The organism is Bosea sp. NBC_00550 (genome assembly GCF_026020075.1).
Lineage (GTDB): Bacteria > Pseudomonadota > Alphaproteobacteria > Rhizobiales > Beijerinckiaceae > Allobosea.
Window position 1 is genome coordinate 5,159,785 of the sequence record NZ_CP102772.1, and the last position, 223,688, is coordinate 5,383,472.

219 protein-coding genes, 3 tRNA genes and 2 pseudogenes (2 of these 224 only partly in view) are annotated in these 223,688 nt (G+C 66.5%); 126 read left to right on the plus strand and 98 right to left on the minus strand.

Translation table 11 applies throughout. From position 1 onward, the window contains the following. From NWE53_RS24475 to NWE53_RS24495, 5 genes are all read right to left on the minus strand, one after another. Window positions 1-52, minus strand: the 5' end (the start) of a protein-coding gene (locus NWE53_RS24475) for a DUF3987 domain-containing protein (protein ID WP_265051907.1). The gene continues 2,372 nt to the left of window position 1, outside the view; only the first 52 of its 2,424 coding nucleotides appear in the window; the start codon lies at window positions 50-52; its stop codon lies off the left edge, out of view. A gap of 189 nt (window positions 53-241) precedes the next feature. After that, window positions 242-466 carry a helix-turn-helix domain-containing protein gene (locus NWE53_RS24480; RefSeq protein ID WP_265051908.1) on the minus strand — a complete coding sequence of 75 codons (225 nt, stop codon included), beginning with the start codon at window positions 464-466 and terminating at the stop codon, window positions 242-244. 142 nt (window positions 467-608) lie between these two features. Continuing rightward, window positions 609-1,388, minus strand: a complete 780-nt coding sequence (locus NWE53_RS24485) for a hypothetical protein (protein ID WP_265051909.1) — start codon at window positions 1,386-1,388, stop codon at window positions 609-611. Window positions 1,389-1,409: 21 nt separating this feature from the next. Next, a complete protein-coding gene (locus NWE53_RS24490) occupies window positions 1,410-2,702 on the minus strand; it encodes a tyrosine-type recombinase/integrase (RefSeq protein WP_320109534.1) in 1,293 nt (430 codons plus the stop codon). Window positions 2,703-2,797: 95 nt separating this feature from the next. Further along, window positions 2,798-2,884, minus strand: a tRNA-Leu gene (locus NWE53_RS24495). A gap of 274 nt (window positions 2,885-3,158) precedes the next feature. Between NWE53_RS24495 and NWE53_RS24500 the strand changes: the two genes are divergently transcribed. Continuing rightward, the gene (locus NWE53_RS24500; protein WP_265051910.1) at window positions 3,159-4,163 is read left to right on the plus strand and encodes a complex I NDUFA9 subunit family protein; all 1,005 of its coding nucleotides are present in this window, start codon (window positions 3,159-3,161) and stop codon (window positions 4,161-4,163) included. 29 nt (window positions 4,164-4,192) lie between these two features. Next, the gene (locus NWE53_RS24505) at window positions 4,193-4,873 is read left to right on the plus strand and encodes an HAD family hydrolase (RefSeq protein WP_265051911.1); all 681 of its coding nucleotides are present in this window, start codon (window positions 4,193-4,195) and stop codon (window positions 4,871-4,873) included. Window positions 4,874-4,885: 12 nt separating this feature from the next. Here the strand turns inward: NWE53_RS24505 and NWE53_RS24510 are convergent, their stop codons facing one another. After that, window positions 4,886-5,881, minus strand: coding sequence for a 2-hydroxyacid dehydrogenase (locus NWE53_RS24510; protein ID WP_265051912.1), 996 nt, complete (start codon window positions 5,879-5,881; stop codon window positions 4,886-4,888). Between the two features lie 179 nt (window positions 5,882-6,060). On the opposite strand from NWE53_RS24510, the gene NWE53_RS24515 reads away from it, so the two are divergent. Beyond that, complete coding sequence (locus NWE53_RS24515; RefSeq protein ID WP_265051913.1) at window positions 6,061-6,591, plus strand: SH3 domain-containing protein; 531 nt, start codon at window positions 6,061-6,063, stop codon at window positions 6,589-6,591. 207 nt (window positions 6,592-6,798) lie between these two features. Here the strand turns inward: NWE53_RS24515 and irr are convergent, their stop codons facing one another. Further along, on the minus strand, window positions 6,799-7,263 hold the full coding sequence (irr, locus tag NWE53_RS24520) for a Fur family transcriptional regulator Irr (RefSeq protein WP_265051914.1): 465 nt from the start codon (window positions 7,261-7,263) through the stop codon (window positions 6,799-6,801). Between the two features lie 300 nt (window positions 7,264-7,563). Between irr and fabA the strand changes: the two genes are divergently transcribed. From fabA to NWE53_RS24545, 5 genes are all read left to right on the plus strand, one after another. Continuing rightward, window positions 7,564-8,076 (plus strand): 3-hydroxyacyl-[acyl-carrier-protein] dehydratase FabA, encoded by a 513-nt coding sequence (gene fabA / locus NWE53_RS24525; RefSeq protein ID WP_089176843.1) that lies wholly within the window; start codon window positions 7,564-7,566, stop codon window positions 8,074-8,076. Between the two features lie 112 nt (window positions 8,077-8,188). Further along, window positions 8,189-9,415, plus strand: coding sequence for a beta-ketoacyl-ACP synthase I (gene fabB / locus NWE53_RS24530; RefSeq protein WP_265051915.1), 1,227 nt, complete (start codon window positions 8,189-8,191; stop codon window positions 9,413-9,415). A 7-nt stretch (window positions 9,416-9,422) separates the two neighbouring features. Then, entirely contained in the window at window positions 9,423-9,695 is a 273-nt protein-coding gene (locus NWE53_RS24535; protein WP_265051916.1) for a DUF3303 domain-containing protein, read from the plus strand. A gap of 138 nt (window positions 9,696-9,833) precedes the next feature. Continuing rightward, window positions 9,834-10,667, plus strand: coding sequence for an enoyl-ACP reductase FabI (gene fabI, locus NWE53_RS24540; protein ID WP_265051917.1), 834 nt, complete (start codon window positions 9,834-9,836; stop codon window positions 10,665-10,667). Window positions 10,668-10,733: 66 nt separating this feature from the next. Further along, window positions 10,734-10,979, plus strand: a complete 246-nt coding sequence (locus NWE53_RS24545; protein ID WP_265051918.1) for a DUF2188 domain-containing protein — start codon at window positions 10,734-10,736, stop codon at window positions 10,977-10,979. 24 nt (window positions 10,980-11,003) lie between these two features. On the opposite strand, the gene NWE53_RS24550 is transcribed toward NWE53_RS24545, so the two are convergent. Beyond that, window positions 11,004-11,357 (minus strand): hypothetical protein, encoded by a 354-nt coding sequence (locus NWE53_RS24550; protein ID WP_265051919.1) that lies wholly within the window; start codon window positions 11,355-11,357, stop codon window positions 11,004-11,006. Between the two features lie 446 nt (window positions 11,358-11,803). Beyond that, window positions 11,804-13,036 (minus strand): argininosuccinate synthase, encoded by a 1,233-nt coding sequence (locus NWE53_RS24560; RefSeq protein ID WP_265051920.1) that lies wholly within the window; start codon window positions 13,034-13,036, stop codon window positions 11,804-11,806. Window positions 13,037-13,280: 244 nt separating this feature from the next. Between NWE53_RS24560 and NWE53_RS24565 the strand changes: the two genes are divergently transcribed. After that, entirely contained in the window at window positions 13,281-13,889 is a 609-nt protein-coding gene (locus NWE53_RS24565) for a 2-hydroxychromene-2-carboxylate isomerase (protein WP_265051921.1), read from the plus strand. After that, a complete protein-coding gene (locus tag NWE53_RS24570) occupies window positions 13,864-14,799 on the plus strand; it encodes an NHL repeat-containing protein (RefSeq protein WP_265051922.1) in 936 nt (311 codons plus the stop codon). The genes NWE53_RS24565 and NWE53_RS24570 overlap by 26 nt, the downstream gene beginning before the upstream one ends. Here NWE53_RS24570 and NWE53_RS24575 read toward each other — a convergent pair whose 3' ends face one another. Both NWE53_RS24575 and NWE53_RS24580 read right to left on the minus strand, forming a co-directional pair. Further along, entirely contained in the window at window positions 14,800-15,873 is a 1,074-nt protein-coding gene (locus tag NWE53_RS24575) for a M48 family metallopeptidase (RefSeq protein WP_265051923.1), read from the minus strand. Window positions 15,874-15,902: 29 nt separating this feature from the next. Next, complete coding sequence (locus tag NWE53_RS24580) at window positions 15,903-16,460, minus strand: LemA family protein (protein WP_265051924.1); 558 nt, start codon at window positions 16,458-16,460, stop codon at window positions 15,903-15,905. A 355-nt stretch (window positions 16,461-16,815) separates the two neighbouring features. Here NWE53_RS24580 and rpsA point away from each other — a divergent pair, with 355 nt between their 5' ends. The 6 genes from rpsA (at window position 16,816) to lhpI (ending at window position 22,770) form a co-directional block, all read left to right on the plus strand. Continuing rightward, window positions 16,816-18,522, plus strand: coding sequence for a 30S ribosomal protein S1 (gene rpsA, locus NWE53_RS24585; RefSeq protein WP_265051925.1), 1,707 nt, complete (start codon window positions 16,816-16,818; stop codon window positions 18,520-18,522). A gap of 258 nt (window positions 18,523-18,780) precedes the next feature. After that, complete coding sequence (locus NWE53_RS24590) at window positions 18,781-20,070, plus strand: Hsp70 family protein (RefSeq protein ID WP_265051926.1); 1,290 nt, start codon at window positions 18,781-18,783, stop codon at window positions 20,068-20,070. Window positions 20,071-20,143: 73 nt separating this feature from the next. Next, window positions 20,144-21,115 (plus strand): signal peptide peptidase SppA, encoded by a 972-nt coding sequence (gene sppA / locus NWE53_RS24595; protein ID WP_265051927.1) that lies wholly within the window; start codon window positions 20,144-20,146, stop codon window positions 21,113-21,115. A gap of 28 nt (window positions 21,116-21,143) precedes the next feature. Then, entirely contained in the window at window positions 21,144-21,428 is a 285-nt protein-coding gene (ihfB, locus tag NWE53_RS24600; RefSeq protein ID WP_265051928.1) for an integration host factor subunit beta, read from the plus strand. A gap of 56 nt (window positions 21,429-21,484) precedes the next feature. Further along, window positions 21,485-21,823: a LapA family protein gene (locus NWE53_RS24605; protein WP_265051929.1), complete on the plus strand. Its 339-nt coding sequence runs from the start codon at window positions 21,485-21,487 to the stop codon at window positions 21,821-21,823. Beyond that, window positions 21,823-22,770, plus strand: coding sequence for a bifunctional Delta(1)-pyrroline-2-carboxylate/Delta(1)-piperideine-2-carboxylate reductase (lhpI, locus tag NWE53_RS24610; protein WP_265051930.1), 948 nt, complete (start codon window positions 21,823-21,825; stop codon window positions 22,768-22,770). Before NWE53_RS24605 ends, lhpI begins: the two co-directional genes overlap by 1 nt. 102 nt (window positions 22,771-22,872) lie before the next feature. Here the strand turns inward: lhpI and NWE53_RS24615 are convergent, their stop codons facing one another. Both NWE53_RS24615 and NWE53_RS24620 read right to left on the minus strand, forming a co-directional pair. Beyond that, window positions 22,873-23,043, minus strand: a complete 171-nt coding sequence (locus NWE53_RS24615) for a DUF3309 family protein (protein ID WP_442864899.1) — start codon at window positions 23,041-23,043, stop codon at window positions 22,873-22,875. 90 nt (window positions 23,044-23,133) lie between these two features. Continuing rightward, a complete protein-coding gene (locus NWE53_RS24620; protein WP_265051931.1) occupies window positions 23,134-24,114 on the minus strand; it encodes a Bug family tripartite tricarboxylate transporter substrate binding protein in 981 nt (326 codons plus the stop codon). 115 nt (window positions 24,115-24,229) lie between these two features. Here NWE53_RS24620 and mepA point away from each other — a divergent pair, with 115 nt between their 5' ends. After that, on the plus strand, window positions 24,230-25,168 hold the full coding sequence (mepA, locus tag NWE53_RS24625; RefSeq protein ID WP_265051932.1) for a penicillin-insensitive murein endopeptidase: 939 nt from the start codon (window positions 24,230-24,232) through the stop codon (window positions 25,166-25,168). A gap of 110 nt (window positions 25,169-25,278) precedes the next feature. On the opposite strand, the gene NWE53_RS24630 is transcribed toward mepA, so the two are convergent. Both NWE53_RS24630 and NWE53_RS24635 read right to left on the minus strand, forming a co-directional pair. Beyond that, window positions 25,279-26,427 carry an extensin-like domain-containing protein gene (locus tag NWE53_RS24630; RefSeq protein WP_265051933.1) on the minus strand — a complete coding sequence of 383 codons (1,149 nt, stop codon included), beginning with the start codon at window positions 26,425-26,427 and terminating at the stop codon, window positions 25,279-25,281. A gap of 600 nt (window positions 26,428-27,027) precedes the next feature. Further along, a complete protein-coding gene (locus tag NWE53_RS24635; protein WP_265051934.1) occupies window positions 27,028-27,327 on the minus strand; it encodes a hypothetical protein in 300 nt (99 codons plus the stop codon). A gap of 194 nt (window positions 27,328-27,521) precedes the next feature. Between NWE53_RS24635 and NWE53_RS24640 the strand changes: the two genes are divergently transcribed. The 3 genes from NWE53_RS24640 (at window position 27,522) to NWE53_RS24650 (ending at window position 30,112) form a co-directional block, all read left to right on the plus strand. Then, window positions 27,522-28,520 (plus strand): Tim44 domain-containing protein, encoded by a 999-nt coding sequence (locus NWE53_RS24640; RefSeq protein ID WP_265051935.1) that lies wholly within the window; start codon window positions 27,522-27,524, stop codon window positions 28,518-28,520. 165 nt (window positions 28,521-28,685) lie between these two features. Next, window positions 28,686-29,492 carry a 4-hydroxy-tetrahydrodipicolinate reductase gene (dapB, locus tag NWE53_RS24645; protein WP_265055013.1) on the plus strand — a complete coding sequence of 269 codons (807 nt, stop codon included), beginning with the start codon at window positions 28,686-28,688 and terminating at the stop codon, window positions 29,490-29,492. 2 nt (window positions 29,493-29,494) lie between these two features. Then, a complete protein-coding gene (locus NWE53_RS24650; protein ID WP_265051936.1) occupies window positions 29,495-30,112 on the plus strand; it encodes an alpha-ketoglutarate-dependent dioxygenase AlkB family protein in 618 nt (205 codons plus the stop codon). 2 nt (window positions 30,113-30,114) lie between these two features. On the opposite strand, the gene NWE53_RS24655 is transcribed toward NWE53_RS24650, so the two are convergent. From NWE53_RS24655 to NWE53_RS24665, 3 genes are all read right to left on the minus strand, one after another. Beyond that, entirely contained in the window at window positions 30,115-30,729 is a 615-nt protein-coding gene (locus NWE53_RS24655) for a trimeric intracellular cation channel family protein (RefSeq protein ID WP_265051937.1), read from the minus strand. 4 nt (window positions 30,730-30,733) lie between these two features. Then, window positions 30,734-31,345: a nucleotide exchange factor GrpE gene (gene grpE, locus NWE53_RS24660; protein WP_265055014.1), complete on the minus strand. Its 612-nt coding sequence runs from the start codon at window positions 31,343-31,345 to the stop codon at window positions 30,734-30,736. 108 nt (window positions 31,346-31,453) lie between these two features. Further along, window positions 31,454-34,222: a [protein-PII] uridylyltransferase gene (locus NWE53_RS24665; RefSeq protein ID WP_265055015.1), complete on the minus strand. Its 2,769-nt coding sequence runs from the start codon at window positions 34,220-34,222 to the stop codon at window positions 31,454-31,456. A 306-nt stretch (window positions 34,223-34,528) separates the two neighbouring features. Here NWE53_RS24665 and NWE53_RS24670 point away from each other — a divergent pair, with 306 nt between their 5' ends. The 4 genes from NWE53_RS24670 (at window position 34,529) to NWE53_RS24685 (ending at window position 37,742) form a co-directional block, all read left to right on the plus strand. Then, window positions 34,529-35,494: an aliphatic sulfonate ABC transporter substrate-binding protein gene (locus tag NWE53_RS24670; RefSeq protein ID WP_265051938.1), complete on the plus strand. Its 966-nt coding sequence runs from the start codon at window positions 34,529-34,531 to the stop codon at window positions 35,492-35,494. A gap of 16 nt (window positions 35,495-35,510) precedes the next feature. Continuing rightward, window positions 35,511-36,341 carry an ABC transporter permease gene (locus tag NWE53_RS24675; protein WP_265051939.1) on the plus strand — a complete coding sequence of 277 codons (831 nt, stop codon included), beginning with the start codon at window positions 35,511-35,513 and terminating at the stop codon, window positions 36,339-36,341. A gap of 12 nt (window positions 36,342-36,353) precedes the next feature. Next, window positions 36,354-37,136: an ABC transporter ATP-binding protein gene (locus NWE53_RS24680; RefSeq protein WP_265051940.1), complete on the plus strand. Its 783-nt coding sequence runs from the start codon at window positions 36,354-36,356 to the stop codon at window positions 37,134-37,136. A 96-nt stretch (window positions 37,137-37,232) separates the two neighbouring features. After that, window positions 37,233-37,742 carry an OsmC family protein gene (locus NWE53_RS24685; protein ID WP_265051941.1) on the plus strand — a complete coding sequence of 170 codons (510 nt, stop codon included), beginning with the start codon at window positions 37,233-37,235 and terminating at the stop codon, window positions 37,740-37,742. Here the strand turns inward: NWE53_RS24685 and NWE53_RS24690 are convergent, their stop codons facing one another. After that, window positions 37,743-38,927 carry a DNA recombination protein RmuC gene (locus NWE53_RS24690; RefSeq protein WP_265051942.1) on the minus strand — a complete coding sequence of 395 codons (1,185 nt, stop codon included), beginning with the start codon at window positions 38,925-38,927 and terminating at the stop codon, window positions 37,743-37,745. It lies immediately after the preceding gene. Window positions 38,928-39,040: 113 nt separating this feature from the next. Here NWE53_RS24690 and def point away from each other — a divergent pair, with 113 nt between their 5' ends. The 3 genes from def (at window position 39,041) to truA (ending at window position 41,476) form a co-directional block, all read left to right on the plus strand. Beyond that, window positions 39,041-39,580 carry a peptide deformylase gene (gene def / locus NWE53_RS24695; RefSeq protein ID WP_265051943.1) on the plus strand — a complete coding sequence of 180 codons (540 nt, stop codon included), beginning with the start codon at window positions 39,041-39,043 and terminating at the stop codon, window positions 39,578-39,580. A gap of 172 nt (window positions 39,581-39,752) precedes the next feature. Then, window positions 39,753-40,682: a methionyl-tRNA formyltransferase gene (gene fmt, locus NWE53_RS24700; RefSeq protein ID WP_265051944.1), complete on the plus strand. Its 930-nt coding sequence runs from the start codon at window positions 39,753-39,755 to the stop codon at window positions 40,680-40,682. A gap of 53 nt (window positions 40,683-40,735) precedes the next feature. Continuing rightward, complete coding sequence (truA, locus tag NWE53_RS24705) at window positions 40,736-41,476, plus strand: tRNA pseudouridine(38-40) synthase TruA (RefSeq protein WP_265051945.1); 741 nt, start codon at window positions 40,736-40,738, stop codon at window positions 41,474-41,476. 7 nt (window positions 41,477-41,483) lie between these two features. Here the strand turns inward: truA and NWE53_RS24710 are convergent, their stop codons facing one another. The 3 genes from NWE53_RS24710 to NWE53_RS24720 all read right to left on the minus strand — a co-directional run bounded on the left by NWE53_RS24710 (window position 41,484) and on the right by NWE53_RS24720 (window position 43,805). Then, the gene (locus NWE53_RS24710) at window positions 41,484-42,068 is read right to left on the minus strand and encodes a hypothetical protein (RefSeq protein WP_265051946.1); all 585 of its coding nucleotides are present in this window, start codon (window positions 42,066-42,068) and stop codon (window positions 41,484-41,486) included. A gap of 65 nt (window positions 42,069-42,133) precedes the next feature. Beyond that, a complete protein-coding gene (dapE, locus tag NWE53_RS24715; RefSeq protein ID WP_265051947.1) occupies window positions 42,134-43,345 on the minus strand; it encodes a succinyl-diaminopimelate desuccinylase in 1,212 nt (403 codons plus the stop codon). Window positions 43,346-43,364: 19 nt separating this feature from the next. Then, window positions 43,365-43,805, minus strand: a complete 441-nt coding sequence (locus tag NWE53_RS24720) for a DUF805 domain-containing protein (RefSeq protein WP_265051948.1) — start codon at window positions 43,803-43,805, stop codon at window positions 43,365-43,367. A 232-nt stretch (window positions 43,806-44,037) separates the two neighbouring features. Between NWE53_RS24720 and NWE53_RS24725 the strand changes: the two genes are divergently transcribed. From NWE53_RS24725 to NWE53_RS24770, 10 genes are all read left to right on the plus strand, one after another. Beyond that, a complete protein-coding gene (locus tag NWE53_RS24725) occupies window positions 44,038-44,652 on the plus strand; it encodes a ribonuclease D (RefSeq protein ID WP_265051949.1) in 615 nt (204 codons plus the stop codon). A 144-nt stretch (window positions 44,653-44,796) separates the two neighbouring features. Next, entirely contained in the window at window positions 44,797-45,585 is a 789-nt protein-coding gene (gene lptC / locus NWE53_RS24730; RefSeq protein WP_265051950.1) for an LPS export ABC transporter periplasmic protein LptC, read from the plus strand. 1 nt (window position 45,586) lies between these two features. Further along, a complete protein-coding gene (locus NWE53_RS24735; protein WP_265051951.1) occupies window positions 45,587-46,309 on the plus strand; it encodes an LptA/OstA family protein in 723 nt (240 codons plus the stop codon). A gap of 60 nt (window positions 46,310-46,369) precedes the next feature. Continuing rightward, window positions 46,370-47,218 carry an LPS export ABC transporter ATP-binding protein gene (gene lptB, locus NWE53_RS24740; RefSeq protein ID WP_442865058.1) on the plus strand — a complete coding sequence of 283 codons (849 nt, stop codon included), beginning with the start codon at window positions 46,370-46,372 and terminating at the stop codon, window positions 47,216-47,218. 163 nt (window positions 47,219-47,381) lie between these two features. Continuing rightward, window positions 47,382-48,905 (plus strand): RNA polymerase factor sigma-54, encoded by a 1,524-nt coding sequence (gene rpoN, locus NWE53_RS24745; RefSeq protein ID WP_265051953.1) that lies wholly within the window; start codon window positions 47,382-47,384, stop codon window positions 48,903-48,905. Between the two features lie 135 nt (window positions 48,906-49,040). After that, a complete protein-coding gene (gene hpf, locus NWE53_RS24750; protein ID WP_265051954.1) occupies window positions 49,041-49,625 on the plus strand; it encodes a ribosome hibernation-promoting factor, HPF/YfiA family in 585 nt (194 codons plus the stop codon). An 85-nt stretch (window positions 49,626-49,710) separates the two neighbouring features. Further along, window positions 49,711-50,172, plus strand: coding sequence for a PTS IIA-like nitrogen regulatory protein PtsN (gene ptsN / locus NWE53_RS24755; protein WP_265051955.1), 462 nt, complete (start codon window positions 49,711-49,713; stop codon window positions 50,170-50,172). A gap of 119 nt (window positions 50,173-50,291) precedes the next feature. After that, a complete protein-coding gene (locus NWE53_RS24760) occupies window positions 50,292-51,908 on the plus strand; it encodes a fumarate hydratase (RefSeq protein WP_265051956.1) in 1,617 nt (538 codons plus the stop codon). Beyond that, entirely contained in the window at window positions 51,905-52,231 is a 327-nt protein-coding gene (locus tag NWE53_RS24765) for a hypothetical protein (protein WP_265051957.1), read from the plus strand. Before NWE53_RS24760 ends, NWE53_RS24765 begins: the two co-directional genes overlap by 4 nt. A gap of 34 nt (window positions 52,232-52,265) precedes the next feature. Next, window positions 52,266-52,922 carry an MBL fold metallo-hydrolase gene (locus tag NWE53_RS24770; protein WP_265051958.1) on the plus strand — a complete coding sequence of 219 codons (657 nt, stop codon included), beginning with the start codon at window positions 52,266-52,268 and terminating at the stop codon, window positions 52,920-52,922. A gap of 308 nt (window positions 52,923-53,230) precedes the next feature. On the opposite strand, the gene NWE53_RS24775 is transcribed toward NWE53_RS24770, so the two are convergent. The 3 genes from NWE53_RS24775 to efp form a co-directional block, all read right to left on the minus strand. After that, entirely contained in the window at window positions 53,231-53,695 is a 465-nt protein-coding gene (locus NWE53_RS24775; RefSeq protein WP_265051959.1) for a GNAT family N-acetyltransferase, read from the minus strand. Between the two features lie 23 nt (window positions 53,696-53,718). Continuing rightward, window positions 53,719-54,237, minus strand: coding sequence for a DUF1993 domain-containing protein (locus tag NWE53_RS24780; RefSeq protein ID WP_265051960.1), 519 nt, complete (start codon window positions 54,235-54,237; stop codon window positions 53,719-53,721). 90 nt (window positions 54,238-54,327) lie between these two features. Then, the gene (efp, locus tag NWE53_RS24785) at window positions 54,328-54,897 is read right to left on the minus strand and encodes an elongation factor P (protein ID WP_265051961.1); all 570 of its coding nucleotides are present in this window, start codon (window positions 54,895-54,897) and stop codon (window positions 54,328-54,330) included. Between the two features lie 116 nt (window positions 54,898-55,013). Between efp and epmA the strand changes: the two genes are divergently transcribed. From epmA to NWE53_RS24800, 3 genes are read left to right on the plus strand one after another with little or no spacing between them, the layout of a single operon-like run. Then, the gene (epmA, locus tag NWE53_RS24790) at window positions 55,014-56,078 is read left to right on the plus strand and encodes an EF-P lysine aminoacylase EpmA (protein WP_265051962.1); all 1,065 of its coding nucleotides are present in this window, start codon (window positions 55,014-55,016) and stop codon (window positions 56,076-56,078) included. Next, complete coding sequence (locus NWE53_RS24795) at window positions 56,075-57,142, plus strand: lysine-2,3-aminomutase-like protein (RefSeq protein WP_265051963.1); 1,068 nt, start codon at window positions 56,075-56,077, stop codon at window positions 57,140-57,142. The genes epmA and NWE53_RS24795 overlap by 4 nt, the downstream gene beginning before the upstream one ends. After that, window positions 57,111-57,824 (plus strand): DsbA family oxidoreductase, encoded by a 714-nt coding sequence (locus tag NWE53_RS24800; protein WP_265051964.1) that lies wholly within the window; start codon window positions 57,111-57,113, stop codon window positions 57,822-57,824. The genes NWE53_RS24795 and NWE53_RS24800 overlap by 32 nt, the downstream gene beginning before the upstream one ends. A gap of 15 nt (window positions 57,825-57,839) precedes the next feature. On the opposite strand, the gene NWE53_RS24805 is transcribed toward NWE53_RS24800, so the two are convergent. Beyond that, window positions 57,840-58,604 (minus strand): sulfite exporter TauE/SafE family protein, encoded by a 765-nt coding sequence (locus NWE53_RS24805; protein WP_265051965.1) that lies wholly within the window; start codon window positions 58,602-58,604, stop codon window positions 57,840-57,842. Between the two features lie 252 nt (window positions 58,605-58,856). Between NWE53_RS24805 and NWE53_RS24810 the strand changes: the two genes are divergently transcribed. Further along, window positions 58,857-59,333, plus strand: coding sequence for a hypothetical protein (locus NWE53_RS24810; protein WP_265051966.1), 477 nt, complete (start codon window positions 58,857-58,859; stop codon window positions 59,331-59,333). Window positions 59,334-59,968: 635 nt separating this feature from the next. Here the strand turns inward: NWE53_RS24810 and NWE53_RS24815 are convergent. Further along, entirely contained in the window at window positions 59,969-61,756 is a 1,788-nt protein-coding gene (locus NWE53_RS24815) for a peptide ABC transporter substrate-binding protein (protein WP_265051967.1), read from the minus strand. Window positions 61,757-62,099: 343 nt separating this feature from the next. Further along, window positions 62,100-62,225, minus strand: coding sequence for a hypothetical protein (locus NWE53_RS24820; RefSeq protein WP_265051968.1), 126 nt, complete (start codon window positions 62,223-62,225; stop codon window positions 62,100-62,102). A 178-nt stretch (window positions 62,226-62,403) separates the two neighbouring features. Between NWE53_RS24820 and NWE53_RS24825 the strand changes: the two genes are divergently transcribed. The 6 genes from NWE53_RS24825 to NWE53_RS24850 all read left to right on the plus strand — a co-directional run bounded on the left by NWE53_RS24825 (window position 62,404) and on the right by NWE53_RS24850 (window position 66,008). Continuing rightward, a complete protein-coding gene (locus NWE53_RS24825) occupies window positions 62,404-62,733 on the plus strand; it encodes a hypothetical protein (protein WP_265051969.1) in 330 nt (109 codons plus the stop codon). 60 nt (window positions 62,734-62,793) lie between these two features. Next, complete coding sequence (locus tag NWE53_RS24830; RefSeq protein WP_265051970.1) at window positions 62,794-63,192, plus strand: VOC family protein; 399 nt, start codon at window positions 62,794-62,796, stop codon at window positions 63,190-63,192. Window positions 63,193-63,393: 201 nt separating this feature from the next. Beyond that, entirely contained in the window at window positions 63,394-64,101 is a 708-nt protein-coding gene (gene pyrF / locus NWE53_RS24835) for an orotidine-5'-phosphate decarboxylase (protein ID WP_265051971.1), read from the plus strand. A gap of 38 nt (window positions 64,102-64,139) precedes the next feature. Next, window positions 64,140-64,427, plus strand: coding sequence for a DUF1330 domain-containing protein (locus NWE53_RS24840; protein ID WP_038360503.1), 288 nt, complete (start codon window positions 64,140-64,142; stop codon window positions 64,425-64,427). A 3-nt stretch (window positions 64,428-64,430) separates the two neighbouring features. Continuing rightward, window positions 64,431-64,739 (plus strand): DUF1330 domain-containing protein, encoded by a 309-nt coding sequence (locus tag NWE53_RS24845; protein ID WP_265051972.1) that lies wholly within the window; start codon window positions 64,431-64,433, stop codon window positions 64,737-64,739. A 147-nt stretch (window positions 64,740-64,886) separates the two neighbouring features. After that, a complete protein-coding gene (locus NWE53_RS24850; RefSeq protein WP_265051973.1) occupies window positions 64,887-66,008 on the plus strand; it encodes an anhydro-N-acetylmuramic acid kinase in 1,122 nt (373 codons plus the stop codon). 149 nt (window positions 66,009-66,157) lie between these two features. Here the strand turns inward: NWE53_RS24850 and NWE53_RS24855 are convergent, their stop codons facing one another. Further along, window positions 66,158-67,297 carry a helix-turn-helix transcriptional regulator gene (locus tag NWE53_RS24855; RefSeq protein WP_265051974.1) on the minus strand — a complete coding sequence of 380 codons (1,140 nt, stop codon included), beginning with the start codon at window positions 67,295-67,297 and terminating at the stop codon, window positions 66,158-66,160. A 95-nt stretch (window positions 67,298-67,392) separates the two neighbouring features. Beyond that, complete coding sequence (locus NWE53_RS24860; protein WP_265051975.1) at window positions 67,393-68,361, minus strand: PfkB family carbohydrate kinase; 969 nt, start codon at window positions 68,359-68,361, stop codon at window positions 67,393-67,395. A 59-nt stretch (window positions 68,362-68,420) separates the two neighbouring features. On the opposite strand from NWE53_RS24860, the gene NWE53_RS24865 reads away from it, so the two are divergent. The 10 genes from NWE53_RS24865 (at window position 68,421) to NWE53_RS24910 (ending at window position 79,355) form a co-directional block, all read left to right on the plus strand. Beyond that, the gene (locus NWE53_RS24865) at window positions 68,421-69,194 is read left to right on the plus strand and encodes a GntR family transcriptional regulator (RefSeq protein ID WP_265051976.1); all 774 of its coding nucleotides are present in this window, start codon (window positions 68,421-68,423) and stop codon (window positions 69,192-69,194) included. 169 nt (window positions 69,195-69,363) lie between these two features. After that, a complete protein-coding gene (locus NWE53_RS24870; RefSeq protein WP_265051977.1) occupies window positions 69,364-69,969 on the plus strand; it encodes a helix-turn-helix transcriptional regulator in 606 nt (201 codons plus the stop codon). A gap of 115 nt (window positions 69,970-70,084) precedes the next feature. Further along, window positions 70,085-70,879: a bestrophin-like domain gene (locus tag NWE53_RS24875; protein WP_265051978.1), complete on the plus strand. Its 795-nt coding sequence runs from the start codon at window positions 70,085-70,087 to the stop codon at window positions 70,877-70,879. A gap of 116 nt (window positions 70,880-70,995) precedes the next feature. After that, the gene (locus tag NWE53_RS24880; protein ID WP_265051979.1) at window positions 70,996-72,567 is read left to right on the plus strand and encodes an ABC transporter substrate-binding protein; all 1,572 of its coding nucleotides are present in this window, start codon (window positions 70,996-70,998) and stop codon (window positions 72,565-72,567) included. A gap of 158 nt (window positions 72,568-72,725) precedes the next feature. Continuing rightward, on the plus strand, window positions 72,726-73,703 hold the full coding sequence (locus NWE53_RS24885; protein ID WP_265051980.1) for an ABC transporter permease: 978 nt from the start codon (window positions 72,726-72,728) through the stop codon (window positions 73,701-73,703). Between the two features lie 154 nt (window positions 73,704-73,857). Next, window positions 73,858-74,694, plus strand: coding sequence for an ABC transporter permease (locus NWE53_RS24890; RefSeq protein WP_331489860.1), 837 nt, complete (start codon window positions 73,858-73,860; stop codon window positions 74,692-74,694). Further along, entirely contained in the window at window positions 74,691-76,298 is a 1,608-nt protein-coding gene (locus NWE53_RS24895) for an ABC transporter ATP-binding protein (RefSeq protein ID WP_265051981.1), read from the plus strand. The genes NWE53_RS24890 and NWE53_RS24895 overlap by 4 nt, the downstream gene beginning before the upstream one ends. A 60-nt stretch (window positions 76,299-76,358) precedes the next feature. Beyond that, a complete protein-coding gene (locus tag NWE53_RS24900) occupies window positions 76,359-77,648 on the plus strand; it encodes an ArgE/DapE family deacylase (RefSeq protein ID WP_265051982.1) in 1,290 nt (429 codons plus the stop codon). After that, window positions 77,645-78,535, plus strand: a complete 891-nt coding sequence (locus tag NWE53_RS24905) for a DMT family transporter (protein ID WP_265051983.1) — start codon at window positions 77,645-77,647, stop codon at window positions 78,533-78,535. The genes NWE53_RS24900 and NWE53_RS24905 overlap by 4 nt, the downstream gene beginning before the upstream one ends. A 208-nt stretch (window positions 78,536-78,743) precedes the next feature. Next, complete coding sequence (locus NWE53_RS24910) at window positions 78,744-79,355, plus strand: ankyrin repeat domain-containing protein (protein ID WP_442865059.1); 612 nt, start codon at window positions 78,744-78,746, stop codon at window positions 79,353-79,355. 57 nt (window positions 79,356-79,412) lie between these two features. On the opposite strand, the gene NWE53_RS24915 is transcribed toward NWE53_RS24910, so the two are convergent. From NWE53_RS24915 to NWE53_RS24935, 5 genes are all read right to left on the minus strand, one after another. After that, window positions 79,413-79,802: a RidA family protein gene (locus NWE53_RS24915; RefSeq protein WP_265051984.1), complete on the minus strand. Its 390-nt coding sequence runs from the start codon at window positions 79,800-79,802 to the stop codon at window positions 79,413-79,415. Between the two features lie 148 nt (window positions 79,803-79,950). Continuing rightward, a tRNA-Thr gene (locus tag NWE53_RS24920) sits at window positions 79,951-80,025 on the minus strand. Window positions 80,026-80,137: 112 nt separating this feature from the next. Then, window positions 80,138-80,842: a ligase-associated DNA damage response endonuclease PdeM gene (pdeM, locus tag NWE53_RS24925; protein WP_442864900.1), complete on the minus strand. Its 705-nt coding sequence runs from the start codon at window positions 80,840-80,842 to the stop codon at window positions 80,138-80,140. After that, complete coding sequence (locus NWE53_RS24930) at window positions 80,839-83,325, minus strand: ligase-associated DNA damage response DEXH box helicase (RefSeq protein WP_265051985.1); 2,487 nt, start codon at window positions 83,323-83,325, stop codon at window positions 80,839-80,841. Before NWE53_RS24930 ends, pdeM begins: the two co-directional genes overlap by 4 nt. A gap of 230 nt (window positions 83,326-83,555) precedes the next feature. Continuing rightward, on the minus strand, window positions 83,556-84,515 hold the full coding sequence (locus NWE53_RS24935) for a methyltransferase domain-containing protein (RefSeq protein ID WP_265051986.1): 960 nt from the start codon (window positions 84,513-84,515) through the stop codon (window positions 83,556-83,558). A gap of 29 nt (window positions 84,516-84,544) precedes the next feature. Here NWE53_RS24935 and NWE53_RS24940 point away from each other — a divergent pair, with 29 nt between their 5' ends. Then, entirely contained in the window at window positions 84,545-85,609 is a 1,065-nt protein-coding gene (locus NWE53_RS24940) for a ligase-associated DNA damage response exonuclease (protein ID WP_442865060.1), read from the plus strand. A 7-nt stretch (window positions 85,610-85,616) separates the two neighbouring features. Here NWE53_RS24940 and NWE53_RS24945 read toward each other — a convergent pair whose 3' ends face one another. Then, window positions 85,617-86,393 (minus strand): SGNH/GDSL hydrolase family protein, encoded by a 777-nt coding sequence (locus NWE53_RS24945; RefSeq protein WP_265051988.1) that lies wholly within the window; start codon window positions 86,391-86,393, stop codon window positions 85,617-85,619. Window positions 86,394-86,500: 107 nt separating this feature from the next. On the opposite strand from NWE53_RS24945, the gene NWE53_RS24950 reads away from it, so the two are divergent. From NWE53_RS24950 to NWE53_RS24960, 3 genes are all read left to right on the plus strand, one after another. Beyond that, window positions 86,501-88,138, plus strand: a complete 1,638-nt coding sequence (locus tag NWE53_RS24950) for a cisplatin damage response ATP-dependent DNA ligase (RefSeq protein ID WP_265051989.1) — start codon at window positions 86,501-86,503, stop codon at window positions 88,136-88,138. Window positions 88,139-88,285: 147 nt separating this feature from the next. Next, entirely contained in the window at window positions 88,286-88,966 is a 681-nt protein-coding gene (locus NWE53_RS24955) for a response regulator transcription factor (protein WP_265051990.1), read from the plus strand. Between the two features lie 286 nt (window positions 88,967-89,252). Next, window positions 89,253-89,507: a DUF6460 domain-containing protein gene (locus tag NWE53_RS24960; RefSeq protein WP_265051991.1), complete on the plus strand. Its 255-nt coding sequence runs from the start codon at window positions 89,253-89,255 to the stop codon at window positions 89,505-89,507. A gap of 190 nt (window positions 89,508-89,697) precedes the next feature. Here the strand turns inward: NWE53_RS24960 and NWE53_RS24965 are convergent, their stop codons facing one another. Both NWE53_RS24965 and NWE53_RS24970 read right to left on the minus strand, forming a co-directional pair. Continuing rightward, entirely contained in the window at window positions 89,698-90,786 is a 1,089-nt protein-coding gene (locus NWE53_RS24965; RefSeq protein ID WP_265051992.1) for a quinone-dependent dihydroorotate dehydrogenase, read from the minus strand. After that, a complete protein-coding gene (locus NWE53_RS24970) occupies window positions 90,783-91,127 on the minus strand; it encodes a DUF952 domain-containing protein (protein ID WP_265051993.1) in 345 nt (114 codons plus the stop codon). The genes NWE53_RS24965 and NWE53_RS24970 overlap by 4 nt, the downstream gene beginning before the upstream one ends. A gap of 165 nt (window positions 91,128-91,292) precedes the next feature. Between NWE53_RS24970 and NWE53_RS24975 the strand changes: the two genes are divergently transcribed. Continuing rightward, the gene (locus NWE53_RS24975; protein WP_265051994.1) at window positions 91,293-91,922 is read left to right on the plus strand and encodes a S24 family peptidase; all 630 of its coding nucleotides are present in this window, start codon (window positions 91,293-91,295) and stop codon (window positions 91,920-91,922) included. 9 nt (window positions 91,923-91,931) lie between these two features. Here the strand turns inward: NWE53_RS24975 and NWE53_RS24980 are convergent, their stop codons facing one another. From NWE53_RS24980 to NWE53_RS24995, 4 genes are all read right to left on the minus strand, one after another. Further along, on the minus strand, window positions 91,932-93,389 hold the full coding sequence (locus tag NWE53_RS24980) for a sensor histidine kinase (protein WP_265051995.1): 1,458 nt from the start codon (window positions 93,387-93,389) through the stop codon (window positions 91,932-91,934). A 10-nt stretch (window positions 93,390-93,399) separates the two neighbouring features. Further along, window positions 93,400-94,830: a dihydrolipoyl dehydrogenase family protein gene (locus NWE53_RS24985; RefSeq protein ID WP_265051996.1), complete on the minus strand. Its 1,431-nt coding sequence runs from the start codon at window positions 94,828-94,830 to the stop codon at window positions 93,400-93,402. Window positions 94,831-94,956: 126 nt separating this feature from the next. Beyond that, the gene (locus NWE53_RS24990; RefSeq protein WP_265051997.1) at window positions 94,957-97,287 is read right to left on the minus strand and encodes a putative bifunctional diguanylate cyclase/phosphodiesterase; all 2,331 of its coding nucleotides are present in this window, start codon (window positions 97,285-97,287) and stop codon (window positions 94,957-94,959) included. A 132-nt stretch (window positions 97,288-97,419) separates the two neighbouring features. Then, window positions 97,420-98,361, minus strand: coding sequence for an enoyl-CoA hydratase-related protein (locus NWE53_RS24995; RefSeq protein ID WP_265051998.1), 942 nt, complete (start codon window positions 98,359-98,361; stop codon window positions 97,420-97,422). 450 nt (window positions 98,362-98,811) lie between these two features. Between NWE53_RS24995 and NWE53_RS25000 the strand changes: the two genes are divergently transcribed. The 8 genes from NWE53_RS25000 (at window position 98,812) to NWE53_RS25035 (ending at window position 105,468) form a co-directional block, all read left to right on the plus strand. Beyond that, window positions 98,812-98,973, plus strand: coding sequence for a hypothetical protein (locus tag NWE53_RS25000; RefSeq protein ID WP_265051999.1), 162 nt, complete (start codon window positions 98,812-98,814; stop codon window positions 98,971-98,973). A 59-nt stretch (window positions 98,974-99,032) separates the two neighbouring features. Further along, window positions 99,033-100,322 carry a UDP-N-acetylglucosamine 1-carboxyvinyltransferase gene (gene murA / locus NWE53_RS25005; protein WP_265055018.1) on the plus strand — a complete coding sequence of 430 codons (1,290 nt, stop codon included), beginning with the start codon at window positions 99,033-99,035 and terminating at the stop codon, window positions 100,320-100,322. A gap of 45 nt (window positions 100,323-100,367) precedes the next feature. After that, window positions 100,368-100,814: a DUF2948 family protein gene (locus NWE53_RS25010; RefSeq protein ID WP_265052000.1), complete on the plus strand. Its 447-nt coding sequence runs from the start codon at window positions 100,368-100,370 to the stop codon at window positions 100,812-100,814. Window positions 100,815-101,020: 206 nt separating this feature from the next. Continuing rightward, a complete protein-coding gene (hisD, locus tag NWE53_RS25015; protein ID WP_265052001.1) occupies window positions 101,021-102,313 on the plus strand; it encodes a histidinol dehydrogenase in 1,293 nt (430 codons plus the stop codon). 36 nt (window positions 102,314-102,349) lie between these two features. Next, window positions 102,350-102,838, plus strand: coding sequence for a UPF0262 family protein (locus NWE53_RS25020; RefSeq protein ID WP_265052002.1), 489 nt, complete (start codon window positions 102,350-102,352; stop codon window positions 102,836-102,838). A 106-nt stretch (window positions 102,839-102,944) separates the two neighbouring features. Then, window positions 102,945-103,349 (plus strand): arsenate-mycothiol transferase ArsC, encoded by a 405-nt coding sequence (locus NWE53_RS25025; RefSeq protein ID WP_265052003.1) that lies wholly within the window; start codon window positions 102,945-102,947, stop codon window positions 103,347-103,349. 320 nt (window positions 103,350-103,669) lie between these two features. Further along, window positions 103,670-104,014, plus strand: coding sequence for a hypothetical protein (locus tag NWE53_RS25030; RefSeq protein WP_265052004.1), 345 nt, complete (start codon window positions 103,670-103,672; stop codon window positions 104,012-104,014). Then, on the plus strand, window positions 104,011-105,468 hold the full coding sequence (locus NWE53_RS25035) for a methyl-accepting chemotaxis protein (protein ID WP_265052005.1): 1,458 nt from the start codon (window positions 104,011-104,013) through the stop codon (window positions 105,466-105,468). Before NWE53_RS25030 ends, NWE53_RS25035 begins: the two co-directional genes overlap by 4 nt. Window position 105,469: 1 nt before the next feature. On the opposite strand, the gene NWE53_RS25040 is transcribed toward NWE53_RS25035, so the two are convergent. The 6 genes from NWE53_RS25040 to NWE53_RS25065 all read right to left on the minus strand — a co-directional run bounded on the left by NWE53_RS25040 (window position 105,470) and on the right by NWE53_RS25065 (window position 113,358). Continuing rightward, a complete protein-coding gene (locus NWE53_RS25040; protein WP_265052006.1) occupies window positions 105,470-106,687 on the minus strand; it encodes a phosphopentomutase in 1,218 nt (405 codons plus the stop codon). 2 nt (window positions 106,688-106,689) lie between these two features. Then, on the minus strand, window positions 106,690-108,324 hold the full coding sequence (locus tag NWE53_RS25045) for an ABC transporter ATP-binding protein (RefSeq protein ID WP_265052007.1): 1,635 nt from the start codon (window positions 108,322-108,324) through the stop codon (window positions 106,690-106,692). Then, window positions 108,321-109,496: an ABC transporter permease gene (locus NWE53_RS25050; RefSeq protein WP_265052008.1), complete on the minus strand. Its 1,176-nt coding sequence runs from the start codon at window positions 109,494-109,496 to the stop codon at window positions 108,321-108,323. The genes NWE53_RS25045 and NWE53_RS25050 overlap by 4 nt, the downstream gene beginning before the upstream one ends. A gap of 2 nt (window positions 109,497-109,498) precedes the next feature. Further along, on the minus strand, window positions 109,499-110,584 hold the full coding sequence (locus NWE53_RS25055; RefSeq protein WP_265052009.1) for a microcin C ABC transporter permease YejB: 1,086 nt from the start codon (window positions 110,582-110,584) through the stop codon (window positions 109,499-109,501). A 172-nt stretch (window positions 110,585-110,756) separates the two neighbouring features. Beyond that, entirely contained in the window at window positions 110,757-112,625 is a 1,869-nt protein-coding gene (locus tag NWE53_RS25060) for an extracellular solute-binding protein (protein ID WP_265052010.1), read from the minus strand. 190 nt (window positions 112,626-112,815) lie between these two features. Continuing rightward, complete coding sequence (locus NWE53_RS25065; protein WP_265052011.1) at window positions 112,816-113,358, minus strand: c-type cytochrome; 543 nt, start codon at window positions 113,356-113,358, stop codon at window positions 112,816-112,818. Between the two features lie 203 nt (window positions 113,359-113,561). Between NWE53_RS25065 and NWE53_RS25070 the strand changes: the two genes are divergently transcribed. After that, on the plus strand, window positions 113,562-114,296 hold the full coding sequence (locus NWE53_RS25070; RefSeq protein ID WP_265052012.1) for a 3-deoxy-manno-octulosonate cytidylyltransferase: 735 nt from the start codon (window positions 113,562-113,564) through the stop codon (window positions 114,294-114,296). 16 nt (window positions 114,297-114,312) lie between these two features. Further along, a complete protein-coding gene (locus NWE53_RS25075) occupies window positions 114,313-115,167 on the plus strand; it encodes a prephenate dehydratase (protein WP_265052013.1) in 855 nt (284 codons plus the stop codon). 42 nt (window positions 115,168-115,209) lie between these two features. Here NWE53_RS25075 and NWE53_RS25080 read toward each other — a convergent pair whose 3' ends face one another. The 9 genes from NWE53_RS25080 to NWE53_RS25120 all read right to left on the minus strand — a co-directional run bounded on the left by NWE53_RS25080 (window position 115,210) and on the right by NWE53_RS25120 (window position 122,697). Then, complete coding sequence (locus NWE53_RS25080; protein ID WP_265052014.1) at window positions 115,210-115,440, minus strand: hypothetical protein; 231 nt, start codon at window positions 115,438-115,440, stop codon at window positions 115,210-115,212. A 5-nt stretch (window positions 115,441-115,445) separates the two neighbouring features. After that, a complete protein-coding gene (locus NWE53_RS25085) occupies window positions 115,446-115,673 on the minus strand; it encodes a helix-turn-helix domain-containing protein (RefSeq protein WP_442864902.1) in 228 nt (75 codons plus the stop codon). A 163-nt stretch (window positions 115,674-115,836) separates the two neighbouring features. Continuing rightward, window positions 115,837-116,241, minus strand: coding sequence for an oxalurate catabolism protein HpxZ (hpxZ, locus tag NWE53_RS25090; RefSeq protein WP_320109535.1), 405 nt, complete (start codon window positions 116,239-116,241; stop codon window positions 115,837-115,839). Continuing rightward, a complete protein-coding gene (locus NWE53_RS25095; protein ID WP_265052015.1) occupies window positions 116,238-117,410 on the minus strand; it encodes an amidase in 1,173 nt (390 codons plus the stop codon). Before NWE53_RS25095 ends, hpxZ begins: the two co-directional genes overlap by 4 nt. A 54-nt stretch (window positions 117,411-117,464) precedes the next feature. Further along, entirely contained in the window at window positions 117,465-118,421 is a 957-nt protein-coding gene (gene nudC, locus NWE53_RS25100; RefSeq protein WP_265052016.1) for an NAD(+) diphosphatase, read from the minus strand. A 43-nt stretch (window positions 118,422-118,464) separates the two neighbouring features. After that, complete coding sequence (gene mmsB, locus NWE53_RS25105) at window positions 118,465-119,352, minus strand: 3-hydroxyisobutyrate dehydrogenase (protein ID WP_265052017.1); 888 nt, start codon at window positions 119,350-119,352, stop codon at window positions 118,465-118,467. 116 nt (window positions 119,353-119,468) lie between these two features. Continuing rightward, window positions 119,469-120,623, minus strand: coding sequence for an isobutyryl-CoA dehydrogenase (locus tag NWE53_RS25110; RefSeq protein ID WP_265052018.1), 1,155 nt, complete (start codon window positions 120,621-120,623; stop codon window positions 119,469-119,471). Beyond that, window positions 120,620-121,177 carry a hypothetical protein gene (locus NWE53_RS25115; protein WP_265052019.1) on the minus strand — a complete coding sequence of 186 codons (558 nt, stop codon included), beginning with the start codon at window positions 121,175-121,177 and terminating at the stop codon, window positions 120,620-120,622. The genes NWE53_RS25110 and NWE53_RS25115 overlap by 4 nt, the downstream gene beginning before the upstream one ends. Before the next feature lie 23 nt (window positions 121,178-121,200). Beyond that, the gene (locus tag NWE53_RS25120; RefSeq protein WP_265052020.1) at window positions 121,201-122,697 is read right to left on the minus strand and encodes a CoA-acylating methylmalonate-semialdehyde dehydrogenase; all 1,497 of its coding nucleotides are present in this window, start codon (window positions 122,695-122,697) and stop codon (window positions 121,201-121,203) included. Window positions 122,698-122,817: 120 nt separating this feature from the next. Here NWE53_RS25120 and NWE53_RS25125 point away from each other — a divergent pair, with 120 nt between their 5' ends. Further along, a complete protein-coding gene (locus tag NWE53_RS25125; RefSeq protein WP_265052021.1) occupies window positions 122,818-123,747 on the plus strand; it encodes a LysR family transcriptional regulator in 930 nt (309 codons plus the stop codon). Between the two features lie 19 nt (window positions 123,748-123,766). On the opposite strand, the gene NWE53_RS25130 is transcribed toward NWE53_RS25125, so the two are convergent. Then, window positions 123,767-124,216: a MarR family winged helix-turn-helix transcriptional regulator gene (locus NWE53_RS25130; protein WP_265052022.1), complete on the minus strand. Its 450-nt coding sequence runs from the start codon at window positions 124,214-124,216 to the stop codon at window positions 123,767-123,769. Between the two features lie 193 nt (window positions 124,217-124,409). On the opposite strand from NWE53_RS25130, the gene NWE53_RS25135 reads away from it, so the two are divergent. After that, entirely contained in the window at window positions 124,410-125,210 is an 801-nt protein-coding gene (locus NWE53_RS25135) for an SDR family NAD(P)-dependent oxidoreductase (RefSeq protein WP_265052023.1), read from the plus strand. Between the two features lie 52 nt (window positions 125,211-125,262). On the opposite strand, the gene NWE53_RS25140 is transcribed toward NWE53_RS25135, so the two are convergent. The 3 genes from NWE53_RS25140 to NWE53_RS25150 form a co-directional block, all read right to left on the minus strand. After that, window positions 125,263-126,549, minus strand: a complete 1,287-nt coding sequence (locus NWE53_RS25140; RefSeq protein WP_265052024.1) for a GGDEF domain-containing response regulator — start codon at window positions 126,547-126,549, stop codon at window positions 125,263-125,265. A 91-nt stretch (window positions 126,550-126,640) separates the two neighbouring features. Beyond that, window positions 126,641-128,392, minus strand: a complete 1,752-nt coding sequence (locus NWE53_RS25145; protein WP_265052025.1) for an ABC transporter permease — start codon at window positions 128,390-128,392, stop codon at window positions 126,641-126,643. Between the two features lie 31 nt (window positions 128,393-128,423). Next, window positions 128,424-129,416 carry an ABC transporter substrate-binding protein gene (locus NWE53_RS25150; RefSeq protein WP_265052026.1) on the minus strand — a complete coding sequence of 331 codons (993 nt, stop codon included), beginning with the start codon at window positions 129,414-129,416 and terminating at the stop codon, window positions 128,424-128,426. Window positions 129,417-129,656: 240 nt separating this feature from the next. Between NWE53_RS25150 and NWE53_RS25155 the strand changes: the two genes are divergently transcribed. From NWE53_RS25155 to NWE53_RS25175, 5 genes are all read left to right on the plus strand, one after another. After that, entirely contained in the window at window positions 129,657-131,039 is a 1,383-nt protein-coding gene (locus NWE53_RS25155) for an ABC transporter substrate-binding protein (RefSeq protein ID WP_265052027.1), read from the plus strand. Window positions 131,040-131,248: 209 nt separating this feature from the next. Beyond that, window positions 131,249-132,124, plus strand: coding sequence for a carbohydrate ABC transporter permease (locus NWE53_RS25160; protein ID WP_442865061.1), 876 nt, complete (start codon window positions 131,249-131,251; stop codon window positions 132,122-132,124). Further along, window positions 132,121-132,957, plus strand: coding sequence for a carbohydrate ABC transporter permease (locus NWE53_RS25165; RefSeq protein ID WP_265052029.1), 837 nt, complete (start codon window positions 132,121-132,123; stop codon window positions 132,955-132,957). Before NWE53_RS25160 ends, NWE53_RS25165 begins: the two co-directional genes overlap by 4 nt. Window positions 132,958-133,179: 222 nt before the next feature. Further along, window positions 133,180-134,145: a transaldolase gene (gene tal / locus NWE53_RS25170; protein WP_265052030.1), complete on the plus strand. Its 966-nt coding sequence runs from the start codon at window positions 133,180-133,182 to the stop codon at window positions 134,143-134,145. Between the two features lie 159 nt (window positions 134,146-134,304). Beyond that, window positions 134,305-134,904 carry an HdeD family acid-resistance protein gene (locus tag NWE53_RS25175; protein ID WP_265052031.1) on the plus strand — a complete coding sequence of 200 codons (600 nt, stop codon included), beginning with the start codon at window positions 134,305-134,307 and terminating at the stop codon, window positions 134,902-134,904. Here the strand turns inward: NWE53_RS25175 and NWE53_RS25180 are convergent. Beyond that, the gene (locus NWE53_RS25180) at window positions 134,885-135,403 is read right to left on the minus strand and encodes a hypothetical protein (protein WP_265052032.1); all 519 of its coding nucleotides are present in this window, start codon (window positions 135,401-135,403) and stop codon (window positions 134,885-134,887) included. The two genes, NWE53_RS25175 and NWE53_RS25180, sit on opposite strands and share 20 nt — an antisense overlap. Before the next feature lie 189 nt (window positions 135,404-135,592). On the opposite strand from NWE53_RS25180, the gene NWE53_RS25185 reads away from it, so the two are divergent. Continuing rightward, entirely contained in the window at window positions 135,593-136,159 is a 567-nt protein-coding gene (locus tag NWE53_RS25185) for a YceI family protein (RefSeq protein WP_265052033.1), read from the plus strand. Window positions 136,160-136,170: 11 nt separating this feature from the next. Beyond that, window positions 136,171-136,725 carry a cytochrome b gene (locus NWE53_RS25190; RefSeq protein ID WP_265052034.1) on the plus strand — a complete coding sequence of 185 codons (555 nt, stop codon included), beginning with the start codon at window positions 136,171-136,173 and terminating at the stop codon, window positions 136,723-136,725. Here NWE53_RS25190 and NWE53_RS25195 read toward each other — a convergent pair. The 4 genes from NWE53_RS25195 to amaB all read right to left on the minus strand — a co-directional run bounded on the left by NWE53_RS25195 (window position 136,710) and on the right by amaB (window position 142,753). Next, window positions 136,710-138,386, minus strand: a complete 1,677-nt coding sequence (locus NWE53_RS25195; RefSeq protein WP_265052035.1) for a thiamine pyrophosphate-binding protein — start codon at window positions 138,384-138,386, stop codon at window positions 136,710-136,712. The two genes, NWE53_RS25190 and NWE53_RS25195, sit on opposite strands and share 16 nt — an antisense overlap. Window positions 138,387-138,518: 132 nt before the next feature. After that, window positions 138,519-139,724 (minus strand): CaiB/BaiF CoA transferase family protein, encoded by a 1,206-nt coding sequence (locus NWE53_RS25200; RefSeq protein WP_265052036.1) that lies wholly within the window; start codon window positions 139,722-139,724, stop codon window positions 138,519-138,521. Window positions 139,725-139,839: 115 nt separating this feature from the next. Continuing rightward, window positions 139,840-141,036 carry an acyl-CoA dehydrogenase gene (locus tag NWE53_RS25205; protein ID WP_265052037.1) on the minus strand — a complete coding sequence of 399 codons (1,197 nt, stop codon included), beginning with the start codon at window positions 141,034-141,036 and terminating at the stop codon, window positions 139,840-139,842. A 196-nt stretch (window positions 141,037-141,232) separates the two neighbouring features. Further along, window positions 141,233-142,753: an L-piperidine-6-carboxylate dehydrogenase gene (gene amaB / locus NWE53_RS25210; protein WP_265052038.1), complete on the minus strand. Its 1,521-nt coding sequence runs from the start codon at window positions 142,751-142,753 to the stop codon at window positions 141,233-141,235. 150 nt (window positions 142,754-142,903) lie between these two features. On the opposite strand from amaB, the gene NWE53_RS25215 reads away from it, so the two are divergent. From NWE53_RS25215 to NWE53_RS25225, 3 genes are all read left to right on the plus strand, one after another. Continuing rightward, the gene (locus tag NWE53_RS25215; RefSeq protein ID WP_265052039.1) at window positions 142,904-143,818 is read left to right on the plus strand and encodes a LysR family transcriptional regulator; all 915 of its coding nucleotides are present in this window, start codon (window positions 142,904-142,906) and stop codon (window positions 143,816-143,818) included. Between the two features lie 95 nt (window positions 143,819-143,913). Continuing rightward, on the plus strand, window positions 143,914-145,137 hold the full coding sequence (locus NWE53_RS25220; protein WP_265052040.1) for an NAD(P)/FAD-dependent oxidoreductase: 1,224 nt from the start codon (window positions 143,914-143,916) through the stop codon (window positions 145,135-145,137). Window positions 145,138-145,150: 13 nt separating this feature from the next. Continuing rightward, entirely contained in the window at window positions 145,151-145,657 is a 507-nt protein-coding gene (locus tag NWE53_RS25225; protein ID WP_265052041.1) for a DinB family protein, read from the plus strand. A gap of 72 nt (window positions 145,658-145,729) precedes the next feature. Here the strand turns inward: NWE53_RS25225 and NWE53_RS25230 are convergent, their stop codons facing one another. Next, complete coding sequence (locus tag NWE53_RS25230) at window positions 145,730-146,305, minus strand: GNAT family acetyltransferase (protein ID WP_265052042.1); 576 nt, start codon at window positions 146,303-146,305, stop codon at window positions 145,730-145,732. A 178-nt stretch (window positions 146,306-146,483) separates the two neighbouring features. On the opposite strand from NWE53_RS25230, the pseudogene NWE53_RS25235 reads away from it, so the two are divergent. From NWE53_RS25235 to NWE53_RS25245, 3 genes and pseudogenes are all read left to right on the plus strand, one after another. Further along, a pseudogene (locus NWE53_RS25235) lies at window positions 146,484-147,114 on the plus strand (LysE family translocator). Window positions 147,115-147,123: 9 nt separating this feature from the next. Further along, window positions 147,124-147,690: a chromate transporter gene (locus NWE53_RS25240; RefSeq protein ID WP_265052043.1), complete on the plus strand. Its 567-nt coding sequence runs from the start codon at window positions 147,124-147,126 to the stop codon at window positions 147,688-147,690. After that, window positions 147,690-148,229 (plus strand): chromate transporter, encoded by a 540-nt coding sequence (locus NWE53_RS25245; RefSeq protein ID WP_265052044.1) that lies wholly within the window; start codon window positions 147,690-147,692, stop codon window positions 148,227-148,229. Before NWE53_RS25240 ends, NWE53_RS25245 begins: the two co-directional genes overlap by 1 nt. A 9-nt stretch (window positions 148,230-148,238) precedes the next feature. Here the strand turns inward: NWE53_RS25245 and NWE53_RS25250 are convergent, their stop codons facing one another. Then, window positions 148,239-149,189: a hydrogen peroxide-inducible genes activator gene (locus tag NWE53_RS25250; RefSeq protein WP_265052045.1), complete on the minus strand. Its 951-nt coding sequence runs from the start codon at window positions 149,187-149,189 to the stop codon at window positions 148,239-148,241. Window positions 149,190-149,327: 138 nt separating this feature from the next. On the opposite strand from NWE53_RS25250, the gene katA reads away from it, so the two are divergent. Further along, on the plus strand, window positions 149,328-150,857 hold the full coding sequence (gene katA, locus NWE53_RS25255) for a catalase KatA (protein WP_320109536.1): 1,530 nt from the start codon (window positions 149,328-149,330) through the stop codon (window positions 150,855-150,857). A 186-nt stretch (window positions 150,858-151,043) separates the two neighbouring features. Beyond that, window positions 151,044-152,252: a M20 family metallopeptidase gene (locus NWE53_RS25260; RefSeq protein WP_265052046.1), complete on the plus strand. Its 1,209-nt coding sequence runs from the start codon at window positions 151,044-151,046 to the stop codon at window positions 152,250-152,252. A 7-nt stretch (window positions 152,253-152,259) separates the two neighbouring features. Here the strand turns inward: NWE53_RS25260 and NWE53_RS25265 are convergent, their stop codons facing one another. Further along, a complete protein-coding gene (locus NWE53_RS25265; protein WP_265052047.1) occupies window positions 152,260-152,844 on the minus strand; it encodes a TetR/AcrR family transcriptional regulator in 585 nt (194 codons plus the stop codon). 111 nt (window positions 152,845-152,955) lie between these two features. On the opposite strand from NWE53_RS25265, the gene NWE53_RS25270 reads away from it, so the two are divergent. Further along, on the plus strand, window positions 152,956-153,180 hold the full coding sequence (locus NWE53_RS25270) for a putative antibiotic biosynthesis monooxygenase (RefSeq protein ID WP_265052048.1): 225 nt from the start codon (window positions 152,956-152,958) through the stop codon (window positions 153,178-153,180). Window positions 153,181-153,199: 19 nt separating this feature from the next. On the opposite strand, the gene NWE53_RS25275 is transcribed toward NWE53_RS25270, so the two are convergent. Together NWE53_RS25275 and otsB are read right to left on the minus strand one after the other, a co-directional pair. After that, a complete protein-coding gene (locus NWE53_RS25275; protein WP_265052049.1) occupies window positions 153,200-155,041 on the minus strand; it encodes a glycoside hydrolase family 15 protein in 1,842 nt (613 codons plus the stop codon). A gap of 2 nt (window positions 155,042-155,043) precedes the next feature. Beyond that, on the minus strand, window positions 155,044-155,844 hold the full coding sequence (gene otsB / locus NWE53_RS25280; protein WP_265052050.1) for a trehalose-phosphatase: 801 nt from the start codon (window positions 155,842-155,844) through the stop codon (window positions 155,044-155,046). A gap of 279 nt (window positions 155,845-156,123) precedes the next feature. Here otsB and otsA point away from each other — a divergent pair, with 279 nt between their 5' ends. The 6 genes from otsA to NWE53_RS25310 all read left to right on the plus strand — a co-directional run bounded on the left by otsA (window position 156,124) and on the right by NWE53_RS25310 (window position 163,925). Then, entirely contained in the window at window positions 156,124-157,680 is a 1,557-nt protein-coding gene (otsA, locus tag NWE53_RS25285; protein WP_265052051.1) for an alpha,alpha-trehalose-phosphate synthase (UDP-forming), read from the plus strand. Window positions 157,681-157,863: 183 nt separating this feature from the next. After that, window positions 157,864-160,131 (plus strand): phosphoenolpyruvate--protein phosphotransferase, encoded by a 2,268-nt coding sequence (gene ptsP / locus NWE53_RS25290; RefSeq protein ID WP_265052052.1) that lies wholly within the window; start codon window positions 157,864-157,866, stop codon window positions 160,129-160,131. A gap of 52 nt (window positions 160,132-160,183) precedes the next feature. Beyond that, on the plus strand, window positions 160,184-161,269 hold the full coding sequence (prfA, locus tag NWE53_RS25295) for a peptide chain release factor 1 (RefSeq protein WP_265052053.1): 1,086 nt from the start codon (window positions 160,184-160,186) through the stop codon (window positions 161,267-161,269). A gap of 74 nt (window positions 161,270-161,343) precedes the next feature. Further along, window positions 161,344-161,595 (plus strand): hypothetical protein, encoded by a 252-nt coding sequence (locus NWE53_RS25300; protein ID WP_265052054.1) that lies wholly within the window; start codon window positions 161,344-161,346, stop codon window positions 161,593-161,595. A 62-nt stretch (window positions 161,596-161,657) separates the two neighbouring features. Next, window positions 161,658-162,497, plus strand: a complete 840-nt coding sequence (gene prmC, locus NWE53_RS25305) for a peptide chain release factor N(5)-glutamine methyltransferase (RefSeq protein WP_265052055.1) — start codon at window positions 161,658-161,660, stop codon at window positions 162,495-162,497. Between the two features lie 405 nt (window positions 162,498-162,902). After that, window positions 162,903-163,925 carry a DUF4167 domain-containing protein gene (locus tag NWE53_RS25310; protein WP_265052056.1) on the plus strand — a complete coding sequence of 341 codons (1,023 nt, stop codon included), beginning with the start codon at window positions 162,903-162,905 and terminating at the stop codon, window positions 163,923-163,925. Window positions 163,926-163,991: 66 nt separating this feature from the next. Here NWE53_RS25310 and NWE53_RS25315 read toward each other — a convergent pair whose 3' ends face one another. Together NWE53_RS25315 and NWE53_RS25320 are read right to left on the minus strand one after the other, a co-directional pair. Beyond that, complete coding sequence (locus tag NWE53_RS25315; RefSeq protein WP_265052057.1) at window positions 163,992-164,777, minus strand: MOSC domain-containing protein; 786 nt, start codon at window positions 164,775-164,777, stop codon at window positions 163,992-163,994. An 80-nt stretch (window positions 164,778-164,857) separates the two neighbouring features. Then, window positions 164,858-165,172 (minus strand): DUF2293 domain-containing protein, encoded by a 315-nt coding sequence (locus tag NWE53_RS25320; RefSeq protein WP_265052058.1) that lies wholly within the window; start codon window positions 165,170-165,172, stop codon window positions 164,858-164,860. A gap of 174 nt (window positions 165,173-165,346) precedes the next feature. Between NWE53_RS25320 and clpB the strand changes: the two genes are divergently transcribed. Together clpB and NWE53_RS25330 are read left to right on the plus strand one after the other, a co-directional pair. Continuing rightward, window positions 165,347-167,965 carry an ATP-dependent chaperone ClpB gene (gene clpB, locus NWE53_RS25325; protein WP_265052059.1) on the plus strand — a complete coding sequence of 873 codons (2,619 nt, stop codon included), beginning with the start codon at window positions 165,347-165,349 and terminating at the stop codon, window positions 167,963-167,965. A gap of 184 nt (window positions 167,966-168,149) precedes the next feature. Then, entirely contained in the window at window positions 168,150-168,755 is a 606-nt protein-coding gene (locus tag NWE53_RS25330) for a class I SAM-dependent methyltransferase (RefSeq protein ID WP_265052060.1), read from the plus strand. On the opposite strand, the gene metW is transcribed toward NWE53_RS25330, so the two are convergent. Further along, window positions 168,746-169,378 carry a methionine biosynthesis protein MetW gene (metW, locus tag NWE53_RS25335; RefSeq protein ID WP_265052061.1) on the minus strand — a complete coding sequence of 211 codons (633 nt, stop codon included), beginning with the start codon at window positions 169,376-169,378 and terminating at the stop codon, window positions 168,746-168,748. The two genes, NWE53_RS25330 and metW, sit on opposite strands and share 10 nt — an antisense overlap. Before the next feature lie 196 nt (window positions 169,379-169,574). After that, window positions 169,575-170,744 (minus strand): homoserine O-acetyltransferase MetX, encoded by a 1,170-nt coding sequence (gene metX, locus NWE53_RS25340; protein WP_265052062.1) that lies wholly within the window; start codon window positions 170,742-170,744, stop codon window positions 169,575-169,577. A 173-nt stretch (window positions 170,745-170,917) separates the two neighbouring features. Here metX and NWE53_RS25345 point away from each other — a divergent pair, with 173 nt between their 5' ends. The 13 genes and pseudogenes from NWE53_RS25345 to NWE53_RS25405 all read left to right on the plus strand — a co-directional run bounded on the left by NWE53_RS25345 (window position 170,918) and on the right by NWE53_RS25405 (window position 180,677). Then, window positions 170,918-171,751 (plus strand): chorismate mutase, encoded by an 834-nt coding sequence (locus NWE53_RS25345; RefSeq protein ID WP_265052063.1) that lies wholly within the window; start codon window positions 170,918-170,920, stop codon window positions 171,749-171,751. 39 nt (window positions 171,752-171,790) lie between these two features. Next, window positions 171,791-172,891, plus strand: a complete 1,101-nt coding sequence (gene hisC / locus NWE53_RS25350) for a histidinol-phosphate transaminase (protein WP_265052064.1) — start codon at window positions 171,791-171,793, stop codon at window positions 172,889-172,891. Between the two features lie 5 nt (window positions 172,892-172,896). Continuing rightward, a complete protein-coding gene (locus tag NWE53_RS25355; protein WP_265052065.1) occupies window positions 172,897-173,835 on the plus strand; it encodes a prephenate/arogenate dehydrogenase family protein in 939 nt (312 codons plus the stop codon). A 79-nt stretch (window positions 173,836-173,914) separates the two neighbouring features. Continuing rightward, window positions 173,915-173,990: transfer RNA gene (locus tag NWE53_RS25360), tRNA-Thr, on the plus strand. Window positions 173,991-174,671: 681 nt separating this feature from the next. After that, window positions 174,672-174,935, plus strand: coding sequence for a hypothetical protein (locus NWE53_RS25365; RefSeq protein WP_265052066.1), 264 nt, complete (start codon window positions 174,672-174,674; stop codon window positions 174,933-174,935). Window positions 174,936-174,964: 29 nt separating this feature from the next. Further along, window positions 174,965-175,135 carry an aspartate-alanine antiporter-like transporter gene (locus NWE53_RS25370; RefSeq protein WP_265055021.1) on the plus strand — a complete coding sequence of 57 codons (171 nt, stop codon included), beginning with the start codon at window positions 174,965-174,967 and terminating at the stop codon, window positions 175,133-175,135. A gap of 6 nt (window positions 175,136-175,141) precedes the next feature. Beyond that, window positions 175,142-175,570, plus strand: a complete 429-nt coding sequence (locus tag NWE53_RS25375; protein ID WP_265052067.1) for an STAS/SEC14 domain-containing protein — start codon at window positions 175,142-175,144, stop codon at window positions 175,568-175,570. 194 nt (window positions 175,571-175,764) lie between these two features. Next, window positions 175,765-176,355: a hypothetical protein gene (locus tag NWE53_RS25380; protein WP_265052068.1), complete on the plus strand. Its 591-nt coding sequence runs from the start codon at window positions 175,765-175,767 to the stop codon at window positions 176,353-176,355. Window positions 176,356-176,918: 563 nt separating this feature from the next. After that, window positions 176,919-177,275 (plus strand): ArsR/SmtB family transcription factor, encoded by a 357-nt coding sequence (locus tag NWE53_RS25385; protein WP_265055022.1) that lies wholly within the window; start codon window positions 176,919-176,921, stop codon window positions 177,273-177,275. Next, a pseudogene (locus tag NWE53_RS25390) lies at window positions 177,268-177,791 on the plus strand (arsenate reductase ArsC). Before NWE53_RS25385 ends, NWE53_RS25390 begins: the two are co-directional and overlap by 8 nt. Window positions 177,792-177,797: 6 nt before the next feature. Beyond that, complete coding sequence (arsB, locus tag NWE53_RS25395; RefSeq protein WP_265052069.1) at window positions 177,798-178,850, plus strand: ACR3 family arsenite efflux transporter; 1,053 nt, start codon at window positions 177,798-177,800, stop codon at window positions 178,848-178,850. A 58-nt stretch (window positions 178,851-178,908) separates the two neighbouring features. After that, window positions 178,909-179,223 carry an ArsR/SmtB family transcription factor gene (locus NWE53_RS25400; RefSeq protein WP_265052070.1) on the plus strand — a complete coding sequence of 105 codons (315 nt, stop codon included), beginning with the start codon at window positions 178,909-178,911 and terminating at the stop codon, window positions 179,221-179,223. 56 nt (window positions 179,224-179,279) lie between these two features. Continuing rightward, on the plus strand, window positions 179,280-180,677 hold the full coding sequence (locus NWE53_RS25405) for an FAD-dependent oxidoreductase (protein ID WP_265052071.1): 1,398 nt from the start codon (window positions 179,280-179,282) through the stop codon (window positions 180,675-180,677). Between the two features lie 118 nt (window positions 180,678-180,795). Here the strand turns inward: NWE53_RS25405 and NWE53_RS25410 are convergent, their stop codons facing one another. From NWE53_RS25410 to NWE53_RS25480, 15 genes are all read right to left on the minus strand, one after another. After that, window positions 180,796-181,095, minus strand: a complete 300-nt coding sequence (locus NWE53_RS25410; RefSeq protein ID WP_265052072.1) for a hypothetical protein — start codon at window positions 181,093-181,095, stop codon at window positions 180,796-180,798. Further along, window positions 181,092-182,027 carry a DMT family transporter gene (locus tag NWE53_RS25415; RefSeq protein ID WP_265052073.1) on the minus strand — a complete coding sequence of 312 codons (936 nt, stop codon included), beginning with the start codon at window positions 182,025-182,027 and terminating at the stop codon, window positions 181,092-181,094. Before NWE53_RS25415 ends, NWE53_RS25410 begins: the two co-directional genes overlap by 4 nt. Before the next feature lie 8 nt (window positions 182,028-182,035). Further along, window positions 182,036-182,761 carry an alanyl-tRNA editing protein gene (locus NWE53_RS25420; protein ID WP_265052074.1) on the minus strand — a complete coding sequence of 242 codons (726 nt, stop codon included), beginning with the start codon at window positions 182,759-182,761 and terminating at the stop codon, window positions 182,036-182,038. A gap of 97 nt (window positions 182,762-182,858) precedes the next feature. Continuing rightward, window positions 182,859-183,689: an AraC family transcriptional regulator gene (locus NWE53_RS25425; protein ID WP_265052075.1), complete on the minus strand. Its 831-nt coding sequence runs from the start codon at window positions 183,687-183,689 to the stop codon at window positions 182,859-182,861. A gap of 308 nt (window positions 183,690-183,997) precedes the next feature. Further along, a complete protein-coding gene (locus tag NWE53_RS25430) occupies window positions 183,998-185,581 on the minus strand; it encodes a sulfite reductase subunit alpha (RefSeq protein WP_265052076.1) in 1,584 nt (527 codons plus the stop codon). Next, window positions 185,578-187,377, minus strand: coding sequence for a NirA family protein (locus NWE53_RS25435; RefSeq protein WP_265052077.1), 1,800 nt, complete (start codon window positions 187,375-187,377; stop codon window positions 185,578-185,580). Before NWE53_RS25435 ends, NWE53_RS25430 begins: the two co-directional genes overlap by 4 nt. Window positions 187,378-187,398: 21 nt before the next feature. Beyond that, a complete protein-coding gene (locus NWE53_RS25440; protein WP_265052078.1) occupies window positions 187,399-187,821 on the minus strand; it encodes a globin family protein in 423 nt (140 codons plus the stop codon). 11 nt (window positions 187,822-187,832) lie between these two features. Continuing rightward, window positions 187,833-188,624 carry an ABC transporter ATP-binding protein gene (locus NWE53_RS25445; RefSeq protein ID WP_265052079.1) on the minus strand — a complete coding sequence of 264 codons (792 nt, stop codon included), beginning with the start codon at window positions 188,622-188,624 and terminating at the stop codon, window positions 187,833-187,835. Window positions 188,625-188,634: 10 nt separating this feature from the next. After that, window positions 188,635-189,543 carry a nitrate ABC transporter permease gene (gene ntrB / locus NWE53_RS25450; RefSeq protein WP_265052080.1) on the minus strand — a complete coding sequence of 303 codons (909 nt, stop codon included), beginning with the start codon at window positions 189,541-189,543 and terminating at the stop codon, window positions 188,635-188,637. Window positions 189,544-189,584: 41 nt separating this feature from the next. Then, window positions 189,585-192,272, minus strand: coding sequence for a nitrate reductase (locus NWE53_RS25455; protein ID WP_265052081.1), 2,688 nt, complete (start codon window positions 192,270-192,272; stop codon window positions 189,585-189,587). Further along, window positions 192,272-193,486 (minus strand): NAD(P)/FAD-dependent oxidoreductase, encoded by a 1,215-nt coding sequence (locus NWE53_RS25460; protein WP_265052082.1) that lies wholly within the window; start codon window positions 193,484-193,486, stop codon window positions 192,272-192,274. Before NWE53_RS25460 ends, NWE53_RS25455 begins: the two co-directional genes overlap by 1 nt. A 4-nt stretch (window positions 193,487-193,490) precedes the next feature. Then, on the minus strand, window positions 193,491-194,819 hold the full coding sequence (locus tag NWE53_RS25465) for a CmpA/NrtA family ABC transporter substrate-binding protein (RefSeq protein ID WP_265052083.1): 1,329 nt from the start codon (window positions 194,817-194,819) through the stop codon (window positions 193,491-193,493). A gap of 287 nt (window positions 194,820-195,106) precedes the next feature. Continuing rightward, window positions 195,107-196,180, minus strand: coding sequence for a CmpA/NrtA family ABC transporter substrate-binding protein (locus NWE53_RS25470; protein WP_265052084.1), 1,074 nt, complete (start codon window positions 196,178-196,180; stop codon window positions 195,107-195,109). After that, window positions 196,177-196,761, minus strand: a complete 585-nt coding sequence (locus tag NWE53_RS25475) for an ANTAR domain-containing response regulator (protein ID WP_265052085.1) — start codon at window positions 196,759-196,761, stop codon at window positions 196,177-196,179. The genes NWE53_RS25470 and NWE53_RS25475 overlap by 4 nt, the downstream gene beginning before the upstream one ends. Window positions 196,762-196,877: 116 nt before the next feature. Further along, entirely contained in the window at window positions 196,878-197,753 is an 876-nt protein-coding gene (locus tag NWE53_RS25480) for a DMT family transporter (protein ID WP_442864905.1), read from the minus strand. 151 nt (window positions 197,754-197,904) lie between these two features. Here NWE53_RS25480 and NWE53_RS25485 point away from each other — a divergent pair, with 151 nt between their 5' ends. Both NWE53_RS25485 and hemC read left to right on the plus strand, forming a co-directional pair. Beyond that, complete coding sequence (locus NWE53_RS25485) at window positions 197,905-199,287, plus strand: aminotransferase-like domain-containing protein (RefSeq protein WP_265052086.1); 1,383 nt, start codon at window positions 197,905-197,907, stop codon at window positions 199,285-199,287. Window positions 199,288-199,391: 104 nt separating this feature from the next. Further along, a complete protein-coding gene (gene hemC, locus NWE53_RS25490) occupies window positions 199,392-200,330 on the plus strand; it encodes a hydroxymethylbilane synthase (protein WP_265052087.1) in 939 nt (312 codons plus the stop codon). Between the two features lie 270 nt (window positions 200,331-200,600). On the opposite strand, the gene NWE53_RS25495 is transcribed toward hemC, so the two are convergent. The 3 genes from NWE53_RS25495 to NWE53_RS25505 all read right to left on the minus strand — a co-directional run bounded on the left by NWE53_RS25495 (window position 200,601) and on the right by NWE53_RS25505 (window position 202,508). Continuing rightward, window positions 200,601-200,807, minus strand: coding sequence for a hypothetical protein (locus NWE53_RS25495; protein WP_265052088.1), 207 nt, complete (start codon window positions 200,805-200,807; stop codon window positions 200,601-200,603). A gap of 332 nt (window positions 200,808-201,139) precedes the next feature. Further along, window positions 201,140-201,421 (minus strand): hypothetical protein, encoded by a 282-nt coding sequence (locus tag NWE53_RS25500; RefSeq protein ID WP_265052089.1) that lies wholly within the window; start codon window positions 201,419-201,421, stop codon window positions 201,140-201,142. Window positions 201,422-201,485: 64 nt separating this feature from the next. Next, window positions 201,486-202,508 carry a DNA topoisomerase IB gene (locus NWE53_RS25505; protein WP_265052090.1) on the minus strand — a complete coding sequence of 341 codons (1,023 nt, stop codon included), beginning with the start codon at window positions 202,506-202,508 and terminating at the stop codon, window positions 201,486-201,488. Window positions 202,509-202,695: 187 nt separating this feature from the next. Here NWE53_RS25505 and NWE53_RS25510 point away from each other — a divergent pair, with 187 nt between their 5' ends. The 6 genes from NWE53_RS25510 (at window position 202,696) to NWE53_RS25535 (ending at window position 210,438) form a co-directional block, all read left to right on the plus strand. Beyond that, window positions 202,696-204,180, plus strand: coding sequence for a M81 family metallopeptidase (locus NWE53_RS25510; RefSeq protein ID WP_265052091.1), 1,485 nt, complete (start codon window positions 202,696-202,698; stop codon window positions 204,178-204,180). A 51-nt stretch (window positions 204,181-204,231) separates the two neighbouring features. After that, on the plus strand, window positions 204,232-205,848 hold the full coding sequence (locus NWE53_RS25515; protein ID WP_265052092.1) for an amidohydrolase: 1,617 nt from the start codon (window positions 204,232-204,234) through the stop codon (window positions 205,846-205,848). 126 nt (window positions 205,849-205,974) lie between these two features. Then, on the plus strand, window positions 205,975-207,561 hold the full coding sequence (locus NWE53_RS25520) for an ABC transporter substrate-binding protein (RefSeq protein WP_265055024.1): 1,587 nt from the start codon (window positions 205,975-205,977) through the stop codon (window positions 207,559-207,561). A gap of 137 nt (window positions 207,562-207,698) precedes the next feature. Beyond that, a complete protein-coding gene (locus NWE53_RS25525; protein WP_265052093.1) occupies window positions 207,699-208,634 on the plus strand; it encodes an ABC transporter permease in 936 nt (311 codons plus the stop codon). Window positions 208,635-208,648: 14 nt separating this feature from the next. Then, window positions 208,649-209,470, plus strand: coding sequence for an ABC transporter permease (locus NWE53_RS25530; RefSeq protein WP_265052094.1), 822 nt, complete (start codon window positions 208,649-208,651; stop codon window positions 209,468-209,470). A gap of 11 nt (window positions 209,471-209,481) precedes the next feature. Further along, window positions 209,482-210,438, plus strand: coding sequence for a succinylglutamate desuccinylase/aspartoacylase family protein (locus NWE53_RS25535; protein WP_265052095.1), 957 nt, complete (start codon window positions 209,482-209,484; stop codon window positions 210,436-210,438). Window positions 210,439-210,454: 16 nt separating this feature from the next. Here the strand turns inward: NWE53_RS25535 and NWE53_RS25540 are convergent, their stop codons facing one another. Then, entirely contained in the window at window positions 210,455-210,775 is a 321-nt protein-coding gene (locus NWE53_RS25540; RefSeq protein WP_265052096.1) for a hypothetical protein, read from the minus strand. A 206-nt stretch (window positions 210,776-210,981) separates the two neighbouring features. On the opposite strand from NWE53_RS25540, the gene NWE53_RS25545 reads away from it, so the two are divergent. Beyond that, window positions 210,982-212,061, plus strand: coding sequence for a GGDEF domain-containing protein (locus NWE53_RS25545; protein WP_265052097.1), 1,080 nt, complete (start codon window positions 210,982-210,984; stop codon window positions 212,059-212,061). A gap of 36 nt (window positions 212,062-212,097) precedes the next feature. Here NWE53_RS25545 and NWE53_RS25550 read toward each other — a convergent pair whose 3' ends face one another. Both NWE53_RS25550 and NWE53_RS25555 read right to left on the minus strand, forming a co-directional pair. Beyond that, a complete protein-coding gene (locus tag NWE53_RS25550) occupies window positions 212,098-214,089 on the minus strand; it encodes an acetyl/propionyl/methylcrotonyl-CoA carboxylase subunit alpha (protein ID WP_265052098.1) in 1,992 nt (663 codons plus the stop codon). 205 nt (window positions 214,090-214,294) lie between these two features. Beyond that, the gene (locus NWE53_RS25555; RefSeq protein WP_265052099.1) at window positions 214,295-215,872 is read right to left on the minus strand and encodes an acyl-CoA carboxylase subunit beta; all 1,578 of its coding nucleotides are present in this window, start codon (window positions 215,870-215,872) and stop codon (window positions 214,295-214,297) included. A gap of 237 nt (window positions 215,873-216,109) precedes the next feature. Between NWE53_RS25555 and NWE53_RS25560 the strand changes: the two genes are divergently transcribed. From NWE53_RS25560 to NWE53_RS25570, 3 genes are all read left to right on the plus strand, one after another. Beyond that, window positions 216,110-217,288 (plus strand): acyl-CoA dehydrogenase family protein, encoded by a 1,179-nt coding sequence (locus NWE53_RS25560; RefSeq protein WP_265052100.1) that lies wholly within the window; start codon window positions 216,110-216,112, stop codon window positions 217,286-217,288. Continuing rightward, entirely contained in the window at window positions 217,285-217,884 is a 600-nt protein-coding gene (locus NWE53_RS25565; protein ID WP_265052101.1) for a TetR/AcrR family transcriptional regulator, read from the plus strand. Before NWE53_RS25560 ends, NWE53_RS25565 begins: the two co-directional genes overlap by 4 nt. A gap of 126 nt (window positions 217,885-218,010) precedes the next feature. After that, window positions 218,011-219,054, plus strand: a complete 1,044-nt coding sequence (locus tag NWE53_RS25570; RefSeq protein WP_265052102.1) for a histone deacetylase family protein — start codon at window positions 218,011-218,013, stop codon at window positions 219,052-219,054. Here the strand turns inward: NWE53_RS25570 and NWE53_RS25575 are convergent. Together NWE53_RS25575 and NWE53_RS25580 are read right to left on the minus strand one after the other, a co-directional pair. Further along, entirely contained in the window at window positions 219,044-219,811 is a 768-nt protein-coding gene (locus tag NWE53_RS25575; RefSeq protein ID WP_265052103.1) for an acetoacetate decarboxylase, read from the minus strand. The genes NWE53_RS25570 and NWE53_RS25575 overlap by 11 nt on opposite strands. A 160-nt stretch (window positions 219,812-219,971) precedes the next feature. Next, window positions 219,972-221,528 (minus strand): acetolactate synthase large subunit, encoded by a 1,557-nt coding sequence (locus NWE53_RS25580; RefSeq protein WP_265052104.1) that lies wholly within the window; start codon window positions 221,526-221,528, stop codon window positions 219,972-219,974. 239 nt (window positions 221,529-221,767) lie between these two features. Here NWE53_RS25580 and NWE53_RS25585 point away from each other — a divergent pair, with 239 nt between their 5' ends. The 3 genes in view from NWE53_RS25585 to NWE53_RS25595 are tightly spaced (at most 10 nt apart) and all read left to right on the plus strand, a layout consistent with a single transcriptional unit that may run on beyond the window. Next, window positions 221,768-222,727, plus strand: coding sequence for an ABC transporter substrate-binding protein (locus tag NWE53_RS25585; RefSeq protein ID WP_265052105.1), 960 nt, complete (start codon window positions 221,768-221,770; stop codon window positions 222,725-222,727). Between the two features lie 10 nt (window positions 222,728-222,737). After that, on the plus strand, window positions 222,738-223,253 hold the full coding sequence (locus tag NWE53_RS25590; RefSeq protein ID WP_265052106.1) for a mismatch-specific DNA-glycosylase: 516 nt from the start codon (window positions 222,738-222,740) through the stop codon (window positions 223,251-223,253). Beyond that, window positions 223,250-223,688, plus strand: the 5' portion of a protein-coding gene (locus NWE53_RS25595; protein ID WP_265052107.1) for an ABC transporter permease. Its footprint extends 335 nt past the window's final position; the window shows 439 of its 774 coding nt (coding positions 1-439); it begins with the start codon at window positions 223,250-223,252; the stop codon falls past the right edge of the window. The genes NWE53_RS25590 and NWE53_RS25595 overlap by 4 nt, the downstream gene beginning before the upstream one ends.

Consider the following 223,688-nt stretch of genomic DNA (forward strand, 5'->3'; position numbering starts at 1 on the left):
GGTGGGGGAGTGTCAGCATGACACCTCCGACGAATAGGCCGGGCGTGACCATCAGCGGCTCTCCCGAATGAGGCCGGCATGGGCGCCGATTGCGAGCGCAAGAGGCTCGGAGACAGCGACGCGACGCAGAATGGCGTTGAGAGCAAGTCGCTGTGCGTTAAGGTCCGAATTGCTAGCTCCCCAGCCAAGCACTACTTCGGATCCCGTGAGCGCCCCGCCAGGCGCTCCGGGGTTTCTGATTTCAGCCTGCATCGTTGACGGCCTCCTTCTCGGAGACGCCTTCGAGCGAGCGGATATAGCGCTCGATCTCAGATGCCCGGATGAAGGTCCGGCGGCCGTTGCGAACCGCCTTGAGACGGCCGGCGGCGAGTTCGGCGTAGCCTTTGGTAGGTTTTAGCCCCGCCAGCGCGATGCCCTTGAGAAAGGGGATCAGCGGATCGACGGGTGGGATGAATGCAGTGTCCATCGTTCGTCCTCAATCGCCCGCATTCTGGGGAACACAAACGGGCAAGGGCGATTGAAAGCCGAGTTCTTCGGCCATAAAAACTGGGGCTTAAAAGATATTTTTCACCTTTAATTGGGCCATTAAAGGTGAAAGGGCTACGCGCTTACCGGTCTCCGGATTCTTCATAGCCCGTTGGATAAGCGGACCCCCCCGCAAGATCAGATGCCAACTTCAAAATCCGATCTGCAACCTCTATCTCATTCGAGTCTGGTCTTTCGGATCTGAAACGGGCAATGAGATTTTGACCGGTTTGGAAACAAACTTGAGCCGGCTCGTTCGGGCATCGACCCTCCGCAAAGACAGCCACCCAACGTTCGATAACGCGCGGAATATTGGTTCCGTCTGTGAGGTGATGAGCAACGCTTGAGATTTGTTTGGCGATCCGTTTGTAAGTGGTTCCTTTGCCGAACCCCGCCGCAATCAAGGCACCCGCTGCGACGGCGATATATGCCCGCGCTCGCCAGATTTCACCAACGTCCGTCTTATTCCCCCCGGTCTCGCGCACTGTTGCTTCCTTCAGAAGCGGGGGCGTGAGGCCGTTGTCGAGGTCATCAAGAGCATAGGCCAATTCTGCTATTTCGCGGCAGAGCCGCGCCGGGAGATTTTCACCCTGTAGATAATTCGCGATTGCCATTTGAGCTATGATGAAGCGGCTCCGATCACGCGGAGCTATTTCTCCAACCTGCGCGTCAAATGCAGCCTGTAACTCACCTTGGAGCTTACCGAGGTTCGCGAGCATGCGGTTGGCGCGCGCCTTCCCTGCCACGGCCGTGACGCCAGGCTGTTCGATCCTTTCCGGCGGATTAGCAATCTGCTGCCATGCCACAGCGGTACCTTCGCTTGGGAGGCTCTTGAATGTCGCTCTGAGGTTAGGAATCTTCACGTCGGCCCTCTACTCGGTCGATTAGCCGGCGCTCGCTGGCTTCATCGGAATGACCTTGGCGCCGGAGCGCAGGCGATCGAGATAGTTCGCCCACCACGCCGCCATCTCCACGCGCTCTTTCCAATGAGCGCCGCGGGCATAGGCGCGACGGACGGCATCGACCTCCTGATGGGCCAGCGCCCGCTCGATAGCATCGGGCGACCACTTGCCGGATTCGTTCAGGAGCGTTGAGGCACTAGCGCGAAAGCCGTGCGAGGTTGCGTCAGAGCTGGTGTAGCCGAGACGGCGTAGTGCCGCGTTCAACGTGTTCTCGGACATTGCCCGCTTGACCGATCGAACGGAGGGGAAAACCAACTCTCCGTCGCCGGATATCAATCGCAGCTCCTCCAAGATGGACAGGGCTTGCTTGGGCAGGGGCACAGCATGCGGCTTGCGCATCTTCATCCGTCCGGCCGGGATGGTCCAAACGGCTTCCTCGGTATCGAACTCTCGCCATTCTGCTAGGCGCAGTTCGCCGGGCCTCGGGAAGAGGAGGGCCATCAGGCAGAGCGCGTGCCGAGTGAGCGGTGTACCATCGTATTCGTCGATTGCCCGAAGCAAGGCGCCGAAAGCCTTCGCCTCAGTGACGGCCGCATGGCTTTTCACAACAGGCGCCATCAGGGCGCCGCGGAGCGCCAAGGTCGGATCATCCTTCGCGCGCTGGGTAGCAATCGCGAAGCGGAACACCTGCCCAATGATAGATCGCATGCGCCGCGCAGTCTCGAGATGCCCGCGTGCTTCGATCTTGCGGAGCACCACGAGGATTTCGGCGGCGCTGATTTCGGTTATCGGCCGCCTGCCCAGGACGGGCTTTGCCAAGTCGAGGAACCAGTGGAATTTATCGAGCGTGGCCTGGGCCTTGCCGGCCAGCTTCTTCCTGGCGGCCACTTCGGCGGCGATGGCCTCAAAAGTGTTGTCCCTATTGGCCTTGCCGGTCAGCTTCTCCAGCCTCTTCTCTGCGCCGGGGTCTTTGCCATCGCGGAGCAGCTTCTTAGCCTCTTCGCGTCTGGCGCGGGCTGCACGAAGATCGATCGCAGGGTAGGGGCCGATGGAAAGTTTCTTCTGCTTGCCGCCGAATCGGTACGCTAGCCGCCAGAGCTTCCCGCCTTTTGGCTCAATCCAGAGCTGAAGGCCGCCTCCATCGGAGAGCTTTACGGTGCGATCGCCGGGCTTGGCATTCCTTATCGTAATGTCGGTCAGGGGCATGGTGTTGGCCTGAATTTGGGCCTGTTGGCCTATGCGGGCGAACAGGCCAACAAATTCGGCGGCTGTCAACGAAGGCAGGCGATGGCAGGCAACGAGAAAGGCCCCCGAAACGCTAGGTCTCGGAGGCCTTTTCTGTCATCGGCGAATGCCGACGAAGGTAAATGTGGTGCCCAGGAGAGGACTCGAACCTCCACGCCCTTGCGAGCGCCAGCACCTGAAGCTGGTGCGTCTACCAATTCCGCCACCTGGGCAACGGCGGTTCGTTTACGGGGGGCGAGTCGTCCTGTCAACGGGCTTGCGGAAATGAATTGCATTCGCCTGCCGGTGGGCTGTGGAAACCGCTTCGGCGCGGCGCGCGAAGGCGGGAAAAAGCAGCGATGGCGCGGCTTCGTGCGGGGTGGGAGCTGCCGGCCTAGGGCGAAACGCCGCAAGCCGCCGGCAGGGGTGCGTTCGCCGCAAAAGGCATTTCCACTTTGGCGAGACATGATCTAGGAGGGCAGAAGCATTCTAAACGGAGCTTTCGCGATGGCCTCTCAAGCCCCGGCCCAGCAACTCGTGACGGTCTTCGGCGGCTCCGGCTTCGTCGGCCGCCATGTAGTGCGGGCGCTCGTCAAGCGCGGCTACCGCGTGCGCGTCGCGGTGCGCCGGCCGGACCTCGCGGGCTTCCTGCAGCCGCTGGGCACCGTCGGCCAGATCCATGCCGTACAGGCCAATCTGCGCTATCCGGCTTCGGTGGCGGCCGCGGTCCAGGGCGCCGACGCCGTCGTCAATCTCGTCGGCATCATGCAGGAGCAGGGCCGCCAGAGCTTCTCGGCCGTGCAGGCCAACGGCGCCCGCGCCGTGGCCCAGGCCTGTGCCGCTGCGGGGATCACCCGGCTCGTCCATGTCTCGGCGCTGGGCACCGATGCCGAATCGCGCTCTTCCTATGCCCGCAGCAAGGCTGAGGGCGAAGCTGCGGCGTTCGCTTCCGTGCCGGATGCGATCGTGCTGCGCCCCTCGGTGATGTTCGGGCCCGAGGATACTTTCTTCAACCGCTTCGCCTCGATGGCTCGCATGCTCCCGGTCCTGCCGCTGGTCGGCGGCGGGGCGACCAAGTTCCAGCCGGCCTTCGTCGGTGATGTCGCCGAGGTGGCGGCGCGCGCGGTCGACGGCACGATGGCGGGCGGGCGCGTCTACGAACTTGGCGGTCCGGAGGTTCTGAGCCTGCGCCAGATCATGGAGGAGGTCTGCCGCGTGACCGGGCGCAAGCGCCTGCTGGCGCCGCTGCCGTTCCCGCTGGCGCGGATCGTGGGAAGCGTGCTGCAGGTCGCCGACACGTTGACGCTCGGCCTGATCCCGGACGAGCTGGTGATGACCCGCGACCAGGTCACGCTGCTCGAGAGCGACAATATCATCTCGCCGGCTGCGGCCGCTGAGGGGCGGGACTTCGCCGGGCTCGGGCTCGCCCCGACCACGGTCGAGGCCATCGTCTCGTCCTATCTCTGGCGTTTCCGCAAGACCGGTCAGTTCGACGCCGCCCGGGCGAGCTGAGCCACCCCGCTTCGGCTCGGGAGGCGCGCGTGCCGTTCGATCTCGTCATCTATGATTGCGACGGCACGCTGATCGATAGCGAAACGCTCTATAGCGAGGTCAGCCTCGTTCTCTGTCACGAGATCGGGCTGACGCAGTGGACGCTCGACGACTACAATACGAACCTGATCGGCATCCCGCTCGTCGACGGCTTCAAGGTGATCGAGGCCGCGCTCGGTCGACCGCTGCCTTCCGATTTCGAAAGCCGGATCGAGGACGGCGTCGCAGCCCGGCTGGAGCGCGAGTTGCGGGCTCTGCCAGGGGTGCATGAGGCGCTGCGCGAACTGGCCGGGCGCCGTTGCGTCGCGTCCTCGACGAGCCTCGAGCCGCTGCGGCGCAATCTGGGCCTGGCCGGACTGATCGACCTGTTCGATCCGCATGTCTTCTCGGCTTCGCAGGTTGCCCGCGGCAAGCCGGCGCCGGATGTCTTCCTCTTCGCCGCCGCGCAGATGGGTGCCGAGCCGGAGAACTGCCTGGTGCTGGAGGATTCCGTGCCCGGCGTGCAGGCCGCGAAGGCTGCCGGCATGCAGGTGGCCGGCTTCACCGGCACCGCCCATGACAAGCCCCGTACGCGCGAGCGCCTGCTGGCGGCCGGCGCTGCGGCCGTGATCGACGACTATCGGGAATGGCCTGGCGAGGCGGCGCGGCTTGCGGAGCTGCGCGCCGCCTGAGCGGTTGGCCCGTCAGAGCATGCTGGGCAGCACGCGATCCGGCGGCTTGTGTCCGTCCATGAAGGTCTTGATGTTGACGATGACCTTCTCGCCCATGTCGGCGCGGCCCTCATGCGTGGCCGAACCCATATGCGGGAGGACCACCACCTTGTGCTGGCGCGCGAGCTTGAGCAGGCGCGGATTGACCGCCGGCTCGCTCTCGAACACGTCGAGGCCGGCGCCGGCGAGTTCCCCGGCTTCCAGCATGCGGGCGAGCGCGGTCTCGTCGACGACCTCGCCCCGCGCCGTGTTCACCAGGATGGCGTCGGGCTTCATCAGCTTGAGGCGGCGCGCCGAGAGCAGGTGGTAGGTCGCCGGCGTATGCGGGCAGTTGACCGAGACGATGTCCATCCGGGCCAGCATCTGGTCGAGCGAATCCCAATAGGTCGCGTCGAGCTTCTCCTCGGTGCGAGCGTCGACCCGGCGGCGATTATGGTAGTGGATCGACAGCCCGAAGGCAGCGGCGCGCCGCGCCACGGCCTGGCCGATCCGCCCCATGCCGACGATGCCGAGGCGCTTGCCGGTAATGCGCCGGCCGAGCATCCAGGTCGGCGACCAGCCGGCCCAGTCGTCGTCGGGGATGACGCGCGCGCCTTCCGCGATCCGGCGCGCTACCGCGAGGATCAGAGCGATCGTCATGTCGGCGGTGTCGTCGGTCAGCACGCCCGGCGTGTTGGTGACGGTGATGCCGCGCTGCACGGCGCTGGCGACGTCGATATTGTCGACGCCGTTGCCGAAATTCGCGATAAGGCGCAGCTGGTCGCCGGCCTGCGCGATGATGGCCGCGTCGATCTTGTCGGTGACAGTCGGGACCAGCACGTCGGCGGTCTTCACCGCTTCGACCAGCGCGGCCTGCGACATCGGCTTGTCGTCGATGTTGAGCCGGGCGTCGAACAATTCGCGCATCCGGGTTTCCACCACGGCGGGCAGCTTGCGCGTCACCACGACCAGGGGCTTCTTCTTCGACATGGCGGTCACCCTTCCGTCATTCGCCGCATCCGTCGCATGCCCTCAACCAGCCATTAACCCTGATGGCCCAGGAATGACGACGGCTGCGCGGCCGGCATGAGCGTTCTCTAGGCGGCGCCGCAGCGGAAGACAACTTGACCCTTCGCCGGGGGACAGGGCGCTTAGCAGGAGAGCGGTGGATGAAGGCCTCGTCGATGCGCCGTCTGGCCATGATCGGCATTGTATTCACGGGCTCGTCCTTCGCTGCTTTCGCGCAGGACATGCAGGCCGGGTCGGTCACCGGCCTGCCGGTGCCGCGCTATGTCAGCCTCAAGACGGACCGGGTCAATCTGCGCGAAGGGCCGTCCAAGGAGCATCGCACCCGCTGGGTCTATCAGCGCGCCGGCTTGCCGGTCGAGGTCACGGCGGAGTTCGAGACCTGGCGCCGGGTGCGCGATGCCGACGGAACCGAGGGCTGGGTGCTGCACAGCCTGCTCTCCGGGCGCCGCACGGCGCTCGTGGCGCCCTGGTCCCGGAACAAGGACGAGGTCTTCCCGATGCGCAGCGCGGCCGCAGAGGACGCAAACGTCGTCGCGAGGCTGCAGTCCGGCGTCGTCACCAGCGTGGCTGCCTGCGTCAATGCCTGGTGCCGCGTCAGCGTCGGCAACATCACCGGCTTCATCCGCCAGGAGCGGCTCTGGGGCGTCTACCCGAACGAGAAGGTCGACTGAAACGCGGCCTGCCGGCGGCTACTGCGCCGTCAGCGGTCGCCCGCCGCGATCGAGCAGGGCCAACCGGCCCGTGTCGCGCAATAAGCCGCCGAGGCAGGTGAGGCCGGGAACGCGTCAGCGACAAAAATGCAGGCGAAGGCTCGTCGCGCGATTGGGAAAACGCATCGTACCTCGCTCGTCCCTGGCCTTTCGAGCGGGGAGGGCCGTTCAGCTCTCGATCTTGCGCAGCCGCACCACCACATCGACGCGGGCGATCTCATAGCCCTCGGGCGGCGTCGGCAGGCTCGCGACATCGATCTCCTGAGCGGGGATATCGATCACCCGGTTCTCGCCATCCACGACGAAATGATGATGGTCGTGATCGGCGGTGTCGAAATAGGCCTTGGCGCCGTCGAGCGTCAGCTCGCGCAGCAGGCCGGCTTCGGTGAACTGGCGCAGCGTGTTGTAGATCGTCGCGAGCGAGACCGGGATGCGCTCCTTCATCGCCTCCTCATAGAGCATCTCGGCGCTGATATGGCGCTGGCCCTTGGCGAAGAGCACCCAGCCGAGCGAGACGCGCTGGCGTGTCGGCCGCAGGCCGACGCGGCGGAGCTTCTCGCGGATGTCGTGGAACGGGCATCCCTGCCGCACCGCCGAAACCTGGGCCTGATCCTGGGAGGTCAGATCGCTCATGCCGTTTTGCGTGCCCTCATCCGAAACGGACGCTCGATGCTCCGCCTGCTGATTGAAATCATCCTAAGAAATGTAGGGCCTCGGCTTCCTCGTCGCAAGCATGACGCCGTTATTGGGAACCCGGTCTCGCCTTTCCTTGATCTGGCGCAGTGTCGTTGCGTTTTTTTGATGCTGCCATGGTTTTTGATGCTGCAATGTGGGTCGGCGCGCCTGTGCCCTTTCGTTTCCGGTTCCCGCTGTGTTAGGCACGGCTGAGAATACGCCGGCCGAATCCAGCTGGCGCAAGGGAGCGGAACGGGAATGCAGCGTCAGTCGTCTTTCAGCTACGAGGAGATCCTCGCTTGTGGTCGCGGGGAACTGTTCGGGCCGGGCAATGCGCAGCTGCCGCTGCCGCCGATGCTGATGTTCGACCGTATCACCGAGATCGCGGAAGAGGGTGGCGAGCACGGCAAGGGGCTCGTTCGCGCCGAATTCGACATCAAGCCCGACCTCTGGTTCTTCGACTGCCATTTCAAGGGCGATCCGGTGATGCCGGGCTGCCTGGGTCTCGATGCGCTCTGGCAGCTCACCGGCTTCTTCCTCGGCTGGCTCGGCCTGCCCGGCCGCGGCCGGGCGCTCGGCGTCGGCGAGGTCAAGTTCGCCGACCAGGTTCTGCCTTCCGTCAAGCGGGTCGTCTACGGCGTCGACTTCAAGCGCGTCTTCAAGTCGAAGCTTGTGCTCGGCATCGCCGATGGCTGGCTCGAGGCCGACGGCAAGCGTATCTATACGGTCAGCGATATGCGGGTCGGCCTGTTCAAGCCGGAAGCGGCCTGAGGAAAAACAGCCGCATGACCTTGCGCCTTGTGAGCGCGCGGTCCATTTGCGCGGTATGATCCGGAGCAGCGGGTGTGCCCCGCTGCGGGCGGGTAGCTGGAGATAAGCGAGCATGAGACGCGTCGTCGTCACCGGGATGGGCATCGTCTCGTCCATCGGCAACAACACGCAGGAGGTGCTGGCCTCGCTGCATTCGGCGAAATCGGGCATTTCCCACGTCGCCGAATTCGCCGAGCACGGCTTCCGCAGCCAGGTTGCCGGCGTGCCCACGCTCGATCCCGCCACGGTGCTTGACCGGCGCGCCATGCGCTTCCACGGCGGTGGTTCGGCCTGGAACCAGGTGGCCATGGAGCAGGCGATCGTCGATGCCGGGCTTGAGACCGCCGAGATCAGCAACGAGCGCACCGGCATCATCATGGGCTCGGGCGGCCCTTCGACCCGCGCGCTGATCGACGCCTACGACAAGGCCCGCGAGAGCGGCTCCTCGAAGAAGGTCGGCCCCTTTGCCGTGCCTAAGGGTATGTCCTCGACCGCCTCGGCCACGCTCGCGACCTGGTTCAAGATCAAAGGCGTCAACTATTCGATCTCCTCGGCCTGCGCGACGTCGAACCACTGCATCGGCAACGCCTACGAGCTGATCCAGTGGGGCAAGCAGGACATGATCTTCGCCGGTGGCTGCGAGGAACTGGACTGGACGCTCTCCGTCCTGTTCGACGCCATGGGCGCGATGTCCTCCGACTTCAATGCGACCCCGGCTCGCGCCTCGCGTGCTTATGACGTGGCGCGCGACGGCTTCGTCATCGCCGGCGGCGCCGGCGTCGTCGTGCTGGAGGAACTGGAGCACGCCAAGGCGCGCGGCGCCAAGATCTATGGCGAGATCGTCGGCTATGGCGCGACCTCGGACGGCTACGACATGGTCGCTCCCTCCGGCGAGGGCGCGGTACGCTGCATGCGCATGGCGCTGGAAGGCGTGAAGGCCAAGGTCGATTACATCAATCCGCACGGTACCTCGACCCCGGTCGGCGACGCCAAGGAGATCGAGGCGATCCGCGAGGTCTTCGGCGCCGGCGACAAGTCGCCGCCGATTTCGGCGACCAAGTCGCTGACCGGCCACTCGCTGGGCGCGACCGGCGTGCAGGAAGCGATCTATTCGCTGCTGATGCTCAACAACGACTTCATTTGCGAGAGCGCCCATATCGAGGAGCTCGACCCGGCCTTCGCCGACATGCCGATCGTGCGCAAGCGCATCGACAATGCAGGCTTGGGCTGTGTCCTCTCCAACTCCTTCGGCTTCGGCGGCACCAACGCCACCATCGTGATGAAGCGCCTGGAGGCCTGAGGCCGCCATGCTCTTCATGGTGATCGAGCATTTCGATCAGGCCCGCGTGAAGGACGTCTACGCCCGCTTCCAGGAACGGGGGCGGATGGCGCCGGAAGGCTTGCGCTATGTCGAAAGCTGGGTCGCCGCCGATCTCGGCCGCTGTTTCCAGATCATGGAATGCGACGATGTCGCCCTGCTGCAGGAATGGGTCCTGCAGTGGAGCGATCTAGCCCGTTTCGAGATCGTGCCGGTCGCGACATCGAAGGCCGCCGCCGCGGCGATCCTGAAATCCGGTTAGCCATCGAGCCCTGGAGCAGAGCCTGCAATGGGCCTGCAATCATAAAGCGCCGTTCAAGGCTTGACGTACCGAGTTGCAGAGCGTTCTTCCCGTTTCCCGCCTTCGGGTCCGATCCTGAAGCCCCTTTCCGAGTTTGCCATGCTCCCGCTGATGCATAAAAAGCGCGGCCTCATCATGGGTGTCGCCAACCAGAATTCGATCGCCTGGGGCATCGCCCGCACCCTGAATGCCCACGGGGCCGAGGTCGCCTTCACCTATCAGGGTGACGCGCTCGGCAAGCGTGTCCGGCCGCTGGCCGAAAGCATCGGATCGAATCTGGTGATCCCCTGCGATGTCGAGGATCTCGCCTCGGTCGACGCGACCTTCGCGGCGCTCGACGAAGCCTGGGGCGGCGATCCCGAGCGGAACACGCTGGATTTCATCGTCCACGCCATCGGATTCTCCGACAAGAACGAGCTCAAGGGTCTTTACGCCGACACCAGCCGCGAGAATTTCTCGCGCACCATGGTGATCTCCTGCTTCTCCTTCACGGAGATCGCCAGGCGTGCCGCCGACCGCATGCCCAAGGGCGGCAGCATGATCACGCTGACCTATGGCGGCTCGACCCGGATCATGCCGAACTACAACGTCATGGGCGTCGCGAAAGCGGCGCTTGAGGCGAGCGTGCGTTATCTCGCCGGCGATTACGGCCCGCGCGGCATCCGCGTGAACGCCCTGTCGCCCGGCCCGGTGCGGACGCTGGCCGGCGCCGGCATCTCCGACGCACGCGCCATGCTCTCCTGGCAGCGGGCCAATTCGCCGCTGCGCAAATCGGTCTCGCTGGAGGAGATCGGCGGCTCGGCGCTGTATTACCTTTCGGATCTGTCCGGCGGCGTCACCGGCGACATCCATCACGTCGATGCCGGCTATCACATCACCTCGATGCCTGCGCTCGAAGGCCTGCGCGCTGCCGATAGCGGCAACGGCGAATAGACGGAACCTGAGGCCCCGGCTCATTGTTCTCCTTCGATCGAAAGAACGGTCGAAGGAGGGTGTGCAATGGTCATGGTCAGATATGAGGTCGTCGAGCACGATGGCGGCTGGGCCTACAAGGTCGGCGAGGTGCTGTCGGAAACCTTTTCGTCGCACGAGGCGGCGCTGAAGGCCGCCACCAAGGCCGCGGCGCGCCAGACGATCGCCGGCAATACCGACGGCATCGTCTATCAGGACAAGGATGGTCGCTGGCATCAGGAGCTGGCTGACGGCCATGACCGCCCTGCCACCGAGGTCGTCGACGAACCCTAGGGCCGTGGCCGGTGTGTCTCGCGTTCAGCGCGCCGTGAAGAAGGTCAGCAGCACCTTGTTCTTCTCGCCGAGCAGGCAGAGAAAGCGGCGCGGCTTGTCCGAGCGGTCGGTCCGCAGATAAGCCTCGCCCATGACGATGCGCGTGACCGAAATATCCTCGATCCTTGATTCCGAAACGGCGACGGTGGTGCCGTCCTCGTCGATATAGATGTCCTTGATCTCCGGGTCCCTGGCGTGGAGCGTCTGGAGCGCCGCCGCTTTGCAGGTCGCGATTTCCGGCGTCGCCGGCTTCTCGCTCTTCGGTGGAACCTCCTGCGCGAAGGTCGAACCACACAGCAGGGCGGTGGAGATCAGGGCAGGGGCCAGGAGCCGGAACATGACGAGCACTCGGATTGATCGGTGAGTGCTGAACGCTTCAGAGCCCCACTGGTTCAAAGGGCGATGTCATCCCGTGCGCGCTGCGGCGCGAAGTGCCGCTGCGCAGACACGGGACCGCCAACCGGATTAAGCTCAATCTTTCCGCGCCGGAGCCGCGATGACCGCCCGCTCTATGTCGGCGTCATGCGATCAAGGCGCATGCGGCCCGGTACGACATCGACCAGCTCGTTCATGGCGAGACCTTCGACGACCCCTACCAGGCGATCGAGCGCGAGAAGGTCATCAAGAAATGGCGCCGCGCCTGGAAAATCGCATTGATCGAAAAGGAAAACCCGGCGTGGTCTGACCGGGTGATTGGAGCCTTTATCGGCTTGCGATCCCGCATCTGCGCAGCAGCACTTCGTGCTGCGGGGCGTGCGGGATGACGGGCTTCAATAGCCGCGCGTTTACAGGCCCAGCTTCTTCTTGCGCTGGCCGAGCGTGCGCAGGCGCAGTGCGTTGAGCTTTATGAAGCCCGCGGCGTCGCGATGGTCGTAGGCGACCGCGCCTTCCTCGAAGGTGACGAGGTCCTGGTCGTAGAGCGAGTAGTCGCTCGAGCGGCCGATGACGTGGACGCCGCCCTTGTAGAGCTTGAGGCGCACGTCGCCCGTGACGAACTCCTGGCTCTTGTCGATCAGGGCCTGCAGCATCTCGCGCTCCGGCGAGAACCAGAAGCCGTTATAGATCAGCTCGGCGTATTTCGGCATGATCTCGTCCTTGAGATGCGCTGCGCCGCGGTCGAGCGTGATCGACTCGATCGCGCGATGGGCCGCATGCAGGATCGTGCCGCCGGGCGTCTCGTACATGCCGCGGCTCTTCATGCCGACGAAGCGGTTCTCGACGAGGTCGAGCCGGCCGATGCCGTTGTCGCGGCCGAGATCGTTGAGCTTGGCGAGCAGCGTCGCCGGCGAGAGCTTAACGCCATCGATCGCGACCGCGTCACCCTTCTCGAAGGAGACCGTGACGACCGTCGGGGTGTCCGGCGCTTCTTCCGGCGAGATCGTGCGCGAATAGACGTAATCGGGCACCTCGACCGCCGGGTCCTCCAGCACGCGGCCTTCGGAGGAGGCGTGCAGCAGGTTGGCGTCGACGGAGAAGGGCGCCTCGCCGCGCTTGTTCTTGGCGATCGGGATCTGGTGCTGCTCGGCGAAGGCGATGAGCTGCTCGCGCGAGCGCAGATCCCATTCGCGCCAGGGCGCGATCACCACGACGTCGGGCTTCAGCGCATAGGCGGTGAGCTCGAAGCGGACCTGGTCGTTGCCCTTGCCGGTCGCGCCATGGGAGACGGCGTCGGCGCCGGTCTTCTCGGCGATCTCGATAAGCTTCTTGGCGATCAGCGGCCGTGCGATCGAGGTTCCCAGCAGGTAGACGCCCTCATAGGCGGCGTTGGCGCGGAACATCGGGAAGACGTAGTCGCGCACGAATTCCTCGCGCAGGTCCTCGATATAGATGTTCTCGGGCTTGATGCCGAGCAGCAGCGCCTTGTCGCGGGCAGGGCCGAGTTCCTCGCCCTGGCCGAGATCGGCGGTGAAGGTCACGACCTCGCATCGATAGGTGGTCTGCAGCCATTTGAGGATGATCGAGGTGTCGAGTCCGCCGGAATAGGCGAGAACGACCTTCTTCACGCTGCTGTCAGCCATCTCTGTCAATTTCCTGCTGGCGGCCCCCGGGCCGCGTTTCGGACGCAATGGCGCACTATCGCAGGGTTCGGGGCGAAGCAATCGGAACCTTCTGATCGATCCCGCGTCGTCCTGTGATGGGTCGGCGCTGGCGACGGCGTCGCCCCACCTTCTCATGCGCCCATTCGGGGCGCTTGCGGTCGGGCTCCGGAGGGCGCAGGCTCGACGGTGCGCGACACGAAATGACGACCTGTTCGGAGGCTGAATGCCGAATCGTCCCGTTTTGGACTTCTGGTATGAGTTCGCGTCGCCCTATTCCTGCCTGAGCGCCCTCAGAATCGAGAAACTGGCCGAGGAGGCCGGCGTCGAGCTGCGCTGGCGGCCCTTTCTGCTGGGGCCCGTCTTCGCTGCCCAAGGGTGGAACACCTCGCCCTTTGCGATCTATCCAAGCAAGGGACGTTATATGTGGCGCGATACGGCGCGCCGGGCCCGGCGTCAGGGCTTGAGTTTCGTCAAGCCGGAGAATTTTCCCCAGAATTCGCTGACGGCGACACGTTTGGCATTGGCAGGCCGCGACAGCGGCTGGACGCCGGCCTTTTCGCAGTCGCTGTTCCGGGCCCAGTTCTGTGATGGCCGCAACATCGCCGAGGAGGCGGTGCTGGCGGCGGCCCTGAAGGAGGCCGGAAGCGAGCCCAATGCCACGATGCCGCTTGCGCGCAGCGAGGAGGTCAAGGGTCGCCTGCGAGCCGAGATCGAATATGCCAAGTCGATCGGTATCTTCGGCGCGCCCTTCTTCGTTGCCGGCGATGGCGAGCTGTTCTGGGGCGATGACCGCCTGGAGGAAGCGCTTGAATGGGCGCAGGACGGGCGTTGAAGCCGTGACATGGAACCGCCGGCAGCTGTTGGTGGCGGGCGCGGGTTTGTGCCTGGCGCCCCCCGCGCTGGCGCGCCCGACCTTGCCTGGCGATGCGCCGGGCTATGACGCGCGCGAACTCAGCGCCGTTCCCAATGAGGCCGCCATCGGCCGGCGCTACTGGTCGCCCGGCCTGAACGACGGCTATGTGCCGCAGGGATTGACCGTTTACCGCGACGAAATCCTGATCGCCGCCTATCGCAGCACCGAGCGCGATCAGGACAATGGCCCGGCCCGGCTGTTCCGGCTGTCGCGAGCCGACGGTAGCCTGCTCGGCAGCTTCTCCCTTCCGGCGACCTATGGCCACCCCGGCGGCCTCGCCATGGTGCGGGAGACGTTGTTCGTCGCCAATTCGGGGCGCCTGCTCGCACTGGATTTCAGGGAGTCCTGCCGCAACGGCGAATGCGTGCCCTTGAAGGAGGCGCGTGTCGACAAGGCGATGGGGCCGTCCTTCCTCGCCGCGTCGGGCGACGTCCTGTGGTTCGGCCCCTATCGCCGCGAGGGCGAGCCGAGTCTTCACGCCGTACCGGCCGCCCGTGTTCTGGCCGCGGGCGATGCTCCGATAGGCCTCTCCGATGCGCAGGCGAGCCTGCCATTGCCGTTGCTGACGCAGGGCGCGACCTTCGATGGCGAAGGGAGGATCTGGCTCTCGCAAAGCTCCGGCAATCGGCCGGCCTTTCTCTCCCGCCTCGATTCCGGTTCAGGCGCGGTCCTTGCGCGCTATCCTGCGCCGGGCGGGATCGAGGATCTCGGCCATGCGCCGGATGGCAAGCTCTGGGCGGTCGGCGAAGCGGGAACGCGGCGCTGGAACCGCTGGAACACCTTCTATCCGCTGGTGTTCGAGATCGATCCGGGCAAGCTCGCGGCCTGATCAGCCGGGCCCGGGCGCCTGCGGCGGACGCGCCCATGGTCCACGCGCGGCCGTCTCCTCCACCATCGTCGGCAGGTCCTGCTGCTCGGCCAGCTTCGGCGGATGCGGCGGCATCGCCGGCATGCGCCCGCCGGCCGTCTCGACCAGCGCCTGCACGCGCTTGGTCACGGAAGGATGCGTCGAGAACAGATCGGCGAAATCGTCCGGATCGTTTTCGAAGCACATATCCATCACGCCGGAGGGAATGCCCTCGATATCGGCCCGGCCGGAGATCTTGAGCAGGGCCGAGATCATCGCATCCGGGTTCTTCGTCAGCTCGACGGCCCCGGCATCGGCCAGGTACTCGCGCGAGCGCGACAGCGACAGCCGGATCACCACGGCAAGGAACCAGGAGATCGCGATCACGGCGACGCCGACGACGATGGCGAGCCCGTTGCCCTTCTTGGAATCGTCGGAGGAGATGCGGATGCTGCGGCGGCCGAAGCCGCGGAACACCATCTCGCCGACGAAGGAGACGACGCCGGCGATGACGATCGCGATCACCATGAGGCGCACATCGCCATTGCGTATATGCGTCAGCTCATGGGCGAGCACCGCCTCGACCTCGGCATCGTTGAGCTGCGCGAGCAGGCCGCTCGTCACGCTGACGGTGAACTGCTTGTCGTTGACGCCGCTGGCGAAGGCGTTGAGCGCATCGCTCTCGACGATGGCGAGCTTCGGAACAGTGAGCCCGCGCGAGATGCAGAGGTTCTCCAGCATCCGGTAGAGCTTGGGGTTGTCCTCGCGTGCCACGCCCTTGGCACCGGTCACCGCGCCGATCATCGCGACATTCATGCGGAAGCCGATGAAGACCCACAGCATCGTCGCCAGGGTGATGAGGGGAAACCACGAGCGAAAGATGCGGTTCGCCTCGCCGAAGGCGCTGCGGCCATAGGGCACGCCGCCATAGCCGTAGCCGACCAGCAGCAGGCCCCAGACGGTGAGGTAGACGAGCAGGAAGAGCCCGGCGATCAGGAGATTGGACCTGATCCGGTTATTGCGCTGATGGGTATAGAGCCCGAAGGCCTGAGCCATCGCAGCCGCTCCCTGCCGTGGTCCCTGCCTCAGAACTTCACGCTGGGCGCGACCTCGATCTGGGCGCGCGTCTGTTCGCCGACATCGAAGAACTCGCGCTGGGTGAAGCCCATCTGCGGCGCGAAGAGCACGGCCGGGAAGGCCTGGATCGCCGCGTTGAACTCGCTGACCGCATTGTTGAAGAAGCGCCGGGCGGCCGCGAGCTTGTCCTCGACATTGCCGAGATCGACCTGGAGCTGCTGGAAATTGGCGCTCGCCTTGAGATCGGGATAGGCCTCGCCCAGCGCCAGCAGCCGGCCGACCGCGCCCGAGAGCTGCTGCTCGGCGGCAGCCTTGTCGTGGACGCCGCTCGCGCCCTGCGCGGCGTTGCGGGCGGCGATCACCGCGTCGAGCGTCGATTTCTCGTGCGTCGCATAGCCCTTCACCGTCTCGACGAGGTTCGGGATCAGGTCGTGCCGCTGCTTCAGCTGGACGTCGATGTCGGCAAAGGCCTGGTTGACGCGCTGCCGCATGGCCACGAGCCCGTTATAGGTCATGATCAGATAGATCACGACGGCCACGATCAGCCCGAGAATGACCCAGCCCATGCGACGCTCCCCTTGTGCCAGCCCTTGAGCAGGGCAGACTGGCATGACGGGCGACCTTGGGGAAGCCGCGCAGAAAACTTGCCCTCGCAACGGCCATGTATTACATCGCCCCTGTCCGAAGGGCCGTGATCGATCATGCGCCGGGGGCGGTCTTCGAGACCTGCTCCCGTTTCGTGTTGGAAGCGCGCTCCTGGGATGCGGATCGAACCGGCGGCCATGGCGCCCCCGTTCCCGATGTTTCGGGGCGGGATACCTCCGAGAGGAGGAGCCGACGGCAGCGATCCGGATCGCAACACCAACCACGGCGCCCATGCCGGACATCCGCGGGATACGCGGCCGGCTTCCAGGAGATTACATGTCAGCTGTTGAAAGCTTCACTTCGGGTCGCGAGGATTTCGCCGCCCTGCTCGAAGAGTCCTTCGCCCGCAACGAGGCGATGGAAGGTACCGTCATCAAGGGCAAAGTCGTCGCCATCGAGAAAGATATGGCGATCATCGACGTCGGCCTGAAGACGGAAGGGCGCGTCGCCCTCAAGGAATTCACCGGCCCCGGCCGCGAGCAGGACATCGTCGTCGGCGATGAGGTCGAGGTCTATCTCGACCGGATCGAGAACGCGCTCGGCGAAGCCGTCATCTCGCGCGACAAGGCTCGCCGCGAAGAGAGCTGGGTCAAGCTCGAGAAGGCCTTCGAGGCCCGCGAGAAGGTCACCGGCATGATCTTCAACACCGTCAAGGGCGGCTACACGGTCGATCTCGACGGCGCCGTGGCCTTCCTGCCGCGCTCGCAGGTCGACATCCGTCCGATCCGCGACGTCGGCCCGCTGATGGGCCAGCCGCAGCCCTTCGAGATCCTCAAGATGGATCGCCGCCGCGGCAACATCGTCGTGTCGCGCCGCACCGTCCTCGAGGAGACCCGCGCAGAGGCTCGTTCCGAGCTCGTCGCCTCGCTCGAAGAAGGTCAGGTCATCGACGGCGTCGTCAAGAACATCACCGAATACGGTGCGTTCGTTGACCTCGGCGGCATCGACGGCCTGCTGCATGTCACCGACATGGCCTGGCGTCGCGTCAACCATCCGTCCGAGGTCGTCACCATCGGTCAGACGGTCAAGGTCAAGATCATCAAGATCAACCAGGACACGCACCGCATCTCGCTCGGCATCAAGCAGCTGCTGGCCGATCCGTGGGATGGCATCGCCGAGCGTTACCCGGTCGGCACCCGCCTCAAGGGTCGCGTGACCAACATCACGGACTACGGCGCGTTCGTCGAAGTGGAGCCGGGCATCGAAGGCCTGATCCACGTCTCCGAGATGTCCTGGACCAAGAAGAACGTCCACCCCGGCAAGATCGTCTCGACCTCTCAGGAAGTCGACGTCGCGATCCTCGAGGTCGATCCGGTCAAGCGCCGTATCTCGCTCGGCCTCAAGCAGACCCTGCGCAATCCGTGGGAGCTCTTCGCGGAGCAGCACCCGGCGGGTTCGACGGTCGAGGGCGAGGTCAAGAACAAGACCGAGTTCGGCCTGTTCCTGGGTCTCGAAGGCGATATCGACGGCATGATCCACCTTTCCGATCTCGACTGGAACCGTCCGGGCGAGCAGGTCATCGAGGAATACAAGAAGGGCGACGTCCTGCAGGCCGTCGTTCTCGATGTGGACGTCGAGAAGGAGCGTATCTCGCTCGGCCTGAAGCAGCTCGGCGGCGATCCCTTCGTGGATGCCGGCGAGTTCAAGAAGGGTCAGATCGTCACCTGCGAGATCGTCGAGGTGAAGGAATCGGGTCTCGACGTGAAGATCGCCGACACCGACATGATGACCTTCATCAAGCGCGCCGAGCTGGCCCGTGACCGTGCCGAGCAGCGCCCCGAGCGCTTCGCGGCCGGCGAGCGCATCGATGCCCGCGTCGTGCTCTTCGACAAGAAGGCCCGCAAGATCCAGGTCTCGATCAAGGCCCTGGAAATGGCTGAGGAGAAGGAGGCGATGGCCCAGTACGGCTCCGCCGACTCCGGTGCCTCGCTCGGCGACATCCTGGGCGCTGCGCTCAAGAAGGCGACGACCGACAAGAAGTGAGGCTTCGGCCGCTTCGGCGGCCGGCCTTCGAATTCAGCCCGCGCGGAGAAATCCGCGCGGGCTTTTGTTTCGATAGACGGATTCGGTGCCGGAACCTCTTTCGTCATCCCGGACGCAGCGAAGCGGAGCTCCGGGATCCATCGTAGAGCGCTTTTGCCCTTCGATGGATCCCGGATCGGCGCGGCTTCTCCGCTTGTCCGGGATGACGGCGTGACGGGTCGAACCTGCGTTGCATCCCTGGCCACCAAGGAGCCTGCCATGACACCCGCCGCCATCGGCATCGACTTCGGCACCACCAACAGCGTCGTCGCGCTGGCGGATGCGGATGGCTCCGTCATGACGCGCTCCTTCGCGACGCGGCAGGGCGCGGTCGATGCCTATCGCTCGGCGTTGATGTTCTGGCGCGAGGGGCGCCCGCCCGAGACACGCGTCACCCATGTCAGCGGCCCCGACGCGCTCGACATGGCCCTTGGCATGACGACCGAGCACCGCTTCCTGCAGTCGCTCAAGACCCATCTCTCCAGCCGTGCCTTCCAGGAGACGCGCCTGTTCGGCAAGCTCTTCCGGCTGGAGGATTTGATCGGCGTCTTCCTGAATGATCTCGTGGCGGGTCTCGATGGCCATGACGCGCTGCCGCTCGTCTCCGGGCGTCCCGTCGTCTTCGCCGGCGAGCGGCCGGACGAGGAGCTGGCGCTCGGACGCCTCAAGGCGTCCTACGCCGAAGCAGGGATGAAGCAGGTCGACTTCGCCTATGAGCCGCTCGGCGCCGCCTACTGGTATGCCCGCGATCTCGGCCGGCCGCAGACCATGCTGGTCGCCGACTTCGGAGGCGGCACCAGCGACTTCTCGGTGATGCGCTTCGAGCCGGGCGAGCGTGGGCGGCTGGAAGCGATCCCGCTCTCCCATGCCGGCGTCGGCGTCGCGGGCGACACCTTCGACTATCGGATCATCGAGCACGCGGTCTCGCCCGCGCTCGGCAAGGGCGGCGAATACCGCTCCTTCGGCAAGCTCCTGCCGGTGCCCGCGCATTACCACGCCGCCTTCGCGCAATGGCACAAGCTCTCGCTGATGAAGAGCCGCGAGACCATGGCCGAGCTCAACGCCCTGATCCGCGAGGCCGTCGAGCCGGCCAAGCTCGAGGACCTGCTGACGGTCATCGAATACGATCTCGGCTATGAGCTCTATCGTGCCGTCTCCGCCGCCAAGGTGGCGCTTTCGGAGAACGAGACCACGACGCTGAGCTTCAGCCAGATGGGCGTCGTCATCGAGAAGCCGATCCGCCGCGCCGATTTCGAGCGCTGGATCGCCGGGGATGTCGGTGCGATCGAGGCCGCGCTCGACCGTGCGCTGGCCGAGGCCGGGCTGGCGGGGGACCGGATCGAGGCGGTGTTCATGACGGGCGGCACCTCCTATGTCCCTGCGGTGCGCAAGCTGTTCGATCGCCGCTTCGGTGCCGACAAGGTGCATATCGGCGACGCCTTCCGCTCGGTCGCCAGCGGGCTCGCCTTGCTCGCGCTCGATCGGGCGCGCGCCTCGGTCGCGGCCTGAAGGCCGCGCTCTCGCCTTGCCCGTCCGGCGTGGTGGGTCTACATCACGGACCCGCAGCCGCCAGGAGTGCCCGATGTCATCCGACGCAGATCTGCTCGCAGATCGCCGCAGCCTGCGGCGCAAGCTGACGCTCTGGCGTGTGCTCGCCGTCCTCGGCGTCATCGTTGCCGCGGTGATCGGCGGCCTTGCCTGGAAGGGCGACAGCCCGGCGAGCCTGTCGAGCGCCCATATCGCGCGCATCACCATCGCCGGCTTCATCTCGGGTGACCGCCGCACGCTGGACCTGATCAAGTCGGTCGAGGACAGCAGCTCCGTCTCCGCCGTCGTGCTCAGGGTCGACAGCCCTGGCGGCACCACCTCCGGCTCCGAGGCGCTTCACACGGCGCTGCGCCAGCTCGCCGCGAAGAAGCCGATGGTCGCCGTGGTCGATGGTCTGGCGGCCTCGGGCGGCTACATTGCCGCCATGGGCGCGGATCGCATCGTCGCCCGCCAGACCTCGCTCGTCGGTTCGATCGGCGTGCTGTTCCAGTTCCCCAACGTCTCGCACTTGCTCGATACGGTCGGCGTCAAGGTCGAGTCGATCAAGTCGAGCCCGCTCAAGGCTGCGCCCAGCGGCTTCGAGCCGACTTCGCCGGAGGCGCGCGAGGCGCTTCAGCGCGTCGTCGACGACAATTACGCCTGGTTCAAGCAGATGGTGCGTGACCGCCGCCATCTTGCCGATGGCGAGGTGACGACCGTCTCGGACGGGCGCGTTCATTCCGGCCGTCAGGCGCTTGCGTTGAAGCTCGTCGACCAGATCGGCGGCGAGCCGGATGCGATCGGTTGGCTCGAGCGCGAGAAGGGCATCGCCAAGGATCTCAAGGTGCGCGACTGGCGCCGCCGCAGCGAATCCTCCTCTTTCGGCCTCTGGAGTTTCGCCGAGGCGATGGCGCGTGGCGCGGGGCTGGAAGCCCTCGCCGCGACAATCGCGCGGGCGGCGGATCAGCCGGTCGGCTTGCGGCTTGACGCGCCCTTGGCGCTCTGGCAGCCTGCGGCTGAAAAGTGATGTTGATACAAATGGTTATACTCCGGCGATGATTAAATCCGAACTCGTTCAGCGGATCGCTGATCAGAACACCCACCTTTACCAGCGCGACATCGAGAACATCGTCTCGGCCATCCTGGACGAAGTCGTGAAGGCGCTTGCGCGAGGTGACAGGGTGGAACTGCGCGGTTTCGGCGCTTTCTCGCGCAAGGCGCGCTCCGCCCGGATCGGCCGCAATCCCCGTACGGGCGACGCGGTCGAGGTCGAGGAGAAATTCGTTCCCGTCTTCAAGACGGGCAAGGAACTGCGGCTTCGCCTCAACGGCAAGTCCTGAAACGGCAAGTCCTGAGCCGAAAGCCCGCCGTTCCTCCTGCCGCCACGGAGATTGCGATGAAAGCCTTTCTCAAGGCGTTGGTGCTCGTTCCGGTCGCGCTGCTGATCGTGCTGTTCTCGGTCGCCAACCGGGCTCCGGTGCGGGTCTCGCTCGATCCTTTCAGCCGTGACCTGCCGAGTTTGTCCTACGAGCTGCCGCTCTTCCTCGTGGTCCTGGCGGCGATCTTCATCGGCGTTCTCGTCGGCGGCTTCGCCTCCTGGCTGGCACAGGGCAAGTATCGCAAGGCTGCGCGTCGTGGCCGCCGCGAGGTCGAGGCACTGCGCTCCGAGACACAGGCCCTGCGTTCCGCAGTTCCCGATTCTGCCCTGCCGGCCCTGACCAGCGGACGTCAATGATGCGCCTGTTCGACGTGGCCGAGATCGATGCGGCTCTGAGCTACCCCGGCCTGATCGACATTCTCGACGACGCCTTTCGCAGCGAGGTCATTGCGCCAAAGCGCGGCCAGTACGAGATCGAGCGCCCGGACGAGGCGGCGGCGATCCTGCTGACCATGCCGGCCTGGAGCGGCCCGAACGTCGCCAATCCCTATATCGGCACGAAGATCGTCTCGGTCTTCTTCGGCAATGGCCGGCGTAACCTGCCGGGCGTGATGGGCGCCTATCTGCTGATGGATGGCGAAACCGGCAGGCCACTCGCGGTCATGGACGGCAATCGCCTGACGACCTGGCGTACGGCGGCCGCCTCGGCGCTCGCCTCACGCTACATGTCCAATCCTGAAGCGAGCCGGATGCTGATGGTCGGGGCCGGCGCGCTCGCGCCCTTCATCATCAAGGCGCATCGCTCGGTCCGGCCGCTGACCGAGATCGCGATCTGGGCTCGTCGCCCCGAAGCGGCCGAGGCCGTCGTCGCGGACCTGGCGGCGGATGGTATCGAGGCGCGGGTGACGACCGATCTCGAGGGCGAGGCCCGCACGGCGGATATCATCTCCTGCGCCACCAACGCGACCGAGCCGCTGATCCACGGCCACTGGCTGAAGCGCGAGGCGCATCTCGACCTGATCGGCGGCTTCACCATGCAGATGCGCGAAGCTGACGCCGAGGCGTTGCACCGTGCCCGCGTCATCGTCGATTCAAGCAAGGCGATCGACGAGGGCGGGGATGTCGCCGTCGCGATCGCGGAAGGCAGCTATAGCGCCGACAAGGTGGCTGGAACGCTCGCCGATCTCTGCCATGGCCGAATCGCCGGACCCGTCGAGGGCGGCGGCATCACCCTGTTCAAGTCGGTGGGCGTCGCGCTCGAGGATCTGGCTTCAGCCGTTGCGGTTTGGGAAAACCGCTCCTGACCGGAAAGGCTATCGGGCCGGATCGCGGAAGCCGCTTTTCGGCCCGATACTGAGGTAAAGCCTGGCTGGTGCCGCCAGCGTGTCGGCAATGTCCGGAACGCTTTACGCGACGCGCGCGCCGCCGATGGCGCCGAGCAGCCACAGGATCAGAACGACGACGAGCACGAGGCCCAGCACGCCGCCCAAACCGGCGGTTCCATAGCTGCGGTGGCCGTAATATCCGCCGCCACCAAGAAGCAGGATGAGCAGCACGACAATCAGAACGGTGGACATGGCGATCTCCCCAAAGTCAGCGCCCATGCCGGGCGAGGTCTAGCGGGAAACGCCGTCTGGGAACCGCGGGTTCCCTCGCCGCCGGTTTGATCAATCGGCCTTGATGCCGGCTTCCTTGATGAGATCGCCCCATTTCTTCAGCTCGGAGCGCAGGAAGGTGCCGAGCTCGTCCGAGGACCAGCCGCCGGGCTCGGCCGCCAGCGCATCCATCTTCGCCCTGAGCGCGGGATCTGCGACGCCCGCCCGGGTATCGGCCTGGATCTTCGCGACGATCTCGGGCGGCGTCTTGGCCGGCGCAAACAGTGCGAACCACGAGGACACGTCGAAGCCCGGCACCGTATCGGCGATCGGCGGGAATTCCGGCGCGGTCGGCGCACGCTTCGCCGTCGTCACGCCGAGGCCTCGGATCATGCCCGCCTTCGCCTGCGGCAGGGCCGAGGTGATGTTGTCGAAGATCAGGTCGACACGGCCGCCGATCAGGTCCTGGATCGCCTGCGCCGAGCCGCGATAGGGCACATGGACCATCTTGGTGCCGGTGAGCTTCTGGAAGAGTTCGCCTGAGAGATGCAGCGAGGTGCCGACGCCTGACGAGGCGTAGGTCAGCTTGCCGGGATTGGCCTTGGCATAGGCGACGAGCTCGGCGACATCCTTCACCGGCAGCTGGTTGTTCACGACGAGCAGGTTGGGCACGAGCGCGACCATGGTGATCGGCGCGAAATCCTTGATCGGGTCGTAATTGACCTTGGCGTAGAGATACTGGTTCGTCGCCAGGCCAACCGAGACGATCAGCAGCGTCTCGCCATTGGGCTCGGCCTTGGCCACTGCCTCCGTCCCGATATTGCTGCCGGCGCCCGGCCGGTTCTCGACGACGATGCTGGTTCCCCAGGTCTGCCCCAGCTTGTCGGCGATGAGCCGCCCCAGCACGTCGGTGGCGCCGCCCGGCGTGAACGGCACGACTAGCTTGATCAGCCGCCCCTGCGGCCAGGGCTGCTGGCCGAAGCCAGGCGTCGGAGCTGCGAGAAGCGCGCTGGTGCCCGCGAGAAGCGCGCGGCGGTCGATCATGGTGGTCATCGATATCCTCCCTGAGGGGCGCTCTGCGTCGCCTTTGCCAAGGCTGCAATTCGCCGCGGCGCTTGTCCAGTCATCGCGCTTGACCGCCATGAGGCACCGCAGCGATTCTGCTGCGATGCGCAGCATCTCGCGAATCGCCACCTTCCTCCTGCCGCTGGCCCTGCTCCCCACGGCCGGCCACGCCCAATCGACGGCGGATCAGGAGGCGAAGACGCGGGCCGCCAACATCGCCGCCTGGCCCGACGCCGCCCGCTCGCTCTTCGGCCAGAAGGCGGCGCCTGCCAGCATGCAGGCACGCGCCATCGGCTCCTATGCCCGCGGTTGCCTCGCCGGGGCCGAGGCGCTGCCGGTCGACGGGCCGAGCTGGCAGGTGATGCGGCTCAACCGCAACCGCAACTGGGGCCATCCGGCGCTGATCGATTATCTCGAGAAGCTCGCCCGCGACGTCCCGCGCATCAACGGCTGGCCGGGGCTGCTCGTCGGCGACATGTCGCAGCCGCGTGGCGGGCCGATGCTGACCGGCCATGCGTCCCACCAGATCGGGCTCGACGCCGACGTCTGGCTGACGCCGATGCCGAAGGGCCGGCTCGACCACGAGCAGCGCGAGAACATGTCGGCGGTCAACATGGCCCGCGCCGACTGGCGCGATGTCGATCCGCGCAACTGGACGCCGGCCCATACCCGCCTGATCAGGGCGGTCGCGGCCGAACCGCGCGTCGAGCGCATCTTCGTCAACCCTGCGCTGAAGGTGGCGCTCTGCCGCGAGGCGGGGGCCGACAAGAGCTGGCTCGACAAGGTCAGGCCGATCTGGGGCCACAACTATCACTTCCACATCCGTTTGGCCTGCCCGGCCGGCATGGCGAGCTGCCAGGGCCAGGAGCCGCCGAATTTCGGCGATGGCTGCGGGACGGAGCTGAGCGGCTGGGTCGAGCGCCAGCATCAGGCGATCTTCAACCCACCCAAGCCGAAGCCGGGTCCGAAGCCGAAGCCCAAGCCGCCCATGTCAGTCGATGCCCTGCCGCCGGAATGCCGGCAGGTGCTCGTCTCCCCCTGACGATGCGCCCTGCCGTCATGCTCGGGCTTGACCCGAGCATCTCCTGAGGAAGAAGGCTCTGAAGCTCTTCCGGCCTGAGATTCCCGGGTCAAGCCCGAGAATGACGCCCTTTACCGCCGCGGCGGGACCCGTGCCGAGCTGTAGGCGAAGGGGTCGCGCTGCGGGCTGATCGGCAGCGCCTCCTCGGAGCCCTGCTGATCGACGACGCCCGATCCGCCGCCGTCGCCGAACACGGTCTCCTCCTCCGAGGGCTCGACCGCCCCGGGCAGGGCGAGAGGCCCGCGCGTCTCGCTCGGCAGAGGCTGCGGCTGGAATCCGGGGCGCCCTTGCCGCTGGCGCGCGTCATATTGCTCCAGGAAGCGCTGTTGCGCATCGAGGCTGTTGTCCTGGCCCCGCCCGTTGCTCGCGACCGGATAGCCTCCCTGCACGGCACCGGGCGGACGCAGTCCGTCGCTCGGCTGGCGCAGCAGCGGCCCGCCGGCATAGGCGTTGGCGGCCGGCTCGCCGCGGCGTGGAGACATGGGCCCTGGTGCGTTCTGCGCCGAGGAGTAGGGCCGGGCCGGGTCCGGCGGCGGCAGGTTGTAGTTCGGCGTGTATTTGATGATCGGCTTGCAGATATGCCGCCCCTTCGAATGGCGGGCGAGGTCGATATGGAGGTGGTCGTAATGCATCGGATCGGCGCCGGGGCCGAGCACCGTGCCGAAATAGGTGCAGGCGCCGACGAAGATCTCGCGCAGGAAGTTCTGCTCTTCGGGCGAGCCGCGCCAGCCGTCCTTGACCGTGACGACGCGGTTGTCGTTCAGCCGGAAGGAGAACACGTCGACGGCGTTGCCATAGGCATGCTCCGAGGTGCGCGTCGTATAGGTGCCGTTGTTCATGGCGCGGCAGGAATAGGATCCGGACCGGATCTCGATCACCTGTGCGCCGAGGATGTTCATCGCTGCAGGCTGTACGACCTCGGCGAACCACTGGTCCGTCGTCGCGACGACCGGGCAGGCGAGCAGGGCCGGGCTCGTCAGGCTGACGCTGCCGTTCTGCAGGGCCGTGACCTTCAGCGGCTGCTGCATGCCGCAGATTCCGGGGCCGTCGATCGGCTTGCCGCGCAGGCTGACATAGCTCGAGAGCTGCACCTGGCCGGAGGCGAGGCAGGTCGCTTCCGCCTGGTCGCGCCACGGGGCACGCTGGGCTTTCTGGAATTTGCCGCAGCCGGCCAGCCCGGCGGCGCCGGCGAGGCCAAGTGCGATGAGGGCGAGTTTCACGCGTCGCATGACCATTCAAATGCGAAGCGTTTGGTGAACGGTTTCTCAACCGACTGCGCCCCGGCCGCCACAGCCGCATTAACTTTGCCGAGGTGGTGAACCGGGTCTTAATCCCGCCCGGATCGGCGTTAACCAGCTGCTGAAGCCGGGACGGTGAAGAGGTTGGAAGTCACTGTGAAGATCACGCGGCGAAGGCCCGCGGGAAAGATGGCGCTGCCATGGCGAAGGCAGGTGGAGGCGGGGTCAGCGACCATTCGGCCGCAGAATTATCCCCAAGTCTAATCAATGCTTTAAGTAAGTTTTAACGATGATGTAGCCTTCGCCGTGGCGCTGCCATGGTGCCGCCCCCTTGCGGCCTCCGTCAGTTCTGGTAGCTTCCGCGACAGGTCAATGACAGGAGGAGGGTGTGATGAGTGTCACGCTACGTCTCGACCGATGGATCATGGGTGCGGCCTTCGTGTTCATGATGGCGATCGTTCTGGGAGCGTTCTGACGAGGTCAGTCTCGAAGTCGCTAGGACCACAAGAGCCATGAGAAGCAACGCCGCCGGGAAATCCCGGCGGCGTTTTTGTTTGATTGCCAGTAGACGCCCGCCGCGTTTCAGCTTTCGGGGCAGGGAGTTTCGGTGATCTGCCAGGACATCATGTTCACCACCCGTCCGCAGGTCGCCAGCCGGCGGCCCTGGTTCGTCCGGATGCAGGAATTCGATCCCTCTGCGATCTTGCGCCCGTCGTTCCAGCAGAAGCAGAGCGGCTCCGGTGCCTGGGCGAGGCGCGGCGGATCCAGCGCGACGGCAGGCTCCCCGGCTGCGGCCGCCTCCGTGACGAGCAGCAGGACGGCGAGGGCGAGCAGCCATCTCAATACCCTGTGACGGTGAGGCCTCGGTCCGGATCCGATCATGGCTCTCTCCTGCCCCTGCGCATGGCGAGACGGCCTCGGGAGTTTACCACGCGGTCCCGATCACGACGAATAATTATGCACTGATTTGAAATAGTAAGAGATTTCAGAATGTTAGCCGGGGAGAGGCTTGCGTGCGCGGCGATCGCTCTCCATATTGGCCGGAAGAGAGCCCGTGGGGGGCTCCGGGAGGAACAATGTCACTGATTTCGCTTGCCCGTCGTGGACGTGCCGTCGCCCTGGTCACCGGGGCCCTGTTGCTCGTGCCGCTCGTTGCCGAGGCCCGTCCGGGCGGCGGCCGCAGCTCGGGCAGCCGCGGCAGTTTCACCAATAGCGCGCCGCCCTCGACCAGCACGACGCCGGGTGGCGCCCAGACTTTCCAGCGCTCCGCGCCGTCCTCGCCGGCTTCGCCGTCTATGGCTGGCCCCTCGGCCGCCGGCGCGGCAGCCGCGCAGGCGGCTCGCCCGTCCTTCGCCCGCAACATGATGATGGGCATCGGCGCCGGCCTGCTCGGCGCCGGCCTGTTCGGTATGCTGTCCGGCTCGGGCTTCTTCGGTGGCCTGGCTTCGCTCGCCGGCATGTTCGGCTTCCTGCTGCAGCTCGCGCTGATCGCCGGCATCGTGATGCTCGCCATCCGCTTCTTCCGCCGCCGCTCCGAGCCGCAACTCGCCGGCGCCGGTGCGCCTTATGCCCGCCAGGGCTATGACGCGCCGCAGCCCCAGCCGGCCGCAGCCCGTATGGGTGGCTTCGGTGGTGGCGGTGCCGCCGCTGCGGCAACGCAGCCCCAGCCGATCGAGCTCGCCGGCGAGGACTTCAACAGCTTCGAGCGCCTGCTCGGCGAGATCAATACCGCCTACTCGAACGAGGACGAGGCCGGCCTGCGCCAGCGCACGACGACCGAGATGTTCGGCTATTTCGACGAGGACCTGACGGAGAACGTCCGCCGCGGCGTCGTCGACCGGGTCACCGACGTCAAGCTGCTTCAGGGCGACCTGTCGCAGGCCTGGCGGGAGGGCGACAGCGACTACGCGACCGTTGCGATGCGCTTCAGCCTGATCAACGCGCTCTACGATCGCAAGAGCGGCAAGATCGTCGAGGGCAACGCGACGCAGACCCAGGAGGTCACGGAATACTGGACCTTCCTGCGCGAGCGTGGCGCGGCTTGGAAGCTCTCGGGCATCCAGCAGGCGGCCTGAGCGGCATCAGAATAATACGATCCAGAACGGCCGGGGCAACCCGGCCGTTTTGCTTTGTCCGGGTTTCGGGTGTTGCGCTGGCGGAAGCCGGCCTATTGCGATACTGGCCAAGTAATAGCTGCTGTGGTCGCAGAACGGTTTCGGAGCCCGCCTTCCATGAGTGATATGCGTCTCGTCGTCGTCGGTGCCGCCGGGCGGATGGGCCGGATGCTGATCCGTGCGATCGACCAGGCCGAGGGCTGCCGGCTTGCGGCTGCCGTCGAGCGGCCGGGTTCGGCCGTCATCGGCGAGGATGCCGGTGTGCTCGCCGGCCTGCCATCGCGCGGCTTGAAGGTGACGGGGGATGCTGCAGCCGCCTTCGCCAACGCCGATGGCGTTCTCGACTTCACCGCCCCGGCGGCGACGGTCGCCTTCGCCGATCTCGCGGCGGAAGCCGGCATCCTCCATGTCGTCGGCACGACCGGGCTGGAGCCGTCCCATCTGGCGAGGCTGGCCGAGGCCGCTCAACGCACGCCGATCGTCCGTTCCGGCAATATGAGCCTCGGCGTCAATCTGCTGGCGGCACTGGTGCGCAAGGTCGCCGCGACGCTGGGCACCGATTGGGACATCGAGATCGTCGAGATGCACCATCGCATGAAGGTCGATGCTCCCTCCGGCACGGCGGTCCTGCTCGGCGAGGCGGCGGCCGAAGGCCGCGCGGTCGATCTGGCGCAGCAGCGCGTCGCCGGCCGCGACGGCATCACCGGCGCGCGCGAATCCGGCACGATCGGTTTTGCCGCTCTGCGCGGCGGCACCGTGGTCGGAGACCACAAGGTGATCTTCGCCGGCGCCGGCGAGCGGCTGGAATTGGCCCATGTCGCCGAGGATCGCAGCCTCTTCGCGCAGGGCGCGGTCAAGGCCGCGCTCTGGGGCAAAGGGCGGGCGCCCGGCCTCTATTCCATGGCCGATGTGCTCGGCCTCGACACGCTCTGACGATGACCCGTGTCGCCGTCGCTCCGGGCGTGTTTCACTGGCCCGGCCGGCTCGCGCCGGTGGAGCAGGCTGCGTTGCTAGCGGAGCTGCGTGCGGTCGCGCGCAAGGCGCCATTCTTCCAGCCGCGCATGCCGAAGACGGGCAAGCCCTTCTCCGTCCGCATGACCAATTGCGGCACGCTCGGCTGGGTCTCCGACGAGCGAGGCTATCGCTACCAGCCGCTGCATCCCGAAACCGGCGAGCCCTGGCCGCTGATGCCCGCGCCGCTGCTCGATCTTTGGAACGAGCTCTCCGGCTATCCGCATCCGCCCGAGGCCTGCCTCGTCAATTTCTATGCGGGCGGCGCGAAGATGGGGCTGCATCAGGACCGTGACGAGCAGGAGTTCGATGCGCCCGTGTTGTCGGTCTCGCTCGGCGACGCCGCGATCTTCCGCATCGGCGGCACCGCGCGGGGCGGCAAGACGGCCTCGCTCAAGCTCGCTTCCGGCGATGTGCTGCTCTTCGGCGGCGAGGCGCGCCTGGCTTATCACGGCATCGACCGCATCCTCGCCGGCTCCTCGACGCTGTTGCCTGAGGGCGGGCGGATCAATCTGACGCTCAGGCGCGTGACGAAGCCGTAGGGCTATAGTTTTCCGGGCAGGCTCGGGAACGACCATCCCCAGAGCAGGGAGCCGGCTCGTAGCCCGAAAGTCGTTGCCACGCCGCCGAGCATGATGATGGCCGTCGGAAGGCCAAGCCCGACCAGCACAGCGGTCACTGCCGCCCCCGCCGTCGCCGCGGTGACGTAGAAGTCGCCGCCCCACAGCACCATCGGCCGGTCGCCGGCCAGGATATCGCGCAGGATGCCGCCGAAACTTGCGGTCATGGCTCCGAGTGCCACGGCGGAAAGGACGGGTGCGCCGGCTGAAAGGCCCTTGAACGTGCCGATGACCGCGAAGAGCGAGAGCCCGGCCGCGTCCGCCCAGATCAAGACCTTGCGGCCGCCCCAGCCTTCCAGCAGGCCTGGCCGGAAGTAAGCCGTGGTCCAGGCGCAAAGCGCGACCACGACGCAAACCGCGACATCGATGGGGTCGCTCACCCAGAACGCGCTGTTTCCGAGCAGGACATCCCGCAAGGTGCCGCCGCCGACCCCGGTGACCGTCGCAAGCAGGATGAAGCCGAACGGATCCATCCCTTTGCGGCCAGCGACGATCGCACCGGTCAGAGCGAAGATTGCGACGCCGGCGGCCTCGAACACGGCGTTAGTGTTTGGTGTCGTCGGCAGGCGGCTCCGCTGCCTTCGGCGCACCGGCCGAGACGCCGACCAGCGCCGGGCGCAGGACGCGCTCGCCGATCTTGTAGCCGACCTGCACGACCTTGGAGACCAGCCCCTTGGCGATCTCGGCGTCGGGCGCCTCGAACATCGCCTGATGCAGGTTCGGATCGAACTTCTCGCCCTGCGGGTCGATCCGGCGCACGCCGTGGCGCTCCAGCGTCTTCAGGAGCTCGCGCTCCGTCAGTTCGACGCCTTCGTAGAGGGTCTTCACTGCGCCCTCGGCGCTGCTGCGGGCCGCCTCGGGCAGGCTTTCCAGCGCCCGGCGCAGATTGTCGGAGGAGCCGAGCATATCGCGCGCGAAGCTCGTCACCGCATAGGCCTTGGCATCGGCGATCTCACGCTCGGTACGCCGGCGCAGATTCTCCATCTCGGCGAGCGTGCGCAGGACCTTGTCCTTGAACTCGTCGCGCTCGGCCTGGAGCTTGGCGATCAGGGCCTCGGGGCCTGCCTCGGTGGCCGCTGCCTGCTCGGGCGCATCGGCCGCCGCATCGAGATTGGGGTCTTCCGTCGCAGGTTTCTGCGTCATCGTCTCTTCCAGTTCCTCATCGTCTGGCTGGCTGAGGCTGCCCTTTGGCCGGGCCTAAAGGCCGATCATGTCGGGGCACAGCCGCGTTCGTGCCGGATATCGGGCTTATGGCGTCTTAAATCAAGCGCGGGCTGGCACCTTGGGCTTTGCCGGGGCGGCCTTTTCGGCCTCCAGCTTGAACACTTCGAGCAGCGCCTTGCGGATCGTGAGCTGCCGCCCGGTCGAGACGATCTTCGCATGGGTCAGGTCGGTGACATAGAACACGTCGACGGCCTTTTCGCCGAAGGTCGCGATATGCGCCGAGGCGATGTTGAGGTTGAGCTTTCCGATCGCGGTGGTGAGGTCGTAGAGCAGGCCCGGCCGGTCGAGGCCCGAAACCTCCAGCACCGTGTGGCGCGCCGAGAGCACGTTGTCGATGATGACCTCGGGCTCGACCTGGAAGGTCTGGCCGCGCGGCGGCGGGGCGCGCCGCTGCGCCACAAGGTCGGCGATCTTGATCTCACCCTTCAGCGCCCGCTCGATCGCGGCCGCGATCCGCTCGGCCCGGCGCAACTCGTCGTCGTCGCGGTCGAAGGCGCGCGAGACCGAGATCGTGTCGAGCACGAGCCCGTCGCTCGTCGTGAAGATCTGGGCATCGACGATGTTGCCGCCGGCCGCCGCGCAGGCGCCGGTGACGATGGCGAGCAGGCGTGGATGGTCGGGCGCCAGCACGGTGAGTTCGGTCACGCCGCGGAACTGGTCGGTCTCGACGATGGTCGCGGGGGTGCGCCCGGCGAGCTCGGCCTTGCGCAGGAAGCGGGCATGCTTCTCCTGCTGCTCGGGATCGACCTTGATCCAGTAGGCCGGGTAGTGGCGTGCCAGATAGGCCTCGCGCTCCTCCGCGCTCCAGTCGGCGAGGCGCTGGCGCAGCCCGTCCTGTTTCATGCTGACGCGCGCCTTGCGCTCGACGACGGAGTGGCCGCCGGCAAGCACGAGTTCGGTCTCGTAGTAGAGCGTGCGCAGCAGCTGGCCCTTCCAGCCGTTCCAGACGCCGGGCCCGACCGCCTTGATGTCGGCCACGGTCAGGATCAGCAGCAGCTTCAGCCGCTCCAGGGTCTGCACGGTCGCGGCGAAGCTCTCGATCGTCTTGGGGTCGCCGAGGTCGCGGCTCTGCGCCACCGTCGACATGTCGAGATGGTGCTCGACCAGCCAGGCCACGGTCTCGGTCTGCGCACTGGTCAGGCCGAAGCGCGGGCCGAGCTTGCGCGCGATGCGCGCGCCCGCCATGGAGTGGTCGTCCGGCCGCCCCTTGGCGATGTCGTGCAGGAACAGGGCGACATAAAGCGCGCGCCGGTTAGCGATGCTGGGCATGATCTCGTTGGCGAGGGGATGTTCCGCCTCGAGCACGCCGGCATCGATCTCGGCCAAAACGCCGATCGCCCGGATCAGATGCTCGTCCACCGTATAGTGGTGGTACATGTTGAACTGCATCATCGCCACGACCCGGCCGAAATCCGGGATGAAGCGGCCGAGCAGTCCCGACTCGTTCATGCGCCGGAGCACGACTTCCGGCGAGCGCCGGGCGGTGAGGATCTCGATGAAGATCCGGTTGGCCTCCGGCTCGTTGCGCAGGCCCGGCGTCACCAGCCTGAGCGACTGCGTCACGAGGCGGCTCGCATCCGGGTGGATGGCGAGATCCTCGCGGCTGGCGATCTCGTAGAGGCGCAGCAGGTTGACCGGATCGCGCTCGAAGGCGCTGTCGTCCACGACATTGAGGCGCTGGCTCGTCAGCTTGAAATCGCGATGGCCGAGCGAGCGCTCGCGCTTGCGCTTGGTGAAGCTGCCCAGCAGGCGCGAAAGCGTCGCGCGCGGCTTCTGCTGGCGGGCCTCCAGCGCGGCACAGACGATGGCGGTGAGGTCGCCGACATCCTTGGCAATGAGGAAGTAGGATTTCATGAAGCGCTCGACCGGCGCTTGCCCGCTGCGGCCCGCATAGCCGATCGCGGCGGCGACCTGCCTCTGCAGGTCGAAGGACAGCCGCTCCTCGGCCCGCCCGGTGATGAAATGCATCCAGCAGCGCACGCGCCAGAGGAACTCCTCCGAGCGCTGGAACATCTGCAGCTCTTCCTTGTCGAAGAGCCCGGCGGCGACCAGCTCGCGCACGTCATGGACGCGATAGGCATACTTTGCGATCCAGAACAGTGTGTTGAGGTCGCGCAGGCCGCCCTTGCCGTCCTTGACGTTGGGCTCGACCAGATAGCGCGAGGTGCCGGCCCGCTGCACCCGCGTCTCGCGCTCGGCCAGCTTCGCCTCGGTGAAGGCCGCGGCGGTGCCTTCCACAACCTCGGCATCGAAGCGGCGTGTCATCTCGTCGAACAGCGCCCGGTCGCCGACGAGGAAGCGCGCTTCCAGCAGGGCGGTTCGGATCGTCATGTCGGCGCGGGCCTCGCGCACGCAATCGTCGATCGAGCGCACGGAATGGCCGGTCTTCAACTTCAGGTCCCAGAGCGGGTAGAGCATGGACTCGACCACGCTCTCGCCCCAGGCCGTCTGCTTGTGCGGGAACAGGAAGAGCAGGTCGACGTCGGAGCCCGGCGCCAGCGTGCCGCGGCCATAGCCGCCGACTGCGACGACCGCGATCCGCTCCGATTGCGAGGGATTGTCGGCAGGGTAGAAATAGGAGGTCGCGGCCTTGTGCAGCCCGATGACGACGGCATCCATCACCGCCGACAGCCGGTGCGCGCAGGCAAGCCCGCTGCGCGGACCAGCAAGGATCGCCTTCGCCGAAGCGGAGCCCTCGTCGAGCAACTGTCGCAGAGCGCTGACCAGCATCAGGCGCTTCTCCGCCTTGTCCAGTCGTCGTGCGGCCTCGAACAGTCCCGCGACACCCGCCTCCGGATTATGCAGCATGTCGGCGAGGGGAAGCGCAGGGGAGATGGTGGAGGCTGTCACTTGGGCATTGTTCCGTCGGCTGCCGCCATTCTTAACATGCTGCGGGTGAAGGCCAGAGAGAGAAATTACACATAAAAATAATGGGAATTAATGGATCAACGGCGCGTAATGTGTTGTTTGACAAACAGAACAATCGGACCTAAAAGGCGGATACGCGCCGATTTGAGCCACCAGCTTGCGGGCGCGAAACAAGTGCAGCTAAAGCGTGGGGCGAAGGGTGCTTAGCGCCCCGATCCCTCGCATCATCGCCAGAGGGACCGCCCGATGACCCATATCACCCGCCGTCTTGCTATTGCCGCCTTCGCCGCCGCCGCAGCATTCGCCGCGCCGGCCTTCGCGCAGGCGCCGAAGGAAATCCGCATCGACTACGCCACCTACAATCCCGTCAGCCTCGTGCTGAAGGAGCGGGGCATCCTCGAGAAGGCGCTCGAGGCCGAAGGCATCAAGGTCCGCTGGGTTCTCTCCGCCGGCTCGAACAAGGCGCTCGAATTCCTCAACGCCGGCTCGATCGATTTCGGCTCGACCGCCGGCGCCGCCGCGCTGATCGGCAAGATCAACGGCAATCCGATCAAGTCGATCTATGTCTATTCTCGGCCGGAGTGGACGGCGCTCGTCACCGGCGCCAAGAGCGAGATCACCAAGGTCTCGGATCTCAAGGGCAAGCGAGTCGCCGTGACGCGCGGCACCGATCCGCACATCTTCCTCGTCCGCGCGCTGGCCGACGCCAAGCTGACCGAGAAGGACGTCAAGCTCGTCCTGCTCCAGCATGCCGATGGCCGGCTCGCCCTGGAGCGCGGCGACGTCGACGCCTGGGCCGGGCTCGACCCGCTGATGGCGGCCGCCGAGGTCGAGAGCGGCGCGAAGCTGTTCTACCGCAAGGCGGAGGACAACACCTGGGGCATCCTCAATGTCCGCGAGGCCTTCGCCAAGGAGAACCCGGCGCTGGTGCGCAAGGTGATCGCAGCCTACGAGGAAGCGCGCGCCTATGCCCGCGCCAACCCGGCCGAGCTGAAGAAGGTCCTGGTTGAGTACACCAAGCTCTCCGAGCCGGTGATCGAGCGCCAGCTGACCCGTACCGAGCTCACCCATTCCGCCATCGGCAAGGCGCAGATCGACAGCATTACCGCTGCCGGCATCGCGCTCACCGAGGCGGGCGTGCTGCCGGCCTCGACCGATGTGAAGGCGGCCGTGGATTCGCTGATTGACCGCAGCTTCGTCGCGACCAACTGAGGGTTGTTGCGCGGCGATGAGCGTTCTGGAGGTCGAAGCCGCGACGGATGAGGCGGAACGGCGGTCTGCCGCGCCCCGCCGCGCCTACGGCCTCGCCATCGCAGGCTTCGGGCTGCCGGTCGTGCTCGCCATCCTGTGGGAATGGCTGGTTGCGGCGGGCATCGCGAACGGCCGGCTGATGCCGCCTCCCAGCGTCGTCGGCCGCACGCTCTGGAACCTCGCTGCATCGGGCGAGCTCCTGACCCATGCCGGCGCGACGCTCTGGCGGGTCGGGGCCGGCTTCGGCCTGGGGGCTCTCGCCGGGACGGTTCTCGGCGCGGTCACCGGCGCCCTGCCTGTCGCCCGCAGCCTGCTCGATCCGACCTTGCAGGCGCTGCGGGCGATCCCCTCGATCGCCTGGGTGCCGCTCTTCATCCTCTGGCTCGGCATCTTCGAGGCCTCCAAGGTCGCGCTGATCGCAGTCGGCGTCTTCTTCCCGGTCTATCTCGGCGTCGCCGCCGCGATCCAGGGCATCGATCGCAAGATCGTCGAGGTCGGCCGGGTCTTCCGGCTCTCGCGCCTTGCCATGGTCAGGCGCGTGCTGCTGCCGGCGATCCTTCCGAGCTGGATCACGGCGCTGCGCTCCGGGCTCGGCCTCGGCTTCATGTTCGTCGTCGCGGCCGAGATCATGGGGGCGAGCGAGGGGCTGGGATATCTGCTCGTGGACGGCCAGCAGCTCGGCCGCCCCGACACCATCATCGCAGCCATCATCAGTTTCGCCGTGCTCGGCAAGCTGGCGGACGGGCTGCTCGTCGCCATCACGCGGCCCTTCCTCGTTTGGCAGGATACGGCGCGCGACAAGCTCTGAAGGCTTTCACCCGTGCTGAGCTTCGACCAGCTTTCAAAAACCTATGCCGACGGCACCCGCGCCTTGTCGGCGATCACGCTCGATGTCGGGCGCGGCGAGATTCTCGCTTTGCTCGGCGGCTCCGGCTGCGGCAAGACGACCCTGCTCCGGCTCGTCGCCGGGCTCGACCGCCCCAGCGCCGGCGAAATCCGGCTCGACGGCGAGGTCATCGCCGAGCCGCGCGCCGATGTCGGCGTCATCTTCCAGGAGCCGCGGCTCTTCCCCTGGCTCAGCGTCTCCGAGAATGTCGGCTTCGGCCTGTCGCATCTTTCCGCCTTCGAGCGGGAGGGGCTGGTGACCAATGCGCTGGTCCGCGTCGGCCTCGCCGGCTACGAGAAGCGCTGGCCGCGCGAACTCTCCGGCGGCCAGCAGCAGCGCGTCGCCATCGCGCGCGCCCTCGTCACCCGGCCGAAGCTCCTGCTGATGGACGAGCCCTTCTCGGCGCTCGACGCCACGACGCGGGCGAGCCTGCACGGCCATCTGCTGGCGCTCTGGCAGGAAAGCCGGCCGACCGTCGTCATGGTCACCCATGATGTCGAGGAAGCTGTGACGCTCGCCGACCGCATCGTGGTCATGCAGCCCAAGCCCGGCCGCATCTTCGACGAACTCGACAACCCGCTCGCCCGCCCGCGCGACCGGCTCTCGCCAGCGTTCGAGGCGGCTAAGCGCGAGGCGCTGCGCACGCTCGACCGCTCGCTGCGTAACGAGGTCCCGCATCAGGAAAGGACGGCGGAGACGGCCGGCATGTGGTGGTAGCCTGTCCGGATCGCATCAGCCGGACTGGCACCCAGGTCGTCTTGAGCCTATCAGCGCCTTAACGCGATCTTCCGCTCGAACAAGAGGTTCAGCCCCATGGACGTCACCGCACTGCGTGCCCTGCAGGCTCCGCTCAAGGACGAGTACCGGACCAATCCCGAGGCCGCCATCATCACGCTGAAGGCGCATGGCGAGCTCGACGACCAGCACATCGCCTGCAAGGTCGAAACCGGCCGTGCCATCGCGCTCGCCGGCCTTCATCCTGCGACGGGCGGCTCGGGCGCCGAGCTCTGCTCCGGCGACATGCTGCTGGAGGCGCTGGTCGCCTGCGCCGGCGTGACGCTGAAGGCGGTCGCGACCGCCCTCGAGATCGAGCTGAAGAAGGGCGTCGTCCACGCCGAGGGCGATCTCGACTTCCGCGGCACGCTCGGCGTCGCCAAGGATGCGGCTGTCGGCTTCAAGGCGATCCGGCTCTCCTTCGATGTCGAGACCGATGCGCCGCAGGAGAAGCTCGACACGCTGCTGAAGCTCACCGAGCGCTATTGCGTCGTCTTCCAGACCCTGAACGTGAAGCCGGAGCTTTCCGCAGTGCTCAGCCGCGGGTGATCACTCCGCCGCGGCCTTCAGCTCCAGCCCCTTGGCGAAGGGCAGCTTCGGTTCGCTCTTCTCGTCGTCGAAGTCGAGCGCGCCGATCCTCTCGGCGCGGGTCGTGACCTTGCCGGCCGAGGTCTTGATCTGGCCGACATCCTCCTGCGCCTGGCGGAAATGCGTGTCGAGCTTGTCGACGCGCTCGCCCAGCCGTCGCACATCGTCGAGCAGCTTGCCGACCTCGGTCTGGATGACCTGCGCCTCCTCGCGCATGCGCGCATCGCGCACCAGCGACTGCATGAGCTGGATCGCCAGCGCCAGCAGCGAGGGCGAGACGATCATGATCCGCGCCCGGTGCGCCCGCTGCACGACATCGTCGAAATACTCGTGCAGATCGGCATAGATCGACTCGGACGGCACGAAGAGCAGCGCGACATCCTGCGTCTCGCCGGGCAGGAAATAGCGTTCGGCGATGTCCTTCACATGCACGCCGACATCGCTTCGCACGCGCTGGCCGGCGGCCTTCTTCGCATCCTCGCCGCGCGCCTCGCGCAATTGCGTGAAGCTCTCCAGCGGGAATTTCGCGTCAATGACCAGCCCACGCCCGTCTCCGGGCAACGTCACCAAGCAGTCCGGCCGCTTGCCGTTCGAGAGCTGCGGCTGGAAGGCGAAGAAGGCGGCGGGCAGTCCGTCGCGGATGATCGCCTCCATCCGCCCCTGGCCATAAGCGCCGCGCGCCTGCTTGTTGGAGAGTACGTCCTTCAGCGTCACGACCTCGGAGGTGAGGTCGGTCAGGTTCTTCTGGGCGCTGTCGATCACCGCCAGCCGTTCCTGCAGCTTGCCGAGGCTCTCGGTGGTCTGTCGGACATTCTGCTCGAGGCCCTGGCCGACCTTGTGGCTCAGCCCGTCCATACGATCGGCGACGAGCCGCGCGAGATCGCCCTGCCGGGTCGAGAGGATCTCGGCCATGGACTGCATGCGGCCGGCGAGCTCGGCCTGCTGGCGGTTCATCTCGGCGACCTTGTCGTCCATCTCGCGGGCCCGTTCCGCCGCCATGGCGGCTTCGATCGCGCGGCTTTGGCCGCCACGCCAGGCGGACAGCACCACCATCAGCAGAAGCATGAGGCTCAGGCCGGCGAAGCCGAGCGCCGCTTCGGCCCAGGTCACCGGGCGTTCGAGCAGGGTGAAGGCGATCTCATTCATGACGCGAGCCTAGCCGATTCGAGGCGGTATTGCGAACGAAAGCGGAACAGTTTGACCGCTTGCCCACAAATGCTTATGTCCCGCCTTGTTCAGCCTTTTTCCTGCGGAATCCCATGGCCATTCGCCCGCTCGTCATCCTGCCCGACGCCCAGCTCCGTCTCGTCTCGAAGCCGGTCGCAGCCGTCACGCCCGATATCCGGGCGCTGGTCGAGGATATGTTCGAGACCATGTACGACGCGCCTGGCATCGGGCTTGCGGCGATCCAGATCGGCGAGCCGCTGCGCATCGTGACGATCGACCTGGCGAAGCGCGAGCCGAAGGAAGGCGAGGAGCCGGAGCCGAAGAAGCCGCAGGTCTTCATCAATCCGGAGGTCACCTGGTCCTCGGACGAGTTCAATGCCTATGAGGAAGGGTGCCTCTCGATCCCCGAATATTACGAGGAGGTCGAGCGCCCGGCGCAGGTGAAGGTCCGCTTCATGGATCTCGACGGCAAGGTGCAGGAGATCAAGGCCGACGGGCTGCTCGCCACCTGCCTGCAGCACGAGATCGACCATCTCAACGGCGTGCTGTTCATCGACCATCTCTCGCGGCTGAAGCGCGAGCGCGTGACCAAGAAATTCGCCAAGGCCGCCAAGCGCGAGCGGGCGGCGTAACGAGCAGTCGTCACCCGAGCCCTCATCCTAAGGAGCCGCGGCACGCGGCGTCTCAAAGGATGCTTCGGGAGGCGGCTGGATCATCCTTCGAGACGCGCCTCGCGGCGCTCCTCAGGATGAGGGCTGTTCTATTCTTTCCGGCGCTGCGCCGGGGCTGAGGTAAATCGAGCGTATGAGTTTGCGCGTCATTTTCATGGGCACGCCGGATTTCGCCGTGCCGGTCCTGACCGAGATCGTCGGCCAGGGGCACGATGTCGTCTCCTGCTACACCCGCGCTCCGGCGCAGGCGGGCAGGGGCCTCGAACTCAAGCCTTCCCCGGTCCATAGGGCGGCCGAACGCTTCGGCATCCCGGTCTTCACGCCTGCGACGCTGAAGACGCCGGAACAGGCCGAGATCATCGCCTCGCATCAGGCCGATGTCGCCGTCGTCGTCGCCTACGGCATGATCCTGCCCCAGGCGATCCTGAACCTGCCCGAGCTCGGCTGCCTCAACCTGCATGCATCGCTGCTGCCGCGCTGGCGCGGCGCGGCGCCGCTGCAGCGCGCGATCATGGCCGGCGATGCCGAAACCGGCGTCTGCGTGATGAAGATGGAGGCGGGGCTTGATACCGGCCCGGTCGGCATGGTCGAGACGCTGACGATCGGGCCGGATCTCACCGCCGGTGAACTGCACGACCAGCTCAGCATTCTCGGTGCCGACCTGATGGTGCGGGCGCTCGCCGCGCTCGGGCGCGGCGGCCTGCAGTTCACGCCCCAGCCGGAGGAGGGCGTCACCTACGCCGCCAAGATCACCAATGCAGAGGCCAAGCTGAGCTGGGCGCAGCCGGCGCAGCAGGTGCACGACCGCGTTCGCGGGCTCTCGCCGTTCCCTGGCGCCTTCGCCGAGATCGATCTCGGCAAGGGGCCGGAGCGGCTGAGGATCCTGCGGACGGCGCGCGCCGGCGGAGCGGCCCAGCCCGGCACGCTGCTCGACGACGAGGGCACGGTCGCCTGCGCCGTCGGCGCGGTGAAGCTGCTGCAGGTCCAGCGCGCGGGCAAGGCGCCGATGAGCGGGGCCGAGTTCCTGCGCGGCGCCCGGCTCGGAGCCGGCGACAAGCTTTAGCGGAGCAGGCCATTGTCCGAAAACCGCTTCGCATTGTTCGGTGGCCGGCTCTGATGCCGCGCTACAAGCTCGTCATCGAATATGACGGCACGCCGTTCTCGGGCTGGCAGCGCCAGGTGAACGGCCCCTCCGTGCAACAGAGCGTCGAGGAGGCGGTCGAGGCCTTCTGCGGCCACCCCGTGCGCCTGCATTGCGCCGGCCGCACCGATGCCGGCGTGCACGCCACGCATCAGGTCGCCCATGTCGATCTCGACAGGGAATGGCGCACCGATGTGGTGCGCGACGCCACCAATGCCCGGCTGAAATCCCGCGTCCCGGTCGGCGTGCTCAGCGCCGAGGCGGTGTCCGACGATTTCAACGCCCGGATATCGGCCAGGCGCCGCTATTACATATACCGCATCCTCGACCGGCGCGCCCCGCCGGCGCTCGACCGCGACCGCGTCTGGCATGTGCCGGTCAGGCTGGATCACGAGGCGATGGACCGGGCCGCCAAGGCGCTGCTCGGCCATCACGACTTCACGACCTTCCGCGCCGCCGAATGCCAGGCCAACAGCCCGATGCGCACGCTCGACCGGCTCGATGTCCGGCGCGAGGGCTCCGAGATCGTGGTCTACACCGATGCCCGCTCCTACCTGCATCATCAGGTCCGCTCGATCGTCGGCAGCCTGAAGATGGTCGGAGCTGGCCGCTGGCCCGAGGCGAAGATGGGTCAGATCCTCGCTGCGCGCGAGCGTGCGCAATGCGCGGCCCTGGCGCCGTCCTGCGGACTTTATCTGGCGGGCGTCGACTACTGAGACGGCCTCAGAACAGGCCGAAAAGCCGGATTACGCCGTAATCCAGGACGACGCTGGCGGCGACCAGCGGCAGCGCGATGGCGCGGCCTTCCGGCGCGAAGGCGGCCCGCGCCACGCAGTAGCGCAGCCTCAGCACGATCGCGGCGAAGAAGCCGGACTGCACCAATGCGAGCTGGGGCGTCGACCAGCCGAGCGCGAGCACGGCGGCCGGTACCGCCATCAGGCTGGCCGAAACGATGCCGGCCCAGTTCCAGGCGATGACGAAGCTGGTGAAGCGCGGAGCCTGCGCGAGTTCCGGGCGCAGCGCGATCAGGAGTGCCGGCACGGCAAGGATGGCAAGGCACAGAGCGGCGATCACCGACAGCACGAGAATGGGGGCGGTGAAAAGCCCGGCGCTGTTAGGCAGCCCGGCCATCAGGCGCGCGGCGGCGAGGATCGCGATCGTCGCGGGCAGCATCAGCGCGAAGGCGAGGAAGGAGCGCCAGAATCCATCCCGGCTGAGATCGAGCTCCGAGAGTGCCTCAGCGCCCCGGGTCATCAGATGCCAGGAACCGCGCAGCGAACGCGCGATGTCGTCGGCGGCCAGCCTCATCACGGCCTCCATCATCTCTCTTAGACTTTCGTCTAACGGAGATAATGGACCTCGGTTCCGAGGCGTCAAGCGTTATGTTGCGCTGCAAAATAGCTGGCGAGTAAACGATGCGTGATCCGCTCGAGCGCGAGGACGTCCGCGACGGCGACGGATTCATCGATCTGGTGCATGGTCTTGCCGACGACACCGTATTCGACCACGGGGCAATAGCTCTTGATGAAGCGGGCATCCGAGGTGCCGCCTGTGGTGGACAGGGCCGGGCGCTTGCCGGTCTCGGCTGCGACCGCATCCGCGACCATCGCGACGAACGGGCCGGGCTCAGTCAGGAAGGCGACGGCATTGGTCGGCTGGAAGCCGATCTCGTAGCGCACCGTGTTGCCGGCGGCCTCGCGCAGCCGCCGCTCGATCTCGGCGGCAAGCGTCTCCGGCGTCCAGACATCGTTGAAGCGGATGTTGAAGACCGCCTTGGCCTGCGCCGGGATGACGTTCGTCGCGGGGTTGCCGACATCGAGCGTCGTTACTTCGAGATTACTCGGGTCGAAATGCGCGGTGCCGGTATCGAGCGGTGTGGCATCGAGCGCCGCCAGCAGGCGCACCATCCCGCGGATCGGATTGTCGGCGAGATGCGGATAGCCGACATGGCCCTGAGTGCCCTGGACGGTGAGCCTGCCGGTCAGCGAGCCGCGACGGCCGATCTTGATCATGTCGCTCATCGTCGCCGGATTCGTGGGTTCGCCGAGAATGCAATGGTCGAAGCGCTCGCCGCGCCGATGCGCCCATTCGAGCAGCTTCACGGTTCCATTGACGGCCGGCCCCTCCTCGTCCCCGGTGACGAGGAAGGCGATGGAGCCCGGCGCATCCGGGTTCGCGCGGCGGTAGCGGATCGCTGCCGCAGCCATGGCCGCGAGCCCGCCCTTCATGTCGCAGGCGCCGCGGCCGTAGAGGATGCCGTTTTCGATCGTTCCAGCGAAAGGCTCGCGCGTCCATGCCGCTGCGTCGCCGACAGGCACGACATCGGTATGGCCGGCGATGATCAGGACGGGGCCCTCGCTGCCGATCCGGGCGTAGAGATTCTCCACGTTGGGCGTATCGGGCTCGCTGAAGACGGGGCGATGGACCTCGTAGCCCTCTGCCGCCAGCGCGGTGGCGAGCAGGGCGAGCGCTCCGCCTTCCTCGGGCGTCACCGACGGGCAGCGCACCAGCGCCTGCGTCAGTGCGACCGGATCGGCGGGGTCGAAGGAAAGGGCGGAGGTCGAAGCGGCGGGTGCGATCGTCATGCCGCCGCTTTAGCGCGCTTCAGGCTCCGCTGGAACCGGCCTGTGCCGCCGCGGGTGAGCCCGTCGCGATCTCCGGCCCGTCTTTCGCGGACGGCATCAGGCCGAGATCGATGAAGGCGGCGATCCAGGCGATGGTCGAGATCGCTTCCAGAGACGGCCGCCAGCCGAACGGTAAGTAGAGGCGTAACTGCTCCGGCAGCACGATCGCGCAGATCAGCAGAATGCCGAAAAGCGGCGTGCTGCCGCGATCGCTGGCGCGCTTGGCCGCCAACGCCGCCCAGGGGAACAGCGCGAAGGCGTTGAGGAAAACAAGGATCGTATGGGCGGCCTGACGATCCGCAAGCTGCGGCACGATCTTCTGCAGGGCGAAGAGCGTGAGCGCGACGCCCGCGCTGCCGAGCCAGAAGGCGCGCAGGCCGATGCGTCCATCGAGATCGCTGAACAGACGGATCAGGGACATGCGTCGGGCTCCATAGGATCCTTGTCGCATGTCTTAACGCAACGTTGAAGCTTATGGTGAATAAACGGTTAACGGGGCGGCCAACCGGTTGTGCCAGCTCAGAAAAGGCTTGAACGGCTCTTGCCGGGCCGCTAGCTGCGGAAGGTGCGCCGTTCCGGCGCGGCCTGCCGCCATCAGATTTCCGTGAGTATCGGTGAAGGGCGCCCAGCGCGGCCCGAATGAGGTTTCGAGAATGACCATTCGTTTTCATCGCGGCGATCTGCCGGACGGCTACGAGGCCGGATCGAGCGTCGCGATCGACACCGAGACGCTCGGCCTCAATCCGCATCGCGACCGGCTCTGCGTGGTCCAGCTCTCGCGCGGTGACGGCACCGCCGATGTGGTCCAGATCCCGAAGGGCGGCGAGCGGCCGAAGAACCTGATCCGCCTGCTCGAAGATCAGGCCGTGCTGAAGCTCTTCCATTTCGCACGCTTCGACGTCGCGGTTCTCAGGCAGGCCTTCGGCATCGTGACGACGCCGGTCTACTGCACGAAGATCGCCTCGAAGCTGACCCGCACCTATACGGATCGCCACGGGCTCAAGGATCTGGTGCGCGAGCTGCTCGGCGTCGACCTCTCGAAGCAGCAGCAATCCTCGGATTGGGGCGCCGATACGCTGAGCGAGGCCCAGCTCGCCTATGCGGCGTCCGACGTGCTGCATCTCCACGCCCTGCACGAGAAGCTCGAGGCCATGCTGGCGCGCGAGGGCCGCAGCCATCTCGCGCAGGCCTGTTTCCAGTTCCTGCCCTATCGCGCCGAGCTCGATCTCGCCGGCTGGGGCGAGACCGACATCTTCGCCCACACTTGACAATTTCTAAGGCTTCTTGCGTCAGTCTGCCTTGACGACGCGGCGCGGGGGCGGCCCGTCCGATCTGGAGCGAGCGGCGCGTGGGCGCGTTGCGGTTCGCCCGGCGACACGAAAAAGCCGTGAGCGGCTGCCATTGCGCGGGGCATGACTGTGGCAATGACCTTCAACGACCCGGCGGGTCGGGTTTCAGGGCAAGCCTTGCGTCGCCGCGAGGCCTTCAGTGCTGCGCGCCGCCATACCCGGTTCGTCCATGTCCTGCGCCGCGCGATCCCGCTTCTGGTCGTGGGATTGGTCGTTGTGCTGATCGTGATCCCGTTTCTGAGCCCGCTCAGTGGCAAGCTCGCCCATGTCTCGGTCAGCTCGGTCGGCATCACCAACGGCAAGGTCAGGATGGAGACGCCGAAGCTCTCCGGCTACCGCAAGGACAACCGGCCTTATCAGGTCACCGCCGAGAATGCCTTCCAGGAGATCCGGAACCCGACCCAGGTCGAGCTGGAGATCCTGACCGCCCGCATCCAGATGGAGCGCGAGGGTTGGGTGACGGTCAACTCGAAGACCGGCCTGTTCGACACCCAGAAGGAAAAGCTCAGGCTCGTCGACGACGTGAAGATCCGCACCGAGAGCGGCCACGACATGCAGATGAAGACGGCCGATGTCGACTTCAAATCCGGCACCGTGACGTCGAGGGATCCCGTCAGCGTTCATATGGATCAGACCACCGTGGACGCCGATACGCTTGACGTGAAGAACAATGGCGAGTTGATCGCCTTCGAGGGGCGGGTTCGGGTCTTCATCAAGAACGCGCCAGCAGGTACGATCGCCGGACCCGAACGCGAGGGCAGCACGCCGATGCTGGAACTGCTGAACGCGAATCGGGTTGCCCCGGCGGGGGATGCGCCCGCCAACGACGCTGGCAACGGGAAGAGACAGTGACATGAGCACGGCAAGCCAGACGTTCCGCTTCGCCAGGGGTTTCTGCGGCGCAGGCCTGCTGCTGGCAGCGGGCCTCGTTCTGCTGACTTTGCCGCAGGAGGCTTTCGCGCAGGCTGCGCAGGGCAAGCCACGCGGCGGCAGCGCCTCCTCTCCGCTGGGCGGCCTCGGCGGCGACAGCAAGGAGCCGATCAAGATCGACGCCGACAAGCTCGACGTGCTCGACAAGGAGAACAAGGCCGTCTTCACCGGCAATGTCGTCGCGGTCCAGGGCGAGACCACGGTGCGCTGCACTGTGATGACCGTGCTCTACGAAGGGCGTGCCGGCGGACAGGGCGGTGCCGCCTCAGGCCGGGCGGCGACGCCTGCGCCTGCTGCGCCCGCCGCCAATGGGGGCAACGGCCAGAGCAATGACAGCTCGATCAAGCGCATCCTCTGCAAGGGTCCGGTGACGGTGGTCTCGAAGACCCAGGCCGCAACCTCCGATAATGCCGAGTTCGACCGCGCCAACAACGTCGTGATCATGACCGGCAATGTGGCGCTGAACGATGGCCCTAACATCACCCGCGGCGAGAAGCTGACTTACAACACGGTCACCGGCGTCGCCAATGTCGAGACCAACAAGGGCGGTCGCGTCCAAGGCTTCTTCGTGCCGAACTCCGGCGATGCGAACAAGGCCGACGCGAACAAGCCCGGCGCCAAGCCGGCGCCCAAGCCGACCAACTGATGAAGCTCACCAACTGATCGTGCCGCAGTGACCGTCTCCGAAGCGCCCAGCCCCGCCGCCATGCCCGCCCGCACCGAGACTCCCACATCGAACGGCGCGTTCGGGCGCCTGCGCGGGCTCTTCGGCGGGCGAAAGCGCTCGGCGAGCGGAGCCGGATTCGGGGCTTCGGCTGCTGCGATCGGCGGCCCCGGCATCCTCGCCGTCAGCAATCTGCGCAAGAGCTATGGCGGACGAACCGTCGTGTCCGACGCCAGCCTCTACCTGCGCCAGGGCGAGGCTGTCGGCCTGCTCGGCCCCAACGGTGCCGGCAAGACGACGATCTTCTACATGATCACCGGGCTGGTCGCGGCCGATTTCGGGGTGATCTCGCTCGAGGGTGACGACATCACCGCGCTGCCGATGTACCAGCGCGCGCGGCTCGGCATCGGCTACCTGCCGCAGGAGGCCTCGATCTTCCGCGGCCTTTCGGTCGAGGACAACATCCGCTCCGTGCTGGAGGTGGTGGAGCCCGACCGCAAGGCGCGCGAGCGCCAGCTCGATCAGCTGCTCGAGGAATTCACCATCGCCCGCCTGCGCAAGGCGCCCTCGATCGCGCTCTCGGGCGGCGAGCGCCGCCGCTGCGAGATCGCCCGTGCGCTTGCGGGCAAGCCCTCCTTCATCCTGCTCGACGAGCCCTTCGCCGGCATCGACCCGATCGCGGTCGGCGACATCCAGGCGCTAGTGCGCCAGCTCACCGACCGCGGCATCGGCGTGCTCATCACCGACCACAATGTCCGCGAGACGCTCGGTCTCGTCGATCGCGCCTACATCATCCATACGGGCCGGGTGCTCACCGAAGGCTCGCCGGCCGAGATCATCGCCAATCCCGATGTCCGCCGCGTCTATCTAGGCGAGGATTTCCGTCTCTGAGGTCGAGGGCGTCTGCCGGGCTTTGCGCCGTTATGTTGCGGCGCATCAAATTTTCTGCGCACAAACGAGGCAGGGCTTTGACGTGGCGCTAAGCTGGCGCTAGGGTCTTTTCACAAGCAAGAATCGTGCCGGATGGCGCGCGGCGGGGAAAGGCCTTTGGCGCATGGCGATGATGCCGCGCATGGAGCTACGTCAGGGCCAGTCCCTGGTGATGACGCCGCAGCTGCTGCAGGCGATCAAGCTCCTGCAGCTGTCGCATCTCGAACTCCAGAACTTCGTCGACGGCGAACTCGAGCGGAACCCGCTGCTGGAACGGGACGACGGGGCGGAGCCGCCGTCGCGGGCCGATGGTCCCGACAACCCGCATGCCGCCGACCCTGAGAGCTTCGCTCGTGCCGAGAGCCTGCATACGCAGGAGGGCATGGAAGGCCGGCTCGGCACCGGCCTCGACAATGTTTTCCAGAGTGAGCAGCCGAGCGTTGCCCGCAGCGATTCCGCCGGCGCCGACAGCCTGCCGGTCATCGGCGGCGCCTATGGTTCGCGCAGCGGCTCCTTCGAGGATGGGCCTGAGGGCTTCGAGAGCGGGCTCACGGCGGAAATCTCGCTGCACAACCATCTCAGCGCGCAGCTCGACCTCGCGGTCATCGACCCGGCGCAGCGGATCATCGGCAGCCACCTGATCGACGCGGTCGACGACAGCGGGTATCTCGGCGAGCCCATCGCCGATATCGCAGAGCGCCTCGGTGTCGGGGTCGAGCGGGTGGAAGCCGTGCTGCGCGTGGTCCAGAGCTTCGATCCCTCGGGTATCGCCGCGCGTGACGTCGCCGAATGCCTCACCATCCAGCTACGGGATCGCAATCGCTTCGATCCGGCGATGCAGGCCCTGATCGCGAATCTTCACCTCGTCGCCAAGCGCGATTTCGCCGCCTTGAAGCGCGTCTGCGGCGTCGATGACGAGGATATCGCCGATATGGTCGGCGAGATCCGCAGGCTCGATCCCAAGCCCGGTCGCGGCTTCGGCGGCTCGGCGGCGGAGACCGTGGTGCCGGATGTCTTCATCCGCTCCGCGCCCGACGGCTCCTGGCTGATCGATCTCAACCCCGACACGCTGCCGCGCCTGCTGGTCAACCAGACCTATCACGCCCGTGTCTCGAAGGCGGTCCGCAACGACGAGGAGAAGGCCTTCATCGCCGAGTGCCTGCAGACGGCGAACTGGCTGACCCGCTCGCTGGAGCAACGCGCCCGCACCATCCTGAAGGTCGCGAGCGAGATCGTGCGCCAGCAGGACGGCTTCTTCGCCCATGGCATCGAGCATCTGCGCCCGCTCAACCTCAAGACCGTCGCCGATGCCATCGGCATGCATGAATCGACGGTCTCGCGCGTCACCTCGAACAAGTACCTGACCTGCTCGCGCGGAGTCTTCGAGATGAAATATTTCTTCTCGGCGGCGATCGCGGCGACAGGCTATGGCGAGGCGCATTCCGCGGAGGCCGTGCGTTTCCGTATCAAGCAGATGATCGACGAGGAGAGCCCGTCCGACGTGCTTTCGGACGACGCCATCGTCACCCGGTTGAAGGCCGGCGGAATCGACATCGCCCGGCGCACTGTGGCGAAATACCGCGAATCCCTGCGCATCCCCTCTTCGATGGAGCGGCGGCGGGAGAAGGTCGCGATGGCGCTCGGTTAGCGTCGAGCGGTTTTGTTCCAAAGCTTTCCCGCATGAGGGCTATGACGGCCCTCTCTCATTGACATCCCCGACTCCCGGTTCTTAGCTCCTAGAGATGGCCGACCACTGGCCATGGCGAACAAGGGGAAGCACTCCATGAGCTTGCGAATCTCCGGCAAGAATCTCGATGTCGGCGAGGCCCTGCGCGGCCAGGCCGAGGAGCGGGTCGCTGCAGCCGTCAGCAAATATTACGAGGGCGGCTATCAGGGCCACGTCACGGTCGACAAGGATGGCTCGGCCTTCCGCACCGACACCGTGATCCATCTCTCCTCCGGGATCACGCTGGAAGCCTCCGCCACCGCGCATGATGCCTATGCCAGCCTCGACAAGATGGCTGAGCGCATCGAGAAGCGGCTGCGACGGTACAAGCGCCGGCTGAAGGACCGCTCGGGTACCAATGGCCGCGATGGCGGGATCGAAATCCCCAGCTATGTGATCGCGGCGCCAGATGACGAAATCGAGGAATTCGATGGGATTTCCGACGGTGACAACCCGGTGATCGTGGCTGAAAGCACCAAATCGCTGCATGTTTTGACGGTCAGCGATGCTGTTGCCGAGCTCGATCTGACCGGTGCGCCCGTCATCATCTTCCGCCACGCTGGCAATGGCCGGATGAACATCGTATACCGCCGCGGCGACGGCAATATCGGTTGGATCGACCCACCGGCATCGTTGTCCTGAGGCCGGCGGGCGACCCGCTCCGGCCGTCGAACCTGACCCGCGCCGACGGCTTTTCGGCCGGCACGGGACATGCATGGACGGGCGAATGACGCTGACCGATCTCCTGAGCCCTGCCGCGGTGATTTCGCCGCTGCGGGCGAACGGCAAGAAGCAGGCTCTTCAGGAGCTTGCCCAGCATGCCGCCACCCTGACGGGCCTTCCCGATCGCGAGATCTTCGAGGCGTTGCTTCAGCGCGAACGCCTCGGCTCGACCGGTATCGGGGAGGGCATCGCCATCCCGCACGGCCGCATGCCCGGCATCGAGCGTCTGGTCGGGCTGTTCGCCCGTACCGAGCGGCCGATCGATTTCGATGCGCTGGACGGCCAGCCCGTCGATATCATCTTCGTGCTGATCGCGCCGGAAGGGGCGGGCGCCGACCATCTCAAGGCGCTGGCCCGCGTCGCCCGGGTGCTGCGCAATCAGGCGGTGCTGGAGCAGGTCCGCAAGATCCGCGATCCCGCCATGATCTATGCGGTTCTGGCGGAATCGGCCGCGCAGGCCGCTTAGGCTTAAACGCATTAAAGACTGCTTGGAGGCGACAGACTGAGCGGCTATGACGCCGGCTGGATCGGCGTCGCGTCTTCCATGTCTGGAACGCGGTGCGCCCTGTTTCGGAGCCGCCAGCCATGGCTTATACGCATGTCGACCTTTTCCCCCTCGGCGATGACACGACGCCCTATCGCAAACTCGGCAGCGAGGGCGTCAGCGTCGAAAGAATTGGCGACCGTGAGGTGTTGAGCGTCTCGCGCGAGGCGATCCGCCAGCTCTCCGAGCAGGCCTTCATCGACATCAACCATCTGCTGCGCCCGGGCCATCTCGCCCAGCTCCAGAAGATCCTCGACGACCCCGAGGCGACCTCGAACGACAAGTTCGTCGCCTACGATCTCCTCAAGAATGCGAATATCGCCGCCGGCGGCGTCCTCCCGATGTGCCAGGACACCGGCACGGCGATCATCATGGGCAAGAAGGGCCGCAAGGTCTGGACCGAGGGCGACGACGAGGAGGCGCTGGGGGAAGGTGTTTACGACGCCTATTTCAAGCGCAACCTGCGCTATTCCCAGGTCGCTCCGCTTTCGATGTTCGAGGAGAAGAACACGGCGACCAATCTGCCGGCGCAGATCGATATCTATGCCGAGGGTGAGGACGCCTATAAATTCCTCTTCGTCGCCAAGGGCGGCGGCTCGGCCAACAAGACCTTCCTCTTTCAGGCGACGCCCTCGCTCCTGACGAAGGAGCGGATGATCGCCTTCCTGAAGGAGAAAATCCTGACGCTCGGCACGGCGGCCTGCCCGCCCTACCACTTGGCCATCGTCATCGGCGGCACCTCGGCCGAGCAGAACCTCAAGACCGTCAAGCTCGCCTCGACCAAATATCTCGACGCGTTGCCGACTCAAGGGTCGCCCTCAGGCCATGCCTTCCGCGACCTCGAGATGGAGGAGGAGGTCCATAAGCTGACGCAGGCGCTCGGTGTCGGCGCACAGTTCGGCGGCAAGTATTTCTGCCACGATGTCCGCGTCATCCGCCTGCCGCGCCACGGCGCCTCGCTGCCGATCGGATTGGGCGTTTCATGCTCGGCCGACCGCCAGGCCAAGGGCAAGATCACGAAGGACGGCATCTTCCTCGAGGCCTTGGAAACCGACCCGTCGAAGTACCTGCCGGAAGTCGACGAGGCCGGGCTCGGCGGCGATGTCGTCAAGGTCGATCTCAACCGGCCGATGAGCGAGATTCTCGCCACGCTCACGCAGTATCCCGTCAAGACGCGTCTCTCGCTGACGGGCACTATCATCGTCGCGCGCGACTCGGCGCATGCCAAGATTCGCGAACGGCTGGAGACCGGGCAGGGCATGCCGGACTATCTGAAGAACCATCCGGTCTATTACGCCGGTCCGGCCAAGACGCCCGAGGGCTTCGCCTCCGGCTCCTTCGGCCCGACCACAGCCGGCCGCATGGATTCCTTCGTCGACCAGTTCCAGTCCTTCGGCGGCTCGATGGTGATGCTCGCAAAGGGCAACCGGTCAGCAGCGGTGCGGGAAGCCTGCAAGAAGCATGGCGGCTTCTATCTCGGCTCGATCGGCGGCCCCGCCGCGCGCCTCGCGCAGGACTGCATCCGCAAGGTCGAGGTCCTCGAATACCCCGAACTCGGCATGGAGGCGGTCTGGCGCATCGAGGTCGAGGACTTCCCGGCCTTCATCGTCATCGACGACAAGGGCAACGACTTCTTCAAGGAGCTGAACCTCGGATGAGGCTGTCGGTCATCCTCGCTTTTTTGGCCTTGTCGGCCAGCTCCGCGCTGGCGCAACAGCCGCGCCCGGCCACTTGCTCGCGCGACATCTTCCAGAACGAGGCCGGCTTCCGCCAGCAGCAGGCTCGGCTTGCGGCCGTGGCCAGCGCCGACCAGGCAACGCAGTGCCGGGCTTATCGCGAGCATGTCGCCTATCTCCAGAAGTCCCGCTCGGTCTTCGCCGCCTGCCAGGCCGGGGCCGAACGGGAGCGCAATGTCTCCGAGATGGACGGCGATCTGGTGAATTACCGCGCACTCATCGCCAATCGCTGCGGCGGGCGCTAAGCACTTTCGTCCTGCCCGAACCGAAAGCGACCGCATGACCGACAAGCCGGAAGTACCGCTCCAGATCGCCGTCGTGCCGGTGACGCCGTTCCAGCAGAACTGCTCCATCGTCTGGGACACCCGGACGAAGCAGGCGGCGATCGTCGATCCCGGCGGCGACGTGCCGCGCCTGCGGGAAGCCCTGAAGGAACTGGGCGTCACCCCGGTCGCGATCTGGCTGACGCACGGCCATCTCGACCATGCGGGCGGCGCCACGGAATTGGCCGAGGCGCTTTCGCTGCCGATCATCGGTCCGCATGAGGGGGACAAGTTCCTGCTCGACGGCCTGCCGGAGCAGGGCCTGCGCTTCGACATACTGGACATGAAGGCGGTGAAGCCGACGCGCTGGCTGAAGGAGGGAGACGAAGTCTCGCTCGGCGATCAGACCTTCTCGGTCCAGCATGTTCCCGGTCATACGCCGGGCCATGTCACGTTCTTCCAGAACGATCTGCGCTTCCTGCTGGCGGGCGATACGGTCTTCGCCGGCTCCGTCGGCCGTACCGATTTTCCCTATGGCAGCCACGAGACGCTGATTTCGGGGATCAGGACGAAGCTCCTGCCGCTCGGCGACGACGTCCAGTTCCTGCCCGGCCATGGCCCGGCGAGCACGCTGGGCGAGGAGCGGCAGAACAATCCGTTCCTGCAGGGGTGAAAGACCGCGACGTCTAGCGCGCCCTTGTGGCGAACATGACGTCTTGTACACCTCTATCGACGAAGGAAGAGGTGGATAGTCGGGACCGGCTTGGCCGAGGCGCAAGGCGGAAACGAAAAGACCCGCAGCGGATGTCCGCTACGGGCCTCGGAATGAACCAACGGCCATGTCCTGAACGGGTGCGCGTACATCCGGCGTCAAACGTTCGGCTCATGGCCGTCTTCAACGATAATGGAGAGCGGTGGAACGCTCTCAACATTGCCGTGAGCCTGAGATGGGGGCGGGCATCGCCGATTACAAGCCCCGGCTCAAACGAATGGCCGCCACTCGTAGAGAATGTCCGGTTCGCCCTCTTCGTTGCGCGCTCCGTCGTTGAGGTCGACGATGCGGAAGCCGTGGCGCTCGTAGAAGGCGCGGGCCGCCTGGTTTCGCTGGAAGGTGAACAGGCAGAGCCGCGCCGGGCTGCGCTCCCTGGCTTTGTCGAGCAGGAGCGAACCGAGACCGCGGCGGAAATGCCCCGGCAGCAGGTAGAGCTGATCGAGTTCCTCGCCGTTCACGGTCATGAAGCCGAGGATGCGACCGGCTTCGCGCGCGACCCAGGTCTCGCCGGTGGCGAGCATCACGGTCCCGATCCAGTCGCGCACCTCGGCGTCGCTATGGCAGCGGCGCAGATAGGGCAGGGCCTCGGCCCGTGAGGCGAGATAGAGCGCGGCGATCTCCCCGGCATCCCGGGGAGTCGCGCGTTCGATCGCGATGGAGGTTGTCTCGCTCATCCGGGCTGATCGGGCCAAGCGGCTCACGCGTCGAAAACGCCCTTCAGGAAATCCTGTTTGCCGATCTGGAAGCCGTTCTGGCGCAGGATGTCGTAGGCCGTGGTTGCGTGGAAATAGAAGTTCGGGATGGCGAAGCGGGTCAGGTAGGCCTCGCCGGTCATCGTCACGGTCGCAGAAGGGCCACGCGGGAAGGTGACCTCGCGGGCAAGCCCGGCATCGAGCGTGGCGCCATCGGCCGCCGCGACGAAGGCGAGCGTCTTGGCGATGCGCTCCTTCAGCTCCGGGAAGCTCTTCTCCTCGTCGGGGAAGCGCGGATTCTCGCCGCCGGAGAGCCGCGCCACGGCATTCTTGGCGAAGTCGCAGCAAAGCTGGATCTGGCGGGTGAAGGCCAGCATGTCCGGCGCTAGCCGGGCGCTCAACAGCACCTCCGGCTGGATCTTGCGGGTATCGGCCTGCTCGACGGCCTTGTCGAGAATGGCGTCGAGCGCGTGAAGCGTCTGCACGAAGCCGGAAAGGGCGGCGGCCTGGACTGTGAGCGGCATGGATATCCCCGGAAACGACAACGGGCCCGGAAAGGGCCCGCTGCGTGAATCTATAAAGGAGATTTTTCCGCGGCGCTCTGCGCTGACAGGTCAGTCCTTCGCGCGCTCGACATAGGAGCCGTCGGTCGTCATCACGACGATGCGGGTGCCGACGCCGACATGCGGGGGCACGGCGCTGCGCACGCCGTTCGACAGGATCGCCGGCTTGTAGGAGGAGGAGGCCGTCTGGCCCTTGGTCACCGGCTCGGTCTCGACGACTTCGAGGGTCACGCGCTGCGGCAGCTCGATCGCGACGGCCTTGTCCTCGAATACCGAGAGCGAGACCTTCATGTTCTCCTGGAGATACGGAGCCATGTCGCCGACGACGTCCTTGTCGACATGGATCTGGTCGAAGGTCTCGGGGTTCATGAAGACGTATTGTTCGCCATCCTGGTAGAGATAGGTGAAGTCGCGATCCTCGACATAGGCGCGCTCGACCTGCTCGGTCGTCTTGTAGCGCTGCGTCATCTTCACGCCGTCGGCGATGCGGCGCATGTCGATCTGCGTCGTCGGGGTGCCCTTGCCTGGGAAGAAGCTCTCGGCCGAAATGACGGTGCAGAGATGCCCGTCGAGTTCGAGGACGTTGCCCTTGCGGACGGAAGAGGCGATGACCTTGACCACGTGAATGTCCTTCTGGTGCGCGGCGCGCCCGCGCGCTATGCGAAATCTCGTCGCCGCGCACCTACCGCATTCGCGTGCGAAACGAAAGCTTTCCGACGCAATCCACGCGAGATTCGATGAGTTCCTCCCCCTCGCCATTCTGGCGGCCCGACATTCACGCTGACCGCCGCCCGGCGCTTCTGGCGCGCGGGCGGATCAAGGCGGCGCTCAGGCGCTGGTTCGAAGCTGATGACTTCACCGAAGTGGAGGCGGCGATCCTGCAGCTCTCGCCCGGCAACGAGACGCATCTGCACGGTTTCGCCACGACGCTGATCGACAACGCCGCCGAGGCGCATCCCTACTACCTGCACACCTCGCCGGAATTCGCCGCCAAGAAGCTGCTCGCGGCCGGCGAGACGCGCATCTTCGATTTCGCCCGCGTCTTCCGCAACCGCGAGCGTACGGCGCTGCATCATCCCGAATTCACCATGCTGGAGTGGTATCGCGCCGGCGAAGATTACGAGGTGCTGATGCGGGACTGCGCAGCGCTCATGGCCGAAGCAGCGCGCGCTGCGGGTGCTACCACGCTGCGCTGGCGCGGCGTCGAGGCCGATCCCTTCGCCGAGCCTGAACGCCTCACCCTGCAGGAGGCCTTCATCCGCCATGCCGGTATCGACCTGCTGCGCACGGTCACGGCCGATCACGACGTTGACCGCGGCGGGCTCGCCGCCGATGCGATCGAGGCCGGCATCCGGGTCGCTCCGGACGACAGCTGGTCGGACATCTTCAGCCGCATCCTCTCAGAGCGCGTCGAGCCGCATCTCGGCCGCGGCCGTGCCACGATCCTCTGCGAATACCCGATCAGCGAGGCCGCGCTGGCTCGCCCGAAGCCCGGCGATCCGCGCGTGGCCGAGCGTTTCGAGCTCTATGCCTGCGGCGTCGAGCTCGCCAATGCCTTCGGAGAATTGACCGATCCGGCCGAGCAGCACCACCGGTTCGAGGCCGATATGGACGAGAAGGAGCGCATCTATGGCGAGCGCTATCCGATCGATGCCGATTTCCTCGCGGCACTCGCGCAGATGCCGGCAGCATCGGGCATCGCGCTCGGCTTCGACCGGCTCGTGATGCTTTGCGTTGACGCTCGCCGGATCGAGGACGTGCTCTGGACGCCGGTCGCGGAACCGGGCAGGGGAGGGGCATGACCGTTCACCAGCCTCCCGGCGGGCAGCCGCTGCGCAGCATCGACGCGCTCGTCGAAGCCGGGCTCGCCGCGCCCGAGCGGCGCGAGGCCCTGCAGGCGGTGGCGGAGCGCTATGCCGTCTCGGTGACGCCCGCCATCGCCGCGCTGATCGATCCGGCCGACGCTGCCGATCCGATCGCGCGCCAGTTCATTCCGAGCGCGGCCGAGCTCCTCACCTTGCCGCAGGAACTGGCCGATCCAATCGGCGACGACGCTCATTCCCCGGTCGAAGGGGTGGTCCACCGCTATCCGGACCGGGCGCTGCTCAAGCTCGTTCATGCCTGCCCGGTCTATTGCCGCTTCTGCTTCCGGCGCGAGATGGTCGGCCCCGGCGGCGATGCGCTGACCGGTGCCAAACTCGACGCAGCGCTCGCCTATCTCGCCTCCCGGCCCGAGATCTGGGAGGTGATCATGACCGGCGGCGATCCCTTCATCCTCTCCGCCCGCCGTATCCGCGAGGTGGCGAAACGCCTCGCAGCCATTCCGCATATCAAGGTCGCGCGCTGGCACACTCGCGTGCCCGTGGTCGATCCCGGCCGGATCACGCCGGACTACGCCAAGGCGCTGCGCATCCCCGGCAAAGCCAGCTACATCGCCATCCACGCCAACCACCCGCGCGAATTCACGGATGACGCGCGCGCCGCCATAGCGACGCTCGCCGACGCCGGCCACGTGCTGCTGAGCCAGTCCGTGCTGCTCAAGGGCGTCAATGCCGATGTCGAGACGCTCTCGGCCCTGATGCGCGCCTTCGTCGAGAACCGTATCAAGCCCTACTACCTGCATCACCCCGATCTGGCGCCGGGCACCTCGCATTTCCGGCTCACGCTGGAGGAGGGGCAGGCCCTCGTCAAAAGCTTGCGCGGGCATCTTTCCGGGCTGTGCCAGCCGACCTATATCCTCGACATTCCCGGCGGCGCCGGCAAGATTCCGGTCGGCCCATCCTTCCTCTCCGGCTGCGAGACACCGGGCGCGGAGGCGGTCGCAGAAGACCGGCATGGCGGGCAGCATCGCTATCCGCCGGCCTGATACGAAGGATATCGATATGCAGGACAAGCTGCCGCTCGCGATCGTCTCGGACATCGCCTGCCCCTGGTGCTTCATCGGCAAGGCTCGACTGGAGACGGCGCTCGACCGCCAAGGCCTGACAGAGCGCTTCGCCATCACCTGGCTGCCCTATGAGCTCAACCCGGAGATGCCCGAAGAGGGCATGGACCGCACGCAATATCTCGAAGGCAAGTTCGGCCCCGGCAAGCGTAGGGAGATCGAGGTCCGTCTGTCGGAGGCGGCGCTGGAGAGCGGCGTCACCTTCAACTGGGCGAAGGTGACGAAGAGCGTCAACACCCGCATGGCCCATATGCTGGTCGCGGCCGCCTCGACCGTGCAGCGCGGCGGCGAGATGACCGCGGCGCTGTTCAAGGCCTATTGGCAGGACGGGCGCGATATCGGGGACGTCGAGACGCTGGTTCAGATCGCGGTCGAGCAGGGTTTCGATGAGCAGGCCGCCCGCGACGAACTCGCCAATGGCGAGCTGCGCGAGACGGTGATCGGGCTGGAGGATCACGCCCGCAAGGTCGGCGTCACCGGCGTGCCCTTCTTCATCGTCGACGGCAAGCTCGCCGTTTCCGGTGCGCAGCCGCCCGAGGTCTGGGCGCAGGTCTTCCAGCAGGTTCTGGCTGCGCAGCAGCCTGAGCAGGTGCCGCAGTTCTGAACCCGCCCGGGCTTGTCAGGCGCCGATCAGCCTGATGAAGGCGGGCGCTCCGAGCGCGACGCCGGACAGGAACAGCAGCGCGAAGACCACGCGCTTGAGCGCAAGCTGCGAGATCGCCGGCGGATAGCGGCGCGCCAGATGGGTCGCGCCCATCACGACGGGCACGGCCAGCAGGCCTGACAGCGTAGAGGCCGACGGAACCTGGCCGGAGATCGCGACCAGCCCGGTGCGGACCAGGGCGTTGAGCGCGAATACCGTCACCAGCGTTTCCCGCACCACGACGAGCGGCATCGGCTGGCGGTAGAAGTGGTAGACCAGCGGCGGACCGGCGGTCGAGAACAGCCCGCCCATCAGCCCGGCGACGCCGCCGAAGAACAGGAAGCTCGGCGGGGCCGACTGCTGGCGCAGCGGCTCCGGTCTGCGCGCCAGCTGCATGCTCGACACGATGATGACCAGGCCCAGCACCAGCCGCAGCAGATCGGCCCGGCTGTCTGCAAGCCAGCCCAGCAGCTCGTAGCCGATGAATAGGCCCGGCAGGCTCGTGACCATCACCAGCCCGAATTCCCGCCAGGCGACATCGCGCCAGCCCTTGAGCAGCATCTGCGTCGCATTGACCAGGGTCAGCAGGCTGACGAGCATCGCGGCATCGGGCAGGGAGAGGAGGCCGGACAGCCCGACGCCGCCCATGGTGATCAGGCCGAAGGCGAAGCCTGTCAGCGTCTGGGCATAGGCAGCGATACCGGTCAGCAGCAGAAAGCCGATCAGCGCGGTCCAGGACATCGTCGGCTGTCTCCAGGAACGGAGTGCGAGGCCTAGAGCATTGGCGCGCCGGCCGTAATTCGCTTTCCGGCAGGGCCGATGTGCGTTGCGCGGATCTCTGTTGCCTTGTCATCGGGCATCGCCGTGCCGTTGCGCCCGGGCAACGCCCGTCGCCATTCGACCCGTCGCGAATGCGGCTAAAGGTTGACTTGCACGAGGAGGGGCAGGCAACATCGGCCTGCTCGCGATCAATCTACAGCAGGAGCGGCGAAGATGCTGTCGATCCCGAACCGCGCAGCCGTGTGCTTTTTCGGCGTTGCGCTTTCCGGTTGCATGCAGTCGATGCCGACTGCTGAGACGATCACCCGGCCGACCATGGAAGCCTTTACGCGGCTGAGTTCATGGACGCCCTGGCGCTCGTCCCCCGAACAACCTCCGCCGGTGGTCATCACCGCGCAGAACCCGCTTCCGGCGGTCGAGCCCGTGGAGCAGCAGGCGGCAGCCCCGGAGCTGCGGAAGCCGCCAAAGCCGAAACCTGCCGTCCCTGTGCCGCAATTGGCGTCATCGCGCGCTCGTCCGGTGACGCCCGCGCCCGCAATCGTCCCTGCTGCCGTGGTGATCCCGGCTGCGGCGGCCGCTCCGGTGGTGTCGCCGCCGACGGCGTCGCCGCTTCTGCCGGCTAGGGTCAACTGCCAGACCGCGAGCCAGCCGGGCGAACGCGTTCGGATGGAGTGCACGCCGGTCGAATGACGAACCGGCCGGCGACCGGCAGGCGCCGCAGAGATGCGGCGCGCATCCGTGCGTCTTCGCCTCGGCGTGCTGGCCGAGCGTCAGTCTTCGCGGTCGGCGATATAAAAGCCGATCGCCGAAGCGCACGCCAACATCATGCTGATTTCCAGAATGCCCATCGCCGCCTCCTCTGCCTCTGAGCGATAACGGCAAAAACCTGCCCAGGTTCCGCCACGCCATCGCCAAAGTTCGAGCCCTGCCCGAAGGGGCGTTCTTCCGCGCTGGGAATTCATTTTGTGGGGAACAACCCGCTGCGGTCCGGGCTTCCTAGGACATGCCCATTCGCAAGAAACCACCGCTGGATTTTTGGCTTTGGCTCGCGGTTATCGGCCTCGTCGTGATCGTCGGAGCGGTCTCGGTGCAGTTTCCGGCACATATCGCGCAGCCGGTCCCGTCTGCCGCGGGCCAGGGAAAAGGGCGATAGGCCGGGAAGCTCGTCGGGAGCAGCGCTTTTCGCATCGCCAGGTGGTTTGGCGGCGCTGTTCGAGTGCGTACCGTCTCCACGCATGAAAATGCCCCGCCGGCATGCGCTGGCGGGGCAATGTCTTATCGGCGAGCCCTCATGGAGATTTCTCTCCGCGAGGGCTGTCCGAGAGTTAGCTGCGATACCAGGCAGCAAGATTCCAGGTATCGACGTCCCAGCCGCTGTGGTCATGCGAGAGGGTGTTCGCCGCAGCGACGACCTTCTTCCGCGACAGCACCGGTAGGATGACGTTGGCTTCGCAGAAGATCTCGTTGACCTTGATCAGCAGCTCAGCGCGCTTGGCCGGGTCGAGCTCCTTCTGCGCGGCCTTGTAGGCCTCGTCGGCAGCCGGATCGGTGTAGCGCGAGACGTTGCGGCCCAGCCACTTGTTCTCCTTGTTGGCGACTTCCCAGGAAACGAACTGGTTGAGGAAGCGCTCCGGATCGGGCTGGGGCTGGGTCGTCGTGTACATCTCCATGTCGACATAGAGCTTGGTGTAGGTGTCGGGGTTGGCGACATCCGACGAGAAGAACACCGAAGCGGTGACCGACTTGAGCTCGATATCGATGCCGGCGCGCTGGCAGGCCTGCTTGATGATGGCCTGGACCTTCTGGCGCGGGGCGTTGATCGAGGTCTGGTAGACGTATTTGAGCTTCTTGCCGTCCTTTTCGCGGATGCCGTCGGCGCCCTTCTTCCAGCCGGCGTCGTCGAGGATCTTGTTGGCCTTGTCGATGCTGAACTCGTATTTCAGCTTCTGCGACTTGAACTGCTTGGGCTCGTTGACGAAGCTCGCCGTCGCGGTGCCGGCCCGGCCATAGATGAACTTCTGGATCGAGTCGCGGTCGATCAGCAGGTTGATCGCCTGGCGAACGGCCGGATCGGACAGCGTCGGGTGCTTGGTCTTGATGCTCGAGCGCTCGCCGTCGACTTCCGTCCACGGATCGGTCGTGTTCAGGGTGATGAATTCGATGTCGCCGGCAGGGGCTGCGCTGATCTTGCCGCGGCCGCCGGTCTCCATGCGCTTGAGGACCTCGTCTTCGACCAGCGTATCCCAGGCATAGTCGTATTCGCCGGTCTGCAGCACGGCGCGCGCCGCCGAGACCGCGTCACCACCGCCCTTGATCTCGAACGTGTCGAAATGCGGCTGGTTCTTGACGTGGTAGTCTTCGTTGCGCGTACCCGTGAGGATGTCGCCCGGCTTGAAGTCGGCGAACTTGTAGGGGCCGGTGCCGACGGGCTTCAGGTTGGCCGGAGCCTCGCGCGACTTTGCGCCCTTGTACTCGCCGAAATGATGCTTCGGGATGATCATGCCGGCGACGCCGACGAAGGGATCGGCCCAGAAGGGCGTCGGCTTGGCGAAGATCACCTTGACGGTGAGATCATCGACCTTCTCGACCTTGATGTCCTTGTAGGCACCGGAGGTGTAGGCGGCGGTCGCCGGATCGGCGGCGTATTCCCAGGTGAAGACCACGTCGTCGGCGGTGAAGGGCTTGCCGTCATGCCACTTCACGCCCGGCTTCAGCTTCCAGATGACGGTGGTGCCGTCGTCCGAGAGACCGCCATTGGCCTTGCTGGGAACCTCTGCGGCGAGCTGCGGCACGAGGTTGCCTTCCTTGTCCCAGCCGGCCAGCGGCTCGAAGAAGACGCGCGAGGCGATCTGGTCCTTGGTGCCCGAGGCGAAATGCGGGTTGAGCAGCGTCGGCGCCTGCCAGAGCAGCATCTTCAGCGGCCCGCCGCCGCCGGCCTTGGTCGGCTTGTATTCGAGCGTGGCGTTCGCCATCGCGACATCGTTCCAGGCCAGGATCTGGCTCGCGATCGGGGCCGTGATGCCCAATGCCGCCATCTTCTGGATGAAAGAGCGTCGCGACAGGCGCCCGCCCTTCAGATTATCGACCATTCCCTGAATATACTGACTGCTCATAACAGACCTTCGCATTGCGTCGGCTAAATATCGATCAAGAAATAGATCAGTATCAGCCTTGTTTTTACTCGGCCCAAGGCAAGTTAACGCCTTGGTGGCGACTCACCTCGTACGAGCCGCGACCTTAAGCCCATCTTAAGGCGGTTGAGGAGAATGGTAGGGTTGCTCGCTGCGCATGGCGGACACCCACTTTCCATAGATGTCATTGCTCACAAGTCGCGAGACTTTAGCTTCTGCCTGCAGGCCAGCAGGTGGACGAGGGCCATGCCTGGGATAGCGCGGGCTCCTCTTGCCCGGCACGTTGGCGGAGGGCCGGTCAGCCCTCCGCTCTTGTCATCTGAGCCTAGCTCCAGAAGCCTTGTTGATAGGCGCGAGGCGAGAACTCCTTGTCGTCCGCCTGTTCCTCGCGATCGTCCCGATGCTCGCTCTTCTTCTCGCCAGCGCAGTCGGAATCGTGCCGTTCCAGCATCAGATCTCTCCTTTCAAGTTGTGAGGGAGGGTGCCTTGGGCGGGGGGAATATGGAGATTTATGCTGCAGTGCACAAGGTGCGGGCGGCATGGACGGGTTGCCAGTAACGTTGGAACAATCCAGCTATGGCTAAGTTGGTGCGGTTCGCCGCAACGCGGCCTTGAAGATTGGATGTGAGATGAATCGTAAGACGTTTTTCGCGAGCTTGGTCGGTGCGTTGGCGATCGCCGGTGCTGCAATTGCCTCGCCCACGACCGCCGATGCCCAAGCCTTGCCCGCGAACATGGCCGCCGGTCTCGATCAGCAGCCTGTCGAGTACAGCATGACCGCCGCCAAGGAGCGCCGGCTGATGATGATGCAGGAAACCGCGCGCCAGCAGCGGTACGGTCGGGGTGGATACGGGCATGGGCGTGGCTATGGTCCGCGGCCCGGCTATGGTTATGGTCCGCGTCCGGGTTATGGGCCGCGCCCTGGCTATGGCTATCGTCGTAGCTACGAGCGCTGGTGATCTCGTAGAGACACTGCCGCCGTCGGGATACGCTTGATCCCCTCCAGCTCTTAGCGCGCCATGCTGCATCATCTGTCTCTCGGAGTTTCCGACATCGAGCGTGCGGCGGCGTTCTATGACGCGGCCCTGGCGCCGCTGGGGTTTGTCAGGGTCTGGTCCGACCTTCGCCCTGGCGAGGCCGGGCAGGCTGTGGGCTACGGCTCGCATGGCGGCGGCGACAAGCTCGCTTTGAAGCACCGCCCCGGCGATCAGAAGCCGCCGGGTCCGGGTTTCCATCTGGCCTTCGCGGCACCCGATGAGGAAAGCGTCGCTGCGTTTCACGCTGCGGCGCTCGGGCAAGGGGGCACGGATAACGGTGCGCCCGGCCTGAGACCGCATTACGGGCCGCATTATTACGCGGCTTTCGTCGTCGACCTGGACGGCCATCATCTCGAGGCTGTTTTCAACGCGCCCGCGTGACGCGGCGTGGTCGGTCGCCTGGCCGCCACTGCCCGCGCAGTTCCGATTGATCTCCACCCTTCCGTGCCGCTGTCCCTTCGGGCCGCCTCCTACCCGAGGAGCGGCATGCCGCGTGGCGCGCGAGGCTCGGCGCCTGCCGCGGGACGCCTTGCATCCCGCTTCGAATCATGCGCCTTCCCTCGAAACTCAGGGAGCCGGTTGATGATGCAGAAGATCAACGATGTCCGCGACCGCCTGATCGTCGCTCTCGACGTGCCGACCGTGTGGGACGCCTACCGCCTCGTCTCGACGCTTGGCGACGGCGTCACCTTCTACAAGATCGGCTATCGCCTCGCCTTCGCCGGCGGGCTTGATCTCGCGCGCCAGCTCGTCGCCGAGGGCAAGAACGTCTTCCTCGACCTCAAGCTGCACGACATCGGCAATACGGTGACCGAAGGCGTCGATTCGCTGACCAAGCTCGGCGTCACCTTCCTGACCGTCCATGCCTATCCGCAGACCATGCGCGGCGCCGTCGAAGGCCGTGGCGATGCCGAATTGAAGCTGCTCGCGGTCACCGCGCTGACCTCATATGACGATAGCGACCTGCGGGATGCCGGCTACGGGCTCGCGGTGCGCGATCTCGTGCGCCTGCGGGCCGAGCAGGCGCGCACGGCAGGGATCGACGGCATCGTCTGCTCGGCCGCCGAGACTGCGATCGTGCGCGAGGTCATCGGGCCCGACATGGTCATCGTCACGCCCGGCATCCGCCCCTCCGGCAGCGCCGCCGGCGACCAGAAGCGCACCCTGACCCCGGCCGAGGCGATCCGCGTCGGCGCCGATCATCTCGTCGTCGGGCGTCCCATCATCCGCGCGGCAGACCCGCGTGCGGCGGCGGGCGCGGTCATGGACGAGATCGTCGCGGCTTCGTAAGCTCCGCCCCGACCCCGATTCAGCCAACGGACTGCACCATGCCCAAGGGATATGTCATCGGCCGCGCCAAGGTCACGGACGCGACCAAATGGGCGGCCTACGCCGCCAAATCTTCCGAGGTGATGAAGATCTATGGCGGCACGCCGATCGTGCGCGGCGGCCAGATGACCGTCGGCGAAGGCGAAGGGCGCGCCCGCAACGTCGTCATCGAGTTCAACGATTTCGCTTCGGCGCGGGCCTATTTGTTCTCACCGGAATATGCCGAGGCCCGCAAGCTGCGCGAGGGCGCCGGTGAGATTGATCTCGTCGCGGTCGAGGGAGCCTGACCGATGGCGAAAGGCTACTGGATCGCGCGCGTCGATGTCGAGAACGAGGAGGCCTATGGTCGCTATCGTTCCCTGAACGCCTTCGCCTTCGCCAAATACGGTGCGAAGTTCATCGTTCGTGGCGGCGAATACAAGCTCGCCCGCGGCGAAGGTCGCAAGCACAACGTCGTCATCGAATTCAAGGACGAGGCGACGGCACGTGCCTGCTATGCCTCGCCCGAATATCAGGAGGCGATCAAGCATCTGAGCGCCGCCGGCAAATCCGACCTCATCATCATCGGCGGCTATGAAGGCCCCCAGCCGGGCGAATGAGCTGAATCCGCTTCCAGGTCATCCCGGACGAAGCGAAGCGCAGATCCGGGATCCATGCCTGGGCGCGTCCGATAGAGGTTCAGGCATGGATCCCGGGTCTTCCTTCGGTCGCCCGGGATGACGCATCCGTTCTGCATGGAGCCGCGCTTGGCGGATCGTCTCTTTGAATCGGCCACATCTCTGACCGCCATCGGCGTGATCAGCGGCACCTCGATGGACGCCATCGATGTCTCGCTGGTGACGAGCGACGGGCGCGACGCCGTCTCCTTCGGCGCTGGGGCTTCCTATCCCTATCGCGATGAGACGCGCCGGGCGCTACAGGCCGTCATCGCCGATGCCGAGCGCGCCTCGGCCGAGCCGCTGGCCGAACTCGAAGCTGCCGTCACGACAGATCATCTCGCCGCGATCCGCAGCTATGTCGCCGATCATCGCCTCGATTGGGCGGGGATCGATCTCATCGGCCTGCATGGCCAGACGATCTACCATCGCCCGGAACGGCGCTTCACCCGCCAGCTCATCGATGGGCAGGCGGTGGCCGATGCGCTCGGAATTCCCGCCGTCGACCGCTTCCGCCACGCCGATGTCGCGGCTGGCGGCGAGGGCGCGCCCTTCGCGCCGCTTTACCACCGTGCGCTGGCGCAGAGGCTGGAGCAGCCGGTGATGGTGCTGAATCTCGGCGGCGTCGGCAACGTCACCTATATCGATGGCGACACCGTCATCGCCTTCGACACCGGCCCGGCGAGCGCGATCCTCGACGATTTCGTGCTGCGCCGGCTCGGACGGCCCTATGATGCGGACGGTGCGCTGGCGAGGAGCGGGCGCGTCCATGACGATCTTGTCGCCGGCTTCATGGCCAATCCCTTCTTCGACCGGCCCGCGCCGAAATCGCTTGATCGCAACGATTTCCATCGTCGTGCCCAGGTCGTCGAGGGGCTCTCCAATGCCGACGGTGCGGCCACGCTTTCCGCCTTCACCATCGAGAGCCTCATTGTGGCTTTGCGCCACGTACCTCGCCCTCCGAAGCGTTGGCTGGTCGGCGGGGGCGGGCGGCTCAACCGGCATTTCATGACACGGCTAGGCGAGCGTCTCGGTGTCCCGGTCGAGCCGGTCGAGACTGTGGGCTGGAATGGCGATGCGCTGGAGGCGCAGATCTTCGCCTATTTCGCGATCCGCTCGGTCAAAGGATTGCCGCTCAGCCTGCCTTCCACCACAGGGGTGCCGCAGCCGATGGCGGGAGGCGAGCTCCACCAGCCGGCGGCTCGCGCCTGATCTCAGTTGTCACATCTCCGTCATTTGGAGGATGAGGAGGCCGGCCAGCTCGGCCTAAGCTCATTGTCGGGTGGAGGGCGAAGCGGAGAAACTTCGCCGTCCTGTGGGGGGACATCGTTCCGCCGGGCCTTGTCCGGCTGGAACGGAACTCAGCGCGGCTGAAGAGGCAGGACCGCGCTACGCAGCAGCGAGACGAGCTGGCTTTGTTGGCGGGTGTTGGTCTTCTGGAAGATCCGCGCCAGATGCGTGCGTGCGGTCGAGATTCGCACGCCCTGGATATCGGCTGCTTCCGTCAGGGATGACCCGCTTGCGAGGGCGGATGCAAATTTTGCTTCGGTATCGGTCAGATCGAAGAGCTGGCGGGTGCAGGCGACGATGTCGGTCGCCGTCTCCAAGCGCCTGAGCGCGATCATGATCTGGCCATGCGATCGGGGGAGCGCAGGTGATGGAGCCGCAGGCATGACGCAGGCCGAAAGCGAATGACCGCCGTCGCTGCCATGCAGGATCATGCTCGCGTGGTGGTTGGCGAGCGGATCGTGGGCGCTTCGCAGCGCGCCGTCGATCAACTGCCGCAGGCGGCGTTGATCGCCCGGCTGCCGGGCGAAGAGGCGGCCCTGACGCAGGCCGATCGCCCCGTCGGGCTCGGCCAGGATCTCGTCGGCACCTTCATTGGCATAGGATATCCGCAGTTCCGCATCGAGGACCGCGATGCCCAGCGCGAGCCGGTCGAGCGCACCGCGCGCCTCGTCGCGCTGGACCTTGACGCGGCCGATATGGCGACGCAGCTCGGCGACACGCCGCAGCACCGGATAGAGCTTGCGCAGCAGTGCGGCGTCCTCGTTGTCGAAGCCGTCCTGGTTGCGGCCGCGCTGCACGTCGAAGAACCAGAAGGCCTGCCCTTTCTCGGCCAGGCGGCAGGCCATGCCGCCATACATGTCCTGCGGGCGCATCCACTCCTGCCAGACGCGCGAGCATCGCAGGGGCTCGATGCCGTAGACCTGATGATCCCGGTAGACCTCCCCGAGCGGGATGCCGCGCAGCGCCATGCCCATCTCGACAAATTCCGACGCCAGCTCGCCGAAGCAATGTTCCTGCAAGGCTGCGTCGTGATGGGTGGCATAGGCGGCCCAGTCTTCCGGATCGGGGCCTATGCTGGCGAAGCAGGCTTTCGAGCCATTGAAAAGCCGTCGCATCGTCTCGGCGGCGACCGGCATCTGCTCCTCGTCCATGGCGCCGGCCAGCAACTGGTCGATCGCGGTCATGACGGTGTCGACATCCGGATGCGCCATGAATGCCCCCAGCTCTCGTATATCCGGCACGATCGTGCGGCGCGCAGGTTAGCAGTATGGGCGGGTGACGAAAAGTCCAAAAACAATCCAAACTTTTACGCGCTTTTCTGCGCGATCGAGCTGGTCTGGAAATCGGTGACGGCGGCGATCTCGTCGGACGAAGGCAGGGCATCGAAGACGCCGTGCCGTGTTGTCGTCAGCGCGCCGGCGGCGGCGGCATCGCGTAGCGCCTTGGCCAGCGGCAGGCCCTCGGCCAGGCGGACACCGAGCGTCGCGGCAAACGCGTCGCCGGCGCCGAGCGTGTCGATCGCATCGACGGGAAAGCTGGGCTGCAGAACAGGCTCGGCATCCGCCATGACCGCAATGGCGCCTGCCGCGCCGCGGGTCAGCACAACGAGCCCCGGGCCGCGTTCCAGGATCGCCGGGCCCAGTTCAGCGATGAAGCGCGGGGGTGTTGCAATATCCTCATCCCAGCCGAACATCGCCGCGAGGCCGCGGGCTTCGGTCTCGTTGACGATGAGAATCGAGGTCGAGCCCAGGATATCGTCGTGGACCGTCCGGAAGGGGGAGGGGTTCAGCAGGGTCGGCACGCCCGCGCGCTGCGCCAGGGCGAAGGCCTCGCGGATCGGCGCGTCCGCGATCTCGAACTGGGCTGCGACCAGAGCCGCGCCCTCGATTGCCCGCGCCTTCTCCCGGACATGGGCGGCCGAAAGGGCCAGATTGACGCCGGAGGCGATGGCGAGGCTGGTCTCGCCGGCTGCATCGATGAAGGCGACGCCGCTCCCGGTCTGGCCCGCGATGCGCACGAGCATGGTCTCCGGCAGGTCGGCGTGCTCCAGCGCCGGGACGGCGAAGCTGGCCGCAAGATCGTCGCCTACCGCCATCAGCCCATCGACGGCGACACCGAGACGGCGCGCCATGATGGCCTGGTTCATACCCTTGCCGCCGGGCTCGATGGTCACCCGCTCGGCGGTGATGGATTCGCCCGGGCGAGGAAAACGCCCGACCTTCGCCGAGCAGGCGAGGACGAAGCTTCCGAGAACGAAGATCGACTTATCGAGCATAGGGTTTGATTTTCCTAGCCACGAACTGCTACGCGGGTTGTGTCACGATCATGCAACCGATGACAGCGCCTAAGCCTCCAATTCCCAAGCCGCCGTTCCAGGAGCTTCTGGAACTGCGCAGCGATACCGCCAAGCCGCTTTATCAGCAGCTTGAGGATCAGTTGGCGCGACTGATCGGCGATGGAGTCCTGCCGCCCGGCATGACCCTTCCGGCCGAACGCGAACTCGCCGAGCGGCTCAGCATCAGCCGCACCACCGTACAACGATCCTATAATACGCTGCGACAGCGTAAATTGTTGAGTGCGCAGGGACGCCTGGGCTCGATCGTGCAGGGGCCGGGGCCTCGGCTGCATTCCGGCATGGACCGGCTGAAGGGCTTCACCGAGGAAATGCGCGAGCTCGGCCGGGTGCCGTCCTCACTGATTCTGGAGCGTGCGGTGGTCAACGACCGTTCCATCGCCTCGATCTTCGGGGAGACGTCTCACGCGAGCTTCCTGAAGCTCGTCCGCGTGCGCTCCGGCGACGGCATCCCGATGTCGCGCGAGGTCGCCTGGTACAATCTCGAGCGCGCGCCGGAATTGGCCAAGGCCGACCTGACGGGCTCGGTCTATGCCACGCTCGCCGGTTTCGGCCATCCGCTGATGCGCTGCGACCAGACCATCGAGGCCGCCGCGCCAACCGAAGAAGAATGCACGATCTTCGGTTTCCGGCAGCCGGTGCCCTGCCTGCTGATCAAGCGGCGCAGCTACGGCGCCGAGAGCGAGATGCTCGAATATGTCGAGGGGTTGTTCCGGGGCGATACCTACACTTACCGGCTCGCGCTGAAGGTCTGAACCGGCCGGCGTGGTTACCCCAGCGTGAAGTCCAATCCCATTCCAAAATCTGCAAGGGCTTTGAACCGATCCCCATCTCCGCGCGACGAATGGAAATCGAGGCGCATCTCCGGGGCTTTCCCCGCATCGGATACGCGGCGATCCAAGGACTGCAGGGATGGATATTGCGATGTCATTCCATGTTTCGATCATCGGCAGGGCTCCCTACACGCCGCCGCCACCGCGCCGGGAAATGCCGGAAGACGCGGATACGGCTTCGAAACCCGTCTTTGTCATCGATGCCGGCTTGAACATGCGCTTCGGCAATCGCGGCGCTGCGGCGCTCGCCTGCGACGGCCTTGGCGATACGGATCGCTTCACGGCCTGCGACAAGGATTTCATGGCGCGTCTCCAGGTCTGGATGAAGCGTTGCCGGGCGGGTGCCGTGGCCGGCGAGACGCGCCTGCCGCTCGCCCTGCGCTGCGGGCGCCAGGTCGCGATCGATGCCGTGCATCTGGCCAGCATCGAGCTGTTCGTCCTGACCGTGGACGATCCGGAAAGCGCGATGGAGCGCAAGGTGGCGGAGGTCAGCGAGGCCTGCGGGCTGACGCCGACGGAGGAGCGCATGCTGGCGCTCATGGTCGAAGGGCTCGACACCATCATCGCCGCCAAGCGGCTCGGCATCGCCCCGACAACCGCACGCACCCACCTTCAGCGCCTCTTCGCCAAGACGGGAACGGCCCGCCAGAGCGAGCTCGTCCGCTTCGTCGCGACCTATGTCGAGGAGGCCCGCTGAGCGGATTCGCTTGGGGGCGGGCGATCTCGCTGGCGCTCGATATTGACACGGTTCGTCATCGGCAGCCCTCTGTGCCGATGTGCGGGCGCCCGCACCGTCCGGAGCGACCGCGACCATGGCTGAGACGCTGGCGGCCCTCACCTTCTGCGCCCTGCTGAGCGCAAGCGCCTTCTTCGGCGTGAAGCTGCGCGGCTGGCTGCCGGAAGAGCATCTGTCAGAGCGCACCATGGAGGCCCTGCGGCTGGTGACGAGCCTTCTCGTCACCTTCGCGGCGCTGGTGCTCAGCCTCCAGCTTTCCAACGTCAAGGCGGCTTTCGACAAGGCCTATCGCGATCGCAACGCCGATGCGGCCCAGCTCGCGCAGCTCGACGAATGCCTGCGCAGCTACGGCCCGGATGCCGCGCCCATCCGTCTCGACCTGCGAAGCTACACCGCCGCGGTCATCGCCAGCACATGGCCCCGGGAGCCGAAGCCGACCGGGCTGTCCTATCCCGACACCGCCGCCATGGCCCGTGAAGGCGAGGACATGTCGCTCAGCGCGCTGGTCAACCGCATCGGCCGCACGATCAACGGCCTGTCGCCCGCCGATACGCTCCACGTCAATCTCGCCGCCGAATGCCGGTCGGCCTATCTGCAACTCCAGCAGCGACGCTGGGATGTGATCGAGGACGTCCGTGGCCCCGTCTCGCCGCTGTTCTCGAGCATCCTGACCTTCTGGCTGATGCTGGTTTTCCTGAGTTTCGGCCTGCAGATTCCGCCCAAGCGCCTCGCGGCGATCATGCTGGCCATCGGCATCGTCTCGATCTCGACGGTGATGTTCGTGATCACCGATCTCGAGACGCACTATGCGGGGTTGTTCGGTATCCCCAGCACCTCGATGCGCGATGCCCTGGCGAGCATGATCCGCTGACCTGCCGGTTCTGTTGGCGCGGAGCTTGCCAAGAGACGTATGATCGGGTGCGATGGCATCGCTTACGCGACACGATACAAACGATACGATCTCGATACGAGGCAGGGGACAGGCAGATGACGCGCAGGATGACGGGGTTGAAATTGGGGCTGGCGCTGGCGGCGTCGCTCCTTGCGCTCGGCGTGGCGCAGGCCCAGGCGCCGAAGAAGGGCGGCACGGTGCATGTCGTGGTCCAGCCCGAGCCGCCGATGCTGATGCAGGGCCTCAATCAGAACGGCCCGACCAACATGGTGGCGGGCAACATCTACGAATCGCTGCTGCGCTATGACGAGAAGCTCAATCCACAGCCCTCGCTCGCCAAGAGCTGGGAGGTCTCTGCGGACGCCAAGGTCTACACCTTCAAGCTCCAGGAGGGCGTGAAGTGGCATGACGGCAAGCCCTTCACCGCCGACGACGTCGTCTTCACCCTCGACAAGTTCCTGCGCGACGTCCATCCGCGCTGGCGCCCGATCGTCACCGCCCAGGTCGACAAGATCGAGAAGGTCGACGACTTCACCGTCAAGATCACGCTGAAGCAGCCCTTCGGCCCGATGGTCATGACGCAGGAGGTCGCCTCCGCGCCGATGATCCCGAAGCATATCTATGACGGCAGCGACTATCGCGCGAACCCGGCCAACAACACGCCGATCGGCACCGGCCCCTACAAGCTCAAGGAATGGAAGAAGGGTTCCTACATCCACCTCGTGCGGAACGAGGACTACTGGCTGAAGGACAAGCCGAGCCTCGACGAAATCTATTGGCAGATCATTCCCGATGCAGCCGCGCGCGCGGTTGCCTACGAGACGGGCAAGGTCGATGTGCTGACCGGCGGATCGGTCGATGTCTACGACGTCAAGCGCCTCGCCAAGCTGCCCAACAGCTGCGTGACGACCAAGGGCTGGGAGATGTTTGCACCCCATGCCTGGCTCACCGTGAACATCGCCAAGGGCGGGCCGCTCGCCAACAAGCAGTTCCGCCAGGGCATGATGTACGCGATCGATCGCGACTTCGGGAAGGATGTGGTCTGGGATGGACTCGGCAAGCTGCCGACCGGCCCGATCTCATCGAAGACGAGGTTCTATTCGGCCGATGTCCCGAAATACACTTACGACGTCGCCAAGGCGAAGGAGCTGATCAAGGCCTCCGGCTACAAGGGCGAGCCGCTCAAGATCCTGGCTCTGCCCTATGGCGAGACCTGGAGCCGCTGGGCCGAGGCGATCAAGCAGAACTTCGCCGATGCCGGCATCAACGTCGCGATCGAGACGACCGATGTTCCCGGCTGGACCCAGAAGGCCTCGAATGGCGATTTCGATCTGACCTTCAACTTCCTCTACCAGCTCGGCGACCCCGCGATCGGCGTCGCCCGGAACTACATCTCGACCAACATCGTCAAGGGCAATCCGTTCGGCAACCAGGGCGCCTATGTGAACCCCGAGGTCGACAAGCTCTTCGCGGAAGCGGCGATCGCATCGACCGATGCGGCGCGGCAGGAGCTCTACACCAAGGTCCAGAAGATCCTGGTCGAGGATGTGCCGGTGCTCTGGCTGCTCGAGATGGACTTCCCGACCATCTATCGCTGCAATGTCAAGAACCTCGTCACCACCGGCATCGGCGTGAACGACGGCTTCCGCGACGCCTGGAAGGAGTGACGGGGAAGGTTCGCAGCGGAGCCGTCATCCCGGACAAGCGACGAAGTCGCGCTGATCCGGGATCCATGCCTGAACCATTCCGGCATGGATCCCGGGTCTTCGCTTCGCTCCGCCCGGGATGACCGGCGAGCAGGATCGAGAGCTGAAGACCAGACCCTATGAATCTCGCACAATTCCTCGCCGGCCGGCTCGTGAAGGGCGTTCTCGTGCTCTTCGCGATCGCCGTGCTGAATTTTCTGCTGATCCGCGCCGCGCCGGGCGATCCGGCGCAGGTGCTCGCAGGTGAGGCCGGGGCCGCCGATGCGCAGCTCCTCGAGCAGCTGCGCGCCCGCTTCGGCCTCGACCAGCCCTTCCTGACCCAGCTCTGGATCTATCTGAAGGGCTATCTCACCTTTGATCTCGGCTTCAGCTATCGCCAGCAGCAGCCGGTGCTGAACCTGATCATGGAACGCCTGCCGGCGACGCTGCTGCTGACGGGAGCGGCCTTCCTCGTCTCGCTCGTGGTCGGCACGGCGATGGGCGCGCTCGCCGCGCGCCGGGCCGGCAAATGGTCCGACAGCCTGATCACCACGCTGGCCCTGATCTTCTACGCGACGCCCCTGTTCTGGATCGCGCTGATGAGCCAGATCGTCTTCTCGCTGAAGCTCGGCCTCGTCCCCAATGTCGGCTACGAGACCATCGGCGCGAACTATACCGGCCTGGCGCGGGCGCTCGACATCGCCCAGCACCTTATCCTGCCGTCGCTGACGCTCGGCCTGTTCTTCACCGCGCTCTATGCCCGGATGATGCGCGCCTCGATGCTGGAGGTGGCCGGCGCCGACTTCGTCAAGACGGCCCGCGCGAAGGGCGTCTCGCAATCCCGCGTCTGGCGCCGGCACGTCGCGCGCAACGCCATCCTGCCGGTGGTGACGCTTGCCGGTCTGCAGGCCGGCCAGCTCGTCGGCGGCGCCGTGCTGACCGAGACCGTCTTCGCCTGGCCGGGCATCGGCCGGCTGATGTTCGATGCGCTGGTGCAGCGCGACTATTCCGTGCTGCTCGGCGTCTTCTTCATCTCCTCGGCCATGGTCGTCGGCTTCAACATCCTCACAGATCTGGTCTACCGGATCGCCGATCCGCGCATCGAGGCGAACGCATGATGGCCTTCATGTCGGTTTTCCTCAGCCCTCATCCTGAGGAGGCCCGTCAGGGCCGTCTCGAAGGATGCTTCAGAAGGCTCCGGAACACGCTGGATCATCCTTCGAGACGCGCCTGCGGCGCTCCTCAGGATGAGGGCTCTGGAGGCAGGTCGCGATGAACTTCCTCAAGCGTTTCGTCCGCAACCGCGGCGCCGTCATCGGCATCGTCATCCTGCTCGCCGTGGTCGCCTTCGCGATCCTGGCGCCGACGCTCTATCCGCAATCGCCATGGCGCCCGGTGGCGCGGCCCTTCCTCGCGCCCTTCACCATGGAGCGCTTCCCGCTCGGCACCGACACGCTCGGCCGCAACCTCGCCGCGGGCCTCGTCCATGGCGCCCGCGTCTCACTGATGATCGGTGTGGTCTCGACGCTGGTCGCGCTGGTGATCGGCGTGCCGCTAGGCGCCGCCGCCGGCTATGCCGGGGGCTTCGTCGACGATGCGTTGATGCGCTTCACCGAGTTCTTCCAGACGATTCCCTCCTTCGCGCTCGCCATCGTGCTGGTCGCGATCCTGCAGCCGCAGCTCGGCTCGATCGTGCTCGCGATCGGCGTGGTGAGCTGGCCGCCGGTGGCGCGGCTGGTGCGAGGGGAGGTGCTTTCGCTGAGATCACGCGAATATGTCCAGGCGGCCGTCACCATCGGCCAGTCGACCCCGCGCATCATCTTCAGCCAGGTGCTGCCCAATACCATCGCACCGATCATCGTCATGGGCTCGCTGATGATCGGCTCGGCGATCCTGCTCGAATCCTCGCTCTCCTTCCTCGGGCTGGGCGATCCCAACCTGATGAGCTGGGGCTATATGGTCGGCGCCGGCCGCACGCGCCTGCTCGACGCATGGTGGATCAGCTTCTTCCCCGGGCTCGCGATCTTCCTGACGGTGCTGGCGCTGAACCTCGCCGGCGAGGGGCTGAACGACGCGCTCAATCCGCGCCTCGCACGGGGACGCGAATGACCACTCCCGCGCTCTCCATCGAAGGGCTGACGCTGGCGCTGCCGGCGATGGCCGACCGCGCCCATGCCGTCGAGAACATCTCGCTTGCCATCCAACCGGGCGAGACGCTCTGCGTCGTCGGCGAATCCGGTTCCGGCAAGTCGATGATCGCCCATGCCGTGATGGGCCTGCTGCCCAAGGCGGTGAAGCCCGTAGCCGGAGCGATCAAGCTCGCCGGCCGCGATCTCCTCGCACTCGACGAACAGGCGATGCAGGATGTGCGCGGCCGCGAGGTCGGCATGATCTTCCAGGAGCCGATGACCTCGCTGAACCCGGTGATGCGCATCTCCGACCAGATCGTCGAGACCTTCGAGGCCCACGGCCTGCACGACCGGGCGACGCGCCGGGTCCGCGCCATCGATCTCCTGACCGAGGTCGGCCTGCCCGATCCGCCGCGCCTTGCCAAGGCCTATCCGCACGAGCTCTCCGGCGGCCAGCGCCAGCGTGTCATGATTGCGATGGCGCTCGCATTGGAACCCAAGCTCCTGATCGCCGACGAGCCGACCACGGCGCTCGACGTCACCACGCAGGCGCAGATCCTCAAGCTCATCGACAATCTGCGCCACCGCCACGGCACCGCCGTGCTCTTCATCACCCATGACATGGGCGTCGTCGCCGAGATTGCCGACCGCATCGCCGTGCTGGAGAAGGGCGTGCTGGTCGAGGAGGGCACCGCCGATCAGGTGCTGGGTGCGGCCCGCCACCCCTATACGCAGAAGCTGCTCGCCGCCGTGCCCTCGCTGACGCCGGCGCAGCTCCCGCCGTTGCCGGACACCGCGCCGGTCATCAGCGTCGAGGGGCTGGGCAAGACCTATCGCAAGCGCTCGCTCTTCGGCGTCGCGCGCGAGGTCAAGGCGGCCGACGACATCTCCTTCTCGCTGGTCCGCGGCGAGACGCTCGGCCTTGTCGGCGAGTCCGGTTCCGGCAAATCGACCGTCGGGCGCTGCTGCCTGCGCCTGATCGAGCCGGATCGCGGCCGGATCGCGCTCGGCAATCTCGTGCTCTCCGAGTTGAGCGCGCGCGAATTGCGCCGCCAGCGCAAGCGCATCCAGATGGTCTTCCAGGACCCTTTCGCCTCGCTCAACCCGCGCCAGACGGTCGGCCGCATCATCTCGGACGGCCCCGTCGCCCATGGCACGTCGCGGCGGGAGGCCCTGGCGCGGGCGAAGGAGCTGTTGGAGCTCGTCGGCCTCTCCGCCAATGCGATCGATCGCTATCCTCATGAATTCTCCGGCGGCCAGCGTCAGCGCGTCGGCATCGCAAGGGCGCTCGCGCTCGAGCCTGACGTGCTGGTCGCGGACGAGGCGGTCTCGGCGCTGGACGTCTCCGTGCAGGCGCAGATCCTGAAGCTGATCAAGGACATCCAGGCCCGGCTCGGCCTCGCCATTCTCTTCGTCACCCACGATTTGCGCGTCGCGGCACAGATCTGCGACCGCATCGCGGTGATGCAGCGCGGGCGCATCGTCGAGACCGGCCCAACCGCCGCGCTCTTCGCCGACCCGCAGCACGAGTATACGCGGCAGCTGCTGGCGGCAGTGCCGGGCGGCGGGCGCTTCGGGCACTAATCGAGATATCGTCGCGGCTGGGATCGTCCGGGCCGCGACACCCTGCGCCGGAGCCTGCCCATGCCGCTCGATCCCGCCCTTCGCGACAAGATCCTGGCCGCCGTCGAGGCGGGCTTCGACCAGCAGGTTGCCTATACGCAGGAGCTGATCCGCTTCGGCTCCGTGCGCGGGCAGGAACACACGGTTCAGGATTTCGTCTTCCGCGCTTTGAAGCAGCGCGGCTTCACCATGGACCGCTTCGCCATGGACCGCGAGGCGATCGCGGCCCATCCTGGCGGCGCGCCTTTCTCGGATACGCATTCCGATGCGCCGATCGTCGTCGGCATTCACCATCCGCGCGAGGAGAAGGGCCGCTCCCTCATCCTCCAGGCCCATGTCGACGTGGTGCCGACCGGCCCGGCCGATCAATGGACCCATCCGCCCTTCGATCCCGTCATCGAGGGCGATTGGCTCTATGGCCGCGGCGGCGCCGACATGAAGGCCGGTCACGCGGCCAACCTGGCCTGCCTCGATGCGCTCAGGCGCATCGGCATGCAGCCGGCCGCGACCGTGTATGTGCAGTCGGTGGTCGAGGAGGAATCGACCGGCAACGGCGCGCTGATGACGCATCTGCGCGGTTATCGTGCCGATGCCGTGCTGATCCCGGAACCCGAGGAAGAGATGCTGGTGCGCGCCAATACGGGCGTGCTCTGGTTCCAGGTCGAGGTGCGCGGCAAGCCGGTGCATGTGCGCGAGATGGGCGCCGGCGCCAACGCGATCGACGCGGCCTATCGCGTGATCGCTGCGCTGCGCGAGCTGGAAGAGGAGCTCAACCGCGAGAAGGTGGGCCGGCCGCATTTCGAGGATGTCGCCCATCCGATCAACCTGAACGTCGGCAAGATCGAGGGCGGCGACTGGGCCTCCTCCGTGCCGTGCTGGTGCCGGCTCGATTGCCGCATCGGCCTCTATCCCGGCGTCAGCGCCGAGGAACTGGCCAAGCGGATCGAGGCCTGCGTGCTGGCCTTTGCCCGCAACGACAAGTTCCTGGCCAACAACCCGCCACGCGTCGGCTTCAACGGCTTCTACGCGGAAGGCTACGTATTGGAGCCCGGCAGCGAAGCCGAGGCCGTGCTTGGTCGCGCCCATACCGCCGCGACCGGCCAGCCGCTGAAGAGCTTCATGACGGCGGGCTATCTCGATACCCGCGTCTATGCGCTCTACGACAAGGTCCCGGCGCTCTGCTACGGCCCGATCTCGGAGAACATCCACGCCTTCGACGAGCGTGTCAGCCTCGCCTCGCTGAAGCGCATCACCGGCACCATGGCGCTCTTCGTCGCCGAATGGTGCGGGCTCGAAAGCCTCGAAGCTTGACCGGGCCGGGGCTCGGCCCGAGCCGGGCGCTGCTGCTCGTCCCGCTGCTCGGGCTGCTCTGGGGCTTCAACTGGCCCGCGGTCCGCATCTCGCTCACTGAGATCGCACCTTGGACTCTGCGTGCTGCCGGCATGAGCTTCGCTGGCCTCGTGCTCGTCGCGGTCGCCCTGGCGCGCGGCGTGCCGCTCGCCGTCCCGCGCGGACAATGGCTGCGCCTCGTTGTCGCCGGCATTCTCTCGATCGCGGCCTTCAATGTGCTGCTCGCCTTCGCGCAGCTCGCGGCGCCGACATCGCGCGCCGCGATCCTGACCTTCACCATGCCGATCTGGGCGACGCTGCTCGCCCGCCTCGTCCTTGGTGAAGCGTTCGACGCCAGGCGTCTCGCCGGTCTCGCGCTGGGCATCGCCGGCCTGCTCTGCCTCGGCCTGCCGCTGATCGCCGCCGGCCAGCTCTCCTTCGGCCTGATGCTCGCCTTGTTCGCGGCGGTGAGCTGGGCGCTCGGCACGATCGTGACCAAGCGCTGGCCGGTCTCTGCCCCGGCCCTGACGATCGCCGCCTGGCAATTGCTGATCGGCGGCCTCGTCGCCGGTGTCGGCATGCTCGTCTTCGAGGGCGTGCCCGTGCCGAAGTTGCTCTCGCCGCGCGTGCTGGCGGCGCTGAGCTTCCACATCGTCGGCGCACAGGCGCTAGCCTATTTCCTGTGGTTCACGGTGGTGGCGCGGCTGCCGGCTGGCATCGCCAGCCTGGGCACGCTGATGGTTCCGGCCATCGGCGTGCTCGGCTCGGTGCTGCTGCTAGGCGAGCGGCCGACGCCGACAGACTGGCTCGGACTCGCTTTGGTGGTCGCGGCATCCGGCGCGATTATGATCCCGGCTCGCCGCGCCTGATGGACAGAGCGAGCTTGCGGCCAGCGTGCTCCATTCGCAAAGCCACTGGAGAGCATCCGGATATTTAATTTTGGGATGAAGGGTGACGTTCTATTTGAAGGTGGCGTCGTCTCGCATCGCGATGCCGTCCGCGCATCCAGGGGGACAAGGATTGTCCAAACCGTCGCAGATCGTCGCTTTTCTTTTCCTGCTGGCATTCTGCCCGCAGATGGCCTTCGGACAGACCATGACCGCCACCAGCCTCCATGCCGCTGCGGCCCGCGACGATGTCGGGGCGATCAAGCGCCTTCTCGCCGGTGGCGCCGCCATCGACGGGCGCGACGCGCGCGGCCGCACGGCGCTTCTCGTCGCCACACATGAAAACCGCATCGACGCCGCCAGGGCGTTGATCGAGGCGGGAGCGGACGTCAACGCGAAGGACGCCATCAACGACAGCCCATACCTCTATGCCGGCGCGAGCGGCCATCTCGCCATCCTCAAGCTGACGCTGTCTCACGGAGCCGATCTGAAGAGCACCAATCGCTATGGCGGCACGGCGCTGATCCCGGCCTGCGAGCGCGGCCATGTCGAGACGGTGCGCACGCTGCTCGCGGCCGGCGTGGCCGTCGACCACGTCAACAATCTCGGCTGGACCGGGCTGCTCGAGGCGATCATCCTCAGTGACGGAGGGCCGGCGCATCAGCAGATCGTCAAGGACCTGATCGCCGCCGGAGCCGATGTGAACCTGGCCGATCGCGACGGCGTCACCCCGCTCCGGCATGCCCGCAGCCGCGGCTATGCCAAGATCGAGCAGATGTTGCGCGCGGCCGGTGCCCGCTGAGCGCAAACGAAGACCGGCTACGTGTCTATCCGCCTTGAAGGCGCGCCGCCGGGCCTTTCAGGCCTTCTCGCCGAGATAGGCGGTGGCATCGATCTCGACGATACAGTCCGGCGAGCCGAGGCCGTTGACGATGCAGGACACCCGATGCGGTGAGGCTTCCCCGAAATTGGCGAAATAGACCTCGTTCATCGGTTCCCAATAAGCGCGGTCGGTGACGTAGACGGTGCATTTGACGACATCGGCGAGGTTCCCGCCGGCCTCTTCGAGCAGCGCCTTGATGTTGTCGATGCATTGCTGGGTCTGGCGCCGCGGATCGCCGACGGCGAGCTTGCCGTCCCGGTCGGTGCCGATGCAGCAGACGAACATGAAATCGCCGGCGACTGTCGCCTGTGCGAAGGGCAGCCGGCCCTTGTAGACGCGGTCCGAGGAAATGATGCGTTTGGGCATGGCGAGCTCCGTCGTCGTTTCCCGCCATGTGGCGGCAAAAGATGGAGATCGTCTTTACGCCGGGAAAAGGCAGCCCAGGCTCGGCCGCCACAGCCGTATAAGACCTGCCCTGCGGCGCTCGAATACAGGAATGCGAGATAGGAGAAGCTGGTGCTGCGAGAGAGGATTGAACTCTCGACCTCTCCATTACCAATGGAGTGCTCTACCACTGAGCTACCGCAGCAGGTCCGGCTGCCGGGCGCATCGCTGTCGCTCTGAGGCGGTTGCGGGCGCTGGGCGTCGTTCCGAAGCGGCGCCCTGATGCCACATGCGCGGGGCGGGCGCAACCCGCTCTCTCAATCCGGCAGCAATAATCGTGGATCGATCCGGAAGAGTCGGCCATCGCCGAGCAGATGCGCGCTCAGGCCTTCTCGGAACAACGGGCGGAAGGCTGCGTCCCGCAGGTTGAGGCCACCGGCATAGGCGCCCAACGCCGGCATCACGCAACGGCGCGGCGACAGCGCGAAGCAGCGGCGTCTCAGGCCCCGGCCGCGCATCCTCACCTTGGCGGCGGGGTGCAGATGGCCGGCGATCTCGTATCCGGTCTCGGTGGGGTTCGGCTCATGGCGCAGCGTGACACCGGAAAGCGCGATCGCCCCCGCGCTCTCGCCGCCGACGCGGGCGCTGATCGAGGGGTCGTGGTTGCCGGTGATCCAGAGCCAGTCGCGGCCTTGCTGCAGCAGGCGCAGCGAAGCCAGGCTCTGTGGCGCGAGCCGCTCCTCCGCCTGCCGATCATGAAAGCTGTCGCCGAGCGCGATCACGCAGCGCGGCTGCAGGCGCAGGATCGCAGCAGTGAGCGCGGCCAGTGTCGCCGTGGAATCATAGGGCGGCAGCATCACGCCGCGCGCCGCATAGGCAGAGCCTTTCTCGAGATGCAGGTCGGCGACGACGAGCGTGCGCTCCTCCGGCAGCCAGAGCGTGCCGGAGATATCGGGCACGATCGTGAGCCGGCCCAGCATGAAGGCCGCTTCCGTCACTGTCATGCGCTGTGCTAGCGTCACGCCATCGCCTCTTCGGTCAGCATCGCCTCCGCCTCCGCCAGGATTTCATCCGCCGCCTCGCCAAAGACCGCCTCGCGCCCGATCTCGAGCATCACGGAGACCCCGAGCGGCGAAACATGGTCGAGCGGCTGATGAACGACTCGGCCGCTGATTCGTGTCAGCATCTCACCGAGCCGGCGAATGTCGAGCAGGCCCGTCGCCGCATCGGCGCGCGCGGCTTTCAGCAGGATGTGGTCGGGCTCGTGCCGCCGCAGCACGTCATAGACCAGGTCGGTCGAGATCGTCACCTGCCGGCCGCTCTTCTCCTGGCCCGGATAGCGCCGCTCGATCAGCCCGCCGATGATGGCGCAGGCCCGGAACGTGCGCTTCATCAGCGCCGATTCCGCCATCCACTCCTCGAGGTCGTCGCCGAGCATTTCCTGCGCGAACAGGTCATCGAGGCTGAGGGCGCCGCGCGCGATCGCCGCGGACATGTCGGCGAGCGTCCAGCAGGCCATGCCGTAATCGTTGCAGACGAAGCCGAGCGGCCGCATCCGGGCCCGCTCCAGCCGCCGCGTCAGCAGCATGCCGAGGGTCTGGTGGGCGAGGCGGCCCTCGAACGGGTAGGCGACGAGATAGAAGCGCCCGCCGCGCGGAAAGGTCTCGATCAGAAGCTCGCCGGGCTTGGGGACTCGTGACTTCAGCTTCTGCGCATGCAGCCAGGCCGAGACCTCCTCCGGCAGCGTGTTCCAGAGATGGGGCGAGGCCAGCATGGCGCGGACGCGCGCGGCGAGGAAGGTCGAGAGCGGGAACTTGCCGCCGTTATAGGAGGGAACCTTCGGATCGGTACCGGCGGCTGCGCGCGAGCAGACCGCCTCGTTCTCGACGATACCCTCGAAGCGCAGCACCTCGCCGGCGAAGACGAAGGTGTCGCCGGGCACCATGGTCTCGGCGAAATACTCCTCGACCTCGCCGAGAATCCGCCCGCCTCGGGTGATCGTGCCGGGCTGGCCCGGCCGGCTCGTGCGCGCACGTCCGAGCCGGACCTTGAGCATCGCCGCCTCGACGATGGTGCCGACATTCATGCGGTATTGCTGGATGACGCGGGCATGGCTGGCGCGCCAGAGGCCGGTCTTGTCCTGCCGCAGCTTGGCGAAGCGCTCATAGCTCTTCAGCGCATAGCCGCCGGTGGCGACGAAATTGACGACGGCGTCGAAATCCGCGCGGGCGAGATCGGCATAAGGGGAGGCGGTGCGGACTTCCTCATAGAGCGCATCGGCCTCGAACCCGTCCGAGCAGGCGACGCCGAGGACGTGCTGGGCGAGTACGTCGAGTGCGCCCAGGCGCGGCGGCGGCGTGTCCTGCGCGGCTTCGTGCACGGCTTCCAAGGCCGCGCGGCACTCCAGCAGCTCGAAGCGGTTGGAGGGCACGAGCAGCGCTTCGGAGGGCTCGTCCATGCGGTGGTTGGAGCGGCCGATGCGCTGGATCAGCCGGCTCGCCCCCTTCGGCGCGCCGAGGTTGACGACGAGGTCGACATCGCCCCAGTCGATGCCGAGGTCGAGCGTCGCGGTGCAGACCACGGCCTTGAGGCGCCCATCCGCCATCGCGGCCTCGACCTTGCGGCGCTGCTGGGCGTCGAGCGAGCCGTGATGCAGCGCGATCGGCAGGTTGTCGTCGTTGAGGTTCCATAGCGCCTGGAAGGCGAATTCCGCCTGCATGCGCGTGTTGACGAAGACCAGCGTCAGCTTGTGCGTGCGGATGGACTGATAGACTTCGGCCATCGCATGCAGCGTCGTATGCCCCGCGATAGGCAGGCGGCGTTCCGTGTCGAGGATGCCGATGCGCGGCTTCGCGCCGCCCGCGACGGTGACCAGCCCGGCGGGCGTCTTGGCTCCGCCGAGATAAAGCTGGAGATCGGCGGGCTCGCGTACCGTCGCCGAGAGGCCGACGGCCGAGGCCTGCGGTGCCAGCGCCTTGAGCCTGGCAAGGTCGAGCGAGAGCAGGTCGCCGCGCTTGGAGGTGACGAGCGCGTGCAGTTCGTCGAGCACGATGCGGCGAAGGTTGGCGAAGAAGGGTGCAGCGTCGCGATGCGAGACGAGGAGCGCCAACTGCTCCGGTGTCGTCAGCAGGATATCGGGCGGGCGCTGGATCTGGCGCGTGCGCTTGGCGGCGGAGGTGTCGCCAGTGCGGGTTTCGATGGTGATCGGCAGCCCCATCTCGCGCACGGGCGCTTCGAGGTTGCGGGCGATGTCGACGGCGAGTGCCTTCAGCGGCGAGATGTAAATCGTGTGCAACCCGTCATGCCGGCCAGCCCGTTCGCTGAGTTCGACAAGCGAGGGCAGGAAACCGGCGAGCGTCTTGCCGGCACCGGTCGGCGCGACCAGCAGCGTCGAGCGTCCGGCGCGGGCTTCCTCCAGCAGCGCGAGCTGATGCGGCCGCACGCTCCAGCCGCGCCCAGTAAACCAGGCCTCGAAGGCGGGAGGGAGCGGGGACGGAGCGGCCATGCACTCCAGAGATAGGACGGAGCGTGGGAGAACGAAAGGGGAATGACGCGGCCGTCATGCCCGAGGGCGCAGACGGCCGAATATCTCGCTCCCCGCTGCATCCAATGGCGTGGCGCCGGCGTATCCCGAGCGAGGTCAGGCTCCTCCTCAAAGCCGCATATGGAGCTGGCCCGGTCGCGAACCCCCCTTTGCGGCCGGGTCTCCCATATTCCCGCCTTGAGGCGAAATCCTCAGCGTCGCTCCGCCACGACCAGCAGCCCCGGCACGGGCGAGCCGCGATCCTGCCGCGTGCTGGCGGGCTCGATGAGTAGGGGGGCAAGGCCCGCTTCATCCAGCCTCTGCTTCAGCCAAGCCTCCGCATGCGCGAACCGCCGATCCCCGCCGACGACCACGCCTTCGCCGTCATGGCTCTGCACCGTGAAGGCGAGGAGACCGCCCGGTTCCAGCACCCGCGCGCTCTGGGCGAAACAGGGCGCGAGTTCGCCGAGATAGACGAAGACGTCGGCAGCCACCACGAGATCGGCGGAAGCATCCGGGCGGCTGGCGAGGAAGCTCGTCAGCCCGGCGACCGCAAGCTTGTCGTAAAGCGGCGTTCCGTCGGGGGCCGTCTTGACCCGTGCGCGCTCGATCATGCGCGGCGAGAGATCGCAGCCGGCGATGAAACCGCTCTGCTCGTGGATCGCTTCGCCCATCAGCCCGGTGCCGCAGCCGAGATCGTAGACGATGTCGAACCGGAAGGGCCGGCCGGCGTTGCTGCAGCAGCGGACCAGCGCGGATTTCAACAGTTCGGGGGCGTTGTAGTGCAGGGTCTGGGTGAGATGGCTGTCGAAGCGGTCGGCATAGGCGTCGAACAGCGCGCCGGAGAAGTTCTCGGAGGTCGCCTGCTCGGCAGGCAGCGCGCCGATGCGGGCGAGGTCGAGCCGCGCGCCGAAATGATCGGCGGGATCGAGGTCGAGGCATTGCCGCCAGGCCGTCGCGGCGTCCTCCTTGTGGCCGAGCGCCTCCTGCGCCAGCCCGTAGAGATGCCAAGCGGCGGTGAAATGGTAGGCCTGCGACAGGGTCTGGTCGAGGATCTCGACGGCCGCTTGCGCGTCCCCGTCCTGCAGCGCAGCCTCGGCCCAGCTATAGCGGCGGTCGAGCACGGGGTCGCCGGAGCTGGCGAAATGCGTGGTCGAGCCTGTATCGGTCATACCGACCGATGTAGCCGAGGAGTGTGACGCTGGCCAGACAAAGCGCCCGCTGGCGCCCCTCCGAATTGCTATTGCCGACGCCGGCGGGGCTCTATTGCCCGCCAGCCGACATCCATGTCGACCCCGTCCGGCCCGTGGCGCGGGCTCTGATCACCCACGGCCATTCAGATCACGCCCGCGCCGGCCACGGCGCCGTGCTGGCGACGCGCGAGACGCTGGCGATCATGGCGCTGCGCTATGGCGAGGCCTTCACCGGCTCGCAGCAGGTCGCCGTTCCCGGCGAGACGATCCGCATCGGTGAGGTCGATTTCCGGTTCGCGCCGGCGGGCCATGTCCTTGGCTCGGCCCAGATCGCGGTCGAGAGCCGCGGCCTGCGCATCGTAGCTTCCGGCGATTACAAGCGCGAGCGCGACCCGACCTGCGCACCCTTCGAGGTCATGCCCTGCGATATCTTCATCACCGAGGCGACCTTCGGCCTACCTGTCTTCCGTCATCCGTCGGCGGCGGGAGAGGTAGCCAAGCTGCTCGAATCCGTCAGGCTCTTCCCGGAGCGGACGCATATCGTCGGCGCCTATTCGCTCGGCAAGGCGCAGCGCGTCATGGCGCTGATCCGCGAGGCCGGCTACGAGCGGCCGCTCTACATCCATGGCGCGGTCGAGAAGATCACCGAGTTCTATCAGGCCGAGGGGATTCCGCTCGGCGAGATCCGCAAGGTCGCAGGCGAGGATCGCAAGGCGCTGGGCGGCGAGATCGTGATCTGCCCGCCGAGCGCGACGCAGGACCTATGGGCGCGCCGCTTTCCGGATCCCGTCACGGCCTTCGCCTCGGGCTGGATGCGAATCCGCGCCAGGGCGCGCCAGAAGGGCGTCGAGCTGCCGCTCGTCATTTCCGATCACGCCGATTGGGACGATCTGCTCGCGACGATCCGCGAGGTGCAGGCCGGCGAGATCTGGGTGACGCATGGCGAGGCGGAGGCGCTCGTCCACTGGTGCGGCACGGCGGGCCTGAAGGCCAAGCCGCTGCATCTCGTCGGTTATGGCGACGAGGGCGAGGCGGACCCGGTCGAGGAGGCCGCCGATGCGCCGGCCGTCTGAGCCCCGATCAGCGCGACTGCGCCATGACCGAGCGGCTCGGCGCGGCCATGCCGACCATCGCATTCGCCATGTCGCGGGCGAGGCAGTCATAGCCCGCATCGCTCATGTGGAAGCCGTCCGTCCAGAGCGCGGCCTTGAACGCCTCGGCATCGGCGCGGTGCCACTCCGTCATGGTCTCGTAGCGGGAGAAGACCGGCACGTTCTCGCGCCGCGCCGTCTCGCCGACGGCGGCGACATAGGCGGCGTAGCGCTCCGGGTCCTTCACCGAGGGGAAATACTGCGGATCGAGGATCGTCAGCGCCGGGCCGGCATTGCGCACCAGGGCGATGCCGTCGTTGACCATCGCCTTGAAGACATCGAGGTCGCCGCCCTTGACGGCGTCGTTCGTGCCGACCTGCCAGATCACCAGATCGTAATGGCGCTCGGTGAGCGCTGCCCTGAGCCGCGCGAGCGTCTGCGGCGCGGTCTCGCCGCCGATGCCGGCATTGACGATCTCGATCTTGGATTTCGGCCAGGCCTTGGCAAGCAGCGCCTGCAAACGGGCAGGATAGGTCCTGTCCTTGGCGCTGGCGCCGACGCCTTCCGTGGAGGAGGAGCCGATGGCGAGGATCGCGAGCGTCTGGCCCTGCGCGACCTTGGTGGAGAGCGGCGCGAGCGTAGCGTTCGAGCGCATGATCGGCGTCTCGCGGCAGGAAAAGCCGGCCGCCAGTGCGGGGGCTCCTACCGAAAGCGCTGCAGCGATGACCGGCAAGGCAAGGAACCGCATCGCGGCACGCATCGGCATCTGTCTCCTGGCTACCATGCCGCTGTTAAGGTTTGCTTCATGAACGGTATCTGAACGATGCGGTGCAACAAATCCGAACGGGCGCAGTGTTGCGTGGGTGCGACAGCATGAACCGCTTCGCCTGGCTGCTCGATCGTCTCGCCTATGAGCCGCGCCGCAACGCCAAGCTGGCGCTGATCGCCGACTATCTGCGCACGACGCCCGACCCCGATCGCGGCTATGCGCTGGCGGCGATGACCGGCGGGCTCGTCTTCCGCAATGCCAAGGCCGGGCTGATCCGCGCGTTGATCGCCGAGCGGACCGACCCTGTGCTGTTCGCCCTGTCCTATGACTATGTCGGCGACCTCTCGGAGACGGTCGCGCTGATGTGGCCGGCGCGGCACGGCACTAACGCGGTGCCGCATCTGCCGGAGGTGGTCGAGAGCCTGCGCGAGGCCGGCAAGACCGACCTGCCGCGCCTCGTCGCCTCCTGGCTCGATGCGCTCGACGAGACCGGCCGCTGGGCGCTGCTCAAGCTGATCACCGGGAGCTTACGCATCGGCGTCTCCGCCCGCCTCGCCAAGACGGCGGCGGCGAACCTCGGCGGGGTGCCTGCCGATGAGGTCGAGCAGGTCTGGCACGGGCTTGAGCCGCCCTACACCGAGCTTTTTGCTTGGCTCGAGGGCAGAGGGCCGCGACCGGAGGCGCGCGATCCCGCGCCGTTCCGTCCGGTCATGCTGTCCCATCCGATCGAGGATGGCGATTTCGACAAGCTCGACCCGGCCGACTTCTCAGCCGAATGGAAATGGGACGGCATCCGCGTCCAGGCCGTCAGTGGCGTCAAAGCGGACGGCACGCGGCTGACCCGGCTCTATTCGCGCACCGGCGAGGATATCGCCGGCGCCTTTCCCGATCTCGTCGATGAGCTGACGCAGGACGGCGCACTGGACGGCGAGTTGCTGGTGATGCGCGAAAGCGCCGTGCAGAGCTTCAACACGCTGCAGCAGCGCCTGAACCGCAAGACCGTCACGCCGAAGATGCTGGGCGAGTTCCCCGCACATATCCGCGTCTACGACCTCCTGGTCGACGGCGAGGAGGATATTCGCCATCTCCCGCTGGAAGAGCGGCGCAAGCGCCTCGAAGCCTTCCTGTCCCGTCTTGCCAGCATCCGCTTCGACCTGTCTCCGGTGATCCCCTTCACGTCCTGGGATGAGCTGACGGGGGCTCGCGCCGATCCGGCCTCCGCCGGGGCGGGCGCCGATGCCGAGGCGGTCGAGGGCTGCATGATCAAACGGCGCGATTCCCCCTATCTGCCCGGCCGTCCCAAGGGCTATTGGTGGAAATGGAAGCGCGATGCGCGGCTCGTCGATTGCGTGCTGATGTATGCCCAGCGCGGCCACGGCAAGCGCTCCTCCTTCTATTCCGACTACACCTTCGGCGTCTGGCGTGTGGGCGAGGATGGTGGCGAAGAGCTCGTGCCGGTGGGCAAGGCCTATTTCGGTTTCACCGACGAGGAGCTGATCGAGATCGACAAATACGTCCGCAAGAACACGCTGAACCGCTTCGGCCCGGTGCGCGAGGTTACGCATGAGGCGCATGCCGGCTTGGTTTTCGAGGTCGCTTTCGAAGGACTGCAGCGCTCGACGCGGCACAAGTCGGGGCTTGCCATGCGCTTTCCCCGGATCAACCGCATTCGCTGGGACAAGCCGCCGCGCGAAGCCGACCATATCGAGGTACTGGAAGCGATGCTGCCGACCAATGGCTGAGCCGCAATGGGTTGCAGCCTTGCGCTGTCGATGCTTGTGGTGAGTTCCCTGCCTGGGGCAAAATGCGCGGGCCGGACAAGGGCATCGGCCCGAAAAGTGGAATACGGTTTTCGGACAGAGCCGATGCCGGCTTAGGGAGTGGTGGCGATGAGCAAGCAGCCTTCGACGCGGATCGTCATCGCGGACGACCATCCGCTGTTTCGCGGCGCGCTGCGCCAGGCCGTATCTCATGCGATCGGCGGTGCCGAGGTCAGCGAGGTCGGCTCGCTCGAAGCTCTGACCGAGGCGCTGGCGAGCGGCGGCGACGCCGACCTCGTCCTGCTCGATCTGACCATGCCCGGCGTGCAGGGCTTCTCCGGCCTGCTCTTTTTGCGCGCCGACCATCCCGAGATTCCGGTGATCGTCGTCTCAGCCAATGACGACCCGGCGGTGATTCGCCGCTGCATCGAGTTCGGCGCCCTCGGCTTCCTGCCGAAGACCGCCGATGTCGCGCAGATGGGCGAGGCGATCCGCGCCGTGCTCGATGGCGGGGTCTGGACCCCGCCGGGCGTCGATCTGACCGCGCCTGTCGATGCCGAGATCGCCGACATGGTCCGCCGCATGTCGACGCTGACGCCGCAGCAGGTGCGCGTGCTGATGATGTTGTCGGAAGGGCTGCTCAACAAGCAGATCGCCTACGAGCTCGGTGTTTCCGAGGCGACGGTGAAGGCCCATGTCTCGGCGATCCTGACCAAGCTCGACGTCGACAGCCGCACGCAGGCGGTCATCGCCGCGTCGAAGATCGCCGGCACCGCATGGGCGACGGCGGGGGCCTCGGCGACCGTCTGATGATCGTTTCCAGATAGTCAGCTACCTTCGAGAACCAGGCGGGTCATCCCGGACGACCGCAGGGAGACCCGGGATCCATTCCGGAGCGCTTCCAAACGAGGTTCAGGCATGGATCCCGGATCTCCGCTTCGCTGCGTCCGGGATGACCCGCGTTTCATGCGGGCAGTGCTGTTTCCGGGAAATCAAGGACAGCGTTCAGGCGCCATTCAAGCGCAGCCTGTTTCAGGTTAAGACAGCGCGAAGCGCCTCGGAATGTACGGGGCGCAACAGGATGGCCAACGCTTCCATGGAACGGTTTATCGGCGGCTCGCCCCTCAGCGTCCTCGTCCGCCTGATCTTCATCTCGCTGCTGGTCGGGGCCGCCCTGGCCTTCCTAGGCCTGTCGCCGCAGAGCCTCTATGAGGCGGCCGCACGCTTCATCCGCTCGATCACGGGGCTCGGCTTCGGCGCGGTGCGCGAGGTCGGGCAGTGGATCATCGCCGGCGCGCTGATCGTCGTGCCGCTCTGGCTGCTGATGCGGCTCTTCGCGGCGCGGAAGTGAACTCGTCATCTTCCGCTGGAACCACGCCGTCTTTCTGGGGCATTGCGCAGCAATGAGCCCGGAACCCAGAGCCGATGCCCTGACTTGTGTTGGCGATCGCTGTCGGCATCCTCTCGACCGGGTGCATCGATTCTGGGTTCCGGGCTCAAGCCTTCGGCTTGCCCGGGAATGACGGCGTGGTTCTTGATCCTCAAAGCCCTTCGCCGCGGGCGATCGCGGCGGCATCGCGCCCGATCAGGGCGGTGAGCCGCGTCAGCCCGGCGCGGCGCGCCTGCGTGGCGAGTCCGGTCTTCACCTGCTTCGCCAACTGCGGCCCCTTGAACACCATCGCTGAATAGAACTGCACCAGCGTCGCGCCGGCCCGGATCTTGGCGAAGGCGGTCTCGGCCGAATCGACGCCGCCGACGCCGATCAGCGGGAACTGCCCTTCGACGCGCAGGAAGGTCTCGGCCAGGATGCGCGTCGAGGCGGTGAAGAGCGGCTTGCCCGACAACCCGCCCGTCTCGGCCTTGGCTGCGCTGCGCAGGCTTTCCGGGCGCGCGATCGTGGTGTTGGAGACGATCATGCCCTCGATGCCGCGCTTGCGGGCGACGGCGATCATGCCGTCGAGCTCGGGCAGCGTCAGGTCCGGCGCGATCTTGACCAGCACCGGCGTGCGCCGGCCGCCGGCGGCAGCTTCGTCGCGTGCGGCGAGCGTGCGCGCCACGAGATCGTCGAGCGCGGCTTCGGCCTGCAGATCGCGCAGGCCCGGCGTGTTCGGCGAGGAGACGTTGATCGTCAGGAAATCGGCGAGCGGCGCTAGCCGGCGAGCAAGAGTGGCGTAGTCGGCAGCACGGTCGGAAGATTCCTTGTTGGCTCCGAGGTTCACGCCGACCAGGCCGCTGCGGCCGCGCCGGGCTTCGAGCCGCTTCGCGACGGCTTCCATCCCCTCGCTGTTGAGGCCGTAGCGATTGATGACGGCCTCGTCCTCGGTCAATCGGAAGACGCGCGGGCGCGGATTGCCGGGTTGCGGCAGCGGCGTCACGCCGCCGACCTCGACGAAGCCGAAGCCCAAGCCCAGCGCACCGTCGACCGCTTCTGCATTCTTGTCGAAGCCGGCGGCGAGGCCGACAGGGTTCGGGAAGGTGAGCCCGAAGGCTTCCGTCGCCAGTACGGGATCGTCCGAGCCCGTTTTCAGCGCGGGTGCCGCGGCGAGCGCGGCGACGGTCAGGCGATGCGCAGTTTCCGCGTCCATGCGGTGGATCAGCGGCCGGGCGATGTTGAACAGGCTGCCGATCATGCGAGGTCCTCCGGAATGGCGTGGGTCCCGTCGAGGTTGAGCGGCAGCGGCGTGATCCAGCGAGCCGTCTTCGGGTCGAGCGGGGCGTAGAGGTGCGGGAACAAGGCGCCGCCACGCGAGGGCTCGTAGCGTAGTGCCGGGCCGAGGCGCGCATCGTCGATGGCGATCAGCAACAGGCCGTCCTGCCCGGCGAAGTGCTTCGCCACGGTCTCCGCGAGCTGCGCGGCCGTGGAGAAATGGATGTAGCCGTCGGCGAGATCGACCGGAGCACCGGCGAAGCGGCCATTTCGCTCGGCTTCCTGCCAAAGCGGGGCGGGGCATATCTTGTAGATCAGCGGCACCGGCAATCTCGCGGGGACATGTCGGGCACGGCTTAGCCGCTGGCAGGAGGTTTCCGCAAGCCGCAGCCGAATTGTGGCGAGAATCGGATTGAAGTCTTATGTAATAGGTGATATTTCCTATTTCTAATCCCCGCCCCACGGCAAGAGCGAAGCGAGGTCCGCGCGATGCTTTCACATGACCAGATCTGGGAGGCGATCGATACGCTTGCTCAGCGCTACGGTTTCACCGCCTCGGGGCTGGCGCGCAAGGCTGGCCTCGACGCCACGACCTTCAACCGCTCCAAGCGCGTGGCGCCGGACGGGCGCGAGCGCTGGCCCTCGACCGAATCGATCTCCAAGATCCTGGCCGCGACGGGCGCCTCCTTCGACGAGTTCATGAGCGCTGTGCTCCGGCGCGAACCGGCCCCGGCGCGGACCATCCCGCTGATCGGCTTCGCCCAGGCCGGCTCCGGCGGCTTCTTCGACGATGGCGGCTTCCCGGTCGGCACCGGGTGGGAGGAGGTCGCTTTTCCCGGCGTCGCCGACGAGAAGGCCTATGCGCTCGAGATTTCCGGCGATTCGATGCTCTCGCTGTATCGCGACGGCGACACCATCATCGTCTCGCCGACCGCGACGGTGCGGCGCGGTGACCGGGTCGTGGTCAAGACGGTGGAGGGCGAGGTGCTGGCCAAGCAGCTCAGGCGCCAGACCGCGAAGACCGTCGAGCTCGCCTCGCTCAACCCGGAGCATCCGGACCGCGTGCTGAACCTCGGCGAGATCGCCTTCATGGCGCGGGTGATCTGGGCGAGCCAGTAACCCGACCTGTCAGTGCCCGTTGCTGCGCCGCGCCGGCAGAGTGACCCTGAACACGGCACCGGCCACCGAGGGCTCCAGCTCGATCGTGCCGCCATGGAGCCGGACAAGTTCGGCGGCGACAGCGAGGCCAAGGCCGGTGCCGCCCGGCGTCACCGACCCCCGAAAGGCCTGGAAGAGATTGGCCCGCGCCCGCTCGGGCACGCCCGGCCCGTTGTCGATGATGCGCAGCGCCACCGAACCGTTCACCGGTCCGGCCATCACCGTCAGGATCGGCTGGTTGCCTGCTTCCGCTCCCGCCTGGGTCAGCGCCTGGACGGAGTTGCGCATCAGGTTCGTCAGCACCCGCGCCATCTGGTCGGGATCGCAAGGGGCGACCAGCTCGGCCGGGATCTGATTCTCGAAGCGCAGCCGCCCGTTGCCGGGCAGGCCGAGCATCTCCGCCTGTTCGGCGACGAGCTGCCGCAGCGCAACCTCGCGGATAACGGGCGTCGCCTCGGCCGCGCGGCCATAGGCGAGGGTGGCCTGGCAGAAGTCGATGGCGCGTCCGAGCGTCGCGATCAGCCGCGGCGCGAAGCGGCGGATCTTGGCGTCGCGCGTCTCGATCAACTGGTCGGACATCAATTGCGCCGCCGCCAGCATGTTGCGCAGGTCGTGGTTGATCTTGGAGACGGCGAGCCCGAGTTCGGCGAGGTGCTTTTTGGTGCGCAGCTCGCCGGCGAGCGTCTCTTCCATGCGGGCGAGCGCGCGCTCGGCTTCGCCGATCTCGTCGGCGCGCAGCGAAGGCTCGATGATGCGTTGCGGGTTCTCGGGGTCGGCCTCGAACTCCATGACATTCGCGGCCAGGCGCCGGATCGGCCCGATGATCAGGGCATTCAGCGCGATATAGACCGCCAGCGCCGTGAGGCCGGTGATCAGCAGCGAGATCAGCAGCAGGCTCCACGAGAACTTCAGCATCGCCCGCCGCAGCGGTCCTTCGTCGATGACGATCTCGACGAAATCGGCGCCGCCGACCGCCTCGCCGACCACCCGGATCGGCATGGTGGCGGGGGAAACCAGCACGGCGACCGCTTCCTCGATCGCGTTGATCCAGCCGAGATTGCGCAGATCGATCGAGCGGGACACTTCCGGCGGCGGCATTGAATCCAGGCTGAGCAGCCGCCGCGCCCCGCCGACGCGGGCCGCGATCGACCGGGCACCCACGCCCATCAGCAGCCGGTTCTCGCTGCCCTCCGGCAGACCGTCCTCGGGCGCGCCTTCCAGCACCAGCGCCGCGACCTGCGCGGCGGCGATCCTGTCATGCAGCCAGTTGCGCCGGAAATTCGCGATGGAGGGCAGGTAGATCAGCACCTCCGCCAGCATGACGAAGAGCACGGTGACGAGCAGCAGCTTGGCCGACAGGCCGAGGCGGGTCAGGCCGCGCGGCTGGCTGATCGACAGGTTGTTCCTGGGCAGGCCGGGCTGATGCATTCCGGCGATCTTAGCCGAAGCGCCGCAGAAAGCCGATCAGGCGGCGCAGGCGGGCGCTGTTGGTCGAGGGGACATGGAAAGAGAGCGCCGCGCGGCGCGAGGCGTCCGAGCGGGAGAGCGCGGGCATCACGACCCCGGCCATGTCGGCTATCGTCAGCCCGGCCTTGGCGGCGACGCACCACGGCGCGATCAGTTCGCCGGCACCTTCGCCGACGATGGTGACGCCGAGGATGCGGCCCTTTTTGTCGGTGACGAGCTTGACGAAACCTTCGCTCTCGCCGGCAGCACGCGAGCCGCCCATCTCGGCGAAGGGCCAGCGCAGCACCTGGACGGTGCCGGCCTTGGCCCGCGCGGCGGCCTCGGACAGGCCGATCGCAGCGATCTCCGGCTGGCACCAGGCGACGCGGGGATCTTTCGCGGGATCGATCCGCGTCGGCTGACGGAACAGGATGTTGCGCAGGACGAGGCCGACATGATCCTCCCCGGCCCGGTCCGCTACCGCCGTTGCTGGCCCGCCGGCGCAACCGCCCAGCGCATAGACGCGGCGGTTGCTCGTCCGCAGGGCCTTGTCGACGAGGACGCCGGAGGAATCGTGACGAATGCCGCCGAGGTCGAGGTCGAGCGCCGCGATCTCCGGCCGTTGTGGTGCCGCCAGCAGCAGATGCGAGCCTTCGACGACGGTTTCGCCCGCGCCGCCGGCCAGGACGAGGCGCAAGCCGGAACGGCTGCGCTCCGCCCGGATCGGCTCGACCTTGTCGTGGAGCGTGAGCCCCTCGCGCAGCAGGCGGCGGCGAACCAGCATCGCCGCTTCCGCGTCATGCTCCGCCAGCAGCCCCTCCGGGGCGACGAGCGTGGCTTTGCTGCCGAGACGCTGCAGGGCCTGCGCCAGCGCCGCGCCCGTCGCGCCGCTGCCGAGGATGATCGGGCGTTCGGGCAGGCGTGTCAGCCCGGAGATATCCTCTTCATGGAGGAGCGGCACTGTATCGAGACCGGGCAAATCCGGTTTGGGCGATCGCGCTCCGGTCGCGATGACGAAGCGGCGGGCCTTGATCGGCTGCCCGTCCACATTGACCGTGCTGCGGCTGACGAAGCGGGCCTCGCCGCGGATGATGGTGATCCCAAGCGCGGTGAGGCGCTCCTCGGCGTGGTTGGCGGCCTCTGCCGCCAGCGCGCGCTGGATATGGTCATGAAGCTGCGCCGGGCTCACCTGCGCATCGGTGGTCTTCAGGCCGAGCCGGCCGGCCTCCCGGGCCGCTTGAGCCGACGCTGCGGCCTCGACCAGGGCCTTGGTGGCGAGGGGGGCGGGGCTGCCGCCCAGCACCTCCCTTTCGACGAGCACGACGGAGACGCCGAACGCGGCCGCCGCCGTCGCCAGGGCGATACCGTTGCCGCCTGCGCCGATGACGCAGATGTCGGGTGTCAACGCGGCGGGTTTCGCCACTTTGGCCGTTCCGTCGCTCACCGGATGTCCCGCTTCGCTCTCGTTCTCAATCGCTGATGCGTTGTCGGGCGGGCGGAATCAAGGCCGACGCTCTCCCGATCTTAGGAAGCGCTCGCGTGCCGCGGCTCAGGCGACGCTGCGATTGCCGTTTCCGCCCTTGATGGTCGCGAGAGGCACGGGCCGGCCGAAGAGGAACCCCTGGGCGCGGTGGGCGCCGAGAAGCTGGACGGCGATGCGCTGCTGCTCGGTCTCGATGCCTTCGACCACCACATTCATCTGGAGCCGGCGCGCGAGCTGGCAAACGGCCTCGATGACGGCCTTGGAGGCCTCGTTGGTATGGACCTCGCGGGCGAAGCTCTGGTCGATCTTCACCTGCGCGAACGGGTAGGTCGAGAGATAGGCGAGCGAGGAATAGCCGGTGCCGAAATCATCCAGCGCGAAGGTCACGCCCAGCGCCCGCAGCTCGTCGAGGACCGAAAGCGCCAGCTTGTCGTCCTCGATCAGCAGGGATTCCGTGACTTCGAGCATCAGCCGCCGCGATTCGAGATGCGAGGTCAGCAGTGCGTCCTTGACCGTTTCGATGACCCGGCGGGGCTCGCGGAACTGCAGGGGCGAGACGTTCACGGAGACGCTGATGCCCGGTTCCCAGCTCGCGGCGTCCTTGCAGGCCTGATGGATCGCCCAGTCGCCCATCGCGGCGATCAGGCCGGTCTGCTCGGCGATCGGGATGAAGACGCCGGGAGGAACCAGGCCGCGCGTCGGGTGGCGCCAGCGCATCAGCGCCTCGCGCGAGACGACTTCCTGCGTCTTCAGGTCGATGATCGGCTGGTAGTAGAGTTCGAGCGTGCCGTCCGTCGCGGCCTTGCGCAGGTCGACCTCGATCTCGTGCCGCTCCAGCATCTCCTCGGCCATTGCCGGGTTGAAGAACATCAGCGTGTTCCGGCCGGCCGACTTGGCCTTGTAGAGTGCCGTGTCGGCGTGGCGCAGCAGATCGGCCGGCGTGGTGCCGTCATGCGGCGCCATGGCGATGCCGACGCTGGCCGTGACATAGACCGTCTTGCCCTCGACATCGAAGGCCCGGTTCATGGCGTTGATCATGCGCTGGCCGATGGAGGTGACGATGCCGTGGTCGGCCGAGGGCAGGATCAGCAGGAACTCGTCGCCGCCGAAGCGGGCCAGCATGTCGTTGCCGCGGATCGCGCTGCGCAGGCGGCTCGCGGTTTCCATCAGCACGTGGTCGCCGATATCGTGGCCGAGGCTGTCATTGACCTGCTTGAAGCCGTCGAGATCGACATAAAGTAGCGCGAAGGCCTCGCCCGTCCGCTCTAGCCTGGCGAAGGCGTCGGCGATCTGGGTGTTGTACTCGAACCGGTTGGCGAGCCCCGTCAGCTCGTCGAAGCGCGCCATCTGCTCGATGCGTGCCTCGGTCGCCTTCCGTTCGGTCGCGTCCTCGGTCAGCATGAGAATGCCGCCCTCGGCGGCCGGCGCGAAGGTCACGACCAGCACGAGCCCGCTGCGCGTCACCACCTCGTGGCTCGCCGCCTGCTGGGTGCTCTGGACCGTGGTCAGCGCCGTGCGGATCTCGCGCAGCTGGTCCGAGCTGATCACCTGCCGCTCGACCAGGAAGCGCGCGATCGCCGTCAGCGGTGTCCCGGGCAGGGCGAGCGTCTCCGGCAGGCCGTAGAGCGCGCTGTGCGGTGCGTTGCTGACCGCAAGCTTGAGATTGCGGTCGAACATCGCCAGCCCGTCGATCATCGTGTTCAGGGCGGCGTCGAGCGTGAGGTTTTGCGAGTGCAGGGCCGAGGCGAGCGCCTTCGAATGCTTGGTCGCATCGCTCAGCGCCAGCAGGTTCCGGTGCAGCGAGTTGGTGATCGCGATGTTCGCGGCCACGTAGAGAAAGGCGAAGTAGCCGATATAGCGATAATAGGGGTTATGCGCCTCGATCAGCCCGATCGCCATCGGGATGCAGAAGGTCATCAGCTGCACTGCGACGAATTTGGGCCGGCCGGCGTTGCGCGCGACATAGCCCGACGCCAGGGCGATGGTGGAGGCGACCGAGGTGATGTGGGCCGCCGGATCGTCGGTGTGCACCAGGGCGACATAGCAGCTGTAGCCCAGCACGGCGCTAAAGATCGTGGCGCCAAGGAAGTAATCGCGATCCCAGCGACGGGTCTGCACGTAGCTGTCGTTGGCATGGTTGCGCCGGCGATAGGCCAGAACGGTCATCAGGCGCAGGACGACGATGAGCGTCACCAGCAGGGTGAGGCCCATGAAGACTTCCATGCCGGTCGACAGCCAGCACAGGAAAGGCGTGAGGATCCCGGCGATACCGCCCGGGATGATCGAGGCCGGTGACGAGAAAAGCGAGCTGACCAGCAGCGTGTAGCCGGTCAGGTCGACATCGTCGGCCTTCTCGCGCCCACCGGCCGCCGTCAATCGCTTCAGCGCGCCCGCCATCTACTCCTGCCTTTGCCGCATGCGCGGTCCCGCACGCTAGGCTCAAACCTAGCGCATCATCAAAGGTTTCTAGGGGAGCAGAGGTAAATGCTTCGTGTGACTCCGTTGCGATGAGGGGGTTTCTGGCGCCCCTCAGACCGCTGCTAGATGTCTTTGGTAAACGCGAGCAAGCATCCGGTCCTGTGTTTGCGCGATGCGCTGCAGCTTCGAGATCGCGCTCGGGTTCAGCCGCAGCATGCAGTCGGTCCAGATCTGGCCGAGATGGCCGAGCTCTTCGCGCAGGTCGCCGGCGCGGCGGTTGAAGGCTGAGAAGAGGGCGGTCTTGGCCGCGTGGATCGGCAGGGCGTCGCTGCAGTACTTGCGGATCCAGGCCTCGCCCGTTCCGGTCGGAACCACCGCCTCGAGGCCGCCGGCGGCCATGAATTCCTGAGCGCTCATCTCCTCGCCGGACAGCAGCATCTGCTCCGCCGCACGCGGCCCCATCCGCCGCGACAGGATCGCCACGGCCGTGATCGGGAAGTGGTTGAACTTGATCTCGGGGTAGACGAACGAAGCCTGCTCCTCGGCGATCATCACGTTGCAGGAGCGCGGCGCATCGATGCCACCGCCGATCGCCTTGGCATGGATGGTCGAGAGGGTGATCACCAGCCCGTTCAGGCCGCCCGAGTTCCAGATCGCACCGTCGGCCGACAGCCGCGCATATTCGGCCAGCGACGCACGATCGTTCTTGGCCAGGCAGTCAAGATAGAAGTCGAGATCGCCGCCGAGCGTGAAGAACGGGCCCGTGCCGCGGAAGGCCAGGAAGCGGACCGGAGCGCGGTGATACTGGTCCGGCGCGCCCCACAGCGCCGCGATTGCGCTCTGGATCTTCACCAGGCTGTCGAGCAGCTGAAGCGTGAAGACGGGCTTCAGCTCGGGTCGGATCGTGACCCAGAGCGTCTTGATCTCCGGCTCATACGCGATCTCCACCTCCGGCAGGAAGCCTGCCTTGTAGCGGATGGCGTCGATGACCTCGCAGCTCTCGAGCAGGGTCGGCGCGACGGTTTCCGCTCCGGTCTTCAAGGACTGCAACACCACGCTACCCCCCGAACTGGCTAGTGTCGTGCAACCTAAACGAGCTTAACAAACTGTAAACGGAAACTCCCCGAAATGGTTAATAGCGTTAAGCTTTTTTCCTGCCCAAACGTCATGCCGGCGATCTCCGCGCCGGGTTCGGTCCGGTCGGAGCAAGAGGCGGACCCTTCGGAAGAGGCAGGGCAGGGGCAGAAAATTTCGGGGAATTGAGGCGGCGGGAAATAAAACGTCGGGAATGCCGGCTTCCGCGAGAAACCCCGCCCCATGGCGGCGCGGGCCGTTTTTCTCATGGCCCGTAACGGCACAATCCTTTGCCGCATCCTGAAACGCGTTCGGCGGCGGGAGAGCGCTTGTCCGCAAGGGGACGAGGGGCTAACCATATCGCCCCGAATTCGCCGCGTTCCCGCGTTCAAACATCCAAGTTGCAAACACCGACGCCGAGCTGATGCCGTGACCCGCCAGACAGCCGAGGACGAGAAGCAGGCGCGCCTAGCCGCCGCGCTCCGCGAGAACCTGAAGCGCCGCAAGGCCCAGGCTCGTGCTCGCCGCTCGGAAGAGGCGAAAGCGCAGGAGCCGGCGCCGCCCGCTCAGGCCGACCCTCCCCGGTCCTGATCTCCCTTACCTTCATGGGCCGCCGGGCTTTCCCCGGGATGGCCGAGCAGGACCTGACGATGGACAAGATCCGCATCACCGGCGGCCAGCGCCTCAATGGCGCCATTCCGATCTCCGGCGCCAAGAACGCCGCCTTGCCGCTGATGATCGCGAGCCTGCTGACGGACGAGACGCTGACGCTCACCAATGTGCCGCGGCTCTCGGACGTCACCGCGCTCTCGCGCATCCTGTCCAATCACGGCGCCGACCGCACGGTCGCCGGCAAGCGCATCGGCCAGTCGGCCGAGACCGGCCAGACCATCTCGCTCACGGCCCGTCAGATCGTCGACACCTGCGCGCCCTACGAGCTGGTCTCGACCATGCGCGCGAGCTTCTGGGTGATCGCGCCGATCCTGGCACGGATGGGCGAGGCCAAGATCTCGCTGCCCGGCGGTTGCGCGATCGGCACGCGCCCGGTCGACCTCCTGCTCATGGCACTGGAGAAGCTCGGCGCCGAGATCGTCATCGAGAACGGCTATGCGCTGGCGCGCGCACCGAAGGGGCTGAAGGGTGGCGAGATCGTCTTCCCGAAGGTCACGGTGGGCGGCACGCATACCGCGCTGATGGCTGCGGTCCTCGCGCAGGGCACGACAGTGATCGAGAACGCCGCGCGCGAGCCGGAGGTCACGGACCTTGCCGCCTGCCTCGTCAAGATGGGCGCCAAGATCGAGGGCGCCGGCACCTCCCGCATCGTCGTGACCGGGGTCTCGCGCCTCGGCGGCGCGCATCACGCCGTCCTGCCGGATCGCATCGAGACCGGCACCTATGCGATGGCCGTCGCGATGACCGGCGGCGATGTCGTGCTGGAAGGCGCTCGTCCCGAGCTGCTCCAGTCGGCGCTGGATGTGCTCGGCAAGGCCGGCGTCGAGATCGATGCGACCAACGAAGGCATTCGCGTGCGCCGCAATGGCCACGGCATCGAGGCCGTCGATATCGACACCGATCCGTTCCCCGGCTTCCCGACCGATCTCCAGGCGCAGTTCATGGCGCTGATGACGAAAGCCAAGGGCACCTCGCGCATCCGCGAGACCATCTTCGAGAACCGCTTCATGCATGTGCAGGAACTCGCCCGGCTCGGTGCGAAGATCCGGCTCGACGGCGATGTCGCCCATGTCGAAGGCGTGCCGAAGCTCACCGGAGCGCCCGTCATGGCGACCGATCTGCGCGCTTCGGTCTCACTCGTCATCGGCGGTCTCGCCGCCGAGGGCGACACCACCATCAACCGCGTCTACCATCTCGACCGCGGCTTCGAGGCGCTGGAAGCCAAGCTCACCCGCTGCGGCGCGGTGGTGGAACGCATCAGCAGTTGATTCTCGCCTGTTGATTTTCTCGGGGCGGCTCGTCAGAACAAAATCATGTCAGACGACGTCGCCGCTCCGCTGAAGCTCATCGCGCTCGATACCGACGATCTCGGGGTCGTTTCGGCCCATCTTCAAGACGCCGTGCTGAAGGCGGCCGATCTCGTCTATCTGCCGAGCGAGAAGCGTTTTGCCCTCGCCCTGCGCCGCTTCGACTGGGAGGGCGCGCAGCACGGCAAGCGCCGGCGCCGATTGACGGCGCTGCATTTCGACCGCGTTCTGGCCGTGCGCAGCGCCAAGCTCGACAAGAACGATCCCGACAAGGTGCTGAACCTGCTCGCCGTCACCTTCGACCAGGCCGAGGAGCCGGCCGGCGACGTAACGCTGCATTTCTCGGAAGGCGCGGCGATCCGCCTCTCGGTCGAATGCGTCGAGGCCCAGATGAAGGATCTCGGGCCGGTGTGGGAAGCGGTGGCGACACCCGGCCATCCCAACGGCGCCTGAGCCAGATCGCGCCGCCGCCTTTTTGGCCGGTGCCCGCTTCAACCTTCGATACCCTTCGTCTAAAAACGCGCCGTCATCCCGGACAAGCCGCGAAGCGGCGCCGCTCCGGGATCCATCGAAGGGTGCTGCGCTTACGATGGATTCCGGGTCTTCGCTGCGCTACGCCCGGAATGACGACCGAGAGTTCCGATTTGTCGAGGATATCCATGCCGATCAGGCTCGACGACAGCGACGCAGGCTTTGCCGAGACGTTTGCGGCGCTGCTTTCCGCCAAGCGCGAGGTCTCCGAGGAGGTCGATCGCGTCGCTGCCGACATCATCGCAGACGTGCGTGAAAACGGCGATACGGCGCTGCTCTCCTATACCAGCCGCTTCGACGCGCTCGACCTGACGCCGGAGACCCTGCGTGTCAGCGAGGCCGAGATCGATGCAGCCGTCGCCGCCTGCTCGTCGGAATTGCTGGCGGCGCTGGAGACGGCGCGCGAGCGCATCGCCGTCTATCACGAGCGCCAGAAGCCGGCCGATTCCTGGGTGAAGGATGCGGCGGGCGTCGAGGCCGGCTGGCGCTGGAGCGCGATCGAGGCCGTCGGCCTCTATGTGCCCGGAGGCACGGCGAGCTACCCCTCCTCGGTGCTGATGAACGCGATCCCGGCGAAGGTCGCCGGCGTGCCGCGCATCGTCATGGTCGCTCCGACCCCGCGCGGCGAGACCAATCCGCTCGTGCTGGCCGCCGCGCGGCTGGCCGGCGTCGACGAGGTCTACCGCATCGGCGGCGCGCAGGCCGTGGCAGCACTGGCCTACGGCACGGACAGCATCGCGCCCGTCGCCAAGATCGTCGGCCCCGGCAATGCCTATGTCGCCGCTGCCAAGCGCCGCGTCTTCGGCCAGGTCGGCATCGACATGATCGCCGGCCCTTCCGAGGTGCTGGTGATCGCCGACCGCACCGCCAATCCCGACTGGATCGCCGCCGATCTGCTGGCCCAGGCCGAACACGACGTATCCGCCCAGTCGATCCTGATGACGGACGATGCGGCATTGGCAACTGAGGTCGAGAAGGCCGTGGCTGCCCAGCTCGCGACGCTGCCGCGTGCCAGGATCGCCGGCCAGAGCTGGCAGGAATTCGGCGCGATCCTGCTCGTCGCCGATCTGGAAGCGGCCGTACCGCTGGTCGATCGCCTCGCGCCTGAGCATCTAGAGATTATGACGGCCGAGCCCGAGCGTCTCGCCGGACTCATCCGCAATGCCGGCGCGATCTTCCTCGGCGGCCATACGCCCGAGGCGATCGGCGACTATGTCGGCGGCCCCAACCATGTCCTGCCGACGGCGCGCTCCGCACGTTTTTCCTCCGGTCTCGGCGTCGGCGACTTCATGAAGCGGACCTCGCTGTTGAAATGCGGCCCGGAAGGCCTGCGGTCGCTCGCCTCCGCCGCGACGCAACTCGCCGAAGCCGAGGGCTTGCAGGCGCATGGCCGATCCGTGACGATCAGACTCAATCTCTGAGCGCCGGAAACGAACGGCGCTGCGGCAGGAGAAGCGATGTCCGACGCCTCGATTTCCAACAAGCAATGCCTGGTCGGCGTCACGCTCGACGAGAATTCGCTCGGCCGCGGCTCGCCGGATCAGGAGCATGAGCGTGCCGTCGCCATCTACGACCTGATCGAGCGCAACAGCTTCGTCGTGCCGGAGCATGACGGTGGGCCGTATCTCGCGCATCTCGCCATGGTCGAGCGCCGCCTCGTCTTCGAGGTCAGGCAGTCCGATGGCGCGCCGGTGGTGACGCATCATCTCTCGCTCAGCCCGTTCCGGCGCATCATCAAGGACTACGAGCTGATCTGCGAGAGCTACTATGCCGCGATCCGGACCGCGACGCCCTCGCAGATCGAGGCGATCGACATGGGTCGGCGCGGCCTGCACGACGAGGCGGCCGGCATCCTGGCCGAGCGGCTGGCCAACAAGGTCGAGGTCGATTTCGACACGGCGCGCCGCCTCTTCACCCTGATCTACGCCCTGCATTGGAAGGGCTGACGGGTTGGAGCGGAGAGCATTTTCAGGCGAGGTGGAAGCCGGTTCGCGTGAAGAAAATGCGCCGAATGCACGGCCTCTGCCGCGTAAGGTCCAGAGCGTGCTCTTCATGTGCGCGATGAATGCCGTGCGCTCGCCGATGGCGGAGGCGCTGGCCAAGCACTTCTTCGGCAAATCGATCTACGTCCAGTCGGCCGGCGCCCGCAAAGGCGAGGCGGATGGTTTCGCTCTCGAGGTTCTCGATGAGATCGGCATCGATCTGAGCCGCCACAAGCCGAAATCGATCGAGGAACTGGAGGAGTGGGAGGGGCTCAATTTCGACCTGATCGTCACGCTCTCGCCGGAAGCCCACCACAAGGCGCTGGACCTGACCCGCACCCATGCCGCCGAGGTCGAATACTGGCCGACCGTCGATCCGACGGTGTTCCAGGGCTCCCGAGAGCAGAAGCTCGATGCCTATCGCGATGTCCGCGACGCGCTGATCAAGCGGATCAAGCAGCGTTTGCAGACGTGACGCGTCTTGCCGTGCCGGCGGATACCCAATGATCACGAAGGCGTAGCCGTCGGTATGCCGAAGCGCGCAGCAGGATCGGGGCAACGAAGGCGGCTTGATGCTTCAGCAGCCATCCCGACCCCGGTGAGGTAATGCAACTAAAAGTTGCAGATTTCGCCTGGCATAGAAATGTAAATTCGCGCCTGGCTGTTGAATTGCTGTTGAAGCCCGCTGAACCGCTTAAGTAAAACTTTACGGGGCTGGGCTTGTGTGACGGCGAGCGGCCGTCCTTCCACTGGTTCCTGTCCATGCCTTCCATGCCTAGTCTGGAACCTTGCGCGGTGCGCGAGGAGAAGCTGTCGTTTTTCGACGGCTTCCTGGTCGCCTGCATCTGTCTGATCGTCAGCTTCGGAGCTTTGGCGAGCCTCCCGCGCGCGCAGGACGGTCTTGTGCCGGTGGCGATCGTCTTCCCGCCTTGGGTCGCCGGTTCCGAAGCGGTCGCGCTCAGTTTCGCCGCCGGTCACCAAGTGCTGCGTAGCGGGCGTCTGTCTTCGGTCGTCGTGGTCGCGCCCGCAGCATTGGCGAGCGAGGTGCCGCCGCTGCCGAAGGGCGCATGGTTCTCTTTGGCTTTGGCCGGGCTCGCCGGGTGTCTCGATGCCGCCGGCGGAACGGAGGCCTCGCGATGATCTGGTCCCTGTCGGTCGTCCGCCGCCGGGTCGCGCAAGCCCTGCTCGTTCTCGGGCTGCTGCATGTGCCGCTGCTGGCGCTCGCCTTCTGGGCGCACGGCACCGAGGGAGTCGTTCCGGTCTCGGTCGCGGCACTGGCGATCCTCGTCGCGCTGGCGTCGTATCGCTTGAGCGGCCCGGCGATGGTGACCCAGCTCGTCATCGCTACCGTGCTGATCGGGCAGGTCTCGATCCTGGTGTTCAGTTTCGCCGGCCATCCCTGGCAGCCCGACATGCATATGTATTACTTCGCGATCCTGGCGCTGCTCGCCGGGTTCTGCGACTGGCGGCCGATCCTGATGGGAGCCGTGCTGACGGCCCTGCACCATCTCGTGCTGCAATATGCGCTGCCGGCCGCGGTGTTCTTCCAGGGGGCCAGCCTGCTGCGGGTGCTGCTGCACGCCGTGATCGTCATCATCGAGACCGCCTTCCTCGCCGTGTTCGCGGTGATCCTGCAGCGCATGTTCACGATGAACGAGGCCAATCTCGCGCGGGCCGAGGCCGTGGCAGAGCGCGAGCGCATCGCGGGCGAAAAGGAACGCGGCCTGGCGGAAGAACTCGGCCGCCGGGCGGAAATGCTGCGCGGCGTTGTCTCCGGCTTCCATGCCCAGATGGAACAGGCGATGGCCGTGCTCGACCATTCCGCGGTGGCGATGAAGGCCGAGGCCGGCACGCTGATCGGCACCTCCGACCATGTGCGTCGGCAGACCGCACTGGTTTCCGCCTCGGCCGCGACCACCATGGAGAGCATTGATCATCTCTCGGCCGCGAGCACCGAGCTCGTCGCCTCCATCGGCGAGATCGGCCGCAACGCGGAGCACTCGGCCGATGGCTCGAAATCGGCGGCCTCATTGGCGCGTCACGCGAGCGCCGAGATCGAGAACCTGACGCATAGCAGCGAAAATGTTGGCGCCGTCGTCGAGATCATCCGTGGCATCGCGGCGCAGACCAGCATGCTCGCCCTCAACGCCACGATCGAGGCGGCGCGTGCCGGCGAGATGGGGCGCGGCTTTGCCGTCGTCGCGAGCGAGGTGAAGACGCTCTCGGCCCAGACCGCCAAGGCGACCGACGAGGTCTCCCACCAGATCGGCGCGATGCAGCAGGCTTCGCATCGTTCGCTGAAGGCGATCCGCGACATCGTCGAGGCGATCGGCGAGGTCGAGAGCGTCGCCAATGCGATTGCGCTCTCGGTCGACGAGCAGAGCCGTGCCACGGCCGAGATCGCTCATCAGGTCAGGCTGTCCTTCCAGGGCGCCCAGCGCAGCGCCGATGTCGCCGGCGGCTTCGAGGTGATGACCCGGCAGACCCATGGCGCCGCGCAGCAGTTGCAGGGCGCTGCGAATGCGCTGGCTCAGCAGGCGCAGGATATCCGCCGCGAGGTCGCCAGCTTCTGCAATCGCGTCGCTGCGGCCTGAGCTACCAGTGGCGGCCCGGGCCGACCGGGCCGATGCCGAGGAAGACGCCGAGGCTTGCCGCGATATCGGCGAAGCTCTCGCGCCGCCCAAGCGGCTCCGGCGCGATGCCGGGCCCGAAGGCAAGGATCGGCACATGCTCGCGGGTATGGTCGCTGCCGCGCCAACTCGGATCATTACCGTGATCCGCGGTAATGACGGCGATGTCGCCGGGCTTCAGCGCGGCCTCTATATGCGGAAGCAGGCGGTCGAAGGCTTCCAGCGCTGCCGCATAGCCGGGAATGTCGCGGCGATGGCCGAACTCGGTGTCGAAATCGACGAGGTTGACGAAGCAGAAGCCGCCATCGGGCAGCCCGTCCCAGGCTTGGAGCGCCGCCGCGACCAGGGCCGCGTTGCCGAAGGGCTTGATCTCCTCGCCGGTGGCGCGATGCGCGAAGATGTCTCCGATCTTGCCGACGGTGACGACCTTGCGGCCCTGCGCCGTCAGCCGGTCCAGCAGCGTCTCGTTCGGCGGTGGGATCGCGAAATCCTTGCGGTTGCCGGTGCGGGTGAAGCCGTCCTCAGGCGAGCCGACGAAAGGCCGGGCGATCACGCGCCCGATCCGCAGAGGATCGACGAGGCCACGCACCGTCTTGCAGAGCGCGTAGAGCCGATCGAGCCCGAAATGCTCCTCATGCGCCGCGATCTGCAGCACGGAATCGACCGAGGTGTAGCAGATCGGCTTGCCCGTCCGGATATGCTCGGGTCCGAGTTCCTCGATGATCGCCGTGCCCGACGCATGCCTGTTGCCGAGGATGCCGGGCAGGGCGCCTTCCTTGACGATTCCGGCGACCAACTCTGCGGGAAACGAATTCTCGAGTTCGGTGAAATAACCCCAGGGGAAAGAAACCGGGCAGCCGGCGATCTCCCAATGGCCGGACGGCGTATCCTTGCCCTGGCTGACCTCGACGCCATAGCCCCAGCGTCCCTGCGGCTGCGCCGGCTTCGCGACGCCGGAGAGCGGCCGTCCGGTCGAGGCTTCGCTGGCATGGGCGAGGCCGAGACGGGCGAGGTTCGGCAGCTTCAGTGGCCCGCTGCGCAAGCCCTCGCGATCGCCACGGCCATCGGTGCAGGCTTCGGCGATATGGCCGAGCGTGTCGGAGCCCTCGTCGCCATAGGCGGCGGCATCCTGCGCGCCGCCACAGCCGACCGAATCCAGCACGATCAGGATGGCGCGGGCCATGTTTACTCCCTCACGGCGGCGGCGCTGGCGACTGCCGGTTCGAGATTAAGCGCGGCCGCCAGCAGCGCCTGTGTGTAGGCCTCGCGCGGCTGGGCGAAGATCGCCTCCGCCGGACCTTCCTCGACGACCTTGCCGTTCTGCATCACCAGCACCCGGTGCGACAGCGCCCTGACGACCTTGAGGTCGTGGCTGATGAAGAGATAACCCAGTTTTCGCTTGGCCTGCAGTCCGCGCAGCAATTCGACGATCTGCGCCTGGACGGACATGTCGAGCGCCGAGGTCGGCTCGTCCAGCACGACGAATTTGGGATTGAGCGCCATGGCCCGCGCAATCGCGATGCGCTGGCGTTGTCCGCCGGAGAACTCGTGCGGGTAGCGGTCCATCGCCGCCGGATCCAGGCCCACATCGATGAGCGCCTGCGCCACGATCTCTCGCTGGCGCGGATAGGTGAGGTCCGGCTGCTGGATCGCGAGCCCTTCCGCCACGATCTCGGCGACCGACATGCGCGGCGAGAGCGAGCCGTAGGGGTCCTGGAAGACGACCTGCAGATTCTTGCGCTTCGGCCTGACCTCGCGGCTGGAGAGCCCGTCGATGCGATCGCCGAGGAAGACGATCGGCCCCTCCGAGGAGATCAGCCTGAGGATGGCGAGGCCAAGCGTCGTCTTGCCCGAGCCGGACTCGCCGACCACGCCCAGCGTCTCGCCCTCGCGGACTTTGACCGAGATGCCGTCGACCGCCTTCACATAGCCGGTGACGCGGCGCATCAGGCCTGACTTGATCGGGAACCAGACCTTGACCGGCCCGGCTTCGAGCAATGTCGTGGCGTCCGCTGGCACCGGCTCAGGGCGCCCCTTCGGCTCGGCTGCGAGCAGGCGCTTGGTATAGTCATGCTGCGGGTTGGCGAAGATTTCCGCGACCGGACCCTGCTCGACGATTTTGCCCTTCAGCATCACGCAGACCCGGTCGGCGATGCGCCGGACGATGCCGAGATCGTGGGTGATGAACAGCATCGCCATGCCCAACCGGCCCTGGAGCTCCTTGAGCAGCTTCAGGATCTGCGCCTGCACGGTGACGTCGAGCGCCGTCGTCGGCTCGTCGGCGATCAGCAGCTCCGGCTCGTTGGCGAGCGCCATCGCGATCATCACGCGCTGGCGCTGCCCGCCGGAAAGCTGGTGCGGATAGGCGCCGAGCCGGCTCGCTGCTTCGCGGATGCCGACGAGTTCCAACAGCTCCAGCGTCCGGGCGCGCGCCTTCTCGCCGCGTAGGCCCTTGTGCAATTCGAGGATCTCGCCGATTTGCCGCTCGATCGGGTGCAGCGGATTGAGCGAGGTCATCGGCTCCTGGAACACCATGGTGATGTCGTTGCCGCGCACCTTGCGCATCGCATTCTCGTCGGCCGCGATCAGGTCCTGCCCGTTGAACAGCACCTTGCCCGAGGGGTGATGCGCCGCCGGGTAGTTCAGCAGCTTCAGGATAGACAGTGCTGAGACCGATTTGCCGGAACCGGATTCGCCGACCAGCGCCAGCGTCTCGCCCTTGGCGACGGAGAAGGAGACATGGTCGACCGCGAGCGTCTCACGCCCGCCCTGGCGGAAGGCGACGGAGAGGTCTTCGACGGAGAGAAGCGGCGCGCTCATGCGAAGGTCTTCCGCGGGTCGAAGGCGTCGCGCACCGCTTCGCCGATGAAGATCAGCAGCGACAGCATCAGGGCGATCACTGCGAAGCCGGAGAGGCCGAGCCAGGGCGCCTGAAGGTTCGCCTTGCCCTGCGCCAGCAACTCGCCAAGCGACGGCGAGCCCGGCGGCAGGCCGAAGCCGAGGAAGTCGAGCGAGGTCAGCGTGGTGATCGAGCCGTTGAGGATGAAGGGCAGGAAGGTCAGCGTCGCCACCATCGCGTTGGGCAGGAGATGCCGGACCATGATCGTGCGATTGGAAAGCCCGAGCGCACGCGCCGCTCGCACATATTCGAAGTTGCGCGCCCGCAGGAACTCGGCGCGGACCACGCCGACCAGGGCCACCCAGGAGAACAGCAGGAGGATGCCGAGCAGTACGAAGAAGCTCGGCGTGATGATCGCGGCGACGATGATCAGCAGGTAGAGCGCGGGGATAGAGGTCCAGATCTCGATCAGCCGCTGGAAGATCAGGTCGGTCCAGCCGCCGAAATAGCCCTGGATTGCGCCGGCGGCGATGCCGATCACCGAGGAGAAGGCGCACAGGATCAGCCCGAACAGCACGGAGATGCGGAAGCCGTAGATCAGCCGGGCGACGACGTCGCGGCCCTGGTCGTCGGTGCCGAGCCAGTTCCATTCGAGGTCGCGGCAGGTCGAGCCGCCGGTGCGCTGCGCGATCGGCTTGCACTGCTCGTCCTTGAGCATCCATGTCGGCGGGGCCGGGGCGGGGACGGGCAGGTCGAGATTATGCGTGCGGTAGGAGTAGCGGATCGGCGGCCAGATCGCGAAGCCGTTGGCGGCGATCTCCTTGGCGATCACCGGGTCGCGGTAATCGGTGGTGGCGAGGAAGCCGCCGAACTTCTCCTCCGGATAGTTCATCGCGACCGGAAACAGCCATTCGCCCTTGTAGCGCACGGCCAGCGGCTGGTCGTTGGCGATGAACTCCGCGACCAGCGAGAGCAGGAACAGGGCGAGGAAGAGCCAGAGCGACCACCAGCCGCGCCGGTTGGCCTTGAAGTTGTTCAGCCGGCGCCGGTTGATCGGCGAGAGCTTGAGCCAGCCCTGTTTCGCCTCGGCCGGCGCGAGCGGAATGTCGCTGCGCAGGGCCGCGGGCGGGGCATCGATCAGCGTGTCGCTCATGCTCACGCCTCCCGGCTTTCGAAGTCGATGCGGGGATCGACCCAGCTATAGGTCAGGTCGGTGATCAGGTGCACGACGAGGCCGATCAGCGAGAAGATGTAGAGATTGGCGAAGACGACGGGATAGTCGCGGTTGACGATCGCCTCGAAGGAGAGAAGCCCGAGCCCGTCGAGCGAGAAGATCGTCTCGATCAGCAGCGAGCCAGCGAAGAGCGCGTGCACGAAGGCGCCGGGGAAGCCGGCGATGACGATCAGCATGGCATTGCGGAAGACATGGCCGTAGAGCACGCCGCGTTCCGACAGCCCCTTCATCCGCGCGGTCAGCACGTACTGCTTCCGGATCTCGTCGAGGAACGAGTTCTTCGTCAACAGCGTCGAGGTGGCGAAGGCGCCGAGCGCCATGGCCAGCACCGGCAGCGTGATGTGCCAGAGATAGTCCTTCGCCTTGCCGAAGAGGCTGAGCTCGGACCAGTTGTCCGAGGTCAGGCCCCTGAGCGGAAAGATCTGCCAGAAGGAGCCGCCGGCGAAGAGCACGATCAGCAGGATGGCGAAGAGGAAGCTCGGGATCGCGTATCCGACGATGACGACGGCGCTCGTCCAGGTGTCGAAGCGCGAGCCCTCCTTCACCGCCTTGCGGATGCCGAGCGGGATGGAGATGGCGTAGGAGATCAGCGTCATCCACAGGCCGAGCGTGATCGAGACCGGCAGCTTCTCCTTGATGAGCTGCAGCACCGGCGCATCGCGGAAATAGCTGCGGCCGAAATCGAAGCGGGCGTAATCGCCGAGCATTTTCAGGAAGCGCTCATGCGCCGGCTTGTCGAAGCCGAACTGCTTCTCCAGCTCCTTGATGAAGGCGGGATCGAGCCCCTGCGCGCCGCGATAGGCGGAGGCCTCGCCCTGCGCCCCGGCATCGCCCATCTGGCCGCCGCCGACGCGGTCGGACGCGCCGCTGTTCGGGTTCTGGAGCTGCGAGATCACGCGCTCGACCGGGCCGCCCGGCGCGAACTGCACGATGACGAAGGAGACGAGCAGGATGCCGAACAGCGTCGGCACCATGAGCGCGAGGCGCCGGGCGATATAGCTCAGCATGGGGCTCCGCCGTCATTCCGGGGCAGGCCGCAGGCCTGAGCCCGGAATCCAGAACCGATACCCTTCATCAAGAAGCAGAAACCGTTTGCGCCCCGTCGATCAGTGACATTGGTTCTGGGTTCCGGGCTCTTCGCTTCGCGAAGCCCCGGAATGACGGCGAGTGTCCGCACCATCACGCCTTTCCGATCCGCTTGGCCTTCTCGGCGTCGTACCACCAGATCGCGGGAGCGCCGGAGGAGAATTTCGGCTTGGTCTGCGGCCGGTCGTACATGTCCCAATAGGCCAGCCATTCCTCGTCGTTCCACCACATCGGAATCCAGTAGCGCCCGGCGCGAAGCAGTCTGTCGAGGCATTTCGCGGCGACGACGACCTCGGCATAGCTGTGCGCCTGGCCGATCCTCTCGATCATCGCGTCGATGGCGGGGCTGGAGATGCCGGCGGCATTGCGCGACCCCCTCGTCTTGGCCGCTTCCGAACCGAACACGACGCGTAGCGTGTCGCTGGGGATCGCGCTGCCCGAGAGCGCGCGGCTGATGATGTCGAAGTCGAACTCGTCGATTCGGCGCTGATACTGGGCGGGGTCGACGAGGCGCGAGGTCGCGTTGATGCCGAGGCGCTTGAGATTGGCCTGGAAGGGCTGCGTGTGCGGCTGCAGGGCCGGGTTGGAATCGAGGAACTCGATCTCGAAGGGCTGGCCGTTCGGCAGCTTCAGCACATTGCCGTCGCGCTTGCAGCCGGCGGCACGCAGCATCTCGTCGGCCTTGCGCAGCAGGTTGCGGTCGCTGCCCGAGCCGTCCGAGACCGGCGGCAGGAAGGGCTCGCCGAAGACCTCGTCCGGCACCTTGCCGCGGAAGGGCTCCAGCAGGGCCAGCTCCTCCGGCGAGGGCTTGCCGACCGCCTTGGAATCAGAGTTCTCGAAATAGGACGTCATGCGCTCATAGGAGCCGAACATGATGGTCTTGCGCGTCCATTCGAAGTCGAACGCGAGCCCCAGCGCCTCGCGAATGCGCGGATCGGCGAATTTCTCGCGCCGGGTGTTGTAGATCCAGCCCTGCGAACCGACCGGCTCGGTCTTCGGCAGCGCCTCCTTCTTGACCTTGCCCTCGTGCAGCGCCGGGAAATCATAGCCCGTCGCCCAGATGCGGGAGGTGAACTCTTCCTGGAAAGTGATGACGCCGCTCTTGAACGCCTCGAACGCCACCTGCCGGTCGCGGAAATACTCCCAGCGCACCCGGTCGAAATTATTGGTGCCGACGTTCACCGGCAGGTCCTTGCCCCAATAGTCCGGCACCCGCTCGAACTCGATGAAGCGGCCCTGCTCGAAGCGCCCGACCTTGTAGGCGCCCGAACCCAGCGGCGGTTCCAGCGTCGAGGCGCTGAAATCCCGCGTCGACCAGTATTTCTCCGAGAACACCGGCAGGCCGGCGACGACGAGATGGAGGTCGCGGCTACGCTTGGCTGAGAGCTTCACCACGAGAATGTCGTCGCTCTCGGCCTCGGACGAGACGAGCTCGTTCAGGATCAGCCGGAAGGAGGGATGGCCCTTCGCCTTCAGGATGTTCATCGAGAAGGCGGCGTCTCGTGCCGTCACCCGCGCGCCGTCATGGAAGCGCGCTTCGGGCCGCAGGCGGAAGCGATAGGTCAGCTTGTCCGGCGAGACTGCGACGCTCTTCGCCAGCAGCCCGTAGAGGGAGCCCGGCTCGTCGCCGGAACCGGCCATCAGGCTGTCGAAGCAGGCATCCATGCCGGCCGCGCCATCGCCCTGGAGCACGAAGGTGTTAAGCGTGTTGAAGGTGTCGAAGCTCTGGTTGCCGCCGGCCCGCTTGATCTGGACCGTCAGCAGGCCGCCTTTCGGGGCCTTGGGGTTCACATAGGCGAAATGCGGAAAGTCCGGCGGCAGTGCGAGTTCGCCGAAGGTCGAGAGCCCATGCGACTCGGCATCCTGCGCCAGCGCCGCTCCGGGAAGGCCGGGCAGGGCTCCCGCGACAGTCGCGGCACCTGCGGCTTCCAGCAACCTGCGGCGTGTGATGCGCATCGCCATCGTTTCGCGTCTCCCGTCTGATTCGCAGCCTTCCTATCTCGCCCGCGCGGCTGGATACGGCAATGGCCGGCAAGGATGGGCAAGGATCGGATTGTGCGGGCAAGCCGAAGGCGGGAGCAAGGCGTGGCCAAACAAAAAGCCGGGCAAAAGCCCGGCTTGTCAGCAGCGAATGGTCGCAGTGCCCGGCCGCTCAGGGCTTCGGCAGCGGCTTCGGCGCGTCCGCCAGAGTGTTGAGATAGGCGACCACGTCGGCGCGGGTCTCGGGCTTGCTGATGCCGGCGAAGGCCATCGCGGTGCCGGGCACATAGGCCTTCGGGTTCTTCAGGAAGTGGTCGAGAGCGTCGGCGTCCCAGCTCTTGTCGTTGCGGCCCTTCATCGCGGCCGAATAGCCGAAGCCCGCGACCGAGCCTTCGCTGCGGCCATAAACGTCGAAGAGATGCGGGCCGACCTTGTTGGCGCCCCCCTTCTCGAAGGTATGGCAGGCCTTGCAGGCGCCGGTGGCCTTCTCGCCCTTGGCCGGGTCGGCCTTGGCGAGGCGCACCGCGATCGGCTCCTCGGCTGCAGCCGCAGCGGCGCCACCGCCTGCGGCGGCCGGCTCTTCGCTCGGCAGATCGAAGCCGGTCACGGCAGGCTTCTTCGGCGCGAAGACGATGCCCGCCGCCATGTTGAGGCTCATCACGACAAGCAGCGTGGAGAGAACCGCGCCGGCGATCTTGTTGGCTTCGATATTCATCGTATCCGAACCTTGGTGCCCTCCGCGGCCGAAGCCCGGGAGACGAGATAGCGCATAGCCGAAGTCTCGAAAGCCTCCAGCCTCCGCCGTTGCTTAACCGCTTTGCGCGCTTCATTGCAACTCGTATAAGCACGCTCCGCTTTGAGACTTTTTGACGCCGCCCGCCGCGATCTGCGGCCCTCCAGCCGAGCCCACCCGGAAACATGTCGAATCCGCTGATCCTGATCCCCGCCCGCATGCAGGCGACGCGCCTGCCCGGCAAGCCGCTCGCCGACATCAACGGCGAGCCGATGATCGTGCATGTCTGGCGCCGGGCCGTCGAAGCTGGCGTGGGAGATGTCGCGGTGGCGACCGACACGCCTGAGATCGCCGCCGCCATCGAGGCGGCCGGCGGCAAGGCGGTGATGACCAGCGCCGACCACCAGACGGGTTCGGACCGCATCAAGGAAGCCGCCGACATCCTGGACCCGCAGCGGCGCTACGACATCATCGTCAACGTCCAGGGCGATTTCCCGACGCTGGAGCCGTCTGCGATCGCCGCCGCGGTGAAGCCGCTTGCCGATCCGGCTGTGGATATCGCGACGCTTGCAGGCGTGATCACCGACGAGGAGGAGAAGACGGCGCCGAGCGTCGTGAAGCTCATCGGCAGCGAGATCGCTCCCGGCCATATGCGTGCGCTTTACTTTACGCGCGCGACCGCGCCGGCGGGCGAGGGGCCGCTCTACCATCATGTCGGTCTCTATGCCTATCGCCGCGCCGCGCTCGACCGCTTCGTCAGCCTGCCGCAGTCGCCGCTCGAGCTGCGCGAGAAGCTTGAACAGCTGCGCGCGCTCGAAGACGGCATGCGCATCGACGTCATGGTCATCGACCACGTGCCGCGTGGCGTCGATACACCGCCCGATCTCGATCGCGCCCGCGCGATCCTGAAGTCCCGTTGAGGAGCCTGAGCGTCCAATGTCCTTCGTCGTATCCTACCAGGGTGAGCCCGGAGCCTTCTCTTCCCAGGCGGCTCTCCAGGTGTTTCCGGACTGTGAGCTCCTGCCCTGCGCCACCTTCGAGGATGCGCTCGCCGCGGTCAGCGACGGCAAGGCGCGCTATGGCATGATCCCGATCGACAATTCGATCGCCGGCCGCGTCGCCGACATCCACCATCTGCTGCCGCGCTCGGGCCTGCACATCATCGGCGAGCATTTCCTGCCGATCCGCTTTCACCTGATGGGCGTTCCGGGCGCGACGCTGGCGACGATCCAGACGGTGCAGAGCCATATCCACGCGCTCGGCCAGTGCCGGAAGATCATCCGCAAGCTGGGCCTCAAGGCCGAGGTCGCGGCCGATACGGCCGGCTCCGCCCGCCAGGTCGCGGAAGCTGGCGACGTCACCCGCGCGGCGATCGCCCCGCGCATCGCGGCGGAGGTCTACGGGCTCGATATCCTGATGGAGGACATCGAGGACGAGAAGCACAACACCACTCGCTTCGTCGTGCTCTCGAAATATCCGGAATATGCCCGCCAGGGCGTCGGCAAGACGGTGACGACGCTGATGTTCCGCGTCCGCAACATTCCCGCCGCCCTCTACAAGGCGATGGGCGGTTTCGCCACCAACGGCGTCAATATGACGAAGCTGGAAAGCTACATGGTCGACGGCCTTTTCGCCGCGACCATGTTCTATGCCGATGTCGAGGGGCATCCCGACGATCCGGCGCTCCGGCGCGCGCTCGATGAGCTCTCCTACTTCTCCAAGGAGATGAAGATCATGGGCGTCTATCCCGCCAACGAGTTCCGCTCGACGATCGAGGAAGCCGCCGAGTAAGGCGCTGCCGACGGGTTGCCAGGCCGCGGCGGCGCCCGCCGATCAGCGGGCGAGGCCGTCCTCGATCGCCGCACGCGCGGCAATGAAGGCGGCCGCATGTTCCGGTGTGGCGCCTTGCTGCTGTTCGAGCAGGAGCAGCGCCGTCTCGTAGATCTCCCGGATATCCGCCGGCGTCAGCACGCGCTTGTGGAGAAGGCAGCGCAGCAGTGCCGCCGTGGTGGTCGAGGCGACGAGATGGCCGGCCGCCATCCCGTCCGCGGAAGTCTGGCGCATGGCCATCACTGCCCCGACGTCTGGAGCGCTTCGGGCACGTCATAGCCCTCGGCCGTATAGCTGTTGATCTTGTTGCGCAGCGTGCGGATGGCGATGCCGAGCAGACCGGCGGCATGAGTACGGTTGCCACCGGTTTCGCGCAGCGTGGCGAGAATCAGATCACGTTCGACGTCGGCGACAGGCAGGCCGACGAGTTGCTCCACGATAGCCTGTTCAGGATCGAGGTTATGCATGGTCGCGGTCCTTTCCGAGCCCCCCGGAAGCCCTATCGACCATGCAAGGGGGCGCCCTTGATGGTTAAGGAGTCGTAAAGACAAGGTGCCTAAGAGCCGGCGTGGTCGCCGAAGCGTCCGCTTCGCTCGTCGCGCCCGGCGTCAAATCCGCCTGAAACCGGCCTTACCAGGGGCGTGGCCCCTCCATCGTCGAGACATGGGCCGAGACGACTTTCCAGCCCTGATCGGGGAAGCGCACCCAGGTCTGGCTCTGGCGGCCGACCACCTCGCGCCCGCGCACCTTGAATTCGAGGTTCACCGTGGCAAGGTCGCGGCCGAGCGTCAGGATCTCCAGCCGAATCCGCTTCTCCTTGATGCCCGGCCCCGGCGGACGGGCGACGCGATGGGCATGGATTTCGGAGAAGCCGTAGCCGTTCTCTCCCAGCGCATAGCGGATCGTGTGCGGGCTGTTCCAGAAGGACGCGTCGAGTACATCGACGTCCTTGTCGACCAGCGCCTGCTCGTAGCGCTCGAACAGGGCGCTGATCTCGGCGACGATTTCGGGCAGGTTCGGGGTCAAGTCGGTCACGCGATAGCTTCCATGGCTTGGGCGACGGCGATCAGGCTGGCGTCGGTGCCGCGCCCGCCGATGATCGAGAGGCCGACCGGCGCGCCGTCGATCGTCGCGCCGGGCAGGCTAACCTGCGGCGAGCCGGTCAGGCCGCCTTGGGCGCAAAGGCAGGTGATGCGGTCTCGCATCGGCTGCAGAACAGGCGTGGAGAGGCCGCGCAAGGGCGCGGGAAACGGCGTGGTCGGCAGGCAGAGAATGGTGCCGGGTGGCAGCAGGTGGCGAAGCCGCGCCCTTGCCTCCTCGCGCATCAGCGCCGCCCAGTTGCGCTCGCTCGCCGGAACCTGGGAGCCCGCGATCAGCCCGGCAACGACGCTGAAGGCCATGCGCGGATTGTGCTGCTCGATCCAGGGCTTGAAGGTCTGCCAGGCTTCGACCGGCTGCAGGCTGCGCTGCGCCCGCGCCCAGACCGAGAGGCCCTGCGGGGCCATGATCTCCTCGCGCCCCGGCCCGACGATCCGTTCGAGCTTCTCGACCATCGGCCGCAACGCGGCGCCGACTTCGGGATCGGCGAAGGCGAAGGCATCGACCGCGATGAGCAGCTTCGTCGGCAGCGGCCCCGGCTTCTCGCCGAGCAAGACAGTACCGACCCGCGCGAAGGTCTCGGCGTCGCGTGCGAACCAGCCGACCGTGTCCGAGCTCGGCGCCTGCGGCATCAACCCTGTCAGATCGAGCCGGCCATGCGTCGGTCTGATGCCGTATAGGCCGCAGAAGCTCGACGGCACGCGCATGGAACCGCCGGTATCCGTGCCCAGCGCGGTGTCGCACAAGCCCGCGGCAACGGCCGCTGCCGAGCCGGAGGACGAGCCGCCCGGCACCCGATCGGGCGCGGCGCTGTTGAGCGGCGTGCCGTCGAAGGCGTTCTCGCCGAGGATGCCCAGCGAGACCTCGTCGGTGATCGTCTTGCCGATCAGGTCGGCGCCGGCGTCGAGCAGCGTCTGCACGACCGAGGCGTGGCGCTCCGGGATGGGATTGGCCTTGGCCCAGTCATGGTTGCCGCCGCCGGTCGGCACTCCGGCCACGTCGAACAGGTCCTTGACCGCGTAGGTCAATCCCGACAGCGGACCACCGGGACGGCCGGCAAGACGGGCGCGCGGCCCGGGAACGAAGGCGTTGGCCGGGTCCGTCATTCAAGGCTCCGCAAAGGCTGGTCTTCAGTGGGATGGCGCAATGCGCGGGGTGCGTCAGATCCGCTCGCCCTCGAGCGCCCAGGCTCGCACCAGCGTATTGGCGATGGCGATGTGCTGCGGGCATGCGAGACCGTCCGGGTGCTCGCCGTTCAGCATCTGCAGCACTTCCTCGCGCGGGAACCAGCGCCCGGCTTCCAGCTCGGTCATGTCGAGCGTGATCTCGTCGCCGAGCGCCTCGGCGATGCAGCCGATCATGATCGAGGAGGGGAAGGGCCAGGGCTGCGAGGCGATGTAGCGGACGGCGCCGACCCTGAGGCCAGCCTCCTCCCAGCTTTCGCGCCGGACGGCGTCCTCGAGCGTCTCGCCCGGCTCGACGAAACCGGCGATGCAGGAATACATGCCCGGTGCGAAGCGGGCCTGCCGGGCCAGCAGGCAGGCATCGCCGCGCGTCACCAGCATGATCACGACGGGATCGGTGCGCGGGAAATGCATCGCGCCGCAGGCAGTGCATTCGCGCCGCCAGCCCGAGGCGCCGGCCACGGTCGGCCCGCCGCATTGCGCGCAGAAGTGGTGGCGGGCATGCCAGTCGAGCACGGCCTTGGCCTCGCCGAGCGGCCCGACCTCGTCCTCCGGCACGATGCGCTTGAGCGCGACCGAGCGCAGATCGGTCAGCAGCAGCTCGGGCCGCTCCTTCAAGGGCTCGATCAGGGCCTTGTCGAGCAGGCGGGCGAAGCGTGGCGTGCCGTCCTCGGTCATGCCGAGGAAGATTTCCTCGGCGGCAGGGCCGAGCATCTCGGTCTCGCCATGGCTGAACCAGACCGAGAAGGCGTCGCCGTCGAGGCGCTTGAGAATCGGCGTTTCGCCGGCCACGGCCACGATGCGCGTGTCCGAACGGTGGCGGAGCGCCGTCACCGCGTCGGGCTTGCTGCGCAAATCCTCGCGCCGGTCGAGCCGGTTGATCGCGAACCCGGTCTGGGAGGAGCGTTCGCGGCGGGCGGGAGCGTCGTTCATGACTCGGGTCTAGACCCGCTCAGCCCCGCCGCGCAAGCGCGTCTCACGCCTGCCCGCGCCCGCGCAGGAGATGGATGATGCCGGAGAAATCCGTGCCACCTTCGCCCCAGACATTGTGCAGCCCGAAAAGCTGTGCCGCGGCAGCACCGAGCGGCGTCGAGGCGCCGGCCGCCTGCGCCGCTTCCTGCGACAGCTTCAGGTCCTTCAGCATCAGCGCCGAGGCGAAGCCCGGCTTGTAGTCGTTGTTGGCGGGCGAGGTCGGCACCGGGCCCGGCACCGGGCAATAGGTCGTCAGCGACCAGCATTGGCCCGACGAGGTCGAGGCGACATCGAACAGTGCCTGATGCGACAGGCCGAGCTTCTCGGCCAGCACGAAGGCCTCGGAGACGCCGATCATCGAAATGCCGAGGATCATGTTGTTGCAGATCTTGGCGGCCTGTCCGTTGCCGGCGCCGCCGCAATGCACGATCTTGCGGCCCATCTTGGCGAGGATCGGCCCGCCCTGTCCGAACGCCTCCTCCGTCCCGCCGACCATGAAGGTCAGCGTCGCGCCCTTGGCACCGCCGGTGCCGCCCGAGACCGGGGCATCCAGCGAGAGGCAGCCATGGTCGCCAGCGAGCGCATGCGCCTTGCGCGCGCTCTCGACGTCGATGGTCGAGGAATCGATCAGCAGCGTGCCGGGCTTCACCGCCGGCAGGATATCGGCCCAGACCGAGAGCACATGCTTGCCGGCCGGCAGCATGGTGACGACGATTTCGGCATCAGCCACCGCATCCTTGGCCGAATCCGCGATCCCGACTCCCATCTCCGCGGCGGCATCCTTCGACGCCTGCACGAGGTCGAAGGCTTTGACGCTGTGCCCGGCCTTGACGAGGTTGCCGGCCATCGGGCCGCCCATGTTGCCGAGGCCGATGAAGGCGATGTTGGTCATGCTGCGTTTCCTCTCGTCGTTCTTGGTGCCATCTCGGATTGCTCGAAGAGCAGGCCCGAGACCGTCATCAGAAAAAAGCGCTTTCTCGTCTTGCGATCGCGGATTGCCGTTCGGCGTCAATTCCCTTTCGCCCGCCCGACCAGCCCGCGCGCCACGATCATCCGCATCACCTCGTTGGTGCCTTCGAGGATCTGGTGAACGCGCAGGTCGCGGACGATCTTCTCGATGCCGTAATCGGCGAGATAGCCGTAGCCGCCATGAATCTGCAGGGCGTCGTTGGCGACGTCGAAGCCGGTGTCGGTGGCGATGCGCTTGGCCATGGCGCAGAGCTTGGTCGCGTCCGGCGCCTTGGCGTCGAGCGCGGCGGCTGCGCGCCAGAGCAGGCTGCGCGCCGCTTCCAGCTCGGTCGCCATGTCGGCGAGCTTGAACTGCAGCGCCTGGAAATCGGCGATGACCGAGCCGAAGGCTTTGCGCTCCCTGGCGTAGGCGATCGCTTTGTCGAGCGCGCCCTGCGCGCCGCCGATCGAGCAGGCGCCGATATTGAGCCGCCCGCCGTCGAGGCCGGCCATGGCGATCTTGAAGCCGATCCCTTCCGGGCCGAGCCGGTTCGCCACAGGCACGCGGCAATTCTCCAGGATCACCGCCCGCGTCGGCTGGGCATTCCAGCCCATCTTCTTCTCGTTGGCGCCGAAGGAGAGGCCGGGCGTGTCTTTCTCGACGACGATGGTCGAGATGCCCGAGGGGCCGGGCTCGCCGGTGCGTGCCATCACGACGTAGATGTCGGAGACGCCGGCGCCGGAGATGAACTGCTTCTGCCCGTCGAGGACGTAATGGTCGCCGTCGAGCGTGGCCTTGGTCTTCAGCGCGGCGGCGTCGGAGCCGGCGCCGGGCTCGGTCAGGCAATAGCTGGCGAGGTGCTCCATCGTGCACAGTTTCGGCAGGAAGCGCTGCCGCTGCTCATCGGAGCCGTAGCGGTCGATCATCCAGGCGCACATGTTGTGGATCGAGATATAGGCCGCGACCGTCGGGCAGCCGGTCGACAGCGCCTCGAAGATCAGGGCGGCGTCGAGCCGCGAAAGACCCGAGCCGCCGACATCCTCCTGGATGTAGATGCCGCCCATGCCGAGCGCCGCGGCCGCGCGCATCTCCTCGACCGGGAAATGTTTCTCCTCGTCCCAGCGCATTGCATGGGGGGCGAGCGCATCAGCGGCGAAATCCTGCGCCATGTCGCGGATGGCGATCTGGTCTTCGGTCAGGGAAAACGGGCTCAAGGCTGGCGCTCCTGAAAGCTGGGAGCCGTCCGTTGCGGCTTCGGCGATACGATCTGCCGGCGCTCGGGATAGGCTCCGTCATAGGGTCCGGTGCGGCCGCGATGGGGCGAGCGCGGCGCGTCGAGTGCGATGAAGTCGTCGGGAGCGGGCGGCTCGCCCGGCTTGCCGACGAAGACGCGCGGTCCGCGATCCGTCACCACCACGTCGCCATAGGCGAGGTCGTCGCGGCTGATGAAGCTCTCGACCGTCACGGGTGGGGAAGGCGGAGGCGGCAGGCTGGCCTCGCGCTCCCGCCTGATCCGATTGTCCTCGATCACCTGCCGGACATGCCCCCGGCTGCGCTGCCGCATCGCCTCGATCCGGCCCTGCAGCAACTGGCGGCAGTGCCGCTGTTGAGCTTCATCGAGCGTTATGTGCTCGATGAGCCCAGGTTCGCACGAGGCGTCGTCGAACGGCGGCGAGGCTTCCGCGGGAGAAGGCTGAGCCGGCGCGGGCAGCGTCGGCCCGCAGAGGAGGGCGAGCGACGATGCGATGATGCGCAGCGATCGCTCCATGGCCTCCTCCGCCGGTGGCGCCGTCAGTTCATCGTCGGGATGACGAAGCTGGCGCCGTCCTTGATACCGCTCGGCCAGCGCGCGGTCACCGTCTTCGTCTTGGTATAGAAGCGGATCGAGTCCGGGCCGTGCTGGTTGAGGTCGCCGAAGGAGGAGCGCTTCCAGCCGCCGAAGGTGTAGTAGGCGAGCGGGACCGGGATCGGCACGTTGATGCCGACCATGCCGACCTGCACCTTCGAGGCGAAATCGCGCGCGGCGTCGCCGTCTCGGGTGTAGATCGCGGTGCCGTTGCCGTATTCGTGGTCGTTGGTCAGCTTCAGCGCCTCGTCATAGCTGTCGGCGCGGACGACCGAGAGCACCGGCCCGAAGATCTCTTCCTTGTAGATGCGCATGTCCTTGGTGACGTTGTCGAACAGGCAGCCGCCGACATAGAAGCCGTTCTCGTAGCCCTGCATCTTGAAGCCGCGTCCGTCGACGGCGAGCGTCGCGCCTTCCTGCAAGCCGATGTCGACATAGGACTTGATCTTCTCCATCGCCGCCTTGGTGACGACGGGGCCGTAATCGGCCGTCAGATCGGTCGAAGGGCCGACCTTGAGGCTCTCGACGCGCGGGATCAGGCGCTTCACCAGCTCGTCGGCCGTGGCCTTGCCCACGGGAACCGCGACTGAGATCGCCATGCAGCGCTCGCCGGCGGAGCCGTAGCCGGCGCCAATCAGCGCGTCGACCGCCTGGTCCATGTCGGCGTCGGGCATGATGACCATGTGGTTCTTGGCGCCACCGAAGCACTGCACGCGCTTACCATTGGCGCAGCCGCGGGCGTAGATGTACTCGGCGATCGGCGTGGAGCCGACGAAGCCGATGGCCTTGATCTCGGGATGGTCGAGGATGGCGTCGACCGCTTCCTTGTCGCCGTTGACGACGTTGAGGATGCCGGGAGGGCCGCCCGCCTCGATGAACAGCTCCGCCAGGCGCATCGGCACGCCCGGGTCGCGCTCGGAGGGCTTCAGGATGAAGGCGTTGCCGCAGGCGATCGCGGGGCCGAGCTTCCAGAGCGGGATCATCGCCGGGAAGTTGAACGGCGTGATGCCGGCGACGACGCCGAGCGGCTGGCGCAGCGAATAGATGTCGATGCCGGGGCCTGCGCCGTCGGTGAACTCGCCCTTCATCAGGTTGGGGACGCCGAGCGAGAATTCGACGACCTCGACACCGCGCTGAATGTCGCCCTTGGCGTCGGGAATGGTCTTGCCGTGCTCGCGGGCGAGCAGCTCGGCCAGCTCGTCGTTGTTCTGGGCGATGAGGTCGAGGAACTTCATCAGCACGCGGGCGCGGCGCTGCGGGTTGACGGCCGCCCATTTCGGCTGCGCCTCGGCGGCGTTCTGCACGGCGGCGTCGAGTTCGGCGGTGGAGGCGAGGGCGACCTTGCCGATCACGCTGCCGTCCATCGGCTGGAAGATGTCGGAGCTGCGCCCCGAGGTGCCGGCGACCTGCTTGCCGCCGATGAAATGTCCGACCTGACGCATCGCGCCCTCCCTACGAATTGGTGTTGTGATCTTGCCGACTCCCTACCATTCTCGTTTGTGCACGGCTATAGCGAGTGTTAAACGTCGGTCGTGCAAAAAAACAAATATGGGGAGGAGGCCTTGGAGCGCTTCGACTGGGACGATCTCCGTTTCTTTCTGGCTGTGGCGCGATCCGGGCGCCTGACGGCTGCGGCCCGCCGGCTTGGCGCCGATCATGCCACCGTTTCGCGCCGGATCACCTCGCTTGAGGAGGCACTGAAGGCCAAGCTCTTCGAGCGGCGCCCGCAGGGTTATACGCTGACCGCGCATGGCGAGCGCCTGCTCGCCAAGGCCGAGAGCATGGAGACCGAGGCGCTGGCGATCCAGAGCGATATCGGCGGGGCCGACATGGCTTTGTCGGGCACGGTCAGGATCGGGGCGCCCGATGGTTTCGGCACCGCCTTCCTGGCGCCGCGGCTGGCTGCCTTCGCAAGGTCCTATCCCGGGCTCGAAATCCAGCTCATCGCGATGCCCCGGCTGCTCTCCCTGTCGAAACGCGAGGCCGACGTCGCGATCACGCTGGCGCCGCCCAAGGAGGGCAAGGTCGTCGCCCGCAAGCTCTCGGATTATCGCCTCGGCCTCTACGGCTCGCCGGACTATCTCGCGTCGATGCCGCCGGTGACGAAACCCGACGATCTCTTCGAGCATCGCATCGTCGGCTATATCGACGACCTGATCTTCACGCCCGAACTCGACTATCTCGACGAGGTCGCCAAGGGCTTGCGAGCCCATGTCCAGAGCTCGAGCGTCATCGCGCAGATGAATGCGGTGGTGGCCGGCGCCGGCATCGGCGTGATCCACCACTTCATGGCGGAGGGCGAGCCTCGTCTCGTGCCAGTGCTGCCCGAGACGGTCTCGATCACGCGTTCCTTCTGGCTGCTGGTGCATGCCGATCTGAAGGATGTGGCGCGGGTGCGCGCGATCGTCGACTTCGTCGTGCGCGAGGCGAAGGCGTCGCGTGCCCTGATGCTGGGCGAGCCGAGACAGGAGCAGCGTACTGCGGCCGAATAGCCCGCGGCGCAGCTTTTCCTCAGCCGCGGCGTGGCGGGTCGAGCGGCCGGCCGCTGCGATAGGCATCGAGGAAGCTCTCGGACGAGATCAGATCGGCAAGCGCCCGCAGCCCTTCCGCAACGCCGGGGCCGAGCGTCGCCTCGACCCGGCCATTGGCCTGAGCCCAATGCGAGACGGCCTGCTGCAGGCGCCCCTCGCCAGCCGGCGTCAAGACCGCCCGCTTGCTGCGGCGGTCCTCCAGATCGGCGTGCAGTGCGACCAGCCCGTCCCGCACCAATGGCCGCAATGCGTGGGTGAGGGCCGAGATCTGGATGAGCTGGCGGGCGGCGATCTCGTTGAGCGTCGGCCCCTTTCCGTCTTCCGTCAGGCCGTCGATGGCGACGAGCAGGCCGAACTGGGTCGCCTTCAGGCCGAGCGGCGCGATGGCATCGTCATAGATCTGGCCGAGCCGCCGGGTGGCGCGGCGCATGGCCGTGTTCGTGCAGGCGAGCTGGAAGAACGTCTCCGGTATGTCCACGCAGCCGAACGGCGCCCCAGAATCTGGCTTCTTGTTCATGTCCCTAAAATGGTTGAGCACAACACTATTGAAAAGGGTCCGGGCCTCACCATTTGATTGAGCGCTCAACAAATAAATTGAGTACTCAATGAAATGGAATTCTCTCATGAGCACGCCTTCCCATCGCAAGCTCGCCGTCGTCACCGGCGCGTCCTCCGGCATCGGCGCCGTCTATGCCGACAGGCTGGCGGCGCGCGGCTATGATCTGCTGCTGATCGCCCGCCGGCGCGACCGGCTGGAGGAGGTGGCGGGGCGGATCGCCTCCGCCCATGGCCGCAACGCCGAAATCCTGGTCGCCGATCTCGGTGACGAGGCCGATCTCGCGCGCGTCGAGAAGGATCTGGCCGCCCGCGACGATATCGAGCTGCTGGTCAACAATGCCGGTATCGCCCGTTTCGCGCCGATCGCACAGGCGCCCGCCTCGGATTCCGCCGCGCAGATCGCCTTGAACATCGGCGCGCTGACGCGCCTGACCCATGCCGTGCTGCCGGGCTTCGTCGCGCGCAACCGCGGCACGCTCGTCAATATCGCCTCGATCCTGAGCCTTCATTCGCTGCCGCACAGCGCGGTCTATAGCGGCACGAAGGCCTATGTCCTCGCTTTCACCCGCGGCCTGCAGTCCGAGCTGGAAGGAACCGCCGTGAAGGTCCAGAGCGTCCATCCGCCGGCGACGGCGACCGAGATCTGGGAGCTGGCCGGCGTGCCCCTGGCGAGTTTCGACCCCGAGAAGATCATGACGACCGAAGGCATGGTGGACGCTGCGCTCGCCGGGCTTGCCGCCGGCGAGACGATCACCTGGCCGTCCGTTGGGGATGAAGCGCTCTGGGCCACGTTCGACGAGGCGCGCGCGACGCTGGTCGCCGCGTCGCAGACGAAGAATGCGGCGCCGCGCTACGCAGCCGCCTGACGCGATCGCGCTTTCGGCAGGTCGCCTCGCGGAGAGGCGGCTTGCCGGAGGCTCAGGCCGCGTCGGCGCAGACCCGGTTCCGGCCGCTCTGCTTGGCGGCGTAGAGCGCGCGATCCGCCCGGCCGAGACAGGTATCGAGCTCGTCCTCCGGGCCGATCGTGGCGACGCCGAGCGAAACCGTGAGCGCCAGCGTGTCCTCGCCCAGCTTCACCGTTTCGCGGGCGATGGCTTCCCGGATGTCGTCGCAGAGCCGCGTCGCTTCAGCGAGATCTGCGCCGGGGAACAGGATGGCGAACTCCTCGCCGCCGACCCGGGCGAGAAGGTTGAAGCCGCGCTCGGCCGAGACGCTCAGGCTGCGCGCGACCGCCGTCAGCGCCCTGTCGCCGCCATCATGGCCGTAGCGGTCATTCAGGCGCTTGAAATGATCGATGTCGAGGATGGCGATCGAGACCGGCACCCCCATCTCGCGCGCTTCGTCGACGAGCTTGCGGCCGCGCTCGAAGAAGTGTCGGCGATTGAACAGCCCCGTCAGGAAGTCGCGCGCCGCGAGGTCCTGCAGCTGCTTGAGCTGCGTCAGCGTCTCGACATTCGAGGCGATGCGGCATTGCAGCTCCTCGAGCACGAAGGGGCGTGAGACGAAGTCGTGCGCGCCCGCCTTCAGGAAGCCGGCCGAGGTCGTCCGATCCGTCGAGGACGAGATGCCGAGCAGCCGGACCTGCGGATGGCGGCGGCGGATGCGGCGCGCCAGCTCGAAGCCGTCCATGTCGGGCATGTAGTAGTCGCTGACCACGAGCTGGATGTCCGGGTTCGCGTCCAGGATCGTCAGCGCCTCCTGCCCGGAGCCGGCCTCGACCACCGCATATTGCTGGATCGACAGCATGCGGGCGAGCACCTTGCGGGTCGTGCGTGTGTCGTCGACGACGAGGATGCGGGTGTTGCGGTTGTTCAGCGCGCGCTTGACCGTGTTGACGAGATTGCTGAGCGCGAATTCATTGTCCTTCAGGACGTAGTCGATGACCTCCCGCTCCATGATCCGCCCGCGCGTGGCGAGATCGAAGGTAGCGGTGAACACGACGGACGGGATGCCGTGGGTGACGGTCCAGTCCAGCGCCTCGCCGCGCGGCGCATCGGGCAGGTTGAGGTCGACGACGGCGATCGCATAGGCGCCGGGCGCCGCGACGATGATCTCGCTCAGATCCTTGAGGGAGCCGCAGGTCGTGACGGGCAGCCCGGTCTCCGCTTGGAGGAACTGCCGCAGCGCCAGCGAGAAGGTTCGGGAGTCCTCGATGACGAGAATCCTGCGGTCGTCGGCTGTCGGTTCTTGTCTGGTCTGAAGCATCGTAAGGGCACCCATGCTGCATCTAGGGCGTCCCCGAGCTTAATTTTTCGTCACGGCCAAACCGCCGCGATCTGCCTCCCGGTGGCGCGGTCTAGAGCCGCCAGGGCAGGATGTTCTGCGGCAGATGGCGTCCGAGCAGATCGAGGATCAGCATCGCGACCAGGATGATGGTGGATGCGCTGATGGCGACGGCGGCGGCCTCGCCGGCAAGACCCGCTTCCTTCAGGCTGAAGAGCACGACACCGAGCGTCTCCGTACCGGAGGACCAGAGCAGGGCCGAGACGGTGAGCTCGTTGAAAGCGACGAGGAAGACCATCAGCGCCGACACCGCTGCCGCAGGCGCCAGGATCGGCGCGACGATGAAGCGCAGCATCTGCCAGAGATTGGCGCCGTCGAGCTTGGCCGCCTCCTCGTGATGCGCCTCGATCTGAGCCATGGCCGCGACGGGCGCCTTCAGTGCCAGCGGCAGGAAGCGCGCGAGATAGGCGAAGAGGATGATGAAGGGCGTGCCGTAGATGCTGACGCCGATCAGCGGCAGCGGCTTGAGGAAGATCAGGATGCAGGCGATGGCAAGCACCACGCCCGGCAAGGCATAGGGCAATTCGATCATCAGCTCGACCGGGCGCCTCAGCTTGCCGAGCCGCCTTTCGAGGGCATAGGCGAACGCGATCGCAAGGAAGGCCAGGATCAGCGCTGCCGCGCCGGCGAAGAGCAGCGAGTTGCGGAAGGCGCGCATGGTCACCGCCTGCCGCAGCAGCACCTCGGTGAATTTATCGAAGGTCAGAGTCTGCCAGGACAGCGCGACGCCGAGCGCCGGCGTCAGCGCTTCGCTGAGCAGGGCGATGAGCGGCAGGCCGAGCTTCAGTGCCAGCAGCAGCCAGAGCCCGCCCGCGACGAAGGGGCGCGCGGAGCCGAGCAGCCAGTAGGGTTCGAGCGGCCGTTCGATCTCGACCTTGCCGCGCTGGCGGCTGGCGACGAGCGTTCCCGCGATGATGCCGAGCGCCGCCACGACACCGACCAGCACCGCAAGCGCCGCCGTTTCTCCGAGGCTCGACGGGCCGAAGCTCGACAGCCGGCGGTAGATCAGCGTCGGCAGCGTCAGATAGTTCACAGGCAGGCCGAGCAAGGCGGGGATGCCGAAATTGCCGACACCGGCGACGAAGGCGATGAGCCCGGCGGCGACGATCTGCGGCCGCAGCACGGGAATGACGATGCGGGCGGTGATGGTGGCGTTCGAGGCGCCTTCCATCTGCGCCGCCTCGATCAGCGATTGCGGGATGCTGCGCAGGCCGGTCCAGAGCGTGATCGCGACGAGCGGCGCATGGTGCAGGGCCATCACCAGGATGATGCCGCCGCGGCCCAGCAGCGGGTTCGGTGTACCCGGCACGGGCGCGAGTCCGATGAGCGACAGGATCGGCGAGTTCGGTGCGAGCAGGCTGAGGAAGGCGAGCGCGGCGACCTGCGGCGCGATCATCATCGAGAACACGAAGGCGAAGGCGAGCGGGCGCTTGCCTCGGACATCGGTGACGCCGAGCGTCAGCGCGACGATGCCGCCGACGACGAGCGCGCCGAGCGCGGAGAGGCAGGCGGTCTCCAGCGTGTGCCAGGTCGCGTTTACGGCGGAGCGGCTCGCCATCTCGGCGAAGGCGGCTTCCGGCGCGAACTGCCAGCCGGGCGCGAAGGCCGCCAGGATCAACCGGAAAAAGGGCAGGCCGCCGAGCAGCAGCGCGACGGCGATGACGAGCGCCGGCAGGCCGAGGCCGTCCGGCGGCCGCAGGCGCGGAAGAAGCGGGGCCGCGATGGCGGGCTCCCGCTTCCCGTTTCGGTCGATGGCCAGCGTCATTTCGCCGCCGGCCCTAGCATGGAATCGGGCATCACTCGAAGATCGAGCTGAAGCGCTTGCGCGCCGCGGCCTCGTCGGCGAGCGCCTTGGCCGCGTCGAAGGACATCAGCTTGATCGCGCTGCGCGCCGGGTAGCCGGCCGGGAGCGCGACATCGGGATGAGCCGCGACATAGCCCTGCTTCAGGGCGAGTTCCTGCCCGTCCTTCGACAGCAGGAAGTCGATGAAGGCCTTGGCGGCTTCGGGGTTCTTGGTGCTCTTCAGGATCGCGACCGGCTCGCTGACGGCGGAGACGCCCTCGCTCGGGAAGACGAACTCGACCGGCGCGCCCTTGGCCTTCTCGCGGATCGGCATGAAGTCAACGATCATGCCGTAGAGCTTCTCGCCGGTCGCGACCTGCCGCAGGATGTCGCCATTGGCGCCGGCGGCCAGCGTCCCGTTCTCCTTCAGCTTCTCGTAGAAGCTCCAGCCCTCCTTGAGGTTGCCCGTCAGCGTGATCGTGTGGATCAGCGCGGCGCCGGAGTTCAGCGGGCTCGGCATGGCGAGCTGGTTCTTCGCCTCGGCCTTGGTCAGGTCGGTCCAGCTCGTCGGCTTCATCCCGGCCTTGGTGTTGTAGACGATGCCGGTGGTGATCAGCTTGGTCGCGAACCACATCTTCTTGGGGTCGTGCACGCCGGCCGGATAGGCGGCGACGTCGGCCTTGTCATGGGCGAGCAGCCGGTCGTCCTTCTTGAGGCCTTCCATCGTCACTGAATCGGCGATGAGGAGGACGTCGGCCTGGGGGGCTCCGGCCTCGAACTCGGCCTTGAGCTTCGCCATGATGCGCGGCGTGCCGTCGCGGACGAAGGAGACATCGACTTTCGGATATTTTGCCTTGAAGGCGTCGATCGTCTGCTGCGCGTCGGTGTTCGGCTGGCTGGTGTAGAGGACCAGCTTGCCTTCGGCGGCCGAGGCCGCGGAGGGGGCGAGCGCGGTCGCCGCCAGGCCGGCTGCGAAGGTGAAGGCGCTCAAGGATTTGCGCTGCATGTGTGTCTCCGTCCGTCTTGGATCGCCTTTGCGAGATGGCGCAGCCGGTAGACCCCGTGCATGACAGTTCCATGAAGGCGGAGCTCCCAAACACCGGCTGCCGGCGCGTTCTCCGGGAGCTTCAAAAAATAGTATTTATAAGCGGGCCCCCGCTTGTTTCACGCGGGGCTTTTCGATTAGGCTCCCGGCAAGACGGTCAAAAACGTCGGATTAAAACGGTTTAAACGGGGAGGGTATGACATGAAACTGGTTCGGCATTTCGCCATGGGCACGGCGGTCGCGGCGGTGGTCGCGGGCTGGTCGGGTGCTGCCGCGGCGCAGGAAACGCTGACCGCCTGGTTCACCAAGGGTTTCTATAAGGGCGAGGACGACGCGCTGCTCGCGGTCGTCGACAAGTTCCAGAAGGCGACGGGCGTCAAGGTCGAGCTCTCGCTCTACGCGACCGAGGATTGCGTCACGAAATCGGTCGGCGCGGTCGATGCCGGCACGCCGCCCGACGTCGGTTTCTGCACGACCTATGATTTCCGCACGACCGGCAAATGGGCCTATGACGGCAAGCTCGAGGACGTCTCCGACGTGATCGAGCCGATGAAGGCCGAGTTCCAGCCGATGGCGCTCTCGACCACCTTCCTGATGAACGGCAAGGCCGGCAAGAAGTCGTATTACGCCTTCCCGGTCGAGCAGCAGATGATGCACATCACCTACTGGAAGGACATGCTGGAGGAGGCCGGCTTCAAGGAGGCCGACATCCCGAAGACCTGGGATGGCTACTGGGATTTCTGGTGCGACAAGGTGCAGGGCTCCATGCGCGCCAAGGGCAAGCGCATCTATGGCATCGGCCATCCGATGGGCATCGCCGCCTCCGACACCTTCTACTCCTTCCTGACCTTCGCAAACGCCTATAACGCCAAGGTCGTCGACGAGAACGGCAAGATCGTGCTCGACCAGCCCGAGAACAAGAAGGCGATGGTCGAGGCGGTTAAGTCCTACGCCAACATCTTCCAGCGCGGCTGCACGCCGCCGTCCTCGGTCAACTGGCTCGACCCGGACAACAACGTCGCCTTCCACAACCGCACCACCGTCGCCACGCACAACGCCACGATCTCGATCGCCGGCAAGCACATGGACGACATGAACAACCCCTCGCTCACGGCCGAGCAGCGGGCACAGGCCAAGAAGAACTACGAGGACAACATCCGCACGGCCGAGTTCCCGCTCAAGGCCGACGGCAGCAAGATGACCAATCTCGCCGCGGTCAAGACGGCGGTGATCTTCGCCGACGCCAAGAACAAGAAGCGCGCCAAGGAGTTCATGGCCTTCTTCATGAAGGACGAGAACCTGCGGCCCTTCGTCGAGGGTTCGGCCGGCCGCTGGGTGCCGACGACGCTGAAGGGCATTGAGGCGCCGTTCTGGTCCGATGGCAAGGACCCGCATCGCGCGGTCGTCTACAAGCAGTACAAGGACGGCACCGTGCCGTTCCAGTTCGTCTACAACTACAACTTCACGACCGTGAACGCCGAGAACGTCTGGGCCAAGGCCGTGAACCGCGTGGTTCAGGACAAGGTCCCGGCCGAGCAGGCCGTGGACGAGATGATCGCTCGCATCAAGCAGATCGCGGGCTAGGCATCGGCCCGAAAAGTGGAGCCCACTTTTCGGGGAAATCCGACGCCGGAACAAAGAGATGGATCGTCGGAGCGGATACGCCTGTCCGGCCCGGCGATCTGAATCCCGCGCTCGTTTCGCTTGCTTCCTTTGTCCGCCGCGGCAATGCTTGCCGCGGCGGATCTTTCACCGGGTGACAATTCCAGGGAGAGTCCATGAGCACTGCCGCCATGACAGCGCCGCTTTCGGCACCGCGCGAGGATAAATCCGGCTTCACGCGTGACCGCGCGATGTGGGGCGCGATCATGCTGGCGCCCTATGTGCTCGTCTTTGCTGTGATGGTGGTCTATCCGGTGGCCTACGGCCTCTGGCTCGGCCTCAACTGGAATTCCTACAAGGCCCTCTTCGCCGATCCGATCTTCCTGCGCACCGTCGTCAACACGATCGTATTCCTGTTCGTGGCGGTGAACCTGAAATTCCTCATCGCGCTGTTGCTGTCCGGCTTCTTCGTGCAGCAGCGCGCCTGGATCCGCATCGTGCTGGTGCTGTTCATCCTGCCCTGGGCGGTGCCGTCGATTCCGACGATCCTGTCCTTCCGGGTGATGCTGAACCCCGAGAACGGCATGGTGAACCAGCAGCTCTTCCAATGGTTCGGCATCATGGAAGGGCCGGGCTGGCTGACCGATCCGACGCTCGCCTTCATGTGCTCGATCTTCGTCCATATCTGGAAGTCGCTGCCGTTCTGGACGCTGATCCTGATCACCGGCCGGCTCGCCATCGCACAGGACCTCTACGAGGCCGCGAGCGTCGACGGCGCCAATCGCTGGCAGCAGTTTCGCTTCATTACCTGGCCGTCGCTGGCGACGCTCTACGTCACCTCGACCATGCTCTCGATGATCTGGACGCTGGGCGATTTCAACAGCGTCTACCTGCTCACCGGCGGCGGGCCCGGCGACCTGAACCACGTGCTGGCCACGCTCGGCATCCGCTACATGCGCAACAACAACCTCGATCTCGGCATCGCCTCGATCATCGTCGCCATGCCGCTGATCCTGCCCATGGTCTTCGTCATGGTGAAGCGCCTGTCGAAGGGAGCCGACGCATGAAAAAGGTTCTCGACGAAGGCAAGCTGCTGCTGATCGCGATTCCCGTCCTGGTCTGGACGCTGCTGCCGATCTACCACCTGTTCGTGCTCTCGATCTCTAACCAGGAATCGATGCTGGCCGGCAAGCTCTGGCCCGACCAGCCGACGCTGCAGAACTTCCAGATCGTCTTCAAGCAGCAGCATTACTACCTGCACAATTTCTGGCTGCAGATGTTCAACAGCTTCTTCATCGCGGTCTCGACGGGGCTGATCACGCTGTTCGTCGCCACCTTCGCCGCCTTCGCCATCGCCCGGCTCAAGGTGAAGGGCGGGCGCACGATCATGAACCTGGCGCTCGCGACCTATCTCATCCCGGCCGCCTTCCTCGCCATCCCCATGTACAAGGCGATGGGCTCCTACGGGCTGCTCAACACGCAGGCCTCGCTGATCCTGGCGATGGTCGCGCTGGCCTCGCCCTATGCGATCTGGGTGCTGAAGCAGGCTTCCGACAAGCTGCCCAAGGAACTCGACGAGGCGGCGGTGATGGACGGCGCCACCTCGATCCAGCTCTTCCGGCTGGTCTACCTGCCGCTGATGAAGCCTTCCATGGTGGTCATCGGCATCTATGCGCTGCTGCTCGCCTGGAACGAGTATCTCTACGCCTTCCTGCTGCTCTCTTCGGAGAGGGCAGTGCCGCTCGCGGTCGGTCTCGGCCTCTTCCTCTCGGCTGACGATGCGCCCTGGAATCTGCTGATGGCGGCGGGCCTGCTCTACGCCATCCCGCCGGCCGTCATCTACTACATGTTCCGCAAGAACATGGTCGGTGGGCTCACCTCGGGAGCAGTGAAGAGCTGAGGGCCGTTTCCACTCGTCATTCTCGGGCGAAGCGAAGCGCAGACCCGAGAATCTCTCGCAGGAAGAGGCGACCCCTCCTTTTAGAGATGCCCGGGTCAGGCCCGGGCATGACGTGCGCGCAAGCCCGCTGCATGGCCGGATTGCTTCATCGCTCTCGCCATGGCGATGAACAGGCGCCACAGTGAATGCGTTACGACAAGAAGAATTGCCGAGGATAGATCGATGACCGCCTCCAAGCTCGACCAGCTCCGCGAGATGACCACCGTCGTCGCCGACACCGGCGACATCGAGGCCGTGCGCCGGTTGAAGCCCGTCGACTGCACGACCAACCCGACGCTGATCCTGAAGGCCGTCGAGACGCCAGCCTATGCCCATCTCGTCGACGAGGCGATCGGCTGGGGCAAGAAGCAGGGTGGCGAGAAGGCAGTCCACGCCGTCTGCGACCGGCTGGCAGTGAGCTTCGGCACGGAGCTGACCAAGATCGTGCCCGGCCGCGTCTCCACCGAGGTCGATGCCGATCTCTCCTTCGATACGCAGGCGAGTATCGAGAAGGCCCGCGAGATCATCGCGGCCTACAAGGAGCGCGGCGTCGGCAAGGATCGCATCCTGATCAAGATCGCCTCGACCTGGGAGGGGCTGCAGGCGGCCAAGGTGCTGCAGGCGGAAGGCATCGACTGCAACCTGACCCTGTTGTTCGCGCTGCCGCAGGCGGTCGCGGCCGCCGATGCCAAGGCCTTCCTGATCTCGCCCTTCGTCGGGCGCATCCTCGACTGGCACGTTAAGGCGGGCGGCGGCCCCTACACGGCCGAGACCGATCCCGGCGTCGTCTCGGTGAAGAGCATCTACGCCTACTACAAGACGTTCGGCATCAAGACCGTGGTCATGGGGGCGTCCTTCCGCAATATCGGGGAGATCGAGGCGCTGGCCGGCTGCGACCGGCTGACCATCGGCCCCAGCCTGCTGGACGAACTCGCCGCTGCGACGGGAGATCTCCCGCGCAAGCTGTCGCCGGCGGCGTCCCCGCAGTCGGTATCGAGCTACACCAAGCCGATCGTGCTCGACGAGAAGGCCTTCCGCTTCGCGATGAACGAGGATGCGATGGGCACCGAGAAGCTGGCGGAAGGCATCCGAGGCTTCGTCAAGGACCTGCGCGGCCTGCGCAGGCTCGTCGCCGAAAAGCTCGGCTGAAGCCGACGGAGGGGAAGCGCGATTTCCGAGGGGAGCGACGTCTCGCGCGCCAGGCTTGCGGCAAATCATTGACGCAACCGCCGCGCGGGGTTCTCATGCGCAGCAGTCCAACGAAGCGGTTCCCGCTATCGCGGCCCGCCCGGAACGGAGTCGGCCGACATGAGCACACCGTCGCAGGTTTCCAGCCCGCCCTCCCTCGGCACGCATCTCATCCCGCTCCGGCGGAACTGGGGCTGGCTGATGGCCGCGGGCATCGCGCTCGTCATTCTCGGCGTGCTCGGGCTCGGCGCGGTGGCGCTGCTCAGCGTCGCCAGCGCGATCTGGTTCGGCGCGATGATCTTCGTCGGCGGCATCGTCGTGCTGATCGACGCCTTCCGCCATCAGGCCTGGAAAAGCCGCCTGCTGCATATCCTGATCGGCGTGCTCTATGTCGCGGTCGGCGTGGTCACCTTCGTCAACCCGCTGGTCGCCACCGCCTCGCTGACGCTGCTGGCTGGCGCCGCGCTGGTCGCGACCGGCGTCCTGCGCCTCGTCGTCGCCTTCCAGAATCGTCAACTGCCCCATTGGGGTTGGATCGCCTTTTCGGGAGCCTTGTCCCTGCTGCTCGGCGGGAAGATCCTGGCACAATGGCCCGGCTCGAGCCTGTGGGTGCTCGGCACCTTCTTCGCGATCGAGCTGATCTTCCAGGGCTGGGCGGCGATCGCGCTGGCGCGCGCCATCCGCTCGACCTTCGATGGTGTCAGTCCGCGGAAGCCGTAGCGCTGGCGGTCGCCTCGGTGCGCTTACCTGCCGATGGGGCGACAGCCTGTCCATTGTCGAACATGTTGCGTCCGCCGGCCGCGGCAGCCTGCAACTGCTGCTTCCAGCCCTTCGAATCGCCGCCACCCAGTGCCACGAAATCGGCGGAGTGCAGCGCGTCGGCATCACGCCCCTGATAGACCAGCACGCCGCCCGCGGTGACGACGATATCGCCACGCCGCAGCGTCGGGTCCTTGAGATACCATTGGCGGTCGGTCTGGGGATCGAGCTGGACGACCGGCGGCTTCGGCTTGGAGGCTGCTTCCGGGGCACGCGGCCGCGGCGCACGCATCCGCGGCGCCTCGTCCAATTCATAGATCGGTGAGGCCCGCAGGCGCGGCCCGCCACCGAAGATCGCACGCGCCAGTTCGTCGAACAGGCCGGCCGCTTGCGCGCCGGGAGCAGCCGAGACGACGAGCGCCGCGGCCATTGCCCATCGCATCATCCTTGCCCGTGCCATCGCCTTGTCCTCCGCATCGTCGCCGTATCAACGACGAGTGGTCGCAAAAGGTTCGGTTCGGGTTCACCGATGCGGCTAAGAATCTTTGCCGCCGATCACGCGCCTTGCTCACAACCGCGTGTTCGCCACTGCTCCGCCGCGAAGTCGCGCCTAAGATGCCGGCGCATCGGCAGCGAAGGATCTCATGCCATGACGAAGCGTGCGCTCCTTGCATTGGCCTTCCTCGGACCGCTCTCCGCCATGGCCACCGCGCAGGAAAGCTGGTCATTGTCGAAAGGGGCTGGCGAGGTCGCCTTCGTGGCGCGGCGCTTCGGCGTGCAGACCGCGACCGGCCTCTTCGACCGTGTCGACGGCGCTATCGCGCTCGACTTCGACCGGCCCGAACGCAGCCGCATCCGGATGACCATCCAGACGGCTTCCCTGCATACGGGCACCGACCTCGTCGACGGCTTCATCAAGGGGCAAAGCATGCTCGATGTCGCCCGCTATCCGGTGGCGAGCTTCGTCTCGCAGGAGGTCGTGCGGACCGGTGAGCGCGGCCTGTCCATCCGGGGACAACTGACGATCCGGGGGACATCGCAGCCGGTCACGGTGAACGCCGTCGCCGACCGCGATCCGGCTGCGGCACGTGGCAGCGGTAATCTTCCCTTCCGCGCCACCGCAACCTTTTCGCGCGCTGCTTTCGAGATCGGCCGCGACGTGAACATCATCGACGATCAGGTCGAGATCGACATCAAGGGCGTGATCTCGCGCTAGGATACGCAGCGATGCGGCCTCGCAACTGGCATCCGCTCCTCATCCTGCTGCATTGGGCCACCGTAGCGCTCATCGGGATGCAGTACGGGCTTTCCCGCCTGATGGGCGACGAGACGCGCGACCTGCTCAGTCGTTTCGCCCTCTATCAGTGGCACAAGTCGTTCGGGCTGACCCTCGGCGGGCTCGTTCTGCTGCGGCTTGCCGCTCGGTTCGTGCTGCCGACGCCGGAACCCGTCCCGATGCCGCGCTGGCAGCGCGCCACGGCCGCCGCAGTGCAGGCCGCGCTCTATCTCTGCCTGCTGGCGCTGCCGGTCACCGGCTTCCTGATGACGGCGGCGGCGCCGATCCAGATTCCAACGCTGTTCTTCGGGGCCTTCTCAGTGCCCCATCCGATCGGCCCGGACCCGAAGATCTACCAGGCGATGCTGCAGGCGCATGCGACGCTTTTCGACGTCATGGCCGCGCTCGCCTTCATCCATGCGGGCGCGGCTTTGCTGCACCAGTTCGTCCTGAAGGACGGGCTGATGCAGCGGATCTGGTTTGCCCGCTCTCAGTCCTTGCGTTGAGCGGCGAAAGCCTCGGCACGGATCGTCGAGAGCGACTTGGCCGGGGTGATTGCCTCGGGATCGAGCAGGCAGTGGATGATCGCGGGCTTGCCGCTCTTCACCGCGCGCTCGAAGGCCGGCGCGAACTCGGCCGTCGTCTCGACGCGCTCGCCATGGCCGCCGAAGGCCTTGGCGTAAGCAGCAAAATCCGGGTTCTTCAGCGTCGTCGCCGACACACGGCCGGGGTATTCGCGCTCCTGGTGCATGCGGATCGTGCCGTACATGCCGTTATCGACCAGGACGACGATGACGGGCAGGTCGTATTGCACGGCCGTCGCGAAATCCTGACCGTTCATCAGGAAGCAGCCGTCGCCAGCGAAGGCGATGACCGTGCGCTCGGGGAAGATGCGCTTGGCGCCGATCGCCGCGGGCACGCCATAGCCCATCGAGCCGCAGGTCGGGGCGAGCTGCGTCGCGAACTTGTTGAAGCGATGGAAGCGGTGGACCCAGGTGGCGTAGTTGCCGGCGCCATTACAGAGGATGGCGTCGTCCGGCAGCTGGCTGCGCAGCCAGCGCACCATCTCGCCGGGGTGGAATTCGCCCGGCACCGGCGCCGGCTGCTCGCTCCAGGCGATATAATTCTCATGCGCAGCCGCGGCCGCTCCAGCCCAGGCCGGCGCCTGCGGCGGCTCGATCGCTTTCAGCGCGGCACAGAAGCCGGCCGGCGAAGCGTTGATCGCGAGCGCCGGGCGATAGACCCGGCCGAGCTCTTCCGGATCGGCATGGACATGCACCAGCGGCCGCCCCGGGTTCGGGATGCCGAACAGGGTGTAGGACTGGCTCGGCATCTCCGACAGCCGCCCGCCGATCAACAGGACGAGATCGCTCTCCTTGATGCGGGCGAGCAGCTTCGGGTTCGGGCCGATGCCGAGATCACCGGCGAAGTTCGGATGATCGGCCGGGAACAGCATCTGCCGGCGGAACGAGACCGCCACCGGCAGGTCGAAACGCTCGGCGAAAGCCTGGAACTGCGCGATCGTCTCAGGGCTCCAGCGCGAGCCGCCGAGGATGGCGATCGGCGCCTTGGCCGCGGCGAAGCGCTTGGCGAGCTCGTCGATCTGGACCGCCGAGGGGTGTTGCTCGGTGACCTGATACGGCTCGGCGTCGGCAACATCCGCGAGATCGGTCAGCACGTCCTCGGGCAGCGCGATCACCACCGGGCCGGGGCGGCCGGAGGTCGCGACATGGAAGGCACGGCTGATGATCTCCGGGATGCGTGCGGCATCGTCGATCTCGGTCGCCCATTTCGTCATGGTGCCGAAGACGGCGCGGTAATCGAGTTCCTGGAAGGCCTCGCGCTCGCGCATGCTGCCGTCGATCTGGCCGACGAAGAGGATGAGCGGGGTCGAATCCTGGTCGGCGATATGGACGCCGGGAGAGGCGTTGGTGGCGCCGGGGCCGCGCGTCACGAAGCAGATACCGGGCTTGCCGGTGAGCTTGCCGGCGGCTTCCGCCATCATGCAGGCGCCGCCCTCGGCCCGGCAGATGGTGACCTTCATCGAGGCGTCGTGCAGCGCGTCGAGCACGGCGAGATAGCTCTCTCCCGGCACGCAGAAGGCGTCGGTGGCGCCATGGAGGATGAGCTGGTCGACGAGGATCTGCCCGCCAGTGCGATTAGCCATGTTCGCTGCCCTTTTTGCGAGGCCTCATCCTGAGGAGCGGGCGGAGCCCGCGTCTCGAAGGATGCTCCAGAGCGCGCTGGACTATCCTTCGAGACGCCGCTGCGCGGCTCCTCAGGGTGAGGGCTGTGTCTATCATTGGCCGCCGGGCGCTCCGCCCCAGGCCGGATCGTTCAGGATGTCGTCTGCATGCTCGCCGAGCCCGGGGCTTGGCCGCGTCGCCACTTGCCGCACGCCGTTCATCACGATCGGCGAGGCGACGGTCGGGATCACGCCGGCCTTTGCCGCCGCGCTCGGCAACTCGACCTTGACGCCGCGCGCGACAACCTGCGGGTCGTCGAAGACCTCGCTGATATCGTTGATCGGACCGGCCGGCACGCCGACCTTCTCCAGCGCGGCCAGCAGATCGGCCTTGGCGTAACGCTGGCAGAGCGCGTGCAACCGCGCGGTCAGCGCGACGCGGTTCTTCACCCGTGACTTGTTGTCGATGTAGTCCGGCTGCGCGGCCAACCCCGGCTCGCCGAGCACTTCGCAGAGCTTCCGCCACTGCCCGTCATTGCCGGTGGCGATGATGATATGGCCGTCCGCGACCGGGAAGACGTCATAGGGCACGATGTTGGGGTGCGCGTTGCCGAGCCTCGGCGGCGGATTGCCCGAGACGAGATAGTTCATCGCCTGGTTGCCGAGAACCGCGACCTGGGAATCGAGCAAAGCAAGGTCGAGCGTCGCGCCTTCGCCGGTCGTGTCGCGCTGGCGCAGCGCCGAGAGGATGCCCACCGACGCATAGAGCCCGGTGTAGATGTCGGCGACCGCATAGCCAGCCTTCATCGGCGCGCCCGCAGGCTCGCCGGTGATCGACATCGCCCCGCCCATGCCCTGGACCAGGAAGTCGTAGCCGGCGCGCGGCGCATAGGGTCCGTCCTGCCCGAAGCCAGTGACGGAGCAGTAGACGAGGCGCGGGAATTCCCGGCGCAGAGAGGCGGCGTCGAGCCCGTATTTGGCGAGGCCGCCGACCTTGAAGTTCTCGATGACGACATCGGCATGGGCTGCGAGCCGCTTCACCAGCGCCTGCCCCTCTGCCGTGCGAAAATCGGCCGTGATCGAGCGCTTGCCGCGATTGGCGGCGTGGAAATAGGCGGCGGAGAGATGCTCGTCGCCAATGCCCTCGACGAAGGGCGGGCCCCATTTGCGGGTGTCGTCGCCCTCGGGCGCCTCGACCTTGACGACATCGGCGCCGAGATCGGCCAGGAGCTGGCCGATCCAGGGACCTGCGAGGATACGCGCCAGTTCGAGGACGCGCAGGCCGGCGAGGGGAGGGGTGGGGGGCGTGGGAAGGGACATGGACACAGCCTGAGCGCCGTCATCCCGGGCTTGTCCCGGGATCCATCGTAAGGCGACGAGCTCTACGATGGATCCCGGCGCTTCGCTTCGCTGCGGCCGGGATGACGGGCGGGTTTCAGAAGAACGCCTGCAGGCCGGTGATCGCCCGGCCGAGGATCAGCGCGTGGACGTCATGCGTGCCCTCATAGGTGTTCACCGTCTCGAGGTTCGCGGCGTGGCGCATCACATGGTACTCGATCTGGATACCGTTGCCGCCGTGCATGTCGCGGGCCTGGCGGGCGATGTCGAGCGCCTTGCCGCAATTGTTGCGCTTCACCAGGGAGATCATCTCCGGCGCCATCTTGCCGTCGTCGAGCAGGCGCCCGACGCGCAAGCTGCCCTGCAGGCCGAGCGTGATCTCGGTCAGCATGTCCGCCAGCTTCTTCTGGTAGAGCTGCGTCTGGGCGAGCGGCTTGTTGAACTGCTTGCGGTCGAGCCCGTACTGGCGGGCACGGTGGAAGCAATCCTCGGCGGCGCCCATCACGCCCCAGGAGATGCCGTAGCGGGCGCGGTTGAGGCAGCCGAACGGGCCGGAGAGCCCTGAGACGTTCGGCAGCAGATTCTCTTCCGGAACGATGACGCCGTCCATCACGACCTCGCCGGTGATCGAGGCGCGCAGCGAAAGCTTGCCGCCGATCTTCGGCGCGGAGAGGCCCTTCATGCCCTTTTCGAGGATGAAGCCGCGAATCTGGTTGTCATGCGCGGCCGATTTCGCCCAGACGACGAAGACGTCGGCGATCGGCGAGTTCGAGATCCACATCTTCGAACCGGTCAGCCTGTAGCCATCGGCGACCTTCTCGGCGCGGGTCTTCATGCCGCCGGGGTCGGAGCCGGCATCCGGCTCGGTCAGGCCGAAGCAGCCGACCCATTCGCCGGAGCCCAGTTTCGGCAGGTACTTCTTGCGCTGCTCCTCGCTGCCATAGGCGAAGATCGGATACATCACGAGCGAGGACTGCACCGACATCATCGAGCGGTAGCCGGAGTCGATGCGCTCGACCTCACGCGCGACGAGGCCGTAGGAGACGTAGTTGGCGCCAGCGCAGCCATATTCCTCCGGCACGGTGACGCCGAGCAGGCCGAGCTCGCCCATCTCGTTGAAGATCGAGCGGTCGGTCTTCTCGTCGAGATAGGCGTCGTGGATGCGGGGAGCGAGCTTCTCCTGCGCATAGGCGCGGGCCGTGTCGCGGATCAGCCGCTCGTCCTCGTTCAGCTGCTCGTCGAGCAGATAGGCATCGTCCCAGGTGAACTGCGCGAGCTTGTGGCTGCCAGCCATGGTTTTCGTCTCCCTCAGATTCCAGAGCCGTCATTCCGGGGCATCGCGGAGCGAAGAGCCCGGAATCCAGAGCCGCGGAACAGAATCCAGATCAGTGGAACGGTTCGACCCTCTTGGAGAGGGCATCGGTTCTGGGTTCCGGGCTCGCCGCTCACGCGGCGCCCCGGAATGACGGTGGTGTTTCCTTATCTATCGATCACGCATCCACGTCGAAGCTGACGCCCTGCGCCAGCGGCAGCGTGGTGCCGTAGTTCACGGTGTTGGTGGCGCGGCGCATATAGGCCTTCCAGGCGTCCGAGCCGGCCTCGCGGCCGCCGCCCGTTTCCTTCTCGCCGCCGAACGCGCCGCCGATCTCGGCGCCCGAGGGGCCGATATTGACGTTGGCGATGCCGCAATCCGAGCCCTCATCGGAGACGAAGAGTTCGGCCTCGCGCATGTTCAGCGTGAAGATCGAGGAGGACAGGCCGGCGCCGACCGCGTTCTGCAGCGCGATCGCCTGCTCGATGGTCTGGTACTTCATGACGTAGAGGATCGGGGCGAAGGTCTCGCGCTCGACCGGGCCGCACTGCTTGGGCATCTCGACGAGCGCCGGACGGACATAGAAACCGCCCGAGCCGACATCGACCTTCTCGCCGCCATGGACCTTGCCGCCCTCGGCCTTGGCCTCGGACAGCGCCTTCTGCATGCCGTGATAGGCGGCTTCGTCGACCAGCGGGCCGACCAACACGCCGGCTTCGCGGGGATCGCCGATCTTCACCGAGCCGTAGACCTTGGCGAGCTTCGGCACGAGCGCGTCATAGACGCTCTCATGAACGATCAGGCGGCGCAGCGTGGTGCAGCGCTGGCCGGCCGTGCCCATCGCGGCGAAGGCGATGCCGCGCAGCGCGATGTCGAGGTCGGCAGAGGGGGCGACGATCGCGGCATTGTTGCCGCCGAGCTCGAGAATGGCGCGGGCGAAACGCGCGGCGAGCTTCTGGCCGACTTCCTTGCCCATGCGGGTCGAGCCGGTGGCCGAGACGACCGGGACGCGATGGTCCTGGACAAGGATGTCGCCGAGCTCGCGGCCACCGATCAGGATTTCCGAGAGGCCGACCGGCGCTTCCGGGCCGAAGCGCTTCATCGTCTTCTCGACGATGGCCTGCACGGCGAGCGCGGTCAGTGGGGTCTTCTCGGAAGGCTTCCAGACGACGCTGTCGCCGCAGACGAAGGCGAGCGCGGCGTTCCACGACCAGACGGCGACCGGGAAGTTGAACGCCGAGATCACGCCGCAGATGCCAATCGGGTGCCAGGTCTCCATCATGCGATGGTTCGGGCGCTCGGTGGCGATGGTCAGGCCGTAGAGCTGGCGCGACAGGCCGACCGCGAAGTCGCAGATGTCGATCATCTCCTGCACTTCGCCGAGGCCCTCGGAGGTCACCTTGCCGGCTTCCAGCGTCACCAGCAGGCCGAGATCGGCCTTGGCGGCGCGCAGCTCCTCGCCGAGCAGGCGGACGAACTCGCCGCGCCGCGGCGCCGGCACCTTGCGCCAGGCCAGGAAGGCCGACTGCGCCCGGCCGATCGCGGCCTCCGCTTCCGCCGGTGACGTCTCGCGCAGGGTCGTCACGGTCTCGCCGGTGATCGGCGAGCGGGCAGACAGGCCGGCATCGGCATAGGCCGAGTTGGAGACGCCGAGGCGCTTGAGCAGGGCGAGCGTGTCTTTCGGCAGGGATGTGGCCATCTTTGTCTTCCAGCGGTCGCGAGCGGATGCCCTGGGGGCGCATGACAGAAGGGCGCGGAAACCAGGTCGCCACGCTTTGGGGCGGGAGAATGCCCTCTTTCATGGGCGGACGGCAACCGATATGTTCTCACCACTTGGTGAGTAATTGTCATGGATGATGCACTGGTTCCCGGCCGCCTCTCGGTCCCCTCCCTCTCGGCGCTCGCAGCTTTCGAGGCTGCTGCCCGGCATGGCAGCTTCACCCGCGCGGCTGAGGAACTCAGCCTGACGCAGGGCGCGGTCAGCCGTCAGGTGGCCCATCTGGAAAAGACGCTCGGCGTCAGCCTGTTCGAGCGTGTGAAGAAGCGCGTCAGCCTGACCGCCGCGGGCGCTGCCTATGCCGCCGATATCCGCGACGGCCTGTCCCGACTCGCCGCGGCGACCGTCTCCGCCATGGCCTTCCGCGGGGCCGCCGGCGTGCTCCACCTCGCCACCTTGCCGACCTTCGGCACGCGCTGGCTGATTCCGCGCCTGCCGCGTTTCACCGAGGCGCATCCCGGCATCACCATCAACTTCACCACGCGGCTCGTCCCCTTCGACTTCGCCCGCGAGCAGGTCGATGCCGCCGTGCATTTCGGCGCCGAGAATTGGCCCGGCGCGCGGCTGCACCGGCTGATGGGAGAAGAGGTCGTGCCCGTCGCCGCGCCGTCCCTGATCGCGCGCGCCGGCATCGTCGCCCCGGCCGACATGCTGCGCGTGCCGCTGCTCCAGCAATCGACGCGGCCGCGCGCCTGGGCGAACTGGCTGGAGCAGCAGGGGTTGGCGCCCGAGCGGGCGTTGATGGGGCCGCGCTTCGAGCAGTTCGCCATGATCGCGCAGGCGGCGGTGGCGGGGCTCGGGCTCGCCATCGTGCCGCGTTTCCTCGTCGAGGAGGAACTGCGCTCGGGCTCGCTGGTCATCCCCATCGATCGGCCGGTGACGGGCAGGGACGGCTATTATCTCGTCTATCCCGAAGAGAAGGCGAACCTGCCGACCGTGGTGGCTTTCCGCGACTGGCTGCTCGGAGAATGTGCTCCGGCGACTTAGAGCACCTCTCGACAAGCGCGCGAGCCTCAGTCATTCATGCGCGAAATTCACCAACCCGGCTTTCCGTCACGGAGCCGGTCCGCGCGAGGCCTGCCATGCCGCCCGTCTCCGAAAGCGCCGATGTCGTGATCTGCGGCGGTGCCGCGATCGGCTCCTCCGTCGCCTATCATCTCGCAGCCGATCCCGGCTTCACAGGCCGTGTCGTGGTGATCGAGAAGGACCCGACCTACCGTTTCTCGGCGTCCGCGCTCTCGGCCGCCTCGATCCGCCAGCAGTTTTCCAGCGCGGTGAACATCCGCATCTCGCTCTTCGGCATCGATTTCCTGCGCAGCATCGGCAGCCATCTGGCTGTTGATGGCGACGTGCCGGCGATCGACCTGCATGAAGGCGGCTATCTCTATCTCGCGAGCGAAGCCGGCGCGCCGATCCTCAAGGCCAACCAGAAGCTGCAGGCGGCAGAGGGGGCCGACATCGCCCTCTACGATCCTGCCGTCCTGAAGCAGCGCTTCCCCTGGCTCAATGTCGATGATCTCGCCTGCGGCACCTTCGGCGTCAGCGGCGAGGGCTGGTTCGACGGCTGGGCCCTGCTCCAGGCCTTCCGCAAGAAGGCGCGCAGCCTCGGCGTCGAATATCGGCAAGGCGAAGTAGCCCGCTACATCAGCGAAGGCGGGCGCGTCACCGCGGTCGAACTCGCGGATGGCAGCCGCATCGCCTGCGGCGCTGTCGTCAACGCCAGCGGCACCCATGGCGCAAGGCTCGCGGCCACCGCCGGCATCGATATCCCCGTGAAGTCGATGAAGCGCTACGTCTTCACCTTTACCTGCAAGGGCGATGTGGGGAACTGCCCGCTGCTGATCGATGCGACCGGCGCGTGGTGCCGGCCCGAGGGTCAGCGCGGCAGCGACGGCCAGCTCTTCATCGGCAGTTGCTCACCGCTCACGCAGGAGCAGGACGTCGAATGGATCGAGACCGATCCCGGCGCCGAGGACATAGACTGGGCCTTCTTCGAGGAAGTGGTCTGGCCATCGCTCGCTCATCGCATTCCGGCTTTCGAGCAGATCAAGCCCGGCCGCGCCTGGGCCGGCCCCTACGACATGTGCGGGCTCGACCATAACGCCATCGTCGGCCCTGCCATCGGCCTGCCGAATCTTTACCTCGCCAACGGCTTCTCGGGGCACGGCCTGCAGCAATCACCGGCGGTCGGGCGCGGCCTCGCCGAGTATATCGCGCATGGCCGCTATCGCTCGCTCGACCTTGCCGATCTCGGCCACGAGCGCATCGTTGCGGGCAGGCCGCTGAAGGAGGCCAACGTCATCTGACGAGGAGGCAGCCATGGTCGACCCCGCTTTTGTCCAGACCTTGGCCCGCTACAATGCCTGGCAGAACCGGAGCCTGCTGGCCGCGGCCGACGGGCTGAGCGACGAGGCGCGCAAGCTCGACCGCGGCGCCTTCTTCAAGTCGATCCACGGCACCTTCAACCATCTGCTCTGGGCCGACGAGACCTGGCTCAGCCGTCTGACGGGCAGCGAGAAGCCGGCCGTTGGCGGGCGCGATTCCGCTGTCTATTTCGAGGACTGGACCCAGTTCTGCGCGCGTCGCCGCCAGCGCGACGAGGCGATCCTCTCCTGGGCGGAGAGCATCGAGGCCGATTGGCTGCGCGGCACGCTGATCTGGTACTCTGGCGCCGCCGGCCGCGAGATGGGCAAGCCACGCGCCTTCGCGATCGCCCATCTGTTCAATCACCAGACCCATCATCGCGGCCAGATCCACGCGATGCTGACCGCTGCCGGCGCCAAGCCGGACGATACTGACCTCTTCCTCGTCGACGAGCCACGGTGAGGACGTTTCGTTTCAGGCGGGCGTCGTCCCGGGCGACCGCGGGGAGACCCGGGATGACGCGCGCCTGAACGCCTATCGGATGGGCTCAGGCATGGATCCCGGCTCTGCGCTTCGCTTCGGCTGGGATGACCCGCGTTTGGGGCCTTGCGTCGAGGGCCTCGATTCAACGCTCTCGGCTTCGCCCTCGCTTTCCTCGCGATCCGGCGGCATGGCAGCCGTCGCATTCTGGCTGAGCCTCTGGAACAGACCCAGCCCCACAAGCGCCAGCACGGCGAGCAACACCAAGAGGCCGGGATAGACGAGGTCGCGCATGGTTTCGCGCGAAGTCTTGGCGATCAGCACCAGCGATTCCAGCGAGAGCGCCACGATCATGATCGACATGAACTTGGTCAGCGATCCCCGCGCTTCCGCCGGTTGGCGCATCTCGCGATCGGCGATCACCTCTTCCTCGAACAGGAACTTGCCGACATCGGCGACGGCGACCGCGATGATCACGAGGCCGATCGCGTCGAGCATGGTGTCGAGCGCGCCGTCGCCGGTCCAGAAGCCGTTGGATGTCCGCCAGACCGCGACGCCGATCAATATGATCGACGCCCCGAGCAGCGCGAAGGAGATGATCGTGTAGAGCAGCCGGCTGAACAGCGTCATGTTTCCCCCCAATCCGCTTGCAGGCGACAACCGCTGGCACCTTCTACGGTTCCGCCCAGGCGCTTCGGGCCGCTACCCAAATCCATCGAAAGGCTGCATGGCCGCTCCTGCGGCGATGCCGATTGTCGGTCTTTCCGATCCATGCTCCAAGCGCTCGACATCGCAGGAGCGTTTCGCCATGCCTGAGACGACGACTCTCGTCACCTTCGCCTTGATCGCTCTCGGCATGGTGCTCACGCCCGGCCCCAACATGATCTACCTGATCTCGCGCTCGATCGCGCAGGGCAGGGGCGCCGGGCTGATCTCTCTCTGCGGCGTGATCCTGGGTCTTCGTCTACATGTTCTGCGCCGCCTTCGGCATCACGGCGCTGCTTTTCGCCGTCCCATACGCCTATGACGCGCTCAGATTGGGCGGCGCGGCCTATCTGCTCTGGCTCGCCTGGCAGGCGGTACGGCCGGGCGCTCGCTCGCCCTTCCATGTCCGCGACCTGCCGCATGACGGGCCGCGCAAGCTTTTCGCCATGGGCTTCCTGACCAGCCTGCTCAACCCGAAGATCGCGATGTTCTACCTCGCGCTTCTCCCGCAGTTCATCGACCCGGCCGCTGGCCATGTGCTCGGCCAGTCGCTGGTGCTCGGTCTCGTCCAGATCCTGGTCAGCGGCAGCGTCAACGCGCTGATCGCGACGGCGGCGGGCAGCATCGCGCTCTTCCTGCGCACCCGGCCGTTCTGGTCTCTGGTGCAGCGCTGGCTGATGGGCACGGTGCTCGCCGGTTTCGCCCTGCGCATGGCGATGGAATCGCGGCGCTAGCAACCGTCGATGTCAGCCCTCGAAACCGCCACGGACGCGCCTCCGCCCTCCCTGTCGGCGCTGTTTACCGGTTTCCTCAAGATCGGATTGATGGGCTTCGGCGGCGTCGGGCCGGTGGCGCGCCATATCATCGTGGCCGAGCGCAACTGGCTGGATGATCGCGGCTATGCCGAGCTGATGGGCATCTGCCAGGCGCTGCCGGGCGCCAACACCGTCAATGCCGCCGTGATGCTCGGCGACCGCTTTCGCGGGACCATGGGGGCGCTGACCTGCGTCTTCGCCCTGATGGCGATGCCGCTGCTCTCGCTGGTCGCGATCGCAAACATCTACGATGCCGTTTCCGATCACCCGCTGGCGCAGGTGGCGTTGACGGGCGCGGCGGCGAGCGCCGCCGGGCTCATCCTCGGCACGGCCTTGCGCCTTCTGACGAAGGCCGGTCTCGCCCGCTGGGCCTGGGTGATGGCCGCTGCGGCCTTTCTCGCCATCGGCGTGCTGCGGCTGCCGATGCTGCCGACTTTGCTGGTGCTGGTGCCTCTCGGCCTTGCCGCGGCCTCATTGGGAGCGCGGCGGGTCTGATGGAACGCAGCGTCTTCGGCCAGCTCGTCATCACCTTCGGTACGATCTCGCTGATGGCGATCGGCGGCGCCAATGCCGTCGTGCCGGAAATCCATCGCCAGATCGTCGACATCCTCGGCTGGATGGACGCGCCGACCTTCGCCCGCCTCTTCGCCATCGCCCAGACGGCGCCGGGGCCGAATGTCATGCTCGCCAGCATCGTCGGCTGGCATGTCGCCGGGACGAGCGGCCTGCTGGTCGCGACGGCCGCCATGTTGATCCCATCCTCGCTGCTGGCGCTCGCCAGCAGCCGCGGACTGCAGCGCTTCAGCGACAACCGCATCGTCCGGATCGTCACGCTGGCGCTGGTGCCGATTGCGCTCGGCCTGATGCTCGCGAGCGGCGCTGTCGCGACGATCGCCGCCGATGCCGGCCTCTTCGGTTTCGTCATCACGGCGGCGACCGCGTTCGTGACCTATCGCTCGAAGATCAACCCGCTCGTGCCGATGGCGGCGGGTACGGCCGTCTACGTTGCGGCCTGGTATGCCGGCCTGGTCTGAGCCGGGCGACTAGGCCGCGATCAGCTTGATCGTGCCGGGCTCGGCGGCTGGCAGCCGGTCGCCGGTGAGCGTGGTGCCGACCTCCGCCAGGATCGCGCCGAGCGCTTCGAAATCGGCCTTGCGCGGCGAGGTCCGGCGCCATGCGAGGCCGATCGAGCGGCTCGGCCCTGGGGCCGCGAAGCGGAAGAGCCTGACCGGCATGTCCGGCCTGAATTCGATCGGCAGGGCCATCGCCGGCATCAGCGTGGTGCCGAAGCCGTTGGCCACCATCTGCATGATAGTCGAGAGGCTGGAGGCGCCGTATTGCCGGCGCGAGCCGCCGGGCGTGGTGCGGCAGAAGCTCAGCGCCTGGTCGCGCAGGCAGTGGCCTTCCTCGAGCAGCAGCAGATTCTCGCCGGCGAACGGCGCATCCGGACGGAAGGGGGCGGCGTTGGGCTGGGCTTCAGCCGGCACGGCCAGCAGGAAGGGATCGTCGAACAGCGGCAGGGTTTCTATACCGGCGCGTTCGATCGGCAGCGAGAGCAGGGCGACGTCGAGCCCACCCTCGATCAGGTCATCGAGCAGGGTCGCCGTCTGTGTCTCGCGGAGTCTCAGATCCAGGGCCGGGTAGCGCCGCTGCAGCAGCGGCAGCGTCGCCGGCAGCAGATAGGGCGCGATCGAGGGAATGACGCCGAGATCGAGCTCGCCGCCGAGCAGGCTGCGGCGATGGCGGGCATGGTCGACGAGATCGCTCGTCTCCAGCAGGATTCGGCGGCCGCGCTCGGCGATCTCCGTGCCCATTTCGGTCAACGCGATGGCGCCGCGCCGGCGCTCGACGAGCTGGCAGCCGAGAAAGGCTTCGAGCTCCTGAATCTGGAGCGACAATGCCGGCTGGCTGACATGGCACTCCTGCGCAGCGCGGCCGAAATGGCGGTAGCGGGCGAGAGCGGCGAAATAGCGAAGCTGCTTCAGTGTGATCATGGCGATTTGATAAACTTATCGTGGACCGCCGTAAACGGTATTGGACATTGTCGTCACAAAGCGCTGTTACTTCCTCCAATTCCAAACCGCCGTGCGTGCTGTGCGGCGGCTGAATGCTCGTCAGGAGGGAAATGAGCCATGTCCGCTAATGATCCGAGGAACCCGAAGACCGGCGTCACCATGACGACGACGGCTGGCGCGCCGATTCCCGACAACCAGAATTCGATCACGGCCGGCGAGCGCGGCCCGGTTCTCCTCCAGGATTATCAGCTCATCGAGAAGCTGGCGCACCAGAACCGCGAGCGCATTCCGGAGCGTGCCGTCCATGCCAAGGGCTGGGGCGCGCATGGCACGCTGAAGATCACCGGCGACATCTCGAAATACACCAAGGCCAAGGCTCTGCAGCCGGGCACCGAGACCCCGCTGATCCTGCGCTTCTCGACGGTGGCGGGCGAGATGGGTGCGGCCGACGCCGAGCGCGACGTGCGCGGCTTCGCGATCAAGTTCTACACGCCGGAAGGCAACTGGGACCTCGTCGGCAACAACACGCCGGTCTTCTTCGTGCGCGACCCCGTGAAGTTCCCCGACTTCATCCACACCCAGAAGCGCCATCCCAAGACCAACATGCGCTCGCCCACCGCGATGTGGGATTTCTGGTCGCTGAGCCCTGAGAGCCTGCATCAGGTCACCATTCTGATGTCGGATCGCGGCCTGCCGACCGATGTGCGCCACATCAACGGCTACGGCTCGCACACCTATTCGTTCTGGAACGACAATGGCGAGCGCTATTGGGTGAAGTTCCACTTCAAGACCCTGCAGGGCCACAAGCACTGGACGAACGAGGAAGCCGAGAAGGTCATCGGCAAGACGCGTGAATCCACCCAGGAGGACCTGTTCAACGCGCTGGAGCGCGGCGAGTTTCCGAAGTGGAAGGTCCAGGTCCAGATCATGCCGGAGCTGGATGCCGAGAAGACCTCCTACAACCCCTTCGATCTCACCAAGGTCTGGCCGCATGCGGAGTATCCGCCGATCGACATCGGCGTGATGGAGCTCAACCGCAACCCGGAGAACTATTTCGCCGAGATCGAGAACGCGGCCTTTTCGCCGTCGAACATCGTGCCCGGCATCGGCTTCTCGCCGGACAAGATGCTGCAGGCCCGCGTCTTCTCCTATGCCGACGCCCATCGCCACCGGCTCGGCACGCATTACGAGAACATCCCGGTCAACCAGCCGCAATGCCCGGTGCACCACTATCACCGCGACGGCCAGATGAACACGTATGGCGGTATCCGCACCGGCCATCCGAATGCCTATTACGAGCCGAACTCCTTCAGCGGCCCGGTCGAGCAGCCCTCCGCCAAGGAGCCGCCGCTGAAGATCTCGGGCGATGCCGACCGCTACAACCACCGCATCGGCAACGACGATTACGGCCAGCCGCGCGCGCTGTTCAACCTGTTCAACGCCGGCCAGAAGGAGCGCCTGTTCTCCAACATCGCTGCGGCGATGGGCGGCATCCCGCAGGAAATCGAGGAGCGCCAGCTCGCGCATTTCGACCGGGTCCACCCGGATTACGGCAACGGCGTGCGCCGCGCGCTCGCCAGATCGGATGGCCGGGCTCGTCCGGCGATCTCGGTGACCGAGAACACGCCGCAGGAAGCGGCGGAGTAATTCGCTAAGCCGACCGAAAAAAGGGGCCGCGCTTTCTGCGCGGCCCCTTTTTGTTGCCCGCAGTTGCTCGGGGCGGGCGGCATGCGCGGCATGAATGGCATCGCCGCGGCCATCTGCCATTGCCCATGGGGCCGCAGCCAGTAAGCTCGCTGCATTGTCCCATGCGGAACGACTGCGAGTGAGCCGATGAGCGCTTTGACCCCCGAGGAACAGAAAGTCACCGAGTGGCTGGCGAGCCGCAAGGAAGGGATGGTCGCGCTGCTGCGCGAGATGGTCGATACCGACTCGGGCTCCTACGACAAGGCGGGTGTCGACAGGGCCGGCGAGGTCGTCGCGCGCTTTCACAAGGCGAACGGGCTCGATGTCGAGATCGTGCCGGATACCCGCTTCGGCGATGCGGTGAAGGCGCGCCTGCCCAATCCGACCGCCAACGACCAGCGGCCGGTACTGCTGCTAGGCCATCGCGACACCGTCTTCCCGCAGGGCGAGCCGACGCGCCGGCCCTTCACCATCAAGGGCTCGCGCGCCTATGGGCCGGGCGTCGCCGACATGAAGGGCGGCATCGTCATCTCGGCCTTCGTCGCCGCCGCCTTCGCCGAATGCGGCGGAATTTCCGCGCCGATCCTGATGCTGACCACCAGCGACGAAGAGATCGGCTCGCCATCCTCGCGGCCGGTGATCGAGGCGGCGGCGCGCGAGTCGCGCTGCGTCTTCAACGCCGAGCCCAGCCGCCTGCCGGCGGGCACCGATTTCGCCAGGGATCACGAGCAGTCGGTGACCAGCGGTCGAAAGGGCGGCGTCTTCATGCGGGCCGAATTCACCGGCAAGCCGGCCCATTCCGGCGCGAATTACGAGAAGGGCGCCTCGGCCATCGTTGATCTCGGCCACAAGATCCCGAAGCTTCAGGGCCTCACCGATCTGGAAAAGGGCGTCACCGTCAATGTCGGCCTGATCGGCGGCGGCCAGACCGTCAACACCATCGCGCCTCACGCCTGGTGCGAGATCGACCTGCGCTATGTCACCGCCGCCCAGCGCGACGAGATGGTCGGCAAGATCAAGGCGATCGTCGAGGCACCCGAGGTTGCGGGCACCAGCGCCGTTCTTTCGATCAAGGGCGAATTCCTGCCGCTCGAGCGCTCGCCGGAATCGGCCGCGCTCTATGACACCTATCGCGAGGCGGCCGCCGCCTTCGGCATTGGCGTCACGGCGGAGTTCACCGGTGGCTGCGCCGATTCCGGCTTCACCGCCGCGCAGGGCACTCCGACGCTCTGCAGCGTCGGGCCGATCGGCGGCATGGCCCATACGCCCGACGAGTTCCTGGAAGTCGAGAGCCTCGTGCCGGCGGCGCAGGTGCTGGCACTCGCCGTGATGCGGGCTGCCGCCAGGGTGGAATAAGCCGCGCTCAGCGGCAGAGCAGGGCGATCTTGCGCGGGAGCGAGGGCTCGTCCTCGCTCAGCCGGTCGGTCAGCACATGCAGCCAGTTGAAGCCGACCCAGAGTTCGAGCCGGTCGTCGATCTCCTCGGCAGCGAACGCGCCGCGCTCGGCGGCGCGGACGAACATCTTGCGGGGTGAAGCCAGCCTCTCCGGCATGAACTTGAAGCGCAGAGCGGCGAGGGCGGTCTCGCTGGTCTGGGCTTCTGCGATCAGCCCCCGGAAGACACGGCCCGCCGTATCCTCGCGCCAGAAGCGCCAGAGGTCCTTCGTGTAGCGCAGCAGATCGTCGCGAAGCGATCCCGTATCCGGCACCGGGATCGCCGCGTCCTTGTCTGCTCCGTAGATCGCGATGAAGAGCTCGGCCTTGTTCGGCCACCAGCGATAGATCGTCGGCTTGCCGGCACCGGCGCGGCGGGCGACCTCCTCGATCGAGAAACCCGCATAGCCCTTCTCCGCGAGAAGGGCCCGCGCCGCCGCCTTCACGGCGGCCTCCGTCTCTGGGCTGCGTCGTGCGCCGATCGAGGCGCGGCGCTTCGTGTTCGGCTCCGTCATGCTTTCCACCATTCCGGGTTTCGGTGCAGCCCGCTTCTTGACATAACGAAACGGGCCGTTTAATTCAATCAAATAGAAACGATACGTTTCGTTCCAGACAGGGTCACTCTCATGGGCACGCCTTCTTCTCTGTCGCGATTTCTCGCTCGGCTGCGCTTTCTGGTCGTCGCCACCCTCGGCGCCTATGCCGCGATCAACGTGCTGCTGGCGGCGATCATGCCGTTCACGCAGGGCTGGCCGACATTGGGCGTCACGGCGCTGGCCGTGCCGCCGATGGTGCTGGTGATGGTCTACGCCGTGATCCCGGTGGCTTTCCGCGTCGGCTCGCCACGCTGATCCCTGCGCGAGCCGGGGCTCAGAAGGCCTCTTCCCAATTGCGGCTGAGGCGCATCGCCGAATTGATCAGCCCGACCATCGAATAGGTCTGCGGGAAATTGCCCCAGAGCTCGCCGGTCTTGAGATCGGCATCCTCGGATAGCAGGCCGAAGCTGTTGCGCCGCTTGAGGATACGATCGAACAGCTCCTTAGCCTCCTCGCTGCGGCCGATGGCGTTCAGCGCATCGACGTACCAGAAGGCGCAGATCAGGAAGCCGGTATGCATGAAGCCGAAATCGTCCTGCGTGGCGTAGCGCAACATCAGGTCGCCCCGCTTCAGATCACGCCCGATCGCCTCAACGGTCGCGATGAAACGGGCGTCGTCCGGTTTGACGAAGCCGAGCTCGGCCAGCAGCAGCAGCGTCGCATCGAGCTCGGATCCGCCGAAGGTCGAGACGAAATGCCCCTTCTCCTCGTTCCAGATCTGCTCGGCGATGATGTTCTTGAGCCGTCTTGCCTCTCCCTTCCAGTATTCCTTCCGGTCGGCGCGCCCGAGCGTGCCGGCGATACGGGCGAGCCGGTCGCAGGCGGCCCAGCACATCACGCTGGAGAAGGAATGCACGGCCTCCTTCTCGCGCAGCTCCCAGGGGCCGGCATCGGGCTTGTCGAAGACGGCGATGGCGATCTCGCCCATGCGCTCAAGCTGGCCGAACAACGTATCCTTGCCCGGCTGGATCAGGCGCCGGTCGAAGAATGAATGTGTCGCCGCCAGCACGACCGCGCCGTAGCCGTCGTTCTGGATCTGCGTCGCCGCGCCGTTGCCGAAGCGCACCGGCTGGTGCCCGCGATAGCCCGCCAGGTTCGAGGCTTCGAATTCGAGCAGCGTCCCGCCGCGCGTGATCGGGTAGAGCGGCGGCAGATGCTCGGCGCCGCTCTCCGAGAAGGTGTCGACGATGTTGGTGATAAAGCCGAGATAGTCCTCCATCGTCCGCGTCGTGCCGAGCCGGTTCAGCGCATGCACGACGAAATAGGCGTCGCGCAGCCAGCAATAGCGGTAATCCCAGTTGCGCTGCGTGCCCGGTGCTTCCGGGATCGAGGTCGTCAGCGCCGCCACGATCGCGCCGGTTTCCTCGAAGGAGCAGAGCTTGAGCGTGATCGCCGCGCGGATCACCTCGCGCTGATATTCGAAGGGGATCGAGAGCGAACGAACCCAGTCGCGCCAGTAGTCCGTGGTCTTGTCGAGGAACTCGCGGGACGTGGTCTCGATCTCGGCGCGCAGCGCCTCGTCGGAGCCGATGAAGAAGGAATAGGACTGGTCGACGGCGAAGGGCGTGCTCTCCACGACATAGGAGAGCGGTGCGTTCGTGGTCAGCCGGATGGTCTGGTCGGCGCCGACGAAGCGGACATGGTTGGACCCGCGCGTGAATTCGTCCGGCTCCTCGCCGATGCCGAGGCAAGGCTTGACCAGGACGCGGATACGCGGGCGGCCCGAAATCCGCCGCACGCGGCGCACGAGCTGCGGCGGACGGAAGGAGCGCTCGTAACGCACAAAGCGTGGCGCGAAGTCGAGAATCTCGATGGCGTTGCCCTGGTCGTCCGAGAGCACCGAGGAGAGGATCGCGGTATTGTCGAGATAGCCCTGCTCGCAGCGGGTCATGCCGACGAGTTCGATGCCGAAGAAGCCTTTCTCGGGCTCGGCGTTGCCGTCATCGGCCTGGTTGTCGATCAGAGAGCAGAACACCGGGTCGCGGTCGAAGCGCGGAAAGCAGCCCCAGACGATGCGGGCGCGCCGGTCGATGAGCGCGGCGATCGAGCAGTTGCCGATCACGCCAAGGTCGAGCGAGGCGGAGTGCTGCCCCGCAGCCGAAGTCGTTACGGTCATGATCAGTCCTGGGAAAAGCTGGAGGCAGTGAGGCCGCCGTTCTCGGCAGCTTCAAGAAGGATATGCCGCAAGGCGGTCGGTGAAGCGAGCCGGATTGCGGCGAGGCTTTCCCGGTCGGCGCCGATCCGGATCGAGAGGCCGCCCATGGCGTTGACAGCCTCGAAGCCGTCCTCGTCGGTGATGTCGTCGCCAATGAAGACGGGGCGCCGCCCCGCATAAGCCGGCGTCGCCATCAGCCAGGCGATGGCGTTGCCCTTGCTCGCCCCGGCCGGAACCAGCTCCGCCACGGACTTGCCTTCCTGCAGGCGCACGCCCGGTCCGAGCTTGGCCGCGGCCTTGCGCATCAGATCGAGCGCCTCGTCCTTCAGTTCCGGCGCGAGCCGCCAATGCAGCGCAGCCGAGATGCGCTTGTCTTCGACGATGATGCCGACATGGCTGTTGGCGAACCGGACGAGGTCGCGCACGGCCTCGCGCATATTCTCCGGGACATCGGATTGGGAGCGGATCTCGTCGCCCTGCCTTATCTGCGCCCCGTGCAGGCCGGCGATGTCGAACCGATACGGCGTGAGCATCTCGTCGAGGAAGGCGATGGGGCGCCCGGAGACGAGCGCGAGCGCGCCGCCGAGCTGCTGGCGCAAGGCTTCGAGCGCCGGAGCAACGCGCCGATCGAGCTGAACGTCCTCCGGCGACGGCGCGATTTCGACGAGCGTTCCGTCGAAGTCCAAAAACAGAGCGATCTGCTGCGCCCCCGCATCGATATCGCGGGTGCCGGGAACAGTTTCCGTTTCGATCAATATCGTCATCGTTCTCTATCTGGACAGGGAAGACGGCAGAAGAACGGCTGCCTTCGCTGGCAATCCTTTCGCTCTGCGCCGTGCGGGCCCACGGCGCGGAAAAAACGTCCTTGGGGTTGCCTCGCTCTACTCATCGCCTGATAGTGGCGACCACGATTTCACCGCAGGGCTGCCCCCGCTTCGCCATGCGGCCAGCTCTGCACCCCGGAAACATTACGCCTTTGCGGGCGTTCTGTTCCTGCCGCCGATGGCGAAAATCGGGCGGCCCCCCTGGAGAAATTCGTCGCTATGCGCCTGATCGTCGTTTCGAACCGCGTCACCATCCCTGATCGTCACGAAAAGGCAACGGCAGGCGGGCTCGCGGTGGCGTTGCGCGAGGCTCTCGAGCAGCGCGGAGGGCTGTGGTTCGGCTGGAGCGGCAACATCAGCGAAACGGCTACGAACGAGATCAAGCAGATCCAGCGCGGCAACGTGACCTACGCCGTGACCGATCTCAGCGAGGCCGAGCGGCAGAGCTATTATCTCGGCTTCTCGAACCGGGCCCTCTGGCCCCTGATGCACTACCGGCTCGGGCTGACGGATTTCCGGCGCAGCGACTACATGGGGTATCTCGGCGTCAACCGCCGCTTCGGCAAGGCGCTGGCGGCCATGATCCAGCCCGACGACATCATCTGGATCCACGACTATCACCTGATCCCGCTGGCCGCCGAACTGCGCCGGCGCGGCGTCAACAATCGGATCGGCTATTTCCATCACATCCCCTGGCCGTCGGCCGACGTGATCGGGGCCTTGCCGTTCAGCGCGACGCTGATCCGCACGCTTGCCGCCTACGATCTGGTCGGCATGCAGACGGAGGTCGATGCCCGCAACCTGATCGGCGGGCTGGTGTCGTTGTGCGGCGGCCGCACCGACGGGCAGCGCGTCCGGCTCGGCACACGCGAAACTGCGGTACAAGCGTTCCCGATCGGCATCGATGTCGAATCGTTTCGCCGCCTCGCCGCCGCCTCGACGCGGCAGGCGCCGACGCCGCTGCGCGCCACGCGGGAATCGCTCGGCGAGCGCAAGCTCGTCGTCGGCGTCGACCGGCTCGACTATTCGAAGGGCATCGTGCAGCGCCTCGAAGCCTTCGGCGATTTCATGCGCAGCCATCCCGAGCATCGCGGCAGGGTCAGCCTGTTGCAGATCGCGCCGCCTTCGCGCAGCGACGTGCCCGAATATGCCGAGCTCGACCGACTTTCGGACGAGGTCGCGGGCCGTTTGAACGCGCAGCTCGGCGAGTTCGACTGGACGCCGATCCGCGTCGTCAAGAAGGCCTATTCGCGCAGTGCGCTCGCCGGTTTCTATCGCCGCGCTCAGGTCGGGCTGGTCACGCCGATGCGCGACGGCATGAATCTCGTGGCGAAGGAGTATATCGCGGCGCAGGATCCAGCCGATCCAGGCGTGCTCGTTCTCTCGCGCTTCGCCGGCGCCGCTCATCAGATGCGCGAGGCGCTGATCGTCAACCCCTACGACACCCATGAGGTGGCGGAAGCGATCCGCACGGCCCTCGCCATGCCGAAATCGGAGCGCATACGCCGTTTCGAGGCGCTCTACGCGACGATCGCCGCCACGGATATCGACTGGTGGACGCAGCGCTATCTGGCCGTATTGGCGGGAGACGGCAACGTGCCGATTGAGGAAGCCGAGCCCAGGAAAGCGAAGACGGGCGTGCGGCGGGGCGTGCGCGGCGACGCGGCCATTGTCCAGCGGCCGCCGCAAGTGGCCAAGGGGCGCAAGGTCTCGGCAGCATCACGGCGGAAAGGAACGGCGGCCGCCGCTCCTCATCTGGCGCTGGTGCAGTCATGAGACCTTTGCCCAACCATCGCAAAAGCGGTCGAAATCTTGGGGTGATGTTTCACAGCCTGCTCGCGGCTCTTGCCGAATAAGGTCTTTGGTCGCTAGAAGGCAGCAGGACCGGGTTGGGCGACTCAGGTCTGGACAGGCATCGTATCGTCGATGGCTGAGGAGGCGGGCGGAGGGCTGAGATCGATGCGAGGTGCTCTCGGAGGACCGGGCGTTCTGTTGCGCCGCCTCCGCGAGGTCATGGCGGCATCGATCAGCCCGCAGGAGCGGCTCGACAGGCTCGTCGTCCTGATCGCCGGCAATCTCGTCGCGGAAGTCTGCTCAGTCTATGTCCTGCGTGAGGACGGCTCGCTCGAGCTCTACGCCACCGAAGGCCTCAATCGCGAAGCCGTTCACCTCACCACCATGCGCGCCGGCGAGGGCCTCGTCGGCCTGATCGCGAGCGAGGCGGAGCCGCTGGCGCTCTCGGACGCGCAGGCGCATCCCTCCTTCTCCTACCGGCCGGAGACGGGCGAAGAGGTCTATCGCTCTTTCCTCGGCGTGCCGATCCTGCGCGGCGGCGCCGTCATGGGCGTGCTCGTCATCCAGAACCGGGCCACGCGGATCTACTCGGAAGAGGAGATCGAGACCCTCCAGACCACCGCCATGCTGATGGCGGAGATGATCGCGGCCGGCGGGCTGAAGTCCCTGGCCGCGCCCGGTGCCTCCATCGGCCTCGACCGGCCGATCCATGGCGTCGGCGTCGCGCTGGCCGATGGCGTCGGCCTCGGCCATGCCGTCCTGCACGAGCCGCGCGTCGCCATCACCAACCTCATCGCGGAGAATCCTGCCGCCGAGATCGGGCGCCTGGAAGCCGCGATCGGCGAGATGCGCGCCTCGATCGACGAGCTGGTGGAGCGCGGCGACGTTGCCCATACCGGCGAGCACCGCGACGTGCTCGAGACCTTCCGCATGTTCGCTCACGACCAGGGCTGGCTGCGCCGCATGCGCGAGGTCGTGGTGACCGGCCTGACCGCCGAGGCCGCCGTCGAGCGCGTCCAATCCGACACCCGCGCCAAGATGCTGCGCCAGACCGATCCCTATCTGCGGGAGCGGCTGCATGATCTCGACGACCTCGCCAACCGGTTGCTGCGCACCCTCGTCGGCAAGGCGAACGGTGTCGCGCGCGAGAATCTGCCGGAAAATGCCATTCTCGTCGCCCGTTCGATGGGGCCAGCCGCGCTGCTCGACTATGATCGGTCGCATCTGCGCGGCCTCGTGCTGGAGGAGGGTGGCCCGACCAGCCATATCGCGATCGTCGCGCGGGCGCTCGGCATTCCTGCGGTCGGCGAGGTCGTGAACGCCACCGCCCTCGTCCAGGTGGGCGATGCGATCATCGTCGACGGCCAGGCCGGCGAGGTGCAGATCCGTCCCCAGCCGGACGTCGAGAACGCCTACAAGGACAAGGCCCGGCTGCGCGCCCGCAAGCAGAAGCAGTACGAGAAGCTGAAGCAGCTGCCGTCCGCCACCAGGGATGGCATCGAGATCACGCTGCAGATCAATGCCGGCCTGATCGTCGACATGCCGAACATCGAGGCGACCGCCGCCTCCGGTATCGGCCTTTTCCGCACCGAGCTGCAGTTCATGGTGGCGCAGCACATGCCGACCACCGCCGAGCAGCAGGCCCTCTACGCCGCGGTGCTGAACGCGGCGGGGGAACTGCCCGTGACCTTCCGCACGCTCGACATCGGCGGCGACAAGGTGCTGCCCTATATGGAGCGCGTCGAGGAGGAGAACCCGGCGCTGGGCTGGCGGGCGATCCGCATCGGCCTCGACAAGCCGCGGCTGCTACGCGCACAGCTCCGCGCGATGCTGCGCGCCGGCGCCGGGCGCGATCTCAAGATCATGCTGCCGATGGTGGCGACGACGGACGAGTTTCGCCGCGCCCGCATGATCATCCGCCGCGAGCAGGCGATGCTGGAGAAGCAGGGCGTTGCCCCGCCGCGCGACCTGCGCGTCGGCGTGATGGTCGAGGTTCCCTCGCTGTTGTTCGAGTTGCCGGAGATCGCGCGCGAGGCCGATTTCCTGTCGATCGGCACCAACGACCTCATGCAGTTCCTGTTTGCGGCCGATCGCGAGAACAAGCGCGTCGCTGATCGTTTCGATCCGCTCGGCGTCGGAGCGCTGAGGGCTCTGCGGCGGATCGTCGAAGCCGCTTCGGAAACCGGCTGCCCGGTGACCGTCTGCGGCGAGATGGGCGGCAAGCCGCTCGAGACCATGGCCCTGATAGGGCTGGGCTATCGCGGCTTCTCGATGTCGGCCGCGTCGATCGGCCCGGTCAAGGCGATGCTGCGCGTGCTCGATGTCGGCAAGCTGCGCGAGCGCATGGACTGGATGCTCGCTTCGCCCGAGGGCGCCACCAGCCTGCGCCCGCATCTCGCCGCCTTCGCTGCCGAGTTCAAGGTCCCGGTCTAGCGACGCTTGTTCTCGCTCCGCGGCCTTTTCCCCATCGTTTCAAGAGTTCTCCATGTCCCTTCAGCTTCCCCAGGATCGTCTCGACGGCATCGTGGCGCGCCATGCCGCTGCGACCGAGGAGATCAATCACGCGAGCGATCCCGTGCGGACCGTCGAACTCGCCAAGGAACTCTCCGAGCTCGATCCGGTCGTCGCGGCGATCGCCGCCTGGCGGCAGGCTCAGCTCTCGCTCGACGAAGCGGAGTCCCTGATCGCCGACCCCGCCACCGACGCCGAGTTCCGCGATCTAGCCTATGAGGAGCGCGACGCCGCCCGAGTCGAAATCGAGGCGCGCGCCCGCGAAATCCTGATCGCGCTGCTGCCGAAGGACGCCGCCGACGAGCGCGGCGTCATCCTCGAGATCCGCGCCGGCACGGGTGGGGACGAAGCCTCGCTCTTTGCGGGTGATCTGCTGCGCATGTACCAGCGCTACGCCGCCCAGAAGGGCTGGAGCGTCGATGTGCTGTCCGAGAGCGAAGGTACGGTCGGCGGTTACAAGGAAGTCATCGCCGAGATCAACGGCCGCGGCGTCTATGCCCGCCTCAAATTCGAATCCGGCGTCCATCGCGTCCAGCGCGTGCCGGACACCGAAACGAGCGGGCGCATCCATACCTCGGCTGCGACGGTGGCGACCCTGCCGCTCGCGAGCGAAGTCGATGTCACGCTCGACGACGCCGATATCCGCATCGACACGCTGCGTTCGGGCGGTGCCGGCGGCCAGCACGTCAACAAGACGGAATCGGCGGTACGCCTGACTCACATCCCGACCAACACCGTCGTGCTGGTCCAGGACGAGCGCTCGCAGCACAAGAACAAGGCAAGGGCCTATGAGTTGCTGCGCGCGAAGCTCTTCGACATGGAGCGCATGCGGATCGATGCCGAGCGGTCGGCGGACCGGCGCTCGCAGGTCGGCTCGGGCGATCGCTCGGAACGCATCCGGACCTATAATTTCCCGCAGGGGCGGGTCACCGACCATCGCATCAACCTGACGCTCTACAAGCTCGACGAGATGATGCAGGGTCTTGTTCTCGACGAGGTCGTCGATGCGCTGACCGCCGAGCATCAGGCAAGGCTGCTGGCGGAAGAAGGGTCGTCGTGAAAGCGTGGCGATGAAACCAAATCACCCTGCCGGCGTTGATGTCGTATTGACACCAGCAAAGGGGGGACCCTCCCATGATCAAGACGATTTCGACAGTCGCGATGGCCGGCATGATGGCGCTCGCGATGAGCGGCGCCTCGCAGGCTCAGGAAAAGACCTTTCAGAAGATGACCTCCGGCCAGCCGGCAGCGATACAGGGTGCTATGACCCAGTCGCAGGCACGCAAGGCTTGCCAGATGGAGATGAAGGGTGCCCGCGAAAGCAAGGCTTCCATCAACACCAAGATGAAGCTGTGCGTCGACCAGAAGATGCAGGGCAACAGCTAATAGGCGATTCGGATCCGGCGCGCGGTTCGCCCGCCGGCATCGATTGGTCAGGGGAGGGCGCCGTGCCGACCGTAAGGGAGGCGCGGCGTCTTCTTGTGCAACGTCTCCTGCGAGCCGGCTCGGCGACGCCGGGACTGGACGCTCGTCTTCTCGTCGAAGGCAGCCTTGCCACCGAGAACCCCGATCCCGACATGCTCCTGCCGGTTGAGGCACTTGCGCGGCTGGATGGCTTCGCAAGCCGGCGCCTCGCAGGCGAGCCGGTCTGGCGGATTCTCGGCGAGCGCGAATTCTGGGGCCTGCCGTTCCGACTCTCGCCCGCGACGCTGGAGCCGCGGCCCGATAGCGAAACAATCGTCGAAGCGACTTTGAAGCAGCTGGTCGACCGCCGCCACGAACCCCTGTCGCTTCTCGACCTTGGCACCGGCACGGGCTGCCTCCTCATTGCGCTCCTGAGCGAGTTGCCGCGTGCGACAGGGCTCGGCGTCGATCTGTCGGAGGAGGCCGCGCTTACGGCCGCCGGCAATGCGGCCCTCAATGGCATGGCGGAGCGTGCGACGTTCAGGCAAGGCGACTGGACGGAGGGTCTGGCCGGTCGCTTCGATGTGATTCTTTCCAATCCGCCCTATATCCCGTCGGCCGAGATCGCCACCTTGTCCGTCGAGGTGCGCGAGCACGACCCGCTTCTGGCGCTCGACGGCGGAAGTGACGGTCTGAAGCCCTATCGAATCTTCGCCCGGACCTTGCCTGCGTTGCTTGCGCCGGGCGGCATCATCGTCTTCGAGATCGGGGCCGGGCAGGGCACGGACGTCGTCGCTCTGATGCGCGAAGGCGGGCTCGAATTCCTGGGCAGCAGGAGCGATCTCGGTGGGCATGAAAGGGCGCTGATCTTCACGGTCGCTTGAGAATGCACAGGCTTTTGGTCGATTTCGCTTGGAGAGGCCGCCAAAAGCAGCTATGCAGCATTCAGCCGAAGCTGGTGGCGTCAGAGCCGAGCCTCTGGGCAGTTCCCGATCGTACAGGATTTGCTCGAACTCGGCATCGTTTGCAGGCGTCTTCCTGGAACGATGTAGCTGACAAGCCGGATGGAGCCCCGAAGGCGTTGTGGCGCCGATCGGCTCATGGGGTTAAGGCCCCTTTTTTGGAAAAGAGCGCGTGAAGACCAGAAACGGCGTATCGCCCCTTCGGGTCAACTCAAGCCGACGCAGCGTCGCAACCCGCTGTGTGTCGCAACGCGCATGACGGCACCACGGTTGCTTTGAGCAAAGAGCGCGAGACAGACGCGAATGAGACCAGGTCAGAACCGGCGTATGCGCGGCCGTAACAATAATAGTGGCAACAACAATAACGGTAACCGCAAATCTCCAAATCCACTGCAGCGTAGCTATGAGTCGAACGGTCCGGACGTAAAGGTCCGGGGCACGGCACAGCATGTCGCAGAGAAATATCTGCAGCTTGCGCGTGACGCCCAGTCTTCGGGCGATACGGTCGCGGCCGAAGGCTATTTCCAGCACGCCGAGCATTATTATCGCATCCTGCTCGCCGCGCAGGAGCAGATGGCCCAGCAGTTCGGCCATTCGTTCCCGCCGAACCGCGCCTTCAACGAGGATGCGGAAGAGGGCGACGAGGAAGGCGACGATGACGGCCAGTCCTTCCAGCCAGGCGCGTTCCAGCCCGGCAGCGGGCCGCAGCCTGATTTCCGCGCGCCGAACGGGCATAACGGCCAGAATGGCTACAACGGCCACAGCCAGCGTGTCGAAGGCGAGGCCGGTGACGGTCAGCAGCAGGGCGGCCAGCGTTTCGACCGGCCGAACCGCCGCGAGCGCTTCAATAACAACGACCGCAACAACACCAACACCAACAACAATAACGACCGTCGCTTCGATCGTCAGGATCGTGGCGAGCGCCGCTTCGATCGCAATGCCGAAGCGGGGCAGGGTGGTGTTCCCGGCGGTTACGCGCCACGTCCCGATGCGCCGCGTTCCGATATCCCTGTCGGTGGCGACGCTCCGGCCGAGGCTGCTCCCGAGCAGATCCAGAGCGAACGGCGCCCCGAGCGTCCCCAGCGCGAGCGCCGTCCGCGTCGCGAGCGTGAGGTCGAGAGCGATGCGGGCGATGACGTCGCCGCCGCGCTGCCGTCCTTCTTGACCAACCCCGTGCGCGTCCCGGCGCCGGAGCCGGTCGAGACTGCGCCGGCCGAGCCGGTTGCCGCTCCGTCGGATCCCGCGAGTGAGGTTGCGGGGGAGGCGGCGCCCAAGCGCACGCGTCGCCGCCGTTCGCCGCGCGAGGTCATGGATGCACTCGGTTCCGAGACGGATGGTTCGGCCGAGTAAGCCGGAACGACTGATCGATACGTTTGGAAAGGGGCCCGCGAGGGCCCTTTTCTGTTGGGCTCTTGCTCAGGCGATGCCGAGTTCGGCCGGCACTTGTGCCGGCGCCAGCACGTCGCCTTCCTGCAGCGTCCCGCCGGCGACGATGCGGCAGTAGATGCCGCAATCGACATGGCCGTAATTCTTCATCAGCGCCTTCGGGATCTGCATGTCGCGCGCGCCGGTTTCGGGGTCGACATTGGTGGCGGCGCAGCGTTCGATCCGCTTGATCACATGCAGTTGCAGGCCGCCCGGGCCGGAGAGGTCGCGGCCGACGAGATCGTTCTCGGCCCAGGGCGCGAGCCCGCTCACCATCAGGTTGCCGCGAAAGCGCAGAGGATCGACGGGCCGGCCGAGGCGCTGTTCGAGATCGGCAACGCTGGCGAGGTTGATGATCGAGACGAAGCCCGAACGGGAATCCGTGAAGCGGTAGGTCGGTGGGGCCGTCAGCAGCTTCGGCTCTCCGCGCAGCTCGTCTGGCATGAAGCCCTCGAAGAAACGGGTGATGGCCGTGTGGCCGGCCTCGCTTCCCGTCGCGGCACGCAGGACCTCCTCGCCATCCTGACTGATGACGAGATCGGCGCTCGCGTCGTCATAGCGGCTGCGCAGCCGGGCGAGCGACTCGTTGCGCATCAGCATGAGGTACTTGATCTTCGGCTGGTGCACCGGTTCGGCAGGATCGAAGCCCGACACGCCGTTCTCGATGGCGAACAGTCGGTCGCCGGGGAAATACCCCTCCGTCGGCAGCTCGGCGCGCTGGAGCCGTTCCGGCGAGAGCCCCTTCACGGGGTAGCGATAGAGCGTTTCGATGCGCATGGTCGAACTCGGCAAGACAGGGTGGCGGACAATAGCCTCGGCGGCCGGTCCTGACAGATCAATTCTTGTATCCGTTTCGATCAATCCGGCTCGTCCTCTGCGTCGCTGACCGAGCGCTGGCAGCCCCAGCCGGCAAGCGCTGCATCGGTCTCGTCGGCGACGAAGAAGCGGGCGGCGTCGCGATCGTAGCCTTCGGCCAGCAGGCGCTCGTAGTCGGTATGGACGTGGCGGACATGGCTGCCGAGCGCGAGCCAGAGCGCGGTGGAAGGAGGCAGGCCCTTCATGTGCCGCCGTTCCGCCAGCGTGACCACCGCTTCGGCGTCGGACAACGGGATGCCGGGCGCCAGCGCCCTCAACGCCCGACGAATCGCCTGCTGTCGCTTGGTCCCGGCCATGCCCGATCTGTGCCTGCCGCATGCGCCAGGTCAATTGTGCGGAGGCCCTCTTCCGTTGCGCCAATGTCACACTATCTTGGAGGGCGAAGGGCGGCCCATCGCGGCGCCCTATCCTGATGAAAGGCAGCAGGTTCGCGTCGCCACGGGGCGCAGCCTGCGGGCGGAGTGATCTGAATGAATATCGAGAAATATACCGACAGGGCGAAAGGCTTCCTGCAGGCGGCCCAGACCATCGCGTTGCGCGAGGGGCACCAGCAGTTCACGCCCGAGCATTTGCTGAAGGCGCTGCTCGACGACAACGAAGGCATGGCGGCGGGTCTGATCGACCGGGCCGGCGGTCAGGCGCGCGTCGCGCTGCAACTCGTCGACCAGGCGCTGGCGAAGCTGCCGAAGGTCTCGGGCGGCTCCGGCGGACTCAACCTGACGCCAGGCCTCGCCCGCGTCTTCGACACCGCCGAGAAGGCGGCAGAGAAAGCCGGCGACAGCTTCGTCACGGTCGAGCGGCTCTTGCTTGCTCTTGCGATCGAGAAGGACACCGAGGCCGGCAAGGCGCTCTCCAAGGCCGGCGTCACGCCGCAGGCGCTTAACGCCGCAATCGAGGCGATCCGCAAGGGCCGTACCGCCGATTCCGCGTCGGCCGAGCAGGCCTATGATGCGCTGAAGAAATTCGCGCGTGACCTGACCGCAGCGGCCCGCGACGGCAAGCTCGACCCGGTCATCGGCCGCGACGAGGAGATTCGCCGCACCATCCAGGTTCTCTCGCGCCGGACCAAGAACAACCCGGTCTTGATCGGCGAGCCCGGCGTCGGCAAGACCGCCATCGCCGAGGGCCTCGCGCTGCGCATCGTCAATGGCGACGTGCCCGAGAGCCTGAAGGACAAGGAACTGCTCGCGCTCGACATGGGCTCGCTGATCGCCGGCGCGAAATATCGCGGCGAGTTCGAGGAGCGGCTGAAGGCCGTGCTGACCGAGGTCTCCTCCTCGGATGGCGGCGTCATCCTGTTCATCGACGAGATGCACACCCTCGTCGGCGCCGGTAAGACCGACGGCGCGATGGATGCGTCGAACCTGCTGAAGCCGGCGCTGGCGCGCGGCGACCTGCATTGCGTCGGCGCGACCACGCTCGACGAGTACCGCAAATACGTCGAGAAGGACGCCGCATTGGCGCGGCGCTTCCAGCCCGTCTTCGTCGACGAGCCGACGGTCGAGGACACCATCTCGATCCTGCGCGGCCTGAAGGAGAAGTACGAGCAGCACCATCGCGTCCGCATCACCGACTCGGCGCTGGTCTCGGCCGCGACGCTGTCGAACCGCTACATCACCGACCGCTTCCTGCCGGACAAGGCGATCGACCTTGTCGACGAGGCCTCGGCCCGGCTGCGCATGCAGGTCGATTCCAAGCCCGAGGAGCTGGATTCGATCGACCGCGAGATCGTCCGGCTCAAGATCGAGCAGGAGGCGCTGAAGAAGGAAAGCGACGCGGGCTCGAAAGAGCGGCTGAAGCGGCTCGAATCCGAGCTGGCCGATCTGGAGACGCGCTCCGACACGATCACCACCAAGTGGAAGGCCGAGAAGGACAAGCTCGGCAAGGCCGCGGAGATCAAGACGAAGCTCGACAATGCCCGCAACGAGCTCGCCCAGGCCCAGCGCAAGGGTGAGTACCAGCGCGCCGGCGAGCTCGCCTATGGCGAGATCCCCGGGCTCGAAAAGCAGCTCGCGGAGGTCGAGGCGAAGGGCGACGATGCCGGCATGGTCGAGGAGGCCGTAACGCCGGACCATGTTGCGCAGGTCGTCAGTCGCTGGACCGGTGTGCCGGTCGACCGCATGCTCGAAGGCGAGAAGGAGAAGCTGCTGCGCATGGAGGAGGTTCTGGCCTCCCGCGTCGTCGGCCAGCGCGAGGCGGTGGAAGCGGTCTCGACCGCCGTCCGCAGGGCGCGTGCCGGCCTGCAGGATCCTAACCGCCCGATCGGTTCCTTCATGTTCCTCGGCCCCACCGGCGTCGGCAAGACCGAGCTGACCAAGGCGCTGGCTTCGTTCCTGTTCGACGACGACACGGCGCTCGTGCGCATCGACATGTCCGAATACATGGAGAAGCACTCGGTCGCCCGGCTGATCGGCGCGCCTCCCGGCTATGTCGGCTATGAGGAGGGCGGGGCGTTGACCGAGGCGGTGCGCCGCCGGCCCTATCAGGTCGTGCTCTTCGACGAGGTCGAGAAGGCGCATCCGGACGTGTTCAACGTCCTGTTGCAGGTCCTCGACGACGGGCGCCTGACCGACGGGCAGGGTCGCACGGTCGATTTCCGCAACGTGCTGATCATCATGACCTCGAACCTCGGTTCGGAGTATCTGGTGAACCAGCCCGAGGGGCAGGACAGCGACGCGGTTCGCGACGAGGTCATGGGCGTGGTCCGCCATGCTTTCCGACCGGAGTTCCTGAACCGGATCGACGACATCATCCTGTTCCACCGCCTGCGGCGGCAGGACATGGGCGCGATCGTCGATATCCAGATGGCGCGCCTCGCGAAGCTTCTGACCGATCGGAAGATCACGCTCGAGCTCTCCAAGGAAGCGCGCGAGTGGCTGGCGGAGAAGGGCTACGACCCGGCCTATGGCGCGCGTCCGCTTAAGCGCGTGATCCAGAAGTCGGTACAGGACCCGCTGGCGGAAGCGATCCTCGCCGGCGACATCGTGGACGGCGAGACGGTCCCCGTCACCGTCGGCCCGGGCTCGCTGATGCTGGGTTCCGTTCCCGGCGTGAAGGAGAAGCGGCCGGCGGGTGTGGCGTTGAACTGAGGATCACGGCGCCGGGGCGGACACGCTTCGGCGTATCCCGCTCCCTCGTCGGGATCGCGGCTGTGAGCGCCGCCGGCTCGGAGCTTGGCGGCGGCGGCCCTTCTCTGCTAACGCCTTGCGGCGGCTTTGAGCGCGAAGAGGAGAGTTCTTGCTGCGGGAAACCTTGAAACGGCTGGAAATGCGGGTGCGTACGCGCCTGCCGGCTCCGGTGCGCCGTGCCTATCGCGTCGCGCGAAGCCTCGGTGATGTGCCGTGCTCGGGGCCGTTGCCGGACGCACTGCTCGCCGATTGTCGTTTCTGTGCCTCGCGCGAGGCGATGCTCGATCTTTTGCCGAAGGGAGGGCGGATCGCCGAGCTCGGCACCTATCGCGGCGATTTCGCCCGCGATATCCTGGCCCGCAGCAACCCGGCCGAGCTGCACCTCATCGACATCGATGATTCCTGGTTCGATCCGCGAAGCCTGGCCGGGCCCGAGGTCATCCGCCATCTGGGCTTGACCCACGAGGTGATCGCGACCTTTCCGGACGGGCATTTCGATTTCATCTACATCGACGCCGACCATTCCTACGAAGGCTGCCACCGCGATGCGCTCGCCGCGGCACCCAAGGTCAAGCCGGGCGGCTATCTGGCCTTCAACGACTTCGCCCATATCGACCCGTGGCTCGGCCGATACGGCGTCCACCGGGCGGCGACCGATTTCGCCCGCGCGGCGAACTGGCCCATGGCCTTCTTCGCCTTCCAGCCGGCCGGGCTGTACGATGTCGCGTTCCGGCGTCCGTCTCAGGCTTGACGGGAGCGCTTCAGCAGGAACACCGCCTGCGCGCCGAACAGGTTCCAGAACCACCAGGGCGCGTTGACGCCGACCTTGCCGCCGGCGGCATCGAGCGCCACGGCGCGCTCCTTCTTGGCGCCGATCACGTCGCAGAGCGTAACGAAATCGCGGATCGTGCAGAAATGGATGTTGGGCGTGTCCCACCACGTATAGGGCAGGGCGTCCGTCACCGGCATCCGCCCCTGGAAGAACACCTGGCTGCGCATTCGCCAATGCCCGAAATTCGGGAAGGAGATGATAGCGTGCCGGCCGATCCGCAGCATTTGCTCCAGCACTAGCCGCGGATTGCGCGTCGCCTGGATCGTCTGGGAGAGGATGACGTAGTCGAAGCTGTCGTCCGGGTAGTCGGCGAGGTCGGTGTCGGCATCGCCCTGGATCACCGAGAGTCCGCGCGTCACGCAATCGGCCACGCCCTCACGCGAGAGCTCGATGCCGCGCGCATCGACGTTGCGGGTCTCGGCCAGCAGAGCGAGCAGCGCGCCATCGCCGCAGCCGACATCGAGCACGCGTGTGCATGGCTGCACCATCTCGGCGACGAGCTTAAGGTCGATTCGGTTGGTCTGGGTGTCGGGGAGGGTCATCCGGACAGGCTTTCTTGCGCGCGGGATCCGCCCCCGTCATTCCGGGGCGCCCCGCCGGGGCGAGCCCGGAACCCAGAACCGCGGTTTCCGGTCATCAAGCCGCCTGCCGGCCGACGCCCTCTGAATGAACGGCATCGGTTCTGGGTTCCGGGCTCATCGCTGCGCGATGCCCCGGAATGACGGAGTTTCCGCATCCTCACAGTCCGCGTGCCCGTGCCGCCGCGCCGATGAAGCCGCGTGTCGTCGCGAAAAGATTGGGCTCTTCCAGCAGGAAGGCGTCGTGCCCCTTGTCGCTTTCCAGTTCGACGAAGGAGACCGAGGCGCCGGCCGCATTGAGCGCATGAACGATCGCGCGCGAGTCGGCAGTGGGGAACAGCCAGTCCGACGTGAAGGACGCCACACAGAAACGTGTCTTCGTGCCCGTGAAGGCGCGCGCCAGCACGCCGTCATGGTCGTCGGCGAGGTCGAAATAATCCATCGCCCTCGTGACGTAGAGATAGGAGTTGGCGTCGAAGCGCTCGACGAAGCTTAAGCCCTGATGGCGCAGATAGCTCTCCACCTGGAAGTCCGCGTCGAAGGAGAAGGTCGGCGCCTCCCGGTCCTGCAGCTTGCGGCCGAACTTGCGGTGTAGCGCCTGCTCCGAGAGATAGGTGATGTGCGCGCCCATCCGCGCCACCGAGAGGCCTTTGGAGGGTCGCGTGCCCTCTTCGAGATAGCGCCCCCGCCGCCAGTCGGGATCGGCCATCACCGCCTGCCGGCCGACCTCGTGGAAGGCGATGTTCTGGGCCGAATGCTTGGCGCCGGTCGCCAGCGGCAGCGCCGAGAACACGCGGCTCGGATAGCTCGCCGCCCATTGCAGCACCTGCATGCCGCCCATCGAGCCGCCGGCGACGCAGAACAGCGTCTCGATGCCCAGCGAGTCGACCAGCGCGGCTTGCGCCCGCACCATGTCGCGAATGGTGACGACCGGGAAGGAGAGGCCCCAGGGCTGGCCGGTCTCTGGGTTCGTAGCGGCAGGCCCGGTCGTGCCGGTGCAGCCGCCGACGACATTGGCGCAGATCACGAAGAAACGGTCGGTGTCGATCGGCTTGCCCGGACCGATCATCGCTGTCCACCAGCCGCCCTTGCCGGTGATCGGATTGCGGCTCGCGACATACTGGTCGCCGGTCAGGGCGTGGCAGACCAGGACCGCGTTCGTTTTGTCGGCATTCAATTCGCCATAGGTCTGGTAGGCGATCTGCCACTGGTCGAGCACGACACCGCAATCCATCAGCAGCGGCGTGTCTGAACCGAAACGAGCGACCGGGCTCGAAGGCTCGTTGGCCTCCTTTTGCGGATCGGCCAGGCTGGGGGAGAGATCGCTCATTTCGTCCGCATCGACAGTCTGATTTGTCTTGCCGGTCCAGGCGTTCGGAAAATCGAACTCTAGCGATGCCGCGCCGGCGCGCCGCTGTCAACGCGGGACTGCGCAGCCGGCTTTGCCAAGGCCGCGCCGGGGCGCTAAGGAGCGTGGCCTTGCCGGAAAGCGCGTCCTTGCCCATGACCGAAGCCGCCCCCACGACCCTCGCCGACCTGCGCGCCGGGATCGACCGTATCGACAGCGAGATGCATGCGCTGCTGATGGAGCGCTCGCAGATCATCGAGACGCTGATCTCGGTCAAGAAGACCCAGGCTTCCGGCTCCGCCTTCCGCCCCGGCCGCGAGGCCGACATGATGAAGCGCCTCGCCTTGAGGCATAAGGGGTTGCTGCCGCTCGACACGGTCGAGAGTATCTGGCGCATCATCATCGCGACCTTCACCTATGTGCAGGCGAATTACTCCGTCCACGCCGATGTCTCCGGCGGCGATGCGGCGATGCGGGATTCCGCCCGCTTCCATTTCGGCTTCACCGTGCCCTTCGTCCCGCATGAGGATGCGCGTGCGGTCATCCGCACCGTGGCGGAGTCGGCCGGCGATCTCGGTATCTTCCGCATGGACCAGGGCGCCAGCGCCGGCATCTGGTGGCGCGACCTGATCGGGCCCGACCGCCCGAAGATCATCGCGCGTCTGCCCTTCATCGAGCGGCCGGACCATCCGGCTGGCACGCCAGTCTACTGCATCGCCAAGCCGCTGACCGATGTCGCCGTACGCGAGATCGTGCTCTACGCCGCCCGCGTCGAGCGCTGGTCGGAGGCGTTGCGCCATGGCCTCGCCGAACATCTGGCCGAGGTCTCGGCCTCGGCCGCCGATGGTTCGCATCTCTCGCTGCTGGTGGCCGCCTCCGGTGAGGTCGACCAAGCCGTGATCCGCAATGCGCTGGCGCCGGCCGGTCTCAGCGACTTCTCCGAGGTTGGCAGCCACGCCGCCCGCTTCGCCGTCAAATCCGCCCGCTGAGCGGGCTCGGTACTGCTTTCCGCTGCAAGGTCCATCACCATGACGAGCGCTTCCCGCCCCGTTCCCCGTCCCGGCGTCCTCGACATCGAGGCCTATGTTCCCGGCAAGTCGGCCGCGCCTGCCGGCGTGAAGCTGCACAAGCTTTCCTCCAATGAGACCCCGCTCGGCCCGAGCCCGAAGGCGATTGCCGCTTTTGAGGGCCTCGCCGCCAAGCTGGAGCTCTATCCCGACGGCACGTCGAGCAAGCTCAAGCAGGCGATCGCCGGCCGCTATGGCCTCGATCCCGCGCGGATCATCTGCGGCAACGGCTCGGATGAGCTGCTGGAGCTCGTCACCAAGGCCTATCTCGGCGCGGGCGACGAGGGCATCTACAGCCAGTACGGCTTTCTCGTCTATCGCATCGCCATCCTTGCCATGGGCGGCAAGCCGGTCGTCGTGCCCGAGAAGAACTACACGGCCGATGTCGACGGCATCCTGGCGGCGGTGACGCCGAAGACGAAGATCGTCTTCCTCGCCAACCCCAACAACCCGACCGGCACCTATCTGCCCTTCGACGAGGTCAAGCGCCTGCAGGCCGGCCTGCCGCCGCATGTCTTGCTCGTTCTCGACGCGGCCTATGCCGAATATGTCCGCCGCAACGACTACGCCTCCGGCATCGAGCTCGTCGCTGAGAGCGAGAATGTCGTGATGACCCGCACCTTCTCCAAGATCTACGGCCTCGCCAATCTCCGCATCGGCTGGATCTATGCGCCGGCCCATATCATCGACGCACTCGAGCGCATCCGCGGCCCCTTCAACGTCAACGGCGCCGCGATCGAGGCGGGAGCCGCCGCTGTCGCCGACGAGGCCCATGTCGCCGCCGCGCTCGAGCACAACGAGAAGTGGCTGGCCTGGACGACGGCCGAGCTGGAGAAGCTCGGCCTCACCGTCACCCCCTCGGTCGGCAATTTCGTCCTGGTCCATTTCACCAAGACGCCCGGCAAGACCGCAAAGGAGGCCGACGCCTTCTTGACCCAGCGCGGCCTCATCCTGCGCGCAGTCGGCGGCTATGGCCTGCCGGATGCGCTACGCATGACCATCGGCTCCGAGGAGGCGAACCGCCTCGTCGTCGCCGCGCTCGCCGATTTCCTCAAGGCTTGATCGAAATGGCGGAAAGCTTCGCGCCGCGTCGCTCCGAACCGGTCTTCGCCCGTCTCGCCATCATCGGCATCGGGCTGATCGGCTCCTCGATCGCGCGCGCGGCGAAGGAGCTGAACCTCGCCGGCACGATCGTGCTGGCCGATCGCGACGAGGCCGTCCGCAAGCGGGCGCGCGAGCTCGGCCTTGGCCATGCCGTCGCTGACACAGCGGCGGAGGCAGCCCGCGATGCCGACCACATCATCTTCTGCGTTCCCGTGGGCGCATGTGGCTCGGTGGCTGCCGAGATCGCATCCGAGCTGAAGCCGGGCGCGATCGTCTCCGATGTCGGGTCGGTCAAGGGCTCGGTCGTCGACGCCGTGCTGCCGCATCTGCCGGAAGGCGTCTCCTTCGTCCCCGCCCATCCTGTCGCGGGCACGGAGAATTCCGGCCCCGATGCCGGCTTCCCCAGCCTCTTCCTCAATCGCTGGTGCATCCTGACGCCGCCCGAGGGAACCGACCCCGCGGCAATCGCCAGAACGCGCCAGTTCTGGGAGGGGATGGGCGCGCTCGTGGAGGTGATGAGCGCCCAGCATCATGATCTGGTGCTCGCCGTCACTAGCCACCTGCCGCATCTGATCGCCTACAACATCGTCGGAACGGCCGAGGATCTGGAGGCGGTGACGCAATCCGAGGTGATCAAGTTCTCGGCCGGCGGCTTCCGTGATTTCACCCGCATCGCCGCTTCTGACCCGACGATGTGGCGCGACGTTTTTCTGCACAACAAAGAGGCGGTGTTGGAGATGCTCGGCCGCTTCAACGAGGATCTGGCGCTGCTGACCCGCGCGATCCGCTACGGCGACGGCGAGACGCTGCACAAGCATTTCACCCGCACCCGCGCCATCCGCCGCGGCATCGTCGCGCTCGGCCAGGAGAAGCCGGAGACGGAGAAGCTGCGCAAGGACTGAAAAAGACCGCCGATGCCTGCGCGGGAGTGCCGGTCACGGCTTGCCAAGCACCCCGCTGGCTGGTACAGCGCCACCCGTTGCCGCAATAGCTCAGCTGGTAGAGCACCTCATTCGTAATGAGGGGGTCGGGGGTTCGAATCCCTCTTGCGGCACCATTTACCCCTCCGAGACCGTGCAACAATGGCCGAACCATCCGATCAGATCGGATGTGATAACCGGTTCGCGCGCTTGGCTGTCCGGGCCGGTCCATTGGCCTCCAAACCCATCGTCGGTAGATTGCGTCGACCGCATGGCTCGGCAGAGAACCTTGCCTGGTTGGTTCATGAGCGTGGGATCCAGCCGCATATCCCGACCTTCGACAAAACGCGGCGCAGCGATGGCACCTTCAGGCGCTCCGAGTTTGCCTGCGGCCACGACCGCGATCTCCACACCTGCGCAAGGGGAGCTTCGGCAGTTCCGCCGCCCGTTCGGCGCGCCGCGCGACGGCGTCGATCGCGAAGGCCCGATGCGCTGCCAAGCGTCCGCCCTGTCCCTAAGGTCAATTGTCGCCCGGATTGATCGCTGCTCTGATCACGCGCTGAATGGCCCCTTTATTGGGGCGCTGCCGGCGGCAGTTCCTCCCAAAGAAATCCTCGCCGGCGGCGACGCTTGGCCCTGCTGGCATTTGGAGGTGCCGTGTCGGCTTAGCTTCCGTCTCGATCCATTCGCTCCGGTTTCCCGCCGGCCCACCTCGGCGGCGACCATCTGGACCGCCTCGCTCGTGAGATACTGAAAACGATTGATTGACCAGGCGGCGGCCGCGGAGTCGGTCAGCCCATTGAAGCGGGAGCAGGCCTATGTGGATTCTGATGTATGTCTTCTCTTACTCGGTCAATCCTGCGGCTTCCAACGACAGGGCGGAATGGAGGTTGATGCCGACTGTCGTATTTCAGGAATTCTCGAGCGAAGATCGATGCAAAGTGGCCAAGTCAAAGCTGGAAGAAAGCTTGAAAGAAGCAGGCACCAAACTGAAGAGCGGCTTGGAAGACCTGAGAAGCATCGGCAAGGGCGGCCCCGGCGAAATCATCATCGCCTATAATGTCGACTGCCTTCCCAAGTAGCGTGGGTTCAGCAGCTCGCCGCCCAGCGGATTCCCCCGGATGCGGTGGGCCTCATGACGACGCTCGGGCTGGCGGCCTTCGTGGGGCTCACCGGAATCCAGGCGGGACCCAGTTTCGTTTCGGCGCTGCGTGAAGCGGGGATAGGTCTGCTGCGCTTCGCCCCGCAGCCTGCCGGCCAATATCGTTTTGACTTGGGGTAACGCGCGTTGACGAAAAAGATCAGCAACTTCGACGGGATGAGAATTTCTGAGACGACAGTTGGGTGGCACATGATCGAAATCGAACTGCGACGCGACGATGGAATTGCCATTCTGTCGCCCCATGGACCGCTCGGACAATCCGATTTTGAGAGACTATCGGAGGAGATCGACCCGTATATCGCAGCCAATGGCCGACTTACCGGGCTGATGCTGCTCGCGAAGGCTTTCCCGGGTTGGGAAAGCTTCGGCGCATTGGTATCGCACCTTCGTTTCGTAAAGGATCACCACCGCAAGATTGCTCGAATCGCCATAGTAACAGACAGCGAGTTCCTTCAAATCATGCCGCATATAGCGAAGCACTTCGTAGCGGCAGAAATTCGGCAATTCCCGTCTGGCGAAAAAGCGCAGGCCTTGGTGTGGTTGGCGGCCGGCTAGATAAAGCGGTCCCGCAGCGCCATCGTTTGTCGCCTGACCTTTCGTCAATCTCACACGATCAGGAACTCAGATCAAGACTCATCAAAGTAAACACGCTATAACGAGACGTTAAGGATTTCATCGAGGTGCCGCGCGGATCAGGTCCGTCAGCCGCGCGACAGCGATCTGGTGACGGGCTTTGTAAAGGTGAAGCTATGATCAAGCTGCTTCCCATACATGTCGCCGCCTTAATCGGCCTTGGTTGTTTTGCCCTCACATCGAGTGACGCCGAAGCCCAATACAGACGTGGTATCGGGGTAGGTTATTACGGAGGTTACCGAGGCGGTTATTATGGAGGTTATCGAGGCGGGTACTACGGCGGATACCGTGGCGGTTACTATGGCGGCCGGGCCGTCGCAGCCGGGATCGGATTCGTGGCGGGGGCGCTCGCAACAGCGCCTGCCTATGGTTATGGCTACGCAACACAGCCCACCTACGGCTACTATGGCAATGGCGGCTACGGCACCACCTCCTACCGCACAATCTATAGCGGCAGCGAATACTGCCAACCCGCAACCGTCACCGGCTACCCGCAAGCCGTCTACTACAACACCTCGGCCCCCACCTATTATGGAGGTGGCGGCTACTATGGCCGCGGCTACTACGGCCGAGGCTACTACGGCCGAGGCTATTATGGCCGGCCGGTCGTTCGGCACTACGCCTATCAGAATCGGCGTGCCGCCATCGGTCGCGCCGCATATTACAATAACCGACCAGTTGTCGGGCATTACGGTCGGCGCTGGTAAATCTCCCATCCGTGCAGGGCTGCTCGGCACGCTCGCAGCCGATACCATCGGCGGAGCAGCAGCGGCATTGTTTCGGGAGATGGAGCGCGGGTCGTCTGCACCACGCATGTGAGCGCTGTAGCAGTTCGATCCCGATCTTGAGCCACTGCTTCCGCCCGTCTTTTCGCGAGCCGCCGATCGAGCAGCCTTTTTGACTTTGGCTCTGACGTTGATGCGCTGGGCGGAAGGCGAGGGCATGTGCCGATAGGAAAAACGGGGCTGACGGGACCACTCCTCGGAAGCCGCCTTGGGCCTAATCCCATCGCCAGGCACCGTCCTTCAAATGCCTTGGATGGACCCGCTCACCTCCTGACCCGGCCGCGCAGCGCAGGTCTGCTTTTGGGCGGCGTTCCAAGTGCCGCTTATGACGCAGTGCTACCTTCAAGCAGCCGGCCGATCCGGCAGCTGACTTCGACGGGGAACAAAGGCGAGCCTGCCGTTAGTAAACCTGATCAGGTTGCCAATCTGAGCGCCGGCGCAAAGGCGTCTTGCCTTGCCGCTATTATGTCGATAAGTCTCGACATATGGAAAATGAATACGTGATCCTTTCGCTGGCCGCCCTGGCGCAGGGCACCCGCCTCGATGTTTTTCGCCTGTTGGTAACGGCCGAGCCTGAGGGCCTGCCTGCCGGCGAGGTCGCCCGACGCCTGAATGTCCCGCACAACACGATGTCGTCGCATCTCGGCATTCTCAGCCGAGCGGGGCTTATCCGTTCAGAGCGCTTCAGCCGCTCCGTCGTCTACCGGGCCAACCTCGACGGTCTGCGTTCCGTCGTCGCGTTCCTCCTCAAGGATTGCTGCGGCGGCCGCGCGGAGATCTGCGCGCCACTACTGGCCGAACTCAGCCCTTGCTGTCCTACAAAGGTCACAACCGATGCCTGACCGCGTTCACAACGTGCTCTTTCTCTGCACTCACAACTCCGCGCGCTCGATCATGGCGGAAGCTCTGCTCAATCATCTTGGCGAGAGTCGCTTTCGCGCCTTTTCCGCCGGTAGTGAAGGTGGTCCCGGTCCGAAGCCGTTGGCGCTCAAGGCACTCGAGGCCGAGGGCATCGGGACCATGGGCCTGTCTTCGAAGACCTGGGACGTGTTTGCGGCGGCTGACGCACCGGTCATGGATATGGTCATCACGGTTTGCGACCAGGCGGCCGGCGAAACCTGCCCTTTCTGGCCGGGGCAGCCGATCACCGCACACTGGGGCATCGAAGACCCCTGCATGTCGAAGGCACCGAGATCGAGCGCGAGCGCGCCTTCGTGACGGCGTTGCGCTACCTGCGCAATCGCATCAATGTGCTTCTCGCGCTGCCTGTTGCCAGCCTCGACGCGATGGCGTTGGCACAGCGCATTCGGCAGATCGGCGCGCTGGAAGGCGCCAGCAACCGCGCAAACGGCGCCTGAGGCCACATGTCTACTTTCGAACGCTACCTCACGGTGTGGGTCACACTGTGCATCGTCGTCGGCATCGCGCTCGGGCATGTCATGCCCGGCTTGTTTCATGCGATCGGTGCGGCCGAGATCGCCAGGGTCAACCTGCCGGTGGCCGTGCTCATCTGGTTGATGGTCATTCCCATGCTGCTGAAGATCGACTTCGCGGCACTTGGACAGGTTGGCAGGCATTGGCGCGGGATCGGCGTCACGCTCTTCATCAACTGGGCGGTGAAGCCGTTCTCGATGGCTGCGCTGGGCTGGCTCTTCATCGCCTGGCTGTTCCGGCCCTGGCTGCCGGCCGACCAGATCAACAGCTATATTGCCGGGCTCATCATCCTGGCGGCGGCGCCTTGCACCGCCATGGTCTTCGTCTGGTCGAATCTGACGAAAGGCGAGCCGCATTTCACGCTCAGCCAGGTCGCGCTCAATGACGCGATCATGGTCGTCGCCTTCGCCCCGATCGTCGGACTGCTGCTCGGCCTGTCGGCGATCACGGTGCCGTGGGGCACGCTCATTCTCTCCGTCATCCTCTACATCGTGATCCCGGTGATGGTTGCACAAGTCGTCCGCAGCCGTGTTCTGGCGGGCGGCGGACAGGCGGCGCTGGATCGCCTGCTCGGCCGGCTTGGCCCGGCCTCCCTGGTGGCGCTGCTCGCCACCCTCGTCTTGCTCTTCGGTTTTCAGGGCGAGCAGATCCTGGCGCAGCCGATGGTGATCGCGCTCCTGGCGGTGCCGATCCTGATCCAGGTCTATTTCAATGCCGGTCTCGCCTACCTGCTGAACCGGGTTGCCGGCGAGCAGCACTGCGTCGCCGGTCCATCGGCGCTGATCGGCGCGTCGAACTTCTTTGAGCTGGCGGTCGCTGCCGCGATCAGTCTCTTTGGCTTCAACTCCGGCGCGGCGCTCGCCACCGTCGTCGGCGTGCTGATCGAGGTCCCCGCCATGCTCACCGTGGTCTGGATCGTGAACGGGTCGAAAGGCTGGTACGAGCGCGGAAGCAGAGTTCGAAAGGCGCAGGCCGCCGAATGATTCGACAATTGTCGAAATATGGCTTGACGGCTTCTCACGATCGGCGCAGTCTACTTCCATGAAAGTCGAAGAAGCAGCAAAGCAGCTTGAGGCGCTCGGCAATCCGACCCGCCTTGAACTCTACCGGGTCCTCGTCCGTGCCGGCCATGGCGGCCTGCCGGTCAACCAGGTGCAGGAGCGTTTGGGCATTCCCGCCTCGACCCTCTCGCACCATCTTCAGCGCCTCGTGCACAACGGATTGGTCTCACAGGAGCGGCAGGCCACGACATTGATCTGCCGAGCCGAATACCCTGCAATGACCGCCTTGCTGGGCTTCCTCGCGGACGAATGCTGCGCCGATGAAGCCTGCTTGCCATCCGATCGGGCCGCGTGAGCGGCTTTCTATTTGCTTTATAATTCCATACTTCTAGAATAACGCGATATAACGTCATGATGAAACTGCCTGTGGCCGTCATCGGTGCCGGCCCTGTCGGCCTTGCCGCTGCGGCCAACCTCATCGCGCGCGGCCTTGCCGTGAAGGTCTACGAAGCCGGAGCTGCGGCTGGCGCGAGCGTCAGCGATTGGGGTCATGTCCGGCTCTTCTCGCCGTGGGCCTACAATGTCGATCCGGCTGCGCGTTCGCTGCTGGAGAAGGCAGGATGGCGGGAGCCTGGCGCAACGGTCTATCCGACGGGCGCCGACCTCGTCGGCGAATACCTTGCTCCGCTTTCGCAGACGCCTGAGCTGGCGCCGGTCATCGAATATGGAGCGCGCGTCAAGGGCATCGGGCGGCGCGGCGTCGATAAGGTGGTCAGCCGTGACCGTGAGCTGCGCCCCTTCCAGCTGACGATCGTCGACGCCGAAGGGCGCGTCCGCCGCGAGCTCGCGAGGGCGGTGATCGACGCCTCGGGGACCTGGACGTCACCAAACCCGCTCGGAGCAGGTGGCGTCGCTGCTGAAGGCGAGGAGACCTTTGCCGATCGGATCGCCTACAGCATCCCGGATGTGTTCGGCCGCGACCGGGCACGCTATGCCGGGCGCACCACGGTCGTCGTCGGCGCCGGGCATTCCGCCGCAAACGTCCTGCTCGACCTGACCGCGCTCGCGGCCACCGACCCCGCCACCAAGGCGATCTGGCTGACCCGCAGCAACAACCTGTCCCGTGTCTATGGCGGCGGCGCCAATGATCAGCTCGCCGCGCGAGGCGACCTGGGGCAAAGGCTGCGGCAGTTCGTCGAAGGGGGCAGCATCGAGCTCGCCACCACTTTCGCAGTCACCACGGTGCGCGAGGCGAGCGGCCAACTCGTTCTCGATGGCGAGACGCCTGATGGCCTTCGCACGGTTGGGTCCGTCGACCAGATCGTGGTGTGTACGGGGCAGCGTCCCGATCTGGCATTGACCCGTGAATTGCGCATCGAGCTCGATCCGTGGCTGGAGAGCGCAAAGGCGCTCGGGCCGATGATCGACCCAAACCTGCACTCCTGCGGTTCGGTGCCCCCGCACGGGCATCGCGAGCTGTCCCACCCGGAGCCGGGCTTCTACACCGTGGGGATCAAAAGCTATGGCCGTGCGCCGACGTTCCTGATGCTGACCGGCTATGAGCAGGTCCGGTCGGTCGTTGCCGCGATCGCCGGTGACATGGCGGCGGCCGACGATGTCCAGCTCGTTCTGCCGGAAACGGGCGTATGCGCGGCTGCGCCTGAAAGCACCGGCGGTTGCTGCGGAGGTCCGGCGCCGAGCGGTGCGGACGCCTGCTGCGTCGACGACGCTTCCGCCAAAACGCAGGGCAAGGCGGGTTGCGGCTGTGACAGCTCATCGAAGATCGGCGAGGCCGCTCAAACGCAATAACGACACTTGCCGATTCCGAAACGAGCCCGGTCCCTGCTGCAAGGATCGGGCTCATCCTCGCTCTGGGCGTTACCCAGGTTCTTTGCGCTACGGCAGGATCAGGAGGCCGGCCCTTCCGCTACGACATCGTCGAACAGCGGCCGAAGCTCTCCTTCAGCAAGTTGCGGCCCATCATCAAGGCGCTCAGGCTGATAGCGGCTGCCAGCATCACGTACCAGGCCGGCGCGAGGGCGCTTCCCGTCTGGACGATCAGCCAGGTGGTGATGAAAGGCGCGAATCCGCCAAAAACGGTGACAGCGAGATTGTAGGCGATGGACACGCCCGTCGAGCGCATGGCGGGCGGGTAGAGTTCGGCCTCGTCGGAGAAGAACACCACTTGCTCGTGATCGGCGAAGGACTCATGGGAGAAGACGGTCATGACTTGAGGGCTCCGGAGGGGCGGGAGGCGAAAGGCCGGACGCTGGTCGCCGCGAGGCCGAAGCCGCACAGGATCAGCGCGGCGCCGACGAAGTGGAACGGACGCACGGGCTCGCCCAGCAGCAGGAAGGCGAGCACGGCGGTGAACAGGGCGACGAGGTGGAAGGAGGCCCCGGTGACGCTCGGCCCCAGCGTTGCGACGCAGCGGTTCCAGATGACGAAGGCCAGCAGCGAGGCGAAGACGCCGATATAGAGCACGGCGGCGAGCGGGCCGGGCGCGGTCGGGATCGTCGCGCCCCGCGCCAGTTCCCAGATCCAGAACGGCAGCAGCACGAAAAGCCCCGCCACCATCGTCGCCGCCAGGAAGACGAGCGGATCGAGATCGGCGGCGCGGCGGCGCAGCAGCACCGAGTACACAGCGTAATTGGCGACCGCGACCAGAACTAGCGGCTCGCCGCCGCTGATGCCCAGCCGCGACAGGGTCGACGGCTCGCCGCGCGCGACGATCCACGCCACACCCGCGAAGGAGATGGCGACGCCGGCGAGCGTGCGAGCCGAGACGCGCTCGACCCCGAGCGCGAAAGCCGCCAGCGGCACCATCAGCGGCAGGGTCGAGTTGAGGAAGGCGACGCTGGCAGCGGGGGCGCTCTGCAAGGCGAGATAGCCGAGCGCATTGTAGCCGGCGATGCCGAAGGCGCCGCAGGCCAGGACAAGCCAGCGGGCGCGAAAGAGCGCTTGCCGTTGCGCACTGAGCGCGCCGAGCACGAAGGGCGCCAGGCAAGCGAGCGCGACGAGCCAGCGCCCGACCGCGAGCGAGACCGGCGGGAACGAGCCTGCGAGCGCCCGTCCGAGCAGGAGGTCGCCGGCCCAGAACAGGGGCGGCAGGGGAAGCAGCAGCAGCGGCTGGCCCCAGAGGCGCCTGAGGATCGACATCGCCGGCCTCACGGAGTGCCTGCGAGGGCAATCCGCAGGCGCCGGTTGTGGCGGCCCTTGTTGTCGATCTTCAGGATGCGGATCGGCGGCGAACCGCCGGTCGTGGCGAGATGGGTGCCGCCGCAGGCCTGACGGTCGAGCCCGACGATCTCGACGATGCGCACCTGCCCATCCGCGGTCGGCGGCGGGGCGACCGAGCGCGAGCGGATCAACCCCGGTTCAGCGAAGGCCGCGGCCTCGGGGAGATAGTCCTGCCGGACGGCGAGGTCTTGCCGGATGAGCGCGTTGACCGGCTCCTCAATCGCGCGCAGGCGGTCGTTGTCGGCATCCGGCAGGTCGAAATCGATGCGCGCCGTGCCATCCTCATTCATCTGGACGCCGGTGACGAGCGCGCCGTCGAAACCCTGGAAGACCACCGCGTTGACGATGTGCAGATCCGTGTGGAGCGCACGCATCAGCTTGCGAAAAGCCGGGTCGACCCGGGCTTCCACGGGGCCGGCCGGCAGTTCGACGGGGTCGGCGAGCAGGTGCCGAAACCGGCCTCCCTCGTTCTCGAAGCCGGCGACGGCCACCTCGCCGCCGGCCCAGGCCAGCGCGCCGCGATCGGGTAATTGCCCGCCGCCGCCCGGATAGAACGGGCTTTCCGCGAGAACCGCCCAGCCCGGCCCCGCCTCGACGATCTCAGTCGCGAGTGTTGGGACCTCCGGATTGTCGAGGCAGAAATAGCGGGACATGCGTCTCATCCTTTCCGCAGTGCCGACAGGGCATCTGCTCGGGGACGAGATTGGCGCGCCGAACCGCGCGGCTATTGGCGAAAATTGAGAAAGCGGATCAGCCGGCGGTCGCGCGCACCCATTGCAGCGGCGTGATGCCGTAGCTGCGCTTGAAATGCCGCGTCAGCGCGCTCTGGTCATAGAAGCCGGCGTCAAGGGCCGCGGCGGCGATGCTCGTGCCGCGGCCGAGCGCGGCGATCGCGGCCCTCAGGCGCAGTTGTGTCAGATAGGCGTGCGGCGTCAGGCCCGTGGTGCGCTTGAACACCGCGATCAACTGGAACGGAGTGAGGCCGACCGAGGCGCCGAGCTCCTCCAGGGTGAGCTCCTCCATGTGACGTTCGCGCATGACATCGCGGACATGGGTGACCTTGCTGGCATCGCGCGCCGGCAGCGAAAGACTGGGCTCGCCTGCGGCGTGGCGCCGGATCAGGGTTCCGAAACTGCGCAGCAGCAACTCGCGCTCCTCGAAAGGATCGTTGCCGTCGTCGAGAACGCGGTGCAATCCGAGGAAGGCCTCGATCAGATCGGCGTCGTGAAAGGTGTTGCGGCAGAAATAGGCCGTCGCGTCGAGCCCGAGCGCGGCATTGAGCGTCTCGATCGCGGATGGTGTCAGATAGAGCCCGCGATAGAGCCAGCGTTCGCTCCAGCCCATCCGTCCGGAATGAGGCTCGTCAGGATTGAACACGAGCAGCGTCGACGTTCGGGCCTCGTCGCTCCGTCCCCGGCTCTTGAACTCGGCGCCGCCGACCTCTGTCACCGCAACGACGAAGGCCTCGTGGCTGTGGGGCGCGTAGTCGTGGCTGGTGAAGTCGGCGACGAGACAACTCAGGCCCGGAACCCGAGGGTCGCGCCAGTAGCGGGACGAATTGCGCAGGTCCGTACGGGCCAAGATCCGATCCGGTCGTCAGGAGAGCCTCGATCGCGCAACGATCGTGCCGAGATCGCAACGCTGGAGGATTACCAAGGGCACGATGGGCAGCTTCAGGCGCGGGGCGATGAACGCGCCGGCATGTCGCTCTGGCAGTGGCAGCGAGACCATCGAGAGTGCCCCATGCCGTCGCGGCCGAACGCGCTTCGTTCCCGATTCCATCTTGCGCGACATTTCACATTTGCAGCGTCGGCGCCTCGATCGACTGTCCGATGTCAGGGGTTGATCATCGTGGCAGCGTCCTTTCGATCCGTGCGAACCGGCGTCTGCTAATAGACATCGGCCTGGTAGCGCCCCAGCTTCCGCAGGGACGCGACATAGGCGACGGCTTCGTCACTCGAGCGCCCGCCATGCTCGGCGACGATATCCACCAGGGCGCGCTCGACATCCTTGGCCATGCGCTTGGCATCGCCGCAGACATAGAAATGCGCGCCCTGTTCCAACCAGGCGAAGAGTTCCGCCCCGCGCTCGCGCATGCGATCCTGGACGTAGATCTTGTCGGTGCCGTCGCGCGACCAGGCAAGGGTGAGGTTGGTCAGCACTCCCTCCTGCTTCATTGCGTTGAGCTCCTCCTCGTAGAAGAAATCGCTGGCGCGGCGCTGATGGCCGAAGAACAGCCAATTCCTGCCAGAGGCTTTCGTCGCCTTGCGGTCATGCAGGAAGGCGCGGAACGGCGCGACGCCGGTGCCCGGGCCGCACATGATGACCGGCGTCTCGGGGCTGGCCGGCAGGCCGAAGCCATGCGCCCGCTGGACATAGACCGGCACCTTGTCGCCGGGACGCACGCGCTCGCCCAGGAAGGTGGACGCCACGCCCCAGCGCGGGCGGGTGCCGATCTTGTAGCGCACCGTGTCCACCGTCAGCGAGATGCGGCCGGGCGTCGCGACATGCGAGGATGAGATCGAATAGAGCCGCGGCTGCAGGAGATCGAGCGCCTCGACGAAGGCTTCCGCAGAGAGCCTGGCTTGCGAGAATTTGTGCAGCGTGCCGAGCACGTCGAGGCGGTCGAGATCGCCATCGGGATCCTCGCCGGCCGCGAGGCGCTTGGCCTTGGTGCGGGTCTCTCCGCCGGTGACATAGGAGATCAGCTGGAACAGCGCGTCGGGCGCGGGGCCGAGAGCACGGTCGGCGATCAGGATGTCGCGCAGGCTCTTGCCGTCGATGATCGCGTCTGGCCGGGCGCCGAGCAGCGCGATGACCGCATCCGCCAGACGCGGATCGTTCTGCGCGACGATGCCAAAGGCGTCGCCGACGATGTAGTCGAGCCCGCATTCGGTGAGATCGAACTCGACATGCCAGGTCTCCTTCTCGGAACCCTCGCCATTGAGCTTGCGGCGCGACAGGAAGGTGGCGAAGGCCGGGTTCTCGCGGCAGCGGCCGAGCGGGCCAAGCGGCGCCGCCGGAGCATCCTCGGCCGGAGCGGCGGCAGGCGCGGAACCCGCCTCCTCCGTCAGCGTCTTCAGCATCCGCAGCGTGTCCTTGCCGCCGGGCGCGCAGAGGTTCAGCCGCCGCTCCTTGCCGTCTGCGATCGCAGCCGAATAGGTCTCGCAGACATAGCCACACTGGCCGCAATCCTGCTGCGCCATCGCGGCAAAGAGCTTGCGTGGGAATGGCTTGCCCTCGGCCAGCTTCATGCGCTCGGCCATCTCCATCGACGGATCGTGCCAGGGCGCGCCGTCATCGGCCTCGCCCATCACGGCGGCATTCTCGGCCGGCGACAGCGCGGTGACGCCGGCATTGTCGAGCGAGAGCAGGCCGGCGAAGAAGCCATTCAGCCAGGAGCGCTGTTCCTCGCTGAAGGGCGCGGTCTCCGGCAGGACCTGGACGATCGGATTGGCAGTCTGGACGGTCATGCCGCTTCTCCCGTCTGCGCGACCAGCGCCTGTAGCGCCTCGATCTCGTGGCGGCGGGCGAAGGCGACGAAGCTCTCGTCGGGCGCGGCACGATGCGTCTGCCAGGCACGCAGGATCGACTCGACCAGCGCCGGCGCGTCTTCCGCCTTCACATCGGTGCGGAATTCGCGGCCGATGCCGCCCTCGACGCCGAAGCCGCCACCGACGAAGACGTGATAGCCCGGCACCGTGTCGCCCTCGTCGCTGACCGGCACCTTGGCGCCGATCAGCCCGAGATCGCCGATGTAATGCTGGGCGCAGGAGTTGTGGCAGCCGGTCAGGTGGATGTTGACGGGCGTATCCAGCGTGATCCGCGGCTCGCAATGGGCGGCGATCGCCAGCGCATCCTCCTTGGTGTGGGCACCGGCGAATTTGCACCCCGTGGCGCCGGTGCAGGCAATCAGCCCGGCACGCAGGATCGAGGTCTCCGCCGAGAGGCCGATCGCCTGGAGATTGGCGATGACGTCCTCGACCTTGCTGTCCGGCACGCCCGAGATCAGCAGGTTCTGCCAGACGGTGAGGCGGATATCGCCATCGCCGCAGGCTTGCGAGATCGAGGCGATGACACGCATCTGCTGGACGGTGAGCTTGCCGACCGGCAGCGCCACGCCGATCCAGTTGCGGCCGCCTTGCGCCTGCGCATGCACGCCGATATGGCCGAGCCGATCATAGACCGGGCGCGGCTTGACGAAGGCCGTATCGAGCCGGACCAGCTTGCGGCCGAGCTTCTCCTCGACCGCCTTCAGGAAGGTCTCGAAGCCCCAGGCGTCGAGCACATATTTCAGACGTGACTTGTTGCGGTCGGTGCGGTTGCCGTTGGCGATGAAGACGCGGACGATCGCGTCCGAGACCGCGATCGCGTCGGACGGGGCGACGATGACGCCGGTATCGCGGGCGAGGTCCTTGTGGCCGGTGATGCCGCCGAGCGCGAGGCGATACCAGATGCCGGGCTCGACCGGCTGGCCCTCGAAGACGGCGCCCTCGCCGACCTCGATCGCCTGGAAGCCGATGTCGTTGGTGTCTTCCAGCGTCGCGATCGAGCCGGCGCCGTCGAAGGCGACGTTGAACTTGCGCGGCAGCCCGTAGAGCGAGCGGTCGTTCAGGATGTGGTGGTGCCAGGCGCGGGCATGCGGCCGGGTATCCAGCAGTTCGAGCGGGTCGATGCCGGCCGTGGCCGAGCCCGTGACGTTGCGGATGTTGTCGGCGCCGGAGCCCTTGGCGGTCAGCCCGAGATCGGCGAGGCCTTCCAGGAGCGCAGCCGCGTTCTCGGCCGGGATCTCGCGCACCTGCAGATTGGCGCGGGTGGTGACATGGGAGTACCGGCCGCAAAGCGTCTCGGCGAGATCGGCGACGCCCGCAAACTGCCAGGCCTTGAGGATGCCGTTGGGGATGCGCAGGCGGCACATATAGCTGTTCTGCGCCGGGGCGACATAGAACAGGCCGTGATAGCGCCAGCGGAAATTGTCCTCAGGCTTCGGATAGATGCCGGCATTCGCCTGGTCCTTGAAGCGAGCATAGGCATCAAAGGGATGCTCGGCCGCCTTCCACTTCTCCTGATCGACGAGCTTCCCGCCGGCCGCGACGGTCTTTGCCTGCGCTTCCTGATGCTCCTTATCCGGCCCCGAGGGCGCGGCCTTGCCGCCCGCGCCGGGCGTACCGCCGAGCGGCCCCAGCCCGCGCGCCGTGCGGGCCGACTGCATGCCGCTCGTGAAACCTTCGAGATAGCGCTTCTGGTCGGGGGTGAAATCGTCACTCATCATTGTGCTCCGGCTGATGGATCAGGCCGTTGTGTTCTGGCTGGCAGCCGCGATCATCGCGCCGGACAGGGTGCCGTAAGCATTCGTCCAGGCGTCCCTGACGGCAGGGGTGAAGCCCTCGCCGAGCCCCTGCTCCAGCGTCCAGAGCAGCGCCGCGCCGACCGGCGCGTAATGGGCCGCGGTCACGCCATAGCCGTTGTGCTTGACCGCCAGCGCATTCACCGCCGGCATCAGGGCGGGCAGGTCGTCGAGCCCCTTCACCACGACGGCGAGCGTGCCCATGAGCTTGCGGCCCTGCTCCTTCATGTCGCTCGCCTGGAACAGCGGGCGGACTTCGGGCGCGATCTCGAACAGGCGGCCGTAGAACAAGGCGGCGGCCTGTTCGGCAATGGGGGCGACCTTGGAGAAGCTCGCCCTGATCTCGGAAACCTGGTCGGGGGTCATGATTGGCTCCCTCAGGCGGCTTCGACGAAGCGGTGGCGCTCGTAGAGGAACCTCAGCACCGCCTCGCGAGCGGCGATGTAGGTGCGGTCGGAGACAAGCTCGAGGCGCTTGCGTGGCCGGGCGAGGCGCACGTCGAGCACCTCGCCGATGCGGGCGGAGGGGCCGTTGGTCATCATCACGATCCGGTCGGAGAGCAGCACGGCCTCGTCGACGTCATGGGTGATCATGATCATCGTGTTTCCCAGCGCGGCATGGATCTGCATCACCGAATCCTGCAGATGCGCGCGGGTCAGCGCGTCCAGCGCGCCGAAGGGCTCGTCGAGGAGTAGGATCTTCGGCTCCATGGAAAGGCCGCGTGCGATGCCGACGCGCTGCTTCATGCCGCCGGAGATTTCGCCCGGCCGCTTGTCCTTCGCATGCGCCATCTGGACGAGGTCGAGATTGTGCATGATCCAGTCATGCCGCTCGGCCCGGTTCTTCACGCCGCCGAAGACCTTGTTCACGGCGAGTGCGATGTTGTCGTAGACGGTGAGCCAGGGCAGCAGCGAATGGTTCTGGAAGACCACGGCGCGGTCCGGCCCCGGCGAATTGACCTCCTTGCCTTCCAGCAGGATGCCGCCGGTGCTCGCGGGGGTGAGCCCCGCGATGATGTTCAGCAAGGTCGACTTGCCGCAGCCGGAATGGCCGATGATCGAGACGAACTCGCCCTTGTCGATGACGAGGCTGATGTCCTTCAGGACCTCCGTCGTGGCGGTGCCGCGCTGGAAGCGTTTGTCGACATGGTCGATCTTGAGATAGCTCATCGTTTCGCCCTCAATTCGTCGCGGTGCCGCGGGTGACGACATGGCCGACGAGAGCGACGAGGCGGTCGAGCAGGAAGCCGACCACGCCGATATAGACGAGGGCCACGATGATGTCGGACAGGCGCGAGGAGTTCCACGCGTCCCAGATGAAGAAGCCGATTCCGACGCCGCCGGTCAGCATTTCGGCGGCGACGATGGCGAGCCAGGACAGGCCGGCGCCGATCCTCAGGCCCGTGAAGATGTAGGGCGCGGCCGAGGGCACCATGATCTTGTAGAAGAACTCGATCTGGTTCAGCCGCAGCACCTTGGCGACGTTCCGGTAGTCCTGCGGGATGTTGCGGATGCCGACTGCCGTGTTGATGATCACCGGCCAGATCGCGGTGATGAAGATCACGAAGATCGCCGAGGGCTGGCTGTCGCGGAAGGCGGCCAGCGAGAGCGGCAGCCAGGCGAGCGGCGGCACGGTGCGCAGCACCTGGAAGACCGGATCGAGGCCACGCATCGCCCAGACGGATTGCCCGACCAGCGTGCCGAGTAGCACGCCGACCACGGCCGCCAGGCTGAAGCCGATGGCGACACGCTGCAGCGAGACGAGGATGCGCCAGCCCAGCCCGATATCCTGCGAGCCCGCCCAGTAGAACGGCTCGGTGATCAGGTCCTTCGCCTCCTCCCAGATCTTCGTCGGCGGCGGCAGCGAGGATTGCGGCCCATGCGCGGCGAGCTGCCAGAACAGCAGGATCAGCGCGACCGTGATCAGCGGCGGCAGCAGGTTGACGAGGGCGCTTTTCCCCCAAGGAAGGAGCTTCGCCGCGAAGGGCTGCGGGCGCCCGGCCGGCAAGGCCACCACGTCCGGCGTCTTCCCCGGGAGCGCGACCACCGTCGCGCCCGCGATCGTGCTTTTCAAGGCAGGCTGAGCCATGTTCCAGTCTCTCCTCTGACCGAGCTGTTCCGTCGCGTGCGTCATGCCGCTTCGCTCGCGCGTGCCTGCGCGCCGATGCGGCGGATTTCGGGAAGGCAGGACCCGCAATTGGTCCCCGCTTTGAGCTGAATTCCGATCTCTTCGGCCGTCGCGGCGCCGGCCTCGAAGGCGGCGCGGATCGCGTGCAGGCCGACGCCGAAGCAGGCACAGACGGTCGGTCCGGGGTCAGACCCGCCGGGGCGGCGCCCGGAGAGCAGGGCGAACCGGCTCTCCACGGTCGCCGTCGGATCGGCGAAGGCGGCCTTGACCGTGTCCCAGAGCGGTGCGCGGCCCGTGGGCGCAAGGAAAAGCGCGGCCGCGAGCCGGCCCTCGCGCAGCACGGCGCAGCGATAGCTGCCGCCGTCACGGTCGATCAGCTCGGTCAGCCCCTCGGCGCCGAAACGGTCGCGTATGAGCGCCATCATCGTGTCGATGGCGGCGTCGGTGGCGAAAAGCCGGCCTTCGCCGCCTTGCACGGCAAGCCGTGCCCACCAGCTTTCGGTCGGCAGGGCAAAGGGCTCGCGCGAGAGGACGAAGCCCTCGGAGCGATAGGTGACCGGCGCCATGGAAACCGGGGTCGCCTTCATCTCGGGCTGGCCGGAGAAGGGATCGCAGAGCGGCTGCGTCAATGCCCCGATCCGGGCGTTGGAGGCTGTTTCCCCCGACCAATGGATCGGCGCGAAAAGTGATCCCTGGGCGATGCCCTTGTCCGCGACCACCTTGAGCACTGCGTTGCCCTGCACTCCGGCGATGCGCGCGAAACCGCCCTCATTCAACCCGAAGCGGGCGATGTCGGCCGGATGGACCGAGACGGAGGGCTCGGCGATATGGGCACTGAGCCGGGGGCTCAGGCCAGTGCGGGTCATCGTGTGCCAGTGGTCGCGGACGCGGCCGGTGTTGAGCAGCAGCGGGAAGGCCTCGCTCGTTGCGGAGGCGAGCTTCGGTACCGCGAGCCTGCGCATCTGCGCGCGGCGGGCGGGGCCGAAGAAGCCTCCCTCCGCGAAGAGCCTTGCCGTGCCTTTGGGTCGATGCGCCGGCACGGGCCATTGCACGGGCTGGAGCGCATCGTAATCCGCGTGATCGAGGCCGGCATGGGCGCCGATATCGAAGTCGCGCGTGCCGTCGTTTTCGAAGGCCGAAAGCGCCGCGTGCTCGGCATAGATTTCGTGAGTTCCCGCGTAAGTGAACGCCTCGCCGAAGCCGAGCCGTTTCGCGACCTCGCAGACGATCCACCAATCCGGCTTCACCTCGCCGGGCAGCGGCAGGAAGGCGCGCTGACGGGAGATCCGGCGTTCGGAATTGGTGACGGTGCCGTCCTTCTCGCCCCAGGCCGCCGCGGGCAGGATGTAGTGCGGCTTGGCCGACAGCGTGTCGTTCGAGAGCACGTTCTCGGAGACGATGAAGAGGTCGAGTCCGGCAAGCGCGGCGCGCACCTTGTCGGCCTGCGGCAGGGAGACGGCGGGGTTCGTCGCCATCACCCACATCGCGCGGATGCGGCCCTCGGTGACGGCATCCAGCATCTGGACCGCTTTCAGCCCCTCGCGGCGGGCCATGTTCGGCGCCCTCCAGAAGCGGCGGATGCGGTCGATCTCCTCGGGCGCGTAGCCCATATGGGCGGCCAGCATGTTCGCGAGCCCGCCGACCTCGCGCCCGCCCATCGCATTGGGCTGACCGGTCAGCGAGAAGGGGCCGCAGCCGGGGCGGCCGATCCGGCCGGTGGCGAGATGGCAGTGCAGGATTGCCGCGACTTTGTCGGTGCCCTGTGCCGACTGGTTGACGCCCTGGCTCCAGGCGGTGACGACATGCGGCGTGCTGGCCCAGAGGTCGTAGAAAGCTGCGATCCGCTCCTCGGGCAGGCCGGTGGCGGCGGAAACGGCGGCGATGTCGGGCGCGATTTCTTGCGCATTGGCTAGCGCCTCGTCGAAGCCCGCGACATGACGCGTGACATAAGTGCGGTCGATGAGGCCGCGATCGGCGAGATGGACGAGGAGCCCCGCGAAGAGCGCGGCGTCGGAGCCGGGCTTCAGCGCCAGCACCATGTCGGAGTCATCAGCCGTGGCGGTGACGCGCGGATCGAGCACGACGAGGCGTGCGCCGCGCTCGCGACGATTGTCCTGCATCCGCCGGAACAGGATCGGATGGCACCAGGCGGTGTTGGAGCCCACGAGGACGATCAGGTCGGCGCTGTCGAAATCCTCATAGGCGCCGGGCACCGTGTCCGAGCCGAAGACCCGGCGCTGCGCGGCGACGGTCGAGGACATGCACAGGCGCGAATTGGTGTCGACATGGGGCGAGCCGATGAAGCCCTTCATCAGCTTGTTGGCGACGTAATAGTCCTCGGTCAGGAGCTGGCCGGAGAGATAGAAGGCGATCGCCTCGGGGCCATGCGAGGCGGTGATGGTCCGAAGACCAGCGGCGACCGCGTCGAGCGCCTCGTCCCAACCGACCCGATCGTACTCCCCGGCGGCGTTGCGTTTCAGCGGATGCAGCACCCGGCTGCCGAGCCCGAGCGTCTCGCCGAGGGCCGAGCCCTTGGAGCAGAGCCGCCCCTTATTGGCCGGATGATCCGTGTCTCCCGCGATGGCTGCGCCCCCCAGCCCGTCCGGGGTTGCCAACACGCCGCAGCCGACCCCGCAATAGGGGCAGGTCGTGCGTACGGCGCTTGGGAAGAGGGGAGCGTTGTGGCGCATCAGGCGGCTTCCCCGATGCAGTAGCCTTCTCCGAAGGGCAGTTCGGCGCGGATCGCGCTGATGTCCTGCCCCGAGCGGATCAGGCCGAGATAGAACAGCGCGCCCTGCGTATCGCCGACGAGCACGCAGCCGGCGAGCCTGCCATCGCGCAGCACGAACTTGCGATAGACCCCGGCAGCGGGATCGCGCAGCACCACCGTCTCGGTGCCCACGCCACCCTCGAACTCGCCGGCGGAGAAGACGCCGACGCCGGACACCTTGAGATTGGTCGAGAGCAGCGAACCCCGATAGGCGCCCTCGCGGCCGGCAAGCCGCAAGGCGAGCGCCCGCGCCTGCTCATAGGCCGGCTCGACCAGCCCGTAGGCGAGGCCGCGATGCTCCGCGCATTCACCGATGGCGAAGATGGCGGGGTCGTCGGTGGCGAGCCCGTCATCGACGAGGATGCCGCGATTGGTGCCGAGACCGGCAGCGCGGGCGAGCCCGGTATTCGGACGCACGCCGATGGCGATGACGACGAGATCGGCGGCGATCGTCGTGCCGTCAGCCAGCTCGACCGCCTCGACATGGCCGTTGCCGGCAAAGCCCTTCGTCTCCGCCCTCAGGCGCACATCGATGCCCCGCGCCGCCATCGCGGCGGCGAGCAGCCCGGCGCCCTCATGGTCGAGCTGGCGTTCCATCAGCCGATCGACGAGGTGCAGCAGCGTGACCTCGCCCCCGGCCTGCGCCAGGCCATAGGCGGCTTCGAGCCCGAGCAGTCCGCCGCCGATGACGACGATGCGCGCGCCGCTTTCGGCATGGGCCCGCATCGTCCCGACATCGGCGGTGTCGCGAAAGGTGACGACGCCTTCGAGATCGCCCCCCGGGAACGGCGGTCGCAACGGCGTCGAGCCGATTGCGAGCACGAGCTTGCCATAGGGTAGCGTCGGGCCGCCCCGAAGCGAGACCGTCCGCGCCGCGCGATCGATCGCCTCGACTGGCCGGCCGTAGAAGGTCGACACCCCCCGCGCGCGCCACCACGCGGCCGGTTTCAGCTCGATGTCCGGCTCGCCGATCTCGCCCGCCAGCAGCGGCGAGAGCAGGACCCGGTTATAGGCAAGCCGCGGCTCGTCCCCGATCACCGCGACGGAATAGCGGCCGAGCGCGCGCTGGCTGAGCTCGTCGACCAGCCGCGTCGCGGCCATGCCGTTGCCGACGATGATCAGGGGCTCGGCCATGGTCTCAGGCCACCCGCTTGATCTTGAGTGCCTTGAGGTAGTCGAGCGGTGCGGCGGGATCGAATGTCACGCCGTCGAAGAAGGTCTCCACGCCGCGGGAGTCTGCGGTCGGCGCGCCGGCGACGCCGAGCGTCTTCGCGGCCTCCCGCCAGAGATCGGCGCGGTTGGTCTTGTCGACCAGCGCCTTGATGTCGATCGTCGGCTCGAACTTGCCCCAGCGGATGTTCTCGGTGACGAACCAGGTGTCGAGGCTCTTCCAGGGATAGGATGTCGAGCCGCCTTCGCCCCAGAACTTCATGTAGAGATTGGTGCCCTTCGCCTCGCGGCCGTTGCCGTAGTTGATGTCGCCGAGCAGGCGCTTGTTGATGTCGCCGGTGGGGACGTTGAACCACTGGCGCCGGCCGACGATCTCGGCGAGCTCCTGGCGGTTCTCCATCTTGTCGGCCCACATCTGGGCCTCCATCACGGCCATCAGGATCGCCTGCGTGGCCCTGGGGTTGGCATCGACGAAGTCGGCGCGCATGCCGAGGATCTTCTCGGGATGGCGGGCCCAGAGCTCGCCGGTGGTCAGCGCGGTGTAGCCGATGTTCTGGTTGACGAGCTGTTCGTTCCAAGGCTCGCCGACGCAGAAGCAATCCATGGTGCCGACCTTCATGTTCGCCACCATCTGCGGCGGCGGCACGGTGATGACCTTGATGTCGGTGTCGGGGTCGATGCCGCCGGCGGCGAGCCAGTAGCGGATCCAGAGGTCGTGGGTACCGCCCGGGAAGGTCATCGCGGCGGTGAGTTCCTTGCCGGCCGCCTTCTTGCGTTCGAAAGCCTGCTTCAGCGGCGAGGAATCCTTCTGGACGTTGAGGTCCTTGTATTCGTTGGAGACCGAGATCGCCTGCCCGTCTTCGTTGAGGTTCAGCAGCGTGTACATCGGCAGGGGCTGGCCGTTCTGCATCACCTTGCCGGTCGCGTAGAGATGCGTCTTCGGCCGCAGGATGTGGCCGCCGTCGATGCCGTTGTTCTTGAAGCCGAGCGCCATGTTGTCGCGCGTCGCGCCCCAGGAGGCCTGCTTGGAGATGTCCATGTCGGGCAGGCCGTACTTAGCGAAGAGGCCCTTCTCCTTCGCGATGATCAGCGGCGAGGCGTCGGTGAGGGCGATGTAGCCGAGGCGCGTTCCCTTGACCTCGGGACCGGCTCCTTGCGCGAAGGCGCCGGAGGGCAGGGCGGCCTTCGCCGCCGCGAGCAGCCCGGCCGTGCCGGACAGCTGCAGGAAACGGCGGCGGCTCGGGCGGGCCTGCTTCGCGGCGGCCTGGCTGATGCCGGTATCGGTGGTGTTCGTCATCGGTCGCCTCTCGGTTGCTGGAAAGCCACTCGTTCCGCACCGGCCCGAACGCGAAAAACGCCGCGCGAAAGACGCCTTGGCAGGCGCATTCCGACAGCGACGTTGCTGTATCTTCCGGATCAGGGGCGGCGCGGGCAGCATTGGCCGCGTCGCAGCAAGCCTTACAAGGACCGTGCCAACTGGCTCACCTCAGCTGGAGCTTTGAATTGCAACAGCTTGCGAGTTTCCGGCTCGCCGCTCCTCCCGCACGAGCGCCTTGTTGCGTCGCACAAGAGAGGCACACTCGCCTATTCTTTGGGCATGATCCGATTGGCTGCCAGAATGCCTTCGAAAGAGGCGGGGAGGAATACGCCTCGGGCGATCTCCTGCATCTGCGGCTGCGCGACGATCTGGCCTGCGCGCTCCATGCCCGCGAGCACCCAACCGGCATCGTCCGGATCGGGGCGCAGCGCCTCCCGGTCGAAGCGGATGAAGCGGTCGATAAGGCGCGGTGGCCGATCGGCGCCCTGGATCAGTTCCCCATGCAGGATACGCTCGATCAGCGCGGCGGGGAGTGCGAGCCGATCTTGGGCCGAGAGGTGATGCGCCATGCGGCCGAAATTCTCGGGGTGACAGGCCCAATCGCTGGCCTTGAGGAGCGCTTTGCCGAGCTTTGAGACCGCCGCGGGGCGCCGTTCCACGTCGTCGGCACGCCAGGCCAGGACCTTGTCGTGACAGTTGCGCCGTAGATCGACGCTGGCATGCACCATCGCGCCGACACCCGCGGCCACGGCAGCCGAATTCCAGGGCGCGCCTGCGCAGAATCCATCGACCCGGCCGCTGGCCAGTGCTTCCACGGTCTGCGGCGGCGGCACCACCTCGAAGCGGATGTCCTCGCCGAGCTTGAGCCCGCCCTTCTCCAGCCATTCGCACAGAAGGTAGATATGCATCGAGAAGCCGAAGACCGCGGCGAATGTCAGGGGAGGCAGGCCGGAGGCCTTGCGGCGCGCGACCATGGCGGCGAGCGCCCGGGCCGAGACGGCGGTATCGGCCAGGTCGCCATCGGCAAGGCGCGACAATTCCTCGAAACGCCGCAGCGACAGGGTGATCGCGGCGCCATCCCGGTTGAGCGCGATCGGAACCGCCATCGGAGCCTTCACCCCGCCGATACCCAGCGTCGCGGCAATGGCGGCGGGTCCGAGCATATGGGCAGCGTCGAACAGCCTTACGTTCAGCTTGTCGCGGAGGTTCGACCAGGAGACCTCGCGGACCAGTTCGAGATTGAGCCCTTCGGCCTCGGCGAAGCCCTCGTCCTTCGCCAGCACCACCAGCGCGCAATCGACCAGCGGCATGAAGCCGACCCGCAGGTGCAGCGTCGTCATTTGAGCATCTCCGCGGCGGTGATGAGGGAGCGGGCGATGTCGACGAGTTTTCTCTTCTCGTTCATCGCGGTGCGGCGCATCAGCGCGTAGGCCTCTTCCTCCGAGAGGCCCTTCAGCCGCATGACGATGCTCTTGGCGCGATCGATCGTCTTGCGGTCCTCCAGCTGCGAGCGGGCGTCGTCGAGTTCCTCGCGCAGCTTGCGGAAGGCGTTGAAGCGGCTGATGCAGGTCTGCAGGATTGGCTGCATCCGCTCCTTCTTCAGCCCGTCGACGATATAGGCGGACACGCCGGCTTCCACCGCCGCCTCGATCGACGCGGAGTCCGACTGGTCCACGAACATGGTGATCGGCCGCCGGATGTGCTTGCTCACCAGAAACATGTCGGCCAGCGCGTCGCGGCTGGGGTCCTCCAGGTCGATCACGACGACATCGGGATCGTGAGCCTCTATCGCCGCGACCAGCCCGGTGGTCACCGAGACGCGGATGAGGTGCTGGTAGCCTGCGTCCCGCAGGCCGTCCTCGATGATGGCGGCCCGAACCTGGTTTGCATCGACGATGAGGATCCGCAGATTTGGCACCATGCCTGTTCAGTGGTTCCCGGTGGACGACCCGGAATCATGCCAATCAGGAATCGTGCCACTGCGGTCGGAACCGGCCAGTGTACGAGGCTGTGCCGGTTGACCATGAGTTGGCTGGGTCAGGCGAAACGCTTGGCCCCGGCGACGCAGAGCACCACCACGCCCGTTGCGGCGATCATCGTCCAGGCGACGGGCTCGTGCAGCAGCAGGCCGGCGAGCATCAGGCCGAAGAAGGGCTGGAGGAGCTGAAGCTGCCCCACCCCGGCGATGCCGCCGAGCGCCAGCCCGCGATACCAGAAGACGAAGCCCACCAGCATGCTGAAGACCGAGACATAGGCGAGCCCAAGCCAGGCCGGCGTCCCGATCCCTTGCCAGGAGGCCGGCAGGAATAGCAGCGCGAGCAGGCCCATCGCCGGCAGCGACAGCAGCAATGCCCAGGAGATCACCTGCCAGCCTCCGAGCCGTCGCGAGAGCCCGGCACCTTCGGCATAGCCGAGCCCGCAGAGCAGGACGGCGGCGATCATCAGCAGGTCACCGGTCAGTGAACCGCCCTCGCTATGGACGAGAGCGAAGCCGGCGACGGTCGCCGCGCCGACCACCGAGAACAGCCAGAAGGCCGGTTTCGGTCGCTCGCCGCCGCGCAGCACGCCGAAGAGTGCGGTCGCCAGCGGCAGCAGGCCGATGAACACGATCGAGCGCGCGGCATTGATGTGCTGCAGCGCCAGCGCCGTCAGTAGCGGAAAGCCAAGGACGACGCCGATCGACACGATGGCAAGCGGGCCGAGATCGGAGCCGCTCGGCCGCTTTTGCCGCAGCAGGACGAGGAAGGCGCCGCCCAGCAGCGCCGCGATCACGGCGCGGGCGGAGGTGAGGAAGAGTGGCGAGAAGCTGCCGACGGCGACGCGCGTCGCCGGCAGGGAGCCGCTGAAGATCAACACGCCCAGAAGGCCGCTGCCCCAGCCCTTGCCGGCCCATCCCTGCTGCATCGTCGCCATCCAGTCCTGTTCCGTCGACGGCTTAGGCGGCTTCGGACCACGACGATAGCGACAGTCTGATACAATCATGGCAAACTGTATGGCTATGGACAGCATGACAGTTGTGGCAACGGAAGAAACGACGAGCCGGCCCGGACGCACGGCGGCCGTCATGGCGGCCGTTCGGGACAGGCTCGCGGCGCGGTCGCTGGCTCCCGGCGACCGGCTGCCGTCGATCCGCCGTTTCGCCGCAACGATGCGGGTTTCGCCATCGACCATCGTCGAGGCCTATGACCGGTTGGCGGCCGAAGGCCTGATCCGTGCCCGCCATGGCTCGGGTTTCTATGTCACCGGCAATGGCCTGCCGCCCTTGACGCTGACGCAGGCCGCATCGCCGCGCGAGCGCGCTGTCGATCCGTTCTGGGTTTCCCGGCAGTCGCTCGATGCGGAGGACACCGCCCTCAAGCCTGGCTGTGGCTGGTTGCCGGCCGACTGGATGCCGGGGGAGGCGCTTCGTCGGGGCTTTCGCGCGCTGGCACGGGCCCCGGATGCGCTGCTGTCCGATTATGGCAGCACGCGCGGGTCATCGGATTTGCGCCGCCATCTGCTCGGCCGCTTCGTCGAGCAGGGGCTGGCAGTCGGCCCGGAGCAGTTGATGCTGACCGGCTCGGGCACGCAGGCTCTCGATCTGGTCTGCCGTTTTCTGCTGCGGCCGGGCGATACGGTCCTGGTCGACGATCCCTGCTATTTCAATTTCCAGGCCCTCTTGCGGGCGCATCAGCTCCGCGTTCTCGGCGTGCCCTATACCCCGTCCGGGCCCGATGCCGTCGCGTTCGAGGCGTTGGCCGCTGCCGAGCGACCGCGTCTCTACATCACCAATTCCGGGCTGCACAATCCGACCGGCGCGAGCCTCTCGCCGCAGACGGCCTTCCGCATCCTGCAAGCTGCAGCTGCTCATGGCCTGACGATCGTCGAGGATGAGATCTTCGCCGATTTCGAACCGGAGCCTTCGCCGCGCCTCGCTTTGTTGGATGGACTCGATCGGGTCATACGGATCGGTAGCTTCTCGAAGACGCTCTCGGCCTCCGTGCGTTGCGGCTACATTGCCGCAAGATCCGACTGGATCGAAGGCCTCATCGATTTCCAGCTCGCCACGAATTTCGGCGGGCCGAGCCCGGTCGCGGCCGATCTGATCGCGGGCGTCCTCGCTGGAGGCGGTTACCGCAAGCATATGGAGGAGGTGCGCCGCCGCCTCACGCAGGCACGGCGCGAGATCGCGGGCCGGCTGGAGGAGCTCGGCATCCGGCCCTGGCTGATGCCGCGCGGCGGCTTCTATCTCTGGTGCAGCCTGCCCGAAGGCGTCGATTCCGCCGAGCTGGCCCGGCTGGCCGTGGCGCAGGAGGTCGTTCTGGCGCCCGGCAACGTCTTCAGCGTCTCGCAGAGCGCCGGTGGCTTCATGCGCTTCAACGTGGCCCAATCGCGCGATCCGCGCGTCATGGAAGTGCTGCGGCAAGGGTTCGAGCAGTTGCGGCAGGGCGGAGCCGCCACAGGCTGAGCCGGCGCAGCGCTTGCCTGCATGAGTCGCTCTCGTCAGCCCGCGGCCCCCCTGTTATAGACCCCGCAACCGGCCCGGCCGGATAGGATCGAAAGTTTCAAGGCATGCATCTGAGGATCGGCACGCGCCGCAGCCCGCTGGCGATGGCCCAGACCAACCACGTCATGGGGCTGATCCGGGAGAAGTTCCCGGAGACGGAATTCACCCTCTGCCAGATCGCGACGATCGCGGATCGCGACCGCGTCTCCGAATTCCATCAATTCGGCATGGTCGGCGTCTTCGCCGTCGAGCACGAGCAGCAGCTCGTGCGCCGTGAGGTCGATTTCGTCGTCCATTCGCTGAAGGATCTGCCGACGACCCTGCATGATGGGCTCGTTCTCGCTTCCGTGCCGCCGCGGGAGGACCCGCGCGATGCGCTTTGCGGTGTGACGATGGCCTCGCTCCGCCAGGGCGCGCGGGTCGGCACCGGTTCGCTGCGGCGCCGCGCCCAGATCCTGAATCTGCGGCCCGATGTCACCGTCGTTCCCATTCGGGGCAATGTCGGGCCGCGCCTCGCCAAGATCGGGGGCGAGGATGCTCTTGATGCCGTGATTCTCGCCCAAGCCGGCCTACGCCGCCTCGGACTGGACGAGGCTTCGTCGGAGGTTCTGGCCTCGTCGCTGTTTCCCTATGCCGTGGGGCAGGGAGCGCTTGGACTTGAAGCCCGCGCCGACGATGCTGCGGTGATCGAGATCCTGCAGGCGATCCAGTGCCCGAAAACGCGTGCCGAGGTGGAAGCCGAGCGCGAGATGATGCATGCGCTGGGGGCAGGCTGCAGCCTGCCGGTCGGCGCCTGCGCGAGTTGGGAAGGCGATCGCCTGACGCTCCACGCGCAGGTCACCTCCGTCGACGGCGCGGAACGCGTCGTCGCCAGCGACAGCGCCGCGCCTGAACAGGCACGGGAACTCGGCCTCGCCGTTGCAGAAATCCTGAAAGAGCGCGGCGGCGGAGCGATTCTCGAGAAGAGCTATCGCGGCTACTATCCGACCTTCAAGACGCTCTAGAGCGTGCTGGTTTTGTCCGGAACCCAGGCGTCATCCCGGGCTTGACCCGGGATCCATGCCGGAGCGCGTCCGGTCGAGGTTCAACATGGATCCCGGATCTGCGCTTCGCTCCGTCCGGGATGACGAGCCTTTCCACGAAAATGCAGAGGCTCTCGTTCCGGCAACGCGAGAGCAGCTGTTGCCGACAGAAAAGGCCCGGCCTCCTGATCGGAGTACCGGGCCTTGTCATGGCCACCTTCGCCTGCAGGCGAGCGACCGCTTGGGGTTTTCTTAGAGCCTTACCGCGACATCGCGGTGACGGGCGGCAAACAGCGCCGCCTCCTGGCGGAACAGCATCCAGGCCGGCTGCGGGCTTTCATAACCGGGTTCCCGCATCGAAATCGTATAGGGCCCCTTGTTGCCGGCCGGCTTGTCGGGGTCCAGGCGCGCTGCCCGGCACATCGCACGAGCGATCCGCTTGATTCTGTCTTCGTCCATGTCCGTCTCCGCCGCGAAGATTCAGCGGCGACGGAACGTCGAATCGGCCCGGCAGGTTCCCCAAAAATGCGAGAAATTTAATAACGTCGCGATCTCAAGTGCTTAGATCGGGTCACGCGGATCGTCGGCGCCGGGCTTGTCGAGCATGGCCGCACCGGGCCCGCGCGAGCGCGCCCAAAAGGCTGAGAAGCCGATTCCAAGCGGAATCGCGATTACGACGATCCAAACGATGAAACTCCAGTCTCCCGCCATGGAACTCATCTCCGCTGCGTTGTCCCGACGGGTTTTTGCGAACCGATGAGGTTGGCCACGTCATTCTCCTCCGCTGCCGCTCAGACCTTGGGCGGAAGCGAGCCGCGATCGAAAACCGGCACCGACTCGGTCGGCGAGCTGCCGGTCGGGATGTCTTCGGCGGCCTGCCGAACGGCCTCTTCCGATTCCGTCAGCCCGTCCGGCGTGTCGTTGGCGTCGCTGCCGGCATCATGGACATTTGTCCGGTCGCTGACGCGGTGGCTGGCTGGATCGGTGTCGATGCCGGCCTCGGCCGGATTGGAGACCTTGCGCTCATCGTCGAGCAGGGCAGGGTTTTCACGCTTTCTGTCGGGCTCGGCCATGTCGGCTCTCCTGTGGAAGGGCTTTCCCGACCAAGCCCCGAGCCGCGGCATTGTTCCCGGCAGGTCAGGCCGCGAGCAGCCCGAGCGCGCGCTCGATCCGCGAACAGCCCGGCCGGGCACGCGCCTTCGCGTAGCTGCGCTGCAGCCGGCCGCTGGCATAGGCCTCGATGACGATGGCGTGGACATAGCTCTTGCGGACCACAGCAGGCGTGTTGACCAGCCGCTCCGAGATCGCGCGCATGATGTCGGCGAGCTGGCGCTTGCGCCCGGTTTCGGTCGCCATCACTTCGCCGGCCAGCAGAAGCTCCGCCGCGGCGGCGTTGGCGGCGAGCATTCGCAGGTCCTTGCTGCTGATCGGGAGGCTGCAGGCGGTCTTGAGATAGGCGTTGATATCGGTCGCATGGATCGCCGCCACCGAGCCGTCCTCGCGGCGATATTGCAGCAGCCGCCGCCCCGGCAACGCGGCGATGCGCGCCAGCGCTCGCGCGAGCGGCGCCTCGTCGATCGCGCAGGCGATGTCCTTGCCGCTCTTGCCGCGGAAATGGAGCGCGACCCGCGTCCCCGTCAGCGTCACATGCCGCTTGAGCAGCGTCGAGGTGCCGTGGCTGCCATTGGCCTTGGCGTAGGCCTCGTTGCCGACGCGCAGATGGCCGCGGTCGATGATGGCCGCGGCGCAGGCGAGGGCTTTTTCCTGCGATAGCGTGCGCGCCTTCATGTCGGCTACGATCCGGGCGCGCAGCTTCGGCAGGGCCGCGATCAGCTGGGCGAGGCGTTTCAGTTTGCGCCGCTCGCGCACCTTCTCCCACTCCGGGTGGTAGCGATGCTGAATACGCCCGGCTTCGTCATGGCCGACGGCCTGCAGGTGCGCGCGTGGATCGGCGGCGATGCGGACACCCTGATAGGCCGGGGGAATGGCGAGGGAGCGGATGCGGGCCAGCGTGCTCTCATCCGTGATCTTCGCGTCGTCCTCATCGCGATAGCCGAAGGAGCGGCCATGCCGGACGCGCCGGATCGTCAGTTCGTCCGACGAAACACGCCGCAGTCGCGTCGAGGGCGGGCGTGGTTTAGCGTGCTGGGAAGCCGGCATGGCGGTGCTCGCAGATTTCTGCTGCGGAGAATGCGCCATCGCCGGGTTGGTTCCGCCAAGTCGAGCATATTCACCACAATTCGGCAAGCGCTCCCGCCAGAGGACGCATATGCGCGGAAATCGGTAGAAATGGCCGGGCGGCTCGCCAAGAGTGTCAAAAAATTTGAACGGGGAGTCTGAGGGGACAATGGCGCGGCGCGTACTGATCGCTGAGTTCATGCACGAGACGAACACCTTCAGTGTTCAGCTCACGGACGAGGCCACCTTCCGGGCGCATGGCGTCTTTCTGGGCAACGCGATTCCCGGGGCTTTCCGCGGCACGCGTACCTCGATGGGTGCTGCCTTCGAGGCAGCCGACAAGTTCGGCTGGAGCCTCACGCATCCGCTCGTGACCGGCGCCAACCCTTCCGGCCGCGTGACCGATGCCGCCTTCGATGTCTTCGCCGCTCACATCGTCGATGCCGCCGATGGCGTCGACGGCGTGCTGCTGCATCTGCACGGCGCCATGGCGACGGAAAGCTCCGATGATGGCGAGGGCGAATTGCTGGCGCGCCTGCGCAAGCGCATCGGCCCTGATGTGCCGGTCGTCGCGGTGCTCGACCTGCACGCCACGGTTACGCAGCTCATGGCGGATAATGCCAATGCGCTGATTTCCTACCGAACCTATCCGCATATCGACCAGTACGAGCGGACCTGGCAGGCGGCGGAACTGCTGGAGCGCGCCATGAAGGGTGAGATCCGGCCGAAGGTCGCGCTTGCCCGGCGCCCGATCCTCTATGCGCTCGATGGCGGGCGCACCACCTCGCCGCCTTTCCTGGAGTTGCTGCGCCGTGGCGATGTGCTGGAAGCCGCGGGAGACGCGCTCGTGGTCAGCGTCCAGGCCGGCTTCTCTTCTGCCGATGTTCACGACATCGGCCCTTCCATCGCAGTGACAGCCGATGATCGCGGCAAGGCGCAGGCCATCGCCGAAGAACTGATGGACTACGCCTGGGAGCAGCGCCGCTTTTCCTCGATCCATTTCACGCCGCTCGCGGAAGCCATCGCTGCAGCCAAGGCCGGCGAGGCCGATGCCGGCAAACCCGGCTACAAGCCGCTGGTGATCTCGGACTATTCCGATAACCCCGGCTCCGGCGCCTATGGCGACGCGACCAACCTGCTGCGCGCTGTTCTCGACGCACGACTGAAGAATGTCGGCTTCCATGCGATCTGCGACCCAGAAGCGGCGCTGGCCGCGCAGGCGGCCGGTGTCGGCAACCGCGTCAAGCTCAGGCTGGGTGGCAAGGTCGATCCGAGCATGGGCGGCGGTCCGCTCGATCTTGACGCCCATGTCGTCGCGATCACGGACGGACATTTCATCTGCTACGGCCCGATGGCAGGCGGCGTCTGGCGCAACTACGGCCTCTCGGCGCTGCTGCGGGTCGATGATGTTGAGATCGTCGTCATCACCCATAACGGCCAGGCGACCGACCTCGCCCAGTTCACCTCGCTCGGTGTCGATCCGACCCGGAAATCGACCGTGATCGTCAAGTCGATGCAGCATTTCCGAGCCGCCTTCGAGCCGATCGCGCACGAGGTGCTGGAGGTCGACACCGGCGCGCTTTCGACCCGCAATTTCAAGGAGCGGCCCTACCGCAAGGTGCGCAGGCCGATCTTCCCGCTCGATGATATCTGACGCCGGGCTGCGAAAAGCCGGCGACGACAAGACTGGATGAGGAGAGAAACCATGGCGGTTCATGCCGATATCGTGCTGCGCAACGGGCCGATCTGGTGCGGGCGCGAGGATGGCGTCGTCGAGGCGCTGGCGATCTGGCAGGGCAGGGTGCTGGCGGCCGGGCCGGATAGCGAGATCGCACCTCTCGTCGGGCCGCAGACCCGCGTGATCGATCTGAAGGGCCGGCTGGCGACGCCGGGTCTCAACGACTCGCATCTGCATCTCGTCTCGCTCGGCATGACCATGGGCTGGGTCGATTCCAAGCCTGAGGCGGCGCCGACGCTGGAGGCGCTGCTCGGCGCCATCTCGGCCCGCGCCGCGACGCTGAAGCCCGGCGAATGGATCCTCTCGCGCGGCTACGACCAGACCAAGCTCGATACCGGCCGCCACCCCTATCGCGAGGAACTCGACCGCGCGGCCCCGAACAATCCGGTGATGCTGGTGCGGGCCTGCGGCCATATCGCGATCTGCAACTCCGAGGCGCTCCGTCTCGGCGGCATCGACGAGAAGTCCCCGACGCCGCAGGGCGGGCTGATCGAGCAGCAGAACGGCCGCCTGACTGGCCTGCTTGCCGAAAATGCCCGCGCTCCGGTGCAGGCTGCGGTCCCCGCCGCGACCGAGGAGGATATCATCGCCGGCATCGAGCGCGGCGGCCGCTACCTGCTCTCGCTCGGCATCACCAGCTGCATGGATGCCGCTGTCGGCCAGAAGGGTGGTTTCCGCGAGATCGCGGCCTATCATCGGGCCAAGCGCGACGGGCGCCTGCCGGTCCGCACCTGGCTGACATTGCTGGGCGATGACGGCCGCTCGATCGTGCCCCAATGCTACGACGCCGGGCTGATCTCGGGCACCGGCGACGACATGCTGATGGTCGGTGCGGTCAAGCTCTTCCTCGACGGCTCGGCCGGCGGGCGCACCGCCTGGATGACGGAGCCCTATCTCGGCGAGGACAAGACCACCGGCGTCTGGATGTGGGACGATGCCGAGCTGGAGCGCATGGTGCTCGACGCCCACAGGAAGGGCTACCAGCTCGCCTGTCACGCCATCGGCGACGCGGCGATCGAGCAGCTCATCACCGCCTATGAGAAAGCGCTTGCCGCCTATCCGGACCCCGACCGGCGCCACCGCATCGAGCATTGCGGCTTCTCGACGCCGGCCCAGCACGAGCGCATGGTCAAGGCCGGCATCTATCCCTGCCCGCAGCAGGTCTTCATCCATGATTTCGGCGATGCCTACGTCAAGGTGCTCGGGCCGGAGCGCGCGCTGCCGAGCTATCCCTTCCGCACCTGGTTCGATCTCGGCCTGAAGCCTGCTACCGGCAGCGACGCGCCGGTCTGCGACCCCAATCCCTTCCCGAACTTCCACACCATGCTGACCCGCCAGACCTGGAAGGGCACGGTGATGGATGCCGGCCAGCGCGTCTCGATCGAGGAAGCCCTTCAGGCCTACACCGAGTTCGGCGCCTTCTCGCAGAAGCAGGAGAACGTGAAGGGGCGCCTCGCTCCGGGCTTCCTGGCCGACGTCGCAGTGTTCTCGCGCGACCTGCTCGAAGCCGATCCGGCCGACATCCTCAAGGATACGCGCTGCGATCTGACCATCCTCGGCGGCGAAGTGGTCTACGAGCGTTGATGGAAGTCATGCCAAAAAATTGAGCGGACGGGGAAGACATGCGCGGCTCAGCCGCTATGGTTCCACTTGGAAGCAAAAAACTCCGGATCAGCCGGAGCGGATAAAACGGGAGGAATAATCGTGTTGTTGAAGAAACTTGCCTTCGCCACAGCGCTGACGCTGGCGGCCTTTACGGTGCAGGCGCAGGCCCAGGAGCCGCGCCGCGGCGGGACGATCCGCTTCACGGCGCCTTATGGCGCGTCTTTCGTCAGCAATGACAGCCACGTCTCGAACCAGATCCAGGACGAGATCTACGGCTACGCGCTGCATGGCATGCTGTTCCGCTGGGATTCGAACGCCGGCAAGCCGATGCCGGAAGTCGCAGAAAGCGTCACGGCTTCGGCCGACGGCCTGACCTATACCCTCAAGCTGCGCGAGGCCTTTTTCCATAATGGTCGCAAGCTCACTGCTGACGATGTGATCTGGTCCTTCACCCGCATCATGGACGGATCGAAGAACTATCCGGGCGCCCTCTACGTCGCCCGTGTCAAGGGTGCGACGGAGGTTCCGAAGGGCCAGGCCAAGGAGATCTCGGGCCTGAAGAAGGTGGACGATTCCACCGTCGAGATGACGATGACCGACAAGGTCGATCCGGGCTTCCTGTTCTACAGCGCGACCACTGCGATCCTGCCGGCCAAGGAGGCGCAGGAGCCGGACTTCTTCAACAAGCCGATCGGCCTGGGGCCGTTCAAGTTCGTCGAGCACGTGCCCGGTTCGCGCATGGTCTTCGATCGCTGGGAGAAGTACTACAAGCCCGGCAAGCCCTATGCCGACAAGCTGGTGATTTCGCCGATGGGCGAGGCAGCTGCACGCGACGTTGCCTTCCGCAACAAGGAGATCGACGTCTCGATCCTCGGTTCGACCCAGTATGTCGCCTACAAGGCCGATCCGAACCTCTCCAAGGGCATCCTGGAGGTCGCCGAGGTCTTCACCCGCAACATGGGCATGAACCCGGAGTTCAAGCCCTTCTCCGACAAGCGGGTGCGCCAGGCGATCAACCATGCGATCGACAGCGAACTCATCATCAAGCGCCTCGTCCGCGACAAGGCCTATCGCGCGGTAAGCTGGCTGCCGAGTTCGGTCCCGGCTTTCGACAAGGACGCCAAGCCCTACGCTTTCGATCCCGAGAAGGCCAAGAAGCTGCTCGCCGAAGCCGGCTATCCCGACGGTTTCGAGTTCGAGTGGACCGCGACGCCGAACGAAAGCTGGGGTATCCCGATCGTCGAGGCGACGATCCCGATGCTCGCCAAGGTCGGCATTAAGGTGAAGGTCAAGCCGGTCGAGACCTCGGCGCTCGGTGGCGTCGTCGCGAAGGGCGATTTTCAGGCCTATATCTGGTCCAACACCTCCGGCCCGGATGCGTTGACGCGGCTGAAGTGCTTCCATTCCGCCACGCCGCGTTCCTCCTGCAACTACACCACCTTCAAGAACGCCGAATACGACAAGCTGATCGACGCGGCCGCGGCCGAGAGCGATCCGGCCAAGCAGCTCGGCATGCTGAGGAAGGCCAACGCCATGCTGCAGGACGAGGCTCCGGTCTGGTTCTTCAACTACAACAAGGCGGTGCTGGCCTATCAGCCCTGGCTGCGCGGCCTGCAGCCGAACGCGACCGAGCTCGCGCTCCAGCGCTACGAGGATCTCTGGGTCGACGCGTCTTCGCCCGCGGCGAAGTAAGCGCCTCCGCGGAGGTTCCCGCCAGCTCGAAGACATCCGTCATCCCGGATCGGTGTGGCCTCGCCGTTCGTCCGGGGTGACGGAGACTTTCGAGCCTTGACCTGAGTCCGCCTTGCGGCGGCGATCAGGAGTTGATCATGCTGCCCTATGTCGTCCGCCGTCTGCTGCAGGCCATCCCGATCCTGCTTGCGGTAGCCGGGCTTGTCTTCGTGATGTTCAGCGTCATTCCCGGCGACTTCGCCTCGACCCAGATGTCCGATGGCCGTTCGGTCGTCGATGCAGAGCAGGTCGCGCGCATGAACAAGCAATTCGGCCTCGACGATCCCCTCCATGTGCGCTTTGCAAAGTACGCCGCGAAGCTTGCGACGCTCGATCTCGGCACCTCGTTCCGCACCCGCCAGCCGGTGATCAATTCCCTGCTCGAGCGGATCTGGCCCAGTCTGCAGCTGGCCGTCGCCGCAATGGTGTTCGCCATCGCCCTCGGCATTCCGCTCGGCTTCCTGGCGGCGCTGAAACCGGGCGGCTGGCTCGACATGCAATCGATGTTCGTCGCCGTGTCGGGCCTGTCCCTGCCGCAGTTCTGGCTCGGGCTGATGTTGATGTATGCCTTCGCGCTGGTTCTCGGCTGGTTTCCCAGCTTCGGCTATGGCGACGGCAATCCGCGCTACATCGTGCTGCCGGCGGTCGCTCTCGGCGTGGCGCCACTCGCCCTGCTGGCCCGCACGACGCGCGCTGCCGTGCTCGAGGTCATGAACGCGGACTTCGTCCGCACTGCTCGCGCCAAGGGCAACAGCGAGGTCCGGGTGATGCGCTGGCATGTGGCGCGCAACGCGATGGTCATCGTGCTGACGACGCTGGGCCTGCAGTTCGGCTCGATCATGGGCGGCGCCGTCGTGATCGAGAAGCTTTTCGCTTGGCCGGGCATCGGCTCGCTGCTGGTCGACAGCGTGTCGCTGCGCGACATTCCCGTTGTCCAGGCCTGCATCCTGCTGCTCGTGCTTTTCTTCCTCGTCGTGAACATCATCGTGGACGTGCTCTGCGCTCTGATCGATCCGCGCATCAAATATACCTAGAGGTTGGGCAGCAGATGAAATTCCGAGCCAATCTCTGGATCGGTGGCGTGCTCTTCGCCGCCGTCGTGGTCGGCGGGACGCTGGCGCCCTGGCTGGCGCATACCGATCCCGTCATGGATGCCAATCTGATGAATGCCGAGGTTCCGCCCGGCGCCGAGTTCTGGTTCGGCACGGATGCGCAGGGTCGCGACATCTACAGCCGGGTGCTCTACGGCGCCCGCATCTCGCTGACGGTCGGCATCGTCTCGCAGATGATCAACACGGTGATCGGCGTGGCGTTGGGCATGTCGGCGGGGTATTTCGGCGGCTGGTGGGACGATTTCGTCAACGGCCTGACCAACCTCATGCTGTCGATCCCCTCGCTGGTCTTCGCGCTCGCCATCATGGCGATCCTCCAGCCGGGCCTGACCAGCCTTCTGATCGCGCTCGGCCTGACCAACTGGTCCTATACCTGCCGGCTGTCGCGGGCTGCGACGCTGTCGATCAAGCAGCAGGGCTATGTCGAGGCGGCGCGCTCCTTCGGCTCGAGCAACCTGCGGATCATGCTGCTGCAGATCCTGCCCAACATCGCCGGCCCGATCATCGTCATCGGCACGCTCGGCATGGGCGGCGCCGTGCTGGCGGAGGCCGCGCTGTCCTTCCTAGGACTCGGCATCCGCCCGCCTTTCCCGAGCTGGGGCAGCATGCTCTCGGATGCGCGCGACCAGATCACCACGGCGCCCTGGATCTCGGTCTTTCCGGGTCTCGCCATCTTCATGACCGTGCTCGGCCTCAACCTTCTGGGTGACGGTCTGCGCGACATCCTCGACCCACACTCGCAGCTTCGCAAAGCCTGATAGCAGAGCCTATGACCACGCCAGACCTGATCGATCCGCCGCTCGAGACCATTCGCTTCCATGGGCTGAAGGCGGGGCCGAAGCTCCTCGTGCTCGGTGCCGTCCATGGCAACGAAACCTGCGGGCCGAATGCGATCGCCCGCGTCGTCGAGGACTGCCGTGCGGGCCGCGTCTCGATCCAGCGCGGCGAGGTCACATTCCTGCCCGTCGCCAATCCGAAGGCCTACCGGCAGGACACCCGCGAGGGCGATCGCAACCTCAACCGCGACCTGCGCGAGCGGCCGCAACCGGGTGACAACGAGGACCGGATCGGCAACCGCCTCTCCGCCATCCTGCGCCAGCACGACATCCTGCTCGACGTCCACTCCTTCACCGGGGAGGGTGTGCCCTTCGTCTTCTTCGGGCCGGAGGACAATCGCGGCGATCTCGAGCCCTTCCGCCATGGCGCGGCCGAGGCCGCCTTTGCCGCTTGCCTCGGCGTCGACCTGATGATCCATGGTTGGCTCGACATCTATGTCCGCCTGATCGCGGCGCGCGAGCGGCTGAACCTGCCCAGGCTGGCCGTAACGGAAGGCTACGGCACCACCGAGTTCATGCGCTTCGCCGGCGGCTATGGCGTCACGCTGGAATGCGGGCGCCATGACGATCCGACCTCGGTCGATGTCGGCTACAAGGCGATCCGCAACGTGCTCGCGCATGTCGGGCTGACGGACGAGGCCGCTCCGACCGCCGAGAAACGCCTCGTCGTCCATATGGACGATCTCGTCATCTGCGAGGCGGAGGGCGATCGCGTCGAGGGAACGTGGAAGACAGGCGACCGGGTCGCCAAGGGCACGCCCATCGCCCGCCGCGCCGACGGCAGCATCCTGGCGATGCCGCGCGACGGTTTCATCATCTTCCCGAACCCCAAGGCCAAGCCCGGCGAGGGCATCTGCTATCTCGGCAGCGAAAGCCACCGCCGGCCGTGAGAGCAGGTCGCGTCGATCACTGGACGACGCCGCGCTTCTGTCCGAAGCCGGGGATGTAGCAGCCACAGCCTGCGCCGTAGGGCAGCGGCGGCGTCGGGCATTCCCCCCGGCCGGTGACGCAAATATTGCCGTAACGCGGCCTGTAGCGCGGCCGGTCATATCCGTAGCCGTAGGGTGGCGGAGGCGGCCTGTCGTAGCCATAGGGCGGTGGCGGCCGGTCATAGCCATAGGGCGGCGGCGGGGGCCGATAGGGGTCGTAATACTGAGCGCCGGCCGGAATGGCCGACAGCAGCATGGCCCCGGCGAATGCCGAGAGGACAAGCCCGTGGCGCGACATGGTCTTCCCTTTCCATTGTCTCGCCGCGACCAATGGCCGGCGACGAGAGTGCGGCCGTTCTAGCCTGCGAGCGATGAACGGAAGCTGAGCCGCTTTCCGCCGGATCGTTAAAAAGCCCGGGATCGGGCTGACGGAGTCTTAGGCCCGTAGAGCTATTAAATAATACTATGCACCTGCTGATGAGGCCCCGCAGGCGAGCGACGCGGTTGCCCGCCGAAATCGAGATCGAGATCATCTCGCGTCTCTTCGCCGCCTTGCCGCAAATCCTCTGCATCGCGGCCGGCCTGATCATCGGCTCCGCCATCATGGCCGTTCAGACGGCCGAGCCGATCTTCTGGTGGCTCACCGGCGCCGGCGTGCTGACGACGATCGCGCGCATCGTCAACATCATCGGCTTCAAGCGTCGCGACCCCGCGCAAAGGCTGACGCTGGAAGAGGCGCGGCGCTGGGAGAAGGGCTACGCCTACACGGCCTTCGCGTTCACCGGCGTCATCGCGACATTGACCATCACGGCCGCCTATCTCGGCCATCCCGGCGGCTTCGTGCTCAGCCTCGGCCTCAACATGGCGCTGACAGCCGGCTCATACCTGCGCACGCTGCGCTACTGGATCTGCGCCGGGCTTTCCTCGCTCGCCATCGGCGCTCAGATCGCCGCCTTCCTGCTCTCGGGCGATGCGCTGTACCAGGCGCTCAGCATCCTGCTCGCCGTCTATCTCTACTCGATCTTCGAAAGCTCCGATCACATCATCGGCCAGTTCGAGGAACTGATGATGGTGCGGCGCGAGCTGGATTTCGCGGCCAGCCACGATCCGCTCACCGGGCTCGCCAATCGCAGGGGGCTGGACCGCGTCCTCGATGAAGCCTGCGCCGGGGGACAGGCGCTCGGCCTGCTCTTGCTCGATCTCGACGGCTTCAAGCAGGTCAACGACCGGCACGGCCATCATGGTGGCGACGATCTGCTCAAGCAGGTCGCGGCGCGGCTCCAGGGCGTCACGCGGCCGGGCGACGTCGTGGCGCGCCTCGGCGGAGACGAATTCGCGATCGTCGTGCGCGGAACCGACGATGTCGCGGTGCTGTCGGATGTGGCCGACCGGGCCTTGTCCGTTCTCCAGGCGCCGTTCACGATGCTCGGCCAGTTCGCATCGGTCGGTGCCAGCGTCGGCGTCGCCGTCATGTCGGCGCAGGATTCCGAACGCTGGACGGTCGAGACCCTCAAGCGCTCGGCCGATCAGGCCCTCTACGGCGCCAAGCGCGCCGGCAAGGGGCGCAGCATGATCGCTGCCTAGGACGATGTCGCCTGACAGGTGACGTCAGGCGGCCGATCAGGCAGGGTCTAGCGCGATCAGCAGTTCACCGGCTGCCGCCGTTGCTCCCGCCTTCGTCGCGATGCGGGCGACCGTTCCGGCTATCGGGCTCTTCAGCTCCATGAAGAGCTTCATCGATTCGAGCACGGCGACGACCTGACCGGCGATGACGCTGTCGCCTTCGCCGACATGGATGGCTGCGACGGTGCCGGGCATGGTCGCGCGGATGGAGTCTCCGCCATGTCCCTGCGCATCGCGCGCAGCTGCCGCGGCCACTACCGCGAGCATGATGTCGATGCGCCCCTCGAAGGTGCCGTGGCGCAGGAAAAGCCCGGTGCGATCGAGCACCGCATCGACCGACCGGCGCTGGCCGTCGAGCAGCACGGATCGCGATGTTCCACCCGCCGCATCGTCGACGACGGCGATATCGAACTGTCGTTCGCCGATCGTCATGCGGAAGCCGCCGTCAAGCGCCTCTGCGCGCAACGGTCGTGCCTCGCCCGCTGACGTCAGTACGAGATGGCAGGCGCCGGGCTTGCCCGCTGGCGCGAGCAGGCGAAAGCTCGTCAGCGTGCCCCACGGTCCGGCTGGCACCTTGCCCCGAGTCGAAAGCCAGATCGCGGCGGCGATGGCGTCCCGTTCCGCGGCGTCGCCGACCGAGGGCTGCCACCCGCCCGGCCAGGTTTCCCCGATGAACAGCGTCGTCGCCTCGCCATCCGCGAAAGCCGGCTCCCTCAACGCATCGATCAGGAAGGGCCGGATCGTCGCCGGGCCGAGCACCGTCGTTCGCTCGAGGCCATCGGCGAGCAGCCGCCGGGCGGCGTCGCGGTCGGGGCCGTAGGCGATGACCTTGGCGAGCATCGAATCGTAGAAGGGCGAGACGGTGCTGCCGGTTTCGACGCCGCTGTCGACGCGCAGGCCCTCCGGCTCGCGCCAGAGCGCGATCGTGCCGGTATCCGGCCGAAAGCCTTCATCGGCCCGCTCGGCCGTCAGCCGCGCTTCGATGGCGTGGCCGGTGCAGGTGATCTCCTCCTGCCCGCGCGGCAGGGTTTCGCCGGCCGCGATCCGGATCTGCCATTCGACCAGATCGAGCCCAGTGATCGCCTCCGTCACGGGATGCTCGACCTGCAGGCGCGTGTTCATCTCGAGGAAGAACACCTCCTGCGTCACGGCATCGACCAGAAACTCCACCGTGCCGAGATTGTCGTAGGAAATGGCACGCGAGAGTTTCAGCGCATGCGCATGCAGCGCCTCGCGCGCTACCGGCTTGAGGTTCGGCGCCGGCGCCTCCTCCAGCAGCTTCTGGTTCGAGCGCTGCACCGAGCAGTCGCGCTCGAACAGATGGACGATGTTGCCGTACCTGTCGCCGGCGACCTGCACCTCGACATGGCGCGGCCGCGTCACGAATTTCTCGATCAGCAGGCGCCCATCGCCGAAGGCGGCCTCTGCCTCGCGGCTGGCGGCAACGATGGCGTTGTCCAGCTCGGCTTCGCTCTCGACCTTGCGGATGCCCTTGCCGCCACCGCCGGCCGAAGCCTTGACCATCACCGGCAGGCCGACGCGCAATGCCTCGCGCTTCAGCGTCTCGGGCGCCTGATCGGCGCCGTCATAGCCGGGAACGCCGGGCACGCCGGCTTCGCGCGCGATCTGCTTGGAGCGGATCTTGTCGCCCATCGCCTCGATGGCGCCGGCCGAGGGGCCGACGAAGGCGATGCCGTTCGCCTCGCAGGCGGCGATCAGGTCGAGACGCTCGGAGAGGAAGCCATAGCCCGGGTGGATCGCCTGCGTGCCCGTCGCGAGCGCCGCTTCGATGATGCGGTCGGCGCGGAGATAGGAATCGCGCGCAGGCGCCGGGCCGATACGCACGGCCCGATCGGCGAGTCGCACATGCAGCGCATCCTTGTCGGCGTCCGAATAGACCGCGACGGTGCGGATGCCGAGCTTGCGGCAGGTCCGGATGATCCGGCAGGCGATCTCGCCGCGATTGGCGATGAGGAGGGTGTCGAACATCAGATGCCTCGCCGGAAGCGCGCTGGGGCCGCATCCGTCATTCCGGGGCGCCGCGTAGCGGCGAGCCCGGAACCCAGAACCGATGCGGGAACAAGAAGGAGCGACGGGCCGATAGGCCTCGTTCTGTGAAGGCGTCGATTCTGGGTTCCGGGCTCATTGCTATGCAATGCCCCGGAATGACGGCGGAGGTTCCCGAGCATCGTCATCACATCCGGTAGACCGGCCGGGGGCCGGTGTCGCGGGCCTCGCCCGCCGAAAGAGCGAGGCACAGGCCGAGCACGTCGCGCGTCTGCGGGGGCTCGATGATGCCGTCGTCCCAGAGCCGGGCCGTGGCGTAATAGGGATCGCTCTGCTCCTCGAACTGCGCGCGCGTGCGCTTGTCGAGTTCGGCGATGGCGGCTTCGTCGCCCGAGCCCTTCAGGGACTGCCGGCGCAGCTCCGTCACCACCGTCGCCGCCACCTCCGGGCTCATCGTCGCGATGCGGGCATTCGGCCAGGAGAACAGGAAGCGCGGCCGGAAACCGCGACCGCACATGCCGTAATTGCCGGCGCCATACGATCCGCCGATCAGCACGGTGTATTTCGGCACGCGCGCATTCGAGACGGCATAGACCAGCTTGGCCGAGTGCTTGGCGATGCCGCCACGCTCGGCCTCGGTGCCGACCATGAAGCCGGTGATGTTCTGCAGGAAGAGGATCGGGATCTGGCGCTGGTCGCAAAGCTCGATGAAATGCGCGCCCTTGATCGCGGACTCGGAGAACAGCACGCCGTTATTGGCGAGGATGCCGACCGGGTAGCCGTGAATATGGGCGAAGCCGGTGACGAGCGTTGCACCGTAATCGGGCTTGAAGGCGCTGAAGGCGCTGTTGTCGACGATGCGGGCGATGACCTCGCTGATGTCGTAGGGCCGGCGCAGATCGGTCGGCACGATGTCGACGAGCTCCGCCGGATCGAGCCTCGGCGCGGCGGCCGGCTGTGGAGGCGGCGCGATGCGTCCGATCTCGCTGAGCGCACCGACGATCTCGCGCAGTTTGGCGAGGCCTTCCATCTCGCTCTCGACGAGATGATCGCTGACGCCGGAGACGAGCGTGTGCATCTCGGCGCCGCCCAGCGTCTCGCCATCGACGATCTCATGGATCGCTGCCTTCACGATCGGCGGGCCGCCGAGGTGGATGCGGCCGGTGCCCTTGACCATGATGACCTGGTCGGACAGCGCCGGGATATAGGCGCCCCCGGCCGTCGCGCCGCCGAAGACGATCGATATCTGCGGGATGCCCGCTGCCGACATCCGGCACTGGTTGTAGAAGCTGCCGCCGAAATGGTCGCGATCGGGGAAGACACGGTCTTGCTCGGGCAGGAATGCGCCGCCGCAATCCACGAGATAGAGGCAGGGCAGCCGATGTTCCTCGGCGATCTCTTGCGCGCGCAGATGCTTGCGGACCGTCTCCGCAAAAAAGGAGCCGCCCTTCACCGTCGCGTCGTTCGCGATCAGCATGCAGGCGCGCCCCGCGACTATCCCGATCCCGATGACGATGCCGGCGCCCGGTACTTCGTTGCCATAAAGGCCGTGGGCCGCCAGTGGCGACAATTCGAGGAAAGGCGTCTGTGGATCGAGCAGCAGATCGATGCGCTCGCGCACCATGATCTTGCCGCGAGACTTGTGGCGGGCGCGGAGCTTCTCGCCGCCGCCTTGGGCAACGAGGCTATGGCGCTCGCGCAATGTCTCCAGCATGGCGGAGAGCGGGGGAGGGGCCGTTGCAGCTTGCGATGCTGTCTCAGACATGGGCGCACTCCTCCAAAGCCGCCGTCATTCCGGGCGCAGCGAAGCGGAGACCCGGAATCCATCGAAGGGCATCGTGCTCTATGATGGATTCCGGATCAGCGCCGCTGTCGCGGCTTGTCCGGAATGACGGGTTTCCGTCGATCCAAGGTAGAATGGGCGTCTTGATCTCGCTGCGACATTCACCTACCGTCCGGTAGGTAGTCAGATCGCGGCGCCGCGGTCAAGCAGGAGGACGTGATGTCGGCAGTCGAGAAGCTTGCAGGCGAAGGCGCCCGTCGTTCGCCCTATTTCACCGAGGAGCACGAGGCGCTGCGCGATCAGGTCCGCCGCTTCGTCGAGACCGAGATCAAGCCGCACGCCCTGCAATGGGAAGAGGACGGCTTCGTCCCGCGCGCCGTGCTGCGCAAGATGGGCGAGCTCGGCTTCTTCGGCATCCGCTACCCCGCCGAATATGGCGGCTCCGAGATGGACACGATGGCGACCGTCGTGCTGGCGGAGGAACTGGGACGCTCGACCTTCTCGGGCGTCGCCATCACGGCGCTGGTCCACACCGACATGGCCTCGGTCCATATCGCCAATGCCGGCAGTCAGGCCCAGAAGGACAAGTACCTGCCCGCCATCATCGCCGGCGAGAAGATCGTCGCTGTCGCCGTCACCGAGCCCGATGCCGGCTCGGACGTGAAGGGCATCCGCACCACCGCGCGGCGCGAGGGCGACCATTATGTCCTCAACGGCGCCAAGATGTTCATCACCAACGGCGTCCATGCCGATCTCTACTGCGTCGCCGCCAAGACCGATCCGCAGGGCCGGCCCTCGCAGTCGGTCTCGATCTTCCTCGTCGAGAAGGGCACGCCCGGCTTCTCGGTCTCTCGCGCGCTCGACAAGCATGGCTGGCGCTCCTCGGATACCGCCGAGCTCTCCTTCGTCGATTGCCGCGTGCCGGCCGAGAACCTGCTCGGGCAGGAGGGGCGCGGCTTCTACGCGATCATGAGCAATTTCCAGAACGAGCGCACCGTGATCGGCGCCATGGCGATAGGCGAGTCGCAGGCCGCACTCGACCTGACACTGGACTATGTGAAGACGCGCAAGGCCTTCGGCGCGCCGCTCTGGGAGAAGCAGGCGATCCGCCAGCGCCTCGCCGAACTCGCCGGCAAGGTCGAGGCCGGTCGCCAGCTCGTCTACCACGCCGCCTGGCTCGATGCGCAGGGCTTCGATGCCACCCGCGAGGTCTCGATGGTCAAGGCCTACTGCGGCGAGCTGGTCAATGAAGTCATGTATGACTGCCTGCAGTTCCACGGCGGCATGGGCTACATGCGCGAAAGCGCGATCGAGCGCATGACCCGCGACGCGCGCGTCCAGTCCATCGGCGGCGGCGCGACCGAGGTCATGCTGGAAGAGGTCGCGAAGCGGCTGTGAGCGAAGCCCAAATCGCGCGAGCAGCACCCGAGGGCGGCTCTCGCCGCCTGATCCTCGATCATGCCGCGCGCCTGCTGCGCAATGGCGGCTATTACCAGACCACGTTGCGCGAGATCGCCGAGGCCGTCGGCATCCGCAAGGCGAGCCTCTATTACCATTTCGCCTCGAAGGAGGAGATCGTCGAGGCAGTGGTGAATGACGGCGTCCGCTTCGTGCATCAGGGCGTCGTCGCTGCGCTCGTTGCGACGGAGGGTGCGCCGCCGCGGCAAAGGCTGGAGGCGGCCATTCGCGGCCATCTCGCGGCGCTGCACGGCCATGGCGACTACACCACCGCCAGCATCAAGGTGTTCAATTTCGGCGCGGCGCCGGCGCCGGCGAGCGTGCGGGCCGTGCGCCGCGCCTACGAGGAGGTCTGGAGCGAGTTGATCGCCGAACTGCAGCAGGCCGGCACGCTGCCGGCCGGGCGCTCGCCGGACGTCCTGCGCAATTTCCTGCTGGGCGCGCTCAACGGCTCGACCGACTGGTACCGGCCGGAGCGTTTCGATATCGATGCGCTCGCGCGCGAGTTCGCGGCGTTGTTGTCGCCGATTTCATGAACGGGCCGTTCCGCCGCCAACGCAGAGGCGGGCCGCGCCGATGCTGCTGACGGGCGCCGCTGCCGTGCTAGCATCGCTCCGCGAGGCCGTTGGTTGCCTCGTTGTCTGACGAGGATGCTTCGCCTGATGCGCGCCTTCTACCACTCCGATCAAGCTCTTCATGATCCGCAGCAATATATGCGCTTCGGCAAGGTCGTCGCTCCCAAGGACCTGCCGGAACGGACCGAGCGGCTGCTCGGCGCGCTGGCGCAGCATGGCATCACGCCGGAGCAGCCGGCGGCTCATGGCGTCGATCCGATCCTGGAAATCCATGACGAGGGCTTCGTGCGCTTCCTCGAGGGGCTGTGGGACCGCTGGAAGGACCTGCCCGAGCGCGGCCCTGAAGCCTGGCCCAACACCTTCCCCTATTGGAGCGGCCGTTCGGACGAGGGTGTCCGCCCGCCCTGCCGGCCGACCGGCATCGTCGGACAGATGGGCTGGTATCTCGGCGATCTCTCGGTGCCGGTCGGCGAGCATTGCTGGCATTCCACTTTGCGCTCGGCCGAGACCGCAGTTTCCGGTGCCGATGCGGTCCTGGCGGGCGCGCGCGCGGTCTATTCGCTCTGCCGGCCCTCAGGCCACCATGCCCGTGCCGACCGGGCCTCGGGCTTCTGCTACATCAACAACTCGGCCGTCGCCGCGCAGCACCTGCGCTCCAAATTCGGCAAGGTCGCGATTCTCGACGTCGATGCCCATCACGGCGACGGCACGCAGCAGATCTTCTATCGCCGCGACGATGTGCTGACGATCTCGGTCCATGCCGATCCGGTGAACTACTATCCCTTCTTCACCGGCTATGAGGACGAGCGCGGCAACGGGCCGGGCGAGGGCTTCAACCTCAACCTGCCGCTCGCGCATGGAGCGGGCGGGGCCGAGATGCAGGCGGCCGTCGACCGCGCCGGCAAGGCGATCCGCGATTTCGGCGCAGAGGCTCTGGTCGTCGCGCTCGGCTACGACGCGCACAAGGACGATCCGATCGGCGTGCTGAAGCTTGAGGCAAGCGATTTCGGCACGATCGGCCGGCAGGTGAAGGGCCTGGGCCTGCCGACGCTCGTCGTGCAGGAAGGCGGCTACGCCATCGGGGCGATCGGCGACTGCCTCGATGCATTCCTGGGTGGGTTCAAGGAATAGGGCTTCGGCGCCACTCCGCCAGGTAGTCGTGCAGCACCCGGCCAAAAGGTAGGGTGAAGTCGACGACCTGGTGGCGTGCGCTCACGATCCTCCGCACCGGAAAATCGGCGACCCGGCAGTTGACATGCGGGATGAGGTGCAGTCGCGCCTCGCCCTCCCAGGCGCCGTGGACCGTGATGTCGGTGAGGTTATAGCCGACGAGTTGCGCCACCTTCGGCGAGCCGTCGACATCGGGCAGCAGCTTCAGGTTGACGTTCAGCCCGGCAATGCCGTCGCGGACCTTGTCGAGCTGATCCTCGAGGCTCCGATGCTTGTAGGTCATCGTGCCCATCGCCACGCGCTCGCCGTCATAATGCAACGTCCCGGTCAGGGTATCTTTCATCACGCCGAGGCGCGGCACGCCGTATTTCTTGGGAAAGCCCCAGATCTCGCGTCCGCCGGTGATGGGCGGCTCGTCGTCGAGATACATCTGGACGGAGAAATTGCAGGGCTCGCCGTTGTAGATCGCCCGGATGCCGGTGCCGCTTTCCTCGTAATCGCCGAAGCCGGAAGAATCCGGCATCTTCATCCATTCATAAAAGACGAGGTTGCCGGGTGCGGGTTCGAGTGGCTCCGGCAGCGCGGCGCGGATGATCTCGAGGTCGGTCTCGTAGGTGATGATCAGGTATTCCCGCTTGATGAAGCGGTTTGGCGGATGCGGGTAGCTCGGGCTGAAGACCGGCATCGACGGCGCCTTGAGGATCTCGTCCCGATTCATGCTGGTCGCTCCTTCTGGAAATCAGCCGCAACTCTGGCAGGGGCCCCGCGACAGATTGATGGTGACCGGATGAATAGGGAAGCTTCTCCTCACGGCTCGCGCAAAGATCACCCTCCACCCGTGTTCCTCGGGTGGAGGGTGATTTGTCTCGAACGGCTTCTCAGATCACCGCTTCGATCAGGAACGGCCCCTTCTTCGCCAGCGCCGCCTTGAACAGGCTGGTGAACTCCTCGGCCGTCGTGGCGCGTGCGGCTTCCACGCCCATGCCCTTGGCCATAGAGACCCAGTCCAGCGCCGGCTCGTCGATATTGAGCATCAGCGTTGCGTTGCGACCGAAATCGTTGACGCCGACGGCGCGCATCTCGCCGTGCAGGATCTGGTAGGTCCGGTTGGCGAAGACGACGGTGACGATGTCGAGATTCTCGCGCGCCTGCGTCCACAGCCCCTGCACGGTGTACATGCCCGAGCCGTCGGCCTGCATGCCGATGACCTTGCGGTCCGGGCAGGCGACGGCCGCGCCGATGGCGAGCGGGATGCCTTCGCCGATCGCGCCGCCGGTGAGCTGGATGTAGTCGTGCTGCGGCGCGCTGTGGCAGTCGTAGTAGAAGCTGCGGCCCGAGGAGACCGACTCGTCGCAGACGATGCAGTTCTCCGGCAGCAGCGCCGAGACGATGGCGCAGGCCTTGTCGGCGTCGAGCTTGCCGGTCGGCAGCGCCGGCTGCTCCTTGCGCGGCGGGGCGATATAGGCGGGGGCGATCTTCGTCGCGCCCATCTCCTCGGCGAGCGCGGTGATCGATGCCGGCAGGTCGTCACCGGGGCTGGCCAGCGTCGCGACCTCGCAGCCGTCATGGATCAGGCGGCCCGGCTTGCCCGGATAGGCGAAGAAGCCGACCGGGGTCTGCGCGCCGACGAGCACGAGATAGTCGATGTCCTTCAACTGCTCGAGCGCCTTGTCGATCGGATAGAAGACCTTGGGCATGGCGACGCGGCCGGCGCCGCGCTGGATGCGCCCGTTCGACATCTGGCTGAAGACCTTGGCACCCGTCGAAGCGCAGATGCGGGCCGCCATCTCCATCGGTTTCTCGCGCAGCGCCAGGCCCGTCAGCATGATCGCGGCGCGCGCGCCGTGCTTGCGCAGGCCGGCTGCGACCGTGCGGATCGCAGCGGAATCGACGCTCTTCAATGCCGGCAAGGTCGTCGGCTTGAGATCGGCCGGCTCGACGCTGCCCCAGGCGCAGTCGGCCGGCAGGATCACGGTGGTGACGCCCGGCAGCGTCAGCGAGGCGACATAGGCCTCCCCGATCGCCGGGCCGACATCCTCCGCCGTGGCGATGCGACGGACGAAATGCGACATCGGATGCGCGAGGCTCTCGATGTCGCTGGTCAGCGGCGCGTCATGGACGAGATGATAGGTCGCATGGTCGCCGACGACGTTGATCATCGGCGTGCGGGCGCGCCGCGCATTGTGCATGTTGGCCAGCGCATTCGCCATGCCCGGCCCGCAATGCAGCAACGTGGCGGCGGGCTTGTCGGCCATGCGGGCATAGCCGTCGGCTGCGCCGGTCACCACGCCCTCGAACAAGCCGAGCACGCAGCGCATCTGCGGCTTGCGGTCGAGCGCCGCGACGAAATGCATCTCGGACGTGCCGGGATTGGCGAAGCAGGTATCGACGCCGTTGATCAGGAGCGTGTCGCAAAGGCGGTCGGCGCCGTTCATACTGGAAACCTCGACTCGAAAGGGCGCCCTTGCGCCAGCGGGCAAGAGGGGAGGAAATTCCTCCCGCCCTGTCAAACGAGAGAATGTCATGGCTTTCCCAAGCGACGCTGATCGGCCGCTTGACGGATTTGCATATGCATTTAACCTGATTTGGAACGAAGGTTGCATCCCGCCGCGAATGACGCTGTCTAGCGTCCTGAGTGGCGCGTTCGCCGCAAAACAGGGGAAGGGTTTCGATCATGGCAGCATTCAAGCGCATGGGCGCCGCAGTCGGCTTTGGCCTTGCCGCGCTCCTGGCGGCGGGCGGCGCTCAGGCACAGACCAAGGTGAATATCGGCATCTCCGGCTGGACCGGCTTCGCGCCGCTGGTTCTCGCCAAGGAAGCCGGCATCTTCGCGAAGAACGGCCTCGACGTGACGATCAAGAAGATCCCGCAGAAGGATCGCCACCTCGCCATCGCCTCGGGCGACATCCAGTGCGCCGCGACGACGGTCGAGACCTGGATCGTCTGGGATGCCGCTGGCATCAAGACCAAGCAGATCTTCCAGCTCGACAAGAGCTACGGCGCCGACGGCATGGCCGTGCGCAGCGGTGTCGGCTCGATCAAGGACCTCAAGGGCAAGACGGTGGCGGCCTCGGCGCCGGGCACCTCGCCCTATTTCGCGCTGGCCTGGTTCCTCAAGGAGAACGGCCTGTCGGTGAAGGATGTCAGCGTCGTCAACATGGAGCCCGGCCCGGCCGCGCAGGCCTTCATCGCCGGCCAGAACGACGCCGCCATGACCTATGAGCCCTATCTCTCCTCCGTCCGCGACAAGCCCGATGCCGGCAAGATCATCGCGACCACGCTCGAATACCCTATGGTGATGGACACCTTCGGCTGCACGCCGGCCTTCCTCGTCAACGACAAGGCCGCGGCAGCGCTGACCCAGAGCTATTTCGAGGCGCTGGAGATGATCAAGAAGGACCCGGCCAAGGCCTATGAGATCATGGGCGCGGATGTGAAGCAGACCGGCGAGCAGTTCGGCAAGTCGGCCGCGTTCCTGCGCTGGTCCGATGCCGAGGGCAACAAGGCGTTCTTCGCCGGCGACTGGCAGGCCTTCTCGGCCAAGGCCGCCGACCTGCTGCTCGAGATCGGCCTGATCAAGGCCAAGCCTGATCTCGCCTCGCTGGTCGACACGAAGTTCGTCGCCGGCAAGTGAACGCCGACGCGTGACGGAAGACATCCTTCCGGACGTCCTCGAACCCGGCCTGCGCGTCGTCTTCTGCGGCACGCAGGCCGGGGCCGTCTCGGCCCGGCGGAGAGCCTATTATGCCGGCCCCGGCAACAAGTTCTGGACGGTGCTTCACCAGACCGGGCTGCTGCCGGTGAAGCTGGCGCCGGAAGAGTTCCGGAGCCTGCCGCGCTACGGCATCGGCCTCACCGATGTCGCCAAGCGAACCTCCGGCCCCGACTCGGCGCTGCGAGGCGGCCATTTCGACGTGGCTGGCTTCACGGCGCGGATTGCAGCCAGCACGCCCGGTATCGTCGCCTTCAACGGCAAGCGCGCCGCGCAGGCCGCGCTCGGAATTCGCGAAGGCCGTCTCGCCTACGGGCTTCAGCCCGGAAAACTGGCGGGCGCCAAAATCTATATCCTCCCCTCGACCTCCGGCGCTGCCGCCGGCTTCTGGTCGATCGAACCCTGGAAGCAACTGGCCATGGCCGTGACCGGAACGACAGCGCGATGAGACCTTTGCAACCCGTCTCCGCCACGGCCCGCATCGGCTATGGCCTGGCCTTCTTCGTACTCTTCGTCGCGCTCTGGTCGGTCGCGACCTTCGGCGGCTACGTCCAGCGCCTCTTCCTGGCCGATCCGCTGACCATGGTCGCCGAGGGCTACAACCTGCTGGTGCGCTACGGCTTCAGTTTCGACATCATGATGACGATCTGGCGCGTCCTCGGCGGCTTCATCATCGCCGTCATCGTCGCCCTGCCTCTCGGCATCCTGATGGGTGCCTACAAGCCGATCGAGGCGTTCCTGGAGCCGTTCGTCTCCTTTGCGCGCTATCTGCCGGCCTCTGCCTTCATCCCCTTGCTGATCCTGTGGGCCGGCATCGGCGAGACGCAGAAGCTGCTCGTCATCTTCATCGGCTCGGTCTTCCAGCTCATCCTGATGATCGCGG

Bases quoted from the DNA above. Each gene is read 5' to 3' on its own strand.
- NWE53_RS25485 (WP_265052086.1), top strand. From the start codon at position 197,905: ATGGCGGCCGTTCGGGACAGGCTCGCGGCGCGGTCGCTGGCTCCCGGC.
- NWE53_RS24565 (WP_265051921.1), top strand. From the start codon at position 13,281: ATGCCGAATCGTCCCGTTTTGGACTTCTGGTATGAGTTCGCGTCGCCC.
- amaB (WP_265052038.1), bottom strand. From the start codon at position 142,753: ATGGCCACATCCCTGCCGAAAGACACGCTCGCCCTGCTCAAGCGCCTC.
- NWE53_RS24480 (WP_265051908.1), bottom strand. From the start codon at position 466: ATGGACACTGCATTCATCCCACCCGTCGATCCGCTGATCCCCTTTCTC.
- NWE53_RS25505 (WP_265052090.1), bottom strand. From the start codon at position 202,508: ATGCCGGCTTCCCAGCACGCTAAACCACGCCCGCCCTCGACGCGACTG.
- NWE53_RS25020 (WP_265052002.1), top strand. From the start codon at position 102,350: ATGTCCGACGCCTCGATTTCCAACAAGCAATGCCTGGTCGGCGTCACG.
- NWE53_RS25140 (WP_265052024.1), bottom strand. From the start codon at position 126,549: ATGCTTCAGACCAGACAAGAACCGACAGCCGACGACCGCAGGATTCTC.
- NWE53_RS25585 (WP_265052105.1), top strand. From the start codon at position 221,768: ATGGCAGCATTCAAGCGCATGGGCGCCGCAGTCGGCTTTGGCCTTGCC.
- NWE53_RS24670 (WP_265051938.1), top strand. From the start codon at position 34,529: ATGACCCATATCACCCGCCGTCTTGCTATTGCCGCCTTCGCCGCCGCC.
- NWE53_RS24800 (WP_265051964.1), top strand. From the start codon at position 57,111: ATGGCGGGCAGCATCGCTATCCGCCGGCCTGATACGAAGGATATCGAT.
- NWE53_RS25500 (WP_265052089.1), bottom strand. From the start codon at position 201,421: ATGGCCGAGCCCGACAGAAAGCGTGAAAACCCTGCCCTGCTCGACGAT.
- NWE53_RS24930 (WP_265051985.1), bottom strand. From the start codon at position 83,325: ATGGCCGCTCCGTCCCCGCTCCCTCCCGCCTTCGAGGCCTGGTTTACT.
- NWE53_RS25540 (WP_265052096.1), bottom strand. From the start codon at position 210,775: ATGTCGCGCCACGGGCTTGTCCTCTCGGCATTCGCCGGGGCCATGCTG.
- NWE53_RS25435 (WP_265052077.1), bottom strand. From the start codon at position 187,377: ATGAGTGACGATTTCACCCCCGACCAGAAGCGCTATCTCGAAGGTTTC.
- NWE53_RS25215 (WP_265052039.1), top strand. From the start codon at position 142,904: ATGGATGATGCACTGGTTCCCGGCCGCCTCTCGGTCCCCTCCCTCTCG.
- NWE53_RS24870 (WP_265051977.1), top strand. From the start codon at position 69,364: ATGTCATTCCATGTTTCGATCATCGGCAGGGCTCCCTACACGCCGCCG.
- truA (WP_265051945.1), top strand. From the start codon at position 40,736: ATGCCGCGCTACAAGCTCGTCATCGAATATGACGGCACGCCGTTCTCG.
- NWE53_RS24910 (WP_442865059.1), top strand. From the start codon at position 78,744: ATGGCCTTCGGACAGACCATGACCGCCACCAGCCTCCATGCCGCTGCG.
- NWE53_RS25270 (WP_265052048.1), top strand. From the start codon at position 152,956: ATGGGCACGCCTTCTTCTCTGTCGCGATTTCTCGCTCGGCTGCGCTTT.
- lhpI (WP_265051930.1), top strand. From the start codon at position 21,823: ATGCGCCTGTTCGACGTGGCCGAGATCGATGCGGCTCTGAGCTACCCC.
- katA (WP_320109536.1), top strand. From the start codon at position 149,328: ATGTCCGCTAATGATCCGAGGAACCCGAAGACCGGCGTCACCATGACG.
- NWE53_RS24650 (WP_265051936.1), top strand. From the start codon at position 29,495: ATGACCCGTGTCGCCGTCGCTCCGGGCGTGTTTCACTGGCCCGGCCGG.
- def (WP_265051943.1), top strand. From the start codon at position 39,041: ATGGCCATTCGCCCGCTCGTCATCCTGCCCGACGCCCAGCTCCGTCTC.
- NWE53_RS25080 (WP_265052014.1), bottom strand. From the start codon at position 115,440: ATGCGCCAGACTTCCGCGGACGGGATGGCGGCCGGCCATCTCGTCGCC.
- NWE53_RS25575 (WP_265052103.1), bottom strand. From the start codon at position 219,811: ATGAATCGGGACGAGATCCTCAAGGCGCCGTCGATGCCGGTCTTCAGC.
- NWE53_RS24955 (WP_265051990.1), top strand. From the start codon at position 88,286: ATGAGCAAGCAGCCTTCGACGCGGATCGTCATCGCGGACGACCATCCG.
- NWE53_RS25075 (WP_265052013.1), top strand. From the start codon at position 114,313: ATGTCCTTCGTCGTATCCTACCAGGGTGAGCCCGGAGCCTTCTCTTCC.
- rpsA (WP_265051925.1), top strand. From the start codon at position 16,816: ATGTCAGCTGTTGAAAGCTTCACTTCGGGTCGCGAGGATTTCGCCGCC.
- irr (WP_265051914.1), bottom strand. From the start codon at position 7,263: ATGAGCGATCTGACCTCCCAGGATCAGGCCCAGGTTTCGGCGGTGCGG.
- NWE53_RS25260 (WP_265052046.1), top strand. From the start codon at position 151,044: ATGAGCGCTTTGACCCCCGAGGAACAGAAAGTCACCGAGTGGCTGGCG.
- NWE53_RS25050 (WP_265052008.1), bottom strand. From the start codon at position 109,496: ATGAGCGACACGCTGATCGATGCCCCGCCCGCGGCCCTGCGCAGCGAC.
- NWE53_RS25115 (WP_265052019.1), bottom strand. From the start codon at position 121,177: ATGGAGCGATCGCTGCGCATCATCGCATCGTCGCTCGCCCTCCTCTGC.
- NWE53_RS25265 (WP_265052047.1), bottom strand. From the start codon at position 152,844: ATGACGGAGCCGAACACGAAGCGCCGCGCCTCGATCGGCGCACGACGC.
- NWE53_RS24605 (WP_265051929.1), top strand. From the start codon at position 21,485: ATGAAAGCCTTTCTCAAGGCGTTGGTGCTCGTTCCGGTCGCGCTGCTG.
- mepA (WP_265051932.1), top strand. From the start codon at position 24,230: ATGCGCAGCATCTCGCGAATCGCCACCTTCCTCCTGCCGCTGGCCCTG.
- NWE53_RS25250 (WP_265052045.1), bottom strand. From the start codon at position 149,189: ATGATCACACTGAAGCAGCTTCGCTATTTCGCCGCTCTCGCCCGCTAC.
- NWE53_RS25465 (WP_265052083.1), bottom strand. From the start codon at position 194,819: ATGACGAACACCACCGATACCGGCATCAGCCAGGCCGCCGCGAAGCAG.
- fabB (WP_265051915.1), top strand. From the start codon at position 8,189: ATGAGACGCGTCGTCGTCACCGGGATGGGCATCGTCTCGTCCATCGGC.
- epmA (WP_265051962.1), top strand. From the start codon at position 55,014: ATGAGTTCCTCCCCCTCGCCATTCTGGCGGCCCGACATTCACGCTGAC.
- NWE53_RS25155 (WP_265052027.1), top strand. From the start codon at position 129,657: ATGAAACTGGTTCGGCATTTCGCCATGGGCACGGCGGTCGCGGCGGTG.
- NWE53_RS25525 (WP_265052093.1), top strand. From the start codon at position 207,699: ATGCTGCCCTATGTCGTCCGCCGTCTGCTGCAGGCCATCCCGATCCTG.
- NWE53_RS24830 (WP_265051970.1), top strand. From the start codon at position 62,794: ATGCTGCATCATCTGTCTCTCGGAGTTTCCGACATCGAGCGTGCGGCG.
- NWE53_RS24885 (WP_265051980.1), top strand. From the start codon at position 72,726: ATGAATCTCGCACAATTCCTCGCCGGCCGGCTCGTGAAGGGCGTTCTC.
- otsA (WP_265052051.1), top strand. From the start codon at position 156,124: ATGCGCCTGATCGTCGTTTCGAACCGCGTCACCATCCCTGATCGTCAC.
- NWE53_RS25055 (WP_265052009.1), bottom strand. From the start codon at position 110,584: ATGCTGAGCTATATCGCCCGGCGCCTCGCGCTCATGGTGCCGACGCTG.
- NWE53_RS25220 (WP_265052040.1), top strand. From the start codon at position 143,914: ATGCCGCCCGTCTCCGAAAGCGCCGATGTCGTGATCTGCGGCGGTGCC.
- NWE53_RS25070 (WP_265052012.1), top strand. From the start codon at position 113,562: ATGTCGAATCCGCTGATCCTGATCCCCGCCCGCATGCAGGCGACGCGC.
- NWE53_RS25310 (WP_265052056.1), top strand. From the start codon at position 162,903: ATGCGCGGCCGTAACAATAATAGTGGCAACAACAATAACGGTAACCGC.
- NWE53_RS24975 (WP_265051994.1), top strand. From the start codon at position 91,293: ATGCTTTCACATGACCAGATCTGGGAGGCGATCGATACGCTTGCTCAG.
- sppA (WP_265051927.1), top strand. From the start codon at position 20,144: ATGTCATCCGACGCAGATCTGCTCGCAGATCGCCGCAGCCTGCGGCGC.
- NWE53_RS25095 (WP_265052015.1), bottom strand. From the start codon at position 117,410: ATGACGGACCCGGCCAACGCCTTCGTTCCCGGGCCGCGCGCCCGTCTT.
- NWE53_RS25455 (WP_265052081.1), bottom strand. From the start codon at position 192,272: ATGCGCCACAACGCTCCCCTCTTCCCAAGCGCCGTACGCACGACCTGC.
- NWE53_RS24735 (WP_265051951.1), top strand. From the start codon at position 45,587: ATGAGCACGGCAAGCCAGACGTTCCGCTTCGCCAGGGGTTTCTGCGGC.
- tal (WP_265052030.1), top strand. From the start codon at position 133,180: ATGACCGCCTCCAAGCTCGACCAGCTCCGCGAGATGACCACCGTCGTC.
- hpf (WP_265051954.1), top strand. From the start codon at position 49,041: ATGAGCTTGCGAATCTCCGGCAAGAATCTCGATGTCGGCGAGGCCCTG.
- NWE53_RS24725 (WP_265051949.1), top strand. From the start codon at position 44,038: ATGACCATTCGTTTTCATCGCGGCGATCTGCCGGACGGCTACGAGGCC.
- NWE53_RS24880 (WP_265051979.1), top strand. From the start codon at position 70,996: ATGACGCGCAGGATGACGGGGTTGAAATTGGGGCTGGCGCTGGCGGCG.
- hemC (WP_265052087.1), top strand. From the start codon at position 199,392: ATGCATCTGAGGATCGGCACGCGCCGCAGCCCGCTGGCGATGGCCCAG.
- NWE53_RS25195 (WP_265052035.1), bottom strand. From the start codon at position 138,386: ATGGCTAATCGCACTGGCGGGCAGATCCTCGTCGACCAGCTCATCCTC.
- NWE53_RS25440 (WP_265052078.1), bottom strand. From the start codon at position 187,821: ATGACCCCCGACCAGGTTTCCGAGATCAGGGCGAGCTTCTCCAAGGTC.
- NWE53_RS24890 (WP_331489860.1), top strand. From the start codon at position 73,858: ATGAACTTCCTCAAGCGTTTCGTCCGCAACCGCGGCGCCGTCATCGGC.
- arsB (WP_265052069.1), top strand. From the start codon at position 177,798: ATGTCTACTTTCGAACGCTACCTCACGGTGTGGGTCACACTGTGCATC.
- NWE53_RS25345 (WP_265052063.1), top strand. From the start codon at position 170,918: ATGACCGAAGCCGCCCCCACGACCCTCGCCGACCTGCGCGCCGGGATC.
- NWE53_RS25230 (WP_265052042.1), bottom strand. From the start codon at position 146,305: ATGACGCTGTTCAGCCGGCTGCTCTACACGATCATCTCCTTCGCGCTG.
- NWE53_RS25060 (WP_265052010.1), bottom strand. From the start codon at position 112,625: ATGGCGATGCGCATCACACGCCGCAGGTTGCTGGAAGCCGCAGGTGCC.
- NWE53_RS24895 (WP_265051981.1), top strand. From the start codon at position 74,691: ATGACCACTCCCGCGCTCTCCATCGAAGGGCTGACGCTGGCGCTGCCG.
- ptsP (WP_265052052.1), top strand. From the start codon at position 157,864: ATGCGAGGTGCTCTCGGAGGACCGGGCGTTCTGTTGCGCCGCCTCCGC.
- NWE53_RS25445 (WP_265052079.1), bottom strand. From the start codon at position 188,624: ATGAGCTATCTCAAGATCGACCATGTCGACAAACGCTTCCAGCGCGGC.
- NWE53_RS25010 (WP_265052000.1), top strand. From the start codon at position 100,368: ATGTCAGACGACGTCGCCGCTCCGCTGAAGCTCATCGCGCTCGATACC.
- NWE53_RS25470 (WP_265052084.1), bottom strand. From the start codon at position 196,180: ATGACGACGCTGCACCTGCGGGTCGGCTTCATGCCGCTGGTCGATTGC.
- NWE53_RS25415 (WP_265052073.1), bottom strand. From the start codon at position 182,027: ATGTCGATCCTCAGGCGCCTCTGGGGCCAGCCGCTGCTGCTGCTTCCC.
- NWE53_RS24845 (WP_265051972.1), top strand. From the start codon at position 64,431: ATGGCGAAAGGCTACTGGATCGCGCGCGTCGATGTCGAGAACGAGGAG.
- NWE53_RS24675 (WP_265051939.1), top strand. From the start codon at position 35,511: ATGAGCGTTCTGGAGGTCGAAGCCGCGACGGATGAGGCGGAACGGCGG.
- prfA (WP_265052053.1), top strand. From the start codon at position 160,184: ATGTCCCTTCAGCTTCCCCAGGATCGTCTCGACGGCATCGTGGCGCGC.
- NWE53_RS25380 (WP_265052068.1), top strand. From the start codon at position 175,765: ATGATCAAGCTGCTTCCCATACATGTCGCCGCCTTAATCGGCCTTGGT.
- NWE53_RS24765 (WP_265051957.1), top strand. From the start codon at position 51,905: ATGAGGCTGTCGGTCATCCTCGCTTTTTTGGCCTTGTCGGCCAGCTCC.
- NWE53_RS25035 (WP_265052005.1), top strand. From the start codon at position 104,011: ATGATCTGGTCCCTGTCGGTCGTCCGCCGCCGGGTCGCGCAAGCCCTG.
- NWE53_RS25045 (WP_265052007.1), bottom strand. From the start codon at position 108,324: ATGAGCGCGCCGCTTCTCTCCGTCGAAGACCTCTCCGTCGCCTTCCGC.
- NWE53_RS25185 (WP_265052033.1), top strand. From the start codon at position 135,593: ATGACGAAGCGTGCGCTCCTTGCATTGGCCTTCCTCGGACCGCTCTCC.
- NWE53_RS24590 (WP_265051926.1), top strand. From the start codon at position 18,781: ATGACACCCGCCGCCATCGGCATCGACTTCGGCACCACCAACAGCGTC.
- NWE53_RS24950 (WP_265051989.1), top strand. From the start codon at position 86,501: ATGAACCGCTTCGCCTGGCTGCTCGATCGTCTCGCCTATGAGCCGCGC.
- rpoN (WP_265051953.1), top strand. From the start codon at position 47,382: ATGGCGATGATGCCGCGCATGGAGCTACGTCAGGGCCAGTCCCTGGTG.
- fabI (WP_265051917.1), top strand. From the start codon at position 9,834: ATGCTCCCGCTGATGCATAAAAAGCGCGGCCTCATCATGGGTGTCGCC.
- NWE53_RS25535 (WP_265052095.1), top strand. From the start codon at position 209,482: ATGACCACGCCAGACCTGATCGATCCGCCGCTCGAGACCATTCGCTTC.
- NWE53_RS24875 (WP_265051978.1), top strand. From the start codon at position 70,085: ATGGCTGAGACGCTGGCGGCCCTCACCTTCTGCGCCCTGCTGAGCGCA.
- NWE53_RS25410 (WP_265052072.1), bottom strand. From the start codon at position 181,095: ATGACCGTCTTCTCCCATGAGTCCTTCGCCGATCACGAGCAAGTGGTG.
- NWE53_RS24510 (WP_265051912.1), bottom strand. From the start codon at position 5,881: ATGTCGAAGAAGAAGCCCCTGGTCGTGGTGACGCGCAAGCTGCCCGCC.
- NWE53_RS24620 (WP_265051931.1), bottom strand. From the start codon at position 24,114: ATGACCACCATGATCGACCGCCGCGCGCTTCTCGCGGGCACCAGCGCG.
- NWE53_RS25475 (WP_265052085.1), bottom strand. From the start codon at position 196,761: ATGGTGCCAAATCTGCGGATCCTCATCGTCGATGCAAACCAGGTTCGG.
- NWE53_RS25120 (WP_265052020.1), bottom strand. From the start codon at position 122,697: ATGCGTCAGGTCGGACATTTCATCGGCGGCAAGCAGGTCGCCGGCACC.
- NWE53_RS25160 (WP_442865061.1), top strand. From the start codon at position 131,249: ATGACAGCGCCGCTTTCGGCACCGCGCGAGGATAAATCCGGCTTCACG.
- NWE53_RS24665 (WP_265055015.1), bottom strand. From the start codon at position 34,222: ATGCTGCATAATCCGGAGGCGGGTGTCGCGGGACTGTTCGAGGCCGCA.
- NWE53_RS24515 (WP_265051913.1), top strand. From the start codon at position 6,061: ATGAAGGCCTCGTCGATGCGCCGTCTGGCCATGATCGGCATTGTATTC.
- NWE53_RS24545 (WP_265051918.1), top strand. From the start codon at position 10,734: ATGGTCATGGTCAGATATGAGGTCGTCGAGCACGATGGCGGCTGGGCC.
- NWE53_RS25240 (WP_265052043.1), top strand. From the start codon at position 147,124: ATGTCAGCCCTCGAAACCGCCACGGACGCGCCTCCGCCCTCCCTGTCG.
- NWE53_RS24810 (WP_265051966.1), top strand. From the start codon at position 58,857: ATGCTGTCGATCCCGAACCGCGCAGCCGTGTGCTTTTTCGGCGTTGCG.
- NWE53_RS25145 (WP_265052025.1), bottom strand. From the start codon at position 128,392: ATGACGCTGGCCATCGACCGAAACGGGAAGCGGGAGCCCGCCATCGCG.
- ptsN (WP_265051955.1), top strand. From the start codon at position 49,711: ATGACGCTGACCGATCTCCTGAGCCCTGCCGCGGTGATTTCGCCGCTG.
- otsB (WP_265052050.1), bottom strand. From the start codon at position 155,844: ATGACGATATTGATCGAAACGGAAACTGTTCCCGGCACCCGCGATATC.
- NWE53_RS25190 (WP_265052034.1), top strand. From the start codon at position 136,171: ATGCGGCCTCGCAACTGGCATCCGCTCCTCATCCTGCTGCATTGGGCC.
- NWE53_RS25420 (WP_265052074.1), bottom strand. From the start codon at position 182,761: ATGTCCCGCTATTTCTGCCTCGACAATCCGGAGGTCCCAACACTCGCG.
- NWE53_RS25200 (WP_265052036.1), bottom strand. From the start codon at position 139,724: ATGTCCCTTCCCACGCCCCCCACCCCTCCCCTCGCCGGCCTGCGCGTC.
- NWE53_RS25040 (WP_265052006.1), bottom strand. From the start codon at position 106,687: ATGGCCCGCGCCATCCTGATCGTGCTGGATTCGGTCGGCTGTGGCGGC.
- NWE53_RS24550 (WP_265051919.1), bottom strand. From the start codon at position 11,357: ATGTTCCGGCTCCTGGCCCCTGCCCTGATCTCCACCGCCCTGCTGTGT.
- fabA (WP_089176843.1), top strand. From the start codon at position 7,564: ATGCAGCGTCAGTCGTCTTTCAGCTACGAGGAGATCCTCGCTTGTGGT.
- NWE53_RS25065 (WP_265052011.1), bottom strand. From the start codon at position 113,358: ATGAATATCGAAGCCAACAAGATCGCCGGCGCGGTTCTCTCCACGCTG.
- fmt (WP_265051944.1), top strand. From the start codon at position 39,753: ATGAGTTTGCGCGTCATTTTCATGGGCACGCCGGATTTCGCCGTGCCG.
- mmsB (WP_265052017.1), bottom strand. From the start codon at position 119,352: ATGACCAACATCGCCTTCATCGGCCTCGGCAACATGGGCGGCCCGATG.
- NWE53_RS24935 (WP_265051986.1), bottom strand. From the start codon at position 84,515: ATGACCGATACAGGCTCGACCACGCATTTCGCCAGCTCCGGCGACCCC.
- NWE53_RS24780 (WP_265051960.1), bottom strand. From the start codon at position 54,237: ATGCCGCTCACAGTCCAGGCCGCCGCCCTTTCCGGCTTCGTGCAGACG.
- NWE53_RS25515 (WP_265052092.1), top strand. From the start codon at position 204,232: ATGGCGGTTCATGCCGATATCGTGCTGCGCAACGGGCCGATCTGGTGC.
- NWE53_RS24710 (WP_265051946.1), bottom strand. From the start codon at position 42,068: ATGAGGCTGGCCGCCGACGACATCGCGCGTTCGCTGCGCGGTTCCTGG.
- lptC (WP_265051950.1), top strand. From the start codon at position 44,797: ATGACTGTGGCAATGACCTTCAACGACCCGGCGGGTCGGGTTTCAGGG.
- NWE53_RS24775 (WP_265051959.1), bottom strand. From the start codon at position 53,695: ATGAGCGAGACAACCTCCATCGCGATCGAACGCGCGACTCCCCGGGAT.
- metW (WP_265052061.1), bottom strand. From the start codon at position 169,378: ATGACCCTCCCCGACACCCAGACCAACCGAATCGACCTTAAGCTCGTC.
- NWE53_RS24860 (WP_265051975.1), bottom strand. From the start codon at position 68,361: ATGCTCGATAAGTCGATCTTCGTTCTCGGAAGCTTCGTCCTCGCCTGC.
- NWE53_RS24805 (WP_265051965.1), bottom strand. From the start codon at position 58,604: ATGTCCTGGACCGCGCTGATCGGCTTTCTGCTGCTGACCGGTATCGCT.
- NWE53_RS25555 (WP_265052099.1), bottom strand. From the start codon at position 215,872: ATGTCTGAGACAGCATCGCAAGCTGCAACGGCCCCTCCCCCGCTCTCC.
- NWE53_RS24915 (WP_265051984.1), bottom strand. From the start codon at position 79,802: ATGCCCAAACGCATCATTTCCTCGGACCGCGTCTACAAGGGCCGGCTG.
- NWE53_RS25510 (WP_265052091.1), top strand. From the start codon at position 202,696: ATGGCGCGGCGCGTACTGATCGCTGAGTTCATGCACGAGACGAACACC.
- NWE53_RS25570 (WP_265052102.1), top strand. From the start codon at position 218,011: ATGCGCGCCTTCTACCACTCCGATCAAGCTCTTCATGATCCGCAGCAA.
- NWE53_RS24945 (WP_265051988.1), bottom strand. From the start codon at position 86,393: ATGCCGATGCGTGCCGCGATGCGGTTCCTTGCCTTGCCGGTCATCGCT.
- NWE53_RS25320 (WP_265052058.1), bottom strand. From the start codon at position 165,172: ATGGCCGGGACCAAGCGACAGCAGGCGATTCGTCGGGCGTTGAGGGCG.
- NWE53_RS25180 (WP_265052032.1), bottom strand. From the start codon at position 135,403: ATGGCACGGGCAAGGATGATGCGATGGGCAATGGCCGCGGCGCTCGTC.
- NWE53_RS25165 (WP_265052029.1), top strand. From the start codon at position 132,121: ATGAAAAAGGTTCTCGACGAAGGCAAGCTGCTGCTGATCGCGATTCCC.
- hisC (WP_265052064.1), top strand. From the start codon at position 171,791: ATGACGAGCGCTTCCCGCCCCGTTCCCCGTCCCGGCGTCCTCGACATC.
- NWE53_RS25550 (WP_265052098.1), bottom strand. From the start codon at position 214,089: ATGTTCGACACCCTCCTCATCGCCAATCGCGGCGAGATCGCCTGCCGG.
- pyrF (WP_265051971.1), top strand. From the start codon at position 63,394: ATGATGCAGAAGATCAACGATGTCCGCGACCGCCTGATCGTCGCTCTC.
- NWE53_RS24980 (WP_265051995.1), bottom strand. From the start codon at position 93,389: ATGCATCAGCCCGGCCTGCCCAGGAACAACCTGTCGATCAGCCAGCCG.
- NWE53_RS24615 (WP_442864899.1), bottom strand. From the start codon at position 23,043: ATGTCCACCGTTCTGATTGTCGTGCTGCTCATCCTGCTTCTTGGTGGC.
- hisD (WP_265052001.1), top strand. From the start codon at position 101,021: ATGCCGATCAGGCTCGACGACAGCGACGCAGGCTTTGCCGAGACGTTT.
- NWE53_RS24580 (WP_265051924.1), bottom strand. From the start codon at position 16,460: ATGGGCTGGGTCATTCTCGGGCTGATCGTGGCCGTCGTGATCTATCTG.
- NWE53_RS24560 (WP_265051920.1), bottom strand. From the start codon at position 13,036: ATGGCTGACAGCAGCGTGAAGAAGGTCGTTCTCGCCTATTCCGGCGGA.
- NWE53_RS25130 (WP_265052022.1), bottom strand. From the start codon at position 124,216: ATGCGCCGCGCCACCCGGCGGCTCGGCCAGATCTATGACGATGCCATC.
- NWE53_RS24820 (WP_265051968.1), bottom strand. From the start codon at position 62,225: ATGCTGGAACGGCACGATTCCGACTGCGCTGGCGAGAAGAAGAGCGAG.
- NWE53_RS25225 (WP_265052041.1), top strand. From the start codon at position 145,151: ATGGTCGACCCCGCTTTTGTCCAGACCTTGGCCCGCTACAATGCCTGG.
- NWE53_RS24960 (WP_265051991.1), top strand. From the start codon at position 89,253: ATGGAACGGTTTATCGGCGGCTCGCCCCTCAGCGTCCTCGTCCGCCTG.
- NWE53_RS24575 (WP_265051923.1), bottom strand. From the start codon at position 15,873: ATGGCTCAGGCCTTCGGGCTCTATACCCATCAGCGCAATAACCGGATC.
- NWE53_RS25480 (WP_442864905.1), bottom strand. From the start codon at position 197,753: ATGGCGACGATGCAGCAGGGATGGGCCGGCAAGGGCTGGGGCAGCGGC.
- murA (WP_265055018.1), top strand. From the start codon at position 99,033: ATGGACAAGATCCGCATCACCGGCGGCCAGCGCCTCAATGGCGCCATT.
- NWE53_RS25430 (WP_265052076.1), bottom strand. From the start codon at position 185,581: ATGACCGTCCAGACTGCCAATCCGATCGTCCAGGTCCTGCCGGAGACC.
- NWE53_RS25275 (WP_265052049.1), bottom strand. From the start codon at position 155,041: ATGACCGTAACGACTTCGGCTGCGGGGCAGCACTCCGCCTCGCTCGAC.
- metX (WP_265052062.1), bottom strand. From the start codon at position 170,744: ATGAGCGATCTCTCCCCCAGCCTGGCCGATCCGCAAAAGGAGGCCAAC.
- NWE53_RS24825 (WP_265051969.1), top strand. From the start codon at position 62,404: ATGAATCGTAAGACGTTTTTCGCGAGCTTGGTCGGTGCGTTGGCGATC.
- nudC (WP_265052016.1), bottom strand. From the start codon at position 118,421: ATGAACGACGCTCCCGCCCGCCGCGAACGCTCCTCCCAGACCGGGTTC.
- NWE53_RS25245 (WP_265052044.1), top strand. From the start codon at position 147,690: ATGGAACGCAGCGTCTTCGGCCAGCTCGTCATCACCTTCGGTACGATC.
- ihfB (WP_265051928.1), top strand. From the start codon at position 21,144: ATGATTAAATCCGAACTCGTTCAGCGGATCGCTGATCAGAACACCCAC.
- ntrB (WP_265052080.1), bottom strand. From the start codon at position 189,543: ATGGCTCAGCCTGCCTTGAAAAGCACGATCGCGGGCGCGACGGTGGTC.
- NWE53_RS25365 (WP_265052066.1), top strand. From the start codon at position 174,672: ATGTGGATTCTGATGTATGTCTTCTCTTACTCGGTCAATCCTGCGGCT.
- NWE53_RS25175 (WP_265052031.1), top strand. From the start codon at position 134,305: ATGAGCACACCGTCGCAGGTTTCCAGCCCGCCCTCCCTCGGCACGCAT.
- NWE53_RS24855 (WP_265051974.1), bottom strand. From the start codon at position 67,297: ATGGCGCATCCGGATGTCGACACCGTCATGACCGCGATCGACCAGTTG.
- NWE53_RS25385 (WP_265055022.1), top strand. From the start codon at position 176,919: ATGGAAAATGAATACGTGATCCTTTCGCTGGCCGCCCTGGCGCAGGGC.
- NWE53_RS24720 (WP_265051948.1), bottom strand. From the start codon at position 43,805: ATGTCCCTGATCCGTCTGTTCAGCGATCTCGATGGACGCATCGGCCTG.
- NWE53_RS24690 (WP_265051942.1), bottom strand. From the start codon at position 38,927: ATGAATGAGATCGCCTTCACCCTGCTCGAACGCCCGGTGACCTGGGCC.
- NWE53_RS25315 (WP_265052057.1), bottom strand. From the start codon at position 164,777: ATGCGCATCGAAACGCTCTATCGCTACCCCGTGAAGGGGCTCTCGCCG.
- NWE53_RS25580 (WP_265052104.1), bottom strand. From the start codon at position 221,528: ATGAACGGCGCCGACCGCCTTTGCGACACGCTCCTGATCAACGGCGTC.
- NWE53_RS25405 (WP_265052071.1), top strand. From the start codon at position 179,280: ATGATGAAACTGCCTGTGGCCGTCATCGGTGCCGGCCCTGTCGGCCTT.
- NWE53_RS25025 (WP_265052003.1), top strand. From the start codon at position 102,945: ATGTGCGCGATGAATGCCGTGCGCTCGCCGATGGCGGAGGCGCTGGCC.
- NWE53_RS24815 (WP_265051967.1), bottom strand. From the start codon at position 61,756: ATGAGCAGTCAGTATATTCAGGGAATGGTCGATAATCTGAAGGGCGGG.
- NWE53_RS24900 (WP_265051982.1), top strand. From the start codon at position 76,359: ATGCCGCTCGATCCCGCCCTTCGCGACAAGATCCTGGCCGCCGTCGAG.
- NWE53_RS25150 (WP_265052026.1), bottom strand. From the start codon at position 129,416: ATGCAGCGCAAATCCTTGAGCGCCTTCACCTTCGCAGCCGGCCTGGCG.
- dapB (WP_265055013.1), top strand. From the start codon at position 28,686: ATGCGTCTCGTCGTCGTCGGTGCCGCCGGGCGGATGGGCCGGATGCTG.
- NWE53_RS24535 (WP_265051916.1), top strand. From the start codon at position 9,423: ATGCTCTTCATGGTGATCGAGCATTTCGATCAGGCCCGCGTGAAGGAC.
- NWE53_RS25530 (WP_265052094.1), top strand. From the start codon at position 208,649: ATGAAATTCCGAGCCAATCTCTGGATCGGTGGCGTGCTCTTCGCCGCC.
- NWE53_RS24840 (WP_038360503.1), top strand. From the start codon at position 64,140: ATGCCCAAGGGATATGTCATCGGCCGCGCCAAGGTCACGGACGCGACC.
- NWE53_RS24965 (WP_265051992.1), bottom strand. From the start codon at position 90,786: ATGATCGGCAGCCTGTTCAACATCGCCCGGCCGCTGATCCACCGCATG.
- NWE53_RS24795 (WP_265051963.1), top strand. From the start codon at position 56,075: ATGACCGTTCACCAGCCTCCCGGCGGGCAGCCGCTGCGCAGCATCGAC.
- NWE53_RS25085 (WP_442864902.1), bottom strand. From the start codon at position 115,673: ATGCATAACCTCGATCCTGAACAGGCTATCGTGGAGCAACTCGTCGGC.
- NWE53_RS24865 (WP_265051976.1), top strand. From the start codon at position 68,421: ATGACAGCGCCTAAGCCTCCAATTCCCAAGCCGCCGTTCCAGGAGCTT.
- NWE53_RS24685 (WP_265051941.1), top strand. From the start codon at position 37,233: ATGGACGTCACCGCACTGCGTGCCCTGCAGGCTCCGCTCAAGGACGAG.
- NWE53_RS25495 (WP_265052088.1), bottom strand. From the start codon at position 200,807: ATGGACGAAGACAGAATCAAGCGGATCGCTCGTGCGATGTGCCGGGCA.
- NWE53_RS25300 (WP_265052054.1), top strand. From the start codon at position 161,344: ATGATCAAGACGATTTCGACAGTCGCGATGGCCGGCATGATGGCGCTC.
- dapE (WP_265051947.1), bottom strand. From the start codon at position 43,345: ATGACGATCGCACCCGCCGCTTCGACCTCCGCCCTTTCCTTCGACCCC.
- NWE53_RS24770 (WP_265051958.1), top strand. From the start codon at position 52,266: ATGACCGACAAGCCGGAAGTACCGCTCCAGATCGCCGTCGTGCCGGTG.
- NWE53_RS24760 (WP_265051956.1), top strand. From the start codon at position 50,292: ATGGCTTATACGCATGTCGACCTTTTCCCCCTCGGCGATGACACGACG.
- NWE53_RS24990 (WP_265051997.1), bottom strand. From the start codon at position 97,287: ATGGCGGGCGCGCTGAAGCGATTGACGGCGGCCGGTGGGCGCGAGAAG.
- NWE53_RS25205 (WP_265052037.1), bottom strand. From the start codon at position 141,036: ATGGCTGGCAGCCACAAGCTCGCGCAGTTCACCTGGGACGATGCCTAT.
- NWE53_RS25560 (WP_265052100.1), top strand. From the start codon at position 216,110: ATGTCGGCAGTCGAGAAGCTTGCAGGCGAAGGCGCCCGTCGTTCGCCC.
- clpB (WP_265052059.1), top strand. From the start codon at position 165,347: ATGAATATCGAGAAATATACCGACAGGGCGAAAGGCTTCCTGCAGGCG.
- NWE53_RS25460 (WP_265052082.1), bottom strand. From the start codon at position 193,486: ATGGCCGAGCCCCTGATCATCGTCGGCAACGGCATGGCCGCGACGCGG.
- NWE53_RS24640 (WP_265051935.1), top strand. From the start codon at position 27,522: ATGTCACTGATTTCGCTTGCCCGTCGTGGACGTGCCGTCGCCCTGGTC.
- NWE53_RS24635 (WP_265051934.1), bottom strand. From the start codon at position 27,327: ATGATCGGATCCGGACCGAGGCCTCACCGTCACAGGGTATTGAGATGG.
- NWE53_RS25135 (WP_265052023.1), top strand. From the start codon at position 124,410: ATGAGCACGCCTTCCCATCGCAAGCTCGCCGTCGTCACCGGCGCGTCC.
- NWE53_RS25400 (WP_265052070.1), top strand. From the start codon at position 178,909: ATGAAAGTCGAAGAAGCAGCAAAGCAGCTTGAGGCGCTCGGCAATCCG.
- lptB (WP_442865058.1), top strand. From the start codon at position 46,370: ATGCCCGCCCGCACCGAGACTCCCACATCGAACGGCGCGTTCGGGCGC.
- NWE53_RS24500 (WP_265051910.1), top strand. From the start codon at position 3,159: ATGGCCTCTCAAGCCCCGGCCCAGCAACTCGTGACGGTCTTCGGCGGC.
- NWE53_RS25355 (WP_265052065.1), top strand. From the start codon at position 172,897: ATGGCGGAAAGCTTCGCGCCGCGTCGCTCCGAACCGGTCTTCGCCCGT.